The sequence below is a fragment of the Mesorhizobium helmanticense genome (genome assembly GCF_003034915.1).
GTDB lineage: Bacteria > Pseudomonadota > Alphaproteobacteria > Rhizobiales > Rhizobiaceae > Mesorhizobium > Mesorhizobium helmanticense.
In genome coordinates this window covers 1-229,466 of the sequence record NZ_PZJX01000029.1, presented here as the reverse complement: position 1 = coordinate 229,466, position 229,466 = coordinate 1, and the positions used below count along the sequence as shown (strand labels likewise).

Sequence of the window (229,466 nt, the reverse complement as noted above, 5' to 3'; positions counted from 1 at the left end):
TTCGGTTCGGTTCCGGTGAACATCACGCCGATGCGGTCCTCGCGGCGCCAGCGGACCACTGCCTTGTAGGCGATGCCGTCGTGCGGCACATAGAGCAGGAATTGGTCGGGTACACGCGCATGGGGTGAGACTTTCAGTTCCGCGCCGCCGGCATGCATGTTGCGCACCGTGCAGGTGACCTCGGAATTGGTCACACCAGTCAGGATCGTCGCGCCCTTCAGCACGCGCTGCCTGTGTCTGTCCCTGTGTTCGTCTTCGGCCATCGCGCAATTCCGATAATCATTCCTTGGGCGATCGTCGCATGTCAGGCGGAGCGATCGGAACGATAATTGGCCGGCCTGATAAAGATCGCGTTATCTTTGGCGGCAGCGTCGCTATTTCTCGGCCTGACGGCGTGTGGAAGATGAAAAATCAAATGAAAAACGGCGCCGCAAGGTGCGGCGCCGTTCGGGAATTCACCGGTCTCTGGCTCAGCTATAAGGCGACCAGCACTGCTGACGGGGACCGCCATAGGGCTGGAACGTGTTGTCCCAGGCGCGATACGAGCGGTAACGATTGTAGCACCACCGGACGTGAGCACTGGACCCTGCACGATAATAGCGGCGCGGTGCTGGCGCGTCGTAGTAGTTGTAGTTGTTGTACATGCTGCCAAGGCCGAGCCCCAGGCCGAGGCCCAGAATCGCGGCGCCCGCGCCATCATCGTAATAGCCGCCGCGGTAATGGCGGCGATGATTGCGCCAACGCCAATCATCCCCACGATTCCAGTTTCGGCGGTTCCAGTCACCCCGGTCCCAATTGCCCGACCTTGAGAAACGGCGGCCGTCATGGCGACGCCATTGCCACTGATTGTTGAAGCGCCGGTCGTTGCCACCCGCCCAGTCATCGCGGACAGGCGTGATCGTCGGCGCCGCGGTGCTGGCGGGCACCGAGAAATCCGGCTGCATGATCGGGCCGGCGGTGGACGGCGCGGTGATGCCGGAGATGAGACCCAGGGCTATCAGCCCGGATTTCACCGTGGAAGAAAAGAGCGAGTTCATTGCACTCTCCATGAGATTTCAGGCCCCACGCCCAGAATACCCCGGGGAAGAACCTCATTGATGGAACTTGCCGTCTGAACGGAGGATGAACGGAAAAGGTTCCGTCAACCATGACGGGAATGCCATCAGGACCAACAGATTTCCGCTGGTGGTCCTGCGATCTTGTTTTCTCCCGCGCTTGCGGGCAAAGCTCGTCGCCATGACGCTGCGCCTCGCCACATTCAATGTCGAAAACCTGATGAACAGGTTCGATTTTTCCGGATACCGCAACCAGCTCAACGAAGACCGCACGCTGGCGCTTTTCGATATACAGAGCGAGGCCGAATACAGGATGCTGGAACAGGCCCGCGCCATCGCGCAATCGGACGATACGCGGCAATTGACGGCGCTGGCGATCGCCGCCACCCGGGCCGACATCATCTGCATGCAGGAGGTCGACAACATCGAGGCGCTGAAGGCCTTCGAATATGGCTATCTGTTCAAGATGGTGGGGCAGGGCTACCGGCAGAAATACACCACCGCCGGCAATGATTCGCGCGGCATCGACGTTGCCGTGATGATGCGCGACGAGACGGCGCAAGGCCAGCCGATCGAGTTCGTGCGCATGACCAGCCATGCCTATGTCACGTTCGAGCAATTCGGCCTCTTCACGCCGGAACTGGCCGCACTGGGGAACCAGGCCAATGGGCGCATCTTCCGGCGCGACTGCCTGGAAATCGACCTGAAGGTGGGCGGCGTGCCGCTGACGCTCTATCTCGTGCATTTCAAGTCGATGGGCTCGCCTCGAAACGGCCTCGACGGCCGCGAGGCGACGATGCCGCTGCGCATCGCCGAAGCGCAAGCGGTGCGCCGCATCATCGAGGAGCGTTTCGGCGGGGATCATGCCGCCGACAAGCGCTGGGCGATCTGCGGCGACATGAACGATTATCGGCAGCGTGTGAAGATCACCGGCGATGCCGTCGACGGCCATCGGTTCGAGGTGATCAACGAGAGCCAGTCCTGCCTCAACACGCTCACCGCCGGCGGCTTTTGTGAGAACGCGGTCGAGCGGCGGCCCGAAATGGATCGCTGGACCTTCTACCACACACGTGGGCCGGAAGAGCGGCATCTCTGCCAGCTCGACTACATCCTGCTGTCGAAGGCGCTGGCAACCAGGAACGCGACAGCCGTCCCCGACATCATCCGCAACGGCCAGCCCTGGCGCACGATATTTCCGGCCGGCCAGGAGGTGGATCGTTTTCCGCGCGCCGGCTGGGACCGGCCGAAAGCCTCAGACCATTGTCCGGTCGCGATCGCACTGGACATGGCCTGACTGTGAGCTTCGATCTGCCGCGCAACACTATCCTGCCGGTCGACTTTGTCGAGGTCAGGCTCGATCCCGGCCCGCATCCGTTCGAGCGCGACAACCGCCAAGCGATCGCCGAGAATTGGAGCAGGGAAATCGCGGCCAATCCGGCACTGTTCGATGGCACCGTGGTGCTGCTTTCAGCACTCAGCTACCGCGACAGTCGTCTGGTCGGCCGCTGCCACGCGGTGCGCTACTCGACCTTCATGCTTTGGCGCAGCAATCGGCAGGTGGCTGGGGCCGAGCACGCCTATGCCCATGCCGTGCTGGTCGCCGGCGACAACGCGTTGGTTGCGATCCGCATGGCGCCGCACACGGTCAATGCCGGCCGGGTCTATTTCGCAGCCGGCTCGTTCGAGCCGGTCGATTTTCGTGACGGACTTGTCGACGTCGACTTCAACATGGTCCGCGAGGTGGGCGAGGAGACCGGGATCGATCTGTCTGGTGCCGCGCGCGGCCAGCGCTACCACGCACTATCCACGCCGAGCGGCACGGTGATCTTTCGCCGTTATAGGATTGTCGAGCCGGCCGACGAGATCGCGCGGCGCATCTCAGCTTTCGTTGCCGCCGAAGCCGAACCGGAGATCGAGGGACCGGTGATCATCCGCCATGCCGCCGATCTGCCGGAAGGGCTGATGGGGCACATGAAGCCACTGATCGAGTGGCATTTTGCCGGGAAGGACTAACGACGCGTTTTGCCTGCCATGGCCTTGCGATCGCTGCGGGCGGCTACCAGGAACAATATGACGCCGAGACCCAGCAAGGCTCCCATCGCCATTCCCATCGTCTGCCCGATGACCTGCTGGAAATCGGCGGTGACGCGATCGGGATTGTCCATGCCATAGCTGGCCAGATACCACCAGAGGCCTGCCAAGGCGGCCTCAACGATCACCACCGCCAGAATCAGGCGCTCTTTCTTGCTCATACTTCCCCACCCCCTCGGGTCATATTAGCCCTTGCTATTATGCTAGCATCGCGGATTGAATGGCGACAGGGAAGAGGCGAAAGAACCCCAAAAAAAGTTTAAATAGCTGAAACGTCGCGTGACGCCCTTTATTCATGCCTCAGCGCATCGATCGGATCGAGCCTTGCGCCGCGCAGCGCCGGGAAGAAACCGAACACCATGCCAATCAGCGCCGAGAACCCGACGGCAAGCAGAATGACCGCCGGGCTTGGTGCGAACGGTATGGCCAGCGTCACCGAGGCGAGGCCGGCGAGCGCCAGGCCGATCAGGATGCCGATGATGCCGCCGAGCAGCGACAGCACCGTCGCCTCGACCAGGAACTGGATCAGGATGTGCTTCTCATGCGCGCCGATGGCCAGCCTGATGCCGATCTCGCGGGTGCGTTCGGTAACCGAGACCAGCATGATGTTCATGATGCCGATGCCGCCGACCAGCAAGCTGACGCCGGCAACAGCGCCGAGCATCCCGGTCATGGTGGTGGTGGCGCTGGCCATGGCGTCGGCAATCTGGGTCATGTCGCGGATCGAGAAATCGTCCTCGCGATCAGGCGTGATGCGGCGTGTGTCGCGCAATATGTCCTCGACGCGCGGCAGCAGTTCGCTTGTCGGCGTCCTGTCGTCGGCAGCGACATAGATGTTGTCGACATCGCGGTTGCCGGCGATGCGGCGCTGGTATGCATGCAGCGGCATCAGCACGACGTTGTCCTGGTCCTGGCCGAAGCCGGTATAGCCCTTGGGTTCGAGCAGGCCGATGATCTTGCAGGAGGTGCGGTTGACGCGGATGATCTCGCCCTCGGGGTCGCCGGCGCCGAAGAACTGCTGGCGCACCGTCTCGCCGATCAGGCAGACACCGGTGCCCGAGCGGGTTTCGGAATCGCTGAACGGGCGGCCCGACGCCAGCTTCCAGTCGCGCGCATCGAGATAGGCGCTGTCGGTGCCGGTGACGCCCGACGTCAGGCTCTCGGTGCCGAAGATGACGCGCACCTGCTTTTGCGAGGCCGGCGAAATGGCGCGGGCCCCGGTCAGGTGGGCGACGAGTGCGGCAACATCCTTTTCGGCAAGCGGTCGGACCACCTGGTCGAGCCCTCCCGGTCCGCCGGGGCCGGCCGGGCGGCCGGAACGGATGACGAGGAGATTGCTGCCGAGCTTGGCGATGTCGGACTTGACCTTTTCGGTGGTGCCGGAGCCGATGGTGAGCATGGCGATGACGGCGGCGACGCCGATGACGATGCCGAGCAGCGTCAGGAACGAACGCAGCACGTTGCGGCGGATGGAGGTCAGTGAAAGGCGGACGGTTTCCCAGATCATCGTCTAGGCCACTTCCAACTTCGCGGTATCCGAGGCGACGCGGCCGTCGAGGAAGCGGATCGTGCGCTGGGCATAGGAGGCGACGTCGGTCTCATGCGTGACCATCACGATCGTCAGGCCAAGCCCGGTGTTCAGCTTTGCCAAGAGTTCCATGATCTCATGCGTGCGGGCGCTATCGAGATTGCCGGTTGGTTCGTCGGCGACGAGCAGCGTCGGCCGGGTGACGATGGCGCGCGCGATTGCCACGCGCTGCTGCTGGCCGCCTGACAGTTCGGCCGGCGTATGATGCTCGCGGCCGACAAGGCCGACCTCGGCCAGCGCCTGCATGGCGAGGTTTCGGCGCTCACGGGCAGCAACGCCGCGATAGATCAGCGGCAATTCGACATTTTCCGCCGCCGTGGTGCGCGGCAAGAGGTTGTAGCCCTGGAAGACGAAGCCGACATAGAGGTTGCGCAGCATGGCGCGGCGGTTGCGGTCGAGCCTTCCGGCGTCGATGCCCTCGAAACTGTAGGTTCCCGCCGTCGGCGTATCGAGGCAGCCGATGATGTTCAAGGCCGTCGACTTGCCGGAGCCGGACGGACCCATGATGGCGACGAACTCGCCACGACGGATAGCAAGATCGACACCGGCCAGCGCATGGATCCGGGCCTCGCCCTGGCCATAGCTCTTCCAGACCTTGTCGAAGCTGATGAGGGTCGCGCCCGACGCCACAGCCTCAGCTCCGCTGCTGCGAGGCGGTGATGATTTGGGCACCTTCGTCGAGGCCCGAAATGATCTCGGTCAGTTCGCCGTCGGTCGAACCGGTCTTGACGCTGACCGGTCGCGGCCGCCCATTCTCCAGGACGTAGAGCGTGCGCGAGCCGTCGGTGGGCGTCGTCGTCGCCTGGCGCTGGCGATTGCCGCCCGGACGTCCTATGCGGCCGGTGAACAGGTCCCTCAGGCTCCATGCGCGGGCGGTGGATGCTGCTGGCGGCCGATAGCGGAAGGCGGTGGCCGGCACGGTGAGCACGCCCTTGGCCTGCCTGGTGACGACCGAAACGGTGGCGGTCATGCCGGGCCGCAACAACAGCTCGTTGTTGTCGACCTCGAGCCGCGCATCGTAGGTGACGACGCCGTCGGTGGTCACGGAGGCGTAGGAGATGTCGCGGATCTCGGCATCGAATGGCCGTTCCGGGAAGGCGTCGACGGTGAAACGGGCATGCTGGCCTGGCCTGACCGCGCCGATGTCGGCCTCGTCGACCGCTGCCTTCAATTCCATGTTCCTGAGGTCGGCGGCGATGACGAACAGCACCGGCGCCTGCAGCGAGGAGGCGACGGTCTGGCCGGGATCGACCGAGCGCGTCAGAACGATGCCGTCGATCGGCGCATAGATGGTGCTCTTGGCAAGATCGGTCTGCTGCGCCTTGAGGTCGGCATTGGCGATGGCCAGATTGGCTTTGGCGCTGTCGAGCGCCGCCCTGGAGCGGTCGCGTGTCGCGGTTGCCGCTTCAAGCGACTGGTCCGTCGCCATGCCTCGCCTGGTCAGCGCCGCGGCGCGGACAAGCGCCTTTTCGTTTTCGTTGAGCGTCACCGTGGCGTCCTCGACGCTCGCCGCCGCAGCCTTGGCGGAGGCCTCGGCGCGCTCGATCTGCACTTCCAGCTTGGCGGTGTCGAGCGCGGCCAGCACATCGCCCTTCTTCACCTGCTGGTTCTCATTGACCGAAACCGAGCGGACGACTCCGGACAGTTCGCTTGATATGTCGACCTGGGTGAGGGGCTGCAACGTGCCGGTGGCCGAAACCGCGACGGTAAGGTCGGCGACAGCGGCCGGCACCGTCGTGTAGTCGATCTTGACGGGAGACCCGGCATACCATTGGTAGCCGACGAAGCCGGCGGCGATGACGATCAGCGCCAGCAGGCCATAGAGCCAGCCACGGCGACGCGTCTTGCGCAGCCCTTTGCGATCAAGGCCGAGCGCCGTCTCGATGGCGGAATCCGATTCCGTCTTTGGCAGATTGACAATCTGGTCCACGCCGGACCCCTATAACGCCTGATGTCCCTATGAGTGTACAAATCAGGCTGACCGGTTCGAATATCAAATTAAATTTCGCTCATGTTTGGATTGAGGCAGAGGACTTTCTGAAATGCAGCCGCGCAATTACTTGCTTTATGATGTGTTTACGACCGAGCAACTGGCCGGCAATCCGCTGGCCGTCGTGCTCGACAGCAAAGGGCTGGACACGGCCGGGATGCAGGCCATTGCGCGCGAGTTCAATCTCTCCGAAACCGTCTTCGTGCTGCCTCCCGACAATCCCAAACACCGCAATCGTATCCGCATCTTCACGCCCGACTATGAAATGCCTTTCGCTGGCCATCCAACGGTGGGCTCGGCGATCGCGCTCGCCGAGCAGGCGGGCGAGGGCGGGGCCGGCATCTTCGTGCTGGAGGAGAACATCGGCCCGGTGCGCTGCGCCGTCAGCAAGCATGATGGCGCCACCTTCGCCGAGTTCGACCTGGCCAAACTGCCGGAGCCACTGGAATTGTCCGCCGACCCGGAAGCGATCGGCGCTGCCCTTGGCCTCACGCCGCACGAAATCGGCTTCGAGAATCATCGGGTCTCGTTCTGGTCGGCGGGCGTGCCCTACGTGACCATACCCGTCGCCGACCTGGAGGCGGCAGGTCGGATAAGGCTCGATTACCAGGCCTGGTCGGAACTGGCGCCGCGCAAGAGTGAATGGGCCTTCGCCAGCCCCTATGTCTATTGCCGAGAGACGGTGAACCACGACAGCGCCTTCCATGTGCGCATGATCGTGCCGGGCAGTCCCTCCTATGAGGATCCGGCGACCGGTTCGGCGGCCGCCGCTTTCGCAGGTGCTGTCATGCATTTCGACCGCCCGACGGATGGCGTATCGCAGCTGTGGATCGAGCAAGGGCTGGAGATGGGCCGGCCGTCGCGTATCCGCCTCGAACTCAATGTCGAAGGCGGCAAACTTGCGGCGGCGCGCATTGGGGGGCATGCCGTGAAGGTGGCGGAAGGCAGGCTGTTCGTCTGACCCTGTGCGGCACTTGGAGCCTGTTCCATCCCGATAAATGGGGATGGGGCTCCAAGTTTCGGAATGAGCATGATCTTTCCCGAAAACCGGATTCCACTTTTCGGGATCATGCTCTGAGCGATTTGTCGGGAAATGATTCCGGCAGGGCTGGACATGACTGGTATCGGCGGCTATATGCCCGCCGACGCCGGTTTTACCGGTCGAGTGGGTGCGTAGCTCAGTTGGTAGAGCAGCTGACTCTTAATCAGCGGGTCCACAGTTCAATCCTGTGCGCACCCACCATTTTTCCGCTGATATTTCAACATGTTGTAGACAGAGCGAGGCCGCGAGCCTCGCGAGTCAAATCCGCAAAAGGGCTCCTAGTAACAGAGGGCACCTAGCCATATCTCTGGATATTGAGGGCGATGACGTACTCTTCCCGCATCAATTTGGCGATTGAGGGGTATGGAATCGAAACGTGAGGTGTGCCCGCCGCGAAGTAAGCGACCTGATAGGACGAGAAGTGGATATCGAGGCTATTCTCATTGAAAACGAATGATCCAAAATCCGACCACTTCTCAGTACCTCTGTTTACCCACTCTTCTTCAAGTCCGATTATGGCGCCGGGTTCTGACTCCTCGTCTCCCCCTGGATTGTATTTTACCAGCCGTTCACGGATTTCCTTTTGCAGAATTGGAAACGCGAGGTCTGGCTCTAGGAATGTGCTTTCAAGCGATTCGATCTTGATGAGTGGTTCAAGCAAAAATGCAAAAGTTCTATGGCCGTGCGTACCGTGCGCAGCTCCGGCACCGTACCAATTAGTCGCGTAGAGGAGGGTCACCACCTTGTTGCAAAACACCGGGGCGCCACAGCGGGCATCGAACGTGTTCGTACGAGCCCACTTATCCTGTGCATAGTTGTAAAATTCTGACCCTTGATCGAATTTATTTCGACGATTCGAAAATAAATATTCGATTAACACACCCCTAACGTGTTGACCTATCTGGGCTATATTTGGAATTGTTGTGGAGGAAAAATCTAATATTTGAAGTTCAATCGTGTATCCGGGGGTTCCTTCCCACTCTTCCTTAATCCAAGAGGAGTGCCAAGTGATTTCCTGATCTAATTGGACGCGCTCACGCTCGCCGCCCAGCCGCTCAATCTGATGCGATATCGCATCAGACAATGCTTCTTTAAAGTCAGATTCGCTGGCGAACAGAGCTTGAATACTCTTTAGTTGGTCGGGGATGGGGCTATCATCAAGAAGAACGGGTATTATAAAAATATCGTCAATCAGCTTTTCTTGGTATTTTTCCAAAGAGAGTTTCAGCTCCCTTTGGATATAACCCCGACGGTCGCGCGAATTTTTTGACCAAAGAATGACGATAACAGCTGACCTATCCAGAGCTCGTTTAATTTCAAAATCCCAATTTTGCCCACCTTTAACTTTCTTGAAGTCAATCCAGCTGTCAAAGCCATTTTGCTTTAGCCAGTCGTACAATTCTCCCGCCGCCTCGCGGTCCGGCCTGGCGTAGCTTATGAAAACTTGAAAGTCGCTTTCCACCGGTAACTTCTCCCGCTCCGCACTCCACTATAGATTTCTCCGTCGCCCAAATCTAGGAGACGACCTGAGACCCTGCGAAGCTTGGTACGCCCCCAGTGCGGTAAAGTCTCGCAGCTACTTCTCCGAAACCCCAGCCTCGGCAAAGCTTGCCATGCGGGCGTGGCATTCCAGCGCCGAGCGGACGATGTTGACGGCGAGGCAGGCGCCGGAGCCTTCGCCGAGCCGCATGCCGAGATCGAGCAGCGGCGGCAGGCCGAGCGCCTCCAGCAACCGGCGATGGCCGGATTCGGCCGAGACATGGGCAGCGATGGTGTGGGCGAGGCCAGCCGGGTGCAGCCTGGCCAGGGGAGCGGCGGCGGCAGTGCAGACGAAGCCGTCGAGCAGCACAGGCACATTGTTGTGGCGCGCGGCCAGCGTCGCGCCGAAGATGGCGGCAAGTTCGCGGCCACCAAGCGCAGCTGCAACCTTCAGCGGGTCGGCAAGCGCGTCGGCGTGGCGCTTGAGGCCGGCCTCGATGGCGGTGACCTTGCGCTTCAGGCCGGCATCGTCGACGCCGGTGCCGCGCCCAGTCCATTTTTCCGCGCGGCCGCCGAACAGGGCGGTCGAAAGGGCCGCCGCCGGCGTGGTGTTGCCGATGCCCATTTCGCCGAAGCAGACGAGGTCGATATCCCCGGTCACCGCGCCGTAGCCGGCCGAGACGGCGGCTAGGAAGGCTTTCTCGTCCATTGCCGGCTGTTGCGTGAAGTCGCCGGTCGGGTGGTCGAGGTCGAGCGGGATGACATCGAGCTCGGCTCCGGCGATGCGAGCAAGCTGGTTGATGGCAGCACCCCCGCCGGCGAAATTCGCCACCATCTGCACGGTGACCTCCGACGGGAAGGCCGACACGCCCTGGGCGGTGACGCCATGGTTGCCGGCAAAGACGAAGACTTTCACGCGGTCGAGCTTCGGCATGTCGCGGCCCTGCCAGCGCGCCAGCCAGGCGGCTATGGTCTCTAGCCGGCCGAGGCTGCCCTGTGGCTTGGTCAGCGTGTTTTGACGGCGGGCCACGGCTGCCGCCGCGGTATCGCTGCCGGCAGGAAGGTCGAGGCAAGCCGCGCGCAGTTCATCAAGCGATTTGAAGGGCATGGGAAAGATTTCTCCGAAAGAGAGTCAGGATAGGGAAACGGAAGCGACGAGCAGGATGGCGATCTCGCCGAGTTGCTGCAGCGCGCCAACGGTATCGCCGGTCTGGCCGCCGATCTGGTTGAGGCAGAGCGCGCGGAAGGCGGTGAACAGGAGGCTAAGCAGGATAATTGCTGCAACCGCGCCACCGATACCAAGCGCCAGCAGCGCGAGCGCGCCAAGTACGGCGCCGAGAACAGCCGTTTCGGCCGAGACGGAGCCCGCGCCGGCCGAAAGGCCGTCGTCGCGGGCTGGCGGCAACAGATACATGAAGGCGCCGAGCAGGCCACGCGAGCCGGCATGGGCTGCAACGAGAGCGAACAGGACTTGCGCTGACGTGGCGAATTCCGAGAGCACGCTCCAGCGGAGCAGCAGGGAAAGGCCGAGTGCGCAAGCGCCATAGGCGCCGATGCGGCTGTCGCGCATGATCTCCAGTTTTTTCTCACGCGTCTTGCCGCCGCCAAAACCGTCGGCGACATCCGAAAGCCCGTCCTCATGCAGGCAGCCGGTGGCGAGCAGGGTGGAGGCAAGGGCCAGGGCTGCAGTGGGGCCGGCGGCAAGACCGAGCCTTGTTCCGACGGCGTAGACCACTGCGCCAATCAAGGCGACGGCGAGACCGGCCACCGGGGCCGCCCAGATCGCGCTGGCCAGGCTGCGGTCGCGGAAGTCGAAAACCGGCAGCGGCAGCCGGGTGAAGAAGACCAGGCAGAGCGCGATGTCGTCGAACGCCTGTCGGGGTGAGGGCACTGCGGTCATGCACCCCTCGCAATGGCATGGAAGAACGTCCCGCTGACATTGCCACGCTGGTAGCCCGAGGCGCCGAGCGGATTGCCCTGGCCGTCGGCGAGGTCGGCCAGTGGCTCATCGTTGCCGGTGGCCGTCATCTGCGCATAGTGGAATTCATGGCCGCGGATCAGCGTGCCCTCCGCGCCCAGCGGGCAATCGGCGTGCAATTTTGCCTGGCGATAGCCGAGATTCATCTTGCGTTTGGCGAAGCTGGTCGAGTGGCCGAGCAGGCCGAGCATTTTGTGTGTCTCGCCCTCGGCATCTTCCAGCGCTTCGCCCAGCACCATGAAGCCGCCGCACTCGCCATGGATCGGCCGCGTCTCAGCAAACTTTGCCATGCCGGTCCGGAAGTTCGCGGCGCTGGCGAGGCGACCGGCATGAAGCTCGGGATAACCGCCGGGCAGCCAGCAGACGTCGCAATCTTGGGCCGGCCCCTGGTCGGCGAGCGGCGAGAACGGGACGATTTCCGCACCGGCCTTGCGCCAATGCGCGGCGACATGCGGGTAGAGAAACGTAAAGGCGGCGTCCTGCGCCAGTGCGATGCGATGGCCGGGCGGTGGCAATGCATCGCTGAAATCGCCCGGTGCCGGCGTGAATGGCGCTGCCAGCGCCATGATGGCGTCGAGATCAAGCGACTTTTCGACCATGTCGGCAAGACGGTCGAGATGGGCCATCAGGTTCTCATATTCGCCGGCCTGGACGAGGCCGAGATGGCGTTCCGGCAGGTTGAGCGAGGGATCGCGCAGGATGGCGCCGACCACCGGCAGGCCGATTGCCTCGATGGCTTCGCCGCAGAGCCGGCGGTGGCGTTCGCTGCCCAGCCGGTTGAGCACGACGCCAGCCATGCGCACGTCGGGATCATAGGTGGAAAAACCCTTGGCGACGGCTGCCGCCGTGGTCGACTGGCCGGAGACATCGAGCACCAGCAGCACCGGCAGGCCGTAGAGCCGGGCGAGGTCGGCGGCCGAGCCGGATCGGCCTGGCGCAGCGGGAATGCCGTCGAACAGGCCCATGGCGCTTTCGAGGAAGATGAAGTCGGCATCCTCGGTGGCGTTGCCTGCCAGCGCATTGAGCAAGGCAGGCGACATCGCCCAGCTATCCAGGTTGACGCCGGACAGACCTGTGGCGGCGGTGTGAAAACCGGGGTCGATATAGTCGGGACCGGACTTGGCGCCACGCACTTTCAGGCCGCGCCGGGCGAGCGCGCGCAAGATGCCGATGGTGACGCTGGTCTTGCCCGAGCCGGAGCGCGGCGCGCCGATGATGATGGCGCGGGTCATTCTTCGCCCGCCAGTGCCGCGCGCATGGCGACGATGCCGCCGACGACGATCAGCGCCGGCGAGGCGAGCCCGGCTGCCGCCGCTGCTTCGGCAATGGTGGCGAGCGTGGCGACGACGATGCGCTCCTGCGGCGTTGTCGCGGCGATGATCACCGCGGCGGGCGTCGACGGCGCCAGACCTCCTTCGAGCAAGGAGGCTGCGATAACAGGCAGATTGGCCATGCCCATATAGACGACGACCGGCTGACCGGTGCGGGCGATCGCCGTCCAGTCGAGATCGTCATCGGTGCCGGCGGCATGGCCAGTCGCCAGGATGACGGCTTTGTTGATGCCGCGCATGGTGGCCGGGATACCGGTAGCCGCAAGCGCGCTCAGGCCCGAGGTCAGGCCGGGCAGGACGCGGAACGGGATATTTTCGCTCGCCAGCGCCAGCGCCTCTTCGCCGCCACGGCCGAAAATATAGGGATCGCCGCCTTTCAGCCTGACGACACGGCGGCCCTCGCGCGCCAGCCGCACCAGCAGCGCCGTGATGTCGTCCTGCTTCATCGACGGCTGGCCGCCGCGCTTCCCGGCATAGAACAGCTCGGCGCCCGCGGCGACGGCAACGATATCGGGGGAGACCAGTGCGTCGTAGACGAGAGCATCCGCTTCAGCCAACGCCGCCAGCACTTCCAGCGTCAGGCAGCCGGGATCGCTGGGGCCGGCGCCTGCCAGCCAGACATGGCCCGGCTCCAAATTGCGCGGCTTGAAGTTCAGCCGCGCGAGCGCCTGTTCGAGCCGGCTATTTTCCCTGGTGCTGCCGCTCACAATCCGTCCCGTCCGCGAAAACGCCGCTGGTAGTGGGCGTCGTAAAGTGAACTCTCGCCGAAGTCTTCTGCCGCCAGCGAAGCCCCGACAAAGATGATCGCCGTGCGCTCCATCGGATCGGCGGCCAACTGGGCCTCGATCGTCGCCAACGTGCCGGTCAGCACGCGCTCGTCCGGCCAGGAGGCGCGGAAGACGACCGCCACCGGGCAATCGGCGCCGTAGAAGGGCGTCAGCTCGGCGACGACACGGTCGATGGCGTGGATGGCAAGATGGATGGCGAGCGTGGCGCCGGTGCGGCCAAAGCCGGCCAGCGTCTCGCCGGGCGGCATCTTAGAGGCGCGGCCGGAGACGCGGGTCAGCACCAGGCTCTGTGCGACTTCGGGAATGGTCAGCTCGCGGCGCAGCGCTGCGGCCGCGGCGGCGAAGGAGGGAACGCCTGGCGTCAGCGTATAGGGAATAGCGTGCTTCTCCAGCCGGCGGATCTGCTCGGCCACCGCGCTCCAGACCGACAGGTCGCCGGAGTGCAGGCGGGCGACATCGTGGCCGTCTTTGTGGGCGGCGAGATATTCCGCTTCGATCTCGTCGAGCGACATCGGCGCGGTGTCAATCAGTTTTGTCCCCGGTGCGCAGTGCTGCAACAGCTCCGGCGCGACGATCGAGCCGGCATAGAGGCAGACCGGGCAGCTTGCCAGCAGCTTGGCGCCGCGCAAGGTGATGAGGTCGGCGGCGCCCGGACCCGCGCCGATGAAATGGACGGTCATGGCGCATCTCCGCCGATCGCGATGGCGCAGGTGACCGGGCCGAGCACGGTGCGCGGCCCAAGCAGTTTCGCGCCGGCGCCCGCGGCGGCGAGGGCTGAGGCTTCCGAAACCGATGGCGTGCCGGCATGTGCCTGAGACAGATTGGAGCGGCTGATCGTGCGCGATGACGCGGCCCTGAGCGCTTCGTCCTCGACAATGACGACCGGGAGGGCGAGTTCGCGTCCGGCGGACAAGATTGCCTTTTCGTCCTGCTTGAGAGAAGCGGTCGCCAGAGCAGACAACGCGGTCATCGTCAGCCCATGTGCTTCCAGCGCCGTTTCCACCGCGGCAAGCACTTCGCCTGCACTGACACCTTTCCGGCTGCCGATGCCCGCGACCATCATGGCTTCACCCAGCTCCATTGGGTGACCGGCATGGCCGGGCGCCAAGCCTGCATTGCGCCGACGGGCGAGGCGCGCGATATGGCGATGCGGGTGAGATCGCCGCCGAGCTTGGTGTTCTGGGCGAGAAGCAGGGCTTCCATCTCCAGCGTCACGGCATTGGCGACCAATCGGCCGCCGGAGGGCAGGGCCTTGATGGCCGCACTCAGCACACCGGCATCGCTGCCACCACCGCCGATGAAGATCGCGTCCGGCTGGTCAAGCTTGGCCAGTGCCCTGGGCGCCGCACCTTCGACGACAACGAGGCCGGGAACGCCGCAGGCGGAGGCGTTGCGGCCGATGCGGGCGGCGCGGGTCGGCTCGGCCTCGATGGCGATGGCGCGCAAGGACGGGTGCGCCAGCATCCATTCGATGCCGATCGAGCCGGAGCCAGCGCCGATGTCCCACAGCAATTCTCCGCGCCTTGGCGCAAGTGCCGACAAGGTGATGGCGCGGATCTCGCGCTTGGTGATCTGGCCGTCATGCTCGAACAAGTGGTCGGCCAGGCCCGATGTCAGCGGCAGGATTCGTGCATCCGCAGTCGAACCAACTTCAATCGCCAGCACGTTGAGCGGGTTGATGTTTTCGAGATCGAAGGCGTTGGCCCGAGCGCTCCGCAGTTTTTCATTCGGGCCGCCGAGCGCCTCCAGAACCGTCAGCCTTGACGTGCCGAAGTCAAGTTCGGTCAACAGCCGCGCAATCGCCACCGGCGCGTCGCCGTCCGAGGTGAGGGCAAGAATGCGAATGCCAGGATGTAGCAGTGGCCGGATCAGGTCGAGTGGGCGGCCGTGCAGCGAGATGGTCTCGATGTCTGGCAAGGCCCAGCCGAGGCGGGCGGCCGCCAGCGAAATGGCCGACGGTGCCGGGATGACATGCATCTCCCGGAGCTTGACCTTGCGGGCGAGGGGGGCACCGACGCCATGGAAGAACGGATCGCCGGAAGCGAGCACGCAGACACGCCTGCCGGCGAGCGCCAGCACGTCGCGCATGTCAGGATCGAAGGGCGTCGGCCAGGCGCGGGCTTCGCCTGTGATCAGCGACGCCATCAGCGCAAGGTGGCGCTTGCCGCCGAAGATGACTTCCGCCTCAGCAACCAGTTGCTTGGCCTCGTCGCCGAGACCCGCTACACCGTCCTCGCCGATGCCGACGATGGTTAGCCATCTTGAGTTGAGCTTGGCGCCGCGCGGACCCTCAGCAGGCATGATGACCCACCGCATTCTGATCCTCGGCGGAACCACCGAAGCCCGGCAACTGGCCGGCACGCTCGCCGCGCGCGCCGGTCTCGCGATCACGTTGTCGCTGGCCGGCCGCACCGAAAGCCCGGTGGCGCAGGGCGTGCCTGTCCGCACCGGCGGCTTCGGCGGCGCCGAAGGACTTGCAGCTTATCTCGGCGAAGCGGGCATTCATCTGCTGATCGACGCCACGCATCCCTATGCTGCGCGCATTTCCGCCAATGCGGCGGAGGCGGCGCGGCAAGCGGGCGTGCCGATCATTGCCTTGCGCCGCCCGGGCTGGGAGCAGGTCGAAGGCGACCGCTGGATGCTGGTCGATACTGTTGCCGATGCGGTAACGGCATTGGGTCCGCCGTCGCGTCGCGTCTTCCTGGCGCTCGGCCGGCAAGAGGTCGCTGCCTTCGAGGCCGCACCCCGGCATCATTATCTCGTCCGCAGCGTCGACCCGGTCGAGCCTAGGCTGGCGGTGCCTGACGCGACCTATCTGCTGGCGCGCGGGCCGTTCCGCGAGGCAGACGAGCGCGCGCTGCTGGAAAGCCATCGCATCGACGCCGTCGTGTCCAAGAACAGCGGTGGCGAGGCTACTTATGGCAAGATCGCGGCGGCGCGGACGCTTGGCCTCGAGGTGGTCATGATCCGCAGGCCAGCGCTGTCGGATGTTACGTCGGCTGAAACCGTCGAAGCGCTTGCCGCGATGGTCGATCATTTTCTGGAGCCCGCTGCGGAGCGCGGCGTGTAGACCAGCACTGGCCGGTCGCCGCGTTTGATGATCCTGGTTTCCGGCGAGCCGATGATGATACAGGTCGCCATGTCAGCCTTCTCAGCGTCGACATCCGCCAGCAGATAGACTTCGATGCGCTCGTCCGTGCGGCCCGCTGCCCGGCCGAAGATGACAGGCGTGGTGCCGGGCAATATGGCGGTGAGGCATTCGAAGGCACGGCCAAGCTGCCAGGGACGCGCCTTGCTGATCGGGTTGTAGAGCGCGATGACGAAGCCGGCGCCGGCTGCCGCCAGCAGTCGCAGTTCGATCAGCTCCCATGGCTTCAGATTGTCGGACAGCGAGATGGCGCAGAAATCATGGCCGAGCGGCGCGCCGATGCGGGCGGCGACTGCAAGCATGGCGGTAACGCCGGGCACGATGGCGACGTCGACGGCGCGCCATTCGGCCGGGCCGGCCTCGATCGCCTCGCAGACGGCGGCCGCCATGGCGAAGACACCGGGATCGCCGCCCGAGACCACGGCGACCTCATGGCCTTCGGCTGCCTTTACCAGCGCGTCCCTCGAGCGCGCGAGTTCCTCGCGATTGTCCGAGGCGACGCGGGTCTGGTCCGGGCGCAGCTCGAGCCGGTCGATATAGGGCTTGTAGCCGTAGAAGAATTTGGCTTCGGCCACGGCGCGGCTCGCTTCGGGCGTTACCTGGTCGGCATTGCCGGGTCCAAGGCCGATGACGGTCAAACGCCCGCTCACGGCTTGGCTCCCGACGCACCGGGCCGAGCCGACCAGCCGGCCACCAGCACGATGGCGAAATAGGGCGCCTTGTCATCCTGCTTTTCGGTGAGCCGCATCGAGACGCTGCCCGGCATGGTGCCTCGCTCGACATAGACGGCGCGCGTCAGCTTGCCGGTCGCCTCCAGTGCTCGCCTGATCTTGGGCAGGTTGCGGCCGACCTTCATAATGACGGCGGCATCGGTATCAGCGAGGCGGCGCGTCAATTCGAACTCGCTCATCGTGCCCGGCAGCACGCTCAGGACGTCGTCGCCCTGGACGATCGGCAGGCCGGTCTCCGACCAGCAGCCGGACATGGCGGTGACGCCGGGAATGACTTCGGTCGGGAAGCGATGCGCCAGCCGGACATGCAGATGCATGTAGGAGCCGTAGAAAAGCGGATCGCCTTCCGATAGCACCGCCACCATCCTGCCGGCGCCAAGATGTTCGGCCACCTTCTCGGCCGATTCTTCATAGAAATCGGCGATCTGTGAGCGGTAGTCGTCGTGGTCCTTGTCGATTTCGGTCGTCACCGGATAGAGCAGCGGCAGTTCCAGCATATCCGGCCGGAAGCGCGCTTCGACGATCGCGCGCGCATTGCTGTTGTTGCCGCGCTTGGCGAAATACGCCACGACATCGGCTTCGGCCAATGCCCGCGCGGCCTTCAGCGTCAACAATTCGGGGTCGCCGGGACCGGTGCCGACGCCAACCAGCCGGCCTTTTGCGATCACGTTCACAGGCCCGGCCTCGCCAATGCGTTGAGCGCGGCGGCGGTCATGGCGCTGCCGCCCAGCCTGCCGCGCACGATGGCGCAGGGCACGCCATAGGAATTCTCGGCCAGCGCGTCCTTCGATTCGGCAGCACCGACGAAACCGACCGGCATGCCGATGATGGCTGCCGGCTTCGGCGCACCGTCGCGCAGCTTCTCCAGGAGATAGAAGAGGGCGGTCGGCGCATTGCCGATGGCAACGATAGAGCCTGCTAGGCGTTCGCCCCAGAGATCGATCGCCGCGGCAGAGCGGGTGTTGCCGATCTCCTTGGCGATTTCGGCGGTGCGCGGGTCGCGCAGCGTGCAGATCACCTCATTGCCGGCCGGCAGCCGGGCACGGGTGACGCCATGCGAGACCATTTCGGCATCGCAGAAGATCGGCGCGCCGGCAGCAAGAGCAGCGCGCGCGGCGGCGACGAAATCGCTGGAAAAGACAAAGTGAGACGCTGCCTCGACCTGGCCGCAGGCATGGATCATGCGAATGGCGACATCGGCTTCTGCCTCGGAAAAGCGCGACAGGTCGGCCTCGGCGCGGATGATGGCGAAGGAGCGCTCGTAGATCGCCGTGCCGTCACGGATATAGTCGTAGGCGATGTCATCCTGGGGGGGCATGCTCATTCCTGTCGGTAAGCCTCGGTGACACCGGCCGCGCCAAGCCTTGCCAGGCAGGCGGCGGCGGTCTCGCCGGGAAGTCGTGCGCTACGCAGGGCTGCCGCGACGCGACTGACGCCGCGCGCGGCGTCATAGCCCGGCCTGTATCCGGCGGGAAGGGCCTTCGCCGTCCCGTTGACGACAAGTCCGGCTCCGTTTTCGCCGCCGACCAGGGTGAGGGTCGCCGGGCCGGAATGGGCGCAGCCCTTGGCGCAGCCGGAAATGTGCACTGTGAGCGAGGGATCGAGCAGGTCGCGGTTTTCCGCCGCGATGGTCTCGGCGATGTCGCGTGTTGCAATCCGCCCGGAGGCGCAGGCTGGTGTGCCGGGGCAAGCAGCGATGCGGGTGCGTGGGTCGGTGGGCGAGGTGACGAAGCCGAGGGCGGTGGCTGTATTTTGAAGGCTCTGGTTGGCGGCCGCCGGCTGACCAAGGAAAAGCAGGGCGCGGCCTGGCGCCAGGCGGATCTCGTTGGCGCCAAGGGTGAGGGCGTGTTGGGTGAGGTCGATGAGCTTTTCCGCCGGCATGCTGCCGAAGGGCAGGCCGATGCCGAGGGCGGTGTCGGCAGAGGCCAGGGCCAAGGTTCCAATAGGCTGAAAAGAGTTAGGCTGGCGTTCTGTCGCGCCCCCCTCTGTCCTGCCGGACATCTCCCCCTCTAGGGGGGAGATTCGGCTCCCATCTCCGCTTTCGCCAACTATCGGCGTTGCAACAAGAGCGGCGGCGTGGGAATTGCCAATCTCCTCCCTAGAGGGGGAGATGTCCGGCAGGACAGAGGGGGGCGCGAAGGAATGCCAAGTTGCTAGAGATGTCAGCTGCCGCGGCGTCAAATCCCGTGCGCGAGCCTCTTGGCCTTTTTCGGCAACCATCCTTAAAATCGCGACGGCGATATTACGGCCAGCATCTTCCTCGACCATGACGAGCGGCGCTGCATTTTGCCTGTCGCCAGCAACGGCTACTAGCCAACGAACGCCCGCGTCGGTTCTGATCGCACTCAGCCTGACATCGGCCGTCACCGCATCCATGGCCAACTGCCCGCCGCCATCGACAACCACCGAAACCTTGGGACCGAGGCGCTGCGCCAGCCCGGCTTCATCAATCGCTGCACGAATACATTCAGCCAGCGGGCGGGGGTCGGCGATCTCTTGTGGATCCAGCCCTGCCAGCGGCCCGGTCTCGACCGCAACCCCGGTGCGCACCGCAATCCCGAGCGCATCGACCTCCGTCGCCAGCAGCCGCGCGCTTGCCGGCGTCAGGCCCCGGATCTGCAGGCTGCCGCGTGCGGTGATTTCCATGATGCCGTTGCCGTGCCGCAAGGCGGATTGGGCGAGCGTGATCAAAGACTTTGGCGACAACCCTCCAGAAGATGGGCCTCCAGAAACGGGATTGAGCCGCACCAGCAGCCCATCGCCGGTCTGCATCGGGGCCGACAAAGCAGGGCAAGCGCCACGGCGCGAGAAGGCGTTCATGCGGCCACCCCAAGCGCCTGGGCCTCAGTGATCAATGCCGCCAGATCGTCATCAACGGAGTTGCGCAGCGGATGCCACAGACCACGCCGCCGCGCCGAGAGGAAACGCTCGGCGATGACTTTGGCGGCGGCCGGGTTCTCGCGCAGGATGAAGGCGCGGACCTCGGGATCGCCGAGATAGGCGTCATGCACGGCTTCGATCAGCGCGCCTGGTATGGCGTGGGTGGTCTCGGCGAAGCCGACCAGACGGTCGACCGTTTCGGCGAATTCCGAGGCGCCGCGCGGGCCGTGGCGCATCTGGCCTGCGATGAATCGCGGGTTGACCGCACGCGCCCGCACCACCCGCGCCACGGCCTCGCCGATCGAGCGCGGCTTCGGCCTCTGCGGATCCGTGGTGTCGAGCACGATGACGTCAGCGTTCCTGCCGAGCGCCGCGAGCGCCGCCGAAAAACCGCCGATGAAGGCGACGTCGGCGGAACCTTCGAGGATGTCACGGCCAGGATCGTCGCCGGTATGGACGAGCAGATCGGCCTCGGCGATGCGGCCCGCGAAGGCGCCGGGCGCGGAAATACCTTCGCCTTCGGCGCCGCCATAGGCATGCGAGGTGGCGTCGAGATAGGCGCGACCGATCTCTTCGCGTGCGGCCCAGTCGCCGCTTGCCAAAAGGTCCTCGGCGCCGGCGCCGTAAGTGCCGGGTGAAGTGCCAAAAATGCGCGGGCTGATCTTTCCCTCTGCGCGTGTCCTGGCCGCGAGCGGGTTTTCCGAGGCGTCTTCGTCGCGGGCGGCGACAGCGTTGGCGGCGGCGTCGATCAGCGCAATCTGCGTCGGGAACATGTCGCGGAACAGGCCCGATATGCGCCAGGTGACATCGACGCGCGGGCGGCCGAGCGCTGCCGGGGGCAGCACTTCGATGCCGGTGATGCGGCCGGTGGCGGCATCCCATTGCGGCCGGCAGCCCATCAGCGCCAGGCCTTGCGCGATTTCCTCGCCGCCGGTGCGCAGCGAGGCCGAGCCCCAGAGGTCGATGACCAGCGAACGCGGCCAGTCGCCATGCGACTGCATGTAGCCGCGCACGACTTCTTCGGCCGCCGCCTTGCCCAGATCATAGGCGGTCGGTGTCGGCATGGTGCGCGGGTCTGATGTGAACAGGTTGCGGCCGGTCGGCAGCACATCACGCCGGCCGCGCGCCGGTGCGCCCGCCGGGCCGGCCTTGATATGGCGGCCATCGAGCGCCGCGAGCAGGGCTGCCTTCTCGGCCGCGGCACTTTGCCTGCGCAGCGGATCGGTCTCGCCCTCCGGTGAGCGGCCATAGATATGCAGCCCGTCCTTGATGGCGAAATCCTTGAGGTCGCAGAGCCAGGCATCGATGCGGCGCAGCGCCTCGTCGGGCGCATCGGTGCCGGCAACGCCTGCTTCATTGGCGAGGCCGGTCTTCTGCGCGGTCTCGACGATCAGCTTCGCCAAGCGGTCGCGGCGGCGGCGGTCGAGCCCGTCGGCCTGGGCATATTCATCGACCAGCCGCTCAAGCTTGTGTTGGTTTTCGTCCAGCCCGGCGCCTGTCAGCGGCGGCGGCAGATGGCCGAGGGTAACGGCGGCGATGCGCCGTTTGGCCTGCGCCGCCTCGCCGGGATTGGAGACGATGAAGGGGTAGATGACGGGCAATGCGCCGGTGACGATCTCGGGAAAGCAGTTTTCGCTGAGCGCCACCGTCTTGCCTGGCAGCCATTCCAGCGTGCCGTGCGCGCCGACATGGATGAGGGCATGGACGCCGAGGGACTTGCGCAGCCACAGGCCGAAGGCGATCAGGGCATGGCGCGGCGGCAAGGTCGGGTCGTGGTAGTCGACGCGACGATCCGTGGAGCGGCCGCGATCGGGAGCGAGGGCTATTGTGATGTTGCCGAAGGTAGCGGCGCGGAAGGGGAATTTTGCGACGGTAGGCGCTTGAACACCCCCCTCTGTCCTGCCGGACATCTCCCCCTCAAGGGGGGAGATTGGCAGTTTCGCCGATGGCTCTCCCTTAACATCCTCGGTAGTTGGCGAAAGGGGCGATGAGAGCTCAATCTCCCCCCTTGAGGGGGAGATGTCCGGCAGGACAGAGGGGGGCGCCTCGCGCAAACCTGTCTCATCTTCCGCCTTACCCCACGCCGCCTCTACCGCAGCGATTGCAGCCGTCGGCAATTCCGTGGAGAAGGCCAGATATTCCGCCAGTCCCAATCCCTCGTCACCGCGCTCCAACAAATCCAGCAGTTCACGCGGCGTTTGCGGAATCCCTTCAACGGCGTAGCCCTGTTCCCTCAGGTCGTGCAGCATGGCGAGCACGCTGGACGGGACATCGAGGCCGACGGCATAGCCGGTGCGGCCGGGGGCGCTGGGGTAGTCGGGGATCAGGATGGCAAGCTTGCGTTCCGCGCGCGGCGTGCGTCGCAGGCGGATGAAGGCTTCGATACGGCTCGCCACCTGCGCCACGCGATCTGGCTCCGGCCGGTTGGCAAAGGCGCGGAACGCCAGCGCCGGATCGGTTTCGACCTCGCCCTTGAAGGAGATGGCGCCGGCGAGGATGCGGCCGTCGAGCTCGGGCAGCACGACATGCATGGCGAGGTCGGCGGGGGCGAGGCCACGCTGGTTGTTCTGCCAGATGTCGCGGCGGGTGGTGGCGACGATGACCTGGAAGACCGGCACGCCGGCACGGTCGAACAGGGTTTCGATGCCGGGTTCGGCCCCGGAGGCGAAGGCGGTGGCGGTGATGATGGCGGCGGGGTTTAGGGTTGCGAGCGCGGTTTCGACGAATGCCAGCGAAACCGGGTCCTTGAGGCTGGAAACGAAGATGGGGACGGGGGCGATGCCGCGCGCGCTCAGCGCCTCAAAAAGGGCATCGATCGGCGCGACATCGGCGGCCAGCAGCATCGAGCGGTAGAAGAGGATGGGGATGACGGGGGTGGCAGAGGTAAGGTTTAGGTCGCGTTCCTTCGCGCCCCCCTCTGTCCTGCCGGACATCTCCCCCACGAGTGGGAAGATCGCCTGATCATCGGCGGCTTCGCCAATGTCCGACGTTGCAGAAGTCGCGATACGGCCAGCGACGGCCAATCTCCCCCCTTGTGGGGGAGATGTCCGGCAGGACAGAGGGGGGCGCGAAGGAATGCCGACATTTGACAAATCCGGCCCTTCCGCAACTCCACGCCCCGGCTCGTAAAACCCGGCCTTCGGCACGACAATCGGCTCCGCAACGGCCGCATCCGAACCCGCCAACCGCGCCAACCTCCGCACCAGCGCCGTCATATTCTCCGGCCCACCCTCGCGGAAATAACCGAGCAGACTGTCCAATTCCTCGCGTGGCACGGTCGATCCTTCGATCAGCCGCGGATCCTCGTCGTGGCTCTCGCCGGGCAGCAGCGCCAGTTTTATGCTGCGTTCGCGGGCAATCGTGGCAAGCTGGTCGCAGCCATAGCGCCACCAGTCGTAGCCGCCGAGGATGCGGACCAGAACAACCTTGGCGTGGCGGGCAACGCTGTCGATCCAGAGATCGACTGACATCGGATGGCGCAGATCGCGAAGCGCCGCCAGCCGCATCGAGGGCAGGCGTGCCGCATCCGCCTTCCAGGCCGCCGCCAGGCCGGCCAGATCGCTGTCGGTAAAGGACAAGGCCACGACATCCGCCGGCGTCTGCCGGAGATCGACAGGCTCGGCCAGATCGTCGAGCGAGGCGGATGTGGTGGTGAGGATGTGCATCGCGGTTTGCGCTTTGCCTCAGCCGGCGAGTATACGCTCGATGGCCGGGCGGTTCAGCCCCTTCAAGCCAATGACGACGAGGCGCGAGCGGCGGTCGTCTTCGGCCGTCCAGGCGCGGTCGTAATAGTGATTGACACGCGGGCCGACGGCCTGCAGCAGCAGCCGCATCGGCTTGCCGCCGACCTCGACGAAGCCTTTCACGCGCAACACGTTTTCTTCCTCGGCGGCGGTGGCGACGCGTTTTGCCAGCTCGTCCGGATTGGAGACGGAGGCGATATCGATGACGAAGCTATCGAAATCGTCGTGCTCGTGGTCGAGTTCGTCGTCGTGATGGGTCTTGCGGTTCTCGATGTCGTCCTCGACGGCGAGGCCGAGACCGAGCAGCACTGAAGGATCGACCTTCCCCTGCGATGTCGGAACGATCTTCACGGCACGCGCGACATGCTCGCCGATGATGGCATTGGCGCGGGCCGAGCCGGCGGCATCCATCAGATCGCTCTTCGACAATATGATCAGGTCGGCACAGGCGACCTGATCCTCGAACACTTCCTCGACCGGATCGTCGTGATCGAGGGTCTCGTCCTGAGCCCGCTGCGCCTGAAGTGCGTCCATGTCGTTGGCGACGCGGCCTTCGGCCAGCGCCGGTCCGTCGACCACGGCGATGACGCCGTCGACCGTCACCCGGCTCTTGACCGACGGCCACTGGAAGGCCTGGACGAGTGGCTTGGGCAGAGCGAGGCCAGAGGTTTCGATCAGGATATGGTCGACCTTCGGCGTCCGCGACAGGATCTGGTCGAGCGCGGGCACGAAATCGTCGGCTACGGTGCAGCAGATGCAGCCATTGGCCAGTTCGACGATATTCTCCTCGGGGCAAGAGTCGATGCCGCAGCCTTTCAATATCTCGCCGTCGATGCCGATGTCGCCGAACTCGTTGACGATGATGGCGAGCCGCTTGCCCCCGGCGTTCTCGAGCAGGTGGCGGATCAGCGTCGTCTTGCCGGCGCCGAGGAAACCGGTGACGACAGTGCAGGGGACGCGGGAAACGGAAGCGGTCATGGTTAGTCCTTCAGGAGGTCGAGGGGAGGGATGCGGGCGACAAGGCCGCGCTTCAGGCTATCGGGGCGGCCCCGCCAGGGGATGAGACCGTCGGTCGACGTGGCGAAGAGCTTCGCGCCGGTGACGAGATCGGCACCGCTGGTGGGAGTCAGGTCGCCGAAGACGTAGCTCCAGCAGCCGTCACGAAGGATCGCGGCGCTGAGGCGTCGCTTGCAATTGCCGAGACATTCGACGGTGCGGATGCGGATTTTTTCGCCGGAGGCGGCCTGGCGCGTGTCATCGGCGAGCAGCGCGCCGGCGCGGGGATGGGCATCGGAGCCGGTTTCGTCGCGACAGGAAGAGCAGACGATGACGGTGACGCCGGCCAGGGAATCGTCCCCGCCGGACAATATGTCCGCTGTCTCAGCCGAAAAACTGCTGTCGCGTTCCAAATCAGGCTCCTTGCCCGGAAAACCCGCCAGGCGATCGGATTCTTATCTCTCAGACGGCAGGTCTCCTGGCTCGCGGGTCATCGCCTGGGTGCCGCCTTCCCGGGAACATCCCAGTGGTTTTCGGCCTTGGCTCGTCGCTTACAGTTGCGGGGACAGCCGCGGATTTGAAATCGAGATTTCGCACCGCATTCCCTCTTGGCTCCTCCCTTTGCCGAGAGGAGACCGTCTGAACCGGATTTAGGCTTGTGTATGCAGGCGTGTCAACGCGCGTCTACGACGCGGCGATGTCGGCGAGAGGCTGCCCGAGATCTCCGGCCGGCGTGACTTCGATGCGTTCCAGGCCGAGCCAGCCCTGCATCTGCTTCAACTCCTCGACCAGCGCTGCCGCTGTTTCAGCCGGCGCGCCAGGTTCGGAATAGGCGGCATGGACGCGCAGGACGCTGGCCGGGCGGTCGGCCTTGAGGTCGACGCGCGCCACGATCCTGTCGCCAAGCAGGAACGGCAGGACGTAATAGCCGTATTGGCGCTTTTCGGCCGGCGTGTAGATCTCGATGCGGTAGCGAAAGTCGAACAGTCGCTCAGTGCGCGACCGCTCGAAGACGACCGGATCGAATGGGGCGAGCAGGGCGCGCGCTTCGATCTCGCGCGGCAAGCGGGCATCCTTATGCAGGTAAGCCGGCTTGTCCCAGCCTTCGACGCGCACCGGCAGCAACTCGCCCAACTCGACGAGTTCCTCGATCCGGCCCTTGATGTCGGCCGGCGACAGGCGGAAATAGTCGCGCAGGTCGCCTGCGGTCGCCACGCCATGGGCGCGGGCGGAGATGCGCAGCAATTCGCGATGCGCGTCCTCGGCAGTGGGCACCGGCAGGGCGAGCACGGCGGGCGGCAGCACGCGTTCGGGCAGATCATAGAAGCGTTCGAAGCCGCGGCGATGCGCCGTGGTGATGCGCCCGGCCCAGAACAGCCATTCGAAGGCGTGTTTGGCGTGGCTCCAGCCCCACCAGCCGCCCGAGCCTTTCTGGCCCTCCAATGCAGAAGCGGCGATCGGGCCGCGTTCGGCGACCTCGCGGTAGATCTCTTCGATATAGGCGGCATGTTCGCGGCCCCATTTGGCGAGGCCCAGATACATTTCGTCGCCGCGCTCGGCCCGCTGCATGCGCCAGCGCATCAGCGGGTAAGTCTCGACCGGCAGGAACGAGGCCTCATGCGCCCAGTATTCGAAGACCGTGCGCTTGCGGGTGACAGCGGCGTTGTCGAGCAGGGACAAAGGGTAGGGACCGAGGCGGGAGTAGAGCGGCATATAGTGGGCGCGCACCACCGCACTGACGGAATCGATCTGCAGCAGGCCGGTGCGCGCCAGCACGCGGGCCAGGTGGCGGCGGTCCGGCGTGGCGCCCGGCCTCGGATCGGTAAAACCCTGTGCGGCGAGTGCGATGCGCCTGGCCATGCCGAGCGAGATCTTTTCCTTCATGCTGACGGCGCCCTGATGGTGTTCAAGCGAAGCAAGAACCGATGATTCCTGACCATGCTAGCAGGGATTTGGCGGGATATATGTCAGGAGAGAAAAGTGGAGTAAAAAGTGAAGGAAATCAAACAGGAGCGGATCGGACCAGTTTTTCCGGATGTGCCGTCCAGCACCGTGTTTTGAACAAGGTTTGACTTGCTTCGCCGAAAGCGCTGCGCTAACCCTCGCCGCGTTGCAGCATAGGCCCTTCAAACGGTTCAGCGGTTAATCTGTCACGCTTCCGCATTAAGGTCCGTTGCTGTAATCAAAGTGGATTGGCAACGGAAAGCCGCAGCATGAACGCACTCCTGAGTTCGTACCTGCCCATCGTCCTGTTCATCGGCGTGGCGCTGGTTGTCGGCCTGGCGCTGATCGTGGCGCCGTTCCTGGTGGCCTACCGCAATCCCGACCCGGAAAAGCTTTCCGCCTACGAATGCGGTTTCAACTCGTTCGACGACGCCCGCATGAAGTTCGACATCCGCTTCTATCTGGTCTCGATCCTGTTCATCATCTTCGACCTGGAGGTGGCCTTCCTGTTCCCGTGGGCGGTGTCGTTCTCCAAGATCGGCATGCTCGGTTTCTGGTCGATGATGGTGTTTTTGGCCGTGCTGACCATCGGCTTTGCCTATGAATGGAAAAAAGGAGCGCTGGAATGGGATTGAACGACAGTTCAGGCACCCTAGTCGCGCCGAGGCCCAAGGGCCTGATCGATCCCAACACCGGCCGGCCGGTGGGGGAGGATGATCCGTTCTTCCTGGAAATCAACAACGAGCTGGCCGACAAGGGTTTCCTCGTCACTTCGACCGAGGCGCTGATCACCTGGGCTCGCAGCGGCTCGCTGATGTTCATGACGTTCGGTCTCGCCTGCTGCGCGGTCGAGATGATCCACACCTCGATGCCGCGCTACGATTCGGAGAGGTTCGGTGTTGCGCCGCGCGCGTCTCCGCGCCAGTCCGACATCATGATCGTCGCCGGCACGCTGACCAACAAGATGGCGCCGGCGCTGCGCAAGGTCTACGACCAGATGCCGGAGCCGCGCTATGTCATCTCGATGGGTTCCTGCGCCAATGGCGGCGGCTATTATCACTATTCCTATTCGGTGGTGCGTGGCTGCGACCGCATCGTGCCGGTCGACATCTATGTGCCCGGCTGCCCGCCGAGCGCCGAAGCGCTGCTTTACGGCATTCTTCTCCTGCAAAAGAAGATCCGCCGCACCGGCACGATCGAGCGATAAATCATGAGCATACCCTTAAGCGAACTGTCGACTTATCTCGGCGAGAAGCTGATTGGCCGGGTCAACGACCCGGTGCTTGCCTATGGCGAGCTCACCGTTTCGGTTGAGCCGCGCGACCTGATCGAGGTGGCGACCTTCCTGCGCGATGATCCAAAATGCCAGTTCATTTCGATCATCGACGTCTGCGGCGCCGACTATCCGTCGCGGGCCAAGCGCTTCGATGTGGTCTATCATCTGCTGTCGCCGAAGCAGAATGTGCGCATCCGCCTCAAGGTCCAGGCCAATGAGGAAACCATGGTGCCGTCGCTTACCGGCGTCTACCCCGGCGCCGACTGGTTCGAGCGCGAGACCTACGACCTCTATGGCGTGCTGTTTTCGGGCCATCCGGATCTGCGGCGAATCCTGACCGATTATGGTTTCGAAGGTCATCCGCTGCGTAAGGATTTTCCGCTGACCGGCTTCGTCGAAGTGCGCTACGACGACGAGGCCAAGCGCGTGATTTACGAGCCGGTCGAGCTCAAGCAGGAATTCCGCAATTTCGATTTTCTGTCCCCTTGGGAAGGCACCGATTACGTGCTGCCTGGGGATGAGAAGGCAAAGCAGTAAATGGCTGAAACCTCCGTTCGCAATTTCAACATCAACTTTGGACCTCAACATCCTGCGGCGCATGGTGTTTTGAGGCTGGTGCTTGAGCTCGACGGTGAGGTCGTCGATCGCGTCGATCCGCATATCGGGTTGTTGCATCGCGGCACGGAGAAGCTGATCGAGCACAAGACCTATTTGCAGGCCGTGCCCTATCTCGACCGGCTCGATTATTGCGCGCCGATGAACCAGGAGCATGCCTTCGCGCTTGCCGCCGAGCGGCTGCTCGGCATCGAGGTGCCGAAGCGCGGCCAGTTGATCCGCGTGCTCTATTGCGAGATCGGCCGCATCATGTCGCACATCCTCAATGTGACGACGCAGGCGCTGGATGTCGGCGCGCTGACGCCGCCGCTATGGGGCTTCGTCGAGCGCGAAAAGCTGATGGTATTCTACGAACGCGCCTCGGGCTCGCGCATGCACGCGGCCTATTTCCGGCCGGGCGGCGTCCATCAGGACCTGCCGCAAAAGCTGGTCGAGGATATCGGCAAGTGGATCGACCCGTTCCTGAAGTCGCTCGACGATCTCGATGCACTGCTCACCGGCAACCGCATCTTCAAGCAGCGCAATGTCGACATCGGCACGGTGTCGCTGGCCGATGCCTGGGCCTGGGGTTTTTCCGGCGTGATGGTGCGCGGCTCGGGCGCTGCCTGGGACCTGCGCAAGTCGCAGCCCTATGAATGCTACGCCGAGATGGATTTCGACATCCCGATCGGCAAGAACGGCGACTGCTTCGACCGCTACCTCGTGCGCATGGAAGAAATGCGCCAGTCGGCCAAGATCATGCGCCAGTGCATCGACCTTCTGCTCGGCAAGGAGAGCAGCGGACCGGTGTCGAACCTTGACGGCAAGGTGGTGCCGCCGAAGCGCCCGGCGATGAAGCGCTCGATGGAAGCGCTGATCCACCACTTCAAGCTCTACACCGAAGGCTACCGCGTGCCGGCCGGCGAGGTCTATGCGGCGGTCGAGGCGCCGAAGGGCGAATTCGGCGTCTATCTGGTCTCCGACGGCACCAACAAGCCCTATCGCTGCAAGCTGCGCGCGCCGGGCTTCGCCCATCTCCAGGCCATGGATTTCCTGTGCCGCGGCCACATGCTGGCCGACGTCACCGCCGTTCTCGGCTCCCTCGACATCGTGTTTGGTGAGGTCGATCGTTAAATGTCAGTCCGCCGTCTCGCAGAAGCCAGCGTCCAGCCAGCGTCCTTCGCCTTCAACCGGGCGAATGCCGCGGCGGCCAAGCAATGGATCAAGAAATATCCGAAGGGCCGCGAGCAATCGGCAATCATACCCTTGCTGATGCTGGCGCAGGAGCAGGAAGGCTGGGTGACCAAGGCGGCGATCGAGACGATCTCCGACATGCTCGGCATGCCCCGTATCCGCGGGCTCGAAGTCGCGACCTTCTATACCCAGTACCAGCTCAATCCGGTCGGCACCCGCGCCCATATCCAGGTCTGCGGCACCACGCCCTGCATGCTGCGCGGTTCGGAAGCGCTGATGGATGTGTGTCGTTCCAAGATCCATCACGACCAGTTCCACACCAACGACAAGGGCACACTGTCGTGGGAGGAGGTCGAGTGCCTCGGCGCCTGCGTCAACGCACCGATGGTGATGATCTTCAAGGACACTTTCGAGGATCTGACGCCGGAGCGGCTGGCCGAAATCATCGATCTCTACGGCGCCGGCAAGGGGGCCGAGGTCAAGCCCGGCCCGCAGAATGGCCGCATCACCTCCGAGCCGATCACCGGCCTGACGACGCTGAAGAGCGAAAAGGCGATCCTCAAGGCGACCCGCGACAGGGAAGCCAAGGAGGCTTCCAAGGCCGCCAAGGAAGCGCCGGATGCCATTACTGTTCCGGCTCCGTCAGCGCCGGCCGCTGCCGCTACGACGCCGGCTTCCACCTCTGCTCCGGCTCCCGCCGTCGCGCCGTCGAAGGCCAGCAAGCCGAAGACCGATGCGCCCGAAACCAGCCCGGCGTTGAAGACGCCTTCGGCGGTCAAGGTCGCACCTGCCGTGGAGAAGGCGGCGAGCGTTTCGGCCCCGATGCATTCGGCAGCCAATGCCAACAAGGCGGCGCCGGAAGTCGAGAAGGTTTCCAAGCAGCGCAACGGCCCGAAGACCAAGGCCGAGCCGGCGGCTGCATTCAAGGCGCCTGAGGCCAAGGTGCCCGCAGCCAAGGCCGCCAAGCCGGCAAAGCCTTCGCTGGAAGACAAGAACCGCCCGGCCGGCATCGAAAAGCCGGCACTGGTCGACGATCTCAAACTGATCTCCGGCGTTGGCCCGAGAAGCGAGGGCATCCTGCATTCGCTCGGCATCTTCACCTACGCTCAAGTCGCTTCCTGGAAGAAGGCCGAGCGCGAGTGGGTCGATGGCTATCTCAGCTTCCATGGCCGCATCGAGCGCGAAGACTGGGTCAAGCAGGCCAAGGCGCTCGCCAAGGGCGGGGTCGCCGAATATATCCGCGTCTTCGGCAAGAAGCCGGTCTGAGGGACGAACAATGCTTCAGGACAAAGACCGCATCTTCAACAACATCTACGGCCTCTTCGACAAGTCGCTGGCCGGCGCGATGGCGCGCGGCGCCTGGGACGGCACGCCCGGCATCATCGCCAAGGGGCGCGATTGGATCGTCAACGAGATGAAGGCCTCGGGCCTGCGCGGCCGCGGCGGCGCCGGTTTCCCGACGGGCTTGAAATGGTCGTTCATGCCCAAGCAGAGCGACGGCCGGCCGAGCTATCTCGTCGTCAACGCCGACGAATCCGAACCTGGCACCTGCAAGGATCGCGATATATTGCGCCATGACCCGCATACGCTGGTCGAAGGCTGCCTGATCGCCGGCTTCGCCATGGGCGCGATTGCCGCCTACATCTATGTGCGCGGCGAGTTCATCCGCGAGCGCGAGGCGCTGCAGCGCGCCATCGACGAGGCCTATGAAGCCAAGCTGATCGGCAAGAACAACACATCCGGCTACGATTTCGACATCTACATGCATCACGGCGCCGGCGCCTATATCTGCGGCGAGGAGACGGCGCTGCTCGAAAGCCTCGAAGGCAAGAAGGGCCAGCCCCGGCTGAAGCCGCCATTCCCGGCCAATGTCGGCCTCTATGGTTGCCCGACCACGGTCAACAATGTCGAGTCCATCGCGGTCGCGCCGACCATCCTGCGCCGGGGCGCGGCCTGGTTCTCGTCCTTCGGCCGGCCCAACAATGTCGGCACCAAGCTGTTCTGCATCTCGGGCCACGTCAACAATCCGTGCACCGTCGAAGAGGCGATGTCGATCCCGTTCCGCGAATTGATCGAGACGCATTGCGGCGGCATCCGTGGCGGCTGGGACAATCTGCTGGCGGTCATTCCGGGTGGCGCTTCCGTGCCGCTGGTGCCGGCCGAGCAGATCATCGACACACCGATGGATTTCGACGCGCTGCGCGACCTGAAATCGGGTCTCGGCACGGCGGCTGTCATCGTCATGGACAAATCCACCGATATCGTTAAGGCGATCGCCCGGCTCTCCTATTTCTACAAGCACGAGAGCTGCGGCCAGTGCACGCCATGCCGTGAAGGCACCGGCTGGATGTGGCGGGTGATGGAACGGCTGGTGCGCGGCGAGGCGCAGAAGCGCGAGATCGACATGCTGCTCGACGTCACCAAGCAAGTCGAGGGCCACACGATCTGCGCGCTGGGCGATGCGGCGGCCTGGCCGATCCAGGGCTTGATGCGGCACTTCCGCGGCGAGGTGGAGCGGCGCATCGACGAGTTTTCGCGCAACGCCCACCGGGCCGAACCGGTGATGGTGGCGGCGGAATAGAGTTTGAAATACGGGCAAACGCCCGATTTGAAATACGAGCGAGAGCTCGATTTGGAATACGAGCGAGAGCTCGATTTTGAGGAAACAGGCTCGGGGCAACGGAAGAAACGACCAGGAGACCACCTATGTCGCTGTATTCGAGACCCGACGATTTGATGCCCGATTTGGACCCGTTCGAGAAGATGAACCAGGACCTGACCAGGATGATGCCGAAGGAGATGGCCAGCGCCGTCAATCTCCTGGCGCACCCTGTCGCGGGCGCGGCGGCGATGTCGGCGCTCGGCATCGGGCTGGCCAACCACGCCTTTGGCGTGTGGATGGGCGCGCTCTCGGGTGCCGCCGAGGCCTCGCAGCGCCTGTTCCAGCCGATCATCGATGATTTCGAAGCGAGGGCCGAGGCGGTTTCGGAGACACAGGCAAGTTCCTCGACCAAGGCGCGCGCCGCGACGAAAACCTTGATCGCCAGGGCGCAGTCCTTCGCCAGGGAGGTGAATGACATAGCGGCGAGCACCAAGGGCGGTGCGGCAAACGCGGCGAATACAGGCTCCGCGGCCGGCGGCGTACCGGCCGGCCTGATGCCTGAGGATTTCAAGCAGCCCAAGGCCATGGACCGGCCGGCGAAGCCAGCCGACCTCAAGGCGATATCGGGCATCGGGCCCAAGCTGGAAAAGGTGCTGAACGGCCTGGGTATCTGGACCTATGCGCAGATCGCGGCATGGACGCCGGAAGAGATCGCCTGGGTCGACGACTACCTGTCGTTCAAGGGCCGCATCGATCGCGACGACTGGATCGCCCAAGCGGCGGCGCTGGCCGGGGCCAAACGTTGAATTCAATACCGTGCGCGGCTTCTGCCGCGCACGGACAGAAAGATTGCGGAACGTCCGCAGGGGTTTGAGACGAAATGGCAAAGCTCAAGGTCGACGGGAAAGAGATCACTGTACCCGACCATTACACGCTGCTGCAGGCGGCCGAGGATGCAGGTGCCGAGGTGCCGCGTTTCTGCTTCCATGAGCGGCTGTCGATCGCCGGCAATTGCCGCATGTGCCTGATCGAGGTGAAGGGCGGGCCGCCCAAGCCGCAGGCATCCTGCGCCATGGGCGTGCGCGACCTGCGCCCCGGCCCCAATGGCGAGCCGCCGGAAATCTTCACCAACACGCCGATGGTCAAGAAGGCCAGGGAAGGCGTGATGGAGTTCCTGCTGATCAACCATCCGCTGGATTGCCCGATCTGCGACCAGGGCGGCGAATGCGACCTGCAGGACCAGGCGATGGCCTTCGGCGTCGATTCCTCGCGCTATCACGAGAACAAGCGGGCGGTCGAAGACAAATATATCGGGCCGCTGGTCAAGACGGTGATGAACCGCTGCATCCATTGCACGCGCTGCGTCCGCTTCACGACAGAGGTTGCCGGCATTTCCGAGCTCGGCCTGATCGGCCGCGGCGAGGATGCCGAGATCACCACCTATCTCGAAAGCGCCATGACTTCGGAACTGCAGGGCAATGTCATCGACCTTTGCCCGGTCGGCGCGCTGACCTCCAAACCCTACGCCTTCCAGGCGCGGCCGTGGGAGCTGACCAAGACCGAATCCATCGACGTGATGGATGCCGTCGGCTCGGCGATCCGCGTCGATTCCAGGGGCCGCGAGGTGATGCGCATCCTGCCGCGCGTCAACGAGGCGGTGAACGAGGAGTGGATTTCCGACAAGACCCGCTTCATCTGGGACGGCTTGCGCACGCAGCGCCTCGATCGCCCCTATGTTCGCAAGGATGGCAAGCTCGTTCCGGCAAGTTGGGCCGAGGTCTTTGCCGCGATCAAGGACGCGGTGTCGAAGACAGCGTCCGAAAAGATCGGCGCCATTGCTGGCGATCTCGCGGCTGTTGAGGAAATCTATGCGCTGAAGCTGCTGATGGCCGCGCTTGGTTCGAACAATACCGATTGCCGCCAGGATGGCGCGGCGCTCGATCCGTCGCTCGGCCGGGCCAGCTATGTCTTCAATCCGACCATCGAGGGCATCGAGCAGGCCGACGCGGTGCTGATCATCGGCGCCAATCCGCGCTTCGAGGCTTCGGTGCTCAACACCCGCATCCGCAAGCGCTGGCGCATCGGCAATTTGCCGGTCGGTGTCATCGGCGACGTCGGCGATACGCGCTACGAGTATGAGCAGCTCGGCGCCGGACCCGACTCGCTGAAGGACCTGGCGGACGGCAATGCCAAGTTCTTCCAGGTGCTGAAGAAAGCGACGCATCCGCTTATCATCGTTGGCCAGGGCGCGCTGGCGCGCGCCGATGGCGCGGCCGTGCTCGGCCTGGCGGCGAAGCTTGGCATGGCCGTCAACGCCGCCCGGGCCGACTGGAACGGTTTTGCCGTGCTGCACAATGCGGCGGGACGTGTCGGCGGGCTCGACCTCGGCTTCGTGCCGGGCGAAGGCGGCAAGAACGTCGCCGGCATGCTGGGCGAGATGGAGGTGCTGTTCCTGCTCGGCGCCGACGAGATCGACATGGCCAAGACCGGAGGCGCCTTCGTCGTCTATGTCGGCACGCATGGCGACCAGGGCGCGCACCGCGCCAATGTCATCCTGCCGGGTGCCGCCTATACCGAAAAGTCGGGCACCTATGTCAACACCGAAGGCCGCGTGCAGCAGACCAACCGCGCCGGCTTTGCGCCGGGAGATGCGCGCGAGGACTGGGCAATTCTGCGAGCGCTGTCGGATGTGCTGGGCAAGAAGCTGCCGTTCGATTCGCTGCCGCAGCTTCGCGCGAAACTCTATGCGGACCATCCGCATCTCGCCCGCATCGATCATGTCGAGGCAGGCAATGCCGATGATATCGCCAAGGTGGCGAAGCTCGGCGGTCGGCTGAACAAGGGCGCCTTCACCTCGCCGGTCAAGGATTTCTACCTGACAAACCCGATCGCGCGGGCGTCGGCCGTGATGGCGGAGTGCTCGGCGCTGGCGAAAAACGGCTTCAGGCAGGCGGCGGAATAAGCATGGACACCTTCTTCTCCTTCTACGTGCTGCCGGCGCTGATCATCCTCTTGAAGTCCGTCGTGCTGATCGTCGTGCTTTTGATTGCGGTCGCCTATCTGCTTTATGCCGACCGCAAGATCTGGGCGGCGGTGCAGTTGCGCCGCGGCCCGAACGTCGTCGGCCCATGGGGCACGCTGCAGGCTTTCGCCGATCTTTTGAAGTTCGTGTTCAAGGAGCCGGTGATCCCGTCCGGCGCCAACAAGGGCGTATTCCTGCTGGCGCCGCTGGTGTCGGCGGTGCTGGCGATCTCGGCCTGGGCGGTCATTCCGGTCAATGAGGGCTGGGCGATCGCCAACGTCAATGTCGGCATCCTCTATGTCTTCGCCATCTCCTCGCTCGAGGTCTATGGCGTGATCATGGGCGGCTGGGCGTCGAACTCGAAATATCCGTTCCTCGGCGCGCTGCGCTCGGCCGCGCAGATGGTGTCCTACGAGGTCTCGATCGGTTTCGTCATCGTCACCGTGCTGCTCTGCGTCGGCTCGCTCAACCTGTCCGACATCGTGCTGTCGCAGCAGGACGGGCTGGGCACAAAGCTCGGTCTGCCCAACACCTTTCTCGACTGGCACTGGCTGGCGCTGTTTCCGATGTTCGTCATCTTCTTCATCTCGGCGCTGGCCGAGACGAACCGACCGCCTTTCGACCTGGTGGAAGCCGAATCGGAACTGGTCGCCGGCCATATGGTCGAATATTCGTCGACGCCGTTCCTGCTGTTCTTCCTCGGCGAATATGTCGCCGTTGTGCTGATGTGCGCCCTGGCCACCATCCTGTTCCTCGGCGGCTGGCTGCCGCCCTTCGACTTCGCGCCCTTCACCTGGGTGCCGGGGCTGATCTGGTTCGTGCTCAAGGTCTGCCTGATGTTCTTCATGTTCTCCATGGTGAAGGCGTTCGTGCCACGCTACCGCTATGACCAGTTGATGCGGCTCGGCTGGAAAGTCTTCCTGCCGATCTCGCTGGCGATGGTGGTGATCGTCGCCGCCTTCCTAAAGCTCACGGGGATGGCGTGATGGGTGATCTGACCGTTGGGTTTCTAGGAGCCGCTGTCGGCGTGCTTATTGCGATCTTTGGCAACGTGGTTTTGTTGCCTTTCGTTTTGCGGCAGCAGAACCAGAGGCTGGCTGAAAACTATCGAGCCCCGGTGTTCGGTTGGGATAAGCAGAAAGTGGCCTCTCTGACGAGACTTATGTACCGTTTTCAGATGCCTATCTTGTTTGGTTTTGTCGGCGCAGTTGCCGCAATACAGATGTTTGGGAGTGGCAAATGGGTGCACTAACTCAAGCCGCAAAGTCGCTACTGCTGCAGGACTTCGTCAGCGCCTTCTTCCTGTCGATGCGCCAGTTTTTCGCACCAAAGGAGACGATCAACTATCCGCACGAGAAGGGACCGGTGAGCCCACGCTTCCGCGGCGAGCATGCGCTGCGCCGCTATCCCAATGGCGAGGAACGCTGCATCGCCTGCAAATTGTGCGAGGCGATCTGCCCGGCGCAGGCGATCACCATCGAGGCCGGACCGCGCCGCAACGACGGCACGCGCCGCACCGTGCGCTACGACATCGACATGGTGAAGTGCATCTATTGCGGCTTCTGCCAGGAAGCCTGCCCGGTCGACGCCATCGTCGAGGGGCCGAATTTCGAATTCGCGACGGAAACGCGCGAGGAACTTTATTACGACAAGGACAAGCTGCTGGCCAATGGCGACCGCTGGGAGCGCGAACTGGCGCGCAACATCTCGCTGGACGCGCCGTATCGCTGACATTTGACGCATGGACGAGGCGAGGGGCCTCGTTTAAGGACAACGCAACTTGCCGACCGGAGGCGGTGGCAAACATCGAACAGGACGAGCGTCCTGTTCGGACAGGAAACCCGGGGGAACCCCATGCTGAGTGGACTAGAGGCGGCCTTTTTCTACCTCTTCGCCTTTGTCGCGGTGGCGTCGGCGTTCATGGTCATTTCGTCGCGCAATCCCGTGCATTCGGTGCTGTTCCTGATCCTGACCTTCTTCAATGCCGCCGGCCTGTTCATGCTGACCGGGGCCGAGTTCCTGGCGATGATCCTGCTCGTCGTCTATGTCGGCGCGGTCATGGTGCTGTTCCTGTTCGTCGTCATGATGCTCGACGTCGATTTCGCCGAGATGAAGGAAGGCGCCCTGCAATACGCGCCGATCGGCGCACTGGTCGGGCTGATCCTGGCGGCGGAGCTGATCGTCGTGCTCGGCGGCTATACGTTCGCGCCGCAACTGGCCGCGACGGTGTCAAAACCCATTCCGGACCTTGCCGCGCGCTCGAACACGGCGGCGCTCGGCGACATCCTCTATACCGACTACCTCTACTACTTCCAGGTCGCGGGCCTCATCCTGCTGGTCGCCATGATCGGCGCCATCGTGCTGACGCTGCGCCACAAGCCGGGCGTCAAGCGGCAGTCGATCGCAGCCCAGGTCGGCCGCACGCCGGCGACGGGCATGGAAATCCGCAAGGTCAAGACAGGCGAGGGGATCTGAGATGACCGTCGGCATCGCGCACTATCTCACCGTATCGGCGATCCTGTTCACGCTCGGCGTGTTCGGCATCTTCCTCAACCGCCGCAACATCATCGTCATCCTGATGTCGATCGAGCTGATCCTGCTCGCCGTCAACATCAATTTCGTCGCCTTTTCGGCCGCGCTTGGCGACCTCGTCGGCCAGGTGTTCGCGCTGTTCGTGCTGACGGTCGCGGCGGCCGAGGCCGCCATCGGTCTTGCCATCCTTGTCGTCTTCTTCCGCAACCGCGGTTCGATCGCGGTCGAAGACGTGAACATGATGAAGGGTTGACGGAACCACAATGTACCAGGCCATCGTCTTCCTTCCGCTGCTCGGCTTCCTGATCGTCGGCCTGTTCGGCAATTCGCTCGGTGCCAAGGCATCCGAATACATCACCTCCGGATTCCTGGTGATTTCGGCGGTGCTGTCGTGGGTCGCCTTCTTCTCCGTCGGCTTCGGCGAGGGGCAAGTGTTCACCGTGCCGGTGCTGCGCTGGATCCAGTCGGGCGGCCTCGATGCGGCGTGGGCGCTGAGGATCGACACGCTGACGGTGGTGATGCTGGTGGTCGTCAACACGGTGTCGGCGCTGGTCCATATCTACTCGATCGGCTACATGCACCACGATCCGAACCGGCCGCGCTTTTTTGCCTACCTGTCGCTGTTCACCTTCGCCATGCTGATGCTGGTAACGGCTGACAATCTGGTGCAGATGTTCTTCGGCTGGGAAGGCGTCGGCCTGGCGTCCTACCTGCTGATCGGCTTCTGGTACAAGAAACCGTCGGCAAACGCCGCGGCGATCAAGGCCTTCGTCGTCAACCGCGTCGGCGATTTCGGCTTCGCGCTCGGCATCTTCGGCGTGTTCGTGCTGTTCGGCTCGGTCAATCTCGGCACCATCTTCGCCAATGCGGCGTCGTTCATCCCGGCGGAAGGCGCGCCGCAGGGCGCTGCTGTGCTGACTTTCCTCGGCTATGCGCTCGACAAGCAAGCGGCGATGACCGTGGTCTGCCTCTTGCTGTTCATGGGCGCGATGGGCAAGTCGGCGCAGGTGCCGCTACACACCTGGCTGCCCGACGCCATGGAAGGCCCGACGCCGGTCTCCGCACTCATCCATGCCGCCACCATGGTGACGGCCGGCGTGTTCATGCTGGCGAGGCTGTCGCCGCTGTTCGAACTGTCGCATTCGGCGCTGACCGTGGTCACCTTCATCGGCGCCTTCACCGCCTTCTTCGCGGCGACAGTCGGCCTCGTCCAAAACGACATCAAGCGCGTCATCGCCTATTCGACCTGCTCGCAGCTCGGCTACATGTTCGTGGCGCTCGGCGTTGGCGCCTATGGCGCGGCGATCTTCCATCTGTTCACGCATGCCTTTTTCAAGGCGCTGCTGTTCCTCGGCTCGGGTTCGGTCATCCATGCCGTCTCCGACGAGCAGGACATGCGCAAGATGGGCGGCCTCAGGACACTCATCCCGAAGACCTACTGGATGATGGTGATCGGCACGCTGGCGCTGACCGGCGTCGGCATTCCGGTGACCGTCATCGGCACCGCCGGCTTCTTCTCCAAGGACGCCATCATCGAAAGCGCCTTTGCCGGGCACAATATGTTCGCCGGCTTTGCCTTCGTGATGCTGGTCGTCGCCGCCGCCTTCACCTCCTTCTACTCCTGGCGGCTGATCTTCATGACCTTCCACGGCGAGCCGCGGGCGAGCCACGAGGTGATGCACCATGTCCATGAATCGCCGCCGGTGATGCTGGTGCCGCTGTTCATCCTGGCGGCGGGCGCGCTGTTTGCCGGCGTGATCTTCCATGGCGCCTTCATCGGCGAGGGCTATGCCGAGTTCTGGAAGGCGTCGCTGTTCACGCTGCCGGAGAACCACATCCTGCACGACATCCACGAGCTGCCGCTGTGGGTGGAACTGTCACCCTTCGTCGCCATGGTGATCGGCTTCTTGATTGCCTGGAAGTTCTACATCCGCTCGCCGGAATTGCCCCGCAGTGTCGCCGCCAACCATCGCTTGCTCTACGCCTTCCTGCTCAACAAGTGGTATTTCGACGAGCTGTACGATTTCCTGTTCGTGCGGCCGGCAAAGCGCCTCGGCCACTTCCTGTGGAAGACCGGCGACGGCACCATCATCGACGGGCTCGGACCTGACGGCATTTCGGCGCGCGTCGTCGATGTCACCAACCGTGTCGTCAAGCTGCAGACCGGCTACCTCTATCACTATGCCTTCGCCATGCTGATCGGCGTTGCCGCACTCGTCACCTGGATGATGCTCTGATGACCGCTTGGTCCAACCTTCTCTCGCTGGTCACCTTCCTGCCGCTGGTGGGTGTACTGTTGATCCTGTTCATCAGGGATGACAGCGAGAACGCACGCCGCAACATCCGCGCCATCGCGCTGTGGACGACGAGCATCACTTTCATCATTTCGCTGTTCATCTGGACCGGCTTCGACAATTCGCAACCCGGCTTCCAGTTCGTGGAAAAGCTCGCCTGGCTGGATTCCGGCATTTCCTACCATATGGGCGTCGACGGCATCTCGATGCTGTTCGTCATCCTGACCACGTTCCTGATGCCGCTCTGCATCCTGGCTTCCTGGGAATCGATCGAGAAGCGCGTCAAGGCCTACATGATCGCGTTCCTTTTGCTGGAAACGCTGATGATCGGCGTGTTCTGCGCGCTGGACATCGTCCTGTTCTACGTCTTCTTCGAGGCCGGCCTGATCCCGATGTTCATCATCATCGGCGTGTGGGGCGGCAAGCGGCGCGTCTATGCATCGTTCAAGTTCTTCCTCTACACGCTGGCCGGCTCGGTGCTGATGCTGCTCGCTATCATGGCGATGTTCTTCCAGTCCGGCACCACCGACATCCCGACGCTGCTGACGCATAATTTCCCGGCCAACATGCAGACCTGGCTGTGGCTCGCCTTCTTCGCCTCCTTCGCGGTGAAGATGCCGATGTGGCCGGTGCATACCTGGCTGCCCGACGCGCACGTCGAGGCGCCGACCGCCGGTTCGGTGATCCTGGCCGCCATCCTGCTCAAGATGGGCGGTTACGGCTTCCTGCGCTTCTCGCTGCCGATGTTCCCGCTGGCCTCGGAAATGTTCGCGCCGCTGGTGTTTACGCTGTCGGTCGTCGCCATCATCTACACCTCGCTGGTGGCGCTGATGCAGGAGGACATGAAGAAGCTGATCGCCTATTCGTCGGTCGCCCATATGGGCTTCGTCACCATGGGCATCTTCGCGATGAACCAGGAAGGCGTGCAGGGCGCGATCTTCCAGATGCTGTCGCACGGCCTCGTCTCCGGCGCGCTGTTCCTGTGTGTCGGCGTCATCTATGACCGCATGCACACGCGCGAGATCGACGCCTATGGCGGGCTGGTCAACAACATGCCGAAATACGCCACGGTGTTCCTGATCTTCACCATGGCCAATGTCGGCCTGCCCGGCACCAGCGGCTTCGTCGGCGAGTTCCTGACCATGCTCGGCGTGTTCCGGGTCAACACCTGGGTGGCGTTCTTCGCCGCCACCGGCGTCATCCTGTCGGCTGCCTATGCGCTCTGGCTCTACCGCCGGGTGATCTTTGGTGCGCTGACCAAGGACAGCCTGAAGGGGTTGCTTGACCTGTCGGCGCGCGAGAAGGTCATCATCTATCCGCTGGTCGTGCTGGTCATCTTCTTCGGCGTCTATCCGGCGCCGGTCTTCGACGCGACGGCCGCATCGGTCAAGGCGCTCGTCACCAATGTCACCGCATCCATCGGCACCGCGCAGACCGCGGCGGCGAACTGAGCAGGGGTTTTGCGAACCATGACTCCGGACCTTCTCTCCAGCCTGTCGCTTTCGACGCCTGAGCTGATCCTCGCCATCGGCGCCCTGGCGCTGTTGATGGTGGGCGCCTATTCGCGCACAAACAACACCTCCTTGGTGACCGGTCTTGCCGTTGCCGTCCTGGTGATATCAGGCCTCTGGCTGGTCTTTTCCACGGGGCACGGCAGTGCTTACAGCGAAGCCTTCGTCCAGGATCCCTTCTCCCGCTTCATGAAGGTGCTGGCGCTGATCGGTTCGGCGGTGACGCTGGTCATGTCGATGCGCTTCGCCAAGGCGGAGCATTTCGACAAGTTCGAGTATCCGGTGCTGATCCTGCTGTGCACGCTCGGCATGATGCTGATGATCTCGGCCAATGGCATGATCGGGCTCTATCTTGGCCTCGAACTGCAATCGCTGGCGATCTACGTGCTGGCGGCAATCAACCGCGACAATCTGCGCTCGACCGAGGCCGGCCTGAAGTATTTTGTTCTTGGCGCGCTGTCGTCGGGCATGCTGCTCTACGGCATCAGCCTCGTCTACGGCTACACCGGCAATACCGGCTTCCAGGAGATCGCCACCGCGCTGGGCAGTGGCGAGCGCCAGCTTGGCCTGGTCTTCGGCCTGGTCTTCGTGCTGGCCGGCCTCGCCTTCAAGATATCGGCGGTGCCGTTCCACATGTGGACGCCTGACGTCTATGAAGGCGCACCGACGCCGGTGACGGCTTTCCTCGCAGCGGCGCCGAAAATGGCGGCGATGGCGCTGATCGTGCGCGTCACCATGGGCGCTTTCAAGCCGATCGCTTCCGACTGGCAGCAGATCATCGTCTTCATCTCGATCGCCTCGATGGCGCTCGGCGCCTTCGCGGCCATCGGCCAGACCAACATCAAGCGGCTGATGGCCTATTCCTCGATCGGCCATATGGGCTACGCGCTGGTCGGCCTTGCCGCCAACAGCCAGGCCGGCGTGCGCGGCGTCGCCATCTACATGTTGATCTATCTGGTGATGACGCTCGGCACCTTCGCTTTCATCCTCGCCATGCGACGCAAGGAAGGCAATGTCGAACAGATCAGCGATCTCGCCGGCCTATCCTCGACCAATCCGGTCATGGCGACGATCCTGACCATTCTGATGTTCTCGCTGGCCGGCATCCCGCCGCTCGCCGGTTTCTGGGGGAAGTGGTACGTGTTCCTCGCCGCCATCAACGCTGGCCTTTACGCGCTGGCGATCATCGGCGTGCTGGCCTCGGTGGTGGGCGCCTATTACTATCTGCGCATCATCAAGATCATGTGGTTCGATGAGCCGGTCGGCGGTTTTGTGCCGATGGCGACCGAACTCAGAGTCGTGCTCGGCGTCAGTGGCGCCTTCGTGCTGTTCTACGTGCTGATCGGCGGACCGATCGGCACCTATGCCGAAGCTGCCGCAAAGACCTTCTTTTAGACGGGATGGCATTTCGGCTGGCTCCAACCGCGGCGTCTGAAGGCTTCCGGCTCGAGGCGCATGACACGGTCGGTTCCACCAATGCGCTGGCGCTGGACCATGCGCGGGCGGGCGACCGCGGTAAGCTCTGGGTCGTTTCAAAGAAGCAGGAAAGCGGACGTGGCCGGCGCGGCCGGGTCTGGGCGACGCCCGAGGGCAATCTTGCGGCGACACTGCTCGTCGTCACCAATGCCGAGCTTCGGCTTGCCGCGACGCTCGGCTTTGTCGCCGGACTGGCGCTCGCCGACGCGCTCGACGCTGTCGTGCCGAAGGGCAGGATCTCGATCGGCCTCGACGGCGCCAGCCAAGGCAAGAACCGTTTCGAGCTGAAATGGCCGAACGACGTGCTGGCCTCCGGCGCCAAGCTTGCCGGCATCCTGCTGGAATCGGCTGTTCTGGGTGGCGACCGTTTCGCGGTGGCGGTCGGCATCGGCGTCAATGTGGTGGCATATCCCGAGGATTTACCTTATCCGGCGACATCGCTTTACGCGCTGGGCGCTACCTGCGATGCCGAGACGTTGTTTCTGGCGCTGTCGGACGCCTGGAGCGAGAATGCGCGGTTGTGGAACGACGGGCGCGGTCTGTCGGCCGTCAGGCAGCGCTGGCTGGCGCGCGCGGCGGGGCTTGGCGGGCAGGTTGCTGTCAGAATTGACGGTAATGTGGTGCGCGGCACCTTCGAGACCATTGACGAGGACTGCCGTTTCGTGATCCGCGACGATGAGGGTTCGGTTCTGACGATCGCCGCCGGCGACGTGCATTTCGGCGCGGTTGCGTCAGCCCGGGTTTGATCGGCGGGCTTTGACCGGCCAGGAAAGGAAATATCATGGCGAATGCGGAAAACGCCGAACTCGTCTTCGTGCCGCTCGGCGGCGTCGGCGAGATCGGCATGAACTTCGCCCTCTATGGCTACGGGCCGGCCAATGCGCGTGAATGGATCGTCGTCGATGTCGGGGTTACATTTCCCGACGCGGCGCATCCGGGCGTCGACCTGATCCTGCCCGATACGCGCTTCATCGAGGAGAACCTCGCCAATCTGCGCGGCATCGTCATCACCCACGCGCATGAGGATCACTACGGCGCGCTGCTCGATATCTGGCCGAAGCTCAAAGCGCCGGTCTGGATGACGCCGTTCAGCGCCGGGTTGCTGGAGGCCAAGCGGCAAGGCGAACAGGGCGCGCCGAAGATCCCGTTGACGATCTATCGGGCCGGCGAAAAGTTCACCATCGGCCCGTTCGAGATCGAGGCCATTCCGGTGGCGCACTCCATTCCGGAACCGATGTCCTTGGCGATCACCTCGCCGGCCGGCACCGTCATCCACACCGGCGACTGGAAGATCGACCCGGAGCCGACGATCGGACCGAAGACCGACGAGGCGCGCTTCCGCGCCTATGGCGAAAAGGGCGTGCTGGCGCTGATCTGCGATTCCACCAATGCGATGCGGGAAGGCGAGTCGCCGTCGGAAGTCGCGGTGGGCGAGGGCCTCAAGGGCGTCATCCAGAACGCCAAGGGCCGTGTCGCCGTCACCACTTTCTCCTCCAATGTCGGGCGCATCGTTTCCATTGCCAAGGCGGCACGGGACGCCGGCCGGCAGTGCCTGGTGCTCGGCCGTTCGCTGAAGCGTGTCATCGATGTGGCGGGCGAACTCGGCTATATGGACGGGCTGCCCGAATTCATCGCCGAGGAGGATTACGGTTTCATCCCGCGCGAAAACCTGGTCATCATCTGCACCGGAAGCCAGGGCGAGCCGCTTGCGGCCCTGGCGAAACTGTCGCGCGAAGAGATGAAATCGGTGTCGCTGACGGCAGGCGATACGGTGGTGTTTTCCTCGCGCACCATTCCCGGCAACGAAAAGGCGATCCTCGAGATCAAGAACCGCCTGATCGATCTCGGCATCAGGATCATCGAGGACGGCGACGCGCTGGTGCATGTCTCCGGCCATCCGCGTCGCAACGAATTGCGCAAGATGTACGAGTGGGTGCGCCCGCAGATCGGCGTTCCCGTGCATGGCGAGGCGGCGCATCTGGTGGCGCAGGGCTCGCTGATGTCGATATCCGGCATCGGCCAGGTGGCGCAGGTGCGCGACGGCGATATGCTCAGGCTATATCCAGGCGCGGCCACGATCATCGACCAGGTGCCGTTCGGCCGCGTCTACAAGGATGGTCGGCTGATTGGCACCGACCAGGCAATGGGCATTCGCGACCGGCGCAAGCTGTCCTTCGCCGGCCATGTCGCGGTCAATGTCGTGCTCGACGACAAATACGAGCTCGCCGGCGATCCCGATCTGGTCGCCATCGGCGTCGCCGAGGCCGATGCCCGCGGCGAGACCCTGGAAGACTTGATGCTCGATGCGGCAATCGGCGCCGTGGACTCCATCCCCCGTCAGCGCCGAAAAGACCTGGACCTCGTGCAGGAAGCGGTGCGTCGTGCCGTACGCGGCGCCGCCAACGAAGCCTGGGGCAAGAAGCCGCTGGTGACAGTGTTCGTCACACGGTAAGGGAATAGGGGAGTAGGGCAGTATGGCAGTGGGGGGAGAAAGTCGTTTTTCCCTACTGCTATTGCCTTACTGCCCTAAGGACGCAGTCAATGCTCGGTCGCCTGAACCATGTCGCGCTTGCCGTGCCGGATTTGGCCACGGCGACGGCGGCCTATCGCGATACGCTCGGCGCCCGGGTGACCGCGCCGCAGGCGCTGCCCGAGCACGGCGTGACCGTGGTGTTCGTCGATGTCGGCAACACCAAGATCGAACTGCTCGAGCCGCTCGGCGCGGGGTCACCGATCGCGGCTTTCCTTGAGAAGAATCCCTCCGGCGGCATGCATCATGTCTGCTACGAGGTCGACGATATCCTGGCCGCGCGGGACCAGCTCAAGGCAGCCGGCGCGCGTGTTTTGGGAGACGGCAACCCGAGAACCGGTGCGCATGGCAAGCCGGTGCTGTTTCTGCATCCCAAGGATTTCTTCGGCACGCTGGTCGAACTGGAGCAAGCATGAACTGGGTTTCGTTCATCGCGCTGTTCTTCGCCACTTGGTGGGTGGTGCTGTTCGCCGTCCTGCCGTTCAGTATGCGGACGCAGGATGAAGACGAGGACGTGACGCTGGGCACGGTTCCGAGTGCGCCGCGCGGACCGCATATGCTGCGCGCCGCGCTGCGCACGACTATCGCCACTCTGGTCCTCATCGGCATCTTCTACGGCATCACCAGAGGGCTGGGACTCGGCATCGACGACATCCCGCACATCGTGCCGGATTTCAACCAGACGCCTAAGCACTAGCGTAGCGGCAAGGCTCTTTCCGTCGTCCTGAACGCAAGCGCGCTAATACATGTCGCCCAAAAGTGCGCAGCCGTTTTGGGGCAACGACATGCACAAAGAAACAGCTAAAGCGCGTCGACTGAATCCGTTTCAACGCGACGCGCTTTAGATGCCAAAAAACAAAGCCGGCTCCGGATTTGTAATGCTGCTGCGAGGGTGCGTCGCGCCTCAAGGATTCATCTTACGCGCGTAAATTTCTTGTTTTATGCGCGTTAGCCGGGTGCCTCGGGTCAAGCCCATGGGACGCGCTTTGAGCGCCATGCGTGGGATAAAGCAGTTTGGCAATACGCTGTGCTAAGCAGATGATTGCACAAAAAAAATGCAAGGCCGAGGCCTTGCAATTTAAACGCGTCCGATCTGTTTCCGGTATCCGGCGGCAGCGAGTAACCGCGCCTAGATCGCATCCTCCCAAGACTTTGACCGCGTAGGAGAGCAGATTATTCTCCGCCCTCTCGGTTATCAGGGCACACTAGCCTAAGGCAGGTGAAATTGTCACGCAGAATTTTGCCTCGAAACAGGCAATCTCGTGCTGCACTGCACAATAGTGTGGCAGGCGTTGCTTGCGAAACGACCAGCAAGGCTTTGAGTGGCATTGCCGCACCCGTCGCAGCGCCATTTCGACGCCATGGGCCGGGTTTCCATTCCGTCATGAAATAGCTATGAAGCCGGGGCAAGCAAGCCACCGCCGCGCCGATTCCGATGCGGCAATCCTCTCTCACGGATCAGTCCATGCGTTTGTCGCGCTATTTCCTGCCCATTCTCAAAGAAAATCCGCGCGAGGCCGAGATCGTCTCACATCGGCTGATGCTGCGCGCCGGCATGATCCACCAGCAGGGGCAGGGCAGCTTTTCCTGGCTGCCGCTCGGCAAGCGCGTGCTGGACAAGGTTTGCCGGATCATTCGCGAGGAGCAGGACCGCGCCGGCGCACTCGAAATCCTGATGCCGACCATCCAATCGGCCGAGCTGTGGCGCGAAAGCGGCCGCTACGAGGACTATGGCAAGGAGATGCTGCGCATCAAGGACCGGCAGGACCGCGACATGCTCTACGGTCCGACCAATGAGGAAATGGTCACCGAGATCTTCCGCTCCCATGTCAGGTCCTACAAGGATCTGCCGATCAACCTCTATCACATCCAGTGGAAATTCCGCGACGAGGTGCGGCCGCGATTCGGCGTCATGCGCTCGCGCGAGTTCCTGATGAAGGACGCCTACTCCTTCGATCTCGACTATGAGGGCGCCAAGGCCGCCTATAACAGAATGTTCGTGTCCTATCTCAGGACCTTCACACGCATGGGCCTGCAGGCCATTCCGATGCGCGCCGACACCGGGCCGATCGGCGGCGACCTCAGCCACGAATTCATCATCCTGGCCGACACCGGCGAGAGCCAGGTTTTCTGCCATCGCGACTATCTTTCGCTCGCTGTGCCTGACGAAAACACCGATTTCTCCAACGATGGAGAGATCGGCGGTATCGTCAAGACATGGACGACGCCCTACGCCGCCACCGACGAAATGCATGACGAGGCGGCCTGGGAGAAGGTCTCGACAAGCGACCGCGTCTCGGCACGCGGCATCGAGGTCGGGCATATCTTCCATTTCGGCGACAAATATTCCAAGCCGATGGGCGCCAAGGTGACCGGACCCGACGGCAAGGACCATTTCGTCTCCGGGGGCTCCTACGGCATCGGGCCCTCGCGGCTGGTCGCGGCCATCATCGAAGCCAGCCATGACGACAACGGCATCATCTGGCCGGAAGCGGTGGCGCCGTTCGATGTCGGCCTGATCAACATGAAGGTTGGCGACGCCGAATGCGACCGCGTCAGCGGCGAGCTTTATGCGGCGCTGACCGCCGCCGGCAAGGACGTGCTCTACGACGACACCGACCAGCGGCCGGGCGGAAAGTTCGCCACCGCCGACCTGATCGGCCTGCCGTGGCAGGTGATAGTCGGGCCGCGCGGCGTTGCCGCCGGCGACGTCGAGGTCAAGAACCGCAAGACTGGCGAGCGCGAGACGCTGCCGATCGCGGATGTGAAAAAGCGTTTCGGTATCGCCGCATGAGCGAGGCGGCAGCAGCAAAACCCCTGGCCGCCGGGCCGTTTTCCGTCTTCGAGCGCATGGTGGCGTGGCGCTATCTGCGCTCGCGCCGCAAGGAGACGGTGATCTCGGTCATCGCCTCGATCTCCTTTCTCGGCATCATGCTGGGCGTCGCCACGCTGATCGTCGTCATGGCGGTGATGAACGGGTTCCGCGCCGAACTCTTGACCCGCATTCTCGGCGTCAACGGACATCTGATCGTGCAGCCGCTCGACATGCCGCTGGAGGATTATGCGCAGGTCGCCAGCCGCATCAACGGCGTGTCCGGCGTCAAATACGCCATTCCGCTGATCGACGGACAGGTGCTGGCGCAAGGCAATATCGGCGGCGGCACCGGGGCGCTGGTGCGCGGCATACGCGGCGAGGATCTGGGCAAGATCTCGATCGTCGCCAACAACATCAAGCAGGGCTCGATCGCGGGCTTCGACACCAGCGAGGGCGTCGCCATCGGCAGCCGCATGGCCGAGAATCTCGGCCTTGCGCTCGGCGACACGATCACGCTGATCTCGCCCGACGGCGACGTCACGCCGCTCGGCACGACGCCGCGGATGAAGGGCTATCCGATCACCGCGATCTTCGAAGTCGGCATGTCGGAGTATGACAGCTCCATCGTCTATATGCCGTTTTCGGAAGCGCAGCTCTATTTCAACCTGGACGGCCGCGCCCAGACGATCGAGGTCTATGTCGACAATCCCGACAATGTCGATGCGCTGAAACCGAAGGTCGAGGAGGCCGCCCAGCGCCCGGTCAACCTCGTCGACTGGCGGGAGCGCAACAAGACTTTCTTCGACGCGCTGCAGGTGGAACGCAACGTCATGTTCATGATCCTGACCCTGATCGTGCTGGTGGCGGCGCTCAACATCATTTCGGGCCTGATCATGCTGGTGAAGGACAAGGGCCACGACATCGCCATCCTGCGCACCATGGGCGCCACGCGTGGCGCCATCCTGCGCATCTTCCTGATGACGGGTGCGGCGATCGGCGTGGTCGGCACCATCGCCGGCGTGCTGCTGGGCGTCGTCATCTGCCTCAACGTCGAGCGCATCCGCCAGTTCTTCTCCTGGCTGGCCAATGAGCGGCTGTTCAACCCCGAGCTCTATTTCCTCAGCCAGTTGCCGGCCCGCATGGACGCCAGCGAGACGATCTCGGTGGTGCTGATGGCGCTGGCGCTGTCGTTCCTGGCGACGCTGTTTCCGGCATGGCGCGCGGCCAGGCTCGATCCGGTCGAAGCGCTGAGGTACGAATGATGGCCGAGGCCACCATTATCGAGCTGAAGGGCGTCGAGCGGCACTATGTCCAGGGGCCGCGCAAGCTGACAATTCTCAATGGCGCCGATTTTTCGCTTAGGCGCGGCGAGATCGTGGCGCTGGTGGCGCCTTCTGGCACCGGCAAATCGACCCTGCTGCACACCGCCGGCTTGCTGGAACGGCCGGACGCCGGCGACGTGATCCTGGCCGGGCGCGCCTGCGGGCGGCTTTCCGATGACGAGCGCACGGCGATCCGCCGCAACGATGTCGGCTTCGTCTATCAGTTCCATCATCTGCTGCCGGAATTCTCGGCGCTGGAAAACATCATGATGCCGCAACTCATCAAAGGGCTGGCGCCCAAGGAGGCGGCCGAGCGGGCGGCGCAACTGCTCGACTACATGCAGATCGGCAAGCGGGCGCAGCATCGCCCGTCGGAACTCTCCGGCGGCGAGCAGCAGCGCGTCGCCATTGCGCGCGCCGTCGCCAACGCGCCACTGGTGCTGCTTGCCGACGAGCCGACCGGCAATCTCGACCCGGTCACCGCTTCCTACGTGTTCGAAGCGCTGCAGGCGCTGGTCAAGCAATCGGGCCTGGCGGCGCTGATCGCCACTCACAATCACGAGTTGGCCTCGCGCATGGACCGCCGTGTGACGCTGGCCGACGGCAAGGTGGTCCCACTTTAGTAGGGCACGGCGATACTCAGTGTGAGGCCGGCCTGCGAAAGGCGGCTTCCTGCGCTTCCGGTGCTCACGTACCCAAAAGTACGCTCCGCTCCGGTTCTCGGAATCCACCATTCTCGACTCGGCCTGACCTGAGTCTCGACGTGCCCTGGCCGGCGCTTGATAACCGGCATTCGCCGCATCAACCTTTCCTTAACCCTGCTGAATTGATCGGCCGGAATTTCGCGGTGTGTCCCGACCTGGTCGTTGACATTCGAACAAAAATAGAACAAAATATGAACATATCAACAACAGGAGAGAGTTATGGCCGATCTTGTTCAGGATGTCGTTTCGCTGGTGTGCATGAGCACGTTTCTCATTTCCATGGCGATCTGGATCGGAGCCATGTGAGAAGGCGGCACTCCGCGCTCCCTCTTTCGGCGGCCGTGAGCCGTCGCGACGTTAAGCCTTTCTTGCCGCCCGGACGATAGGGTTCCCTGAAGACAGGGGAGTAGCGTCACGTGTCGCCCATCGTCACAGCCATTCTCGTGGCCTGCAATCTCGGATTAATCTTTCTGCTGCTGACCGCGCCGCTTGGTTTGCGCACAGTCAGGTTCAGCCGGCTGGTGGCGGCGGACCGGCGGCGGCTATGGCAGGCGCTTTGGCCGCTTGGAAGCGATGCCGGCTGGTCGGGCGAAATCCTTTCCGCCGAGGCGCTGGACGATCAGGGCGCGGCCCGGATCGTTCTGTCTTGGGAAGGACGCGACGGCCAGCCGATCGAGCGCAAGGTTCTGCTTGAGGATGTTTTTGAAGAGAGCCGCTTTTCCATGCGTGTCGTCGACGACACGTCGCTCGACGCCTCCTTCTGGGCGGACTATCGCACCACCACGGAGCTCATGCCCGAAGGCAAGTTCACGCGGGTGATCCTCAGCCAGACCGATCGCTATCGCGGCATCGCCTTTCCTATCTTTCGCTATTTCGCCATGCGCCGTGAGCTCGGCAAGCTGGATGCATGGGCCAGGACCGGACGCTATCGCAAAGGCGGCTGGTTCGAGCATCCCCTCAGCCAGATCGGTTTCGCCGTGCTCTCGGCATTCATCCTGTGGCCGTTCTTCGGGTTGAACCTTGGCGGCCTGGCGCTGGCCGCGATCCTGACATCGGTGGTGGCCCTGCACGAACTCGGGCACATGGCGGCGTTCCGGCTGATGGGCCATCGCAAGGTGCGGATGATCTTCATCCCGCTGCTTGGCGGCATTGCCATAGGCGGGCGGCCGTATGACAGCCGTTTCGAGGTGGCTTTCGTGGCGCTGATGGGCGCCGGCTTCTCGGCTTTCCTGGTGCCGCTGCTGATCGCTGCCAGCGCGTTTGCCAGCGGGGAGGGACACCGGCTCGCCGCAGCGTTGCTGGCGACGCTCGCCGGCTGCGCCGCACTATTCAATATCGCCAATCTGGTGCCGGTGTGGAAGTTCGATGGCGGCCAGGTGCTGCGTCAGATCTGCCCCGGTCCGATCGCTCTGGCGCTGGCTTCATTTGTCCTGCTTTCCGCCTTCCTGGCGCTCGGCTGGCGGGCCGGCTTTTCACATGGCTTCCTGTTCGTGGCGGGGGCGGTCTTCGCCATCCTCAGCCTGCTGACGATGGGCAGCGCGGTGAAGCCGCGCCATGAGCTGAAGCCGATTCGAACATTCGATCGCTTTGCCATGGCCGGCGCGCTGCTGGCGGTATTTGCCATCCATGGCTATGGGGTCCTCTGGGCATCCGACCGGCTCCTCGGTTGGGGCCTGACGTGAATCTCAGAAAGAACCAATCCAGCAAGTATATTCAGCCGGCCTTGCGGGCCGCCTCGACCGGCAAAGGCGCTGCCGGGCCGAAGACATCTTCGAAGGCCGATTTCAGCGCCAGGTCGAGATCGGCCATTGTTACGGGAAGGCCGAGATCGACAAGGCTGGTCACGCCGTGATCCGCAACGCCGCAGGGAACGATGCCGCTGAAATGGCCGAGATCCGGCTCGACATTGATGGCGATGCCGTGAAAGCTCACCCAGCGGCGCAACCTGATGCCGATGGCGGCGATCTTGTCCTCGGCGGGCGATCCGTCTGACAAAGCGGGGCGATCCGGCCGCACCACCCAGACGCCGACGCGGTCCTCGCGGCGTTCGCCACGCACATTGAAGGCAGCGAGCGTGCCGATGATCCATTGTTCGAGCGCCGCGACGAAGGCGCGGACATCCTCGCGCCGGCGCTTGAGGTCGAGCATGACATAGGCGACGCGCTGGCCCGGCCCGTGATAGGTGTATTCGCCGCCACGCCCGGCCGCGAAGACCGGGAAACGATCCGGCTCGATCAGATCCTCGACATGGGCGCTGGTGCCGGCCGTGTAGAGCGGCGGATGCTCGACCAGCCAGACCATCTCGCCGGCCGCACCACTTCTAATCGCTTCGGCGCGAGCCTCCATGAAGGCGAGTGCGTCGGGATAGGCGGTGAGGCCGGGTTCGATCCGCCATTCGACCGGCGCCGAGCCGGGCAAAGGCAGGAATGACGTGGCGATCTGGCTGCGTTCAGTCATGGCGCATCTCTTGTTGTTCCTCATATGGCGGCAATCGAGCAAAACGTCCAGTTCCGGGCGCATTTCAACCTTTGGCGGGTTATGCCAATTCCCGGGCGATTATGCGCGACGCGCCCTTGTTTCACCGGAAACGATTTGCTACACGCCGCGAGCCGGTTCGTTCCGGCTCCTACCACGTGCGGTCGTGGCGGAATTGGTAGACGCGCAGCGTTGAGGTCGCTGTGGGGCAACCCGTGGAAGTTCGAGTCTTCTCGACCGCACCACCCTTCGCTCTTCGAGCTTCGGGTGGCAGGCCACCTGAAGGTCGTTGGACGAAGGAGTGTCCTCCGAAGCCTTGGCGCAGGAGGACCGTTGTGTTCATGCGGCCTTCTTTGTTCGCGCCGGCGTTTCGGCCATTCTCGCGCGATGACGCTCGTCAGACGCGAGTGCCGTGTGAGCTGTCTTATGACGGCTGGACGCCTGGCCCGTTCGGCAGATCGACGGTAACGACGAGCCCACTTGACCGGTTGTCCTGCAATTCGATCTTGCCGCCGTGACCCTGGATGATGTGCCCTCCTTGAAGAAGGGGTTGGCCGGGCGGAGCGAAAGGCCGAGCACCCATGCCGCCGAAGGCACGCCTCTATTGCGCGTTGGGCCGCGAGCGAAGCTGCATGCGAGCGCTGAAGTAACCCCACGGTAAGCTTGCCTCGCTATCACATACGGAAATCCTGCGCGGCGGCTTCCGAGGTAATTTGGCGTGTCCCTGATTTCCGATGTGACGAAATATAGTCCATCCACAAAATGGTCACTGCGCCTTTCATTTTTGGTGGCGGTATATGTAATATGCGCCTATGAATTAAGTTCGAAATATTTCATCAATCTAAGCTTGATTTATGCCGACAAATTCGCGTTCGGTATTCCGATTTTGTTTGTCATCGGGGTCTGCTCCGCCGCACTCATCCATGGCAGAGGAGAGCCAATTCTTTATGCCGTAGACTTTGTTCGAATGCGCTGGCGTCGCTGCTTGCTGGTGCTTCTCTTCTTCTTCGCCATCCTGACCGCGTTCAATACCTACAAGATCGCCATTCCGTCCGTTGTTCCCTACTATGCGGACAACTGGTTGGCCGATCTGGACGAATGGTTGCACGGGATGGCGCCTTGGGAACTGGCGCACAGGTTCGACAGCAACGCGTGGTCGATCGTGGTCTTGAACAGCTATGAGGTCATTTGGTTTTTCCAATGGTTCGGCATCATGCTTTTCGTGTCTCTCTGGTCGGACAGGATTGCCTCCGTGCGATACCTTTGGGCGGCAACGCTGACACTATGCGTCGTCGGCACCATCATGGCCTTGGCGCTGGCATCGGTCGGGCCGGTTTTCTACTACCAGTTTGTTGGCGTGGATCGTTTCCACGGACTCAAGACCGCCATCGACAGTCTCGACTACGGCCATATGGTGCGCGAGCCGTCTGCATATCTTCTGACGCTTTACCAGACCGGCCGGTCCGACCTTGGCGGCGGCATCTCCGCAATGCCGAGCGTGCACGTTGCCTTTGCCACATTGAACGCCTTTCTGCTTTGGTCCTTGAACCGCTGGCTGGGCATCCTCGGTTGGGCATTCGCGGCCATGATCCTTTACGGGTCGGTCTATACCGGATGGCATTATGCTGTTGACGGCTACGCCTCTATTATTGTGGTGTCGATGATCTGGTGGGTGACCGGACGCCTCGTGCGCGAACAGTAAAGGAACCGCCCACGCAGTTTCAGTCCCGATTTCGATACGCCGGATTTTTTTCCATTATGGTCGACCTCCCATTATGGTCGACCGGCGCGGCCAGATCGGTTGCGCCGGTTCGATTGTTGATTGTCGCTGCACCGACAGGACATTTTTCGCCCATTGGAGGAGAGGCGCATTTCGTTTGATATTCCCGTGTGTTGCGCGTTAGACCTGACTGGCACCTTTTCCGGAAATCCGATGGCGGGAGGCGCTGGTGGAAGGCCAGGACGAACAAGACACCAGAGCCGCTGAGGACGGCCACGCCGATATCTATGGCGAGGACGGCGTCATTCTGTCGTCGTTCCTTGCCCAGATCGGTGCGGCGATCGCCGATCGCGACACGCTGACGCTGAAGCGCGAAGTCGACGACCTGCACCAGTCGGAACTCGGCCACTTGCTCGAGACGCTCCACCCCGAACAGCGCCGCGCGCTGGTCGAACTCTTGGGCGCCGACTTCGACTTCTCGGCGCTGACCGAGGTCGACGAAGCGATCCGCATGGAGATCGTCGACAATCTGCCCAATGCGCAGATCGCTCAGGCGGTGCAGGAACTCGATTCCGACGACGCCGTCTACATTCTCGAGGATCTCGAAAAGGAAGATCAGGACGAGATTCTGTCGCAACTGCCGTTCACCGAGCGGATCAGGCTGCGCCGCTCTCTCGATTATCCCGAAGAAACCGCCGGCCGCCGCATGCAGACGGAGTTCGTCGCGGTGCCGCCGTTCTGGACGATCGGCCAGACCATCGACTACATGCGCGAGGACCAAAATCTTCCCGATCGCTTCAGCCAGATCTTCGTCATCGATCCGACCTTCAAGCTGCTTGGCGCCATCGATCTCGACCAGATCCTGCGCACCAAGCGCTCGGTCAAGGTCGACGAGGTCATGCATGAGACGCGGCATGCCATTCCGGCGACCATGGACCAGGAAGAGGCCGCGCGGGAATTCGAACAATACGATCTTCTCTCCGCCGCCGTCGTCGACGAGAACGAGCGCCTGGTCGGCGTGCTGACCATCGACGATGTGGTCGACGTCATCCAGCAGGAAGCCGAGGAGGATCTGTTGCGCATGGGCGGCGTCGGCGACGAAGAACTCTCCGACAGCATCTTGTCGACCTCGCGTTCGCGTGTTCCGTGGCTGCTGGTCAATCTTCTGACGGCCTTTCTGGCGGCGTCGGTGATCGGCCTGTTCGATCGCACGATCGAGCATATCGTGGCGCTGGCGGTGCTGATGCCGATCGTGGCCGGCATGGGCGGCAATGCCGGTTCGCAGACCATGACCGTCACGGTGCGGGCGCTGGCGACCAGGGATCTCGACATCTACAATGCCGGCCGCATCATCCGTCGCGAGATGGGCGTGGGCTTCATCAACGGCATCCTCTTCGCCATCCTGATCGGCATCGTCGCGGCTGCCTGGTTCCGAGATCCCAATCTGGGTGGCATCATCGCGGCGGCAATGGTCATCAACATGTTCGTTGCGGCATTGGCCGGCATCCTGATTCCGCTGCTGCTCGACCGCTTCAAGGTCGATCCGGCGGTGGCTTCCGCCGTCTTCGTGACCACGGTCACCGACGTTGTCGGTTTCTTTGCCTTTCTCGGCCTCGCCACATGGTGGTTCGGAGTGCCTTGATGCAGGACGCCTTGCGCCGCAGCAGTGGTACATACCACCTTAATTGACTTTTACGTAAATGCCATGCGAGGGTCGGCGAATGGGGCCGCCCGCCGATTCCGGCAGGCCGGGTACAGGGGCTGGAGGGCGAACTCGCATCATAGGCATGCGCGCCGTATCCGGGTATTTGGAGCGACGATGCGGGAATATTATTCGATCACTGAACTGACCCGCGAATTCGACGTGTCGACGCGGACCTTGCGCTTCTATGAGGATGAAGGGCTGGTGCAGCCGATAAGGCGTGGCCGCACCCGGTTGTTTCGCCCGTCCGACCGGCATCTCATCCGCCAGATCATGCGCGGCAAAAGGCTCGGCTTCTCGATCAACGAGATCCGCGAAATCATCCAGATGTACAAGGAGCCGCCCGGCGAGGTCGGCCAGCTCAAGCTGATGATCAAGCGCATCGAGGAAAAGCGCGAGGATCTCAGGCAGAAGCGCCGCGACCTCGAAGAGACGCTGGCCGAACTGGACCAGGCCGAGGAATCCTGCGTCGAGCGGCTGGTGGAGCTCGGCGTCAACACTTGAACGATCCCGATGTCTTTCCGCCAGGCACTCTAACGGCGATCAGTCAAATCATGTTTATCATTCTCGCCTGGCTGTTCGCCGCCGTGGTCGCTATCCACAATCTGGAGGAAGCCATTTTTCTGCCTGCCTGGTCCGAGCAAGCAGGGCGGTGGCATCGTCCCGTTGGAGCCAATGAATTCCGGTTCGCGGTGTTCGTACTCACTGTTCTTGCCGGCATTGCCGCGCTGATCGCAACCGTGCAGGGACGGGAGAGTTTCGGTGCCTACGTCCTGACCGGTTATGCGTTGGCGATGCTGCTCAATGTCGCTTTTCCGCATCTCCTCGCCACATTGGCAATGGGCCGCTATATGCCAGGCACCGCGACCGCTCTCGCCCTGAATCTGCCGGCCACCGCCGCTCTGCTGCATCAGGCGTTTCGCGAGGGCTATGTCTCGTCATCGCGTTTCGCCCTGGCGGGACCGGCCGTCGTCCTGGTTATCGTGCTATTGATCCCGGTGCTGCTTTATGTCGGACGGAAGCTACTGCCGGACATAGGACGCGCTTCGGGCAAGGCTTCGGGCTGATTTCGCCGCTATCAAATCCAGCGCCGCACCCTTTTCGCGTAGTCCCGGTATTTCTTGCCGAATTTCGCCGTCAACACCTTTTCCTCGCCTTCGATCACCACCTTCTGCGTTACGAAGGCCGCGATGATCGCCAGGAGCAGGAACCATGCGATCCCCGAGATAAAGGCGACGCCGATCAACAGCAGCGTGTTGGCCAGATAGATCGGGTTGCGGCTGATGGCGAAGGGGCCTGACGTGATCAGATGCTCCGGCACGCCATTGGGGTTGAGCGTCGTCTTCGCCCGGATCATGGCGCGGATCGCGGTGAACCAGAGTGCGACGACGCCGAGCAACGCCACAAGGCCGGCGGCGAACAGGATGTCGCCGAGAAGGCCGCCGATCCATGGCAGCGGGTAGAACAGGCCGAGCGCGACGCTGATGGCGATCGCCGCGAGATAGATCAGCGGCGGCCATGGTATGTGCCCAGGCTTCGGCAGCCCTGCTTTCGGCTGATTGGCGGTCATTGTTGGCCTCCCTCCATCAATCTGCTCTCGGTCTTGGCGGTGCAGGCGCCGGCGAGTTCGCCGATATGCGCCTTCCATTCAGGAGTCTGATCGTTGTTGTAGAGCCGATCAAGCGTGGCCTCGCCCTCGAGCGTGTCGAGCATGCACACACAATAGTTCGAGCAGAACTCCGTGTCGCGCTGTTGCTCGCACGACAGCTGGCAGGATTTCAGGAAGGTGACTTCCTTGGTTTCGACCTGTGCCGGCATGATTTGCGAAAACAGCCAGACCGAGCCGATCAGCAGCGGCTGGTGGATCAGGTAGAAGGCGAGGCTGTGCCGGCCGATGAACACCAGTGGATTTGACCAGCGGCCGGGGGCGAGGTGCGCCAGCCGTGTCAGCACGCCGGAGGCGGAGCCGAGTTTCGCCGCCGCGATGCCCAGCAGCACGGCGCCGAACCATGGAAACAGCGGCACATAGTCGTTGGAGCGCGGATTGGACGCCGACAGGCCGACCCACCACAGGGCCGGATGGTCGAAGATTTCGGACCTGAGATAGAAGGGTGCGGCGATGACGAGGCCTGCGACCACAACCGTCAGCAGCGCCGGCAGCTGCAGGAACGCCAGGCCGAGCAGGCTGGCCAGCGCGATCTCGTGCAATATGCCGAAGAAGACGAAGCCGTCCGGCGTGGCGATCCTTGTGACGACCGATATGGCCAATGCCGCCACGACAACCATGGCGAAGCGTTTCCAGAAACCACTCCAGCGGATCTGTTTGCCATGGGCGAGATAGAGGCTGACGCCGACCAGGAACAGGAAGGTCGACGCGATGCAGCGCGCGTAGAACTTCCACCAGCCAAAGGCGGTCAGGCCGGGGTCGGTATAGCCGAAGAATTCGAGGTCCCAGGTGAAATGGTAGCTCGCCATGGCAAGCAGGGCGATGCCGCGCGCGATGTCGATGGCGATGATGCGCTTCGGCTTCGGCGAATCCTGAACGGTGGCGGTCGACGTGGGAATGCTCATGGTCTCGCAATTCTGATTCAGCCCCGCAAGACGACTATCACGGTTGGGCCGGACAACAGAAGGCGGACCAATGCATGTCCTCGGTGCTCGTTCGTGCCAGCGCCGCGTCAAGGCCAGCATTAGAGCGACGTGCGTCCACTTCGTGCTTTCCGAAAATCGATTCGAATTTTCGGGCCGCTGCGTTAGGCCAGCGCCGGAAAGCCTTTGACCAGCTTCGCTTTTGCCGTGAACGCGTCGGTTTCCTGTTACCGGGCCAGGAGTTACCACGGCAGATTTGGGCCCGCGTTCTGCTTTGGGCGATTCTGCTTCGGGGACAGCAATGGCCACCCATGTTCGCCATCCGATCGGGCTTCCGGCCTTGCGACCGGCGGATGCACGCACCTTCGCCTCGCTCTATGCCGTTGAATCCTTTGCGCGCGCCACCGTGTCGAGCGTCATCCCGATCCAGGCCTACGAAATCCTCCGCAACGAACAGATCGTCTCGATCCTCTACACCGTCGTGGCGCTGCTCGGCCTGTCGGTGACGCTGTTCATGCCGATGCTGATCCGGCGCTTTGCCCGGCGCTGGGTCTACACCGCAGGCGCCTGCCTGCTTGCGGTCGGCTCGCTGTTCTTCGTCACGCACACGCTTGCCGGGCAATTGGCGGGCATGCTTTGCCGCGTCATGGGCGCCAGCGCGCTATCGATCACGCTCAGCCTCTACATCATGGACCATATCCGCAAGACCGATTTCATGCAGGCCGAATCGCTGCGCATGGCATGGTCGATGCTCGCCTGGACCAGCGGGCCGACACTCGGCATCTTCCTCTACACGCGTTTCGGCATCTATGCCGCGCATGGCGCGGTCGCCATCTTTGCCATGGCCCTGCTGGCGCTGTTCTGGACCTACCGGCTCGGCGACAACCAGTCGATCCGTCCGGGCAAGACGCGGCCGGCCAATCCGCTGGCCAATATCGGCCGTTTCGTCGCCCAGCCACGTCTCAGGCTGGCCTGGTTGATCGCCTTCGGCCGCTCCTGCTTCTGGACGACGTTCTTCGTCTACGGGCCGCTGTTCATGGTGATCACCGGTGAGGGGGAACTCGCCGGCGGCCTGCTGGTCTCGGCGGGCAATGCGCTGCTGTTCACGGCCATCTTCTGGGGCAGGGTGGGACAGCGTTTTGGTGGCCGGCGAACCATGACATCGGCCTATTTCGCCATGTCGGCCATGCTGCTGGCGGCGGGCGCCGTCGGCGAATCCGTGCCGTTTCTTACCGGCGCCTTGCTGCTGTGCGGCGCATTCTTCGCCATCGCTCTCGACGCACTGGGCTCGACCGCCTTCATGCGCTCGGTACGCTTCTACGAGAGGGCACAGATGGCGGCGGTCTATCGCACCTATCTCGACTTTTCCGAGCTCACACCGCCACTGGTCTATTCGGTTGTGCTGGCGTTTTTCGGGCTGGGCTCGGTGTTCGCCACGCTCGGACTGCTGGCGGCGGTTTGCGGCTTCGTTACCTGGCGCTATCTGCCGAAGTCGCTTTGATGTTCGAGGTTTCGGTGAAAACGCTAACTACTAGCCCAACGGACTGTGAGGTGAACGAAACACCAGGCGCGCTACCACTTTGGTCAAGTCCAGCTAGCATTTACGCTGCGAGAGCCCTGCGTCTGTGTTTTTGTCGTCCGGCTGTTCAGTTTGTCCCAGTTGGGCCTTTTGAGTATTCGTAATATCGGCGATGATCATGTAGACCGAAGATCAACTGATGCTTTGGGCCGTGGCGGTCCTCGCTACATCTTGCCTAAGAGGCAAGGCCAGAAGATGCGATATCCATTTCATCATCTATCACTTCGAGGAGGGGGCATGCCGCAATCACCGTATGAGCGCTACCAGGAGCGTACATCTCTACTGATTCAGGAAACGCTGGAGGATTTAGAATGCCAGCCGATTTTCTTCGTTGGGACTGGAATGTCGAAGCGATATTTCAATGCTCCGACGTGGATGGAACTGCTGAAGGGTGTGGCAAATTACATCGGTATGTCTGATCCGGACTTTCAATATTTGCGTCAAAAAACGAACCAAAGCCCGATAGAGATAGGAACCATCCTCGAGGAAAAGGTGTTCGAATGGGCTTGGTCAACGGGTAAGAATAGCTTCCCAGCGGAGTATTTTGAAGACGACTCCGACCGGTCTCTATTCCTGAAACATATCGTGGCCCAGCAGATCGCTGGCACTAGTCCAACCGTCGCCGAAATTGAAGGGCTGGAATTGGCTGAGGAGATAAATCTCCTCCAGAAAACCAACCCTCATGCAATCATTACGACGAACTATGACAATTTTCTTGAGAGCGTATTTGGAGATTATGAAGCGGTTGTCGGGGAGAAGGTTATTCGCCGAGACATGAATCTCATTGGTGAGATATTCAAGATTCATGGATCGATGGAAGACCCCTCGTCGCTTGTCGTTACGGGTGATGATTATAAAAATTACCGAACAAAGAAGAAGTATATATCTGCAAAACTTTTGACGTACCTAGCGGAGCATCCTGTATTTATTTTTGGATATGGACTTGGAGATCCAAACGTTACCGAAATCATACAAGATATAGGCGAGATACTGGGCGGACCCGACAAGCTCATCGAGAACATTTTCTATGTCGAGTGGCGGTCAGATGCGGCAACACTGACGGACTTCCGGGAAGAGTATGTCATCGGTTCAGAAGATTCGCAGCTGCGAGTTCGGGCAATCGTGACCGATCGATTTGATTGGCTTTTTACAAGGCTATCCGAACAAAGCCCACTGAAATGGGTAAATCCCAAGTTGCTTCGTGCGATTTCCGCTCGATTTTTCAAGTTACTTCGAACTGACATTCCCAAGGGTGGTCTCGAAATAGACTACGATCAGTTGCAGTCAGTTGCCGATTCAGATGACGAGCTTCCGAAATTGTTGGGCATCGCAAAATCTGAAAGTCCAAATGCGAGCCACCCGTTTACGCTTACAGCAGTTGGAAAACAGCTCGGGTACAACAGATGGCATACTCCTCGGAAATTAATTGAAAAGGCTCGTGACGAAAAGGGGGTTGATATCTGCAAGAGCGACAATCAGTATCACTATGCCGTGCCGTCAGGAGACGGGTGCTTTCGTCGTTACTCTAAAGAAGCTGTGGAGCTTCTAAAGAAAATCAGGGATAATGAAGCTTACAACATAACTTTGTGAATTGTATTTTTTTATATAATTGATAGTCGCTATCTCCGGCTTCGTAATTTCATTAGTAATGGGGCTGACGGAGCCTCAGGGTTTTGGTGATGGTCGCGCGTGCCGGTCGCGCACCCAGTTGTGGAAGCGATGCAAATCGTATTCCTCGGGCATCAGGACGCCGGTATTGTGGCGCATCGAGCGCAGGCCTTTCTGGTTGACCTCGCATATCGCCGCGTCTTCCTCCAGCACTTGCCTGCCGAAAGCGACGATATTGTCGATATCGGTGGATGGTGCTTCGAGCGCTTCGGCCGAAAAAAGCCATTCGGCGGTGAGTTCGGTCTGTTCGGGACCGAGCGGCACCAGCCGGACTGTCCTGACATAGTCGACATGGCCCACGATGAACATCGATGGCAGGCTGGTGGCGTAGGTCTGGCCGGCGGCGCGCTCTGCCGGGGTCAGATCGGCAAAGACCGGGCCATGGACATGACCGTCGCGCGACCAGGTTTCGGCTCCAGCCCTGAGGCCACCGGAAAACTCCGGCGCGTCATTGTCGGCATGACGGGCCCATTCGGGATCGTCATGCCGCCCCATCAGGCCGCGGCCGTAGATCGGCACCAGCCGCGACAGATCCTTGTGCACGCCCGGGCAGTGCAGGCATTCGTTGAAGTTCTCCCAGAAGATCTTCCAGTTGCAGTTCATCACCTTGCGCAGCACATGGCCCGACACCAGTGTTTCCAGCGGCCAGTTGCCGAGATTGCCGGATGCGGGATCGAAGGCGGCTTCGGCCGAGCCGCCGGCATCCTCGGCGAGATTGACGAAGACAAAGCCGCGCCACACCGACAGCGCCACGCGGTAGAGTGGGTGCTCGGCCTTGTCGAAACCTTCCGGCAGAGACTTCGACGGCACGCGCACGAGATCGCCGCGCAGCGAATAGGACCAGGCGTGATAGGGACAGGTGATGAGCCGTGCCTTCAGCCGGCCCTCGCTCTCCTGGCAGAGCTGCGAGCCGCGATGCCGGCAGGTGTTATGGAAGGCGCGCAACGCGCCGGTCTCGTCGCGCAGCACGACGATCTCCTGCGTGCCGACCCTGAATGTCCTGAAAGCCAGCGGCTGGGCAAGATCGGCCTCGCGGCAGACCAAGAGCCAGCTTTTGTACCAGATGGCGTCGAGGTCGCGCTGATAGGCCTCGGCATCCCAATAGGCTGATGACGGCAGCGTCGGCTCGGCCCGGGTCAGGCCATTATAGGGATCGCGCTCGCTCGGATTGGGTTGCATGACCGGCCTCCTGTGATGCGCCAGCCGACACCCCGGCAAATCGTTTGTCAATTGGGGCGACGGCATTGCCGGCTTCGGTCGCGGTGCCTAATCATGCCGGGAGCAATAGGATTGGGACATGACCGCACGACAGATGTCACTGACGCCAGAACTGGTGGCGCGCTGTTTTCGCACCGTCGAGGATAGCGGACCCGACCCGGACGCAATGCATCTCGACGACAGCGACTATAATGCGATGCTGGACGCGTTCGAGGCGGAGCTGCCTGGAAGCGAACCGCTGTGGCTGTTCGGTTATGGCTCGCTGATCTGGAAGCCTGAAATCGACCATATCGAGGAACGGGTCGCGGTGGCGCGCGGTTGGCATCGGTCGTTCTGCATGCGCATGACGCGCTGGCGTGGCACCAAGGACAACCCCGGCCTGATGATGGCTCTCGACCGTGGCGGACAATGCAAGGGTGTTGCCTTTCGGCTGAGCGATGGCGATCGCCGCGCGCAGCTCGACAAGCTTTTTCGGCGCGAGGTGACGCTGAAGCCGACGAGCTACCATCCGCGCCTGCTCTCGCTGGCAAGCGACAGCGGGCCGGTCAAGGCGCTGGCCTTCGTCATCAATCGCAAGGGAACGACCTATGCCGGACCGCTCGCGGAAGAAGAGGTGGTCGAAAAGCTCGCCACATCCTGCGGGCACTGGGGATCGGGCGCCGACTACCTCTACAATACGGTGAAAAACCTGGAAGAGCGCGGCATTCACGATCGCCATCTGTGGCGGCTGCAGCGGCTGGTTGCCGGGCGGATCGCTGCGTCGAAGCCTTGAAACCGCGTGGCGCATTCACGCTGGTAACGGGCGGAATTTGGTTTGCCGGGCGCGACGATTCTGCCTATAGTCACAGCGTCGTCGGTTCCACTAGGGACCAAGAGGGAATGCGGTGAGGGTGAATTTTCTTGCCCAATGCCGTGGCTGCCCCCGCAACTGTGTGCGGTAGTCCTCTCCATATGCCACTGAAGATTTTTCTTCGGGAAGGTGGGGAAGGGCGCTGATCCGCGAGCCAGGAGACCTGCCGGCGACAGGGAACTGACTTCGATGCCCTCGGGTGGAGGGCGAAAGGACAAGATATGAATACCGCTTCCGTCTCTCTCGGCGCTTCCGTCTCCTCGCAGTCGCGCTTCATGCAGCTCGCGCTTGCCGCGCTGCTCGGCATTTTCGTCATGGGCTTTGTCGGCTTCTCGCATATCGAGGCGGTCCACAATGCCGCCCACGACTATCGCCATTCCATGGCGTTTCCCTGCCACTGACGAGGGGCTGACATCATGACACTGTTTCGCAACGTCGTGTTCATCGCGGCGATCGCAGGGCTCGTGGCCGGCGTCGTTCTCGCCTGCATGCAGGCCTATGCCACCGTGCCGCTGATCCTCAAGGCGGAAGTCTACGAACAGGCCGGTGGCGGCCACCAGCATGGGCATGCCGCTGCACCAGCCGCCAACGCCACCGACACCAATGCCATGAGCAGTGCCGTACCGGCGCCGGCCGAGGCGGCTGCACCAGCGGAAGACGAAGGCTGGGCACCGGCTGACGGCTTCGAGCGCTTCGCCTTCAACGTGGTTGCCAATGTCGTTACCGGCATCGGCTTCGCGCTGATCCTGGTCGCGGTTTCGGAATTCGCCGGCGGCATCGGCAATTGGCGACAGGGCGTGTTCTGGGGCCTGGCCGGCTTTGCCGTGTTCACACTGGCGCCGGGCCTTGGCCTGCCGCCGGAACTGCCCGCAATGCCGGCGGCCGACCTTGCCCAACGCCAGATCTGGTGGACGGCAACGGCGGTGGCAACCGCCGCGGGTCTCGGCCTGCTTGCCTTCCGCAAATCGCTGCCGCTGGCGATCCTGGCCGTGGCGTTGATCGTGGCGCCGCATATTGTCGGCGCGCCGCAGCCCGACAGTTTCGAGACGCCGATCCCGGAAGGCCTGCACCATCAGTTCGTGGTGGCGGTGACGCTCACCAATCTGGTGTTCTGGCTGGTGCTCGGCGCCGTCGTCGGCGTGGTGCGCGGACGCTTTACCGGCACGGCGACCAGCCTGCGCGACAGCTTTGCCTGATCGCAAAGGATTGACCTTCATCATCGGGGGCGCGCGCTCCGGCAAGAGCGCGCACGCCGAAACCTTGGTGACAGCCTGCCAGGGGCCGTGGACCTATATCGCGACGGCGCAAGCCTATGACGACGAGATGCGCGAACGCATCGCGCTGCATCGCTCGCGGCGTGGTGAAGGCTGGATGACCGTGGATGCGCCGCTCGATCTTGCCGGCGCGCTGGCCGTATTGCCTGACGGTCGGCCAGTCCTGATCGATTGCCTGACGCTCTGGCTGACCAATCATATGCTGGCCGAACATGATCTTGAGACCGAATGTCGGCGGCTGGTCGATGTGCTGTCGCGGCCGCGCGGGCCGTGGTTCGTGGTTTCCAACGAAGTCGGCCAGGGCATCGTGCCCGACAATGCGCTGGCAAGGCGCTTTCGCGACGCCGCCGGCCGGCTTAACCAGCAGGTCGCCGCAGTCGCCGATACGGTGCTTTTGATGGTGGCGGGCCTGCCGCTCAAGGTGAAGTGAGATGACCGATATCGACGGCAAGACCATCAAAGATCGGGACGAGGAACGCCACCGCGCCAAGATGGCCAAGCGCAAGGCGGTGCAGGATGCCGAGGTGGCGGCAAAGACGATCGAGAAGGGCCTGCTGATCGTCAACACCGGACCGGGCAAAGGCAAGAGCACCGCCGCCTTCGGGCTGGCGCTGCGCATGCTCGGCTATGGCAAGCGCGTCGGCGTCGTCCAGTTCATCAAAGGCAAATGGCACACCGGCGAGAAGGACGCTTTTGCCGCCTTCGGCGACCGGGTCGTATGGCACACGATGGGCGAGGGTTTTACCTGGGAGACGCAGGATCTGAAGCGCGACATCGCGGCGGCCGAAGCCGCCTGGGCCAAGGCGCTCGAACTGATGGCCGATCCTTCGATCAGCCTTGTGGTGCTTGACGAATTGAACATTGCACTACGCTACGATTATCTCGATCTGGACAAGGTCGTGGCGGCACTGAAGGGCCGGCGCGAAGGCCTGCATGTCGTGATCACCGGCCGCAACGCCAAGCCGGCGCTGGTCGAGGCGGCCGATCTGGTGACTGAGATGGGCGTGACCAAGCACCATTTCTCGGCCGGCGTGAAGGCGCAGCAAGGGATAGAGTTCTGAGCGCGCCTGATCCTTGTCGTGGTCACGAAACGAGGACGATCGCCGCGACGATGCCAAACAGCGCGATCAGCAGAAAGTCGGCCGTCCGGTAGAGTTTCAGCGCCTGTCTGATGTCGGCGCTCTCGGCATCGCGCCGGCCGCCGTCGCCCATGAAGGCATCCTCGACCATGACACCACCATAACTGCGCGGACCGGCAAGGGCGAGACCAAGGGCGCCGGCCATCGCGGCTTCCGGCCAACCGGCATTGGGCGAGCGATGTTTCTTCGCGTCGCGCCGCACGGTGCGCCAGGCGTTTTTCGCATTGGCGCCGCTGACGAAAAAAGCCGCCAACACGATCAGCAGCGCCGTCAGCCGCGACGCTGGCAGGTTGATCAGATCGTCGAAACGGGCCGCTGCCGAGCCGAAGGCTTCATGGCGCGGCGTGCGGTGGCCGATCATCGAATCGGCGGTGTTGGCGGCCTTGTAGGCAACGCCGCCGGGGAGCCCGCCGACACCGATCCAGAAGGCGGGCGCGACAATGCCGTCGGAAAAATTCTCGGCCAGGCTTTCGATCGCGGCGCGGCAGACGCCGGCCCTGTCGAGCGTTTCGGGATCGCGGCCGACGATGTGCGAGACCGCGACACGACCGACGGCCAGCCCGCCATTGTCGAGTGCGTCGGCCACGCCCTCGACATGCTCGGCCAGGCTCTTCTGCGACAAGAGCGAGGTCGCGAGAATTGCCACGATGAGCAGACCGGAAGGAAGGATCTGCCACAGCAGGATTTCCAGCACCAAAGCGATGATCGCCGGCACCAGCACGATGACCAACAGCGCATGAATACCGCGCCGGCGACGCAGCGCGTCGGAATCAGTATCGCGGTTGAGCCGGCGATCCAGAAAGGATATCAGCCTGCCGAACCAGGTGACGGGGTGGCCGATGCGACGGAACAGCCAATCCGGATAACCGAGCGCGAATTCAATAACCAGTGACAGGAAGGCGATCAGGAACGACATGAAGCTTCTTGATGGAGCGGTGGCAGCAGTGGATCATGGCGGAAGCCTTGGTCGGGCGAGGGCGCTCTTTCCCCAGGCGCCGCAGCCTTTTGTCGACCTCTCGACCGGTATCAATCCGCACTCCTATCCGCTTTTCGAGCTGCCCGCCACCGCCCTGTCACGGTTGCCGGAGGCCGCGCGCCTGCGCGAACTCGCCGATGTCGCGGCGAGCGCCTATGGCGCACCATCGGCGGCGCATGTGGCGGCGGCGCCCGGGACGCAGATTCTGTTGCCGCGCGTCGCTTCGCTGGTAAGACCCGGCAAGGCGCTGGTGCTCGGCCCGACCTATGCCGAACACAGTCGAGCGGCGGCGATTGCCGGCCATGCGGTGGCGGAGGTCGACGATTTCGAGGCGCTGGCCGCGGCCGACCTTGCCATTGTCGTCAATCCCAACAATCCGGACGGGCGTGTCGTCGAGCGCGAAGACCTGCTTCGGCTTGCCGGGAAATTACGCGCCAAGGGCGGGTTGCTGGTCGTCGACGAGGCGTTCATGGATGTCGGCCCGCTTGGCGAGAGCCTTGCCGGCGATGTCGGGCAGGGCGGCATTGTCGTACTGCGCTCCTTCGGCAAGTTCTTTGGTCTCGCCGGCCTGCGGCTTGGCTTTGCGTTGGCCGATACGCTGACGGTCGAGCGGCTGGAAGCGCAATTCGGGCCGTGGGCGGTCGCCGGCCCGGCGCTCGAATATGGCATCCGCGCGCTGGCCGACACGGATTGGCAGGTGGAGATGCGGCGGCGGCTGGCCGAGGATGCCGCACGGCTCGATGCGCTGTTTGACCGCTTCGGCGTTCCTGTCGCGGGCGGCACCATGCTGTTCCGCTATGTCAGCCTGCCGGGCGCTGCCGGCCTGTTTTCGGCGCTCGGCGAACGCGGCGTCTTGCTTCGGCATTTTCCTAATCGGCCGCTTGTGCTGCGCGCCGGATTGCCGGGCTCCGATGAGGAATGGCGGCGGCTCGAATCCGCTCTTGCGGACTGGGCTTCGCGGCGCGACGATGCCGCCAGGGAGATCAAGCCATGATCCATGTCTGTTCGCTGTCTAAGGTCGAGGAAACAGTGACGAAGACCGGCGCCGAGCGGCTGCTGTCGCTGCTGGCCGCCGGTACGTTGATGGCCCGGCCGGCGTCGATTACCCGGGAAAACCATCTCCACCTCGTCATGCATGACATTGCCGTGGCGCAGGACGGCATGACCATGCCGGGCGAAGAACACGTCCGCAACCTGCTCGACTTCGCTCGCCGATGGGATCGTGCAAGGCCGCTGGTGGTTCATTGCTATGCCGGCATCAGCCGTTCGACCGCCTCGGCCTATATCATTGCGGCCGCACTGGCGCCCAAGCGTTGCGAGGCCGAATTGGCCCGCACGTTGCGCGCCCTGTCGCCCACGGCGACGCCCAATCCACGGTTGGTAGCGGTCGCCGACACGCTGCTTGAGCGCGACGGCCGGATGATCGAAGCGATCCAGGCGATCGGGCGCGGCGCCGATGCCTTCGAAGGCACGCCCTTTGCACTGGACATTGACCGCTGAATTCGGCTCGCGGGATCGCTACGCCAGCCAGTCGGCGAGCTTTGCCTTGCGCACATCCATCAAAAGACTGATGAACCCGTCGGCCTGATGCTCGGCGGTCAGCCGGCCTTTTTCGGCTGTCGCGATGCTGGCATCGCCGACCACGCCATTCGGGTTGAGGTCGGTGGCAATCCAGGCAAAGGCATGCGTCCCGGTGTGGCGCAGCAGCGAGAATTCCTTTTCGGCGCGGCCGACATTGCTGGCGAAATTGTCGGCCTTGCCCATGTCGACGAGATCCGGCCGGAAATACAGCATCAGCGAGGTCTCGACGTCGCCGCCATGGATGCCGTGACGGTCCTCGAGCTCGGTGTACATGCCGGCTGGCCGGCCAAAGCGCTGCCAGCTCGTCTTCACCGCCAGCATCTTTGCGCGCACGCGCAATTCGCGGGTGATGATGCCCATGATCTCCTCGTTGCCGCCATGCGAGTTGACGACGATCAGCTTCCTGACGCCGGCGCGGGAGACCGACAGGCCAAGCTCGGTCCAGGCATCGACAAGGGTCGTTGCCGGCAAAGTGAGCGTGCCTGGCGCATGCAGATGCTCATTCGACTTGCCCACCGCCTGGACGGGCAGGATGCGGATGTCGAGATCGCCGGGCAGGCGCGCGATCACCGTTTCCAGCATGCCGCCCATGATCGAGGTATCGGTCGAAACCGGCAGATGCGGGCCGTGCTGCTCGATCGCCGCCACCGGCAGAATGGCGATCGTCGCCTCCGGGTCGATCGTGGCGTATTCGGTGGTCCGGTAGTCGCCCCACCATACGCGTCTGTTTGCAACGGTCATGTCATGCCTCTTTCAATGAACAGGCCAGACCTAGCGCGGCGGGCATCGCCTGTCGATCACCCGGCCGCGATGACCTCGATCTCGACCTTGAATTCAGGCCGGGCGAAACCGGACACGATCATAAGCGTCGAGGCCGGCGCCGGGCTCGAAAACAGCCGGTCGCGAACGTCCATATAGGGTCGGAGGAAGACGCGGTCGGTGACATAGGCATTGATGCGCACGATGTCTTGAAGTCCAAGCCCGGCCTCGCCGAGGATCGCTGCTATGTTCTGGAAACAGAGTTCGGCCTGGGCGCCGGCATCCTCCGGGATTTGGTCATCCACTGTGATGGCGACCTGGCCTGAGCACAGCACCAGCCGCTTCCCCGCGGGCACCTCGACGCCGTGGCTGTAACGGGCGAAAGGCGGCTTGATCGACTTCGGCGTAAGGAATCTGAACATGGCAATCTCCTCTTTGCGCCAGCGTAGGACCGGACCAGTGAGGTCTTCAAGATGTGGTGCATGCCATCGGTGCAATTGTGGACAGGCGTTCAAAAAATAGGCACGATGCATCCCATACAGCACGACCCGTCCAGTCTTCGTATGCGGCTGTTGCGTAAGCGGACGACCCTGGTGGTGGCATGTGTCTTGCTTCTTGAAACTACGGTGTCGGGCCCGGTGCATGGCGCGCTGGAACAAACAAAGGGTGGTGTACATGGGTGGAAAATGGATGATCTCGGCAGGCGTGATCGCGCTGCTTGCCGCAAACACGTTTGGCGCGGCGGCGAACGAAAAAGTCATCTTCGGCACCAACTGGCTCGCTCAGGCCGAGCATGGCGGATACTATCAGGCAGTCGCTGACGGCACCTATGCGGCTTGTGGGCTCGACGTGACGATCACGCAAGGCGGGCCGCAGGTCAGCGGCCGGCCGTTGCTGCTCGCCGGTAAGATCGACTTCTACATGGGCGGCAATCTGCTTTCGGCGTTCGACGCCGTGCAGCAAGGCATTCCCATGCGTGTGGTGGCGGCCGATTTCCAGAAGGATCCGCAGGTCATGATGTCCCATCCCGGCCAGGGGCTGGACACATGGGACGATCTGAAGAATGCTGAGCAGTACATTCTCGGCGACGAGGGTGCGCAGACCTTCTTCCAGTGGATGGTCATCGAACTCGGCTTCGATGCCGCCAAGCGCGTGCCCTACACCTTCAACCCGGCACCGTTCATCGCCAACAAGAAGTCGATACAGCAGGGATATGTCACCTCGGAACCGTTCGCGGTCCAGAAGGAGGGCGGTTTCATGCCGAACCAGTTCCTGCTCGCCGACTATGGCTGGGACACTTATGCGACCACGGTCGAGGTCATGCAGGACACGATCGACAAGCGGCCGGAGGTCGTGCAGTGCTTCGTCGATGGCTCCGCCAAGGGCTGGTACAACTACCTCTATGGCGACAACAAGGCTGCCAACGACATGATCAAGAAGGACAATCCCGACATGACGGATGAGCAGATCGCCTTTTCGATCGAACAGTTGAAGAAGTTCGGTGTGGTCGATTCCGGCGATACCGATAAGCTCGGCATCGGCGCGATGACGGAAGCGCGCATCCAGAGCTTCTACGACAAGATGGTCAAGGCCAAGGTGGCGCAGCCCGACATCGACATCAAGAAGGCCTACACGCTCGCCTTCATCAACAAGGGCATCGGGCTGGACCTGAAGAAATAATCGTGAAGCTGGAGAAAGTGGCGCAAGCGCCTATGGCGGCATCGGGCGATGGCCCGATGCTCCTGGCGCTTCGCGATGTCGGCAAGGTCTTCTCCAACGGCGTGACAGCGCTCAGCGATGTCAACCTGACGATCCGGGAGGGCGATTTCCTCAGCCTGCTCGGGCCGTCAGGCTGCGGCAAGTCGACGGCGCTCAGGCTGATTGCCGGCCTGTCGACGCCGACCTCGGGCGTGCTCGACTGGCGCGGCAGCGGCTCCTTCGACCGCTCTGACATCGGCTTCGTCTTCCAGGAGCCGACGCTGCTGCCCTGGGCCGATGTCTTCGACAATGTCTGGCTGCCGCTCAGGCTGAAAGGCCTGTCGCGGGCCAAGGCGGCGCCTTCTGTCATGGAGATGCTGGCGCGGGTCCACCTGACCGGTTTCGAAAACGCCGTGCCGCGCGAGCTTTCCGGCGGCATGAAGATGCGCGTCTCGATCGCCCGCGCCATGGTCACCAGGCCGCGCGTGCTTTTGATGGATGAGCCGTTTGGAGCGTTGGACGAGATCACCCGCTTCAAGCTCAACAACGATCTTCTGGAGTTGTGGCAAGGCGAACGTTTCACCGTCGTCTTCGTCACCCACAGCGTCTTCGAAAGCGTGTTCCTGTCCAACCGCGTCGTCGTCATGGCGGCGCGGCCGGGTAGGGTGTTCAGGGAATTCGCGGTCGATGCGCCCTATCCACGCGACGAGGCGTTCCGCACCTCGCCCGACTATGCCGCACTCTGCCGCCAGGCGTCCGACGTGCTGGTTGGCGCCATCAACTCAACCGCCGGGTCGCATCATGACGGCCATTGAAGGACACACGCCGACGCTCGATCCCGAGGAGGCGCGCCGCCTGCGCCAGGAGCGGCTCGAACGGATCGGCAGATGGCTGCTGCCGCTGGCGATCATGATCCTGGCGATCTGGCTGTGGGACCGCGTCTGCGTCTGGAACGATATTCCGAAATACATATTGCCGCGCCCCGGCGTGGTGCTGCAAACGCTTCATGACGATGCCGGGCTGTTGTTCTCCTCGCTGCTGGTGACGCTCAGGATCACCTTTCTCAGCTTGGCTTTGGCCGTCGTTGGCGGGGTCGGACTGGCGGTCCTGTTCGCGCAATCGAAATGGGTGGAGATGTCGTTCTTCCCCTTCGCCATCGTGCTGCAGGTGACGCCGATCGTGGCGATCTTCCCGCTGATCAACATCTATGTCGACAACCAGACGACGAAGCTGCTGCTCTGCGCCTGGATCGTCGCCTTCTTTCCGATCCTGTCCAACACCACGCTTGGCCTCAATTCCGTCGACCGCAATCTGCGCGATCTGTTCAAGCTCAACGGCGCGACCCAATGGCAGCAATTGCGTTATCTCAGACTACCGGCGGCGATGCCCTATTTCCTCGGCGGTCTGAAGATCGCCGGCGGGCTGTCGCTGATTGGCGCGGTCGTGGCGGAATTCGTCGCCGGAGCCACCGGGCAGTCATCGGGTCTCGCCTCGCGCATTATCGAGGCGGGCTATCGGCTCAATGCGCCGCGGCTGTTTGCGGCGCTGATCCTGATCTCGCTGATTGGCATTCTAATTTTCCTGGTGCTGTCGCTGATTTCGCACCTCATCCTGCGGCGCTGGCACGAGAGCGCGCTGAAGCAGGAGCGATAGGGTGATCCCAGCATCTGCCGCTTATCATCTCGCCAATGTCCGGCTTCATGCATCGCTGACGCCGGGCCTTGCCGCTTCCTTCGATGCCGACGGCTTCGCGCTTGCCGACATCGCCGTCGCCGACGGCAAGATCTCCAGCATTGCCGCGCATGGCCGATCCAGGGCGCCGGCCGACGCCGTGGACCTCGGCGGCCGCATCGTCATGCCGTGTTTCGTCGACTGCCATACGCACATCGACAAGGGCCATATCTGGCCGCGAAAATCCAATCCCGACGGCACTTTCATGGGCGCATTGAATGCCACCGGCGCCGACCGCGCCGCGCGCTGGAGCGCCGAGGACGTTGCCCGGCGCATGGATTTTTCCCTGCGCTGCGCCTACGCGCACGGCACCAGGGCGTTGCGCACCCATCTCGACAGCGTCGCGCCGCAGGAGGAGATATCCTGGCCGGTGTTCGAGACGATGCGGGAGACTTGGCGTGGCCGTATCGAATTGCAGGCCGCTTGCCTGCTCGGCATCGAAGGCGTGCGCGACAGGAAATGGTTCGAAGGACTGGCAAAGCGCGTGGCCGCGGCCAAGGGCGTGCTCGGCGTCGTCACCTATATGGTGCCGGACCTCGAGGAACTTCTCGACCAGGTGTTCGCTGAGGCGATCAAGCACGGGCTCGACCTCGATTTCCATGCCGACGAGACCGACGATGTTGCCGCGATCTCGTTGAAGAAGATCGCCGAGGCGGCGCTGTGGAACGGTTTCGAGGGCAACATCCTCGTCGGCCATTGCTGTTCGCTGGCGCGCCAGCCAGACCTCGACGTGCACGACACGCTGGACAAGGTGGCGAAGGCGGGTCTCGCCGTGGTGTCGTTGCCGATGTGCAATCTCTATTTGCAGGACCGGCGCGGCGACCAAACCACGCCGCGCTGGCGTGGCGTGACGCTGCTGCACGAGATGAAGGCGCGCGGCATTCCGGTTGCCGTTGCCTCCGACAATACGCGTGACCCGTTCTATGCCTATGGCGATCTCGACATGCTGGAGGTCTACCGCATGGCGACGCGCATCCTGCATTTCGATCATCCTGTCGGCGACTGGCCGATGGCCGTAACAAGGACGCCGGCCGATGTGATGCGGCTCGACGGTGTTGGTACGCTCGCCGCTGGCGGTGCGGCCGATTTTGTCGTCTTCAGGGGGCGGAGCTGGACGGAATTGCTGTCGCGACCGGAATCTGATCGCATCGTGGTGCGCGATGGCCGCGCCATCGAGCGCCAATTGCCCGACTATGCCGAACTCGATGAACTGATGGTGAAGTAATGGACATCGCGGCGCTCAAGCACGACCTCGACGGGCTGAAGATCGACGACCATCCAGCGATCGTCCAGCAGAAGAGCCGCGACTTCTACTGGTACAGTCCGGTGCTGAAGCAGCAACTCGACCATGTCACCGGCGACCTGATCGTGACGCCGAAATCGGAAGACGAGGTGATCCGCGTGCTGGCGGCCTGCCACCGGCACGGCGTTCCGGTAACACCGCGCGGCAGCGGCACCGGCAATTACGGGCAGGCGATGCCGCTGTCCGGCGGCGTGGTGCTCAATCTGGCCGAGATGAACGCGGTCAAGGCGATTGCGCCCGGCCGCGTCGTCACCGGGCCGGGCGCAGTTCTGGCCGAGATCGACAGAGCGACGCGGGCGCATTCCGGGCAGGAGCTTCGGATGTCGCCGTCGACCTACAACACGGCGTCGATCGGCGGTTTCGTTGCCGGCGGCTCCGGCGGCGTCGGTTCGATCCGCTGGGGCGGGTTGCGCGACCTCGGCAATGTCATCAGGCTGAGGACGGTGACGATGGAGGCCGAGCCGCGCGTCATGGAATTGACCGGCGAGGACGTGCTGAAGGTCATGCATGCCTATGGCACCAACGGCATCATCACCGAGGTCGAGATGCCGCTGACATCAGCTTACGACTGGGTCGATGTCATCGTCGGCTTCGACGATTTCATGGATGCGGCCGGCTTCGGCGACGATCTCGCCGCCCAGGATGGCATATTGGCGAAGCTGATCACGCCGATCGCCGCCCCCATCCCGTACGATTATTTCAAGCGCCATCAGAAATTCTTCCGGCGCGAGCAGAGCATTGTCGTCCTGATGATCGCGCCGCATGCGATGGACGCCTTCCTCGCTTTCACGGCGCGCAGCAAGGGCGAGATCGTCTTCCGCGCCGACAAGGAGGCCGATTTGAAGGGCCTGCCGCCGGCCTATGAACTGACCTGGAACCACACAACATTGCGCGCCATCAGGGTCGATCCCACGATCACCTATCTGCAGGCCCGCTATCCCTCGCCGGATCATCTCGCGCACGTCAAGGCGATGATCGACCGCTTCGGCGACGAAGTGCCGTCCCATCTCGAATTCATCCGCTTCGACGGCGCGATCGGCGTTGCCGGCCTGCCGCTGGTCCGTTTCACCACGGCAGAGCGGCTCGACGAGATCATCCGCATCCATGAGGACAATGGCTGCTGGATATTCAACCCGCATCGCTACACTCTGGAAGAGGGGGGCATGAAGCAGACCGACGAGGTGCAGCTTGCCTTCAAGCGCGAGACCGACCCGCAAGGGCTGCTCAACCCCGGCAAGATGATCGCGTGGGAGAACCCGGATTACGACTACCGTTCGGGTAAGTCATTCCTGTTCAAGGGCTTGCAGAAGGCGGGCTGAGAGCGCGCATGAACATCCTCGTCCTCTACGCTCATCCGGTCGAAACCAGCTTCAATGCCGGCCTGCACAAGGTGATCGTCGAGCGGCTGACGGCGGCTGGCCATGCCGTCGACGACTGCGATCTCTATGCCGAGGATTTCGATCCCCGGCTGACGCGGGCCGAACGGTTGGGCTACCACGACCAGCGCAGGCCGGGCGATGCGATGGCCGACTATGTCGAACGCTTGCAAAGGGCTGAAGCACTGGTGCTGTCATTCCCGGTCTGGAATTACGGCTATCCGGCTATTCTCAAAGGCTTCTTCGATCGCGTCTTCCTGCCCGGCGTGTCGTTCAAACTGGTCGACGGCAAGGTGCAGCCGACGCTGCACAACATAAGCAAGCTGGCTGCGGTCACCACCTATGGCGGCAGCCGGTTCCGCGCCATGCTGATGGGCGACCCGCCGCGCAAGGTGGTCAGCCGCATGCTGCGCGCCACCATCAAGCCCGGCGCATCCGTTTCCTATCTCGCGCATTATTCGATGAACCTGTCGACCGACGGGACTCGCAAGGCGTTCATGGCGAAGGTCGCGGCCAGGATGGATGCGTTCTGATGCGGGCCCTGGTGGTCTATTGCCATCCGGTGCCGGAGAGCTTTTGCGCGGCGATCCGGGACTGTGCCATCGAAGTGCTGAAGGCGAGGGGCTGGGAAATACGACTGCTCGACCTCTACGCGGACAAATTCGATCCGGTGATGGGCTGCGACGAGCGGCGCTCCTACAATGACGGTGCCCCGCGGGACCCGGCGCTCAAGCCGTATATCGATGATCTGCGCTGGGCTGAAGCGATCCTCTTCATCTATCCGACATGGTGGTACGGGTTGCCGGCTATGCTCAAGGGCTGGCTCGACCGGGTATGGGCAACGGACGTCGCTTTCGCTCTGCCGGTGGGCAAGGGGCGGATCAAGTCGCTGATGACGCATGTGACCAGGATTGGCGTGATCACGACCTGCGGCGCACCGACCTGGTGGAGCGTCGTCGTCGGCCAGCCGGGACGAAAGACAATCCTGCGCGGTATGCGGGCGCTGTGCGCCAGGCGTTGCAGGACGTTCTTCCTGGCGCACTATCTCATGGATGCCTCGACACCGAAGACGAGGGCGGCGTTTCTGGAGAAGGTGCGGGCGAAGCTGGAGCGGTTTTGAGCCGGCGGAAATTGCCTTCTCCCCTTGTGGGAGAAGGTGGATCGGCGCGTAGCGCCGAGACGGATGAGGGGTGCTGGAAGGAATGAGGCGTTGGTGATTTTTGCCGATGTGGACGAAGGCGCGCGCCAAGCTGGAACACCCCTCATCCGACCGAGCTTCGCTCGGCCACCTTCTCCCACAAGGGGAGAAGGATAAGAGGCGCTACATCCGCACCCGTTCCGACTTCGGATCATACATCGGCTTGAGCGACGCTTCGGCGGCGAAGCGCTCGCCGGCGATCTCGATCTCGTAGGACGAGGCAAGCACGTCCGCCTCGCTCTCGCCCTTGCACGGCACGTAGCCCAGGCCAATCGCCCCGCCAAGATGATGGCCGTAATTGCCTGAGGTTATCGGGCCGACGATCTTGCCGTCGCGCAGGATCGCCTCATTGTGGAAGAGCAGGGGCTGCGGGTCCCTCAGCCGGAACTGGACCAGCCGGCGTGACAGGCCGGCATCCTTTTTCCTCAATACCGCATCGCGGCCGAGAAAATCGCCCTTCGCGGTCTTCACAGCAAAGCCGAGCCCGGCTTCCAGCACATTGTCCTCGTCCGTGATGTCGTGGCCGAAATGGCGGAAGGCCTTTTCGATGCGGCAGGAATCCAGCGTGTGCAGGCCGCAAAGTTTCAGGCCGACTTCCGCGCCGGCCTCGGCGATCGCCTCGAAGACATGGGCTGCCTGGTCGGTCGAGACATAGAGCTCCCAGCCGAGTTCGCCGACATAGGTGACGCGGTGGGCGCGGGCCAAGCCCATGCCGATCTCGATCTCCTGAAACGTGCCGAACGGATTGGTTTCATTGGAGAAATCGTTTGGGCTCACCTTTTGAATCAGCTTCCGTGCCTCCGGACCCATCAGGCAGAGCACGGCTTCGGCCGCCGTCACATCCGATATGACGACGAATTCGTCGGCAAGATGCTTGCGCAGCCAGGCCAGATCGCGCTGCAGCGTGGCGCCCGGTACGACGAGGAAATAGGCCGTTTCCGAAAGCCGCGAGACGGTGAGGTCGCTCTCGATGCCGCCGCGCCGGTTGAGCATCTGGGTGTAGACGATCTTGCCTGGCGCCACGTCCACGTCGTTGGCGCACAGCCTTTGCAGGAAAGCACAGGCATCGCGCCCCTCGACGCGGATCTTGCCGAAGGAAGTCATGTCGAACAGGCCGACGCCGTTGCGGATCGCCAGATGCTCCTCGCGCTGGTTGTCGAACCAGTTCTGCCGCTTCCAGGAATAGCGGTATTCGCGCTCCTGGCCTTCGCGGGCAAACCAGTTGGCGCGCTCCCAGCCGGCGACCTCGCCGAACACCGCGCCGCACGCCTTCAGATGTTCGTGCAGCGGCGAGCGGCGGACACCACGTGACGTCGCAAACTGCCGGTAGGGAAAATGGTCGGCATAGAGCAGGCCGAGCGTTTCGGAGACGCGCTCCTTGAGATAGCGGCGGTTTTTCTGGAACGGCTGGGCGCGGCGGATGTCGACCTCCCAGAGGTCGAAGGGCGCTTCGCCATCGTTGATCCATTGCGCCAGAGCCATGCCGGCGCCGCCGGAAGAGACGATGCCGATCGAGTTGTAGCCGGTCGCCATCCAGTAGCCGGACAGTTCCGGCGCCTCGCCGAGATAGTAGCGATCGTCAGGCGTGAAGCTTTCGGGGCCGTTGAAGAAGGTATGGATCCCGGCGGTTGCCAGCATCGGCATGCGGTTGACGCCCATTTCGAGGATCGGCTCGAAATGCTCCATGTCCTCGGGCAATTGATCGAAACAGAAATCTTCGCGAATGCCCTCCATGCCCCACGGCTTGGCCACCGGTTCGAAGGCGCCGAGCATCATCTTGCCGGCATCCTCCTTGTAGTAGGCGCACTCGTCCGGCACGCGCAGCACCGGCAGGCGGGTCAGCCCGGGGATCGGCTCGGTGACGAGGTAAAAATGCTCGCAGGCATGCAGCGGGATGGTGACGCCGTTCCGGGCACCGAGTTCACGCGCCCACATGCCGGCGCAGTTGACGACGATGTCGGCCTCGATCGTGCCTTGCTCGTCGCCTTGCGCCCAGGAAACGCCGGTGACGCGGCCGGCTTTGGTGTGAACCTTGGTGACCTTCACGTTCTCGACGATGGTGGCGCCGCGCTGGCGTGCACCCTTGGCCAACGCCATGGCGATGTTGGCCGGGTCACACTGGCCGTCGAGCGGCAAATGCACCGCGCCGACCACATCGGAAACGTTGAGATGTGGGTACATCTCCTTGACTTCATTGGGTGAAATCTCGCGCACATCGACATCGAAGGCGCGGGCGAGAGACGCCTGCCGGTAGATTTCGTGCTTGCGTTCCTCGGTCAGCGCCACGGTGATCGAGCCGACCTGGCGCATGCCGGTGCCGACCTCGGTCTCGGCTTCCAGCTTGACGTAGAGATCGGCCGAATATTTCGCCAGCCGGGTCATGTTCTGCGAGCCGCGCAACTGGCCGATCAGGCCGGCGGCGTGCCATGTCGTGCCGCAAGTGAGTTGCTTGCGTTCGAGGAGAACGATGTCGGTCCAGCCGAGCTTGGCCAGATGATAGGCGACCGAGCAGCCGGAAACACCGCCGCCGATGATGACGGCCCTTGCTTTGCTGGGGATCGTCTTGGCGGTCATGCGGCCTCGCGGCGATAGTTGGAAGCAAAACGGCGCAGGCGAAGCGCAGCTTCCCTGAGCACGGGCTCGGGCTGGCAAAGGCTGACGCGGATGTGGCCGGCGGCCGCCTCGCCGAAGCTGGAGCCCGGCATGACGCCGACCTTTTCCTTGTCGAGCAAGGCCCAGGCGAATTTCTCGTCATCCGGCTCGATGGCTGAGATATCGAGCATGGCAAACATGCCGCCTTCGGAGCCGCGTACGGTGACGTCGTTCATGCCGCGCATGGCGTCGAGGAAGAGGGTGCGCCGCGCCGCATAGCGTTCGGCAATCTCCTTGACGCCGTAACCGTTTTCGAGCGCTTCGGCGCAGGCGATGCTGATGAAGGCCGGCAGGCCGTAGGTCGTCACCAGATTGAGGTTGATCAGCAGCGAAATCATCGCTTCGGGGCCGGTCAGCCAGCCCATGCGCCAGCCGGTCATGCCGTGGCTCTTGGACATCGAATTGATGACCAGCGTGCGTTCGGCCATGCCGGGCAAGCTGCGGGGCGAGATATGCTCGCCGCCACCGAGCGTCCAGTAGACTTCGTCCGACAGCAGCCAGAGGTCATGCTCGCGGCAGATCTGCGCCAGCTCTTCAAGATGCTGTCGCGAGTAGACGGCGCCGGTCGGATTGTTCGGCGTGTTGATGAGGATGGCGCGCGTGTTCGGCCGAAGTGTCGCGCGGATCATGTCCGCGTGGGGTTGGAAGCCATCCTCTGCGGGCGTCTCGACCACGGTGAATTCCACACCCACGGCACTGAACGTATTTGGATACGTCGCGTAATAGGGCGCGACCACGATGGCGTGGTCGCCCTGGTCGAGGACGGCCTGCACGGCAGCGTAGAGCGCTGCCTGTCCGCCCTGCGTGGCGATGACCTGGTCGGGGCTGGTCGCAACGCCGGTGCAGGCGGTCGAGGCCGCCGCCATGGCCTTGCGCAGGCGCGGCAGGCCGGGAAGCGGCGTGTAGTGGTGATTGCTGCCGCGAACCGCCGTCACGCAGGCTTCGATCGTCTGGCTCGGCGTATCGAAATCATGGTCGCCGATCGACAGCATGATGATGTCCTCACCGGCCTCCTTGCGTGCCCAGGCGGCGGAATGAACCTCCCAGCCATCCTTGCCCGAAGGCACGATGGCGGAAATACGCGATGATGGTCTGGGCATGATCAAATTCCCGAGATTTCGTAGCCGGCCCGTTCGAGCCGGTCGCGCAGGGTGGCGATGTGGGCCGGGCCGACTTCACAGCAACCACCGACGATGCCGGCGCCGGCTTCGACCCAGCCGACGGCGTGGTCGGCATAGGCCTCCGGATCAAGGTCGTGGCGGGCGTGTAGGACATGGACGGTGCCGCCATGCTTGAGCGCTTCGATCGACGTGAAGCCATTGGCATAGGCGCCAACCTGGCCGCCGAGAGCGATCAGTTCGGGCAGTGCCGCGCTGATAGCTTCAGGCCGGCAGCAATTGATCAGTCTGGCCGCGATCGGCAGGCCGTCGAGCGCGTTCGATGCCGCCGCGATCTTCTCGCCGCTGCGCAGGCGCGGCGTGCCGTGATCGGCAAGCGTCCACGACACCCATATCGGCTTACCGCTTTCAGAGGCTGCGGTGACGGCGGCGCGTGCTTCCTCGGCCGAGGCCATGGTCTCGCACAGGAACAGATCGACGCCTTCAGCCTGCTCGGCGACGATACGGCGGTAGGTGTCGAGCGTCTCCTGGAGGGAAATGGTCAGCGCCGGAGCGTAGCTGCCGAACAGCGGCGACAGGCAGCCGGCGATGGCCACGCCGCCGGCTTCGTCGCGAGCCTGCCTTGCGAGCTCGATGCCGCGTTTTTGCAGCGACCCGAAGAGGTCTTGTGCTCCTTCCCGCGCGAGCCGCTCTGGCGTCGCCGAATAGGTGTTGATGGTGATGACGCGGGCGCCCGCCCGGATGAATTCCGCATGCAGGTCGCGCACCAGATCGGGCTCGTCGATCAACACCCTGGCCGACCATAGTGGCGTCGGCTCGGATTTGCTGCGGCGGACCAGTTCCTGGCCCATGCCGCCGTCGGTGAGGATGACGGACTTCATGCGCGCAATCTTTCGTTCTTCGGATCCCACAGCGGTTCATCCTTCTGCACCACCGCCTTGAAGCGGTCGCCGAAGATCTCGACTTCGACCGTGGTGCCGGGTTCGGTCAGGTCGGCGCGCAGCATGCCGAGCGCGATCGACTTGTCGATGCGATGGCCCCAGCCGCCGGATGTCGTTTCGCCGACGATCTTGCCGTCATGCCAGAGCGTCGACATGTAGGGCGCGTCGCTGTCGCCGGGGTTTTCGACGACCAGCGTGACGAAACGCTTCTTCACGCCTTGCTGCTTCTCGTTCAGCAGCGCCGCCTTGCCGCGGAATTCGGGCTTGTCCCATTTGACGAAGCGCTCCAGCCCGCCTTGCAGGATCGAGTAATCGGTCGACAGGTCGTCCTTCCAGGCGCGGTAGCCTTTTTCGAGCCGCAGTGAATCCAGCGCGTACATGCCGAACGGTTTCAGGCCGTGCTTCTTGCCGGCGGCCCAAACAGCATCGAAGACGGCGGCGGTGTCGCCGACCTTGGTGTGGATTTCCCAGCCAAGCTCGCCGGCAAAGGACACCCGTACCAGCTTCGCCCAACGGCCGGCTATGCCGGTTTCCTGATGCGTGAGCCAGGGCAAGGCAAGATCGGCGGCGCAGACCTCCGCGAGGATCTTTCGTGAATTGGGACCGGCGAGGATCTGCGTCGAATATTCCTCGGTCCAGTCGATCAGCGTGAACGGCGCCTCTTTGGGCATGCGCGACTTCAGCCATTCGAAATCGTGCCATTGCGCCACCGCCGCGGTGATCAGCGTCATCTGGTCCTCGCCATGGCGCACGACGGACATTTCGGTGACGATGCGGCCCTTGTCGTCGGAAAAATAGACGAGGCCGATGCGGCCGGGCTTCGGCACCAATCCGGTCACCTGGAGGCTCAGCCATTCGGCGGCGCCGGAACCTTCGAGGTTGAACCGCGAAAAACCGGGCAGGTCGAGGATGCCGGCGGCGTCGCGCACCGCCAGGCACTCCTCGCGGACACGTTGCTGCCAGGGACCATCACGGCGGAAGGTCAAAGTGGCTTCCTCCGAAATGTCGTCGCCTGGCTGCGCATACCAGGTGGCGCGCTCCCAGCCATTGTAGGCGTCGAAGCGGGCGCCCCGCGCCTTGATGCGATCATGGATCGGCGACAGCTTGCGGTCGCGCCCGGCCGGCCAGGCATGGCGTGGAAACTGGATGGCGTATTCGTTGCCGTAGATCTCCATGCCCTTGGCGACGCAATAGTCCGGCGCGGCAGCGAATGAAGTGAAGCGGCGCGGGTCGCAGGACCACATGTCCCATTCAGTCTGACCTTCGGTGACCCATTCGGCCAGCACCTTGCCGGCGCCGCCGCCTTGCGCGATGCCGAAGGTGAAGACGCAGGCCTCGAAAGCGTTCGGCACGCCGGGCATCGGTCCGATCAGTGGGTTGCCGTCCGGTGCGTAGGGGATCGGGCCATTGATGACCTTGGACAGGCCGGCGGTGCCGAGGATCGGCACGCGGGCGACGGCGTCGGCCAGATAATGTTCGAGACGGTCGAGATCGTCGGGGAACAGCTGGAAGGAAAAATCCTCCGGCATCGGATCGTTGTGGGTCGCCCAATGCGCGCGGCAATTGCGCTCATAGGGGCCGAGATTCATGCCGGTCTTTTCCTGGCGCAGATAGTAGGAGGTGTCGACGTCGCGCAGCAGCGGCAGTTTCTTGCCTTGCTCTTTCGACCGGGCGGCGAGCTCGGGGATTTCCTCAAACAATATGTATTGATGGCTCATCACCATCAACGGCACCTCGCGGCCGAACATTTTTCCGACCTCGGCGGCGCGGTAGCCGGCGGCGTTGACGACGATCTCGCAGCGGATTTCGCCTTGCGCTGTTACAACCACCCACTCGTCCCCGTCGCGGCGCACGCCGGTGACCGGGCAGAAGCGGATGATCTTTGCGCCCATGTCGCGCGCCCCCTTGGCAAGCGCCTGGGTCAATTGCGCTGGGTCGATATCGCCGTCGCTTGGATCGTAGAGCGCGCCCTTCAATTCATGGGTTTCGATGAAGGGGTAGCGGCGCTTGATCTCGTCGAGCCCGACCACGTCGATGTCCATGCCCTGGTAGCGGCCCATGCCCTTGGCGCGCTGGAACTCCTGCATACGCTCTTTCGTATGAGCGAGCCTGAGCGAACCGGTGACGTGGTAGTTCATGGGATAGTCGACCGCGTCGGCCAGCCCGCGATAGAGCTCGGTTGAGTAGCGCTGCATGTTCATCAGCGACCATGACGAGGAGAAGGTTGGCACATTGCCGGCGGCATGCCATGTCGAGCCGGATGTCAGCTCGTTCTTTTCCAGAAGCACGCAGTCGGTCCAGCCCGCCTTGGCGAGGTGATAGAGCGACGAGGCGCCGACGACACCGCCTCCGATGATCACCACGCGCGCCGTGGTCGGCAAACCGGCCATGTCAAAACCCCTTGTCTAGTAAACAGGCGGCGAAATCACCCAGATGACCACCGCCGGTTGGACACCCGGATTGCGCCAGCGGAACGGCTTGCCGTCAAAGCGAAAGGAGTCTCCCTCGCCAAGCCTGTGCCAGACGCTGGCAATCTCGATCTCGAAGATACCCGACGCGACATAACCGGCTTCCTCCGTCGGTCGGCGCGCCTCGGTCTTCAGTTCCGAGCCCGGTGCAAAGACCGAACGCAACATCTCGAAGCTACCGCCGAGATCGGGCGACAGAAGCTCCTCCACCAGCCCGGATTCGCTTGTGCCAAGCGAGCGCCGGCTGCCGGCGCGCACGACCACGCCGCGCTCGCTCTCGACGGGCACATCGTGGCTGAAAAACAGGCTGACCGGCACGCCGAACAATTCCGCGAAAGCCCTGAGATCGCCGAGCGAGGGCGTCGATAGACCGCGTTCGACCTGGCTGACCCAGCCGACGGAACGGCCAAGCTTCAGGCCGATCTCTGCCAGCGTCAGTCCGCGCGCCTTGCGTAGCGCCCTGATGTCGCCGGCCAAAAGCCGCTCGGTGTTTTCCTGTTCCGGTCGGATAGCGGTTGAGGGCAAAGCCAGGTTCTCAATGAAAATCGCTATTGGTGAAAAATGCGCGACAAATTTCATGAGAGGTCAAGTCTGTGAAAAAATCAAGAGGATTTTCATGGAGCCACAAGAATTGCTTGCGCCTTTTTGACGGTTCATGCAAAGGCTCGGCCGCGAACGGCGAATGGGGGCGTCCGGTCGGGACTTGAGGCGACGCGTTAAGTCTTTGTTTTGTGCATGCCGCTGTCCAAACCGCTAGACGTTTTGGGCGACCATGCACCTGGGACTAAGGGACGGCCCATGCTGGAAGACAACACCCGTATTGCGATGGCAATCGTCGACGAGGCGATTACATCGCGCCGGTCGGTGCGGGCCTTCCTGCCCGACATGGTCGACGACGACACGATCCGCGCAATTCTGGCCGTTGCAGCGCGTGCGCCTTCGGGCACCAACATGCAGCCATGGCGGGTCTATGTCACCAAGGGCAAGGTCAAGCAGCGGATCACCGACGCCATCCTCAATTCCGGCATCCGCGCCGAAAAGGCCGACTGGGACGAATACCGCTACTATCCCGACCAGTTCTTCGAACCCTATCTCACGCGGCGGCGGGCGAACGGTTTCGGCCTCTACGGCGCGCTCGGCATCGGCCGGCGCGAGGTCGACAAGATGCGTGCGCAGCACGACCGCAACTTCGTCTTCTTCGACGCGCCGGTGGGCATGATCTTCACCGTTGACCGGCGGCTGAACAAGGGCTCGTGGATCGACTACGGCATGTTCCTGCAGAACATCATGGTGGCGGCGCGGGGCAGGGGCCTGCACACCTGCCCGCAGGCAGCCTTCGCGCCCTATCACCGGCAGATCAGGCCGGTGCTCAACATTCCTGACGAAGAGATCGTCGTCTGCGGCATGGCGCTCGGCCACGAGGACACGTCCAAGCCCGAAAACGAATTCCGCACCGACCGCGCGCCGCTCGATGAGTGGGTGACGTTCGCCAAGTGAGGCAACCTTCGGGTTCGGTTGCTTTACTCCGTACTGACCGGCGCGCCATGGCCGCTGACGTGAGCTCCGTCCTGCGGCGTCAGCTTGAGGTAGGCGAACAGCGCGCACAGCGTGATCAGGCCCTCGATGATGAACAGGATGCGAAAATCGTTGATGCTCGCATGCCCGCCGCCGGCCAGAAGCGACAGCAATGCGGCCGCCAGGCCGACGCTGATCGCCACCGCAAGCTGCCATAATATGTAATAGAGCGCGCTGAAGCGGGAGAGCTGTTCGGGCGCGATGTCCGAATAGGAGAGATTGCCGGTCGAGGCCCATTGCACCGAACGGAACATGCCGAAGACGAAGATGTAGGCGAGCACGATCGAGGTCGGAGCGCTCTCCTGCATGAAGGCAAAGCCGGCGACCAGGCAAGCGGCAACCGGCGTGTTGAAGATCAGCACGCGCCGGAAGCCGAAACGGTTCAAGACGCGCGGCATGAAGAAGCGCATCAGCAGCGAGCCGATCGCGGCGACAAAGGTCAGCGACCCCGCTTGTACGGCGCTCATGCCGAAACCTAGCTGGAACATCAGCGGTAGCAGGAAGACGACCGAGCTGAGGCCGATCGTGTCGAGGCCGCCACCGGTCAGGAAGCTGATGCGGAACGTGCGGATGCGCAGCAGATTGAGGTCGAGGAGCGGGTTGCGGGCGCGCAGGCAATAGAAGGCGGCCACGGCAAGGATGGCGATGGCGAGCCCGAGTTCGCCGGCGACGATGCCGCCGGTGGCATCCCTGGCGGCAAGCGAGTCCATGCCGAAGACGAGCAGCGCCATGCCAATGCCGACGAGCAGGAAGCCCGGAAAATCGAATGAGGTGCGAACCGGCTTGGTTGTGGTCGGGAACAGCGAGGCCGCCAGCAGCGCGGCTGTCAACGCGAAGGGGACGTTGATGAAGAAGATCCAGCGCCAGGAAACGTAGGTGGTGAGCGCGCCGCCGACCAGCGGGCCGACCAGTGGCCCCGACTGGCCGGCCAGCGAGATGTACATGTTTATCTTCAGTGTGCGGTCGCGCGGAAAGCTCGAGAGGATGACGATCTGGCCGAGCGTTCCCATCAGCGCGCCGCCAAAGCCTTGCAAGGCGCGCGAGGCGACCAGCGTCCAGAGGTCGCCGGACAGGCCGCACAGTGCAGAGGCGGTGGCGAAGACGAGCAAGGCGAAGCAATAGACGTTGCGCAGGCCGAAGCGGTCGGCGGCCCAGCCGCCAACCGGCATCGAAATGATCAGGCTGGCGACATAGACGGTGATCAGAAGGCCAAGCTGGCTGGGCGGCCGGGCCAGGCTTTCGCCGATGCCGGGTAGGGCGGTCACCACGACATTCTGGTCAAGGCTGGTCATGAAGACGCCACAGGCCACCGTCGCCGGCAAAAGCATCGACGCCTCGCCCGCCGGGGCAAAGCGGGTTGTGGCTGTCGCCGAAGTCTCCGCGGTCATGAAAGGATATTGTCGAACCGGTTGCCTGAGCGGGCGCTCGCCCCGACAAGAGCCCGTGATTCTATCTATCCTCCCGGCTGGCCCAAGGCTCAAGCAGCAGTTGTGTCAGTCCATAGTGCCAAGCGGCCAGCCTGCTACTGCACCTCGTAGCCGACTTCCTCGCTGGCATGGCAGAGCGCCTTCCAGAACGAGCGCGCGAAGGAGCGGAATACGTAGACGTCGAACTGGTCGGCGCCGGTGCGCTGGATCTGCGCGAAGACATCGTGATGCACCGTGGAACGGCCGGCGCCGACCGGGAAGGCCGGCAGCGCGAAGTCGATGGCGAAGAACTTCGCCAGCACCCATTCGGCCTTCGGTCCGGCGATGCGGATCGCGGTGCGGCCATGCGACAGGTCGGTCACCGTGCCGATCGCCGGGGTGACGGCACCGGCAAAGGCCGAGACCAGGCCTTCTGCCTCGTCGACGACGGTGAATTTCCCCGGCGCAAAGCCAAATACCGACCTTGCACCATCGGTGCTGCCGCCGCCGGCGCCGTCGGGCAGGGCAAGGCCGGTGACCGTGCGGATGACCGATATCAGCTTCTTCTCCTCGCCTGGCCAGGCAGCGAGTTGCAAGATCGATCCCGGCTGCGTTTCGGACAGGATAATGTCCACGCCATGCTCGAAATTGCCATGCGAGCCGACCTGCAGCACCGGCTCAAGCGGTGATTGGCGCTCAACCATGCATGCGGCTCCCGTCCGAATCGTAGAAGTGGTTGGAGACGATCTCGATCGGCCCGAACCGGTTGCGCAGCGGATCGGAGACAAAGGCGCGCGAGCCGTGCCTTGCCTTGCCGCCCTTGATCAGCGCCAGCGCGATGTGCTTGCCGAGCGCTGGCGAATAGCAGCAGGCCGTGATGTGGCCGATGGAATCGTGCGGATTGGCTTCGTCGAGCACTTCCACGACATGCGCGCCGCCGTTGAGCGGCCGGTTGTCGAGCGCAATCAGTCCGACGAGTTCGAGGCGGTCGGGCGCGATCAGGCCCTCGCGATCCATCATCGCCGAGCCGATGAAGGGCTTCTTCTTGGACAGCATCCAGTCGAGATGCAGGTCTCGCGCCGTGGTGCGGCCGTCGATCTCGGCGCCGGTGACATGGCCCTTTTCGATGCGCATCGTGCCCAGCGCCTCGAGCCCGTAGGTGACCAGCCCGAATGGCTTGCCGGCCTCGACCAGCGCTTCCCAGACATGGGTGCCATAGCCGGCGCCGCAATAGACTTCGAAGGCCATCTCGCCGGAGAAGGAGAGCCGGCAGATCATGACAGGCACGCCGGCTATCTTGCCACGCACGATGCCCATGAAGGGCAAGGTGGCGTTGTCGACGGCGGTGCCGGTGAGGCAAGCGGCAAGAATTGCCCGCGCCTTTGGGCCGCCGATGGCGGCACCCGCCCATTCGTCGGTCACCGAGGTGACATGGACTTTCAACTCCGGCCAGATCACGTCAAGGAAGTATTCCAGATGCTGCATCACCTTGCCGGCATTGGCGGTGGTGGTGGTCATCAGGAAGTCCTGCTCGCCGAGCCGCCAGGTGGTGCCATCGTCGAAAGCAAGGCCGTCCTCGCGCAGCATCAGCCCGTAACGCGCCTTGCCGACGGCCAGCGTCGAGAACATGTTGGTGTAGACGCGATCGAGGAACTCAGCCGCATCGGGACCCTGCACGGCGATCTTGCCCAGCGTCGAGACATCGACGATGCCGGCGCTCTCGCGCGTCGCCTTGGCTTCGCGCACATAGGCCTGCTCGATCGTCTCGCCTGAAAGCCCGTAGATCATCGGGCGATACCAGAGGCCGGCCGCATACATGGTCGCGCCATTGGCGACGTGCCAGTCATGCATCGGCGTCAGCCGCTCGGGCTTGATGTCGTCGAAGCGTTCCGCGGCCAGCGAGCCGATCGACACTGCGGAATAGGGCGGTCGAAAGCGTGTCGTGCCGACTTCGGGGATCGGCTTGCCCAGCGCCTCGGCCATGATGGCGAGGCCGGGTATGTTGGAGTTCTTGCCCTGGTCGGTCGCCATGCCGAGCGTTGTGTAGCGCTTGAGATGCTCGACCGAGATGAAGCCTTCGCGATGCGCCAGCCGAACATCCTCCGCCGTCACATCGTGCTGGAAATCGACAAAGCTTTTTCCCTTGGCCTTGATCTCGAAGACCGGCGCCGGACGAGGGTCGCCAGGCAAGGATTCGATACTCGGGTACGCCATCGGCGTGCCTGTTGCGCCGACCGCCGAAAGGCCTGCGTTGCGACCGTCCAATATTGCTTCGAGGGTCTTGAAATGGCCGTTGAAGGCACCGGCGCCGATCCATTTCTGTGTTGGCTTTGGTGGCAGGAAAGCTTGCAGCGCTTCGTTCCATTCCGCCCTGGCGCCGGCCTGGCTGGCGAGATGGATGGTCGGCGACCAGCCGCCCGACATCAGCAGGCAATCGGCATGGATGCTGCGCGCATCGCCGCTCAATGCGCCGCTCGCCATGTCGAAGCGCTGCACCTTGAGGCCGGACAGCGCCTTGCCGCCTTCGGTGGCGACCACGGCGTGGCCGGCAAGGATCTCGGCCTCGGCTTCGCCGGCGAGCTTGCGCATTTCGTTCGAAAGCTCCGGGCGCACGTCGACAATGGCGACGATCGCAGCTCCTGCCTTCTTCAGCGCAAGGGCTGCGCGATAGGCGCTGTCATTGTTGGTGAACAGCGCGATCCTGTCGCCCGGCAGCACGCCATACTCATTGGCATAGCGTTCTGCCGCATGGGCCAGCATCACGCCCGGCCGATCGTTGCCCGGAAACACCAGCGGCCGCTCGAAGGAGCCGGTGGCCAGCACCACCGTTTTGGCGCGAATGGCCCAGTAGCGATGGCGCGGCTCACCCTTGCCGGGGTTTTCCTTGTGGTCGGTGACCCGTTCGAGCGCAGCCAGCGTGTTGCCGTCGTAATAGCCCCACACGGTGGTGCGCGGCAGCAGGCGGACATTGTCATGGCCTTCGAGCTGGCCGGCGGTTCGCGCCGCCCAATCGGCGGCCGGCATGTCGTCGATCACCTCGCCTGACCAGTTGGCCGAACCACCGAAATGCGGCTCAAGCTCGGCGAGGATGACGCGTGCGCCCTGATCGGTCGCGGCCTTGGCGGCTATCAGCCCGGCCGGGCCGGAGCCGACCACCAGAACGTCGCAGAATGCGTTCATGCGCTCGTAGCGCGCCGTGTCGGGAGCAGTCCCGGCGCGGCCGAGGCCGGCGGCGCGGCGGATGAAATGCTCGCAGAACATCCAGAAGCGCGTGCCCTTTAGCGGGCCGAACACCGGTCCCATGAAGGTCTTGTAGTAGAAGCCGGCCGACAGCACCTTGCCGCCAAGCTGGTTGACGGCGCCGACATCCCAGGACAGCGAGGGGAAGCGGTTCTGGCTGACGGCCGTCAGCCCGTCATAGATCTCGATCATGGTCGCGGCGATGTTGGGTTCGCGAACCTCGCCGCGCAGCACCGTCACCAGGGCGTTCGGTTCCTCGACGCCAGCCGTAAGCACGCCGCGCGGACGATGGTATTTGAACGAGCGTCCGAACAGGCTGACGCCATTGGCCAGCAGCGCCGAAGCGAGCGTGTCGCCGGCATGGCCGGTATAGGATGCGCCATCGAAGGTGAAGCGTATGGTGCGCAGCCGGTCGATCCGGCCGCCGGTATCGCTGCGGCGCGGGCTCATGATTTACCCCCCGCCTTGTGCCGCGCCGCGGATTTGTGGTCGCCGCGCGCAAAGGTAGTGCTGGAGATCTCGTGTGTCAGCGTGTTGCGCACGACCCTCAGATGAGAGCGGCAACCGCCGGAGTGCTGCCAGATCTCGTTGTGGTCGCCAGCCGGGTTCAGCCGGTCGTAGACATAGGCATTCCATGCATCGAGATTCTGCGAAGCGGGTTGAGGGCGTTCACGGTTGCCGTCGCCCTGATAGGTGAATTCGAGGACGTCGCGCGGGCCGCAATAGGGACAGGTGATCAGCATTTCTTCTACCTAATGCATCCGAGGCGTCGCGCCCTGGCCTTTGTCGTCGATCACCAGGCCGCGATAGAAACGGTCGAGCGTGAAGGGCGCGTTGAAGTCGTGCGGCTCGTCCTTGGCGATGGTCCAGGCAAAGCACCAGCCGGACGCCGGCGTTGCCTTGAAGCCGCCGTAGCACCAGCCGCAATTGAGATACATGCCCGGCAGCGGGCCGGTGGTGATGATCGGCGAGCCGTCCATCGACATGTCGCAGACGCCGCCCCAGGAGCGCAGCATGCGCACGCGAGCGAGGCCGGGGAACAGCGCCAGCATCTCGCTCATCACCTCGTCGACGATCGGCAGGCTGCCGCGCTGGGCGTAGCTGTTGTAGCCGTCGAGGTCGCCGCCATAGACCAGGCCGCCCTTGTCCGACTGCGAGATGTAGAAGTGTCCCATGCCGAAGGTCAGGATCGTATCGATGATCGGCTTCAGCGATTCAGAGACGAAGGCCTGCAGCACATGGCTCTCGATCGGCATATGGTCGATGCCGGCAAGCTGCATGACGCGGCCGGTGCTTCCGGCAACCGCAAGCGCCACCTTCTTGGCGCGGATCTCGCCGCGCGTCGTCGAGACACCTGTGATGCGGTCGCCATCGCGCAGGAAGCCGGTGACCTCGCAATTCTCGACGATGTCGACGCCGCGACGGTCGGCGCCGCGCGCGTAGCCCCAGGCCACCGCATCGTGGCGGGCGGTGCCGGCGCGCCGCTGCATCAGGCCGCCGACAATTGGGAAGCGCGCCGAACCGGAGACGTCCAGCGCCGGGACGAGGCGCGCGATCTCGGCTGTCGTCATCAGCTCGGCGTCGACGCCGAGATGGCGCATGGCATTGCCGCGCCGGGCAAGATCATCAAACTGGCCGGGCGTATGGGCTAGATTCAGGCAGCCGCGCTGCGAGAACATGACGTTGTAGTTGAGGTCGTGCGAGAGGTTCTCCCACAGCTTCATCGAATGTTCGTAAAAACGCGTATTGGCGGGCAGCAGATAGTTGGAGCGCACAGCCGTGGTGTTGCGGCCGACATTGCCTGATCCCAGCCAGCCCCTCTCGAGCACGGCGACATTGGTGATGCCGTGCTCCTTGGCGAGATAATAGGCGGTCGACAGACCATGGCCGCCACCGCCGATGACAATCACGTCATAGGATGCCTTCGGGTCCGGCTTGCGCCAGGCCGGCTTCCAGTCCTTGTTGCCGGTCAATGCGTTTTTGAGAAGCGAAAACGCCGAATATTCCGCCATTCCTTTTGTCATCCTTCGTGGGCGATGCGGCAGACTATAGAGCAGGCCACCGGCGCAAAGCCAATATTGCGCCATCGCTTTTCGACTGGCCGACTCCGAAAACGCGGCGGGCGCGATGGCTTGCCCCGTGATATGAGCGTCTTTATCAAGGAGGCGTTTTCAGCGCTGCATTGCCGTTCGCGAGTCGCCAACAGATCATGGTCTTCAGATTGCTCCGCCTGGTTCTGATCCTTGCGCTGGTCGTCGTGTCAGCGCCGTCGTTCGATGCGATGGCGCAGGCGATCGGCCAGGGCTCCGCCGCGCTGATCGCGGAGCAGCAGAAGGCCATCCAGGATCTGTCGGCCAAGACCGACGACCTCGAGAAGAAGATGCAGCAGGACGGCGAGGACGACGCCGGCCTCGTCGATATTCGCCTGCAACTGGAGGAGATGTCGCGGGCCGCACTGACCAGCGCGCTGGCGTTCCGCTCGCGTCTCTCCGACATCAATGCCCGTATCGAGGTGCTGGGCGCGCCGCCGGCCGAGGGTCAGCCGCCGGAGCCCGAGATCGTCGCCAGCGAGCGCGGGGCCCTGGCGGCCGAAAAGGCCGAGATCAACGCCGTCATCGCCAGCGCGCAAAATTTGTCGATCCGCATCAGCGGATTGATCGACAAGATCGGCGCCATGCGCAGCGCGCTCTTCCGCAATGTGCTGACCAAGCACTATGAACTGTCCGACGCGCTAAGCCCGCAAGTGTTCGCCGACGCCCAGAATGAATATACCGGCCTCTACAGGGCGGTATCGTCCTGGCTGACCTTCGCCATCAAGTTCAAGTTCCAGGCCGTCCTTGCAGCGGCCTTGATGGCGCTTGCACTCGCCGCGGTGCTCTTTGTCGGCGGGCGGCGGCTGTTCGGACGTATCTTCGAAGCGGATCCCTCCGTTGAGGATCCGTCCTATCTCAGCCGGCTGTCGGTGGCGTTCTGGTCGACATTGCTGCCGACGCTGGCGGTCGGCGTATTCCTGGCTTCGACGGTTTTCTTTTTCAACTATTACAATGTGTTGCGTGGCGACATCGGGGTGTTCCTGAATGCCCTGGCCGCCGTCATCGCGGTGGTGTTCTGCGTCAACCGGCTGACCAATGCGGCGCTTGAGCCGCGGCTGCCGAACTGGCGTCTCATACCGGTCGAAACGGGTCCGGCGCGTTGGCTGGTCCGGCTGACCACCGCCATGGCGGTGGTCATCGGCATCAACAGTTTCCTGTCGGTCGTCAACGACAAGATGGGCTCGCCGCTGTCGCTGACTATCGCCAGAAGCTTTGTCGCCACCATCATCGTCGGCGTCATCCTGATCCTGATGGCGTTGCTAAGACCGTTCAAGGCGCCTGACGGAAGCTGGCGTCCCTGGCCGGCGTGGCTGCGCTACACTGCCATCGCGCTCGGCCTCTTCACCATCGCGGCGGCGCTGTTCGGCTATATCGGCCTTAGCTTTTTCGTCTCTCGGCAGGTCGTCGTCACCGGCACGATCCTGGTCACCGCCTATATAGGCTTCCTTTCGGCCCGGGAGATCGGCGAGGAAGGCGGTTTCGCCGGCACTTCGATCGGGCGGTGGCTTTCGGCCACTTCCAGCTATGAGGACGCAGCCCTCGACCAGCTCGGCCTGGTCGTCAGCATCGCCATCAATGTCATGATTGTGCTGGTGTTCCTGCCGCTGATCCTCTTGATGTGGGGCTTCCAGCCCGGCGACATCCAGGCCTGGGCCTACAAGCTGGCCACCGGCATCACCATCGGCTCGGTGACCATCTCGTTTCTCGGCATCCTGACCGGCATCGTCGTATTCATCATCGGTTATTTCCTGACGCGTTGGTTCCAGGGTTGGCTCGACGGCTCGGTCATGGCGCGCGGCAAGGTCGACACCGGCGTGCGCAACTCGATCCGGTTGGCGGTCGGCTATGCCGGCGTGGCGCTGGCGGCACTCGTCGGCGTCTCGGCGGCGGGTATCGATCTGTCCAATCTCGCGCTCGTCGCCGGCGCCCTTTCGCTTGGCATCGGCTTTGGTCTGCAGAACGTCGTCTCCAATTTCGTCTCGGGCCTGATCCTGCTGGCGGAGCGGCCGTTCAAGGTCGGCGACTGGATCGTCGCCGGCGATATCAGCGGCACGGTCAAGAAGATCAGCGTGCGCGCCACCGAGATTGAGACGTTCCAGCGCCAGTCGGTGATCCTGCCCAATTCAAACCTGATCAACAATGCAGTCGGCAATTGGACGCATCGCAACAAGCTTGGCCGCGTCGACATCAAGGTGGGTGTCGCCTATGGCAGCGACGTCAAGCAGGTCCATGCCGTCCTGCTGGAGATCGCGCGCAGCCATGCGCTGGTGCTGAAGAACCCCGAACCTTTCGTGCTGTTTACCAATTTCGGGCCGGCAGCGCTCGAATTCGAAATCCGCGTGTTCCTGGCAGACGTGATGAATGGAAATATCGTGCAGAACGACATCCGCTTCGCCGTCCTTGACGCCTTCCACAGCGAGCATATCGAGATCCCGTCGCAACCGCGCGCCGTCGTCGAGACGAAGAAGCATGAGGCATGGCCGATCGACGACGACAAGATCGAGGCCGAATTCGCCGAACGAGAGCAGGCGTTGGTCGAAGCCGAGGCCGAGGCGAAGCGCCTTGCAAAATCCAGACGCAAGGCCCGCAAGCCGGATCCCGACTAGGAAATTGGCCCAGGAAGCCAGGTTCCAAGGCAACGAAACCAATTGCGGCATGAATGCGGCATTCAGTTGCTGTTCAGCTTCCATGTCATATAAGCTCATATGCAAAGGGCGAGAATGCCTTGCGAAATGCAACAGAGGCGGTGGAGACACCGATATTGCAAAATGTGGAAGTCTGTCGTTGCCGCCATCGCTTTTCTTGCCGTGGGCGGTTCGGCTTTTGCAGCCAGCGCGGTCAACAAGGACGCCGAGACCCGCACGCTGATCGTAACCGAAGGCGGCGGCAAGACTGAGCTGGCGCTGGCCGCCGGCGAAACCGTGGAATTTTGCCCGAATGGCTGTTTCGTCACCTTGCCGAATGGTGACCTCGAAGCCCTGACTGGCTCCGAAACGGTCGAGATTTCGGGCGGCGTCGCCCGTATCAAGTAAACTCGGGCGGTATCTCTTGCAAAGGCCGGGCAATTGCCCGGCCTTTTATTGTTTCCAGTAGCAATTGTTTAACAATGACACTGGAAATACCTCCCAGCCTACATTCTGCAACCGGGCGTTTTAACGTTCACTACGCCGTTCCCCGCTATACCGGATGCGAAGACGCTGAAAAGCGGCGACGGGGTAGGCAGGGCAACGAGAAATGGACGCGCGGTCGGACAGGAACGCAATCCCGCTTGCGGTCGATCTCGACGGCACGCTGATCGCGACGGACCTGTTGTGGGAAGGGTTGTTCATCCTTCTCAAGATGAACCCCCTCTATATTTTTGTGGTGCCGTTCTGGCTCGCCGGCGGCCCGGCGCGGTTGAAGCAGGCGATCGCCCAACGCATCGACATCGATCCCGCATCGCTGCCCTATCGCGAAGTGCTGCTGCGGCGCCTTCGCACCGAACATGGCGAGGGCCGCCAGATTGTGCTGGCAACCGGCACGCCACGCAAGTTCGCCGAGGCGATCGCCGCGCATCTGGGGATTTTCGATCGCGTGCTGGCGACCGATGGTCCGCACAACATGACCTCCGGCAGAAAGCGCGCCTCGCTTGTCGCCGCCTATGGCGATGGCGGGTTCGACTATGTCGGCAACAGCCGGCACGACCTCCAGGTGTTCGACGCCGCGCGCACGGCGATCGTCGTCGCGCCCGACCGGCACGCCGCGCGCTGGCAGGCCATGCACAGCGCCGAAATGATGCAGGCGCCGAAACCGACATTCAAAACCGTCGTCAAGATGCTGCGCGTTCATCAGTGGTTGAAGAACTCATTGATCGCCGTGCCGATGGTGCTGTCGCACGAATACTTCAACTCCGACATGATCTGGGAATGCCTGCTGGCCTTCGTCTCGTTCAGCGCGGTGGCGTCGGCCATCTACATCCTCAACGATTTCTTCGATCTCGCGCTCGATCGCAAACACCCGACCAAGCGCACCAGGCCATTCGCCAGCGGCGCGTTGTCGATCCCGTTCGGCCTCGGGTCGATGGCGCTGCTGCTGGCAATCGGCATCGGGGCCGCATGCCTGCTGCGATGGGAATTCCTCGGGGTGCTTTTGGGCTACATGGTCATCACCACCGCCTATTCGCTGTCGTTCAAGCGCATGCTCCTGGTCGACGTGCTGACGCTTGCGGGCCTCTACACGATGCGTGTTCTGGCGGGCGCGGCGGCGACCGGCGTCGATGTTTCGTTCTGGCTGCTTGCCTTCTCGATCTTCTTCTTCCTGTCGCTGGCGCTGGTGAAGCGCTTTGTCGAGCTGCGCACCACCGCCATTCCGGCCGGCGAGCGAATTGCCGGCCGTGGCTACCGCACCGAGGACCAGGAGATCGTCGCCCAGGCGGGAATGGCCTCGGCCTTTTCCTCGGCACTGGTGCTGGCGCTCTATATGGACAGCGCCGCGGTGCGCGAACTCTACCCCAACCCCTGGCTGGTCTGGCCGCTGGCGCCGATTGTGCTCTATTTGACCATACGCGTCTGGATACTCGCCCGCCGCGACGAGATGCATGACGATCCGGTCGTCTTCATCATCCGCGACTGGCGCAGCCAGATCGTCGTTTTCATCGGCGCCGTGCTGCTGGTCGCTGGAAGCCTGTAACATGGTCGTGGAGACGTTTCAGAGCTTTGGCCTCGCCACGCCGCCGGCACCCAGTGTGATTTCGGCGGGTGACGGCATCGGGCTGCTAAAGCAGCGCAAAGCCAAAAAAGGCGCCTTGCTCGCCTACGGCAACGGCCGCTCCTATGGCGACTCGTGCCAGAATGAAGCGGGCACGCTTGTCGACATGCGGCCGCTGGCCCGCATCCGCGCCTTCAATGCCGAAACCGGCGTGATCGAAGCCGAGTCCGGCGCACTTCTGTCCGATATCATCGCCCATGCGGCGCCCTATGGCTTCTTTCCGGCGGTCGTTCCAGGCACCCAGTTCGTCACGCTCGGCGGCGCCATTGCCAATGATGTGCATGGCAAGAACCATCACCGGCGCGGCACCTTCGGCTGCCATGTCGAATCCTTGACCCTGCTCAGATCCGACGGGCAAACCTATCATTGCTCGGCCACCGACAATGCACTGCTGTTTGCAGCGACGATCGGCGGCATGGGGCTGACCGGCCTGATCCTGTCCGCATCGATCCGGCTGATGCGGGTGCCATCGCTCGACATCGTCGAGACGGCGACGCCTTTCCGCAACCTAGGCGAATTTTTCGAGCTTGCCGAAGCGGCCGACATGGCCAACGAATATGCCGTCGCCTGGATCGACCAGCTTGCCGGCGGTCATCGCAGCGGCCGCGGGCTGCTGTTCACCGGCAATCATGCCGAGCATGGCTCGCATGCGGCCTGGCAGGCCGGCGGCAGTTTTTCGGTGCCCTTCCAGCCGCCGTTCAACGTGCTCAACCGGCCGTTCCTGACCGTTTTCAACGCTGCCTACCGGTGGAAGAAAGGCCGGTCCACGGCGCCGCGCCACGTCGGCTATCAAGGTTTCTTCTTTCCGCTCGACGGCGTTGGCAATTGGAACCGCCTCTACGGACCGAACGGGCTTTTCCAGCACCAGAGCGTGGTGCCGGAAAATGTCGCGCGCCGGGTCGTGCCGGATCTGCTTGCGGCGGCCAAGCGAGCCGGGCAGGGCTCGTTCCTCACGGTCCTGAAGCGCTTCGGCACGGTCCGCTCACCGGCATTGCTGTCGTTCCCGCGGCCGGGTTTCACGCTGACGCTGGATTTTCCCAACCGTGGCAAGGCGACGCTGGCGCTGTTGAAGGAGCTGGACCGCATCACCGTCGAAGCCGGCGGCGCGGTCAATCCTTACAAGGACGCCCGCATGGGCGCCGACATCTTCGCCGCCTCGTTTCCGAAATGGCAGCGTCTCGAAGCGATCCGCGACCCTGCCTTCATGTCGAGTTTCTGGGCCAGAACGGCGCAACAGCTCGAAGAGCAACGGGATGCTGCTGAAGCCGCGGAGTAGCTAAAATTCGAATAATCCGTGGTTAACGAATCGACAACTTCAAGGTTTACTGGAAACGTTCTTACTACTTCACGAAATATTTGCAGATTCGTAGTAGGACGCCTGAAGGGTTGGTAGGAAGAACATGAAATATATCGTCTTCATTTTGTTCACGGTCATGACCAATGCCGCCGCGCAGCTCATGCTGAAGCAAGGCATGATGTCGCTCGGTCCGGTTTCCTTCGAGGGCGTCAATCCGCTGCTCAAGCTGCTGCAGATCGTGTTCAGCCCGTGGGTGTTCCTCGGCCTGTGCACCTTCGTCATCTCGATGGCCTCGCACCTCTATGTGCTGTCCAAGGTCGAGCTCAGTTTCGCCTATCCGTTCCTCAGCCTTGCCTATGTCGCGGTTGCAATCTTCGCCTATTTCATCTTCCGAGAAGATCTCAATGCCTGGCGCATCGCCGGCATCGCCTTCATTTGCGTCGGCACGGTGCTGATCGCGCAGAGTGGTCGAGAGCATGAGGACCAGACTGCTTCCATCGCCTCCGACAAGATTCACGCAAACGAGATCGTTCGATGAGACATGTGATTTTCGGCGGCGACGGTTTCGTCGGCCGCCATCTGGCTCCAAAGCTTCTTGGCGATGGCGAGGAGGTGGTCGTCGCCGATATCGCCAAAAGCGATCTGCCGCACTACCGCTCGGTCAGCCATGTCAAATGCGATGTCACCGATCCGGCCTCGGTCGCTTCGGTCGGGCTGAAGGCCGACGACATGGTCTATAATCTGTCGGCCAAGATGCTGTCACCGATCCAGGTGCGGGCCAAGCGGCACGAGTTCTTTTTCCCGGTGAATTTCCATGGCGCCGAGCACATCATGCAGGCGATGGACAGAGCCGGCGCGCGGAAGCTCGTCCACTACACGACCGACATGATCTACGGCCACACGGTCACGCAGCCAATGACAGAGGAGCATCCGGTCGCGCCGCTCGGCGAATATGGCTGGTCGAAGCAGAAGACCGAGGAACTGGCCGTCGAATGGCGCAAGCGCGGCATGTCGATCTCGCTGTTTCGCCCGCGCCTCATCATCGGCCCCGGCCGCCTCGGCATTCTGGAAAAACTGTTCAAGCTGATCGACTGGAATTTTCCGGTGCCGATGATTGGATCGGGCAGGAATCCCTATCAGTTCATTTCGGTGTTCGACTGCGCCGAGGCGGCGCGCGCCGCCTGGAAGGCCGGCGTGCCCAATGAGGCCTATAATCTGGGCTCGCTCAACCCGCCGCCGGTCAAGAAATTGCTCGGCGACCTGATCAAGCATGCCGGCTCGAAGTCGATCCTGATCCCGACGCCCGGCTGGGCGGTCAAGCGCACGCTCGACCTGCTCGACTTGCTCAACCTCCCAATCATGGATCCGGAACAATATCTGATCGCCGACGAGGAATGCGTGCTCGACGTGTCCAAGGCCGAGCGTCAGCTCGGCTGGGTGCCGCAATATCGCGACGAGGACATGCTGATCGCCGCCTACAGCGAATACCGCGCCAAGAAGGACGGCCATGCCGTCGCCGCCAAACATGTGCCCGCCGAATAACGGCGCCTGCCGAACAAGGGATATTTTGAGATGACCGTGATGGCCAAGCCGGAACACACAAAAGCGCGCACCGTGGTGAGCGCACCGGCGCTGTCGCCGGACACTATCGCCAAGCCAGACCTGATCAGCGTCGAACAGGCCAAGGCAATGGATTTGGCGCGGATGACCGACCTGTTCAAGGCGCATCTCAATCCCGGTCAATTGCACTTCATGAAGCTGCTCGGCTTCCACAAGATCAAGATCGAGCGCGCCGAAGGCATGTTCTATATCGACCAGAACGGCCGCAAGATCCTGGATTTCTTCGGCGGCTTCGGCTCGCTGGCCTTCGGCCACAACCATCCGCGCATTCTCGAGGCGCGCCGCAAATTCCAGGAAGAAAAACGCCAGGAGATCGCTATCGCCTTCATGTCGCAATATGCGGCGGCCCTGGCGCACAATATCGCCAAATGCTCGCCCGGCGATCTCGACATGGTGTTTCTGGGCTCGTCCGGCTCGGAGGCCATGGAAGCGGCGGTGAAGCTCGCCGAGCGCGCCGCCGGCCCAAAGCGGCCAAAGGTCGTCTACGCCGAGAATTCCTTCCACGGCAAGACCAAGGGCGTGCTGGCGATCACTGACGGCCAGCTCTACCGCGCCGACTTCAAGGTCGCCGACAATGTGGTGCGCATTCCGTTCGCCGATATCGAGGCGGTCGAGCGCGCCTTCCGCACGGATCCCGAGATCGGCGTCATCGTGCTCGAAACCATCCAGGGCGGCGGCGGCATCATCCAGGCAGAGGCGCAATACTGGCAGAAATTGCGCGCGCTGTGCGACCAGTATGGCGTGCTGTGGGTGGCCGACGAAGTGCAGTGCGGCTATGGCCGCTCCGGCCGCTTCTATGCCTTCGAGCATTACGGCGTCATTCCTGATGTGACGGCGCTGGCCAAGTCGCTCGGTGGCGGCAAGGCGGCTGTCGGCGCGATGATTGCCCGGCGCGAGATCTACATGAAGGCCTATGGCACGCCGAAGACGGCGATGATCCATGCCATGGCCACCTTCGGCGGCATGGGCGAGGCCTGCGTTACCTCGATCGAGGCGCTCAACGTGCTCTATGACGAGGGGCTGATCGATAATGCCGCCGTCACCGGCGACTACCTGCTGCAACGCCTGCAGGCGCTCAGGGAAAAATACCCGAAGATCATCAAGGATGTGCGCGGCAAGGGTCTTATGGTCGGGCTGGAGTTCCACGACTTTTCGCGGACCTTGCCGATGGTGCTGCGTCCCGTCGTCAGCATGCTCGACGACAAGCTGAAGGGTTCGCTGTCCGGCTTCGTCGGAGCGCTGCTGCTGCGCGACTATGACGTGCTCGTCGCCTTCACCGAATACAACCGCAACGTCATTCGTCTCGAACCACCGCTGATCTGCCAGCGCGAACATGTCGACCGCTTCATCGAAGCGCTCGACAGCCTGTTGTCGCGCGGCATCGTGTCGATCGTGAAGGACTTCGTCAAAAGCCAAGTCCGCTGAGTCGAGGTTCGCTGAGCGAAACGATGCTGACCAGGTCTCCCGCTCCGACAAGCCTGCTCGACCGGCTCACCGAGGCCGGCCTGGCGTGGGGCGAGGGCACCTATGCGCGCCTGGCAGCACCCATCGGGGCGGCGGCCTTCGGGCTCTACATCCTTTTGACCGCCGTGACGGCATGGTTCATGCCCGACGCCAATTGGGACATGCTGCCCTATCTCGCGATCGCCGAGGAAGGCACCTATCCCGATGCGCAGGCGCTGCATGATTATGCCTATGGTACCGTCAAGGCCGATGTGTCGGCGGGCGACTACAAGACGCTGACCGACGATGGCGGCGGCTTCCGCAGTCATATGGCCGGGAATGCCGCCGACTTTCACTCACTGCTCGGCATGTACCGGATCAAGTTCCTCTACGCCGAGATTCTGTCCACCATGAGTTCGGTGATGTCGCCGGTCGAGGCGATGCGGCTGGTGTCAGTGTTGTCAGTGCTGCTGTTCGGCGCGATCGCGCTGCTCTGGCTGCGGTCGGAAGGCGCGCTGGCGCTGGCGCCGGTCGTCGGCGCGGTGCTGATCATGGCCGATTTCGGCGAGGCGGCGCGCGCCTCGACACCGGATCTTCTGTGTTCGGCCCTGTTCCTCGGCGGACTGTTTGCCTATGTGCGCGGTCGCGACGTCGCCACCGCCATCCTGCTCTTCCTCGCCTTCATGGCGCGGCCGGACAACATCGTCTTCCTTGCCATTTTCGCCGTGTTGCTGATCGCCTTCCGGCAGAAGGCGTGGGGCGTTCTGGCCGGCTTTGCCGCATCGCTCGTCGCCTATTTCGCCATCTCGCACTGGGCCCAGCATCCCGGCTGGTGGCCGCATCTGTGGTTCTCCTCGATCGAGCAGCACTACAATATGGACGGCTTCGATCCGCCATTCTCGGTTGTCGCCTATCTCAAGGCTTTTGCCGCTTCCGTGGTTCGGGCCATCAGCCTGAACAGTTGGGTCGGCGTCTCGGTGCTGGCGCTGGCGGCTTGGTATGCGTCGAGCCGCGCCGGCTTCAGGCTCGGCCGTCGTGCCGGCATCCTGTTTGCGGCGCTCGTGCTCGGCGTGCTGGCGAAGTTCACCGTCTTCCCGATCCATGACACCCGCATCTACTTTCCCAACCTGATCCCGCCCTTCCTGCTGCTGGCCGGCCCGTTCATGGCGTTGTGGGCGTCGGTGAGCAGCAAAGGGCGCGGCGCCGCGCCATTGCACGTCATCGCTGGAGACAAGCCATGAGTTCCGTTTCCAGCCTGGCGCGCATCGCCCTGTCGCTCGGTCTTCCCACCGGCGTCCTCGACCGCGGGCCGTCGCTGCGCGGCACGAAGTTCCTGGCGAAGGCCGCGCTTAAAGCGCGCCTCGGTGGAGCAAAAAGGCCGTTCCAGATGGTCAATGTCGGCGCCTGCGATGGCGCGCTGTTCGATGACGTGACGCCCTGGCTGCACCGCATCCCGCGCGCTCGCGCCATGCTGGTCGAGCCGATCCCGTACAACCAGAAGCGGCTGCGTGCCAATTACCCGGACACTGAGCGCTTCACCATCGAACCAGTCGCGGTGACCAGGACCAAGGGGACGATCACCGTCCACACTTTCGATGCCGCGGCACTCGAGGCCGGCACGTTGCCGATCGAGTTCATCGGCTGTTCGTCGGTGACCGACACCAATTTGATGTCGGGCAAGAATGCCTGGGGCGAGGCCGATGCCAACTTCAACAAGTTCGCGCCGCATCTCAGGGACATAGAAGTGCCGTCGGAGACTTTGCAGACACTGCTCGACCGCAACGGCATCACCCATATTGATGCCTTCCTCGTCGATTGCGAAGGGGCCGACTGGATCGTCTTCGAGCAGCTCGATCTCCAGCGCTACCGTCCAGGCATGATCAAGGTCGAGGTCGGTGCGCTGCCGGCGACTGAGATCGGCCAGGTCGTGGTCAAGCTGAAGACCGCCGGCTACCAGGTCGGCTTCCAGGCCGAGGACATCTGGGCCTTCGCCTGAGGGATAGCTCCGCGCCCCTCGAAGGCATCTGACTTTATCGGGTCGCGCCGCACCTGCAGCGTGTCGCAAACAGGCGGTAGCGGGATGGCCGTCGCCTGCATATTGTGCGCCGATCAAACGGGCGCCGGGTGCCCGCTTTACCACTTTGGAGTCGCGGGCAATGGCAGGATTTCCGGAAAAGGCGAAGGTCGTCATTATCGGGCTGGGCGGCATTGTCGGCGCGTCGGTTGCCCATCATTTGATCGAACGCGGCTGGACCGATATCGTCGGCATCGACAAGTCAGGCATTCCGACCGACATCGGCTCGACGGCGCACGCTTCGGACTTCTGCTACACGACCAGCCATGATTTCCTGTCCTGCTGGACGACGCTCTACTCCATCGACTTCTACGAGAAGATGGGCCATTACGCGCGCATCGGCGGGCTCGAAGTCGCACGTGTCGGCGACGACAGCCGCATGGAAGAGATCAAGCGCAAGATCGCCTCGGCAAAGGCTTTTGGCACACGCGCCCGGCTGATCGAGCCGGCCGAGATCAAGCAGAAATTCCCGCTGATCGAAGAAGAGATGGTGCAGGGCGGCCTGTGGGATCCCGATGCCGGCCTGGTCATCCCGCGCTCGCAGACCGTCGCCGGCAAGCTGGTCGACCAGGCGGAAGCCACCGGCAAGCTCAAATCATTCGCCAACACGCCGGCGAGGTCGCTCATCGTCGAGGACGGCCGCATCAGGGGCGTCGTGACCGACCGTGGCACAATCATGGCCGACCATGTCGTGGTCTGCACGGGCATATGGGGCCGATTGACCGCCGAGATGGTTGGCGAGGATCTGCCGGTGATGCCGATCGACCATCCGCTGACCTTCTTCGGCCCGTATACCGAATTCGCCGGCACCGGCAAGGAAATCGGCTGGCCGCTGCTGCGCGACCAGGGCAATTCGGCCTATATGCGCGACACCGGCGATCCCAAGACCGCCGAGGGCGGGCAGATCGAGTGGGGCTATTACGAAGAGACCAATCCGCGCCTTTGCCATCCGCGCGACCTGCTGGAAAAGGACCAGGCGCGGCTTTCGCCCTCGCAGCGCGACCTCGACATGGAGCAGATCCTGGCGCCGCTCGAACGCGCCATGGAGCTGACGCCGATCCTGGGCGAACTCGGCTACAATGAGAGCCATTCCTTCAACGGCCTGCTGCAGGTGACGGCCGATGGCGGCCCGTCCATGGGCGAGAGCCAGAAGGTGCGGGGCCTGTGGTATGCCGTCGCCATATGGGTCAAGGACGGCCCCGGTATGGGCAAGCTGATCGCCGACTGGATGACGGACGGCCGCACGGCGATCGATCATCACGCCATCGACTATGCACGCTTCTATCCGCACCAGACGAAGGAGCAGTTCATCTGGGACCGGTGCACCGAGACGGCGATGAAGGTCTACAATCCGGCCGTGCATCCGCGCGAACCCTTCTCCAAGGGGCGCAACATCAGGCGCTCGCCGTTCTGGGAGCGCGAGAAGGAGCTCGGCGGCTATTTCATGGAGCTGGGCGGCTGGGAGCGCGCGCATGGCTACGCCGCCAACGAGCACCTGCTGGAGAAATACGGGAACCGGGTGCCGGTGCGCGAAAACGAATGGGACAACCGCCATTTCTGGCGTGTCTCCAATGCCGAGCATCTCGCCATGAGCGAAGATTGCGGCATCGTCAACCTGTCGCACTTCGCCATGTATGACGTCGAAGGGCCGGACCATGTCGCGTTGCTGGAATGGCTGTGCGCGGCCAAGATCGGCGGCGACAACAATATCGGCAAGGGCATCTACACCCACTTCCTCGACGAGGAGGGCATGGTGCGCGCCGACTTTACCGTCATCCGCATGGCCGACCGCTGCCGGGTGATCGACGGAGCCGACGCCGGGCCGCGCGACTTCCAGTACATGCGCCGCACCGCGCAGGATAAAGGTTTTGACGTCACCATTACCGATGTGACCGAGAAATACGTGACCATCGGCATCTGGGGTCCGAATGCGCGGGCGACCTTGCAGAAGGTGGTTGAGAATCCGGATGGGCTGTCCCTTGAAAACTTCCCCTTCGCGGCGATCAAGCCGGTCAGGATTGGTGGCAAGGATGTTGCCGCTTTCCGCATCTCCTATGTCGGCGAGCAGGGTTGGGAATTGCATATGCGCTATGAGGACGGGCTTGGCGTATGGGACGCGCTGCGTTCGACCGGCGTCATGCCCTTCGGCGTCGAGACCTATGCCAACACGCGGCGCATGGAAAAGAGCCTGCGGCTGCAGAACGCCGACCTCCTGACCGAGTACAATCTGCTGGAGGCCGATCTCGCCCGTCCGAAGGTCAAGGAAAATGATTTCTGCGGCAAGGCCAGGCATGTGGAGTATCGCGCCCGCGAGCACCAGCCGGCGATGCTGTGCACGCTGGTCATGACGAACAATATCGATGCGAAAGGTGTTGCCCGTTATCCCGTTGGCACGATGCCGGTGATGGACCCCAGGACTGGCGAAACGCTGGTCGACGAACTCGGCCGCCGGTCGTTCACGACCTCGATGGCCTATGGCCCGACCATCGGCAAGAATATCGGGCTCGCCTACCTGCCCTGGGCCTATGCCCAGGAAGGCCGCAAACTCAATGTCGAATATTTCGGCGAGATCTATCCGGTCGAGGTCGCCGCAGTCGGCTACAAGCCGCTCTACGACCCGGAGAACCTCAAGCCGCGCAGTTGAGCCTCCGAGCTTCCGCCTGGCGATCGGCTGCCGGCGCGGACCGGCTTGCCGTCGCAAAAAAATGTGAGCGGGTAAGCCCGGCTGTCGACCGGGCTTTTCTCTTTGTGCCGCGCTGATTCTCGCTTACGTTGCGGTATGTCTGCTGTTGCCCATGCAAGACAGCTTCTCTTAGCCAGCGCTGCGCTGGTGCTCACGCTTGGGTTCGCGCCTGCTTCGCTTGCGGACGAGCCTGTCGACATCGAGCTGGTGCTGGCCGTCGATGTTTCGCTGTCCATGTCGCCGGACGAACTCGAGATCCAGCGTCACGGCTACGTGGCGGCGCTGACGCATGACGACGTGCTGCAGGCCATCGCCGATGGCGCTCATGGCAAGATCGCCGTCACCTATGTCGAATGGGCCGGAACGACCTCGCAGCATGTCATCGTGCCCTGGACGGTGATCGCCAATCGCGCCGACGCCGAGCGGGTGGTCGAACAGCTTTCCGCCCGGCCGCCCAACAGTGCCCGGCGCACCTCGATCTCCGGGGCGCTGGAATTCTCCAGCGACCTCTTCGCCGAGAGCGGCTTTCAGGGCGTCAAGCGGGTCATCGACGTTTCGGGCGACGGCCCCAACAATCAGGGCGGTCCCGTCAACATCACCCGCGACGAGCTGGTCAGGCGAGGCATCACCATCAATGGCTTGCCGCTGATGACCAGAAGCGGCTTCACGAGCGTCTATGACGTCAATGATCTCGACCGCTACTATACCGATTGCGTCATCGGCGGGCCGGGCGCGTTCATGATCCCGGTGAATGAGTGGACGCAATTTCCCGAGGCGATCCGCCGCAAGCTGGTGCTGGAGCTTGCCGGGCGCGATTCGCCGCAATGGGCGGCGAATGAGGCGGCGCATCCGCCGGTGGTGCTGGCGCAGGACAGACCAGTCACCGATTGCCAGGTCGGCGAGAAAATGTGGCGCGACCGCAGCTTTATGTTCGACAGTCGCTAGAGCCTGTTCCATGCCGATGGAATCGGGATGGGGCCATCTCTTGAGCATGATCTTTTCCGAAAACCGGTTCCCACTTTTCGGGATCATGCTCCAGGGGCTCAAGCCGCCAGCAATTGCTTGCGGTCGACGCGCTCCTGCTGCGGCGAGCGCGCATAGAGCTCCCGGTAGCATTTGGAGAAATGCGAGGCCGAGACGAAGCCGCAGGCGACCGCCACCTCGACCACGGGCAACGACGATTGGATCAGCAAGTGCCTGGCCCGGTCGAGCCGGATCTCCAGATAGTAGCGGGCAGGGGACCTGCCCATCTCGGTGCGGAACAGCCGCTCGATCTGGCGACGCGACAGGTCGACATGGTCGGCGATCTCGATCAGCGACAGCGGCTCGGAAAGGTTCGCCTCCATCAGTTCGATGATGGTCAGCACCTTGGAGTTCTGCACGCCGAGGCGGGCACGCAACGGCAGACGCTGGCGGTCGGTCGGGCTGCGCACGCGGTCGGTCAGCACCTGCTCGCACACCCGGTTGACCAGGCTCTCGTCGAAATCGTCGCCGATCAGCTTCAGCATCATGTCGAGCGCGGCGGTGCCGCCGGCGCATGTGTAGACGTTCTGATCGATCTCGAAGAGGTCCGCAAAGACATTGGCTTTCGGGAAGGCCTCGGAGAAGCCGGGCAGATTTTCCCAATGGATCGCGCAGCGTTTGTTGGACAACAGGCCGGCGGCCGCCAGTATATGCGCGCCGGTGCACAGGCCGCCGACAGCGACGCCGCGATTGTATTCCTCGCGCAGCCAGGCGAAGGCCGACTTGTTCTGGTAGCGCTCGACATTGATGCCGCTGCAGACGATCGCCATGTTCGGTCGCTCCGGCCCGGACATCTTCTTGCGCTCTTCCTCGAGCGAGGTGTTGACGGCGCATTCGACGCCGTTCGAGGCGCGCACCGGCTTGCCGTCGATGCTGGCGAGACGCCAGCGATAGGCTTCGTAGCCGAGCATACGGTTGGCCGAGCGCAACGGATCGAGCGCCGTCGCAAAGGCGATCATGGTGAAATCGGGGACCAGGAAGAACACAAACGATCGTCTGACCGGATGCTTTACGACGTTCACAGGGGAACCCTCACGCTGCGATGGCGCGAACAGGATGTCGCGATCAGTATAGCGTCATCAGGAAAAACCTTTCCTGTCAATTGGCTAGGAGGCAACGGGAAGACTTTATTTGCGACACGGGTCGCAAATGGGCAATCACTATGCGGCGAACGATCGACACGCGGCCGGATTGAGCAGATGCGCCGGGTGTAAAATGAAAACGCCGCCTCGGCAGGACCGAAGCGGCGTGAAATCGTGTGCTAGGCAGCGGCGTGCGCTGCTTAGAGCTTGTCAAATCAGGCGACGAAGCCGAGACGCGCGGCATTCATGGCACCGGTCTGGCCGGGCATGGTGTTGGCCAGGCGCTGGCGCTCGAGCGCGGTCGTCAGGTTCATTTCACGGCGAGCGAAAAGGCGGGCAAAAAGCTTCATTGTCATCTCCATTCGGTTGCTCAGACGGGTCGCCTTCGCTTGATGGAGTGGGGCAGCTCGTTTGCTGGCACCGATATAGGCTTACGTGAGGGGAAACTAAATGACAAAAGCGAAGCACTTGATATGAAAAGCGACACGGAATGCGACAAATTTGGGCAGGGTGCCCAGGATTTGTGATCATTTACAGTCGGTTAGTTCAAAATCGGAGCTGCTATGCGGCTTTCTCATGTGCGCCATGCAGCGCCAGCATGGCTCCTGAATTCGTTTGAGTGCAAATAAAAAGGCCTGCCGGACGGGTCGTGCGGCAGGCCTTCAGCACTTGGTACACACGATCTACTTTGCTCCAGCCCAGGATCCAACGCCATGGCGCGTGCTGGTCTTGGTATCGGCGGCTTCAGGCCAGCCGATGTCCTTCTGCAGTTCGATCGGCAGCGCGTGGATGGCGCGTTCGGTCTGGTAGCGGGCGCGGGCCTCGCTGAATTCGGTCGCGATGCGACCGATGGACGACAGGATAGACATTTCGTTCTCCTTTGCGTGTTTGGTTTTCAGGTCGCTGTGCATGGGAAGCGCTACACAAGGTTTGTTTCAGCTTCATTTCGTGTCGAATGCAGGTTCGTGTCATGGTCGTTTCAAGACCGGTTTTGATACGCCCTGCTTCGATGGAGTTGACTATCCTCCCAAAGTGATGTTCAATCAAACGAAATGGAATGATCGTTTGCATCAGAAAAATTGAAGGTCGGTTCCCATGAACGCCCCACTCAATCATCCGCTGCCGCTGCTCGATCTCGATGTCCTGCGCACTTTCGTGGCGATCGCCGAGACCGGCAGCTTCACCACCGCGGCCAATGCCGTCTTCCGCACGCCGTCGGCCGTCTCCATGCAGATCAAGAAGCTGGAGGACATTCTCGGCCGCTCGGTGTTCGCGCGTGATGCGCGCTCGGTGACGTTGACCACGGATGGCGAGATGCTGCTCGGCTATGCCCGCCGGCTCTTGTCGATCAACCGCGAGGTGGTGTCGAAATTCATCATTCCCGACATTGTCGGGGTGGTGCGGCTCGGTTCGCCGGACGATTATGGCGAGCGCGTCCTGCCGCATGTGTTGAAGCGTTTTGCGCAATCGCATCCCTCGATCGCCGTCGATGTCACCATCGATCAGAGTAGCAATCTGCGCCGGCGCATGGACGACCGGGCGCTCGATATCACGCTGCTCACCAATTCCTACAAGACCAGCGCGCTTGGCGCCGAAGTGCTGCTGACCGAGCCGATCGTCTGGGCCGGCGCCAAGGGTGGCTGCGCGCATCTGCGCGAACCGCTGCCAGTCTCCTTGTGGGAAGAGGGGTGTGCCTGGCGGGCTGGCGCCCTCGAGGCGCTCGGCCGCGCGGGCCGCAACTACCGCATCGCCTATATGAGCGCGCATACGGCCGGCCAGCGCGCCGCGATCATGTCCGACCTGGCGGTGGCGCCGCTGCCGAAATCCTTCCTCGGCAACGATATGGTCGAGCTTTGCCCTAAGGACGGCATGCCCGATATCGGCACCTACAACCTCGCCATGGTCGTGGCGCCGGACGCCAGCGCACCGGTCAAGGCGGTCGCCGACCATATCCGGGCGACCTTCGAACTGTTCAGGGAAACCGGCAAGTTCTGATCAGGACAATGATCTGAACAGCGCAGCCAGGTGGTGAGCGGTCACGTCGCGATCTGGCCCTGCAGCGACCATCCGCCGGCCTCGGCGCGACGCGTTTTGGTTTCACCGGTCAAGAAGGCCACGATGCTGTTCCGCGCGCGCCTTGCCTCCGGCATGTCGATAAGCGGCCAGACGTGGAACATGCCCTCCTCGTAGACGACCTCGACGTCGACGCCGGCGGCACGGGCCTTTTGCGCGAAAATCAGATTGTCGGGGCTGAGCAGATCGTGCGAACCCGTCAGAAGCAGCGTTTTAGGCAGCACCGATAAATCGCCATAAAGCGGACTGATGCGCCAGTCGCTGGGATTTATGCCGGCGCTGTAAAGCCGGATCGCCTCCAGCCCACCCGGAATGCCCAGCCACGGATCGTTGCGTTCAGCCTCGAACACCTCGGGGTTGGCGAGCGACATGTCGAGGCCTGGCGAAATCAGCACATGACGCGACGGCAGGGGCCGTGCGTCTTCCGCAGCCATCATGGTCAGCACCACGGCCATATTGCCGCCGGCGGAATCGCCCATGAAGACGATGTCCTCGGCTTCCGTCTCGTCGAGCATCCGCCGGTAGACCTCGCCGACCATGCCGAACATGGCATGGAAATCATGTTCGGGGGCGATGGGATAGATCGGCACGGTGATGCCGAAGCCCAGCCGGTTGGCCATCTCGGCGATCAGCCCCCAATGATAGGACGTGATTTGAAAGACATAGGCGCCACCATGCAGGTAAAGGATACGCTTGCGCTCGCCGGCCTTGGGCGCGATCTCATAGACAGGAAAACCGCCGACGCTGCGCGTCGTGATATCGAAGCGTTGATGCAGCGCGGCAGGCGGCCGGTGGTCCTCGGTCTTGCGGGCATAGGCGATCCAGCGCTGCAGGTTTTCCGGGCTGGAAAAAGCCTGCTTGCGGCTGTGCCTGAGCACGAAGGATACGACATGGCTTTTCAAACTGGGCATGCGGACATACGGACTTCGGCTGAGCCGACTAAGAGAACCCCCATCATCCGAAGATCGTATCTTCATCCAAGATGTCAAGATTTGCGCGGTGTCAATACGATGTGATCTGGTGACCGGGGCCAGTATTCAATCGTCCGCGCACCGCGACGTTCAGCGTCGGGGCAGCAGCGCGGCATGCAGCCTGGTGTCGGCCGCCGGAGCCGCGGGACGGCTCCGGCGCTTGCCGAGCAGTTTGCATTTGTCGGCGAAGGTCATCAGCGCGCCGAACCCAACAGCAGGGCCGACAGCTTGGCCTGCGGGTCGTCGCGCTGCGATACGGGCCAGCCGATATCCTTCTGGATTTCGGACGGCAGGCTGTTGAGCGCGCGGATCGACTTGCTTCTGTTGTGTGCATGCTTGATGGCGGCGCCATAGCGGCCGAGACTTCCGAACATCTTCTTCTCCCTTGAAGCGGTGGTTGGAAGACATTTCCTGCCTACCGTTCGATGCCCGTTAAATGCTCCCAGCATGTATCTGAGGGATTTCGCGAAAACGGCGTTTCGGTTTCCAGATCGGGTCGATCTGGAAACATTTGCATGCAAATGAAATCGTAACGAAATGCCGCTTTCGCTGGCGGGATGCTACTCCCGGCCGCGCCGAGCCGCGTGGCCTTCGCGCGAACGCCGCCGCGGGGCGGCGTCGCCAGCAACACCGTTCTCGCTGACGGTTTTGCGGGGCGGCAATTTCACCGCCGCCGACAGTTTCGGGAACGGGTCGACCTTGTTCGGCAGCGCCATGGCGTAGACGAAATGCTCCTGGAATTTCGGCTCCAGCGCCGTCTCGATCTTCTCGATCTGGCTTACGGTTTGCTCGATCTCGCGGCGGTAGCCGCGGTTCAGGAGCGCCATGCGAGCACCGGCGCCGGCGGCGTTGCCGACGGCCGAGACCTTGTCGAGGTCGCAGTCCGGGATCAGGCCCAGCACCATGGCGTATTTCGGATCGATGAAGGAGCCGAAGGCACCGGCGAAGTGAATGCGGTCGACATGCTCGGTATGCTGCTTCTCCATCAAGAGCTTGGTGCCGGCATAAAGTGCGGCCTTGGCCAGCTGGATGGCGCGTATGTCGGTCTGGGTGATGGTGATCTTCGGCTCGCCTTCCTTCAGCACGTAGGAAAAGGTGCGGCCATTGGCGACGACGCGCGGCGAGCGGGCCGAAAGCCCGCCGTCGATGACGCCGTCCTCGGAGATGATGCCGGCGAGATACATTTCAGCGACCACCTCTATGATGCCGGAGCCACAGATGCCGGTGACGCCGGTCGCCCGCACGCTGTCGAGGAAGCCAGGTTCGTCGGACCACAGTTCCGAGCCGATGACGCGGTATTTCGGCTCCAGCGTGTCGGGATCGATGCGCACGCGCTCGATCGCGCCGGGCGCGGCGCGCTGGCCGCCGGAGATCTCGGCGCCCTCGAAGGCCGGGCCGGTGGGCGAGGAGGCCGCCACCACCCGCTGGCGGTTGCCGAGCACGATCTCGGCATTGGTGCCGACATCGACGATCAGCATCATCTCGTCCTGGCGGTGCGGGCCTTCCGAGAGCGTCACGGCCGCCGCATCGGCGCCGACATGGCCGGCGATGCAAGGCAGCATATAGAGGCGCGCGCCCTGGTTGAGCTTCAGGCCGATATCCGACGCCTTGATGTGCACCGCGCCAGAGACGGCTAGCGCAAACGGCGCGCCGCCAAGCTCGGTCGGGTCGATGCCGAGGAACAGATGGTGCATGATCGGATTGCCGACGAAGACGGAATCCAGGATGTCGTTGCGCTGGACATTGCCTTCCGCGCAGACTTTGTCGACGAGACCCGAGATCGCCTCGCGCACCGCCACCGTCATGCCCTCGCGACCGTCCGGGTTCATCATCACATAGGAAACGCGGCTCATCAGATCCTCGCCGAAGCGGATCTGCGGATTGGATGTGCCCGACGAAGCGGCGACGCGGCCGGACAGCAGCGACACCAGATGCATGGCAATCGTGGTCGAGCCGATGTCGCAGGCAAGACCGTAGGCCTCGTTTTTGAGGCCCGGCCACAAGGAGATAACCCGCGCTGTCTCGCTTTCGGCATCCTTGTGGATGGCGGCGGTCGCGGTCCAGTTGCCCTTGCGCAAGATGCCTTGCACCTGCGGCAGGAGATGGAAATCGAAGTCGAGGCTTTTCAGCCCCCAATCCTTCATCAGCGCGATCTTCAGGCGATCGAGATCGCCCAGCGGCTTGTGCATGTCGGGCTCTTCGATCTCGACATAGCACATGTGTATTGCCGAATCGCGGGCGATGACCCTGGTGTCGGCATCCTTGCGGATGGTCTGCGCATTGATGACAGTGTCCTGCGGCACGTCGATGACGAGGTCGCCGAGGATCTGCGCCGAGCAGGAGAGGCGCCGCCGCTCGGGCAGGCCGCGCACGCGTTCGTAGCGCTCTTCCTTGGCGCCCTTGGGCGAGATGTGGTCATTGGAAGAGACGATCTTGTGCTTGGCGAAATTGCCTTCCTGCACCTCGATCTGGCAGCGCCCGCACGTGGCGCGTCCGCCACAGACGCTCTCGACATAGACGCCGAGCTGGCGTGCGGCATCGAGCACCGGCGTGCCGACCGGAAACCGGCCGCGCTTGCCCGACGGCATGAACAGCACGAGCGGGTCGGTGATGTTGGCAGGAGAGTTCACGATTGCGCGCTTATCCCCTCGCCATACGGGCTTCACGGCCGCCGCGCCGGCGGCCGCCATTGCCGCCTTCGCCTGGCGCGTTGACAGCCGTGGGTGCCGCGACCGCCTGGCCGCCTTCGGCCGGCTTGTAGTCCTTATAGGTCCTGATCCAGTTGGTGCAGTTCTCGTCGGTGCCGTTCAGCACATTGGCGCCGCGCACCGCTTCCATTTCCTGCGGCCGCACCGGATTCATGATCGCCGAGGTCATGCCGGCGCCGATCACCATCGGGATGAAGGCGGCGTTGATGCCGTGGCGATGCGGCAGGCCGAACGAAATGTTGGACAGGCCGCAGGTGGTGTTGACCTTGAGTTCCTCGCGCAGCCGGCGCAGCAGTGCGAACACCTGGCGGCCAGCGTCGCCCAGCGCGCCGATCGGCATCACCAGCGGGTCGACGACGACGTCATGCGCCGGAATGCCGAAATCGGCGCAGCGCTGGACGATCTTCTTGGCGACGGCGAAGCGCACGTCCGGATCCATCGAAATGCCGGTCTCGTCGTTGGAGATGGCAACGACCGGAACGTTGTATTTCTTGATCAGCGGCAGGATGGCCTCGAGCTTCTCTTCCTCGCCGGTGACGGAGTTGACCAGCGGGCGGCCCTTGGCGACCTTGAGCGCCGCCTCGATGGCGGCGGTCACCGAACTGTCGATCGACAGCGGCAGGTCGACCAGGCCCTGCACGATCTCCAGCGTCTGCACCAGCAGCGCCGGTTCGGTCGCGTTGGGGTCGACGGCGGTGACGCCGGCATTGACGTCGAGCATGGTCGCGCCGCAGGCGGCCTGCTCCAGCGCGTCCTTGATGACGGTCTCGAAATTGCCCGCCACCATTTCGGCGGCCAGCTTCTTGCGGCCGGTCGGGTTGATGCGCTCGCCGATCACGCAGAAGGGCTGGTCGAAGCCGATGATGATTTCTCGTGTCGCCGAGGCGACGATCGTCCGGGTCATGAAATCTCTCCGTCGTGATATAAAGAGTTCTTTATATCGTTTCTGATTTCGATCAAGCGAATGGTCACGGTTGGCATCATCAATGCGCCGTCTTGACCATGTCGACCTGCGTTTCGGTAATGTCGTCGTGCAAGATGCGGTCGAGCCGGTCGGCGACCATCTGGTCGTCGCGACGGATTTCGCGCTTCCACGGCTGGCGGCCCTTCAACACGCCCGATTCATCGACGATCTCGGCGACATACTCCTCCTGGCGGTACGCCATCACATGGACGCCGGAAACGCCTGATATTTCCTTCACCTCGTTGATGATGTCGATGCAGAGCTGCTTGCCTTCCTTCTTCTGGTCCTGGGCGCCCTCCAGCCGCTTGATGATTGCGTCAGGGATATGGATGCCCGGCACGTTGGAGCGAATCCATTTGGCGGTCTTGGCCGAGGCCAGCGGCCCGACGCCGCACAGGATGAAGCATTTCTCCGTGAAGCCGAGATCGCGGACCTTCTGCATGTAGGTGCGGAACATCGGCACGTCGAAGCAGTACTGGCTCTGCACGAATTGTGCGCCGGCGGCGATCTTCTTGCCCAGCCGATGCGGGCGGAAATCGATCGGCGGCGCGAAAGGGTTGATCGCCGCACCGAGGAAGAGCTGCGGCGGCGTCGTCAGCTTGCGGCCGGACAGGAACTTGCCGTTGTCGCGCATGATGCGGCATGTCTCCAGCAGCGACATACAGTCGAGGTCGAACACCGGCTTGGCGCCGGGCTGGTCGCCGGCCTGCACGCCGTCGCCGGTCAGGCACAGCATGTTGGCGACGCCCATCGCCGCCCCGCCCAGCACGTCGCCCTGGATGGCGATGCGGTTCCTGTCGCGGCAGGCGATCTGCATGATCGGCGCATAACCCATGCGGGTCAGCAGCGCACAGATGCCAACCGACGACATGTGGCAGTTGGCGCCCGACGCATCGACGGCGTTGATGGCGTCGACCCAGCCATCGAAGATTTTCGCACGGTTGTAGACGTCTTCGGGATCAGCGCTGTCGGGCGGGTTGAGCTCGGTGGTCACCGCGAATTCGCCGCGCCGAAGCACGCGTTCCAGCCGTCCACGCGACGTATGGCCGGGCAGGGGTTCGAGCGGCAGATGGATGCCGGCCGGATTCTCGTCGCGCTGGCGGCCGATCATGCCGATGCCCCGGTCTTGGCGTTGGCGGCGGCTTCGCGCGCGGCGGCGGCCTGCGCGGTCACCCGCAGCCAGGCCGAGGTTTCGCGCAGCGACTGGTCGACCGGCTTTTGCACGTCGAGGATCTTGTCGCCATGCACCATGTTCCGGGAGCCTTCCCAGGCTTTCACCCAGACGCAAGGCATATCGGGCTCGACCTCGCAATTGCCATTGGCGCGCACGCCGCCACAAGGGCCGTTGCGCAACTGCTTGGGGCAGTTCATCGGGCATGACATGCCGGTGGAGGAGAGTACGCACTGGCCGCACATGCGGCAGTCGAACATGAAGCCCTTGACGCGTTTTTCGACGAATTTGATCGGTCCTTCGACCCTGTTGTAGCCGATGCCCTTCCACAAGGGATGCAGCAACAGGAACATGTCGGCGAACCTCGAATAGAACCATTCGAGCAGGCGCGAATGGCGGATCGACCACAGCCGCACCGCGAAGGAGCGCTGGACGCGCCGCTGCGGCGACACGTCGGCCGGCTTGTAGTCGGATTTCGGCGCTGCCTTCTTGACCAGTGTGGCCTGGGTAACCGGCTGGGTGGTTTCAGACATTTTCTTTCCCGCCCGCCTTGACCAGAGCGACCAGCCGCTCGCGGTCGTATTTCGCGTCGAGCTCCTGAAAGGCTTTTTCGACCTCGGCTTCGAGGTCGTCGCCGACCGGCACGGGGTCGGCCTTGCGCCATTCTGCCAGGTAGTCGTCGGTGCCGCCGGCGCCTGTGCGCATGGCGCACATGTCGATCGCCTCGGTGAAGCGCAGCGGCAGTTCGCGCTTGGCGTTCTGCCGGCCTTTCTTGACGATGACCTGGGCGGGGATATCGCGCCAGTAGACGACAATCAGATCGGCCATGAATTCTCGCTCCTGCAGGGCGCTTCGAGTCTGATTGGAAAGGACGCCCTGCCACTTTCACTCTGCTGCATCGCGCTTTTCCGACGATCGATTTCGATTTTCGGGCCGATGCAACAGTTTCGAGCATTGCCGCAAGCGCCATCAGGCTGCTTGTTATGGGACGACGCGCGCGCATTCAAAAGCGACGCAATCGTAAGCGGCAAGAGAAAGGCGAGATTTCAGAGCGGCTGGATCACCAGACGCCGCTTTTCGCGCCGGTCCAGACATAGAACCAGATCGTCGGATGGTACCATTGTTTCGAAGGCAGGCCGGAATCCGATGTGGCGAGCTTTCCGGCCAGCGCATCGCCGACCGCGTCGACGCAGATGTCGCGCGAAAACGCCGCCTGCCGCAGCGCGTAGCTTGAAATCGTATCGCCCGGACCAGGCTTGCCGCGCGCCTGCCGCAGTACGCCGCCAGTGTCGACGCCGGCGTCGACCAGATGCACGGTGGTGCCGAAGTTTTCCGCATCGCCGGAAGCCAGCGCCCAGTAGCCACCGTTCATGCCGCGATATTTGGGCGTTATGCCGGCATGATAGTTGAGGACCGGGCAAGGCAATTTCGCCAGCGTTTGCCGCGACAGCAGGCGGCAGCCGGCAAGCAGCACGACGCCGGGCCGGATGTCTTCGATCGCCTGCAGACACTCCGGTGCATTGGCCGAAGGCACGTGGATGATCTTTTGTCCTGATTTGGGTTCGGTTTGGAGTTTCTGTTCGGCGATGATGCGTGCTGCATGGCCGGCGAAAAACCGTTTGCCGAGCCGTGTCAGCACCATCGTGCCAAGCTGTCCTATGGCATGCGCCCAGCCTTGGCGGCGAGCGCGCCCAAGCAGCAATTGCTTTTTGGATTCAGGCGTTTCGAGGATGACGCTGACAGGCCCAAGCCGATCGGCGATGGCGTTGACGATGGCCCAGATATGCGGACCGCCCTCGGTGACGACGACGATCGGCGGCAGGTCTGATTTCAAGGGATCCATGGTCGCGACGTGCCGTCCGGATAGACATGGTCTTGGCGCGCCGGACGCTAAGTGGTCCGGGTTAATCCTTGGTGATCAGCGCTTGAATTCGAGGATGTCGAGCTTCGATTCGTAATAGGGCGCCGGGAACTCGATGCGCCATTCATTGGCGCTGTTGCGGAAAGCATAGCCGACCTGGTCGCTTTGCGGGCCGCTGGCATAGGGTTTTGCGGGGTCGTTGTTGACATAGAAGGAGCCGAGATAGATCGAGCGCTTTTCGCCGTCGTCGAAGAAACGGCCCTTGGTGCGCTGCGAGCCGCTGACCTTTTCCAGCATCCAGCCCGATCCGTCGTCGCTCACCTTGCACTTGAACCAGCCATAGATAACCAGCGCGCCGAGCCCACCGGCCTTGATGGTGCGACATTGCCAGTTGCCGGTCAGGTCCTTGTCGGAAAAGGCGACCAGCGGCTTCGCCAGAAGCGCGTCGAGCTGTTTGACCTCGGCGGGACTGCCTGCCTTAGCCTCTTCGAGAGCTGCCTTGCGCGTCTCGCCATATTTGTCGAGCCGCGCCTTGTCCGCGGCGGTGATAAGCTTCTGCACCTCGCCATCGGCGAGCGCGGGCAGGGCGAAGCAGACAATTCCTGCGGCAATCAAGAGACGAACGATCATCGGTGCGTTTCCCCTGTGGCTGGAACAGCCTGTTTTCCTGTCTGGCGCATAACTTACCGGTTCGCGGCGGCCTGTCATCCGTGCTTAACAGCGTCAGCTCAAAAATCATGGTTTGATCGATGCGGATCTTGCTGACAGGATCGTCAGGCTGGCTGGGCAGCGCGCTGGCGCCGCGGCTGCGGGCGCTTGGCCATGACGTGATCGGGCTCGATCCCATTGCGTCGGCGAAGACACTGATTGTCGGCTCGATCGCCGACCGCGATCTGGTCATGCAAGTTGTCAGCGAAAACCGTATCGAGGCGATCATCCACAGCGGCGCGCTGCACAAGCCCAACATCGAGAACCACGGCAACAGCGATTTCGTCGCGACAAACGTGCAAGGCACGCTCAATCTGCTGGACGCGGCGGTGGCATCTGGCGTTCAACGCTTCGTCTTCACGTCGACGACCTCGCTGATGATCTCGCAAGCCATTCGCGCCGGCTTCACCGGCGGCGCGCGCAAGGCCGCCTGGCTGACGGAAGAGATGTCGCCCGAGCCGCGCAACATCTACGGCGTTACCAAGCTTTCGGCCGAACATCTCTGCCGTCTCTACCACATCGAACACGGCTTGCCTGTCATCGTGCTGCGCACGGCGCGCTTCTTTCCCGAAGCCGACGACATGGCGCATGCGATCGAGCAATCGGACGCCAACACCAAGGCCAATGAATTGCTGTTCCGCCGGCTGACGGTGGAAGACGCGGCCGCCGCCCATATCGCGGCGCTGGAAAAGGCGCCGCAACTGGGCTTCGACATCTTTATCGTCTCGGCTGCAACGCCGTTCCAGCCTGACGATTGCGAGGCATTGATCGCTGACGCACCATCGGTCGTTGCGCGCTATTTTCCGGAGTTTCCGGCGCTTTATGCAAAGAAGGGCTGGACGATGTTCTCCTCGATCGACCGCGTCTACGACGCCGCGCGGGCGAGGGAGAGGCTGGGATTCGTCTGCAAGACGAGCTTTGCCGATGTGCTTGCCGCACTCGCGGCGGAAGCGGGGACTGCCTAGAACTATCTTCAGGCTTCAGGCGTGCACCGCGGCGCCGGCCAGTTCCGCCGTCAGGTCGCCATAGCCGGTCGAGCGGCGCTCATAGGCAAGACCGAGCATCTTCGCGGCTTTCTCGGCGACCTTGTCGAGTTCGGGATCGTCGGTCTGGGCAAGATAGACCAGCTTCTCGTAATTGCCGAAATAGTCCTTGATCAGCTCCGGGTGCCTGTCGAGGCCGAGCGGCTTCATGAAGAAGGCGTCGAACTGCCGGCACAGGAAGTCGGTCATGTAAAACGACATCATGTCGTCGTCGGCGACTTTCGCATAGGCAGCCATGCCCTGGTAGAAAGCAAAGCAGTGCGGCCCGGCCATGCGTTCGACGCCATGCTTCTCGCAGACGCGGTCGAGCAGGCCGCCGGTGCCGCAATCGGCATAGCCGACGAAGATGTTGGCGTAGCCGTCCGCCTTGGCCTTCACGATCGCCTTGTCCATGGCCGGCGCGATGCGATCGGGATAAAAATGGAACTCCGCCGGCAGGCAGGTCAGCTCGAGATGGTCGAGCCCGAGCTGCTCCTTGACGGCCAGAACTTCGCGCGCAATCATCCCGCAGGCGATGACCAGCAGCCTGTCCGCTTGATTCGGTTTCGTTTTTTGCCTCTTGGCCATGGAACCAGTCAAACCGGCCTTCGTTGCTTGGGGCGAATCTATCGAGAGAGGGATAAACCGTCCATGAAACTGTTACGCACTGCGCCGATAGCGATCCTTGCTTGCGCCCTGGCTCTTTCGGCCTGCGCCAACACGGTTCGCGGCGTCGGCAAGGATGTCAAATCCACTGCGAATGCTGTTGAAGATACCGTCAACAACCCCTGATCCGTACGCAGCCGTCTCCAACATCTGGTAACAAAAAAGCCGCGCTGCAAGGCGCGGCTTTTGGCAGGGGCCTTGCTAAAGGTCAGGCCGAAGCGCGCACATTGTGCTTGCGCTTCATGAAATCCTTGGCCGTCTCGACCGCCACTGCCGCGTCGCGGCAATAGGCGTCGGCGCCGACCGCCTTGCCGAATTCCTCGTTGAGCGGCGCGCCGCCGACCAGCACGACATAGTCGTCGCGGATGCCCTTTTCCTTCATCGTGTCGATGACGACCTTCATATAGGGCATGGTCGTGGTCAGCAGCGCCGACATTCCGATGATGTCGGGCTGATGCTGCTCGATGGCGTCCAGGTATTTTTCGACCGCATTATTGATGCCGAGGTCAATGACGTCGAAGCCCGCCCCCTCCATCATCATGCCGACGAGGTTCTTGCCGATGTCGTGGATGTCGCCCTTGACCGTGCCGATCACCATCTTGCCCTGCTTCGGCGCGCCGGTGGCGGCGAGCAGCGGACGCAGGATGAACATGCCGGCCTTCATCGCGTTGGCGGACAACAGCACTTCGGGAACGAACAGGATGCCGTCGCGAAAATCCTCGCCGACGATGCGCATGCCCTCGACCAGCGCCTCGGTCAGCACCTTGTAGGGCACCCAGCCGCGCTCGAGCAGGATCTGCGTTCCTTCCTCGATTTCTTCCTTCAGCCCGTCATAAAGGTCGTCGTGCATCTGCTGCACGAGTTCGTCGTCGGAAAGCTCGGAAAGGATGATCTCGTCGTCGGCCATTTTTTCTCGGGCTCCTTGCCGCGTGGGACAATCACGGCAGCTCAAAAATACTGCGTCAATACCTAACCCGCGAGGGCCGCTTGTCCATAGCTGATTTGCGACTTCCCGCAAAAGGAAAGCGACCGCAAATCTATTGGAATTCTTGTCGATTTTGCGACAGGCGTTGGCGCTGGCGGGCCGTTTCGAATAGGGTGCATGGCTACGATCCGGCCAGAAGCTGCGGTATGCGGCCGCAACAATTTTCGGGTTTCAGGGAAGAAACATCATGAGTGAGAACGCGCCAGTCGATCAGGAAGCGTCAAATGCCAGACGTGGCCGCGCTGCCAGCGGCGGCGCCGCCGCGCGGCGGGCGGCGCGCTCGGGCGGCGGCCCCGGCACCCAGCTCACCTATATCAAGCGCAAGATCAACGTCTATGAAGTGCTTGACGAGGAAGGGCTGGCGCTGATCGAAAAGAACACCGACACGGTGCTGGAAGAGATCGGCATCATCTTTCGCGACGACGCCGAGGCACTGCAACTCTGGAAAGAGGCGGGCGCCGACGTCAAGGGCGAGCGCGTGCACTTTCCGAAAGGCCTCTGCCGCTCGCTGCTGAAGACCGCGCCGTCCGTCTATACCCAGCATGCCCGCAATGCGGACCGCTCGGTGCAGGTTGGCGGCAACGCCACGGTGTTCGCGCCAGTCTACGGGCCGCCCTTCGTGCGCGATCTCGACGGTGTCAGGCGCTATGCGACGATCGAGGATTTCCGCAATTTCGTGAAGCTCGCCTATATGGCGCCGTCGATCCACCATTCGGGCGGCACGGTGTGCGAACCGGTCGACGTGCCGGTCAACAAGCGCCATCTCGATATGGTCTATTCGCACATCAAATATTCGGACAAGCCGTTCATGGGCTCGGTGACCGCGCCGGAGCGCGCCGAAGACACGGTGGCGATGGCCAAGATCGTGTTCGGCGACGATTTCGTCGAGAACAACACCGTGCTGACCAGCCTGATCAACGCCAATTCGCCGATGGTGTTCGACGAAACCATGCTGGGCGCGCTGAAAGTCTATTCGCGTCACAACCAGGCCTGCATCGTCACGCCCTTCATCCTCGCCGGCGCGATGAGCCCGGTGACGGTCGCCGGCACGCTGACGCAGGTGCTGGCCGAAGTGCTGGCCGGCGCGTCGTTCACGCAGCTGATCCGGCCGGGTGCGCCGGTGCTGTTCGGCACCTTCGCCTCGTCGATCTCGATGCAGTCGGGCGCGCCGACCTTCGGCACGCCGGAGCCGTCGCTGGTCTCCTATGGCGCAGCACAGCTTGCCCGTCGTCTCGGCCTGCCGTTCCGTACCGGCGGTTCGCTGTGCGCGTCGAAGATACCGGATGCGCAAGCGGCCTATGAGAGCGCCAACACGCTGAACTCGACGATCCTTGCCGGCGCTAATTTCGTGCTGCACGCAGCTGGCTGGCTCGAGGGCGGGCTCGCCTCCTGCTACGAAAAATTCATGATGGATATCGACCAGCTCGGCATGATGCAGAAATTCTCCGAAGGCGTCGACCTGTCGGAGAACGGCCAGGCGATGGATGCCATTCGCCAGGTCGGTCCGGGCAGCCACTATCTTGGCTGCGATCACACCCAGGCCAATTTCCAGACCGCCTTCTACCGATCCAACATCGCCGACAACAATTCCTACGAGCAGTGGCTGGCCGAAGGCGAGAAGACCGCGCCGCAGCGGGCCAACGAACTCGCCCGCCGCTGGCTGGAAAGCTACGAGGCGCCGCCTCTCGATCAGGGCATCGATGACGGTCTGAAGGACTTCATCGCCAGGAAGAAGGCGTCGATGGCCGACGCCTTCACGTGAAAGGAGCCCGAGTCAGGCGGGGCTAAAGTCGCCAACATCATCCACAAGGAAGTCTGGCGGAGCGCCTTCTCCGACCCGGACAAGAAGGGATGATTTGTGCGCGGCCTGATCGAAAGCATCGCGGCAGCGCTGGCCAGTGACGGCCTGATCCTGCGCGGTGGCTTCAATATCACGGACAGCGAGGCAGCGCCGCCCGGTCTCTCCGGCGCTCCTGTCAAATCCGTGCTGCTGGTGGGGCAGGCGGGTGCCGAGTCGTGGCCGCATTTCTTGCGCTGGCGGGAGAACCAGTCCCAGACCATTGTCAATCCGCTCGATACCTGGTCACGCGAAGTGATCGGCGCGGTGGCGAAAGATTTTGGCGCGCGCGCCGTCTCACCTTCGGACAAGCCCTATCTGCCGTTCCAGCAATGGGCGATGCGGGCGGAAGGGCTGAAGCCGTCGCCGCTTGGCATCCTGATGCATCCGCGATACGGGCTCTGGCACGCCTATCGCGGCGCGCTGCTGTTCGAGGATGAGATTCCGGTTCAACCGGCTGAAGCGGCGATACATCTTTGCGATGCATGTGTCGAAAAACCCTGCATGAAATCCTGCCCGGTTGACGCCTATTCCGCGGATGGCTTCGCTTATGAATCCTGTCTGGCGCATGTGCGCGGAACCGAGGGCGGGGCATGCCGTACTGGCGGTTGTCTCGACCGCAACGCGTGTCCCTATGGCACGGATTACCGCTATTCGCCGGAGGCTCAAGCCTTCCACATGGCGAGTTTTGCCGGTCTTTAGCCCGCGGCCATCCCAGCACGAAATGTTGAAGACGAGGCCCGGGAAAGCGCCTTGTCCTGTCGGCTCGCCCGGATATGTATCGCACGACAATTGAACGGAGCGGGCCATGGCGAAGCAGGACATTCAGATCAAGACCAGGGACGGCGTGGCGAAAGCGGGGTTGTTCCGGGCGACCGGGGCCTCGTCCAAGGCTGGCATCATCCTCTATATGGACGCATTCGGTCCGCGACTGGCGCTCGACGGCATGGCTGAGCTCTTGGCGGGGGAGGGCTATGCGGTGCTGGTGCCGGACCTGTTCTATCGCAATGCGCCTTACGGGCCATTTGACGCCAAGACCGCATTCACGGTGGAGACCAGCAAAGCCGCACTGATGGCGCTGGTGAGCGGCACGACGCAGGAGATGACCATCAGCGACGGCGGCGCCTTTCTCGACGCGCTGGCCGGCGAAGGCGTGACAGGACCGATTGGCGTAGTCGGCTATTGCATGGGCGGCGCAAGGGCGCTGAATGCCGCCGCCTCCTATCCCGACCGCATCGTTGCCGCGGCCAGTTTGCATGGCGGCAATCTCGCCAGCGACGCCGCCGACAGCCCGCACCGGAAGGCCACGTCGATCAAGGCGCGTGTCTATGTCGGCACGGCGGGCGTGGACAGAAGTTTTCCGCCGGAGCAGTCGGCACGGCTTGCGGAAGCGCTGCGCGTGGCGGAAGTCGACCACACGATCGAGAACTATGTCGGTATGGCGCATGGCTGGTGCGTGCCGGACCACAGTGTCTTCGATGCGATCGGCGCCGAGCGTCACTGGAAGCGGCTGACCACGCTGTTTGCCGAGACGCTGGCGTAGGCTCCGACGGTCACTATCGGACCACCTTTCCAAAAATTTCTTTCCATCATCCAAAGGAATCACCACTAGCCTTCGTCCAACAGGCAAATGACGGCGATGATGCTGGATGAAAGCGAAGCCTCCGACGCCGAGTTGATCGGGCGGGCGAAGGGCGGAGACAGAGGGGCTTTCGGCAAATTGCTCGAAAGGCACTATGGTTTCGTCTATCGCGCCGCCTATCGCTGGTGCGGGAAAAAGGCCGACGCCGAGGACATCGCCCAGGAAGTCTGCGTCCGGCTCGGCCGGGCGATCCGCGACTATCGTGGCGGCGGCGCCTTCACGACCTGGCTCTACACCATGACGCTGAACGCGGCGCGCGACATGATGCGTAAGACCGCCCGAGAGACGATCAAGACCGAAGCCTATGGCGCCTACGCGCTGATCTCGGGAGAGGCGCAGGCCGAGCCGGAAGACCCGGCAGAGGCGCTTTGGGCGGCGGTGCGAAAGCTGCCGGACAAGCAGCGCGACGCGGTGCTTCTGGTCTACGGCGAAGAGCTCAGCCACGCAGCCGCCGCCGAGGTGATGGCGATTTCGGAGGCGACGGTTTCCTGGCACATCCATGAAGCGAAGAAACGGCTGAAGACGCTGATGCGCTCGGCCGGGGAAGTGTGACCATGGTCGACGACAACGAACTCAACAGGCTGCGCCACGCAGATGTACCGGTGCCGGATGCCGACGCGAAGGCGCGTGCCTTCGAGGCCGCGATGCGCGCCTATGACATGGACGAAAAAACTGACACCGCCGCCCAAGGATCGGCGAGCGGTCTTCGTCTCACAGAGCGAGCACAAAAGCTCTGGAGCGAAATCATGCCAAAGAAACTCTTCGCCACGCCGGCCATTGCCGGGCTCGTTGCCCTGCCGATCGCCGGATACGCCACCATCTATATGCTGCAGGAGCAGTCGCTCCATTCCAGTACGGGCGGGAAGATCACCGAAACGCTGGCCGACAAACCAGCCACCGTGAAGCCGCTGACGGTAGCCGAGCCGGACAAGCAGAAGAAAGCCGACGCCGACAGCGAAAGCCGCGACGCGACCGAGGCGCTTGTCGCGCCGGCGCCGCCGCCGAAATCCGAGTCGACTGCTGCCGGCGGCCTGGTGCAGCAGGATCCGTCGGCAGCGCCGGTTTTGTCGCCGAGGTTTGACCTAAAGACGTACAAAAATACCAAAGATATGCAGCACGGCACTTTGCCGGCCGCGCCCGCGCCCAGTGATGAATTTTCCCGGGAGAGTGCCGGGCTCATGCCGAGCGCGCCCAATGCAGCCCGGGTCGGCCGCATGCCAGGCGCCGAATCCAAGCTGATGGTGCAGCCGAAGGCCATGCCGGCCGACCAGATGCTGCCGCCGGAGCAAAACCGCGACCGCGTCGAGGATTTCAAGACCAATCCGGTGCGCGCAGCGCTTGAAGACCCGGTCTCGACCTTCTCGATCGACGTCGACACGGCCTCCTATTCCTTCGTGCGGCGCTCGCTGAAGGAAGGTGCTTTGCCGCAGGCCGACACGGTCCGCGTCGAGGAGATGATCAATTACTTCCCCTATGACTGGAAGGGTCCGGACGCTGCCACGACACCGTTCAACTCGACCGTCAGCGTCATGCCGACGCCGTGGAACGAGCACACAAAGCTGATGCATGTCGCCATCAAGGGTTTCGACGTCAAGCCGGCCGAGCAGCCCAAGGCCAATCTGGTCTTCCTGATCGACGTCTCGGGCTCGATGAACGAGCAGGACAAGCTGCCGCTGCTGCAGTCGGCCTTCCGCCTGCTGGTCAGCAAGCTGAAGCCCGACGACACGGTCTCGATCGTCACCTATGCGGGCGATGCCGGCACCGTGCTCGAACCGACCAAGGTCTCGGAGAAGGACAAGATCCTCAATGCCATCGATACTTTGAGGCCTGGCGGCTCGACAGCCGGCGAGGCGGGCATCAAGGAAGCTTACCGGCTGGCGCAAAAGTCCTTCGTCAAGGACGGTGTCAACCGGGTGATGCTGGCCACCGACGGCGACTTCAATATCGGCCAGACCGACGATGACGATCTGAAGCGGCTGATCGAGCAGGAGCGCAAGACCGGGGTGTTCCTGTCGGTGTTCGGCTTCGGCCGCGGCAATCTGAACGACCAGATGATGCAGACCATTGCCCAGAACGGCAACGGCACGGCCGCCTATATCGACACTTTGGCCGAGGCCGAGAAGGTGCTGGTCGAGGATGCGTCCTCGACACTGTTCACCATCGCCAAGGACGTGAAGATCCAGGTCGAGTTCAATCCGAACAAGGTCTCGGAATACCGGCTGATCGGCTACGAGACCCGTGCGCTCAACCGCGAGGATTTCAACAACGACCGCGTCGATGCCGGCGAGATCGGCTCCGGCCATTCGGTCACCGCGATCTACGAAATCACGCCGAAGGGCAGCGGCGGCGAACAGATCGATCCGCTGCGCTACGGCCAGGCTTCGGTGAACAATGGCGGCGTTGCCAACGCCGACGAATATGCCTTCGTCAAGATCCGCTACAAGCTGCCGAACGAGGACGTTTCCAAGCTGATCACCACGCCGGTGACTTCAGCCAATGAAGTGTCGTCCTTCGACCAGGCCAGCACCGATCAGCGCTTCTCCGTCGCGGTCGCGGCCTTTGGCCAGAAACTGCGCGACGAGGATGCGACCGCGAAGTTCGGCTACGACAGGATCATGGAGATTGCCACCGCCGCCCGGGGAGCCGACCCGTTCGGATACAGGTCCGAGTTCCTCTCGCTTGTGCGCCTTGCCTCGGCGCTCGGCGGCAATCGGTAGTGGCGATGAGGTGGGATCGTTCTGAATGCCGGCCCACGGGCGGGTGAGGCAGGCCGGCGAAGGATTTTTCCTTCGCCGGCCTTTTTTGTTAGGGCGACGTGCGGCCAATTGGAAGCACAAGATACGCCCGGACACTTCGACGCGCAAAGGAGCTTTGTTCCGGATTTGTTAAATTACGCAGCAATTCCGGCACAAGATCGCAATCTCCTGTTGTTACGCTGTAGCTAATATAGGGACTTGAGGGAGCCGGGCGTGGCGATCAGGGCTGTTGAGAACGCAGTGCCGGCAGCGGCATCGGGGTTGTCAGCGGAATCCCGCCGTATCAGGGACGATGTCGATGCGGCCCTGCATACGGCGATATCGGCTCTGAACAATGATCGCTTCCGTATGATGCTGGAGCAGATCACCGATCCGCGCCCGTCGACTGCAGCGATGTCAATTGGCGGCGACAAGACTGCCGTCGAGGACTGCCCATTGACGCGGTCCCAAACCGTCGAAAACAAGCAATAGGCGAAACCGGATAGCGTCAGGCGCGGCTGCGCCGGCGTTCGCGGCGGGCCTCGCTGGTCTCGGCGGTATTTTCCGTCGCCACCTTGTTGCGCATCGGGCCAATGCGCTCGACGATCGTTTCGACTGTCGGGCGATCCGACCTGGTGTGCGCATCGAGCGCCTTGCGCATCGCGGCAAGGTGCTGGAACGAGGTGCCACAGCAACCGCCGACGATCCTGGCGCCGGCATCGACGGCGAGCCTGACATAGTCGGCCATCAGTTCGGGCGTGCCGGAATAGTGGATCTCGGTGCCGCGGAATTCGGGAATGCCGCAATTGCCCTTGACGATCATCGTCGCCTCCGGCTTCGCCTCGGTCATGTCGAGCAGCGAGGCGAGAATGTCGGAGGCGCCGACACCGCAATTGGCGCCAACGCCGAGCGGCGCCTGCGACAGTCCATCGACGACGCCATGTATATCCTTCGGCAGCAGGCCCATCATGGTGCGGCCGGCGGTGTCGAAGGAGCCGGTATAGGTGTAGGGCAGGCCGACGCGGATGGCGGCTTGCGCCGCGGCGCGGATTTCGTCCGGCGCCGACATGGTTTCGATCCATGCGACTTCAGCGCCGCCGGCCTTGAGTCCTTCGATCTGTTCGGCAAAGGCGTCGACCGCCTCGTCATAGGTCATGGCGCCGAGCGGCACCAGCAATTCGCCGGTCGGGCCGACCGAGCCGGCGACGATGACCTTGCGGCCAGCCTTGTCGGCGACGGCGCGGGCGATCTCGGCGGCCCGCTGGTTCAGCATATGCACGCGGTCCTGCGCATGATGCAGCTTCAAGCGATGGCGGGTGCCGCCGAAGGAATTGGTCAGGATGATGTCGGCGCCGGCATCGACAAAATTCTGGTGCAGGCTGGTGATGGTGTCGGGCGCGGTCTCGTTCAACAACTCGGGAGCCTCGCCGGCCTCCAGCCCCATGGCGAACAGATTGGTGCCGGTGGCGCCATCGGCGAGCAGAACGCCCTTTTCGGCAAGCAGCGCGTCGATCGGGTTGGTCATGGTGAGATACGCCTTCCAGGGAATTTTCTTTGGATAAGGATATAAAGAACTCTTTATATGGCGTCAATGTCGAGAGGCGCGCTGTCGCCTGTCAAAATCGCATCTCGGCCAGCCTTTGCGTGAAGCTGGCGGCCTCATGCGCGTTGACATCCGCGGCACGGATCAGATTGTCGAAATGGCTGGTCAGGGTGCGGACCGGCTGGGTCGCGTTGAGCACCAGATACATGTCACCGACATAGATGGCGGCGCGATAGGGGCCGAAGATGGTGTAGGGGATCGAATAGCGCATCCGCCCGTCATAGAGAAACAGTCGGAAGGTCGGATAAAGGTCGTCGAGCAGCGTTGCCATGTGGAGAAGCTGCTGGCGGCGTTCGGCCTCCGGGAAACGATCCCACACGCCCAGCCCGCGCGCAAAGATCTCCAGTGTGTGGCGCGGCATACAGACTTCCATGTCGGTTTCCGGCCGCCGGTTGTAGTCGATGCGGTATTGCGTCTCGCCGGCCTGCGCCTCGCGGCTCTTGTTGGCGATGCCCGCTTCATAGTCGACCAACGCCTCGGTGCGCAGGAGGTCGGGAATGCCGGCCGGCACGTAGCGGATTTTCGTGCCCGCGGCCTCGGCATGCCATTTGGCCAGCAGCGTGCGGTCGAAGCCGTCGGGCGCCTCCTCGATCTCGAGGCTTTCGCGGATTTCGCCGGTGACGCCCTCGTCCTGGCTGAGGCCGAGCAGCCAGTCGAGCGACACCTTGAATTCGGCGGCGATGTTGAGCAGCGTTTCGGCGCGGGGCAGGCGGGTCGAGGCGCCGGAGAGTAGCTGCGAAAGCGCTGAACGGTCGATGCCCACAGCCATGGCGAAAGCGGACTGGTTCAAGTCCGACCGTGTCAAGAGCATTTTCAGGCGCTCGCGAAAGATCGTCGACAGGTCGCGCTTGTCCATCGTTTCCGCTCCGGCTTCGGGAGGAAAAATTTGCGCTGAGGCCAACGAGACCATGCCTCAGGCGTAAATGAATCCTCAGGTTTGTTTACAATACATAACATGTGCGGCTTTAAATGCGCAATCGCAACAGTTCGTGCACTTTGTCGCGTTGCGGCAACCGATCACTCCTGACACAATGCTGTCAGGAATCAGAGGGATTCCGGCGACTGAAAGGCAGTGGTCGATCGTATGACGAACACGGGTAATGGACGACGCAGTGCAACGGCCATCGAATGGCCGACCGTGTTTCTCACCTTTTTCTGCTACGGCATCTGGCTCATTGCCGGGTTTCTGATCTGGCCGTCCTACCCGATCCTGGCCCTTGCCATACTGTCCTTCACCGCCGCGCTGCAATCATCGATCATGCACGAAGTGCTGCACGGTCATCCGACCCGCAACGCGCGGGTCAACGAAGCGTTCGTCTTCCTGCCGATCGGTCTCGCCTGGCCCTACCGCCGTTTCAAGACCATTCATCTGCGCCACCACGCCGACGAACGGCTGACCGATCCGCTTGACGACCCCGAGAGCTACTACAAGGCGCTGTGGCATCATGACGAATTGCCGCCGGCGATGAAGTTCGTGCTCAGGATCAACAACACCATGGTCGGCCGCTTCGTGCTCGGCCCATGGCTTTCCTGCATCGGCTTCTTCATCGACGACGCCAAGCAGATGGCCGCCGGCGACAGGACGATCCGCAAGGCATGGCTGCTGCACGCGATTGGTCTCGCAGTGGTGCTGCCCATCGTGCAGTTCGGCTTCGGCATCCCGCTGTGGCTCTACATCCTGGTGCCGGTGTGGCTCGGCCAGTCGCTGATCTCGGTCCGCACCTTTGCCGAGCACCAATGGTCGGAGCATCCGGAAGGCCGCACGGTGATCGTCGAGCGTTCGCCGCTGTCCTTTCTGTTCCTCAACAACAATTTGCACCTCGTCCATCACAAGAGCCCAACAGTGGCCTGGTACCGGCTGCCGAAGCTGTTTGCCGACCGCCGTGACGAATGGCTGCGGATGAACAATGGCTACGCCTATCCGAATTATTTCGCGCTGCTCAGGGCCTACGCCTTCAAGGCGAAAGAGCCGGTCGTCCACCCTGTGCTCAGGCGTTCGCCGGAGCTGGGCAGGGCATTCAAGCCGCGCGTCAGGGCGCGCAGCCTCAATGGGCTTGGCAGCGCACCGGTTCCCGCCGAGCCGCCGAAAGAATGAGTTTTGCGACTTTGCCGCGTTAGCGGCTATGGTCGTTACGGGCGTCTGGCGCCGGTGATCCCATCAATCCTCTGGCATAACGGTCGATTTCCGGCATGAGCGAATTCGTTGCGGCGTTGCCGATGTATGACTGGCCCGAAATGCGGGGCGAGGTCGATGCCCAGTGGGTACGGCTGCGCGATGCCTTTCGGCAGGCAGGCATCGACGCGCCGCAGTCTATTGTCCGCCGCAATGGCGACCTGCCGCCGGTTCCGGGAGGTATCCGCGACGCCGAAGGCAAGATCATCGCGCCCGATCCTGCGACGCTTCCCCCGGACGAACTCGATTTTCACCGGCTCTGGCTGCATCCGGCGCTGCTCTTCGCGCAGACCTGCTGGGGGCCGATGGACCATGGCCTGTCGGCGCATGTCCAGGTGGTCGCCCAGCCAAGCTACGATACCTATGAAGGCGGCCAGGGCGAGCTCTATTCCAGCGCGCTGGTGATGCGGGCGGATGGCGGGCCATCGGTTGCGTCGCCGGATGACGGTGCTCCGCTGATCCCGCTCGATCTCTTGCGCGGCAAGCGCTTCACCTTCAACGATACCGGTTCGATGTCGGGCTTCCTCGGACTGAAGCGCGATCTGGAGGCTATGGGTGACAGCTTCGACTTCTTCGCGGCAAGGCAGCCAAGCGGCGGCCACCGCGCCTCGATCGTCGCCATTGCAGAGGGCAGGGCCGATGTCGCGGCCATCGACTGTGAGAGTTGGGCGCTGGCGCGTCGCTTCGAGCCAGCGGCGCAAGCGGTGAAGGTCGTTGGCTGGACGGGGCGGCGCAAGGGCCTGCCGTTCATCACCGCCAGAACGACGCCGGAAAAGATCGTCGCCGCGTTGCGCGAGGCTGTCGCGGCGGTTGGCTGAAATCGAATCGGGAAGCGATCAGCCGCCCAGCAGCCGCTCGTCGAGCGGATAGGTCGAGAGCTGCTCGTTGCCGGTTTCGGTGATCAGGATCTGCTCCTCGATCTTGACGCCCTCGTGGCCGCCGAGCCGGCCGATATAGCTCTCGACGCACAGCACCATGCCGGCTTCGAGAACGCCGTCCGGCGTATCTTGCGTCCAGTCGCTGGGATGCGGCAGCGTCGGGTATTCGTCGGCGAGGCCAACGCCGTGATAGAGCACGCCATAGCGCGTCGGGAAGCAATCTCCAGGCGGCACCGCCGAGCGTTCGACAAGATCGCGGAACGATGTGCCCGGCTGCATCAGGGCGGTGTTGCGGGCGATCTGATCGGCGGCGATGCGGTAGAGGTCTTGCTGTTCGTTCGAGGGTCTCTTGTCGCCGCAGAGCCAGGTGCGCGACAGGTCGGCGCAGAAGCCGTAGGGGCCGATCAGGTCGGTGTCGAACGCAACGAGATCGCCGGCTTCGATGATTCGGGACGAGCATTCCTGGAACCACGGATTGGTGCGCGGGCCCGACGATAACAGCCGGGTTTCGATCCATTCGCCGCCGCGCGCAATGTTGCCGCGGTGCAGTTCGGCCCATAACTCGTTTTCGGAGATGCCTGGCTTCAGCACCCTTTCCATCTCGCCCATCGCCGCTTCGCAAGCGACGATCGAGCGGCGCATGGCGAGGATCTCGTCGGGCGATTTGATCAGCCGCGCATTCTCCATCACCGCTTCGCCATTGCCGGCGGAAATGCCGAGGCGGGCGAGTTCCTCGGCGCCCTGGGGGTTGATGTGGTCGACGGCAATGCGGCTGTTGCCGCCGCCATGCTCCCGCACAAGGTCGGCGATGCCAGCCGCCCAGCGGCGGACCTTCAGTTCGGTCAGTTCGCCGCTGTAGAGATACATCCACGACACCGCCGGCCGCACCTCGTCGACGACGCCGGAATGGTCGGAGAGATGCTCGCAGGAGAAATAATCGAACAGCACCACCGGGCCCTCGGTAGCGACGAAACAATGCCTGGTCGGATTGTGTGCGACCCAGAGCTGCATGTTGGTCGAGTCGGTCGCGTAGCGGATGTTGATCGGGTCGTAGAGCAGGGCTCCGGCATAGTCGCGGCGCTTGAGTTCGGCACGGACGCGGTCGAGACGGTATTGGCGCATGGCGGGCAAGTCGGGAGCGGCGATGCCGGCGGCCTGCCATTCGGCTTCCGCCAGTGCGCCATAGCCCAGCACATGCTGGTTGAGTTCGGCGGCTTTCCGGCGCGACTTCAGGCGCAGCGCATCGATGGAACCGGCTTCACCCGGCTCGAACGGCATGATCTTGCGGTGGCGACCGAACCGTCGCTCGGTGCCGTGCTCGCTCATTTTGCGTCCTGCTTCTTCAGCTTGACGACGTTTACAAGCCTGCCGTCGCTCGCGCCGAAAAATTCGGGAATCCTCAGACTATGGCTTGCGCCGTCCACGACAAAACCTGCCTGGTGGATGCGCTCCAGGATGCCCGGTTCCGGGTTTGGCTTGTCGAGCCAGACCAGCACGGCGGGCTCCTGCAGCAAGGCAGCAAAGCCTGGCACTTCTTTTCCGAGCACGACAAGGTTGGGGTCGGCGAGCCTGAGGTTTCCGACCCAGTGCCAGTCCGACGTGACCGTCTTGATCGCGCCATCCGCGGTCAGATCACGGTACAAGGTCTGGTAGTCGAGACGGACGACGCGCCCCTGGCCCTTCCCGCCATAGACCTGGTAGGCCCACGTCACGGGCAGGATCAGAATGGCCAGTGCGGCTGCGACGGTGATGACGAGGTTTTGTGCGATCCTGCCTTTTTCGCCGAGGGCATCCATGCGGACGGCGAAAGCAACAGGAAGAAAAAGCAGGATCGGCAGCAACCAGCGATCCTGGAATCGGGTGGCGCCACTGGCGAGCATCAGGATAATGGTGATGCAGAGTCCGAAGCCGAGAATGCGCCACACCAGTTTCTCGGAATCGGGAAATCGTTCGCGCAACGTCGATGGACCGATCCGCGCCGCCAGCATTGCCACCTCAAAGATCACGACCGGCAGAATGGCAAAATTCAACACGGCCTGGCCGAGGTCGAGGATGCCGCGCAGCGCGACGGGAAGGGCGCCGTTACCGTCATCGATGCCGAACTTGTAGCTGCGTGCCAGCAGATCTCCCGGATGCGTGGCGTTCCAGTACAGTGTCGGCACACATACCAATATCGCCGCGATCAAGCTGATCACGATCTGCGGACGCAGGATGACCTGGCGCGTTTTGCGCAACGACAAGGCTGCCGCCAGCATTGCGGCGATCAGGATGACATTATTGTATTTCGCCAGAATGGCCGCGCCTATCGCAAGTCCGAACAGGACATAGGCCAGCGGTGACTTGCGCTGCAGAAGCTGGATCAGCGCCAGCAACAGCACGCCCGAAAGACACAAGGCGGCGACGCTGTGCGACAAGGTGTGCTGCATTTCCCAGATCACCTGGGGAAACAGCCATACGCCGAACATCGAAGCTACCGCGGTTCGCTGGGAGTATCCCAGCTTGCGCACGGCAACAAAGACCGACGTCAAGCCAATGAAAATCAGCGAGTATTTCAGGATTTTGAGCGTGACGATGCTGGTTCCAAACACCGACGACGTCAGCCAGCCGAGCCAGGAATAGAGCGGCGGCTGAGAGCCGCCATAGCCGGCCCATAAAAACCGCATATACATCAGCTGTTCGGAGTCATCGACGCCGACCCCGGTTCCCGCCCAGAGGCTGACAAGCGGCAGCACGACGATCTGAAGGCAGCAGTAAAGCGCGACCATGACGATCGCCGCGGGGAAGGGGCCGATCCTGGCCTCGCCGAGCCACTCGGCCCATTTCATGGAATACTTCAAGGAATTCTCATCGCCCAAGCCGGCACGATTTGCCGCCGGCTCCGCTAGCATGAGACCTTACCCTGCACAATGTAGCTCCAGCCTGTTCCCTAAGTCCGCATCTTCTCGCCGCTCGGATCGAAAGGCGGCTCGACATTGATGCGCGCCGGGCGTCGATGTCCGAGGATCTCGATTTCGAACAGTCCGGTGCTCTCATCCTCGGCAAGTGCCGCAGGTACATAGCCCTGCGCCATCGACTTCTGCACATAGTGCGCATAGCCGCCGGAGGTGACCCAGCCGACCACGCGCCAGTCGCCGTCGACGATGCCGCGCACGGCCGAGGCGCCTTGTGCGGCCTTCGAGCCACGCACTTCCTTGCCAGAGGTGTCGAAGCGCGGCGCGCCGTAGCCATGCGGCTTTTCCACCGTGCCATAATCCTTGCCGACCTTGGCCCAGATCGGCTCATCGCCCATCACATCGGCGTCGGCGGCGTCGACGAAGAAGGAGACGCGGCGCAGTTTCGGTCCTTCCGCCTGTTCCCTGGCGGCGGCCTCGCGGCCGATGAAATCGTTCTTCTCCAGCTTGATGAAGCGGTCCATCGCGCCTTCGAACGGCCCGTAGATCGGGCGCAGTTCGCGGAACCAGGTCGGAAAGTTCTTTTCCAGGCGCATCGACAGCAGGGCGCGCATGCCAAAATCGACCAGGCCGAATTCCTCGCCGGCATCCTTGATCGCCTTGTAGACCAGGCGCTGATAGGCTGGCGCCATCCAGATCTCGTAGCCGAGGTCGCCGGTATAGGTGATGCGGTTGACCATGCAGGGCGCGCCGCCGACCGCCATCTCGCGGAAATCCATGAAGCGGAAGGCCTTGGTCGAAATGTCGACATCGACCAGCTTCTGCAGCAGGTCGCGGGATTTCGGCCCGGCGATGGAGAGACCGACCAGCGTCTGGTCGAAGCGGTGAATGCGCACGCTACCGTCCTTGGGCAGGTGCTTTTCGAACCAGCGCATATGGTATTTCTGCGCGGCGGACGAGCCCCAGATCATGAAGCGGTCTTCTCCGGCCTTGGCGATGGTGAAGTCGCCGATCAGCTTGCCGAATTCGTTGATCATCGGCGTCAGCACGATGCGGCCGGTCTTCGGCATGCGATTGGTCATCAGCCGGTTGAGGAAGTCTTCCGCTCCCGGTCCCGACACCTCGTATTTGGCGAAGTTGGCGATCTCGGTGACGCCGACCTTGTCGCGGGTGGCGCGCACTTCCTCGCCGATCGGGCCGAAATCGTTGGAGCGGTGGAAGGAGACGATGTCCTTCGGCTCCTTGCCCTTCGGCGCGAACCAGAGCGGGGTCTCGAGACCCCAGCTGTCGCCCATGACGGCGTTGTTGGCCAGCATCGTGTCGTAGAGCGGCGTCGTCTGCGCCGGCCGCGCGGCCGGCAGTTCCTCATTGGGGAAGCGGATGGAGAAGCGGCGCGAATAGTTTTCGCGCACCTTGGCGTTGGTGTAGCGCAGGCTCGCCCATTCGCCGAAGCGGGCCACGTCCATGCCCCAGACGTCGAAGCCCGGATCGCCATGGACCATCCAGTTGGACAGCGCGAGGCCGACGCCGCCGCCCTGGCTGAAACCGGCCATGACGGCGCAGGCGCACCAGAAATTGGTCAGGCCTTGCACCGGGCCGACGAGCGGGTTGCCGTCGAGCGCGAAGGTGAAGGGGCCGTTGATGATCTGCTTGATGCCGGCTTTTTCGATGCCGGGGAAATGCTTGAAGCCGATCTCCAGCGACGGTGCGATGCGGTCGATATCGGGTTGCAGCAGCTCATGGCCGAAATCCCAGGGCGTGTTGACAGGCGACCACGGTTTGCAGGCCTTTTCGTAGGTGCCGAGCAGGATGCCGTTACGCTCCTGGCGGGTGTAGATCTCGCCCTTGAAGTCGAGCACGCCGATCATCTCGCGGCCGGTCGATTTGTTGAATTCCTCGACCTCCGGCATCGGCTCGGTGAGCAGATACATGTGCTCCATCGCCAGCACCGGCAATTCGACGCCGACCATGCGGCCGATCTCGCGCGCCCACAGGCCGCCGCAGTTGACGACGTGCTCGGCCTTCACCGTGCCTTGCTCGGTGACGACGTTCCAGGTGCCGTCGACCTCCTGTGTCAGTTCGACGACGCGGTTGCGCAGCACGATCTCGGCGCCGAGTTTTTTCGCCGCCTTCGAATAGGCAATGGTCGTGCCGGAGGGGTCGAGATGACCCTCGACCGGATCCCACATGGCGCCGACGAAATTGGTCTCGTCCATCAGCGGGAACATCGCCTTGGCCTCGGACGGGGTGATCAGCTCGGTGTCCATGCCGAGATAGCGGCCCTTGGCGTGGGCAAGCCGCAGGAAGTCCATGCGCTCTGGCGTATCTGCCATCATCACGCCGCCGGTCAGGTGCAGCGAGCAGGACTGGCCGGAAATCTCCTCGATCTCCTTGTAGAGTTGCACGGTGTAGGCCTGCAGCTTGGCGACGTTGGGGTCGCCGTTCAGCGTGTGGAAGCCGCCCGCCGCATGCCAGGACGAGCCGGAGGTAAGCTCCGAGCGTTCGATCAGCATGATGTCGGTCCAGCCGGCCTTGGCCAGATGATAAAGCACCGAGCAGCCGACGACGCCGCCACCGATGACAACCGCTTTGACGTGAGATTTCATAAAGTTAGGTCCGTTTTTGCATAAACTGAATCAGTTGATTTGTCAGCAATGACTCCGCGCCTCGACGCGAAGTCATCGTGTTGCCGAGTGTCGGTCAGAAATCGGTTGGTGCGCCGCCTTCGGCACGGCGCTTTTCGACGAAGGCGTTGAGTTCTTCGCGAATGGCCGGGTCGATGTATGGCTCTTCATAGGAAGCCAGCCTTTCCTTCCACACCTTGTTGGCCTTTTCGAGTGCCGTCGGCGAGCCGGCTTCCGCCCAGGTCTCGAAATTGCGCCAGTCGGAAAGGATCGGCGAGTAGAAGGCGGTCTTGTAGCGGTCCTGCGTGTGCTGGGTGCCGAAGAAATGACCGCCCGGGCCGACCGACTGGATGGCGTCGAAGCCGAGCGCCTCTTCCGAAAGGTCGAGCGGGGTCAAGAATTCGGCCACCATCTGCAACAGGTCGATGTCCAAAATGGTCTTCTCATAGGAGCAGCGCAGGCCGCCTTCGAGCCAGCCGGCCGCATGCATCATCAGGTTGCCGCCGCCCTGGATGGCGCCCCACAGCGAAAACACGCTTTCATAGGCAGCCTGCGCGTCGACCGTGTTGGCGGCGCAGGTGTTGGAGGTGCGGTAGGGGATTTGATAGCGGCGGGCGAGCTGGCCGCCGACCAGCTGCGCCTTCATGTATTCCGGCGTTCCGAAAGCCGGCGCGCCGGATTTCATGTCGACGTTGGACGTAAAGCCGCCATAGCCGACCGGAGCGCCCTTGCGGACCATTTGCGCGAAAGCGATGCCGGACAGCGCCTCGGCATTCTGCTGCACCAGCGCGCCGGCGATGGTGACCGGCGCCATGGCGCCGGACAGGGTAAATGGCGTGACGATGACGACCTGGCCCTTGCTCGACATCTGGATGATGCCTTCCATCATCGGCACGTCGAGCTTGAGCGGCGAATTGGTGTTGATGATGGTGAAGACCGACGGCTCCTCGAGCAATTGCTCGTGGCTGATGCCCCGCGCGATGCGGGTGATCTCGATGCCGTCGACATTGCGCTCCTTGCCGAGCGAATAGATGTGGAAGACCTTGTCGGTCAGCGTGGCAAGATCGCGGATGCATTCGAGGTGGCGGACCGACGGATGGATGTCGATCGGCTCGACCGGATAGCCGCCGGTGCAGTTCAGGATGTTGTGCATCTGCGCCAGCCGCAGGAAATTGCGGTAGTCCTGCTGGTTGCCGGGCCTGCGGCCGCGATCGATATCGGAGCAGTTGGGCGCCGACGCCATCATCGAGAGGATCAGATTGTCGCCGCCAAAGCGCACATTGTGCGCAGGATTGCGGGCATGGATGGTGAATTCCGACGGGCAATGCGAAACGAGTTCGAGGATCATGTCGCTGTCGAAGCGCACCCGCTCGCTGCCTTCGCGGACATCGGCGCCATGCGCCTTCATGATGCCGCGGGCTTCATCGTGCAGGACGTCGACGCCGATTTCCCTCAGCACCCGCAAGGAGGCAAGGTGGATCGATTCCAGCTCGTCGTCGGAGACCAGCTTGGTCGGCGTCAGCGGGATTTTCAACTGGCGAAACGGTGGCTGTTCGAACGACGCCGAGCCGCCGGCGCGCTTGCCCGCGCGGCCGCCGCGACGGGCGCGATCGGTTGCCAATGGCGGTTCGGCGGGGTGAAGGGCGGCGGTCATGACAGGGCCTCGTACGCTGCGATAATGCGGCGGCATAATGGACCGCCGGCTGTCCAGCCATTGCGGAGGCGGCGACCACTAGGGCGAGGGAAGCGACATGCCGAAAGGGCAGCTGGACGATGCGGGTGCCACAACGTGAAATGCGTTGCAGTTCTGTCTTCTGCTTCTGGCATACTTCCTTGTTGAGCAACTTCGAGGGGGACCGCAATGCCGGACGTCATCAAAGTGCGTGCTGCCACAAACAACGAAGTTGCGTTCCTGTCATGGGATCTCGATGGGATGATCCCGGGCTGTCTCGGCTTCGAGATCGTGCGCCTCTATCCCGACACCGGCGAGGAGCGTTGCCTGGCGTCGTGGGTGCCGTTCAAGGGCCAGCGCAATCCGAGGTGGATCCCGCAGGACACCGGCGTATGGCCGGTGCAAAAGACATTCTGGCGCGACCTCACCGTGCGGCGCCGCCGCGACAGTCTCGGCGTCAGGCCGCAGGGCGAGATGATCGCCTACCGTGTGCGCCCCGTCGGCGACATGAAGCCGGGCCTCGATCCGGTGCCGGTGCGCCCGGATCAGGTCGTCGACGGCGAACCCGCCTATACCGGACCGGCGCGGCCGCTTGGCTATCTCGGCCAGGGCGCCGTCAGCCCGCCGATCTTTCTCGGGCAGATGTTCGGCAAGGCGCGGGTCGCCTTCACCAATGGCGTGCTGTCGACGCAATGGATGTCACGCGCCCTGGAGGATGCCGGGATCAAGGTCGGGCAGCGCGACAAGATCAGGGCCGAGCTCGAGCGTCCCGGCAGCGAGATACGCGCCTATCTGCATGGCGATGTGCCGGATGTGCTCACCAGCCTGATGAAACGGGCCAAGGCCGAGGGCGGCACTGTCAGGCTTGCGCTTTATGAACTTGGCGACGATGAACTCTGCGACGCCATCATCGACGCCAAGGATGTCGTCGACGTCATCCTCTCGAATTCGGGCAGGGATATCCAGACCAAGGCCTGGGATGCCGGCAACGCGCCTTTCAGAAAGCGGCTGCGCGACGCCGGCGTCACGCTGACCGATCGTCTGTTCAACAACAACCATATCGGCCACAACAAATTTGCCGTCTACCGCGATGCGCAAGGCAATGCGCAGGCGGTCATGACCGGCAGCACCAACTGGACCTCGACCGGCATTTGCGGGCAGACCAACAATGCCTTCATCCGTGACGACCCTGCGATGGCCAAGGTGTTCGATGCCTATTGGGAGCGCATGAAGGCCGACGTGTTCCCGCCGCCGGCCAGCGAAAGCGCGGCCGGTCGGGTCGCGCAGACGCAAGGCGTGCCGTTTCGCAGGGAAAACCACATACCAAACCCGCTGAACGGCGCCTCGGCAAACCTGGACGGCATGACGGTATGGTTTTCGCCGAACGATCCCGACCGCAACAAGAAAGACATCTCGGTGCGGCCGGTCGACCTCACGGATGTTTTCGCCAGGATCAAGGCGGCGAAGCGCGCGGTGCTCTTCCTGGTGTTCAATCCTTCGCGGCTTGGCGAAAATTCGATCGTCGACCAGGCCGTCGCGGCGGCCAAGGCGGATCCTAAGCTGATCGTGCAAGGCGCGATCAGCGACCCTGCCGCCATGCCGAACTACGTCGCCCCGACCAAGGATCCGGTCACCCACAAATCGAACAAGGACGGCAAGACGCCATTCGTCTTTCCCGAAAAAGTCTGGGAGGCGCCGAACGTGTCCATCGTCAGGGCGGCAAATCTCACCGGAGCCACGGTTGCGCGCGACTTCCAGGCAGAGGTGCTGACCGTCGGCCACGCGATCGTCCACGACAAGATCGTGATCATCGATCCGATGGAAGACAACGCCACCGTCATCACCGGCAGCCACAATCTCGGTTACAAGGCGTCCTACGAGAATGACGAGAATTTAGTGATCGTCGAAGGCGACAAGACCTTTGCCGCAGCCTATGCGGTCCACATGCTCGATGTGTTCGACCACTACAAGTTTCGCGCCTGGCGCCGGACCATCGGGAAAGGACCTTCTGATAACGACGGGCTTTCCATCGACGACAAGTGGCTGAAGCCCTACGCGGACGGCAAGAAGGGAGCGATTGCCCGCTATTTTCCGTAGTCTCTGCTTGCAGGGCATGCACGATTCGTCGTGCAGGCGATGGTCTTTTGGCGCAAGCGGATTCCGTGTGCCGGCCCTTTCTTTCGCGAAATCGAACCGCTAGCTGGGTGATTTGCCGATCGGATGGTCTGCAATTCACAGGGATGGCGGATGGTCGCGACCAGTTCGAGCGATGGCGAGGCGGGAACGCAGTGGGCGGCACTTGCCGGCGTTACTGCCGCCCTGGCCATGTTCGGCGCCGCGCAAGGGCTGAGCTATCCGCTGTTCACGCTGCTGATGCAGCGGCAAGGCATGTCGCCGGCGCTGATCGGCCTTTCCGCGGCGATGATGCCGGTTGGCCTCATCCTGTCGGCTTCGTTCGTGCCGGCCGCCGTCCGGCTCGTAGGTGCGCGCAATCTCGCCGTCGGCTGTTCGCTGGCCGGCGCGCTCTGCTTCTTGGGCATCGGCTATCTGCAGGATTGGGTCGCCTGGTTCATCATCCGCTTTCTCGTCGGCGTGGTCATCAATCCGCTCTATGTGCTTGGCGAGGTGTGGGCGCTGTCGCTGGCGCCACCGTCGCGCCGTGGCCGGGTGATGGGCGTGTTCAATACGCTGCTGGGCGCCGGCTACGCGGCGGGGCCGCTGATCCTGATCACGGTCGGCACATCGGGATGGCCTCCCTTCGTCGCGGCGATATCGGGCTTTGCACTCTGCGCACTGATCCTGCGCGCCGTCTCGTCCAAACTCACCGGTTTCGAGGATGACGGCCAGATCCAGGGCGGCATCGTCGGCTTCGCCAGGCTGGCGCCGGCGCTGCTGCTGGCGGTCCTGGTTGCGGCCGCCGTCCAGCAGAGCACCTATGCGCTGATCCCGGTCTTCGGCACCGGCTACGGCTTGCCGGAAGCGAGGCTGGCGGCGCTGGTGACGGCGCTGTCGGCCGGCAACATCCTGCTGCAGATCCCGCTTGGGCTGATGGCCGAGCGCTTTGGCGGCCGGGCGATGATCGTGTTTTGCGCTTTGGCGACGGCCGCTTGCGCGCTGTTGCTACCGCTCGTGATCACGACGCCGCCCGTCTGGCCCGTGCTGGTGGTGATGGGTGCGGTCGGCTACGGCGTCTATACGATGGCGCTGGTCGAACTCGGCAGCCGGTTCAAGGGGACCGCGCTTGTCGCCGGCAACGCCGCCTTCGCCCTGATGTGGGGCGCCGGCGGCATTGTCGGCCCGCCCGGCGCCGGCTCGCTGATGCAGGTGATCGGTCCGCTTGGGCTGCCGGCGGTTATCGCCGGGCTCGATGCGTTGCTGATCGCGTTCGCGCTCTACCGCTCCGCCAAGCGCAAAAACTCCTGACAGGCTTTGGCGGGAGCAAGCGGGTTTTTCCCTGGCGGGGCTTACCCCCATCGGACAGAGCCGCTAGTCCTGGAACCCTTATTAGGTGCGGATCATGGATCTGGCGGAAACGGACAACGAGGCAATGCAGTGGGCAGCGATCACCGGCGTGATCGCGACCGTTTCGGTGTTCGCCATCGCGCAAGGGCTCTCCTATCCGCTGCTGAGCTTCATCCTGCAGCGGCAGGGTGTCTCGCCAGCCATGATCGGGCTGTCGGCGGCAATGACGCCAATTGGCTTCATCGTCTCCTCGCCGCTGATCCCGGCTTTGGCACGCCGGTTCGGGGCAGGGCGCACGGCGCTCACCTGCGCGGCGCTTTCGGCGATCGTGCTGGCGCTGATCGGCTGGACTCAAAACGTCTATCTGTGGTTTCCGCTGCGCTTCCTGATCGGCGCGGTGACCAACCCGCTCTACGTCTTGAGCGAAATCTGGGTGATCGCGTTGGCGCCGCCGGCACGCCGCGGCCGCGTCATGGGCGTCTATTCCACGATCATCTCGGCGGGTTTCGCCGCTGGGCCGCTTTGCCTGCTCGCCGTCGGCACCGAGGGATGGCCGCCCTTCCTCGTCGGCATCACCGCTTTTGTGTTCTGCGGTGCCTGCCTCGCGACGGTGCTGCCACGGCTGCCCAAGGTCGACGAGGCCGGGCACCGGGTTTCTGTCATGGGGTTCATGCCGATGGCCTGGCTGCTGTTGTCGGCGGTCGTCGTGGCCGCCGGCTTTGAGCAAGGGGTGCTGGCGCTGCTGCCTGTCTACAGAACGCATTATGGCATCACTGAGACCCGCATGTCGGCGCTGCTGTCGGTAATGATCGCCGGCAACATCGCCATGCAGGTGCCGCTCGGCCTGCTGGCGGAACGGCTGACGGCGCGTCTGGTGCGCTTCATCTGCGTGTCGCTGACCGTGCTCGGATGCGTGCTGCTGCCGCTGCTCATCGAAACGCCGCTGATCTGGCCATGCGTCTTCATCTGGGGCGCGGTTTCCTACGGCATCTACACGATGTCGATCATCGAGCTCGGTGAGCGCTTTACCGGCTCGGCGCTTGTCGCCGGCAATGCCGCCTTCTCGCTGATGTGGGGCGTCGGTGGCATCCTCGTCCCGCCGCTCACCGGCGGCGTCATGGACGTCATCGGCGCGTCCGGCCTGCCGATTACGCTGGGCGCCATTTGCCTGGCGCTGGCAGTCATGACCGTCGTGCGACGCCGGATCGTGTAAGCGCAAAAAACGGCGCGTCGTCTTGAATATCGGTGCCGGCATGTCGATGTTGGCGACGCTAGATCACGTATTCGGAGATCATATGACCAAGCCGATCAAACAGGCGCAGTCGAATTCCGCGGCCGACCCCTTTCTCTGGCTGGAAGATCGAACCAGCAAGCAAGCGCTCGACTGGGTGCATCGCCAGAATGAAATAAGCGTCGGAGAATTGCAGGGCGATCCGTCCTACCAAGCAACGTTCCAAACCGCGCTGGACCTGATGACGGCCGAAGACAACATCGCCGTCGGTGCCGTGCTCAACGGTTATGTCTATAATTTCTGGCAGGACAAGACCAATATTCTCGGCCTCTGGCGGCGCACGACGGTCGCGTCCTACAAGACCGAGAAGCCGGAGTGGGAGACAATCATCGACTTCGACCTGCTGTCGGCGAAAGAGGGTGTGAAGTGGGTGTTCGGCGGCGCCAGCCGGCTTTACCCCGACTTTAGCCGCTGCCTGCTCTCTATGTCGCCCGATGGCGGCGACGCCAGCGAGATGCGCGAATTCGACATCGAAACCAAGTCTTTTGTCGAGGATGGCTTTCGGGCTCCCGCCTCTAAATCGAGCTTCGGCTGGCTGGACAAGGACACAGTCATCGTCTCGGCCGCCTTCGAGGAGGCGGACAAGACGCAGTCCGGCTATCCGCGCGTGGTCAAGCTGTGGAAGCGCGGCACCGCGCTGGAAGACGCGACGCCGATCTTCGAGGCTGAGAAAGAGGACCTCGCCGCAGGGGCTGCTCTCGAGTTCGATGGCCACAGACGCTATCTGGTCCTGGCCCGGACGCTGAATTTCTTCGCCTCGCACATCTTCCTGCGATTGCCTTCAGGCGAAAACAGACGCCTTCCCTTGCCTGACGACATGACCGACAGCGCGATCTTCCGCGATCAGCTTGTCTTCGGCGTGCGCAGCTCGTGGACGACGCCAGACGGCGTGGTGTGCAAACCGGACGGCCTTTATTCGCTGGACCTGGCGCGCTGGGTCGAAACTGGCGCCTTGGGTCCGGTGGAAACCCTGCTCGATCCGGCGCATCGTGTTTCCATCGCCGGCATCGCCCGCACGCAGGACCGATTGTTCATCAGCCTGATGGACAATGTGCGCGGCAAGGTCGTCGTCTGCGAACGCAACAACGGTACCTGGTCCCTGAAGCCCGTGGCGCTGCCGGACAATGGCAATGTCGGCATCGCCCACGCCGAGCATTTCGGCGCCAGTGTCTCTTTCTCCTTCACCGACTTCCTGACGCCGAGCTCGATCGTTTGGTCGGACGACGATGGCGCGACGCTTACCACGGTGAAATCCCAGCCGGCGCGTTTCGACGCTTCGCCTTTCATCTCGGAACAGTTCGAGGCACGCTCGAAGGACGGCACCATGATCCCTTACTTCGTCGTCAGGCGACGCGACCAGGATGGGCCGGTGCCGACGCTGCTTTACGGCTATGGCGGCTTCGAAGTGCCGCTGTTGCCGGGCTATGCCGGCGTGCGCGGCCGGCTGTGGCTGGAGAAGGGCAATGCCTATGTCCAGGCCAATATCCGGGGCGGCGGCGAGTTCGGCCCGAACTGGCACCAGGCGGCGCTCAAGGCCAACCGGCAGAATGCCTTCGACGATTTCGCCGCGGTCGCGCAGGATGTGGTGAAACGCGGCATCGCCACCGCAAGCTCGCTCGGCATCCAAGGCGGTTCGAATGGCGGCCTGCTGACGGGCGTTTCGTTGACGCAGCATCCCGAGCTGTTCGGGGCCGTGATCATCGAGGTGCCGTTGCTCGACATGCTGCGCTACACAGAATTGCCGCCCGGCGCCTCCTGGACGGCCGAGTATGGCGATCCGGCGAAACCGGACGAAGCGGCATGGCTCGCCGCCTATTCGCCCTATCAGCATGTCTCGGCCGATGCCGCCTATCCGCCGGTGCTGCTGACGACATCGACCGCCGATGATCGCGTCCATCCCGGCCATGCGCGCAAGATGGCGGCGCGGCTGCAGGCCGCCGGCCATGCCAAGACGTTGTTCTTCGAGGAGACCGAGGGTGGCCATGGCGGCCGCGGCGACCGTCGGCCGCAAGCAGCCCAGGCGGCGATGAAGTATGTCTTCCTGCAAAGGGCGCTGAGCGGAACGGCTTGAAACCCGGGCCTCAGGCAGCCTAAGGTGAGAGCATGGCTCGTACGAAGACATCTGGCGCCTTCGGGGTCGCGGTGACGCCGTCACCGCGCACGCTTCGTGCCGAGCTGCTCCGCCTGTGCGCCCGCATCGGCTATTCGCCGCCTGGCTGCCTCTGAAGAATCCGCCCCGGCCTTGCCGGATTGATTCAAAGAGGAATGACCTGAGATGACTTACCAGAATTACTCGCTGAAGCAGCTTCAGCAGATCGACGCCGCGCATCATCTGCATCCGTTCACCGACCACAAGGAATTGCGTGAGACCGGCTCGCGCATCATCACCCACGCCAATGGACCGTTCATCTACGATGCCGACGGGACGGAAATCCTCGACGGCATGGCCGGGCTGTGGTGCGTCAATGTCGGTTATGGCCGAGACGAGCTGGCCGATGCCGCCCATGCCCAGATGAAGGAGCTGCCCTATTACAATTCCTTCTTCAAATGCTCGACGCCGACGCCGGTACTGCTCTCCAGGAAGCTGGCGGAACTGGCGCCCAAGGGCGTCAGCCAGGTGTTCTATGGCTCGTCCGGCTCGGAGGCCAACGACACGGCGCTAAGGCTCGTGCGCCACTACTGGGCGCTGGAAGGCAAGCCGCAGAAGAACCGCATCATCGCGCGCAAGATGGGCTATCACGGCTCGACCATCGCCGGCGCCTCGCTTGGCGGCATGGACATGATGCACAAGCAGCTTGGCGGCGCCGTTCCCAACATCGTCCATGTGATGATGCCTTATGCCTATGAGTTGGCGCTGCCCGGCGAAAGCGATCATGATTTCGGCCTGCGCGCCGCCAAGGCCGTCGAGGACGCCATCCTCGAAGCTGGCGCCGACAAGGTCGCCGCCTTCATCGGCGAGCCGGTGATGGGCGCGGGCGGGGTTAAGATCCCGCCGATGAGCTACTGGCCGGAAGTGCAGCGCATCTGCCGCAAATACGATGTGCTGCTGATGCTGGACGAGGTCATCACCGGCTATGGCCGCACCGGCGAATGGTTCGCGGCGCAAACCTTCGACATCGAACCGGACACGATCACCACGGCCAAGGCGTTGACCTCCGGCTACCAGCCGCTGTCGGCGCTGCTGGTCGGCGACCGCATCGCGGCGACGTTGGTGGAGAAGGGTGGTGAGTTCTATCACGGCTACACCTATTCGGGTCACCCCGTGGCCTGCGCCGTGGCGCTGAAGAACCTGGAGATCATGGAACGGGAAGGCCTGGTCGACCGCGTCAAGAACGACACCGGACCCTATTTCGCAACAGCGCTGCAGGAGCGTATCGGTGGCCACGATCTGGTCGGCGAAGTGCGCTCGATCGGACTGATGGGAGCAATCGAGATCGTCAAGGACAAGGCGACCAAGGAGCGCTTCCTTCCCGCGGGCAGCGCTGCGGTAACCGTCCGCGATCACGCCATCGCCCAAGGCATGATGCTGCGCGCCACCGGCGACACGATGATCCTGTCGCCGCCGCTGATCTGGACGCGCGAGACGATCGACATGGCCTGCGAGCGCATCGCCAGGGCGCTGGATCTGGCGCAAGCGGATCTGCGCAAGCGCTGATCGGGACGATCTTGCCTGCCGTCAATCCTGGGGCGGAGCAAGGCGCTCCATCCCGGATGACGAAGCACAGGATCGAGCGCCGCGGGGTGCGGTTCCAGAAACGCAAAAACCGCGTCCCATCGGGAACGCGGCTTTTGCCAGATACGCATGGCGTTTCGCTACAAATGCACTTGCGAAACTTACGGGCTCCGGTACGCGAGACCTGATCCGGAGCGCCGGGCGGATATGTCCGCCTCGCAATCCGTTTTACAGGCACATCGTTACCACCGGGTTATCGAGAGCTTAAGCAAATCTAAATTCGCGGTGCCTTTGTCGACCAGAAATCCAAAAAGCCTTGTGAAGCTAGAAGCTTACGCAGGGGCACCCCTGAGGAAATTTATGATGCCGGAAAAATCCGCGCCGGCATGCCCTTGTGCATTGAACAACGCGTAAAGTTGTGCGGCTTCAGCGCCAAGCGGCGTCACCGCGCCGCTGCTTTGCGCGGCTTCCTGCGACAGTTTCAGGTCTTTCAGCATAAGGGCTGCCGCAAATCCCGGCCTGTAGTCATTGTTGGCGGGCGATGTCGGAACCGGGCCGGGCACCGGGCAGTAAGTGGTGAGCGACCAGCATTGGCCCGATGAGGTCGAGGCGACGTCGAACAGTGCCTGATTCGACAGGCCGAGTTTTTCGGCCAGCACGAAGGCCTCGGCGACGCCGATCATCGAAATGCCGAGGATCATGTTGTTGCAGATCTTTGCCGCCTGTCCGGCGCCACCGTCGCCGCAATGGACGATGCGGCCGGCCATCGGCTTGAGGATCGGCTCGGCTTTGGCGAAGGCATCCTTCGAGCCACCGGCCATGAATGTCAGCGTGCCGGCGGCGGCGCCTACGGTACCGCCCGAAACCGGCGCGTCGATGGAAAGCAGGCCGTGCTTGCCGGCGATGGCATGGGCCTTTCGCGCCGACTCGACATGGATGGTCGAGGAATCGATGAACAACGCGCCCTTCTTCGCCTTGGGCGCGATGTCCTCGTAGACCGAGAGCACATGCTTGCCAGCCGGCAGCATGGTGATGACCACATCGGCATCCTTCACCGCCGCAACGGCATTGGCCATGATGATGACGCCATGGTCGCGCGCAACCGTCAGGTTTTCCGGCACCAGGTCGAAACCATGCACCGCATGTCCCGCCTTGACCAGATTGGCGGCCATCGGATTGCCCATGTTGCCGAGGCCGATGAAGGCGATGGTGGTCATCGTTTTCTCCGATCTTTGGTTTTTGATGCATGTCGTTGTCCCAAAACCGCTGAGCACTTTTGGGCGACATGCATAGGCGTCACCGCCCGATCAGCGCGCGGGCGACGATGACGCGCATTATCTCGTTGGTGCCTTCGAGGATCTGGTGGACGCGCAGATCCCGCACCAGCTTCTCGATACCGTAATCGTGCAGATAGCCATAACCGCCATGCAGTTGCAGCGCATCGTTGGCGACGTTGAAGCCGATGTCGGTGACGAACCGCTTGGCCATTGCCGACCATTTCCCGGCGTCCGGCGCCTTGCGGTCGAGTTTCGCGGCGGCGGCGTAGAGGAAGATGCGCGCAGCCTGCAGCTCGGTCTCCATGTCGGCAAGCTTGAATTGCAGCGCCTGGAACTGGTTGATCTTGCTGCCGAAAGCCTTGCGCTCGGCCGTGTAGGAAAGCGCCTTGTCGAGTGCCGATTGCGCGCCGCCCAGCGAACAGGCGGCGATGTTGAGGCGGCCGCCGTCGAGCCCGGCCATGGCTATGGAAAACCCGGCGCCCTCTGCCGAAAGCAGGTTCTGCGCCGGCACCTTGCAGTCCTCGAAGATGACCTGCCGTGTCGACTGCATGTGCCAGCCCATCTTGTGCTCGTTGGCGCCGAAGGAGAGACCCGGCGCATCCTTCGGTACAACGAAGGTGGAAATGCCCTTCGGCCCGTCGGCGCCGGTGCGCGCCATGACGACATAGAGATCGCTGTCGCCGGCGCCGGAGATGAACTGCTTGGCGCCGTTCAGCACATAGTCGCTGCCGTTCTTCACCGCGCGCGTCTTCAACGCAGCCGCGTCCGACCCCGAGCCCGGTTCGGTCAGGCAATAGCTCGCCAGCCATTCCATCGAGGTCAGCTTCGGCAGAAAACGCTGGCGCTGTTCCTCGCTGCCGAAGCGGTCGATCATCGAGGCCACCATATTGTGGATCGAGATGAAGGAGGAAAAGGCCGGATCGGCGCGAGAAAGCGCCTCGAAGATCAGCACCGCGTCCAGCCGGCCGAGCGCCGAGCCGCCGATATCATCCCTGACATAGATGCCGCCGAAGCCGAGTGGGCCGGTCTCGCGGATCACATCCGCCGGGAAATGCTTGTTGCGGTCCCAGTCCAAAGCGCAAGGCGCGACACGGTCGGCTGCGAAAGCCGCAGCCATCTCCTGGATGGCGCGCTGGTCCTCGTTGAGTTCGAACTGGCTGGTGCTCGCATCGGCCGCGGCGTCCATGGCGTGCTCCCTTGGGTTGGCTTGCTGGCCTGTTGTTTTTGGCTTTGCGCGCGCACCAATCTAGACCAATGATGCCGCCGCGCAACCCGACGCTTTTGCGGAACGGCTGTGCGCGAATGCCTGTCCGGAGCAAGATGTGTCGACGAATTCAAATGAACTGCTTGAGCATTTCCGAACCTATCTCGAAACGTTCGAGGAGGCGCTCGTGCGCGGTGCGGTGGCCCGGATTGGCTGGGATATGCCCGCTCGTCCGCTCGAGCCGCACGGCCTGCCTTGCCTTGGCTATCTCGATCGCGCCGCCGAACTGGCGCCGCCGAATGCCCGACCCCTGGCGCGGTTTCTCGCGGCGCATCGCAATGAGCTGCGCTGGGGCCAGACCTACAACGCCGCCGATTTCGGCGCGGAGTTCCTGACCAGATATGGCTGGCTGGAAGTCTTCGGCACGCGCGGTCCCTTCGTCAATGACGAGGTCGCGGCCGGCCTGCTCATCCTTGGGCCCGGCATCGTCTATCCCGACCATCATCACATTGCCGAGGAGATCTACATTCCGCTGACCGGCGGGACGGAATGGCACAAGGGCGACAGCGGCTTTCATGTTCGCGAAGCGGGCGAGGTGATCCACCATGCCTCCAACGTCAATCACGCCATGCGAACGGCAAAGGAGCCGCTGCTGGCGCTGTACATCTGGCGCGGCGGACCACTGGCGCAGAAATCGACCATTCCCGGCACAGTCGCGCAGGGCAGGGGCTGAGCCATGGCCAAGGCGATCATGCTGCAAGGTACGGGCTCCGATGTCGGCAAGACGGTGCTGGTCGCGGGTCTCTGCCGTGCAGCGAGGAAACGCGGCCTGAAGGTGCGGCCGTTCAAGCCGCAGAACATGTCGAACAATGCCGCCGTCGCCGACATTCCTGGCGACAACAATGCCGGCGGCGGCGAGATCGGCCGGGCGCAATGGCTGCAGGCGATCGCCTGTGGCGTTGCGCCCTCGGTCCACATGAACCCGGTGCTGCTCAAGCCGCAGACCGATGTCGGCGCGCAAGTTATCGTGCAGGGTAAGGTGTTCGGCGAGGCGAGGGCGCGTGACTACCAGGCGCTGAAGGGCCGGCTGATGGATGCCGTGCTGGACTCCTGGGCGAAGGTCGGCGAGGGCGCGGATCTGGTCATCGTCGAGGGCGCGGGATCGCCGGCCGAGATCAATCTCAGGAACCGCGACATTGCCAATATGGGCTTTGCGACACGCGCAAACGTGCCGGTCATCCTCGTTGGCGATATCGATCGCGGCGGCGTCATCGCTTCGGTCGCCGGCACGCATCTGATCCTGCCGGAGGAGGACCGGCGCATGATCGTCGGCTATCTCATCAACAAATTCCGCGGCGATGTCTCGCTGTTCGAGGACGGCATCATGGCGATCGAAAAATTCACGGGATGGCGCTGCTTCGGCGTCGTGCCGTGGCTTAAGGCGGCGGCGCGGCTGCCCTCGGAGGATTCGGTCGTGCTCGAACGGCTGGCCTCTGGCGAGGAGCGGGCGCTGAAGGTAGCGGTGCCGATGCTCGGCCGCATCGCCAATTTTGACGATCTCGACCCGCTCAAGGCCGAACCGCAGGTCGAGGTGGTCTTCGTGCCGCCGGGAAAGCCACTGCCGCGGGATGCCGGGTTGGTGGTTATTCCCGGTTCGAAATCGACGATCGCCGATCTCCTGAAATTCCGCGAGAATGGCTGGGATCGCGACCTTGTCGCCCATCGCAAGCGCGGCGGCCATATTGTCGGCATCTGCGGCGGCTTCCAGATGCTGGGCAAAATCGTGCGCGATCCCGACGGCATCGAAGGCAGCGTCACCGAGGCGGAAGGCCTTGGCCTGCTCGACATCGAAACGGTGATGGAGCCGGAAAAGACAGTGCGCAATGTCAGCGCGCATTCCGTGCCATTCGACCTGCCGCTTGAGGGCTACGAGATCCATCTCGGCCGCACCACCGGTCCGGACACGTTGCGGCCGTCGGCGATTATCAATGGCATCGACGACGGTGCGATCTCCGCCGACGGTAAGGTATCAGGCACCTATATGCATGGGCTGTTTTCCGCCGATGGCTTCCGGGCAAAATTCCTGGAGAGCCTCGGCGTCTTGGGTGGCGGCATTGACTATCGCGCCGAGGTCGAACGGGCGCTGGACGAGGTCGGGGCCGAGCTGGAAACCCACCTCGACTGCGACGCGATTTTTGGGCTGGCGCGGTAGAGCTCATGTTCCTCAGCGCAGAGGCTTGGGCAGGCCGGATGTGCTTGGGTTGGCGGATCGCGTGGCTTGGAGATTAGCCGAAACGCCCATCGCTTCGTCATCCCTGGGCGAAGCAGGAGCGAAGCTCCGTCGCGGAGACCCTGGGATCCATGCCGTAACCTTAACCGAAGAGTGCAGCGGAGCAGAATTCTACACCGCAGCAGCGCTCTGAAGTCACGGCATGGATCCTGGGGTCTGCGCCGCGTCGCTTCGCTCCTTGCTCCGCCCCAGGATGACGAAGCGATGGGCGTTTCGGCTAATCTCGAATGTCGGCGATGGTCCAAGGAACGAACAGTGGATTCCTGGCCGCTAGCAGGCCTGCAACCTGTCCTCTGTGCAGCGCTACCAGTTCAAGCCTTCTCGCCGGCCTTCGGCCAGTAGGTGCCGAACGACCAGACATTGCCCTCGGGATCGCGGCAGATAAATTCGCGGCTGCCATAATCGCGGTCGACAAGTTCCTCCAGAATTTCGGCGCCGGCGTTCTTGGCACGCTCATAAGCTGCGTCGGCATCGTCGACGGCGACATAGATCGACTTGCCGCCGCCCGAACCCGGTTCGCCGACCATCTTGCCGTAGTCGTCGTCACGCGCCGTGCCGAGCATGATCATCGAGGAGCCGAAAACGAGTTCGGCATGGTGTACGATTTCGCCTTCGCCGTAGCGGGCACGGACGCTGAAGCCAAAGGCCTCGCCCAGCCAGTCGATCATCCTGGTCGCATTCCTGTAGCGCAGCGCGGGATAGAGCCGGGGCGCTTCGGTTGCTGTGGGCATGACGGTCTCCTTCAATCGGGTTGTTGGATGACCCAATCTGGACGAAGGCTGCTCCGGCGTCTTGAAGAAATGTTACCTGACCGCGAGCGCCGTCGGCGTTTGCCCGGCAAGGTCGCGGAATTCGCGCACCAGATGGGACTGGTCGGCGTAGCCGCAATCGGCGGCGATGTCGGCCCAATCGCTTTTGTCCTGCCGCGAAAGACCGAGCGCCCGGTTGAAGCGGACGATGCGCGACAGCGTCTTGGGGCCGACGCCGATGGCGTCGGAGAATTTTGCCGAGAGATGCTTGCGGCTCCAGCCCAGCCTGCCGGCAAGAGAGGAGACGTGAAACCGGCCGCCTGACATGATGATCCGGTCGTAGGCCCAGGCGATTTCAGCCGGCGTTTCCCGGGCCTCAGCCAGCCGTGCGGCGACGAAGGCTTCCGCCATGTCGAAGCGGCTGCTCCGGTCCTCGGCGTTGCCGAGCTTTTCACGCAGGACGATGCCTTCGACGCCGAGCACATCGTCGAGGCCGACCATGCGGTCGGTCAGTTCGCTCATCGGCTGGCCGAAGAAGCGGCGGGCGCCGAGCGGTGTAAAATTGATCTGGACACAGCAGGCGCCGCCGAAGGACTCGATCACCACCGGACCGGCGTAGAGGCCAGCCGCGAAACTGGCGAAGCGGTCATTGTCACCGGGGTTCCTGCCCAGACCGATGGCGAAAGGCTCGGCGAAGCTGATGACCAGCGGCACGGTCAGCGAGGCATATTCGACATTGCGGAAACGGCCGGGCATGGTTTCGCGATAGAAGCAGATGTCGCTCACCATACCCCGAAGCGAAGGGCCTGGCAAACGCCGCGCCATCTCGAACCGACCGAGATCGGGACTGGGATAGCGGTGGCCGTCTTTGGTCTGGGCGGGCATTGGCTTTCCTTCCGCCCAGCGACTTTAACAGACCGTCGCGTATAATCAAAAGCGCCCGGCTTTTGACCGGGCGCTCCGAGTTGCCTGAGATTTTGGTGCTAGGCGCCGCGCATCAAGCAACCGGCGGCAAGCACAATGTAGGCGATGAGGACAATCCACACCGCGGCAAGGGGAATAAACGCAAGAACGCCAAGAGCGGCGAGAAGGCCGATGATGGCGATAACAAGAGAAATGATGAAAATTAACTGAGTAGGTGCACTGAGATTCATGTGTGGCTCCTCCAACATGATTCGTACGCCCGCAGTCTATCAGGCCCGCAACCATACACCAGTCAGCCTCGCCATGGGTTCCGCCGGCAGTTCCACCGCGATTGGCACCTTCTAACCCGTTTGCACAGAACCGATTCCGCGCTACCTATTCGCGACGAACCGAAGGGGAAATCGATGGCATTCGCTTTGCTTGACCAGATACGCTCGATCTTCGATGGCGACCCCGGCGTGCGCAAGGTCGCGGACGATCCGGTTCTGTCGGCGGAATTGCTCATGTTGTTCCGCATGATCCTTGCCGATGGATCGGTCAGCGAGAGCGAGATGGTCGCCTTCAGGCGCATCTGCCGGGAGGCCTTCGGCATTCCGGAATCGAGCATCGACCGCGTCATCGAATATCTCAACGAGTTCGGTTACGAGACCAACGGCTCGCAGGCCATCGCGCAGTTCCGCGACCTCGACATCGAGCGGCGCAGGCTGCTCGCGCGCCACATGGCGGAAATCGCCAAGGCCGATTTGCAATTGGCCGAGACCGAGGTGCGCTTGTTGCGCCGTACGCTCGACCTGCTCGACATCAGCCCGGTCGATGTGGTGAAGCCGGAAAAGTAAGCCGACGGTCCTCCGTTCACCCTTGTTCCCGCAGCCGTCGCGCGATCGCCCGGTGCAGGTCGGGAGCCGCACCGACCAATGCCCTGGCCGCTTCGGATTGCGGGTGGTCGAGCACCTCGCTCGTCTTGCCGCGCTCGACGATCCGGCCGTCATGCATGACCATCACTTCGTCTGATATGGCGCGGGCGACGATCAGATCGTGGGTGATGAACAGATAGGCGATGCCGAGCTTCTGGTTGAGTTCGGCAAAGAGGTCGAGGATCTGGGCGCGGATCGAGACGTCGAGCGCCGAGACCGGCTCGTCGGCGACGACCAGTTTCGGGCGGGTGATGATGGCGCGGGCGATCGACAGGCGCTGGCGCTGGCCGCCCGAAAACTCATGCGGGTATTTGTCCATGTCGCGCGGGCTGAGGCCGACCTCGTGCAAGGCGTTTGCCACCATCTCGCGCCGTTCTGCACCATCCGGCTTCTTCTCCAGCACATGCAGCGGCTCAGCGACCAGCCTTTCGACCTTCTGGCGCGGGTCGAAGGAGCCGTAAGGATCCTGGAACACCACCTGCATATCGCGCCGCGCCGATTTCAGGTCGGCCTCGCTCTTGCCGGTGATCTCTTGCCCACGAAACCGGATTGTTCCCGATGTCGGCCCGTCCAGCGCCAGGATCATGCGGGCCAGCGTGGACTTGCCGCAGCCGGAACGCCCGACCAGCGCCACCGACTGGCCTGAGGTCATCGAGAACGAGACGTTGTCGACGGCGCGGGTCGGGGCGGAGCGTTTGAACAGCGATGTGCGCCGCCCGGGATAATCGCGCGTCACACTGTCCACCCGAAGCAAAGGCTGGCCTTGGCCGACCTCGTGTGTCCTGGCCCGCGCGGGTACATGCATCGAGGCCTGCGCCAGTTGGCGCGTGTAGGGGTGGAGCTGTTCGGACAGCGTGCGGGCGGTGTCGCCGGCCTCCATCACCTCACCATGGCGCAGGATGGTGATGCGGTCCGCCATCTCGGTGACCACCGCCAGGTCGTGCGAGATCAAGAGCAGGCCCATGCGGTTTTCCGCGACCAGATCGCGCAGAAGATCGAGGATCTGTGCCTGCAGCACCACGTCGAGCGCCGTCGTCGGCTCGTCGGCGATCAGCAGTTTGGGTTTCAGTGCACAGGCGATGGCGATGACGACGCGCTGGCGCTGGCCGCCGGACAGTTCGTGTGGATAGCGCGACAGCGGGAATTGCGCCGCCGGCAGGCCGACCCGGTCGAGCATTTTTCGCGCCCGTTCCTCGGCGTCGGCGCGGCTCGCCCCGGTGTGCCAGCGTATGCCCTCGGCGACCTGCTCGCCAATGGTCTTGACCGGGTTGAGCGCTGTCATCGGCTCCTGGAACACCATGCCGATGTCGTCGCCGCGCAGTGCGCACATCTGGTCTTCGCTGGCCGCAAGGATATCGATGCCGTCGAAGGCGACGCGGCCGGTGGTGCGTGCCGCATAAGGCAGAAGCTGCATCACGGTGAGCGCGGTGATCGACTTGCCCGAGCCGGATTCGCCGACCAGCCCCATTACCTCGCCAGGCGCGACGGACAACTCGATGTTCCTCAGGATCGGCGTGTCGCCGATGGTCAGCGACAGGCTCTCGATTTCGAGCAGGCTCATCGCCGCCGCCGTGAGCGTGGATCGAGGATATCGGCGATGCCGTCGCCGAGCAGGTTGAGGCCGAGCACGGTGATGACGATCGCCATGCCCGGGAAGATCGCCATCCACGGCGCCACCACCATGCGGGTCTGCGCGTCGAACAGCATCCGGCCCCAGCTCGGCATCGGCGGCTGCGTGCCCAGCCCGACATAGGAAAGCCCGGCCTCGGCCAGGATGCCGAGCGCGAACTGGATGGTGCCTTGCACCAGCAGCAGAGTGACGATGTTGGGCAGGACATGTTCCAGCGTGATCAGCGTCTTGCCCTTGCCGGCGGCGCGCGCGGCGAGGATGAATTCGCGCTGCCAGATGGCGAGCGCGCCGGCGCGGGCAACCCTGGCAAAGACCGGAATGTTGAAGATGCCGATGGCGATGATGGCGTTGACCGCGCCCGGCCCGAAGATGGCGGTGATCATGATCGCCGAGAGCAGGGCAGGGAAGGCAAATACGAGATCGTTGAGCCGCATCAGCGCTTCGTCGACGAGGCCGCCGCGCGCCGCGGCAAAGGCGCCGAGCGGCACACCGATGCCCACGCCGATGCCGACCGCTACAAGTGCTACGGCGATCGAGTTGCGGGCGCCGACCATGATCATCGACAGGATGTCGCGGCCGAAATGGTCGGTGCCGAACCAGTGCGCCAGCGAAGGCGCTTGCGTCTTGTCGGCGATGACCAGCCTGGTGACGTCGTAGGGCGTCCATAAGAACGAGACGAGCGCGACCGCCGCCACCAGCGCCGTGATGGCGAATCCGGCGAGGAACGAACGATTGCCAAAGGCCTTGCCCAGGATGCTGGCAAGGTTCTCTTCCGGCATGTCGAGGCGCAGCGTCATGGCCGGCTTCTCAGGCGTGGATCGACAACCGCATAGGAGAGATCGACGAGGAGGTTGACGGCGATGACGGCGGCGACCAGCAGCATGACGACGCTTTCGACGACGATCAGGTCGCGCTGGGTGATCGCCTGGAACACCAGCCGGCCGAGGCCGGGAAGATAAAAGACGTTCTCGATGATGATGGTGCCGGCGAGCAGGAAGGCGAATTGCAGGCCGAGAATGGTCAGCACCGGGATCATGGCGTTGCGCAGCGCGTGGCGCCACAGGACGGCGCGGTAGGGCAGGCCCTTGGCTCGCGCGGTGCGGATGTAATCCTCGTTCAGCACTTCGATCAGCGCCGAGCGGGTGACGCGGGCGAGGATCGCCGCTTGCGGCAGGGCGAGCGCGATCGCCGGCAAGACCAGCGCCTTGAGCGCCGGCCAGATGCCGGCGCCCCAGCCCGGAAATCCGCCCGCCGGCACCAGCCGCAGCCAGACGGCAAAGAGATAGATCAGCATCAGCGCGAACCAGAAGTTCGGCACGGCGACGCCAAGCTGCGCAGCGCCCATGGCAATCGTGTCGCCGGCCCGTCCGTGCCGGCCGGCCGAAAACAGCCCGACCGGAATGGCAATGAGGGTGGAGAGCGCCAGCGCGATCAGCGCCAGCGGCAGCGAGACGACGACGCGCTCGCGGACTAGATCGATGACCGGCACCGAATAGGTGTAGGAGCGGCCGAAATCGAGGCTCAGCAAACCACCGGCCCAGTGCAGATAGCGCAAGGCCAGGGGTGCGTTGAGGCCCATCTGGTTGCGCAGCAGCTCGACCTGATCGGCGCTGGCGTTCATGCCCAGCATCAGCCGCGCCGGGTCGCCCGGGATGATCTCCAGCACGGCGAAAACCACCATGGAGGCCAGGACCAGCGTGGCGAAGGCGATGGCGAGGCGTTTTAGGAGGTAGGCGGTCATCGCGGTGACGGGACCGCTGTCTTGCTTGGTCCAGACACTGGGCAAAGGTCGCGTTCCCGCCCACCCCCCTCTGTCCTGCCGGACATCTCCCCCGCAAGGGGGGAGATTGCGCTCTCATTTGCGCTTTCGCCAATTATCGACGTTGCATGGTTGTCGGCGGCACGGAAACTGCCAATCTCCCCCCTTGCGGGGGAGATGCCCGGCAGGGCAGAGGGGGGTGGGACGGAGCGCACCTTTTGCCCTTTGCCAGACCTCAATCCGTCCACTTCACCTTGGTCAGGTCGTTGGCCTGGATCGGCGCGTTTTCCCACAGGCCTTGCAGCTTGGCGTCCCAGACACCGACTTTCGGCAGCTCGTAGAGGAAGCCGACCACCGCATCGTCGGCCAGGATCTTCTGCGCCTCGCCGAGCAGCGTCTTGCGCTTGGCCTCGTCGGAGGTGAGGTTCAACTCCGCGATGATCTTGTCGAAGGCCGGGTTGTCGTAATTGAAGTAATAGTCCTTGCGCGAATAGATATCGATGTCGTTGGGTTCGGTGTGGGAGACGATGGTCAGGTCGTAATCCTTCTTGGTGAACACCTGATCCAGCCACTGTGCCCATTCGACCGGAATGATCTCCAGATCGATGCCGACGTCGCGAAGCTGCGAGGCGATGATCTCGCCGCCAAGCCGCGCATAGGAAGGCGGCGGCAGCTTCAGCGTCGCCTTGAAGCCGTTCTCCAGGCCGGCCTCCTTCAACAGTTCCTTGGCCTTGTCCACATTATGCGGATAGAGGCCGGTAAGGTCGACATAATCCTTGTTGGCGGGCGACATATGCGAGCCGATCGGCACACCGAGACCAGCCGAAGCGCCGTCGATGATCGCCTTGCGGTCGAGCGCAAAGGAAATCGCCTGCCTGACCTGCAGCTTGTCGAAAGGCGGCTTCTTGTTGTTGATCGCAAGGATGGTCTCACCCTCTGTGGCGCCGATCACCACCTTGAAGCGGGGGTCGCCCTGGACCTGAGCGACGCTATCGGGATCGAAGAAAGGGAAGGCCTGGACATCGCCGGAAAGCAAGGCTGGCACGGCGGCGGCGGCATCCGGAACGACACGGAATTCAGCCTTGTCGAGCGCTACGGGCGCGCCCCAGTAATTGTCTGATTTGACCAGCGTGATCGACGAACCCTTGGCCCAGCTCTGGAACTTGAACGGCCCTGTGCCGATCGGCTTTTCCTTGTTGGTGTCGGCGGATTCCGGCGCCACGATCACCGCGTCGCCCCAGCCCATATTGTAGAGGAAGGAGCCTTGCGGGTTCTTCAGCGTGACCTTGACTGTTGCGGGGTCGATCACCTCGACCTTGTCGATGGCGGCGAACAGGCCTTTTTGCGCGTTGACCGAGTTGTCGGCGCGGGCGCGGTCGAGCGAGAATTTCGCGTCGTCGGCGTTGAAATCGGTGCCATCGTGGAACTTCACGCCGGTATGCAGCTTGAAAACATAGACCTTGCCGTCATCGGAAATGGCCCAGCTTTCGGCGAGATCGGGCAGCACCTCGCCGTTGGGGCCGATGCGGGTCAGGCCCTCGAACACGTTGGCGTAAAGCACTTCGTCGATCGCTGCCGCGGCACCGGCGGTGGGGTCGAGATGCGGCGGTTCGAGCGTGATGCCGATGACGAGGTCGGTTCTTGCGGCAAACGCCGATGCGCCGGTGGCCAGTGCCAGCGTCGCGGCGGCCAGAATGGTTTTCCACAATTTCATCGCGCAAACTCCCCATAGGCTCGAATGTGCTCAAAAGAACCCGGCCGATAGAAGCGTGATTTCGCCGAGGAGTAAATCGCGTTTCATGCTGCCCGGCAGTGCAAGGAGGAATGTTTTTCTCCGAACTGCATGCCCAATCGATTGGCGTCTGCCCAGTCGCTACCCGGCGGCGGTACCTCTCAGCAGCACGTTGAGCCCGATCGCCATCACCTTCGCCGATTCCACCATGTCCGATATCCCGACCCATTCGTCGGGCCGATGGGCGAGGTCGAGAATGCCCGGACCGTAGGCTATGCAGTCGTAGATATGGCCGATACGGGCTATGTGCTTCTGGTCATAAGTACCCGGTGAGATGACATAGTCCGGTTCCCGGTCGAAAATCTCCATGATGCCTTGCGCCACCGCCTTGACGACAGGCGCGTCGCGCTCGGTCATCAGCGGCAGCACCTCCATGAGGTCGCGGATCTTGTAGTCGAATTTCTTGCGCTCGCGCTTCAGCCGCTCGAGAATATCGGTGACCTCGCTTTTGACCGTGGCCAAATCCTCTTCGAGCAGGAAACGGCGGTCGATGGTCAGCCGGCAGGAATCGGGCACGTTGGGCGAGGGCAGGCCGGGCCGGAAATCCTCGGTCTGGCCGCCATGGATCGAATTGATGTTCATGGTCGAGCGTTTTGCGCCCTCGGGCACGACCGGCATGCGCGTCATCTTGCGGTCGAGCGCCGGGAACAGCTCGTCCTCGAAAGCCCGCAGCACGGCGCCCATGTGGCGCACGGCATTGTCGCCGAGGAACGGCATCGAGCCATGCGCGATCTCGCCCTTGGTCTCGATCTCGGCCCACCAGACACCGCGGTGGCCGAGGCAGATGCGATCCTTGTTCAACGGCTCGGGGATGATGACGTGGTCGACCTTGGGCGCTGAGAAATAGCCTGATTTGGCCAGATGGGCGACGCCGCCGAAGCCGCCGGACTCTTCGTCGACCGTGCCTGAAATCTCGATGGCGCCGGGAAAACCGGGGAAGACCTCCATGAAGGCCTCGGCGGCGATGATGGAAGCGGCGAGCCCGCCCTTCATGTCGCAGGCGCCACGGCCATAGACCTTGCCGTCCCTGACGATGCCGGCGAAGGGATCGACGGTCCAGCCTTCGCCAGCCTCGACCACGTCGATGTGCGAGTTGAAATGCACGCAGGCGCCGGCCGAGCGACCATCAAAACGGGCAACAACGTTGACGCGCGGATAGCGGTCGGTATCGCCGGGCGTGCCCTCGGCGCGGATGAATTCGATCTCGAAACCGCGCTCCTTCAGGCGTGCGCCGACATATTCGGCGCATGGCCGATAGGCCTCGCCAGGCGGATTGATGGTCGGAAAGCGGATCAGTTCCGCGGTCAGCGCGACCAAGTCGTCGATCCGATCGTCGACCGCCTTCAGGAGTCGTTCGTTCATCCGGCGAGTTGAGCAGGCAAGCACACGATTTGGCAAGCCTGTTGGCGGATCGCGCCAAGGTCGCGTGTCGCTATGGCAACTATGGCGGGAAATCGTTCAAATTCGCTGCTTTGGATTGGTGAATTCGTCAAGGACTGCGTGTTACCTCGTTCACATACCATTAAAAAGACGAAGAATAGCGTGAAGGCAAGCAGGCAAGGGCAATCAAAGGGGTTTGGTTCCATGAAAAAGATAGTTCTCGTGGCAGCGGTACTGGCAACAATGCTGTTCGGTTCTTCGGTCGAAGGCCAGGCAGCCAGGCTGGTTGCAAACATCGACATATCTTCGCAGACGATGACGGTAAGATACGGCGCGGTGGTTTACCGGTGGAGCGTTTCTACTGCCCGCAAAGGTTATGTCACGCCACGCGGCAGCTATCGGCCGCAACGGACCGCCCGGATGTGGTATTCGCGCAAATACGACATGTCGCCGATGCCTCATTCGGTGTTCTTCCGCGGCGGCTACGCCATCCACGGCACGGGCGCGGTGAAGTCTCTCGGACGTCCGGCCTCGCATGGCTGCGTCCGGCTGCACCCCTCCAATGCCGCCGCCTTCTATTCGATGGTGAAGCAAGCCGGCTTCCGCAACACAAGGATCGTCGTCACCAATTAGGGGTCGCTCTGCGGAAGCCAGATAAAAATAGCCTGGGCGGGCGGGTCGTTGGCGCAAATCAGCACCATGAATAAATTCCTAGCATAGCTGCCCTCACAAAGCAACGGATCGGGGGCGCAAACCCCGAAGCGATTGCCCTGATGCGGTCCCTGCTCAGGCGGCTTCGCCGTGCTCTCTCGCCTGCTTACGGCGCTTTTTGCGCCTGTTGCTGATTTCCCACCTTTTGTGGAACCACATCCACTGGCCGGGATCCTCGCGTACCCAGCGCTCGACGACATCGTTGAGAAGCTGGGTGGTGCCATGGACGTCGACACTGCCGGAGGCGGTGCGCGGCAAGATCAGCCTGTCCTCGATCTCGAGCCGGAAGCGGTTGCCCGGCAAGCGCATGCAACGCGCCGGATAGACATCGCAGTCATAGTGCCGGGCCAGGGTGGCCAGGATCCGGTTGCTCTCGCAAGGGCGGCCGAAGAAGGTCGTTTCGAGCCCCCCCGAGAATTTCTGGTCGACGAGGACGCCGATGTTGCCGCCCTTCTCCAGTATGCCTGCCAGCGCGAACGAAGCGCCGGTCGAGGAGGGCAGCAGGGAGCCCATGGTCGAGCGGCGTGTCGAGAGAATGTAGTCGGCAAGATAAGGATTGTTGGGCGGGCGAAACAGCGCCGTGATGTTCATGCCGAACGTCGCGGCAGCGACCGGAAGCAATTCGAAATTGCCGAGATGCCCGGTGAAGATGATATGCGGCTTTTCCTCGCCGGCGATCTCGACGAAATGATCTATCCCCTTGACCTCGACGCGGCCCGGCTTTGTCGCCGCCGGATCAAAGTCGAACAAGGCGTCGAGAAAGATGTATTCCGCCGCCAGGCGCGCCATGTTGCCCCACATGTCGGAGGCGATGGCCTGGATCTCGCTTTCGCTCTTTTCCGGATAGGCCTTGCGCAAATTGTCGATGGCAACGTCGTGGCGTCCGACCCAGGGACCAATGCGGCGGGCGACGCGGTCGGCGAAATTGAGCGCGCGGTCGACCGGCAGCAGTCGCAGCACCGAAATCATCGCCATCGCGGCGCGTGCTACCAGCCAGTAGTTGAACTGGCGAAGCCGCCTGCCGTGGCGAAACGCCAGGTCGCGGCGGACCTTCCTGAAAGCGCTGCCGAGCATTCTCAGCCGACACGCAAGATGATCTTGCCGAACACGTCGCGGCCTTCCATGCGCTTCAGCGCGGCATCGATACCGTCGAAGCCGACCTCGGTGTCGATGACCGGCGCAACGAGCCCCGCCGCCATTTTCTGCATGGCATCGGCCATGTTTCCCATGCGGCAGCCAAAGGAGCCGAGCAGCTTCAGCTGCTGCTGGAACAATTGCATCAGATTGATCTGCGTCGACACGCCCGAGGTGGAACCGCAGGTCACCAGGCGGCCGCCACGCTTCAGGCACAGCATCGAGGCGGCAAAGGTGTCGGCGCCGACATGCTCGAAGACGACGTCGACCCCCTTCTTCTTGGTCAGCTTGCGCACGACGCCTTCGAAACGGTCTTCGCGATAGTTGATGACGTGGTCGGCGCCAAGCGCTTTCGCCTTGTCGATCTTTTCGTTGGAACCGACCGTGGTGATCACGGTGCAGCCCATTTTCCTGGCGAGTTGGATCGCGGCGGAACCGATGCCCGAGCCGCCGGCATGGATGAGGATGGTCTCGCCGGGCTGCAGCCTGGCATTGTCGAACAGCATGTGCTCGACCGTGCCGAAGGTTACGGGTGCAACGGCCGCGCCGATGTCGGTTACGCCGGGCGGGGCAGGGACCAGCAGGCGCGCCGGCAGGTTTATCTTCTCCTGCGCAAAACCGTCGAGATGGAAGCCGTGAACGCCCGAAACATGCTCGCAGAGATTGTCGCGCCCTTCGCGGCAGGCGCGGCAAAGCCCGCAGGTGCGCGCCCCATAGATCGACACCAATTGACCCGGCACCAGGCTGGAGACGCCAGGGCCGACAGCCTCGACCTCGCCGGAAGCTTCGGCACCGACGACCAGCGGCAGCTTGCGCTTGGCGAAGGCCATGCCGCGCCAGCCCCAGACGTCGATGTGGTTCAAGGCCACCGCCTTGATACGCAGCGTCACTTCGCCGAGCGAGGGCGGAGGGGGAGGTGGCAGATCCACCGTCTCAAGACGGCGATCCTCGATAAGTTGCAATGCGCGCATGGGGCCTGTCGGGTTCTGTCCGGCGAAAAAGCCCGCTTAGACCGGTTCCCGCGCCATGACAAGGCAGGTGTTCTGGCCGCCGAAGCCGAAGGAATTGGACAAAACGGTGCCGACCTCGGCGTTGCGCTTCTGGTTCGGCACCACATCGAGCACGATCGCCGGATCCGGATTGTCGTAGTTGATGGTCGGCGGAATGACGCTTTCGCGCATGGTCATCAGCGAAAACGCGGCCTCGACGGCGCCGGCGGCCGACAGCGTGTGGCCGATCATCGACTTGTTCGACGAGATCGGCATCGAGCCGATCCGCTCGCCGAACACGGTCGACAGCGAGAGATGCTCCATCTTGTCGTTTTCCGGCGTCGAGGTGCCGTGCGCGTTGACATAGTCGATCTCGTCTTCACCAAGTCCGGCATCGGCGAGGGCGGCGCGCACCGCGGCGATCGCCGGCGAACCGTCCGGTTTGGAGCGGGTGCGATGGAAATCGTCGGCCTTCTCGCCGCAGCCGCGCATGATGCCGAGAATGGTCGCACCACGGGCAAGTGCGGCCTCCAGCGATTCCAGCACCAGCGCGCCGGAACCCTCGGCCAGCACAAAACCGTCGCGGTCCTTGGAGAAGGGCTTTGAGGCCTTCTCGGGAAGGTCGTTGTGGGTGGAAAGCGCCGACAGCAGCGAAAAACGGATGAGCGCCTCGGCGGTCGCCGAACCGTCGGCGCCGATCGACAACGCCCTGTCGCATTCGCCGCGGCGGATCGCCTCGACGCCGAGCTGGATGGCGGTGGCGCCGGAGGCACATGCCGTCGACAGCGTGATCGGCAGGCCACGGGTGCCGAAACGGTCGGCCAGTCGGTCGGCGATCGAACCGAACTGGGTGGTCTCGAAGATGTCGAGTTCCTTCAGGCCCCGCGCCACGCGCAGCAGCCGTTCGGCGCCGGCATCCTCACTGTCCGAATTGTAGAGCGAGAAGCGTTCGTGCCAGTCGAGTTCGACCGGCGGCGAGGCGAGGAAGAGAGGGCCAGCGAAATCGCCGGAATCGAGACCGGATTCGGCCACGGCCTCCTGCGCCGCGGTTTCGGCCAGCTCGTAGGTGAGCAGGCTCGCGCCTTTCGAACTGGACGGCAGGAAGTCGACCATGCCGGAAATGCGGGTGTTCAGGAGATCGACCGGAAAGCGGGTGATCGGATGGATGCCGGACTTGCCTGAGGTAAGTGCCGCCCAATTGTCGGTCTTGCCGACGCCAAGCGAGGTCACCACGCCGATGCCGGTGACGGCGACGATCGGCCTGCCCATATGGTCTTTCAGATTGGCCATCTTTTTTCCTGAGACAGTTTAATCGGCGGCGCTGACCAGCGCCATGCCCTCGAATTGGTGATAGCCGATCGCCGTTGCAAGGACGGTCCTGGGAATACCGCTGAACGGCTTCTCGTTGGCGGCGTCAAAGACGGGGTAGGCGGCCTTGCGCTCGACGGCGAGCGCCGCCAGCGCCACGGCGAAGGGGAACTGCGCTTCCTTCATGTGGCCGGTCAGCGTCGAAAAAGCGCGCGCGGCGATCGCCGGATTGGCATCGAGCGCCGATTTCTCGGCAGCGGTCGCGGCATGGGCGCCCGACGCCCCAGAAATCGCAAGCAGCTCGCCGTTCGGCAATGCGGCCTGCTTAAGCAGTGAGGCGATCTCGGCATCGAGTTCGCCTCGCCGGCGCCTGGCGCGTCCGGATACGATCGGGCCGAGTTCCGCGTAGATCTTGCGTCCACGCTTCACCGCATGCTCGCGCTGCTCCAGAACGAGGAATGCGCCGCCGGATCCGGTCACCACGCCGCCGCCTTCGCCGCCCTGCCTTTGCCAGACCGGCTTCCAGGCGCCGCGATGCAGGTAACCGGCCAGCTCATAGCCGAGCAGCATGTCGGAATGTTCGGTCTGGAAGGCGCCGCCGACGAGAATATGCGTCGACTGGCCAGAGCGGATGCGGGCGGCGGCGGTCTCGACGGCGGCGACGCCGGCACCTTCCTCGCCCATGAAGGTGCGCGACGATCCCGTCACCTTGTGGACGATGGAGATGTTGCCGGCGAGCAGATTGGAAAGTTGCGCCAGGAACAGCGTCGGCCGCAATTCGGTGGTCAGCTTCTCGTTGAGGAGCACGTCGCGATCGTTGCGGCTTTCCGAAGCGGCGAGGATCGCCGCGTCGACCGCCTCGTCGCGCTCGCCGCCGCCTGCCGCCACCACCATGTCCATGGTCGTGCAGAGCTCGTCATTGCCCTTGATGCCGGCATCGTCCAGCGCCAGGCCTGCGGCGTAGGTGCCAAGCCGCTGCCAGGTTTCCATCTGCCGCTGGTCACCGCGCTTGGCGATCTGCAGGTTCCAGTCGATCGCCGGTAGCGGATGGACCGTATAGGGCGCGAAGCGCGAGGCATCGAGCACCGGCTCGAGCCCCGGCTGGGTGAGCTTTTGCCAGTGCGCATCCGGACCTTCTCCCTGCGAAGAAACAAGGCCGATACCAGTGATGACGACGTCGTGGGGACTGCTCATGCGCGGCTTTGTGGGTCAGGCGATTTTTTGTTGTTTTGCGCATGATCCCTGTCCGAAAATCGATGCCGATTTTCGGGGTCATGCGCCAAGCGCGTCAAGGTCACGCGGCCTGTCTTCATCACGCGTTCTTGGCCGCGACCAGCGCGTCGATCTTGGCGCAGAGGTTCTTCATGACGAAGTAATCGTCGGTCGAGGCCTTGCCGTCATTGACTTCTTGCGTCCACTTTTCCAGCGGAACCTTGATGCCGAATTCCTTGTCGATGGCAAAGACGATGTCGAGGAAGTCGAGGCTGTCGATGCCGAGATCGTCGATGGTGTGGCTTTCAGGGGTGATCGTGTCGATATCGATCTCACTGGTGTCGGCGATGATCTTGGCGACTTTGTCGAACGTGGTGGACAAGGGCTTTTCCTTCGGTTGCGGGCGGAATCTGTCCGCATGTGTTTGCGCGCTGTCTAATCGGTTTTTCAGGGCAGGAAAAGGCCTGATGCGCCGGGCGCAGATGGGATGCGGGTCTGGAAAAGACAAGAAGGGCCGCCGGATGGCCTGGTGGCTCTTCCATTTGACGCAACGTCAGCTCCCAGAGCATCGAACTCCGCCGGTGGCATTTTTGCAGGGTTTGGCAAAGATGGCGGTCCTGTCAGAACGTAACGCGGCCAAGCACGCGCAGGCCATCGCCCTGCGGCTCGACCACCACGGCTTCGCCTTCGCGCGGAGAGACGCCGGTTAGCGCCATAATGTCTTCCAGATGGGTGACCATGACCAGATTGTCGGAGCCGGAATAACCGCGGATCTCAGTCATGATCGCGGCAAGCTGGGCAACTTTCTCGTCCGAGTCGGTCTTCAGCAGGTCGAGCGGCGCGAAGGGCTCGGGCTCGGTTTCGAAAGCGATGCGGGCGGTGTCGAGGCAGCGGCAGTAGCGGCTGGACAGAACGCGCTCGATGGGAGCCGCGCGGGCGCCGAACAACGCGCCGATCTTGCTGGCCTGCTGCTTGCCGCGGGCGGATAGGTTGAGCTGGGTGGCGCATTTCTCGATGTCGAAATTCGCTGGATCGGTCGTGCCGGTGATCATCGCGTGGCGAAGCAGCACGACATGGCCGCCGTCGCGCAACAGCGCCCAACCGGCATCCGTGGCATGGGCTGCGGTGGAAACGACTAGCAGAAACAGCGCCATGGCAAATCGAAGCATTGGACGTCCCTTTCACGGGTCGCCGGAGGTGGGTTCCGGTGACGGGCATATAAGGGATGGCAAAGCCGGCTGAAAGACAAGCGAGCGGGCGGGGTAGCCTATTTCCTGGCTATCCAGATCGAGGACCGTTTCCAAAGGCAGGCGATTGCACGGCAAGGCAGGCTCGCCTATCACCGGAAAAATGTCTCCGCTCATCGAAACCGTCCTTTTTGTCTTCGGCCTTGTCGCGCTCGGCTATCTGGCTGGGCTCACCGGCTATCTCAAAGCCGAGGCGGGCGAGGCCATCGCCGAGTTCGCCGTCGGGGTGGCTATGCCGCTGCTTCTGTTTCGCACCATGGTCAACGCCGATTTCCATGGCTCGGCGCCTTGGCCGTTCTGGGGAGCTTATTTCGCGGCGGCGGCGGTCACATGGACCGCGGGCCATCTGGTCATCACGCGGTGGTTCGGCCGCGACTCGCGCGCGGGCGTCGTCGGCGGCGTGTCGTCGGCTTTTTCCAATCTCGTCCTGCTCGGCATCCCGTTCGTTCTCGGCACATTCGGGCCAAGTGGATTCGAAGTGCTGTCGCTGCTGATTTCGGTGCATCTGCCGACGATGATCATGGCGTCGATCATCCTGTTTGAGATTTTTGGCCGCGGTGACGAGCAGATGCATCCGCTGCGCATCATCCGGAGCTTCTTTCGCAAGATGTTCTCCAATCCGCTGATCATCGGCATCCTGGCCGGATGGGTGTGGCGTATCACCGGCCTGCCATTGCCGACGCTGGCCGAGCGGCTGGTCGGCGCGCTGGCCGACATCGCCGGACCAGTCGCGCTGTTTGCCATGGGGCTTGGCCTGTGCCGCTTCGGCATCTCCGGCAACGTGCGGCCGGCGCTGGCGCTGTCGGCGCTGAAGCTGTTGCTGATGCCGGCCGTTGCCCTCGGCCTGGTCTGGCTGTTTGGCCTGCCGCCGCTGTCGGCGAAGGTGGCGGTCGTGGCGGCCGCGCTGCCATCCGGGGTCAATTCATACCTGATTGCCTCGCAGTTCAACACCGGCCAGGCGTTGGCGTCGAACCAGATGACCATCGCCACCGCCTGTGCGGTCGTCACTACCGCCTTTTGGCTGGCGGTGGTCGTGCAGATTTTCGGCTAGTTTTGACTGGCCCAAACCCTATATGCCATCTTGCGATTGCTTGCAGGGCTTGCCCTAGGTAAAGAGCAGTGGCTCCAGCGTGCCGGGCATCGACGCCATTGCGCACGCTCACCCGAGGAAATCCAGCGACCGGCCCGTCAGTGCGCCGAACGGAGGCTAGACCATGCTTCAGAAAACCAGCCATTTCATGCGCCAGGCCAATCTCATCAACGGCGAATGGGTGCAGGCCGACAGCGGCCAGACGGTCGATGTCAACAACCCGGCCACGGGCCTCAAGATCGGCACGGTGCCGAAGTCGGGCAAGGCGGAGACCCGCCGCGCCATCGAAGCCGCCGAGGAAGCCTTCAAGACGTGGCGCAAGACCACCGCGCTCGAGCGCTCGAAGCTTTTGCGTAAGCTGCATGACGCGATGATGGACAATCAGGACGTGCTGGCCGAACTCCTGACCATCGAGCAGGGCAAGTCGCTGTTCGAGTCCAAGGGCGAGATCGGCTCGGCCGCGTCCTACATATTGTGGTTCGCCGAAGAGGGCCGCCGCACCTATGGCGATGTGGTGCCTTCGCCGTGGGCGGACCGCCGCATTCTGGTGACCAAGGAGCCGGTCGGCGTTATCGCCGCCATCACGCCGTGGAATTTCCCGTCCTCGATGCTGGCCCGCAAGCTCGGCCCGGCGCTTGCCGCCGGCTGCACCGCGGTCGTCAAGCCGGCTTCGCAGACGCCTTATTCCGGTCTCGCCTGGGGCGCGCTGGCCGAGGAAGTCGGCTTCCCCAAGGGCGTCATCAACATCCTGACCGGTGCCGCCGGCGAGATCGGCGACGAGATCTGCGCCAATCCGCTGGTCAAGAAGATCACCTTCACCGGCTCGACAGAGGTCGGCAAGATCCTGATCCAGAAGTCGTCCGTCACCGTCAAGAAGGTGTCGATGGAACTCGGCGGCAACGCGCCGTTCATCGTCTTCGATGACGCCGACATCGAACGTGCCGTCGCCGGCGCGATCACCGCAAAGTACCGCAATTCCGGCCAGACCTGCGTCTGCACCAACCGTTTCTTCGTGCAGGCGAAGATCTATGACAAGTTCGTCGAAAAGCTCGCCGCCGCCAGCAACGGGCTGAAGGTCGGTTCCGGCCTTGAAGAGGGCGTCCAGCAGGGGCCGTTGATCGACGAGAAGGCGGTCGAAAAGGTCGAGGAACTGATCGCTGACGCCGCAGCCAAGGGCGGCAAGGTTGTCGCCGGCGGCAAGCGCCATGCGCTTGGCGGCTCGTTCTTCCAGCCGACGGTGATCGCCAATGCGACGCCGAAGATGCGCTTCATGAAGGAAGAGATCTTCGGCCCGGTCGCCCCCGTGTTCAAGTTCGAAACCGAGGACGAGGTGGTAGCGCTTGCCAACGACACCGATTTCGGCTTGGCCTGTTATTTCTACACTGGCGATCTCGGCCGCGCTTTCCGGGTGATGGAAGGGCTGAAATACGGCATGGTCGGGATCAATGAAGGCCTCATCACCACGCCGGAGGCACCGTTCGGCGGCGTCAAGGAATCGGGCCTTGGCAAGGAAGGCGGACATCAGGGCATCGAGGACTATCTCGACACCAAATATGTCTGCATCGGCGGGCTTGGTCTCTGATTATCTTGGGCCTCTGATTATCTTGGGGGTCTGTTGATCACAGCGGACCCCACCAAGCCCGAAAGCTCAGGCGGGCATCGATCAACCAACCGGCATTTTCGGGCATGGCGATGAAGGACGGCGAGGTCTTCGGCACGACGCAGGCGGGCGACCAGGTCCGCCGCTTCACCATTCGGGGCGGCGGCCTCACCGCCAACATCATCGGGCTCGGCGCGATCATCCAGGATTTGCGCCTGGCCGGTCACGACGCGCCGCTGGTGCTGGGATATGACCGTTTCGAGCCCTATGAGACCGACAGGGCCTTCTTCGGCGCCGTCGTCGGGCGCTTTGCCAACCGCATCCGCGACGGCCGCTTCACCATCGCCGGAAAGCGCTACCAGAGCGAGCGCAACTTCCTCGACAAACATACGCTGCATGGCGGCTCGGAAGGTTTCTTCCACCGGCCGTGGACCGTTTCACTGCACGGCCGGGATTTCGTCACGCTGACTCTGCATGATCCCGACGGCACGATGGGCTTTCCCGGCGCGCTCGACGTGACCTGCACCTACCGGCTGAAGATCCCCGGCACGCTGAGCATCGAGATGACCGCGACTTGCGAGGAGCCGACGCTCTGCAATCTCGCCCAGCATTCCTATTTCAACCTCGACGATGGCGGCGCCGGCGACATCCTCGACCACCGATTGATGCTGAATGCCGGCGCCTATACGCCGGTCGACAGCGAGATGATCCCGACCGGCGCGGTCAAACCCGTCGACGGCACGCCCTTCGACTTCCGCCAGGCGCGGCCGCTGCGCATGGAGACCGAGGGCGAACAGCTTGCCTACGATCTCAATTTCTGCCTCGCTCCGACACGCGGGCCGCTCAAGCAGGCGTCGTGGGCGCAAAGTGCGAGTTCCGGTGTCGAGATGGAGGTCTGGACCACGGAGCCTGGCCTCCAGCTCTATACGGGCCAGTATCTGCAGCCGTCTTCGTCAGGGCTGGACGGACGCCATTACAAGGCTTTCTCAGGCTTCTGTCTGGAAGCGCAGGTCTGGCCGGACGCGCCGAACCGGCCGTATTTCCCGCAGGCGACGCTGTGGCCCGGCCAGATCTATCACCAGGTGACGGAGTACCGGTTCCGGCTGCCTTAGATCTGCGAACGGCGGTTTGAATCTCGACAGACCTAATCGTCGAACGCTTTCCTGAGCGTCTCGAACGGCGCCAGCGCGCCGCGCACCTGGACGACGGCGGCGGCGACGCGGTGGGCGCGCAGCGCCCCCGCTGCCGGGGCGTGGCCGGCAAGCCGGGCGGCGAGATAGCCGCCATTGAAGGAATCGCCGGCGCCGGTGGTGTCGACCGGGGCGGCGACATGCACGGCCGGAATGGATTGCAAGGTGTCGTTTTTGGCAATCAGCGCCGGCTCCTCGCCATTCTTGACCACCACTTCGCCGACCAGCTTTCCCAGTCGTTGCGCCGTCGCTTGCGGTGCTGCATCGCCGAACAGCATCTGCTCGTCGGGATAAGTCGGCAGCGCGATGTCGGTGACGGCAAGAGCGTCGAGGATCGCGGCTTGCGCCTCCTCGCGGCTGCGCCACAGTCGCGGCCGGTAGTTGGGATCGAAGGCGACAAGCGAACCGGCCGCACGCGCCTTGGCTACGGCCTTCAGCAACGTCTTGCGCGCGGCATCGTCCAGAATTGCTAAAGTGATTCCGGAAAAGTAGACAAGCGCTTGGTTTTCCAGGCTTTTTGCCAGTGCGACCGGATCGGAGGCGAGCTGCCGCGCGGCCGCGTCGCCACGCCAGTAGGTGAAGGAGCGTTCCGCGCCGGTCAGCGTGATCGCATAGAGGCCGGGCCGAGCGCCCGGTATGACCGGACTTCCGCCGATGCCGATGCCGTTTTCGGCGAAGAAGGCGATCTGGCCTTGCGAGAACGGATCGTCGCCGAAGGCCGACACATAGGTTGCCGGGCGATCGCCGCTCAGCGCATGCAGCGCCCACAGCGTGTTGAAGGTGTCGCCGGCAAAGCCCATGCGCCAGTTCGGTCCCGTCTGGCCTGAAAGTTCGATCATGCACTCACCGATCGAGACGACACCGTTTCCTGCCATGAATCTCCCTCCTAGTGCGTATCGCCCCAAAAAGGCGTAACGACATGCATAAACCAAAGACCCGGTGCTGTAGCTTTTTGCAACCGGCAGCGCCATGCTTGGCGACGGCGGATTTTTGCACCAGAACCGTTTTCCCGCAGGCGGCGGGACGCTATCTGCTGACCAAGACGTTAGTGGCTGAAAAGGAACCGGTTTGGCATCGTTATGGCGTTATGTTCTGGCGGGTCTTGGTCTGGCTGCCTTGCTGGCTGGCATTCTTTCCGTCGTCTACCTGACGACGCGGCATGCGCCTCAACTGGCCGGGACGGACATTTCCCGTTCGAAAACGACGGCGCACGGGCTGTTTGTGGCAAGTTTCGAGCCCGAAAAGGGTGCCATCCGCCAAGGCGAGCTGCAATCCTGGCTGCTGACGCTGAAGACAGTTGCGGGAACGCCTGTGCAAGGGGCGGCGATCTCGGTTTCTGGCGGCATGCCGCAGCACAATCACGGCCTGCCGACCAGCCCGCAGGCGACCGACTATCTGGGCGACGGGCGCTATCGCATCGAAGGGCTGAAATTCACGATGAGCGGATTGTGGCAGTTGCATTTCGCCATTTCCGCGGCGGCCGGTTCGGATACGGTCGTCTTCAACGTGCTGCTGTGAGCTGGTTTTCGCGTCTTCTCCTGCTGATGGCGATGGCCGTGCTTGCCGGCTGCGGCAAGCCGGAATTCTCCGATGCCGAGAAGAAGACCATCGCCTCGCTGGCGCTCAACACTTTGCCGCCGCTGAAGGCCGACACCACCAACCGCTTCGCCGACGTGCCGGCCGCGGCTGCTCTGGGTTCAACGCTGTTCTTCGACACGGGGATGAGTGGCGATGGCATGGTTTCCTGCTCGACCTGCCACAAGATCGACCGGCAGTTCCAGGACGACCTGCCGCAGGCGGTCGGTGTCGGCCGCACCAACCGGCGCACAATGCCGCTGGCCGGCGTCGCGCATGACCCCTGGTTCTTCTGGGACGGGCGGCGCGACAGCCTTTGGGCGCAGGCGCTGACGCCGCTGGAGAATCCGCTGGAGCACGCCGGCAACCGCGCCGCCTTCGCGCACTACATCAAGGCGCGCTTTGGCGAGCGCTACGAACGCATCTTCGGGCCGCTGCCCGACCTATCCACTGTGCCGGCCAATGCCAGCCCGCTCGGCACCGATGCCGAGAAGGCGGCGTGGAGCGCCATGTCCGATCAACAGACCGAGGACGTCAATCGCGTCTTCGCCAATATCGGCAAGGCGATCGCCGCCTTCGAACGGTCGATCGCGCCGCCGCAGACGCGCTTCGATCGCTTTGCCATCGATCTGGCCACCGGTGCCAAGCCAAAAGACGACGATGCCTTTTCGCCTGAGGAAATCCTTGGGCTGAAGCTGTTCGTCGGCAAGGCCAATTGCGTGACATGCCACACCGGCCCGCGCTTCACCGACAACAGTTTCCACAATACCGGCGTGCCGCCGGTCAAGGGTTTGCCGCCGGATCGCGGCCGCATAGATGCGGTACGCCAGGTCGAGGCCGACCCGTTCAACTGTTTTGGCGCCTTTCGCGACGGCGATGCCAGCGCCTGCGGCGAGCTGCGCTTCATGGTCAAGGCCGGACCGGAACTCATCCGCGCCTACAAGACGCCGTCATTGCGCGGTGCGGCCAGCCGTGCGCCCTACATGCATGCCGGGCAGTTCGCGTCGCTCGACGAGGTGGTGGCGCATTATTCCAGGGCGCCGGCAAGTGTCGAAGGTGTGTCCGAGCTGCATCCGCTCCAGCTTTCGGACCGCGAGCGCGCGGCGCTGGTGGCGTTCTTGAAGACGCTGGCGGATTAGATCATCGATCCTTCACGGTCTCCATCGCCACGAAGGTGGAGGTCTGGGCGACGTGGGGCAGGGCGGAGATGCGCTCGCCGAGCACGCGGCGATAGGCGGCGATGTCGGTGGTGCGGACTTTCAGGAGATAGTCGAAGCTCGACGCCATCATGTGGCACTGCTCGATCTCCGGCACCGCCTGCACGGCACGGTTGAAGGCGTCGAGCGCGGCCGAGCGCGTATCGGACAGTTTGACCTGGACGAAGGCGACATGACCTTCGCCCATGCGCTCGCGGTCGATGATCGCCTGGTAGCCCCTGATATAGCCGTCCTTCTCCAGCCGCTTGACCCGCGCCTGCACCGGCGTCTTCGATAGGCCGACCTTGGCGGCGAGCTCCGACATGGAAAGCCGCCCATCGCGGGCCAATGCCGAGAGGATGTTCCTGTCGATGCGGTCCAATTGGTCTTCTGTCATCGATTTCATGGTTCAATTGAGGGAAATCAGGCCATATGATAGGTCAATTGACCTATCCTGTCGATTTCTTTGGAACGACTGAAATTTGGCTTTGTGCTAGCTTGCGCCATTGGGTCCGGTGACCGCCGGCCCGCTCCCTGATGCTCGCTTCATAGGACCGCCATGCCCGCGCTCGAGCCCATCCGCCAGCAGATCCGTGCCAATTATCTGCCCGACGAAGACGAGGCGGTGAGACGGCTGGCCGAGGCGACGGGGCTGTCGACAAAGGACCGCAACTCGATCTCGGCCCGCGCCGCCGATCTGGTGCGAGCGGTGCGCGGCTCGTCCGATCCCAGGCTGATGGAAGTTTTTCTCTCCGCCTACGGCCTCTCGACAAAGGAGGGCGTGGCGCTGATGTGCCTCGCCGAAGCGCTGCTGCGGGTGCCCGACACCGAGACGATGGACGATCTCATCGCCGACAAGATCGCGCCGCACGACTGGTCGGCGCATTCGGGCGGTTCCAGCTCGATCTTCGTCAACGCCTCGACCTGGGCGCTGATGCTGACGGGCCGCGTGCTCGACGAGGGCGAGGGCGGCATCGAGGGCACGCTGCGGGCCATGGTGCGGAGGCTGGGCGAGCCAGTCATCCGCAAGGCGGTTGCGGCCGCCATGCGCGAAATGGGCGAGCAGTTCGTGCTCGGCCGCACCATCGCTGAGGCCGTCAAGCGCGGCCGGCCGATGACGCAGAAAGGCTATCTCTATTCCTTCGACATGCTGGGTGAGGCGGCCCGCACCGAGGCCGACGCACTGCGCTATCACAAGGCCTATGCCGACGCCATTTCCTCGCTCGACGCCGGCGCCAACGGCCCCGACATCCGCCAGAACCACGGCATCTCGGTCAAGCTTTCGGCGCTGCATCCGCGCTATGAGGTGGCGCAGAAGGAAAAAATGCTGCCTGTCATGGCGGAGCGGCTTTTGTCGCTGGCGCTGGCGGCTCGCCATTCTCGCATGGGCCTCAACATCGACGCCGAGGAGGCCGACCGCCTCGACCTGTCGCTCGACGTCATCGAGCGGGTGCTGGCCGAGCCGGAGCTGGCCGGCTGGAACGGCTTTGGCGTCGTCGTCCAGGCCTATGGCCCGCGCGCGGGCTTCGTCATCGACTGGCTCTACGCACTGGCGAAGAAGTACGACCGCACCATCATGGTGCGGCTGGTCAAGGGCGCCTATTGGGACACCGAGATCAAGCGGGCACAGATGCTGGGACTCGACGGCTATCCCGTCTTCACCCGCAAGGCCAACACCGACGTCTCCTACATGGCCTGCGCGAAAAAACTGCTGTCGATGACCGACCGCATCTATCCGCAGTTCGCCACCCACAATGCCCACACGGTTGCCGCCATCCTGTCGGTGGCGACGGACCGCGATTCCTTCGAGTTCCAGCGCCTGCACGGCATGGGCGAAGCGCTGCACGAGACGGTGCGGCAGGCTGAGGGCACGCGCTGCCGCATCTATGCGCCGGTCGGCGCGCATTCCGATCTGCTGGCCTATCTTGTGCGCCGGCTTTTGGAGAACGGTGCCAATTCCTCCTTCGTCCATCAGCTCACCGACGAGGAGGTCGAGCCGGAGGATATCGCCCGCGACCCGCTCGAAACGGTGGAGAAACAGGGCCCTGCCGCCAATCCGGCGATTGCGCGTCCCGCGACGATCTTCGGCGCCGGACGCCGCAATTCCAGGGGCTTCGACATCACCGATACGGTGACGCTGGCCGCCATCGACAAGGCCAAGGCGGCGTTCGCCGGGCCGGATCGCTGGCACGCCAAGCCGATCACACGGGCCGCCGGCTACGGCAAGCAACGCTCCATCGTCAATCCGGCCAGGCCTGACGAGGTGGTCGGTACGGTCAGCGAGGCTGCCGCCAAGCAAGTGGCGACCGCCGTGCGCATGGCGGTGGAGGCGCAGCCGGCCTGGGCGAAACGTCCGGTCGCCGAGCGTGCGGCCATCCTCAACCGGGCCGCCGATCTCTACGAGGCCAACGCGGTCGAGTTCTTCGCGCTGGCGACGCGCGAGGCCGGCAAGTCATTGGCCGACGGCGTTGCCGAAGTGCGCGAAGCGGTCGACTTTCTGCGCTACTACGCCACTGAGGCGGCCAACGTCGAAGCGGGCACCCAGGCGCGCGGCGCCATCGTCTGCATCTCGCCGTGGAATTTTCCGCTGGCCATCTTCACCGGCCAGATCGCCGCTGCGCTGGTGACCGGCAATTCGGTGATCGCCAAGCCGGCCGAACAGACGCCGCTGATCGCCTTCCGCGCCGTCGAAATGCTGCGCGAGGCCGGCGTGCCGGAAGACGTCATCCAGCTTCTGCCCGGCGATGGACCGTCGGTCGGCGGACCGCTCACCGCCGACCCGCGCATTGCCGGCGTCTGCTTCACCGGCTCGACCGAGGTCGCCAAACTGATCGAGAAGCAACTGGCGGAGACCGCAGCGCCCGACGCCATGCTGATCGCCGAGACCGGAGGGCTGAACGCGATGATCGTCGATTCGACAGCACTTCCCGAACAGGCGGTGCGCGACATCCTGGCGTCGGCTTTCCAGAGTGCGGGCCAGCGTTGCTCGGCGCTGCGCGTGCTTTACGTGCAGAAGGACGTCGAGAAGAAGATGCTGGAGATGTTGAAGGGGGCGATGGAAGCGCTCAGTATCGGCGATCCCTGGCAGATTTCGACCGATGTCGGCCCGGTCATCGACGACGAGGCCAAGGACTCGATCCGCGACTATTGCACGAAAATGGGGCTGCAGGGCCGGCTGATCGCCAAGCTCGAAGCGCCGAAGGATGGCCGCTTCGTCGCGCCGCATGTGTTCCGGGTCAAGGGCATCGAGGAGATGGAGCGCGAGGTGTTCGGGCCGGTGCTGCATGTCGCCAGCTTCGACGCCGAAAAGATCGATGCTGTCATCGCCGCGATCAACCGCAAGGGTTATGGTCTGACCTTCGGCCTGCACACCCGTATCGAGGGCCGCGTCCAGCATTTCGTCGACGGCATTCACGCCGGCAACATCTACGTCAATCGCAACCAGATCGGCGCCGTGGTCGGTTCGCAGCCCTTTGGCGGCGAAGGACTTTCCGGCACCGGGCCGAAGGCGGGCGGCCCGCATTATCTCAGGCGCTTCCGCAAGGGGCCGGAGGCCGGCACGCATATCGCCGAGGGCCACAAGGTGACGGCGACCGAGCTTGCCGACAATCTGCCGGATCCCGCGCTTGGCGGCTGGTCGACACGGCCCGACCGCGTCGCCATCCTGCGCAAGCATCTGCGCGGCAAGGGTGCGGCGGCGATCGGTGCCGCCGCCAGCATCGATTTCGGCCAGGTCGACCTGCCGGGACCGACCGGCGAGGCCAACACGCTGTCGCTGTCGCCGCGCGGGAGGGTGCTGTGCCTCGGCCCGGATCAAGACACGCTGCTGGCGCAGACCATCCAGGCGCTCGCCGCGGGCAATGCCGTGCTTGCCGTGGCGCCTGGTGCGCCGGCGGCACTGTCGGCACTGACCGGTAAGGGCCTGCCGCTCGCGGCCATCGACGGCCGTCCCGACCCGGTCGAGGCACGCTCGCTACGCGTCGACGTGGTCGCCTTTTCAGGCACGCCCGAGGCCGCGCGCGTCGTGCGGAAAGTCATCGCTGACCGCGCCGGCCCGATCGTGCCGTTGGTCAGCGAAGTGCTCAACCCGGCGGCTTATGCTCATGAAAGGGCTGTCTGCGTCGACACCACGGCCGCAGGCGGCAATGCCAGCCTGCTGGCGGCGGCTTGAGGCTTTTCACTTGTTGGGAATCGCCCTGTATTGACAAGGAGCCGCACCGGGCCGAACAGAGGGGACAACTCGACCGGGCCCGAACAGATGCATCATACGCCACCACGCTTTGAACTTCCGCGTGTTGGCGTCGTCATCACCAGTCACAATTATCGGAACTATATCGAGGATGCGATCCGTTCGGTCCTGGCGCAGACCTATGAGAAATGGGACTGCGTCATCGTCGATGACGCTTCGACCGATGGCTCGGCCGACCATATCCGCCGGCTACTCGAAGCGATCGGTGACCCGCGCTTCAGCCTGTTGGTGCGTTCGCAAAATGGCGGCCAGCTTGAATCGTTCCGCGATGGTTTCGCCGCGGGCGATGCGCCATTCGTGGCGTTCCTCGATTCCGACGACATCTGGTTGCCGAATTTTCTCGTAGCGCACCTTGCCGCCCATTTGAATGCGACGCGCCCGGCGTCGCTGTCCAGTTCCGATGTCTTTCTGGTCGATCGCGACCGCACCTTGCTGGCCGGCACCTACATTCAATTGCGAAAGCCGCGTTCCAAGCCGGATACCTCAGGCGCGGCCATCACACCTGGCAGGCAGCTCGGCGAAATGGCGCCCGAGATCGCCTACGCTTCGGACCACCCGATCACCCATTTCAGACCCGGCGCCTATGGCTGGATGTGGGCGCCAACATCTTCGATGGTCTTTCGGCGCGGCGCGCTGGAACCGGTTCTGGCTTTCCCATTCAAGGCCAGGATAGGGACCGACTATCTGGCGGCGACATGCGCGCATCTGGAGGCCGGCAGCCTGATCTTGTCGGAATGCCTTGGCCTCTACCGCCTGCACGGAGCCAACGCATCCACCAACATCACCTACGCCGGAGGCCATGTGCAGCAGTCGCCGGTGTACCGAGCGCAGGAGATGACCATGGCGGCGGATGTCGTCGACTATGTCGTGGCCAATGCGGAGCGGCTCAGCGTCGTCAATGGCCAGGACTTCGTGCCCGGGTTCCTGTCGCAGCATGTCAGGCGGTTTGGCAGCCTGGGCGACGATCCGCGTGTCATGCCTTTTCTTGATCGCCGAAGCCGTTTGCGGCGACGGCGCAAGCGCTTCGTTCGGGCGCTGCGACGGTTGTTCGGCGGGCCTGAGAATCGGCGGGCGTGACGGGTGTCGCCCGCCGAACCGTCACACCTCTTCCGGCGCGCAACCGAATTTCAGCAGATTGGCATGCGGGTCCCAGACGTAGAATTCCTTCATGTTCCACGGGCGAACGGTGAAGGGGCTGAGTTTCTCGACGCCGCGAGCGGAAAATTCGGCGTACAGCGCCGGCACCTCGCCGCCTCTGATGTAGCAGGACGACACTTCCGGCAGCTTGCGGTCGTTGCTCCTCCAGAAATGAATCTCCATCTCGTTGCGGCGCATGATCAGATACTCGTCCATCTCCGGTCCGACGATGCCGAAGCCGAGCTGGTCGCGATAGAAATCACGCGTTGCCTTGATATCCGGCGAGGGCAGGACGGGAATGGAGCGCGCCGGGTCAACAGCGGGCGATGCCATGTCACGCGCCCTCGACGACCGAAAAGCCCTCGAATTGCGGATGGCCGAGATAGTGCACCTTCGAGGTGCCGGCATTGCGGTGCGCGGCGCGAAAATTCTCGGATTTGGTCCAGGCGACAAAATCCTCATGGCTCGTCCAAACCGTATGCGAAGCGAACAGCGTATAGCCTTCGGTCTCGTTGACCGGTCCACGCAGCAGGTGGAATTCCTTGAAACCCTGCATCTCCGAAAGGCTGGAATCGCGGTTCTTCCAGACGTCCTCGAAAGCGTCCTCCGAGCCTTTCTGGACCTTGAAGCGGTTCATGGCGATGTACATTGGGTTTCCTTTCGGGATTCGCGACGTGTGAGGATTGATGGATTGGAGGTTGTCAGAACGGGCCGATCCGCGCTTTGAATACCCAACTTGCCCTGCCGGTCTCGACTGGGATGGGAGGGAACGGGGCTTGCTGGCGCACCAGTGTCAAAGCGAATTGATCAAGCTCGGCAGAGCCTGAGCTTTCTGCAAGCTGCATGTCGCCGACGCTGCCGTCGGCCATGACAACGAAAACGACCCTGGCGTTGTTACGAGCTTTCGCTTGTATGGATTTCGAAACGCGACGATTGGCGCGGGAAAGCTTCTTCTGGACTTCACCGCTGTAGCGGGATTCCGCCGCATTGCCAGCCACGGTTTGCTCTTTGCCCGTGCTGGAGGTCACCGCGTCGCGTTCTTCGCCATCCGCGGCGCCGCGGGCATCGTTCGTTTGGCCCGCTCCGCCAAGACCTGCCGTCGTGCTTGGCCTTGCGGTCGGGATCGGCGGCTGTCCGATATCGACAGGAGGAGGCGTCTCGGTGCTTTCGGCCGGAGCAGTCGGCTCTGCAGGTGTTTCAATCTTTGGAACCACGCTCTGTTCGTCCAGGCGTGGGGTGTCGGCCACCAGTATGTCCGGCGCGGGTTGTTTGACAATCCGCGGCGCGGGGGGCTGCGCCGCCATTTCCCTGGCGGGCCGGTCGGCAGGCGGCTCGGGCTTGACCCTGGCCGGCTGCGGATCGGGCACCAAGGTGACATCTATCGCACCCGGGGTCCGATCACCCAAGGCGCTGCCGACCACGTTGGCGCCGGCTTGATCGGTGCCTTCCATCTGGATTGCATCCCCGGAAGAGAATGTCCCGGCGGGTGCGATCAGAAACGCCGCCGCCACAGCGGCATGGAGCAGGCAGGAGGCGATGATCGCCACCGTCCATTTGCGGTTCTCGGCTGGCTGCGCCTGCGCAAGCGGCTCGGCTGGCGTAATCGCCAGTTCGCTGCCGGCGTCGGGGAGGAGGTTGATTTTCTGCATGTCTCGCGGCGAGACCTGCCGCGAGCGACATGGGATTGTCAAATCAAGATCGGTTGCCGCCCATGGCAGCGGACCGGACACAGGCCATGCCACGGTGTTATGCGTGAATGTGGTATGCAGCCCCACTCAAACCCCGAAGGCGATGGCGGTCTTGGTCCCGGACTTCAGGCCGCGCATGCAGGCGGCTGGTTCGACGCTTGCGCCCGTGCATTCCGTCGCGCTGTTGATCAGCACGCGGCTGAGCTTGGTGCAATCGGTGCCGGCAAGGTCGAAACGCGTGACCTTGGTCTTGCCCGCAGGCAATTCCTTGAAGTCGAGCACGGTCAGCCGGTCGACGACGCCGGCCTCGTTGAACAGCGCGATCTCGAACGCAGCCTTGGTGAGATCCGTGCCGAGGCCGTTGTTGACGACGAAGGTCAGCCGGCAGCCCTTTTCGGAGGGCTGCGCTGCGTTGAGCTCGAGGGTCAGCGATGGGGCCGGCGCGGCCTGTTGCGCCAGCGCCGGGCCCATCCCAAGCGACACCGCAAACGCCGAGGTCAGCAGACGAAGCGATGTCGTCAAGATTGTCATTGTCATCAGCCTCCAAACCGCATGGTCGCCGCCAGCTTCAGCGTGACGCCAGGCTCGTAGATGACATTGGTGGACGATACGTTCAACGGGTTGGTGTATTTGGCGTCGAACAAGTTGTCGGCACGGAAGTCGACCTTGAAATTGTCGGTCGCCTGATAGCTGGCAAAGGCATTGACCAGCGTATAGTCCTTGGCGATCGCGTTGCCCTTCGGCTTGCCGTTGTACTGCACTTCGCCGCCGACCGTCAGTTTGTCTTCAAGGAAGCGCAGGCCGAGTTGCGCCGTGACCTGGGAGGAGGGGATGGTGGCAAGGTCCGCCCGATCACCTTCATAGGAAATGGTGTGGCCATCGATGAATGAGGCGGAAAGGCCGGCATATCCCCATGCGGCATCGTAGAACGCTTCCATTTCGAAGCCGTCGATCTTGGCCTTGGCGAAATTCTGATACTGGAAGCAGATCGGTATGCCCGGTCCGAACGGGCAGCCGCTGGTCGGGTCGAACGCGGACAGTGTCACGCCATCGATATAGTCGTCGACATTGTTGTTGAAGTAGGCGGCTTTCAGCCGCAGCGCGTCGTCGGCCTGGATGACGCCGTTGGTGCTGTAGTTGACGCCGAATTCCACCGTCTTGCCGGTTTCAGGCTTCAGATTGGGATTGGGCAGGAACGGGAAGGTGACGCCTGCCGGATGGTTGCCGCTGATCAGCGTTTCCGTCAGCGAGGGAGAACGGTAGCCCTCCGCGTAGGTGCCGTAGAATTGCAGTCCCGAAAGGTTCGCGCTCTCGAACGGCGAGACGCCGACGGTGATGCGCGGCGACAGCCGGTCGCCGGAGGTTTCGCCGACATCGCTGTCGAGCTTGTAGCTGTCGTAGCGTAGTCCGGCGATGACTTCGAGCCAATCCCAGGTGAGCTTGTCCTGGACATAGGCGCCGGAAACGTTCCGCTTGCCTGAAGGCGTGTAGAAACTGTCGCCGCCTGCCGTGCCGCCCGTCTCGACATCGTCGCCCACCCAGTCGCCGCCATAGGTCAGTTCATGCGCGATCGCACTGGTCTCGAACCGCGACGTATTCCAGATGTCGATGCCGGTGGTGCCGACATCGAAAGTCGATAGCGAACCTGCCGGCAGGACGACCGGAAGACCGGTGACCGGGTCGAAGCGGTTCTGGGGGACCAGCGTCGTCAGATCGAGGTTGGTCTTGTTGTAGGAGGCGTTGATGTGCAGATCGAGCCAGCTCTTGGCATCGTCTGTGATGTTGTAGCGGGCGGTGAAGGTGTTCGACTTCAAGTCGGCGTCGTTCACCGGGATGCCGCCGCTGATCTCGTTCCATCCGTCGCTCGATCCGACCCAGCCGAGCTTCAATTCGCTGTTTTCGCTCGGGCGGATGGTGGTCTTGAGCAGGCCGCTCAGCACGTCGAATCCGGTGCCGTTGACGATGTCGCCACCGCCGTCCTTGTAGTCGTCGTAGTTGCGGTAGACGATGTTGCCCAGCACGTCCCAATTTTCGTTGAAGCGGTACGCGCCGGTGGCACTGGTGGTCCAGCCCTCGCCATTGCTCTCGTAGCGCCCGGTGAGGGAGCCTGCCCAGGTCTCGCCCGGCTTGAGAAAATCCTCGGCATCCTTGGTGTCGAAGAAGACGACGCCGCCGATTGCGCCGGAACCATAGGTGTTGGCCACCGGCCCGCGGATCACGTCGACGGATTTGATGAGCTCGGGATCGATGTAGAAGGTCGACTGCGGGCCATGATCGGAGCGCTGGAAGTTCTGGCGGGCGCCGTCGAGGATCACCTGGACGCGGCCGAAATCCTGCAGGCCACGGATGTTGATGGAGGAACTGACGCGCCTCGCATCGGCCTGGACTGCTACGCCCGGCACGCCCAGCAACATCTCGTTGGGCGTCGTTGCCATGCGCCGCTCCAGCTGCTCCTGGTCGACATGACTGGACGAAGACAGGGATTCGATCGCCGTCTCGCCGGTGCGGCTGACGACCAGGATCTGGTCCAGCAGCGTCGCGCCCGCCGGCGCCTGGGCCGCTTCAGCCTGCTGCGCCTGGTCGGTCTGCTCTGTCGCCTGTTGAGCGCCAGCCGGTGCTGTCAGCAAGCTGATTGCTGCCGCGCCGGCCAGCAATGCGGCCATTGTCCTTGCCGTCGACCAATGCACTGGGCCTGGATTCTCCAGACCAAGCCGTCCCCAATTCGCCAACCCCATGCCCCAACTCCAAAAATCCAGGTTCGATGCTGGCTGGCTTGGCGCTCGCTGGCATTTTTGATCGTGTCCGGCGTCTTAAATGTTGACTCACTTACTCCGGTATTGCACTGACTAATAAACATGATTATTCAAGTCAAGAAATGAATCGGCATCTACGCAACGCCTAGCCAGACGCCCGGCACAGGAAAGGGATCGATCCAATGAACACGCACAATCCCGGTGACTTTCGCTATCGCGTCCGCCGTTCCGACGACAATTCGGCTCGTTTCGACCGGGTCCCGCTTGCCGTGAGGACGCTCTCCAGCAACACGCTGTTCCAGGGCGAGCACGAGATCGGCATTGAGCACCATGGCGCGCTCTATCGGTTGAAGATCACTCGCCAGGGCAAGCTGATCCTCAACAAGTAGCTGCAGGCGCGTGGCTGTAAGACGAGTGGCTGTAAGACAGGCAGGTGTTCAAGACATGGACCAGCGCGTAAAACCCGCCCCGCATGAAATCCGGCGAGCGCGGGCGGACAATCCCAAGATGCGCGAGCGCGATCTCGCCGCCCAGCTCGACATTTCGGAGGCCGAACTGGTCGCCGCGCATTGCGGCGACGGGGTCGTGCGCGTCGAGCCGCGCGTCAACGATCTTCTGACCGGGCTGGAGGCTGTCGGAGAGGTCATGGCGCTGACCCGCAACGAAAGCGCGGTGCACGAAAAGATCGGCGTCTACGACAAGGTCGTTACCGGCAACCACAATGCCATGGTGCTTGGCGAGAACATCGACCTGCGCATCTTCCCGAAAGTCTGGGCACACGGCTTTGCCGTGGAAAAGCGCGACGGCGGTGAGATCAGGCGCAGCCTGCAGTTCTTCGATGCGGCAGGCGAGGCGGTGCACAAGGTGCATCTCAGGCCCGCGTCTAACCTCTATGCCTATCAGAAGCTGGTGGCCGAGCTCGAATCGCCGAACCAGGAACCGACCGTTGCGGTTTCAGGGAGCGGGTTCGAAGACGAGGCCGAGGCTCCGGCCGCTTCGGCTGATGTCGACGATTTGCGCGAGCGCTGGAGCCGGCTGACCGACGTGCACCAGTTCTTCGGCATGCTGAAGACGCTGAAGCTCGACCGCCGCCAGGCAATGCGCATGGTCGGCCAGGACTACGCCTGGCTGCTCGACAATGACGCCGTCAGCGCCATGTTCCACCATGCCGCCAAGGGCGAGATGCCGATCATGTGCTTCGTCGGCAATCGTGGCTGCATCCAGATCCATTCCGGCCCGATCAAGTCGATCAAGCCTATGGGACCGTGGATCAACGTGCTGGACGAGACCTTCCACCTGCATTTGCGGACCGACCACATCCATGAGGTCTGGGCCGTGCGCAAGCCGACCAAGGACGGCCATGTCACCTCGCTCGAAGCCTATGGCGCCGACGGCAAGATGATCATCCAGTTCTTCGGCAAACGCCATGAGGGCGAAGCCGAGCGCGAGGACTGGCGGTTCCTTGCCGAGAACCTGCCGCGCATACCAAGCCCGACCGCGGCCTGAGGACAACGACATGGCTTCTTTTTTCAAACGGGTTTATGGGCCGGCGATGGGTCTTTCCCTGGCCTTTGCTGCGCTGCTGCCGGCTCACGCCACCGAAGGGACTGAGGTCTTTGCCGACAATTCGAAGATAGCGGCCATTGGCGGTTCGATCACCGAGATCGTCTTTGCGCTCGGCGAGCAGAGCCGTCTGGTCGCCCGCGATTCGACCAGCCGATACCCCGAGGCGGCGCTCGGCCTGCCCGATGTCGGCTATATGCGCCAGCTTTCGCCGGAAGGTGTGCTTTCGGTCAATCCGTCGGGCATCTTGGCGCTGCACGGCAGCGGCCCCAAGGAGGCCGTCGACGTGCTGAAGAAGACGAGCATCCCGTTCATCGAGGTGCCCGAGCGCTACGATCGTGAAGGCATCCTCGAAAAGATCCATATCGTCGGCAAGGCGCTCGGCGCCGACGCCAAGGCCGATGCGCTGGCAGCCGAGATCGACGCCAAGCTGGAGGCGGCCGAAAAGCAGACCGCCTCGATCAAGGATCGCAAGCGCATCCTGTTCGTGCTGTCGTTGCAGGGTGGCAAGATCCTCGCCGCCGGCAGCCAGACCGCCGCCGATGGCATCATCAAGCTTTCCGGCGGCGTCAATGCGATCGACGGTTTTTCCGGCTACAAGCAATTGTCCGACGAGGCTGTCATCACCGCCAGGCCGGACGTGATCCTGATGATGAACAATGCCGGCCCGGCAGTATCGGACGACCAGCTGTTCGCTAGCCCGTCCATTTCATCGACGCCGGCGGGCGTTGCCCGCAAGGTGGTCCGTATGGATGGCGGCTATCTGCTCGGCTTCGGGCCGCGCACGGCCGACGCCATCCATGATCTTGCCGTCTCGCTCTATGGCGGGCAGGTCACGGACTGAGCGAGCGACGATGGCCGACCAATCGATCGCAGGTGCGGCGGGCGTTATGGCGACTGCATCCGAAGGTGACCGTTCTGGACGCGCCCGGATCGTCATCCTGTTTTTGTGCGTGGGACTTGTCCTTGTCGTGCTGTTGTCGCTGACATCAGGCGCATCCGATGCGTCGGCCGTCAGCGTTGTCAGCGACTGGCTGTTGGGTGCGGCGCCCGGCAATGAGGCGTTGAACGCTCGCGACCGCCTGATCGTCTATGACATCCGTCTGCCGCGCGTCATCCTCGGCGTGCTGATCGGCGCGGCACTTGCCGTCTCCGGCGCGGTCATGCAGGGGCTGTTCCGCAACCCGCTGGCCGATCCCGGCCTCATCGGCGTTTCGGCCGGATCGAGCCTTGGCGCGGTGGCCGTCATCGTGCTTGGCGCCACGGTGCTGGCGCCATTCACGGCGGCGCTGGGCACGCTTGCCTTGCCGCTGGCGGCATTCTGCGGCGGGCTGGCGACGACATTGGTGCTTTATCAGGTCGCCACCAGGCAGGGCCGAACCTCGGTCGCCACCATGCTGCTGGCCGGCATAGCGCTGGCGGCGCTCGCCATGGCGCTGACCGGCATCCTGATCTTCATGGCCGACGACCGTCAGTTGCGCGATCTGACCTTCTGGCAGCTCGGCTCGCTCGCTGGTGCGACCTGGCAGAAGATCGGCTCGGTCGGGCCGATCATCGTGCTGGCCCTGGCGGCGATGCCGTTCCTGGCGCGTGGTCTCAACGCGCTGGCGCTCGGCGAAGCCACCGCCGGCCATCTTGGCATCCCGGTGCAAAGGCTGAAATACACCGCGATCGTCGGCGTTTCGGCGGCGGTCGGGGCGTCCGTCGCCGTCAGCGGCGGCATCGGCTTTGTCGGTATCGTCGTGCCGCATTTGCTGCGCCTGGCCATCGGTCCTGACAACCGCTATCTGCTGCCGGCGTCAGCACTGCTCGGCGCTTGCCTGCTGCTTTTGGCCGATGCCGTCGCGCGCACCATCGTAGCGCCGGCCGAGCTGCCGATCGGCATCGTCACCGCGATCGCCGGCGCGCCGTTCTTCCTCTGGATCCTGCTGCGCAAGCGCGGCGTCGTCGACCTGTGAGATGGGTTTCATGATCGAAGCGCGGGATGTTTCGGTGGCCATTGGTGGCAAGCGCATCGTCACCAATGTCGATTTCGACATGCGGCCCGGCGAAATCGCGGCGATCGTCGGCCCCAACGGTTCGGGCAAGACGACGTTCCTGAGGGCGTTGTCAGGCGATCTTGCTTATTCGGGCCAGATCGCCATCAACGGCCGCGATCTTGCCGTGATGAAGCCGGTCGAGGCCGCGACAGTGCGTGCCGTGCTGCCACAGGCGACGACGCTGTCCTTCCCCTTCACGGTGCGCGAGATCGTCAGGCTCGGCCTGGTCGGCGGACGCTCCGGCGTGCTGCCCGGCGAGGACGAGCGCCTGCCCGAACGGGCGTTGGCGCGCGTCGATCTCGACGGCTTTGCCGGCCGTTTCTACCAGGAGCTTTCGGGCGGCGAACAGCAGCGCGTGCAGCTTGCCCGCGTGCTCTGCCAGGTCTGGGCGCCGGTGCTCGACGGCAAGCCGCGCTATCTGTTCCTCGACGAGCCGGTTTCCAGCCTCGACATCAAGCATCAACTGATCATCATGAACATCGCCCGCGATTTTGCCAGAAGGGGCGGCGGCGTGGTCGCCATCCTGCACGACCTCAACCTGACGGCCATGTATGCCGACCGCATTTTCGTCATGCACCGCGGCAGGCTCGCCGCCACCGGCTCACCGCAGGATGTGCTGAGCGATGATCTGATCGAAAAAGTGTTCGACTGCCGGCTGAAGGTCGGCGCGCTGCCGCCGGGAAATATGCCGTTCGTGCTGCCGCAGTCGGCGGCTTAAAGCGCGTCGCGTTTGAACGGATTCATGCGACGCGCTTTAAGTTCTTGTTTTCATGCATGTCGTCATCGCAAAACCGCTGCACACTTTTGCGCGACATGCATTAGCCAAAGTGTGGTGAAAATCACCGCGCCTGCCGGTTGGAAAGAAAATCGGGAGTGATATCGGCGCGCAGCTCGCGGAAATGTCGGCCGGCCGGGACAGTTTTTCAGATTCGACTTTCGATAAGCAGACAAAACCGCGCCACCTTTCGGTGGCGCGGTTTTGTCAGATAGTCAACAAGCAACTGAAAACCTTAGAAAAAGCCTTTTCGCTGCCACCAGCCGGCACGCTTCGGCTTTTCTTCAGTCTTGGCTTCCTCGGCAACGGTCGAGGAGACGACCGGCACGACCGGAGCATCCACCGGCGCGGGCTTGCGCCGCGACGGACGGGCCTTCGGCGTTTCATCGGAAGCCACCACGGCTATTTCTTCCGAAACGGGCGCAAGGGTTTCGGCCGGGGCTGCCGAGGTGACGTCCGCTACAGTTGCGGCGACAGTTTCCGCAGCCGCCTTCTTGGGCTTGGCGACGCGGCGCGGCTTTTTCGGCTTCTCTGCGCTCGGCGCGTCGTCATTGGCTGGAGCGAGAACCGCAAGCTCTTCGACCGGTGTTGCTGCGACCGGTTCGATTGCTACAGGCTCGCTTTGCGTGGCGTCGGCCTCGGAAGCGGTCGCTGCTTCGCCGGCGCTCGCGTCTTCGTCGTCTTCACGGCGATTGCGCTTGCCGCCGCGCTTGCCGCGCCGCCGCTTCTTGCCTTGGCCGTCATCAGAAGCTTCCGTGGCATCGACAACGCCGACCGGTGCTTCCTGACCCGCTTCGGCATGTTCATCGCCAGCATCTTCATCACTTGTCGCTTCGACAGCGCCATCCGCCGGCATCGAGACGGAAGCACCTTCCACCGGCGCGCCATGCTCGCGGTCGCGGTCCTTGCCGCCACGCCGTCTGCGGCGCTTGCGGCGCTTGCGATCGCGGCCTTCGCCATCCTCGCTGGATCTCGGCTGCAGCGGCTGCTGGCCGTGGCGCGGCTGCTCCGCTTGCACGGGAGCCTCGTCCTCCTCCTCGATGACGATTTCGTCCTCGGGCTCTTCCGGCTCGACATAGGCGGGCAGGCTGCGCGCCTCGACGAAGCCCTCAGGCTTTTCGGCCAGCGCGCCGCGGAAGATCGCGTAATGCTGGGCGCCGACCGTGTCGTCGGCCTCGATGGTGATGGTCAGGCCGAAGCGGCTTTCGAGTTCGACCAGCGTGCCGCGCTTGTGATTGAGCACGTAGAGCGCGGTCGCCGCCGGCGTCCGCACCGTGATGTGGCTGCGCGAATCCTTGAGCAGGAATTCCTCGATCGCCCGCACCACCATCAGCGCAACGGACGAATCGGAGCGCACATGGCCGGTGCCGCCGCAATGCGGGCAGGGCTTCATCGTCGATTCCAGCACGCTGGCGCGGATGCGCTGGCGCGACATCTCCATCAGGCCGAAATGCGAGATGCGGCCGACCTGGATGCGGGCGCGATCGTTCTTGAGGTGATCCTTCAGCCGCTTCTCGACGGAGCGGTTGTTGCGGTTCTCCTCCATGTCGATGAAGTCAATGACGATCAGGCCGGCAAGATCGCGCAGCCTCAGTTGCCGCGCGACTTCCTCGGCCGCTTCCAGATTGGTGTGAAGCGCGGTGTCCTCGATCGAGTGTTCCTTGGTGGAACGGCCCGAATTGACGTCGATGGCGACCAGCGCTTCGGTCTGGTTGATGATGATGTAGCCGCCGCTCTTCAGCGTCACCTGCGGCTGCAGCATGCGGTCGAGCTGTGCCTCGATGCCATTGCGCACGAAGATCGGCGTCGTGTCGCGGAACGGCTGCACGACCTTGGCGTGGCTCGGCATCAGCATGCGCATGAAATCCTTGGCCTCGCGGTAGCCTTCGTCGCCGGAGACCAGGATCTCGTCGATGTCCTTGTTGTAGAGGTCGCGCACGGAACGCTTGATCAGGCTGCCTTCCTCGTAGACCAGGGCAGGGGCCGTGGACTGCAGCGTCAGGTTGCGGACGTTTTCCCAAAGCCGCATCAGATATTCGTAGTCGCGCTTGATCTCGGCCTTGGTGCGGCTTTCGCCGGCGGTGCGCAGGATAACGCCCATGCCTTGCGGCACTTCGAGATCGGCGACGACTTCCTTCAGTCGCTTGCGGTCCACCGCGCTGGTGATCTTGCGTGAAATGCCGCCGCCGCGCGCTGTGTTCGGCATCAGCACGGAATAGCGGCCGGCAAGCGAGAGATAGGTGGTGAGTGCGGCGCCCTTGTTGCCGCGCTCCTCCTTGACGACCTGCACCAGCAGGATCTGCCGGCGCTTGATCACTTCCTGGATCTTGTACTGGCGGCGCACCGGCTTGCGGCGGTTGCGCACTTCCTCCAGTGCATCCTCGGCGCCGACCGATTCGACCTCATGGTCGTCCGAGTGTGAGGATTGCACCTCTTCCAGCATACCGCGATCATTGTCGCTCGAGGTGGCTTCGCCCGCAGGCTCCGTCTGCAGCACGGCTTCGGAGATCACATCCGCTTCGATGCTGGCGGCGATGGAATTGGGTCCACCTTCGGCAGAGGTCTCATCATCCGCGACGTCCTCGCCGCGAGCTACGACATCCTCGCCGCGGTCGGCAGCGTCTTCATCATGATCCGCGCTGTCAGGCGCGGTGGTGCCATCTTCGGGCGCGGCGTCGACATTCTCCGCGACCGCATCCTCATGGCTCTCACTATGACCGCCGCTCTCATCGGAATCGGCAGAATCAGCCGCGCTTGCGTCGCGCTTGTGTTCGCCGCGGTCGCGGCTCTTGCCGCCACGACGGCGTCCTCGCCGGCCGCGTTCGCGGCTCTGGCGGTCTTCGCCTTCGCCGTCCTCTTCGTCCTCGTCTTCAGCCTCCTGCGCTTCCGCGCGCAACAGCGCCTGACGGTCGGCGACCGGGATCTGGTAGTAGTCGGGGTGAATTTCACTGAAGGCGAGAAAACCGTGACGGTTGCCGCCATATTCGACAAAGGCTGCCTGAAGCGAGGGTTCGACGCGGGTTACGCGGGCGAGGTAGATGTTTCCTTTGAGCTGCTTCTTGTCCTGGGATTCAAAGTCGAATTCTTCGATACGGTTACCGCGAACGACGACAACACGTGTTTCCTCCGGGTGGGAGGCGTCTATCAGCATTTTGTTGGGCATTATTTCGTTTCCCGCCGGCAGCCGTCATCGATTGCAGCTTGCGGGGCAAAGCCCTTCGCTGCGGGTGAACATGGGTGCCGGACATTTGAACGTCCGCCGGCCGCCGCTTGAGCGCCATGACGGTGCCGCCCGCTGCCACAATGGCGCGGTTTGCTGCGGACCTTTCCATGATTGCGCTTGAAGCCATCGTAACCAGCGGATCCTTTTTGAACCAAAGCCCGGAAAATCCGGACCAGCTTGTTTGCTCGTACAGAGCCGGCGCGGAACAATCCCGGCCGTTTTCCTCACGCAGGCGATTCCCCCGCCACGGGCTCGCGCCTGCGAAATTCGTCGCGATCACCTGATGCCTTTTCGCTTGAAGCGAAGGAGCCGCCTTTCGTCTGACCTGTAGCAGGAAGCTGCGGAAGAGGACGGTTCCAGGATTGCAGTGATCCACCATCGCTTTTATGATTTGGCGGGTTGGAAGGCAACCCCGATTTCCGATGCCGGCAAAAAGCAGTTCCGTTACGGCAAGTACAGGGCTTGGGCCTTGCATGAAAAGGCTTGGTTAACCTTCTCTGGATACCAATCGTTAATCGAGTTCGCGGCTTAACCGGCCCTTCAACAGCATGATCGCCGTCTGGCGCCAAACAGAAGCGACTGGAAGAAAATGGGACTGGCAGGCTTCACAGACAAGGGCAGGCGTGCCGGAGGCATTTTCTCCCGTGCCGCCTGCCTGTTGCTGTTGCTTGCCGTTTGTCTGGCTTTCCCGCCGGTTTCCTTTGCCGTCGAGACGCCACTGCGCGCGACGAGTTACAAGATGGCCGGCGACGCCACCAAGATGCGCATCGTCGTCAATTTCGATCGCGAACCCGACGTCAAATGGTTCCTCCTGCGCGGCCCCAACCGCCTGGTCATCGATCTGCCAAGCACGCGATTCGCCGTCAATGCCAAGGATGTGAAGGCGCGTGGCCTGGTCAGGAACGTGCGCTACGGCGATCTCGGCGACGGGGTCTCGCGGCTGATCCTCACCGGCAAGGGCCCATTCGCCGTCGACCGGCTCGACGTGCTCAAGAACGATGACGGCGAAGGCTATCGTATCGCCATCGACATGTCGGCGGCGTCCGCGCGCGAATTCGACGCCGCTCTTGCCAATCAGGCGCTGACCACCGGCTCTACGGTCTCCTCCGACAAGGGCGGCAGGATCGGCACCGGGCCGGTCTCCAATCCAGGCCATCGCTTCACCGTCGTCATCGATCCTGGCCATGGCGGCATCGACGGCGGCGCCGAGGGCCTGAACGGTACGATCGAAAAGAACGTCACGCTCGCCTTCGCCACCGAATTGCGCGACAAGCTTGCCGCGGTCGGCAAATACGACGTGTTCATGACGCGCGACAGCGACCAGTTCCTGCGGCTGGATGACCGTGTGCGCATTGCCCGCCAGCACGAGGCCGACCTGCTCATCTCGATCCATGCCGACACGATCAGCGTCAAGGGCATCCGCGGCGCAACCGTTTACACCGTCTCCGACAAGGCTTCCGACCCGCAAGCCCAGGCGCTTGCCGACCGTGAAAACCTCTCCGACCAGTTCGCCGGCATGGAGATCAAGGACGACAACAAGGAAGTGACTGATATTCTGATCGACCTGATCCGCCGCGAAACGCACAGTTTCTCGATGAGTTTCGCCCATACTCTGGTCGGCCAGCTTTCCAGCAGCGTTGGTCTCATCAACAATCCGCAGCGTTCGGCCGGCTTCAAGGTGCTGAAGGCACCGGACGTCCCGTCCGTGCTGGTAGAGCTCGGCTATCTCTCCAATGCCAAGGACGAGGCGCAACTGCTCAGCGCCGACTGGCGCGGCAAGGCGGCCCAGAGCATAGCCAACGCCGTCGCGCTGTTTGCCTCAGCCAAGACCGGAACAGGAACCGGAGGCTGAGATGCCGGCCATCGTCCACAACCAGGGGCAGCGTTGCACGGTGACAACACCCTGTGCTTTTATTGTCAGGTATTCGAAACCGAAATCCTGGCCTGCCGTATTTTACCCACATGATGGCGACATGGGTTTTCGAATGCGGATCGGGATCGTCTCGAAAGCTTGCGCGAGAGGCGGCTTCGTTTAGGAGATTCCCGAACCAAGGACTGGAGCGGGCATGATTCGTCTCATTGGCTATTTCTTCGGCATCGGCACGGCGCTGGCCCTTTTGGTCGCGGCGGGCGTGGCGATCTATATCAGCCATTTGTCGAAGGATCTGCCCGACTACGAGGTCCTGGCCAAGTATGAGCCGCCGGTGACGACCCGCATCCATGCGTCGGATGGCGCGCTGATGGCTGAATATGCGCGCGAACGGCGCCTGTATTTGCCGATCCAGGCAATACCGGACCGCGTCAAGGCGGCGTTCCTGTCGGCCGAGGACAAGAATTTCTACAACCACCCCGGCATCGATATGACCGGGCTTGGCCGCGCGGTCATTGTCAATCTGCAGAATTTCGGATCGGGCAAGCGCCAGGTTGGCGCCTCGACCATCACCCAGCAAGTGGCGAAGAATTTCCTGTTGACCTCGGATCAGACATACGAGCGCAAGATCAAGGAGATGATCCTCGCCTTCCGCATCGAGCAGGCCTATTCGAAGGACAGGATCCTAGAGCTTTATCTCAACGAGATCTTCTTCGGCTTCGGCGCCTATGGCGTCGCCGGCGCCGCGCTCACCTATTTCGACAAGTCGGTGAACGAGCTCACCGTGGCGGAAGCAGCCTATCTGGCCTCCTTGCCGAAGGGCCCCAACAACTATCATCCCTTCAAGCATACCGACCGCGCGCTGGAGCGCCGCAACTGGGTCATCGACCAGATGGTCGAAAATGGCTACGTTACGCGTGAAGAGGGCGAGAAGGCCAAGGCCGAACCGCTCGGCGTCACGCCACGCCGCACCGGCACCTATCTGTTCGCCGGCGAATATTTCACCGAGGAAGTGCGCCGCCAGATCATAGCACGCTATGGCGAGAACGCGCTGTACGAGGGCGGCCTGTCCGTTCGCACGACGCTCGATCCCAAGATGCAGCTCCTCGCCCGCAAGGTCATGCAGAATGGCCTGATGAAGTTCGATACGTTGCGCGGCTATCGCGGGCCGGTGAAGAATATCGATATCTCAGGCGACTGGGGTGTGCCTTTGAGCGGCGTCAAGAGGCTGGAGGACGTGCCCGAATGGTCGCTCGCCGTCGTGCTCGACAGTTCGGAAAGCGGTCTGTCCATCGGCCTCCAGCCGGCACGGCAGGTCTCGGGTGACATCGTCAAGGAGCGCATCGAGGGCACGGTGAGCCGCGAGGACATGAGCTTCGCCATGCGCCATGTGGTCGATGGCAAGACCGTCAAGGCGAGGTCGCCGGCGGATGTGCTGAAGCCGGGCGACGTGATCTTCGTCCAAAAGAAAGAGGGCGCCGACGGGGCTTATATCCTGCGCCAGGTTCCCGAAGTGGAAGGCGGCTTGATCGCCATGGACCCGCACACCGGCCGCGTCCTGGCCATGGTCGGGGGGTTCTCCTACGCGCAATCGGAGTTCAACCGCGCGACGCAGGCCATGCGGCAGCCGGGTTCCTCGTTCAAGCCGATCGTCTATTCGGCCGCCCTCGACAATGGCTATACGCCAGCTTCGGTGATCATGGACGGGCCGATCACCATCCAGAGCGGCAACACGACCTGGACTCCGAAGAATTACGACGGAACGGTTGCTGGACCGGCGACCTTGCGCTCCGGCATCGAGAAGTCGCGCAATCTGATGACGGTGCGCCTGGCCAACGACATGGGCATGAAGCTGGTCGTGGAATACGCCGAGCGCTTCGGCGTCTATGATCATCTGGCGCCGTATCTGCCGATGGCGCTGGGTTCGGGCGAGACCACCGTGATGCGCATGGTGTCGGCCTATTCGATCATGGCCAATGGCGGCAAGTCGATCAAGCCGTCGCTGATCGACCGCATCCAGGACCGTTACGGCAAGACGGTGTTCAAGCAGGACGAACGCGGCTGCGAAAATTGCAATGCCGCCGAATGGCACAACCAGCCCGAGCCGGAACTGGTCGATAATTCCGAGCAGGTGCTCGATCCGATGACCGCCTATCAGATCACTTCGATGATGGAGGGCGTCGTCCAGCGCGGTACCGGCGCCACCATCGCCGAGCTCGGCCGCCACATCGCCGGCAAGACCGGAACGACGAACGACGAGAAGGATGCCTGGTTCATCGGCTATACGCCCAATCTCGTCGTCGGCCTGTATATGGGTTACGACCAGCCGAAAGGTCTCGGCAAAGGCGCGACCGGTGGCGGCCTCGCGGCGCCGATCTTCAAGGACTTCATGCGCGTGGCGCTGGACGGCACGCCCAATGTCGACTTCCAGGTTCCCGAAGGGATGAAGCTGATCGCCATCAATCGCAAGACCGGCATGCGCGCCAACGAGGGTGACGCAGGCACCATCATCGAAGCCTTCAAGCCGGGCACCGGTCCCGCCGACAGCTACTGGGTGATCGGCATGGGCGCGGACGGCTCCAACGCCTCGGGCGGGGCGCTATCGCCGCAGGCCAACCAGGCCATCCAGTCAGGCGGCGGCGGCCTCTACTGACGGTCGGCCTGTTCGGTCGGCCCAATCTGTCGGCTAGCCCGGTCCGCCGCGCAGATCCAGCCCGGCCTGACGCCGGATGGGCAAGGCGCGAATTCACCAGAGCGATTGCCTTGCCGGCTGGCCAATTGGCTTTACAGGCGGCGGTGCCGTGCCTATGTATCGCGCCGACCGGGAGTGGAAGCGCTCCGGGTACTATTTCCAAAACAGGACAAAAACTCAGCCATGCGCGCGGAAACGCAGAACATCGTCGACGAGATCAGGCAGGCGATAACCCTGCTGAGGAGGCATCTTTGACTGGGATCAGGCCATAAAGCGGCTTGAATACCTGAATGTGCGCGCCGAGGATTCGAGCCTCTGGAACGAGCCTCTGGAAGCGCAGAAGCTGATGCGCGAGCGCCAGGGCCTGGAGGAAGGCATCGCGGCGGTCAAAAGTCTCACCCAGGCGCTGGACGACAATGTCGGTCTGATCCAGCTTGGCGAGGAGGAGGGCGACGAGAGCGTCGTCGCCGAGGCTGAAGCTTCGATCCGCTCGATGCGCGGCGAAGCAAAGGCCCGCCAGATCGAGACGCTGCTTTCGGGCGAGGCGGACGCCAACGACACCTATCTCGAAATCCATGCCGGCGCCGGTGGCACGGAAAGCCAGGACTGGGCCTCGATGCTTCTGCGCATGTACACGCGCTGGGCCGAGCGGCGCCGCTTCAAGGTGGAGGTGCTGGAAGTGCATGACGGCGAAGAAGCCGGCATCAAGTCCGCCACGCTGCTGATAAAGGGCCACAACGCCTATGGCTGGCTGAAGACGGAATCCGGCGTCCATCGTCTCGTGCGCATTTCGCCCTATGACAGCAATGCGCGTCGCCACACGTCTTTCGCCAGCGTCTGGGTTTATCCCGTCATCGACGATACGATCGAGATCGACGTTTCCGAATCCGATGTCCGCATCGACACTTATCGCTCGTCCGGATCGGGCGGCCAGCACGTCAACACCACCGATTCGGCGGTCCGCATCACCCATCTGGCCACCGGCATCGCGGTTGCCTGCCAGGCCGAACGCTCCCAGCACAAGAACAAGGCGAAAGCCTGGGAGATGCTGCGCTCGCGGCTGTACGAGGAAGAGCTGAAGAAGCGCGAGGCGGTGGCCAATGCCACGGAAGCGTCGAAGAGCGATATCGGCTGGGGACACCAGATCCGCTCCTACGTGCTGCAGCCCTATCAGTTGGTGAAGGATCTGCGTACCGGCGTCGAGAGCACAAGCCCGTCGAGCGTGCTGGATGGCGACCTCGACGATTTCATGGAAGCCTCGCTGTCGCAGCGGATCGAGGGCGGCGCCGGCGAAGTGGTGGCGGATATCGACTGACGGCCGACAGTTGGCCGTGGCCACCATGTCGTTGAGCAGCCGGTTCGGTTCCGGATTTGGAGCCGAGTGTCGAAAAACGACTTATAACAGAGTGTTCTAATATTTTATCATTGGTGCGCGATCCCTTCCGGAACCGTTTGCGGTTTCCGGAATTGATGCGCAGTCGGTTGTTGGGCTGAGTATCAGCAATTTCTTGCGCCAACCAAGGAATCAGCCCACCATCCAGGGCTTGGGAGAAAAAGCATTTATGGCCGGACGCGGCATATCTGCGACCTGACGATCCGGCTACTGGGAAGACACGTTCTGGGCGGGGCAAGCGAAACGCTTGATAACTCGTTTGATAGGACTGCGCCCATGCCTGCTTCAATGACCCGACCGGCTTCAGCCGTACAAACGGCGGGCCGCCTCTTGTTTTCCCAATTCCTGTTTTCCGTGTTCACAACCGGGGCGATCGCGGTGCTGACGGCGCCGGCGTTTGCACACGATGCCACGCCGACCGCGGCGATGCCGCAAGGCTGGAGCTATCCATTCGCCTGCTGTGCGAACTATGATTGCCGCACGACGCATACGGGCGAAGTCTTGGAAAAACCTGAGGGCTATGTGATTGCCGGCACGGGCGAGGTTGTTCCCATGACCGACAAGCGCGTCAAGGACAGCCCGGATGGCGAGTTCCACTGGTGCGCTCATCAGGCTGGCCTCGACGCCGGCAAGACCATCTGCCTGTTCGTGCCGCCGCGCTCCTACTGAGCGTATCAGAGCGAGGTGCGTCTACATGGACGCACAAAATACGCTCTAACACTTTGAATCTACGCATCGTGCTTTCCGAACCGAAGGTCAGCGCAGCAAAAATCGATTTCGATTTTCGGGCCGATGCGATAGGCGGATATTCTCGATGACGGACTGTCGACGCAGGGTTGTCAGGAAGGCTCGTTCATGGTGCCTTGTCGCCTCGGGTGCGGCGGACAAGCGCGAGGGACTTTTCATGGTCATCAAGGCAAGCTGCCACTGCAAGGCGACGACATTCGAGGTTTCGCAAGCACCGCAAACCGTGACGCAATGTACCTGTTCCTTCTGCTCGAAGCGCGGTTCGTTGTGGGCTTACTACACCCCATCGCAATTCAAGCTCACCAGCCCGCGCGAGAATGTCTCCTTCTATCTCTGGGGATCGAAAACGGTAAAGCATGGTTTCTGCGCCACCTGTGGCTGCGGCACCTTCACCGAAACGCCGGATTGGTCGACCGGCAAGCCGGATTTCGACAATCCCAAGATCAGCGTGAATTCGCGCTTGTTCGACGACTTCGACCTCGACAAGGTCGAAGTGGTCGTCATCGACGGCAAGAACCTCTGGTAGCCGATCGCCTGACGCAGCGGCCATGAATGCATGTCGCGCAAAAGTGCGCAGCGATTTTGCGATAACGACATGCATAAAACAAGAATTTAGGGCGCGCCGCATGGTTCGCGTTCAGACGCGACGCGCTTCAGAATTGGGTCGGGAAAAGCCTTGGCCAGCCGCTTTTCCCGTTCCGCTTTTCGCCGCATTTCATGTTACAACGAGGCAGGAAGGGCTGATTTGGCGCGCCTTCGGCGCGACCGCGGTTTGGAGAGGGACTACCCAATGAAAAAGACTGTGCTCGTCGTTGTGGCGACGGCTGTACTCGTGAGCGCCTGCACCACCACCGATCCGTATACTGGAGACCAGAAGATCTCCAACACCGCGGCCGGTGCCGGTCTCGGCGCGCTGGCCGGCGCCGGCGTCGGCCTGCTTGCCGGCGGCAATGATCGCCGCAACGCGCTGATCGGCGCCGGTATCGGTGCGCTGGCCGGCGGCGCCATCGGCGCCACCATGGACCAGAACGAGGCGGAACTGCGCCGGCAGCTTGAGGGTACCGGCGTCAGCGTCACCCGCACCGGCGATCAGATCATCCTCAACATGCCATCCGACATCACCTTCAATGTCGACCAGGATGCCGTGAAGCCCGGCTTTTATGACGTCCTGAATTCGGTGGCGCTTGTGCTGAAGAAGTTCAAGCAGACCACGGTCGACGTATTCGGCCACACCGATTCGACTGGTAGCGCCGAGCACAATTTCGACCTGTCGCAGCGCCGCGCCTTGGCGGTGGCCAACTATCTGTCCGGGCAGGGCGTCGATTCCCGCCGCTTCGCCGTTACCGGCTTCGGCAAGACGCGTCCGATCGCCTCAAATGCCACGGCCGAGGGCCGCGCACAAAACCGCCGCGTCGAGATCCAGCTTTCGCCGCTCACCTGAACAATTCGGCACCAAACGCGAAAAACGGCCCCGTTGCGGGGCCGTTTTTGTGTCTGTGGACGTTTGTGCTCCGCCGCCCAACGAAGAGCATTAGCTAGTTCTAACGAACTGCTTCCGCGCAACCGTGGAAAGGATTAGCATCGACGCTGTTCCAGAGGGGATGAGGCGGTACAAATCGGCCGCGCAATCAGCATCGTTAACGCCTCGGTCTTGCACGGCCAGATCAGGAATTCTGGGAGGAATGCATGACAAGAACAGCTCGCCTTGGGCGTTGCGGCGCCCTCGTTTTGACAGGTGTGATTGGTGCATGGCTTGGCATGGCCACGGCCCGCGCCGAGGACGCCAACAAGGCCGACATCGAAGCCTTGAAAAAATCGCTGGCCAAGTATGAAGATTACACGGCCGCCATACGCGACCTTTATCTGTCGACCGTCGGCTGCGTCCACTACAGCGGAGAAAAGATACCCGGCGCGATGGATTACCCGGAGGGCGCCATGGGCATCCATTTCGTCAACGTCCCCAGCGTCGGCCAGGAGCTCGATCCGATGCGCCCGAATGTGCTGATCTATGAGCCGACCGAGAAAGGCCTGCACCTGGTGGGCGTGGAATGGCTGGTGCCTCTGACTCCAGACACCAAGGAACCTCCGAAGCTCTTTGGCCAGGTCTTCCAGGGACCGATGGAGGGGCACTATCCCCTTATCCCGAAGGAGTTCGTCCACTACGATCTTCATGCGTGGCTGTTCAGGGACAACCCGAACGGCATGTTCAGCCCGACGAACCCGAACGTGAAATGCAGCGAGGCCGAGTTCCCGATGCTGGAGAAACCGACCAAGATGATGCCCGGACCGATGTGACGGCTACCCGGTTGCAGCGTGGCGCGCGTTAGGGCGGTTCAACGATTTTGGCACCGTTGAACCGATCCTCGATTTGATTTGTCAGACCTTGGCGACGATCCGCATGAAGGCCGGCATGTCGTCGCCGAAGCCGACGGTCGCGTCATTGTCTTCCTGGCGATGGCGGGCAGGGCGGTCGCGCTGCGGTTTGCTGTCGCCACGTTCCGGCGTCCGCTGTGCGTTGCGGTCGGATGAGGCCTTCCGGTCGGGTGAAGCCTGGCGATCGCTGTTTTCCGAACGGATCGCTTCCTTGCGTGCGCGCCGCTCGCCGATGTCTGCGACCGCCGCCTCGGCCACATCAGGCTGCTCCTCGCGCGTCGCTTCCTGTGCAGCGTCTTCGCCGGGCTTGGCGTGGCGCTCACGTGGCTTGCGCTCACCCCTGTCCTTGCGGTCGTCGTCCTTGCGGCCGGCGCGGCGCGGGGCGCCACGGCCACGACGCGGTGCTTCGTCCTCGCCTTCGCTGGCGACCACCGTCGACAAATCGCCGTCATGCCACTCGATCTTGGTGCCGATCAGTCGCTCGATGGCGTCGATGTATTTGGTGTCCGACTTGGTGGCGATGGTGAAGGATTTTCCCGAGCGTCCGGCGCGGCCGGTACGGCCGATGCGATGGACATAGTCTTCGGCGTGGATCGGTACGTCATAGTTGAAGACATGGCTGACATCGGGAATGTCGAGGCCGCGCGCCGCGACGTCCGAGGCGACGAGATAGCGCAACTTGCCGTCGCGGAAATTGGCCAGCATCTGCATGCGCGCGCGCTGATCCATGTCGCCATGCAGCGCGCCGGCGTCGAAATCATACTTCAGCAACGAGCGGAAGAGTTCCGAGACCTCGACCTTGCGATTGCAGAAGATGATGGCGTTCTTCAGCTCTGCATCCTCGGCCTTGATCAGGTTGCGCAGCGTCTCGCGCTTGTCCCACGGCTTGGAGCCGGACTTCACCAGCCGTTGAATGATATTGGTGGCGGCGGACGCGGCCTTCGAGACCTCGACGCGCACCGGCGCATGCAGGAATTTTTCGGTGAGCTTGGTGATCTCCGGCGGCATCGTCGCCGAGAAGAACAAAGTCTGGCGCGTAAACGGGATCATCTCGCAGATACGCTCGATGTCGGGGATGAAGCCCATGTCGAGCATGCGGTCGGCCTCATCGATGACAAGGATCTCGACGCCGTTGAGCAGCAGCTTGCCGCGCTCACGATGGTCGAGCAGACGGCCGGGCGTCGCGATCAGCACGTCGGCGCCGCGCTCCAGCTTCTTGTCCTGCTCGTCGAAGGACACGCCGCCGATCAACAGCGCGATGTTGAGCTTGTGATTCTTGCCGTATCTGATGAAATTCTCTTCGACCTGCGCTGCGAGTTCGCGCGTCGGTTCCAAAATCAGCGTGCGCGGCATGCGGGCGCGTGCCCGGCCTTTTTCGAGGCGCGTCAGCATCGGCAGCACAAACGATGCCGTCTTGCCGGTGCCGGTCTGGGCGATGCCTAAAATATCCTTGCCGAGCAAGGCGTGCGGGATGGCGCCAGCCTGGATTGGCGTCGGCTCGGTGTAGCCGGCATCGGTGACTGCGGAAAGGACCTTTGGCGACAGGCCAAGGTCTGCGAAAGTCAACGCTTCTTGAGCGATCTGGGTGTCTGAGGACAAGTGTTGGCTGTCTTTGGCTGGTTCGGGGGCGCAACGGTAGCCGTCGCGGCAAGCGCCACGCGCCTGCGATATTGTGCATTGCGATAGGCGGAAGCCCGCGATTTGTCAACAGAAACAGGCGGGATCAGCACGATTGTGAAGTTGTAACCTTAATCGCGATGCTTAATCAGGCGGCGGACATGCGCTGGCTCAGTAGCGGAATTGCTCCGTGAGGATGCGTTCGTTCCAAGAATGGTTGGGATCGAACAGCAGCGTCGCCGTCGCGTTCGGTGACTCCCTGACCGTGACCGAGGTCACCGCCTTGACTTCGGTGTGGTCGGCGGCGGCGTTCACCGGCCGCTTTTCCGGCTCCAGAATATCGAAGCGCACAGTCGCCTTGTTGGAGAGCAACGCGCCGCGCCAGCGGCGCGGACGAAACGGGCTGACCGGAGTCAGCGCCAGCAGCGGAGCGTCGAGTGGCAGGATCGGTCCGTGAGCTGACAGATTGTAGGCGGTCGAGCCGGCCGGCGTCGCGATCATCACGCCATCGCAGTTCAACTCCTCCAGTCGTTCCTGCTCGTCCACGGTAATGCGGATCTTGGCCGTCTGGTAGGATTGGCGCCACAGCGCGACCTCGTTGATCGCCAGCGCCGAAACCGTTTCGCCTTCATGCGTTACCGCCAGCATCTCCAGCGGACGAATCGTTTCGGCCACAGCCGCGGCGATGCGTTCGGTCAGGCCGCTGGCGCGGTACTCGTTCATCAGGAAGCCGATGGTGCCACGGTTCATGCCGTAGACCTTCTTTCCCGTGCTCATCGTGTCGCGCAAGGTCTGCAACAGGAAGCCGTCGCCGCCGAGGGCCACGACGATCCCGGCCTCCTCGACGGATGCCTGGCCATAGCGCGCCGAAAGGCTCTCCAGCGCCGCATTGGCGTCGGCGGTGCCGGAGGAGACGAAGGCGAAAGGGCTGGCGGCTTTGCTCATGGCTCCCGAGTGGCGGCCGGTTGCTGGGCTGCGCCAGCGCCGGGGTAGCATGGGCAGGCATTTCTGCAAAGGGAGGCGCCGAGGCGCTGGCGGCGATTGTTCGCGCATCGTGTCGCGGCACAAGCGAATGTGATGGTTAAGGCCAGGCTTAAGCTCTCGTAAAGCCGGATCGATCATGTTAGCCGACAGCGGACGGGCGGCGTGGGGGCTAACCAGTCGAGGCCGATCTATTGCCACTGGCACGCCTGATTATCGTCTTCCTGATGCTGGGAGGTTTCGCCCTGGCCTTCGCCCAACTGGTGCGCCAGTCCGAAGAAATGAGTTTCCGGCCCCAGCCCACGGCTTCACGCTGCGGCGACGCCGCCGGCACGCCGTGCCCGCAAAGGGCGCTGTGAATTCGCCAGGTTCCGGAACGCGCCGCCTGAATTCCTTCAAACGGGACACGCTTTAGCGGCTCCACAGCTGTGAATACACAGCCTACGCCAAGGCCACTCATTGCAATTGGCGTCGGTCGCGATCTACATGGCGCTTTGGCGGAAGACACGTGGCCTTGGATGGCCCGATGTCGAGGGGTTGAATTTTTTATGGCGCGCAGCGTTTTGGTATCCGGAGGCTGCGGCTTCATCGGCTCACATTTGATCGACCGCCTGTTGCTACGCGCCGATTTGGAGACCTTGGTTATCGTCGACAATCTGTGGACAGGGTCGCGGCAGAACATTGCGCATATCGCCGATCCGCGCCTGAGCCTGGAAATCCAGGACGTCGAGAACTTCCGGTCCGATCGACGCTTCGACGAGATCATCCACCTTGCCTCGCCTGCGTCGCCCCCCTGGTACATGCGCTCGCCGGCCCGCACCATCAAGGCCAATTTGGGCGGAGCCCTCAATCTTCTGACCTTGCTCAAACCGGGCGGACGCTTCTGTTTCACCTCGACCTCGGAAGTCTATGGCGATCCGCTGGTTTCCCCACAGCCCGAGAGCTACAGGGGCTCGGTGGATTGCACCGGACCCAGATCGTCATATGACGAAAGCAAGCGCTGCACGGAGTCCTTGCTGTTCGAGACGCAACGTGTCGACGGCCTTGACGTCCGTGTGGTGAGGCTCTTCAACGTCTATGGTTCGCGAACGCGGATCGACGACGGCCGCGCGATTTCGAACTTCATAAGTCAGGCCCTGACAACCGGAATCCTGACCGTGTACGGCGACGGCTCTCAATCGCGGAGCTGGGGTCATGTCGACGATATCGTCGACGCACTGGAGCGTTTTTTTTGGCGCGACAACATCTCACATCGAGGCCCGCTGAACATCGGAAACGATTGCGAGGTGCCCGTGCTGCAGATCGCAAAATTCATCTGCTCACTTGTTCCGGGCGGCTCCATCGAGCATCGTCCGCCAGCACCTCAGGATCCGACAAATCGGTGTCCGGATTTGACTTTGGCCAGACGTATTCTGCCTGGCTGGAAAGCGAAAACCGGTTATCAGGATGGCATTGAGCGCACCCTTCATTGGTTTCGGGAACAGATGGCGGCTATTGACGCCGTCCCCGTTGCGCCGGCATTTCGCGACACGGAGTCCAGCCGTCCTTCGAAATAGGGTTCGAAGACGGTCTCGAACGCCTTGAGAGCCGAGCCGATGGCCTGGTGCATGTCCAGATATCGGTAAGTGCCCAGGCGGCCGCCGAAATGAATGTTCTTTTCTCGGCCCATGCGCGCGACATAGCGCCCATAGGTCGCCTGGTCCCTGCGTGTATCGATCGGATAATAGGGTTCGTCGACGCGGCGCGCGAAACGCGAAAATTCGCGGCCGATCAGCGTTTTCCCGCTTGTATGCTGGCGCTCCGGGTTGAAATGCCGGAACTCGAGCACGCGTGTATAGGGCACGGCTTCGTCGGCATAGTTCATGATCGAGGTGCCCTGATAATCCGGCGTATCCATGATCTCCAGTTCGATGTCGATGGTTCGCCAGCCGAGCTCTCCTTCGGCATAGTCGAAATAGCGGTCGATCGGACCGGTGTAGACGACCGGTACGCCCTCTGGCAGCAAGTTCCTGATATCGAAGAAGTCGACGCCAAGCCTCGTCTCGATGAGATCATGGGCGAGCATCTTCTCGAAGATCGCCGTATAGCCGTCCAGCGGCTGGCCCTGGAAGCGGTCGTTGAAATAGCCGTCCTCGAAATTGTAGCGGACGGGCAGGCGCGTGATGACCTGCGCGGGTAGCTCGCGCGGGTCGGTCTGCCACTGCTTGGCGGTATAGCCCTTGATGAAGGCCTCGTAGAGCCGCCGTCCGACCAGGGATATCGCCTTCTCCTCGAGATTGCTCGGCAAACGGTCGCCGAGTTCCGACGACTGCTCGGCAATCATGGCGCGAGCCTCGTCGGGGCTGAAGCGCCGGCCGAAGAACTGGCAGATCGTGGCGAGGTTGATCGGCAGCGGATAAACCTGGTCGCGATGGGTCGAGAAGGCACGGTGACGGTAGGCGCTGAAGTCGGTGAAGTTCCGAAGGTAACGCCAGACCTCTTCGTTCGATGTGTGGAAGAGATGCGGCCCGTAGCGGTGTATCTCGACGCCTGTGGTCGGATCCGGTTCGGTGTAGGCATTGCCGCCGATATGCGGGCGCTTATCGATCACCAGTACGCGTCGTCCGAGCTTCGTGGCGATGCGCTCGGCGAGCGTCGCGCCATAAAATCCAGCGCCGACGATAAGGATTGCGGCACCGTTCAGCACGTCGTCGTTCATTCGTATACCTGCTCTTGAGGTTTGAGGCCGGCCTTTACACCAAACCCGGGTGAGCGCGAAGCGTCATCGTCGGGGTCCGCCGAAGCCAGGGAAAGATCAGACGCTCCGGTGGACGGTCCATGCGCCGAAGTGGCGGATGCCAACCGATTTCATGCATGCTATGACCGCCGCGACCGACGTGGGCGATTGCTCGCAAGTGTCATCGGAAAAAGCGGCGGCAGATCTGCGGCCATGGCAGGACGTGACCATCCCATGAAGTTGATTGTCGTAACTCCGGCCGGCCGCGAGAGATATCTTCGCTTGCTCAGTCATCATGTCCTGAAAAGCGCGGATGTTTACGAATGGCATCTGTGGGACAATTGTCGCAACGAGGCCGATCGTGCCTACCTCCAACGCTTGGCTGCGACAGATAAGCGCTGCATGATAAAGACGCTTCCCCAAGCCGACGGCAGCAACAATGCGATCGGCGATTTCTTTCGCTTCTGCGACGACGCGGACGCTTTCTATCTGCGCCTGGACGATGACGTGGTTTTTCTGGAGGAAGGCTTCTTCGCCCGCTTCATGAAACGGGTCATGGCGGAGAAGGGGGCGGCCCTCTGGTATGCGCCGCTGATCATCAACAATGCGATCTGCAATACAATGATCAAGTACCTGTCCAGGATTCTGGTCGAGGGACCGCTCACGTGCCAGGCTTCATGCGAGTTCTCCTGGGCTCATGCAAGCTTTCCGCAGGCGCTTCATCCGGTCTTCATCGAAGCCGTCCGGACCAACCGGCTCGGCGATTTCCGCGTGCCGGACCGGGAGATCAGGCTGTCGCGCTTCTCGATCAACGCAATCGGCTTTTTCGGATCGGACATAGTCGAGCTTGGCGATGGTTTCTTTCCGCCAGGCGGCGACCATGGTGGTGAGGAAGAATGGCTTTCAGCAACGCTGCCGGCAAAACTCGATCGTCCAGGCAAGGTGCTCGGCGATCTGGTCGTGGCGCATTTCAGCTTCTTCACCCAGGAACGCCGCCTTCTGCAGACGAACATTCTGGACAGATACTATGAACTCGCTGGCTTGGCTCCTCCGGTCTATCAGATACCCGCTATCCCGTTGAAGGATCGGCTAAGGCCGTGGCGCAAGCTCAAAAGAGGCCGGGCGCCGAAATACACGATCTCGCTTCCCGCAGTCGTTGCCGGCTGACCCTGCGCGGGGCGGCGGCTGATCCGCCTTCCGCAAGTGTCTGACTCGCCGGAACCCGCTATCAAAATTCGCACATGACCACTCAGGGAAGCATCGTTGAAATGGCGGGCCTCAAGGCGGTGATCCCGAATCTGCCCCTACCTGTTCGCATCGCCGAACAGGGAAGCGGCTTGGTGCATAGGCTCAATCGAGGCGAAATGTACTGCCAGTTCAGCAGGGGAGGGTTGGAGGCAAGCTTCCGCGCTGTCTGGCTTCAAAGGCACATACAAGTCCTAACCCTTGTTGCCGAAGCGCTGGCATCGCTCGGCGTTCGCAGCATTCCGCCTTTCTATGTCAACCTGGCCGATGTGCCGTTTAAAAAGAGATACAGGCACCGAACGCGTTTCGGCTTTTCGTCGGCAGACGGATATACCGAGATCGCCGCGCCTGATTTCACCTTCAATGGCTGGCCGGAGGCGAAATTCGACGACTTCGATAAAAAAACGTCGGCGATGGCAGCCGCGTCGGAAGGGCCGCCACGCAAGAACATCGCGTTTTGGGCAGGGCGCTGCATGAACGACGCGCGCAAGGCGACAGTCCAGGCCGCGACAGTCCGGCCCGATCTCCTGGAGGCCTACGACACCGCGCCTGAATACGACCGCGCGTCCGTGCAATATTCCGGCTCTTTCATGACCATGGAGGAACAGGCAGCCACATACAGATACATGATCGACGTGGAAGGTGCGGGCTACAGCGGTCGCTTGAAATTGCTGCTCCACACCAGACGTGTTGTACTGATGCAGGAACGACCGTGGCATGAGTGGTTCTTCAGGGACATCGAGCCGTTCCGTCACTATGTCCCGGTGGCACGAAACATGTCCGACCTGGTCGAGCGTATCGAATGGTTGCGTGCCAATCCAAAAATGGAGGCCGAAATAGCGGCGGAGGCGCAGGAATTCGCGCGAACCCACCTGACGCGCTCGGCCGCGGTGGCCGCATGGGCCCGCTTGCTTGAAGATCACGTGGCTGCCGGTGGCAAATTGAAATCCGGTGTGAAGTAGCCATCCAACGGAGGGCTGCGCCGGATTGCCGCGACAGCTCGGCACGGGACGCGTGGAAGCTGATGCTTATCGGGCCTGCGGCAGATGGCAGCCGGCTTGCCGCTTTTGCGCGAGATAGTCGTCGACAAGCTGGCGATAACGCACCTTGCCGAAGCTCGGGAAATGGCCGCCATGCACGACCGTGACATCGAGATCGCGCATGCGAAGCAGCGTTGCGACATAGTCATCGACCAACGAATGGTAGACATCGTCGATCAGCGGGCCGTCATAGATGATGTCGCCGGATAACAGGATGCCCGTCCTGTTTTCGTAGAGCGCGATGCCGCCGGGCGAGTGGCCTGGCGTATGGATCACCTCGAAGGCCCGGTCGCCGAGATCGACGACGTCGCCCTGTTCGAGCAGACGGCCGGCTGGCGCCGGCAGGATATGGTAGCGCGCCGTGTCCCATCCCTGCGGCATGCCATCGAACATCTCGTCGGTCGCATAGCGGTCGGCGACCGTCCATTCGTTGCGAGGGTCGGCCAGGATTTCGGCCTCCGCGCGATGCACGCAGCGGTCGGGAAATTCGTGGTGACAGCCGATATGGTCGAAATGCGTGTGGCTGGCGACGCAGGTGAGCTTTCGCTCCGTCACCAGCGGTACGTGAGAGCGCAGGCTGAAATGACCGAGGCCGGTATCGAACAGGAGATCGCGGTCGCGGCCGCGCACATGCCAGATGTTGCAGCGGAAGAACGGCTTGATCCACGGCTCATGGATCAGCGTCACGTCGTCGCCCATGCGGATGGCTTCGTACCAGTTGGGGGCGTCGATGACCGGAAGCATGCCCATCGCTCACTCCGTCAGCAGGATGATCTCGCCAGCGTTGCACGAAATGGCTGTTGTGTCGCCCGGCTGGATGGCAGCCGTAGCGGGGGCTTTGGCGATGAACTGCAGTCGCGCATCTAAAGTGGAGGTGGCCAGCACCCGCTTGAAACTGCCCTGGAAGACGACGTCGCTTACCTCGGCCGTGCCGAGCGCAACCGCGCCTCCAGCCGCGCCGAGCACAAGGTGCTCCGGCCGGATGGCGAGGGCGACTTTCGCGCCTGGCTGCAAGGCAGCGGACAACAGGACCGCGCCGGCTGATGTCGCGACCGAGATCGTCCCGTTCTTCGCCTCCGTCACGTTTCCCTGCAGGATCGTGCTTTCACCCATGAAGGTCGCGGAAAAGCGTGTCGCCGGCCGCGCATAGACACGCTCGGGCGGGCCTTCGTCCTCGATGCGCCCGTCATTCATCACCACGCAATGGTCGGCCAGCGCCATCGCTTCTTCCTGGTCGTGGGTGACATGGATGAAGGCAGTGCCGACGCGCTTCTGGATCGCCTTCAGCTCGTCCTGCATCTGCCGGCGCAATTTGAGATCGAGCGCGCCGAGCGGTTCGTCCAGCAACAGCACGGCCGGCTCGATGACCAGCGCGCGCGCCAGTGCTACGCGCTGCCGCTGGCCGCCGGAAAGTTGGTGCGGCTTCTTGTCGAAGGCGGACGCCAGGCCGACCAGCGCCAACGCCTCGCGCGCCCTGGCGGCGCGTGTTGTGGCATCGACGCCTTGCATGCGCAGGCCGAAGCCGACATTGGCGCCGACGCTCATATGCGGGAATAGCGCATAGTCCTGGAATACGGTGGTCGTCGGGCGCTTCGCCGGCGGCACGGCGGTGCAATCCTCGCCGCGTATGAACACCTTGCCTTCGCTCGGGCTGACAAAGCCGCCGAGAATGGAGAGCAGCGTGGTCTTGCCGGAGCCCGAAGGGCCGAGCAGGATTGTGTAGCTGCCTGGTTCGATCCGCAGCGAGACGTTCTTCAGGACCGTCTGCTGGCCGAAGCGGTGCGAGACGGCACGGATATCGACCAGGGGCGCGGTCATGCCGGCTTCCTCCGCAACAGCGTCAGTTCGAACAGCACCACCAGGACGATGGATACGGCAAAGACCAGCGAGCCGATGGCATTGGTCTTGGGATTGAGGCCGGAGCGCAAGAGGTTCCAGATCTCGACCGGCAGGGTGGTATCGAAGCGGGTCAAGAGGAAGGAGATGACGAACTCGTCCCAGGAGAAGGTCATCGACAGGAAGAAACCGGCGAAGATCGCCGGCGCCATGACCGGCACGGTGATCAAAAGCAGCACCTTCCATTCGGGTGCACCGAGGTCGCGCGCGGCGCGCTCGATATTGATCTGGTGGTCGCCCATCTGGCTGTAGATGATGGCAAAGCAGAGCGGCAGGTTGATCACGACATGGCCGATGCCGGCCGCCAGCAGCGATTTCGGCACGCCGGCCCAGTTGAACAGCACCAAGAGCCCCATGCCGATGATGAGATAGCTGACCGTTAGCGGCAGCGTGATCAGCCCGCGCAGCAGTGCAGAGCCAGGCAAAGTGAACCGCGCAAACCCCCAGGCGGAAAGGAAGCCGAGCGTGACGGCGGCGAGCGAAGAGAGGACGGCGACGAGCAGCGAGTTGACCAATGCCGAGGTCAGCCGCGTGTCGGAGAGCACCGCGCCGTACCAGCGCAGCGACGGGCCGGTGAAGGGCGGGATCGGAAACGACGTCGCCTGCAGCGAGAACAGCACCAGCACGATCACCGGCAGGAAGATGAAGCCGTAGACGGCAAGCGCGTAGAGCCAGGAAGCGATACGGACAAGAGCGCGCATCTCAGGCCCGCTCGATCTTCAGCCAACGGGCGCAGGCGAGGTAGGCGACGGTGACGACCGCCATCAGGATGATCGACAGCGCCGACGCCAGCGGAAAGTCGCCACGCCGGCCGATCTGCATCATCACCAACTGCGGCATCAAAAGCTCGTTGTTGCCGCCGAGGATCTGCGGCGTGATGTAGTCGCCGATGCAGAGCACGAAGGTGAGGAAAGCGCCGACCATGATCCCAGGCAAGGTCAGGGGCAGGACGACATGCAGGAAGGTGCGTATCGGCCCGGCGCCGAGATCGGCGGCGGCCTTGCGGTAGCTCGGGCTGAGCTGCTTCAGATTGGCGAAGATGGTCAGCGTCAACAGCATGACGAAGAAATGCACGAAGCCGGTAACGGTGGCGAGCCGCGTGTTGGCAAGCTGCAGCGGCTCGGCAACCAGGCCGAGGCTGGTCAGCGCCCGGTTGACGACACCGTTCTGCGCCAGCACCAAAAGCCAGGAATAGGAGCGCACGACGTAAGAAGTCCAGAACGGCAGCACGGCCAGCATCAGCGCCAGCCGCTGCCAGCGCTCCGGCACTTGTTCGGCGAGGATCCAGGCAAAGGGGTAGGCGAGCAGCACGGAGATCACGGTGACGATGGCTGTCACCTCAAGCGAGTTGACCATCGCGCGCCAATAGGATGGATCGGTGAAGAACTGGCTGTAGTTGGCGAGCGTGAAGCCGCCGCCGTCATGCGCCGTGAGGCTGGAAAGCCCCATGGCGAGGAAGGGCAGCACGAAGAACAGCAGCGTCCAGCCGAGCGCCGGCGTGACCAGCGCCCAGGGCAGGGCAAAGCCCGCCCGGGGCAGGGCGCGCCCGCTGTTGGTAGCGTTGCTCACGACCGGCAGCCGGTCATTGCGCCTGCAGCATTTCGGTCCAGACGTCCTGCATCTTCTTGTCGAGATCGGCGGTCGGCGCCGGATAGGACTGGGCGCGGGCGAGGAAGCCAGGCTGTTCGTCGAAGCGCAGGATCTTCTTCTGGTCGTCGGTGAGCGCTGCCTTGGCATTCGCCGGCATGCCCCAATAGCAGGAGGAGGTGGCAAGCCGCGCCTGGCCTTCCGGGCTCATGATGTACTGGATGAACTTCAGTGCCATGTCCTTGTTCTTTGAGTCCTTGAACATGGCCAACGACTGCGACCAGAGCACCGCACCCTCCTTCGGGATGGAGAAGTCGAGCGCCGGGTTTTCCTTGGCCAGCCCCGCCGTCACCCATTCGCCACCACCGACCAGGATATCGACCTCGCCGGTGGCCAGCGCGGTCTGGCTGGCGGTTACTTCGCCGACCAACTTGGCGTTGGCCTTCATCTTGAGAAGTTCGGCCTTGATGGCGGGAAGATCGGCTTCGGTCAGCTCCGCCGTCTTCTTGCCGATGGCCAATGCCGCCATGCCGATGACCGGCAGATAATAGTCGTAGATGGCGATCTTGCCCTTGTATTTGTCGCCGGTGAGGGCTGCCATCGACTGCATGTCGGCCGGATCGACCTTGGTCTTGTTGTAGCCGATCGTGTTGTAGCCGAACTTTTCGGTGATGCCGTAGCGCTTGCCGTCGACGACGGTGGAACCGTCCATCTTCACCTCTGGAAACAGATCGGCCAGCGGCAGTTTGTCTTCCGGCAAGGGTTCGAACAGGCCTTTTTCGACGCCGCGCGGGATGTCGATACTGTCGATCACCATCACGTCCCAGTCGCCGGGCTGCGACTGTTCGACGATCGCCAGGCCGGCGCCGGTGCCTTCGAACTCCTTGACATTGACCTTGACGCCATTGGCCTCCTCGAAAGGCTGCAGCAGCGCCGGGTCGGCATGATCGCACCAGATCAGCGCGTTGAGATCCGCGGCCTGGGCCCCGGTCGCGAGCAGCAGGGCCGCGGCCGCGGTTGCGGCACGCAGATGGGTTTTCAGAACGGACGTAAAATTCATGGACATCGAGTGTTCTCCCTTGCCTTAGTGGCTTGTTGCAAAAAATTGAACCAATTCTAAAATTGAGTCAATTCTGTTTTTGTGACAAACAGCCGATATGAGTGGATTGCGGGCAAGGCAAAAGGCGGACCGGCACCGCCGCATCATCGAGGCGGCGGCGGAGCTTTTCCGCGAGGCCGGCTATGAGGGCGCCAAGATCGAAACGATCGCCGCGCAGGCCGAAGTGTCGATCGGTACGATCTACAATTACTATGAGAACAAGGGCGACATCCTCGGCGCCATCGTCTCGATGGAGGTCAACGAGGTGCTCAATGCCGGGCGCGGCGTCGTTGCCAACCCGCCGGCCAATGTCGGCGATGCGCTGGATACGCTGCTCGGCATCTATATCGAGCATTCGCTGCATTATCTCAGCAAGGAGATGTGGCGTCAGGCGATGGCCATCTCGACGCAGCTTCCCGACAGCCCGTTCGGCCAGGCCTATACCGGGCTCGACCGGTCGCTGACCGAGCAGATCCGCGCGCTGATCGCCCGGCTGCAAGAGATCGGCCTGGCGCGCCGCGACATCGACGGGCCGGCGCTCGGCGAACTCATCTTCAACAACATGAACATGATGTTCATCGAATTCGTGAAGCGCGACGAAGCGAGGATCGCGGAGTTGCGCACGGCGATACGCCGGCAGAACCGGATTCTGGTGGCGGCGATTGCGGTTTGAAGATCCACTGCAAGTGATAAATTCACCATTCAATCAGATAAATAAATCGAAGTAACCAATCAGAAATTCGCCGCCATAGATAATACCTGCTGGTCTTATGCCGAAAGGTTCCGTGGTGGCTGTCTGGCAACCTCTCTTTGCGAATCTTGCCGCTTCCGCTGTCATGCTGGTTGCCTGGAGTTCTGTGGGCGATTTCGTGGCCCGGTTGAGCGAGACGCGCCAAAGGCTGCTGTTTGGCGTGGTAATGACCGCAGGCACCGTCGGCTCGATGATGATGGCCTTCGAGGCTTCCCCCGGCGTCTACAATGATTTTCGCGGGCCAATGATCGCCGTGACAGGCCTTTTCGGTGGGGTGCCCGCAGCCGTCATGGCAGCCGGGGCGGCCTTGATGTATCGCCTGTATCTCGGCGGAGCAGTCTTCTCGGGCGTTTTGGGCATTATGCTTGCCACGACCATCGGATTGCTTGGGTATGCTCTGCGTAGATCCCGGCGCATCCGATACCTCGACCTCGTATTCATGGCTGCCGCGGTTGCGACGTTGAGTTCGTTGCTTGTGCTGACGCTTCCCCTGGAAAAGCAGGCTGTCCTGATATCGCAGCTTTGGCAGCGTGTTTTGCTGGCGTTTGTGGCCACCCTGCTGCTGGGCGTTCTGCTTCTCCAGGAAATGCGGCGTCGCGAACTGTCCGTCGCCAACCAGCTTTTTCGCTCCATGGTCGACGCCTTGCCGGATTGCCTGAACATCAAAGGTGTCGATGGCCGGTTTCTGGCGGCAAATCCGGCGACTGCGAAACTGATGGGGGCGGCGAGCGCGGACGACCTTCTCGGCAAGACCGATTTCGATTTCTATCCGCCGGAACTCGCGAAACAGTTTCGTGACGACGAACTGGCGGTGCTGCGGGAGGGAAAGCACGCCAGCATCGAGCAGCCAGGCATTTTTGCCAATGGCTCGACAGGCTGGCTGTCGACCTTGAAGGCGCCGATGACGAACGATGTGGGCGATGTCATCGGGCTGATCACGCACAATCGCGATGTCACGCTGCGCAGGACGTTGCAGACAAAGCTCGAAGAGACCCAGGCCTATCTGGATCAGGCGCTTGAGAACATGAATGATGGGCTGGCGATGTACGATCCAGATGGCGTCATTCTGTTCTGCAACAATCGCTACAGGGAATTGTTTCCTCTCACGGCACATCTGCGCAAGCCGGGCGCCAGCTTCGCCGATATCATTCGGGCGTCGGTCAAGCTTGGCGAGGAGCCGCTTGGTCCTCGCAAAAGCCTGGACGATCGTCTGGCCGAAAAACTTGCGACGCTTCGCGAGGACGGCGAGACGCTGGTCGAACTCGGCGATGGCAGAACATTCGCCTTACGCACCAAGGTCCTGGCCAATGGCTGCACCGTGCAGACGATCTCTGATGTAACGGAGCGGCGGAGTTTCGAGAAGAGTCTCGAACGCCAGGCGCTGCACGATCCTCTCACCGGCCTGCCAAACCGCGCCTTCTTCAACCGCGAACTCAACAGGCTGGTCGACAAGGCGCGATCGGAGAGCGGCGAGCTTGTCGTCATGCTTCTCGACCTCGACCGCTTCAAGGAGGTCAACGACAATTTCGGGCATGCCGTGGGAGACATGCTTCTGGTCGAGATTGCCCGGCGTCTCGAGAAGGCGATCAGGCGCGGTGACATGGTTGCAAGACTGGGTGGCGATGAATTCGCCGTGCTGATGTATGGTCCCACGGACGGCACCGGCGACGTCAGCCTGGCGACACGGATCATGAAGAACCTGTCGCAGCCGCTGAAGATGGACGATGTCACCCTGCTTCCCGGCGGAACCATCGGTTATACCGTCTTTCCCAGGGATCAGGCAGATCCGGAAGGGCTGCTCAAGAATGCCGACAAGGCGCTCTATCAGGCCAAGGCAAGAGGCCGGGGCACCTGGAAGGCCTATGACCCAAATGCGGTTGCGACGACCGCCGCTCGACGCGGGTAAGGACGCGCCATAAAGGCGCGGCGATCATCAGCGGCATCGGCAACTCCGAAGCGACCACTACCTGCATCCGATCAAAATCGGGCAGCCGGAAGGCCTGCCAGAGCGAGGATTTCGGGGGCCGGCGTGATATGTCCGTGCGGTTTGCAGTAGCTTGGGTCGATCGCCCGATAGCCAAGCAGATTGGCGAGCGGCGCCAGGATTCCAAGCGCCACCTTCTGGATCGCGGGTGACGGCCGGGTGAAGACGATCACGTCGGCAAATTCCCTGGCGATTACCGCCGCCTGAAGCGGCGACGGCCTGCCTTTCTTGTCCACCTTGCCGGCATTGGCCAGGCCGAAGAGCATGCCGATCAGCAGCTCGAAACGGTTCGGGTCAATGTGGTCCGCGCCAGGCGCCCGGTCGAATTCAATCAGGACGTGCGCTTCATCGGTCTTGCTGCTGTTCCACCAATCGTGCGCCACGCCAGCCTCCACCGTTGCGGATTGGCCGGGCTCCAGGGAGAAAGTCTTGCCGGCGATGCGGGCGTCGAGCCGGCCGCTGACGACGGTGAACCGTTCGACCATGTTCGGGTGGAAGTGCTCGCCAACCACCGCGGCCCCCGGCCGGGCGGTCAAATGAGCGATGCCTGGTCCCTGGCCACGGTCTTCGGTGCCACGCAGGATCACGGCAAACTCGCCAGTCACCTTGTTCTCGTAGACATCCCCACAGCGTGACATGATGAGCTCGTAGCTCGGAACACCGGCGCATCCCGGTGCCGCACTCGCCACCATACGGCCAAAGCGACTGCTGTTTCAACGACGCTTGAAGTGACGATCGCGAAAACGCCCGCGCTGACTTCCCGCAAGTGCAATCGCGATTTTAGCGGGCATGCCTGGGCGGCCGCGCACGGGGAAACGGCACGATCGTCACTGGTGCCTTCCGGAACTCGGCGATGGCTATTTCCTCGATCAGCGCATCCAGCGCCTGGCTGACGCGTTGGCTCGTTTCGTCGATGCCGCTGAGACGGTTTTGCGCGCACTCCAAAAGCTCGCGCGCTGCCGCGAAGTCGCTTCGCATGACAACACCCATTGGTTCACCCATTGGTTTGGCCGCCGCACGGATATTGTCAGCGCGCTAAATTGAGCGATTACTAATATACACAGGAGAAATTTAATCGAATGGCATTGAATGGCCGTCCTCCTTCGCCAAGGCTTCGGAGGATAAAAGGACACTTCTTCATCTAACGAGCCGGGGTGGCCTGCCACCCGAAGCTCGAAGAGCGAAGGATGGTGCCCCCGGACGGAATCGAACCGCCGACCTTCGGTTTACAAAACCGCTGCTCTACCAGCTGAGCTACAAGGGCACGGCGCTCCGGTAGCATATTTGTTGCGCCAGTAAAGACAAAACTCCATTTTCGGTTATCGGCCGTGGTGCATGAGCTGCCGGGAGGGCATCCTGAAAACGGCCAATTCGCTTCCTATATCTGGTTGAGGTGCAATCGCTTGCGCGAGGGTGTCGCATGATCAGACTTGTCATCATTCTGCCGATCGTCGTGGTGGCCTGGCTTCTTCTGGTGAAACTCATCCGAGACCTGAAGAATGCCAATATCGACTGGACCGGGGTTACCACCATCGTCGGCTTCGTCGCGCTCGCCTTCTGGCTGCGCCACGTCACCGGCATGGGATGAGAGAGTGAGTAGGGAATAGTCAGTAGTGACTGCAACCTCCAATAGGAGGGCTCACCACTCACTACCGACTACTCACCAAAAAATCTCCGAACCTTTTGTCGCGTCGTGGCGACTGATCTCCGGAGGCGAATGGTCGCCTCGATCAAAAGGTGATCATCATGCTCAAGCGCACTCTTACGTCAGGCCTCGTTGCCATATTCGTTGCTACCGGCGCGCTCGCCGGCACCGTCCAGTCTTCGTCGGCCCACGGCAACCACCATCACAAACATCACAATCACAAGCATTATCACCACAAGCATCATCACAAGAAGCACCATAACAAGCATCACTGGTGGTGGCATCAGCACCACGGCAAGGTGATCATCTTCCTTTGATCAGGTGACCCGGTTCGTGAAAGGGCGGCTTCGGCCGCCCTTTTTGCATGATGTGCCGGCGAAGCTGCCGTCCGAAAAATTTTCAGAGGATCTTCGAACCTTTTTCCTTGCCGAAACGACTGACGGTCAAGGGGCGGATGGATCGCCTCTCGCAACGAAGCAAGGAGACCATCATGCGCACTTTCATTTCCAGCCTCATCGCCACCTCCGTCGCCGCCGCCATGCTGGCCGGCACCATTCAGCCTTCGGCTGCTCATGGCAGTCATCACAGGAGGCACCTTGGCATCGGCATCGCCGCCGGCGTCGGCGGCTTCCTGCTCGGCACAGCACTTGCCCAGCCGCGCACCGTCTATATCGAGGAGGAGGGCGGTTCCTGGCATGTCCGCCGCTGCCTCGATCGCTACCAGAGCTACGATCCCTACACCGACACCTATGTCGGCTACGACGGTTATCGCCACTATTGCCGGCTTTGAGAGCAGGGTGGACCGTTTCAGGCAAGGGAAGAAGGGGCACCCGCTGCCCCTTTTTCTGCTGTCTGGGTTGCGATGTTGAGCCCGGCACCGCAACCGGTTCCAGCGAGGGATGTACAGGGATTTTTCGACAGCTTAGTCTGGCGATGAAGCCACCAGAGGGGGGAGGGACGCTTGGACGAGCAAGAACCCAAGGCAGAGCAGATTGAGACGGATTTCCGCAACGGCTCGGTCACCACCGTCGGCATTCTACTGGCTTTCTCGCTGGGCTTCATCACGCATTGGGCCGCCAACCCGCTCCCTTGGGAAATCTATCACCTGGCAGCCGTCGTGCCGATTTTGATCGGCATTGCCTTGCAGATACGAGCGCTGCAGTTGCTGCTCGACACAACGTCTCTACAGCGACGCGTCTATGAACGCGCCATCCGCATCTTCCTCGCCGGCCTCATCTTCACCGCCTGCGGAGTTGGGCTGGCGATGCTGCTTGATTTCTACGACCTATCGACCAAGAGCGCGGTGCCCGGGGCCTAGCTCCGACCGTCCTGACAGATGTCGCACCATTCGGCGCCGGTCAGCGCTGCCATGCGCTCGACGCCTATTTTCACCGCTGCATTGGTTGCGCCGGCCGCCGGCACGACCTGATCATAGATACGCAGCGATACGTCGCAATAGACCGGCAACGGCGAGGCGAGGCCGAAGGGGCAGACGCCGCCAACCGGATGGCCGGTGATCTCGGCCACCTGCCCGGCATCGAGCATGCGCGGCTTGCCGCCAAATGCATCGCGCGATTTGCGGTTGTCGATGCGCGCGTCGCCGCGGGCGACGACCAGCATGACCCGGTCACCGACGCGCAGGCAGATGGTCTTGGCGATCTGTCCCGGCTCGACGCCGTGCGCCTCGGCGGCAAGCGCCACGGTCGCCGAGCTTGTCGGCGTTTCGATCACCTCGATGTCGGGGGCATGTTCGGCGAAGAAGGCTTTGACGGACTGGAGGCTCATGCGTCTTTTCGGCTGGCGGAAGATGGACGCAACCTTGGCCGTAGCCGCGCGGCTGTCAAGGTGAGCGCGCAGCGCCAATCTCGAAGAGTGAAGCCCGTTCGGCGGCGCGGCTTGGTGAAGAAGGGGGCGGCAGGCCGCCAATCATCCTGGTTATTTCCGTTGCGGCTTCGCGCACCAGCGGGCCGATCTCGGCCAGCCGCTCCGGCGTCACCCGCACCGTCGGCCCCGAGACCGAAACGCCGCCGATAGGCTCGCCGAACTCGTTGAAGATGGCCGCCGCAACACAGCGCATGCCCGGATGCCGTTCCTCATCGTCGACCGACCAGCCGCGCAGCTTGATCCTCACAAGGTCGTGCGCCAGTGCGGAGATGTCGGAAAGCGTGTTTTCGGTGAAGCGCTCCAGCCCGGCCTTGCGCAGGATGGTGGCGACACGGTCGGGATCCAGATGCGCCAGCACCGCCTTGCCGATGCCCGACGCATGGAAGGAACTGCGCGTGCCCGGCCGGAAGAAGGCGCGGATCGCCTGATGCGTCTCGACCTGGCTGACGAAGACGACGCAATCGTCCTCGGCGACGCCGAGATTGGCGGTTTCGCCGGTCTTTTCCATCAATTCCTGCATGACGATGCGGGCGCGATCGACCAGCTTGCGGCGGCGCAGGAACGCCGCGCCCATGCGATAGGTCTCGACGCCGATCGACCAGAGCTGGTCGGTGCCGTCGAACTCGACCATGCCGTGGTTCTCCAGCGTCGTCAGCATGCGGTAGGCGGTGGAGGCGGCCAGGCCGGAACTGGCGGCGATCTCGCTCAGCGACAGGCCGCTGCCTTCGGCGACGATGGCAAGGATGCGCAGCGCCCGGTCGAGCGACTGCACCGAGGTGGCCTCGGCGGGGCCATTGAAGGAGCGGGGCCGGCCACGCTGACGTTTTTCGCTCGTTTCCATGGCGCCAGTGTCGCCAAATCTCGCCAAACACGCAATGGAAAAGTTTTTCACCGGTCAGGGGAGGTCGATTTCTGGAAAACGGAAAGCACAACAAAATCAGCGGATACCGTCATTTTCTTAGAAATGAAAAAATATTCTGAAAAAATTGAAAAATAGCGGGAACGCTGTCATCCTTGGCCATCAACACATTTGCGGAGGCTTGCTATGGCCAGGATGCGCGCTGTCGACGCTGCGGTTCTCGTTCTCGAAAAGGAAGGCATCACCTCAGCCTTTGGTGTGCCGGGCGCGGCGATCAACCCGCTTTATTCGGCGCTGAAGGCGAGGGGCTCGATCCGCCACATCCTGGCGCGCCATGTCGAGGCCGCTTCGCATATGGCCGAAGGCTATACGCGGGCCAAGGCGGGCAATATCGGTCTGTGCATCGGCACCTCCGGCCCGGCCGGCACCGACATGATCACCGGGCTCTATTCGGCGGCGGCGGATTCGATCCCCATCCTGTGCATCACCGGCCAGGCGCCGCGGGCGCGGTTGAACAAGGAGGATTTCCAGGCCGTCGATATCGCCGCGATCGCGGCACCCGTGGCGAAATGGGCTGTTACCGTCATGGAGCCCTATCTGGTGCCGATGGCGCTGCAGAAGGCGTTTCACCTGATGCGCTCGTCGCGTCCGGGCCCGGTGCTGATCGACCTGCCGGTCGACGTGCAACTGGCCGAGATCGAGTTCGACATCGACGCCTATGAGCCGCTGGCGCCATTCAAGCCGGCGATGACGCGCGCCCAGGCCGAGAAGGCGCTGACGATGCTCAATGCAGCTGAAAAGCCGCTGATCGTCGCCGGCGGCGGCATCATCAATGCCGACGCGTCCGATCTCCTGATCGAATTCGCCGAGATTACCGGCGTGCCTGTCATCCCGACGCTGATGGGCTGGGGCGCGATCCCCGACGACCACCGGCTGATGGCTGGCATGTGCGGGCTGCAGACCTCGCATCGCTACGGCAATGCGACGATGCTCGAAGCAGACTTCGTCTTCGGCATCGGCAACCGCTGGGCCAACCGCCACACCGGTTCGGTCGACGTCTACACCAAGGGGAAAAAATTCATCCATGTCGATATCGAACCCACGCAGATCGGCCGCGTCTTCGCGCCGGATCTCGGCGTCGTCTCGGATGCGGGCGCGGCACTGAAGATGTTGCTCGACGTCGCCACCGAATGGAAGACGGCCGGCAGGCTGCGCGACTGGTCGGGCTGGGCCAGGGAATGCCAACAGCGCAAGAAGACGATGAAGCGCAAGACGCATTTCGACCAGGTGCCGCTGAAGCCGCAGCGCGTCTATGAGGAGATGAACAAGGCGTTCGGCCGCGACACCACCTATGTCACCACGATCGGCCTGTCGCAGATCGCCGGGGCGCAGTTCCTGCATGTCTACAAGCCGCGCAACTGGATCAATTGCGGCCAGGCCGGCCCGCTCGGCTGGACACTGCCGGCAGCGCTCGGCGTGCGCGCCGCCGATCCCGACCGTACCATCGTGGCGCTGTCCGGCGACTATGATTTCCAGTTCATGATCGAGGAACTGGCCGTCGGCGCGCAACACAAATTGCCCTACATCCACGTCGTCGTGAACAACGCCTATCTCGGCCTGATCCGCCAGGCGCAGCGCGGCTTTTCCATGGATTTCGAGGTCAGCCTCGCCTTCGAGAATATCAACCGGAAGGACGATCCCGAGGCCGGCTATGGCGTCGACCATGTAGCCGTTGCCGAGGCGATGGGCTGCAAGGCGGTCCGAGTGCGCAAACCGGAAGAGTTCGCTTCCGCCTTCAAGCAGGCGCAGCGGCTGATGAAGGAACATCAGGTTCCGGTCGTGCTGGAATTCATCCTTGAACGCGTCACCAACATTTCGATGGGCACCGAAATCGACAAGATTACCGAATTCGAGGAGCTTGCCGAAAGCCATGAGGATGCTCCAACCGCGATTGTGATGTTGGACTAAGATCTGCGGAGAAAAGGAGAAAAAGAATGCCGCGTTTTTCAGCCAATTTATCGATGCTCTTTGGCGAGCATGAATTCCTCGACCGCTTCGACGCGGCCGCCCGCGCCGGCTTCAAGGGGGTCGAATATGTCGGCCCCTATGACCATGCGCCCGAGATCGTGGCCGCCAGGCTGAAGAAGAACGGCCTCAGCCAAGTGCTGTTCAACCTGCCGGCCGGCGACTGGGCAAAAGGCGAGCGCGGCATCGCCGTGCTGCCGGATCGTGTGCCGGAATTCCGGCAAGGTATCGCCAAGGCGATCACCTATGCCCATGCGCTCGGCTGCGAGCAGGTCAACTGCCTTGCCGGCATCGCGCCACAGGGCGCCGATCGTGTGGTGCTGGAAAACGTCTTTGCCGACAACCTCGCCTTCGCGGCTGAGAAGCTGGAGCAGGCCGGCATTCGCCTGTTGATCGAGCCGATCAACACGCGCGACATTCCGGGCTTTTTTCTCAACTATTCGGACCAGGCGCTGGCGCTGATCGACCGCATCGGCTCGAAGAACCTGTTCCTGCAATACGACATCTATCACATGCAGATCATGGAGGGGGATCTCGCCCGTACCATCGAAGCCAATCTCGACCGCATCGCCCATATCCAGCTTGCGGACAATCCCGGCCGTCACGAGCCGGGGACGGGCGAGATCAATTTTCCTTTCCTGTACGAGCACATCGATCGCATTGGCTATTCCGGCTGGGTGGGGGCCGAATACAAGCCCAGGGCCGGGACGGAAGCGGGGCTGGGCTGGTTCAAGGAATTGGCCGGGCAGGGGAGTGCTGCGGCTTAAGTGCCGGCTTAAACGACTGAGTTCGAGTTCCTTCGCGCCTCCTCTGGCCTGCCGGCCATCTCCCCCACGAGGGGGGAGATTGGATGTCGCAGCCGCTTTCGCCAATTCTAGAGGTCGGGAAAGTTAAAAGCCGGCGCCGAAACTGCCGATCTCCCCACCCGTGGGGGAGATGGCCGGCAGGCCAGAGGGGGGCGCGAAGGAACGCGGCCCTTACAAAAGACGGAGAACAACATGGAAACCATCGGCTTCATCGGCCTCGGCATCATGGGCGCGCCGATGGCGGGGCATCTGCTCGATGCCGGCTACACAGTCGTGGCCAGCGACCACCGCTCGAAGCCGCCGGCCGATCTCGTCGCCAAGGGCCTGAAGACCGTCACCGGCCACGATGCCGTGGCCAAAGCCGCCGACATCGTCATCACCATGGTGCCTGACACGCCGCAGGTGGCCGACGTGCTGTTTGGCGACAAGGGCGTCGCGTCCGGTCTGACCAAGGGCAGGCTGGTCATCGACATGAGTTCGATCTCGCCGATCGCGACCAAGGAATTCGCCAGCAAGATCAACGATCTTGGCTGCGACTATCTCGATGCGCCGGTCTCGGGCGGCGAGGTTGGCGCCAAGGCGGCGTCGTTGACCATCATGGTCGGTGGCGAGGAAAAGGCCTTCGAACGCGCCAGGCCCGTCTTCGAGAAGATGGGCAAGAACATCACCCTGGTCGGACCGAACGGCGTCGGCCAGACCACCAAGGTCGCCAACCAGATCGTCGTCGCGCTGACCATTGAAGCCGTCGCCGAAGCGCTTGTTTTTGCGTCAAAAGCCGGCGCCGACCCGGCCAAGGTCAGGCAGGCGCTGATGGGCGGGCTGGCAGCCTCGCGCATCCTCGAAGTGCATGGCGAGCGCATGGTCAAGCGCACCTTCGCGCCGGGCTTCCGCATCGAACTGCACCAGAAGGATCTCAATCTCGCCCTGGAAGGGGCAAAGGCGCTTGGCGTAGCGCTACCCAACACCTCGACGACGCAGCAGCTGTTCAACTCCTGTGCCGCCAATGGCGGCGCCAAGGAGGATCATTCGGCCCTGGTGAGAGCGCTGGAGCGGATGGCGGGGCATGAAGTAGGGCAGTAGGGCAGGCCTATTCACAGCGACTTGTCCCTACTCCCTTACTGCCCTACTCCCCTAACCCAAGAATTTCCTTGCCGCATAGAGGCTCACCGCCGCCGCGTTCGACACGTTGAGCGAGCGGATGGCTCCGGGCATGTCGAGCCGGGCCAGCGTCGTCACCGTCTCGCGCGTCTTCTGGCGCAGGCCCTTGCCTTCGGCGCCGAGCACCAGCGCTATTCTGTCGCCGGAAAAGCTCTTTTCAAGCTCCGCCGGCCCGTCCGAATCGAGACCGACGGTCTGGAATCCGGCCTCGTGAAGCTGGCCGAGCGCATCGGCGAGGTTCTTCACCTCGATCTGGTCGATATGCTCAAGCGCGCCGGAGGCGGATTTCGCCAGCACGCCGGATTCCTGCGGGCTGTGGCGGGCCGTGGTGATCAGCGCGCCGGCGCCGAAGGCGACCGCCGAGCGCAGAATGGCGCCGACATTGTGCGGGTCGGTGACCTGGTCGAGCACCAGCACCAGTTTTGTGTCGCCGAGCGCATCGAGGCGTTTCGGCTTCAGCGGCTCGGCCTCGACCAGCACGCCCTGATGCACGGCGTCCGAACCGGTGATCCTGTCGATCTCCCTGGGTTCGACCAGCTCAGCCTTGAAGGGCAAGGCGGCGAGGTCGGCGAGCGCCAGCCGCTCGGCCGCGTTGCGCGTCACCAGCATTTTACTGATCTTGCGGCGCGGATTGTCGAGCGCCGCCCGCACGGTATGCAGGCCGTAGAGCCGCACCAGCCCGTCGGCGGCGTTTTCGCCCGGCGGTACAGGCTGGCGAGGCTTGAATGCCGGCGTGCCGCCGCTTTTCTCGTCGCGAAAGGCGCGGCGCAGCTTGGCGTAGTGAGTGTCTTTCGGGGTGTTGGAATTGTTGCTCATGGCCGGCTTCTATAGCCGTCTCCTCCGGCCAAGGATATGCCCTGTCGCCGCAGCCGGCGAACAACATCGAAAAACCCTGGCTGCGCGGTTGACACCCAATGGGCTTGCCGCCATAAGGCGCTTCGCTGGTTTCGGAGAAGACACAACTCGGGTCCGAATTGGCTCGAATGCCTCGTTGCATGGCTCCGGCGGCAGACTGGAGAGGTGCCCGAGTGGTTAAAGGGGACGGACTGTAAATCCGTTAGCTTAGCTTACGTTGGTTCGAATCCAACCCTCTCCACCACTGCCGGCCCGGAAGCCCTGAAACGTGAAAGCATCGGACCGAAAGTGCATGGCGCTTTTCGGGTGAATCCGGTACTTCAGTACAAGGCGCGGGTATAGCTCAGTGGTAGAGCAGCAGCCTTCCAAGCTGAATATGCGGGTTCGATTCCCGCTACCCGCTCCAGTTTCCCATTACAAAATCAAGGCGTGCTCTAGCTGTTGAAGGCGGATGCAACCTGATGCTGCGGCGGCACCTGTCCGTTCGGCGTCAGCTTGTCGACGATGCCAGGCAAGGCAGCGGACAGTTGCTTGAGCACATCCTGCTCGCTCATCCCCGACCTTTGCGCGATCTCGCGGATGATCTGTGGACCCAGCGCATTGCCCAGATCCTTGGCGTTGTCTACCTCATCCGCTTCAAGATCTCCCGCACCAGCGTGTTGAAGCCGGCGGCGAGCCCTTTGGCGAGGATTGGCCACAATTCATCGAGCAGGCGCCTGATGGCTGTTTCGAGGGCCGTGTCACGCCCGGGTCTGATCGACAGATTGGGCATCGCGCCCATCGCCACCATCACGTCCTTGCGCAACCGGTCGCCGCAGGCTCTCGGGCCGACGACCGACGGGTCGAAGGGCAGCCGGGCAAAATCCCATTTTCCCTGCTGCTTGATGCCCAGCGTGCTTTCGATCTCGGCATGGGAGAGTACCGTCCTGGGCGAGACCTTGATGCGATAATATTTGCAGAGTTCGGCGACGACGACGGCCAGCGCATCCCACTGTGTCTTCGTCATCGGGTAGCGGCCGGCATTGAACGGCCTTTCCTCCGCTCCCGCCATGCAGCAGAGCGAGATGCCGATCGAGCCGCTGTTGCAGTTGAGCGTGTGGGCCGCGTATCCCGATTTTACCCTGCCGGAATTGAGCGCAATGGAAGGCCGGCCCCTGACGAGGCCGCCATTGCCCTCGACCAGAATATGATAGGCGTCCTTGTCGGTCTCGCCCGCCGAATGCGAGCCGGCCGTCCAATGGCAGACGACCCGCTTCATCACAACGTTGGGCATCCAGTCCGGCGGCAGCGCCACAGCAAATCCCCGCAACAAATCTGGCGAACGGGATCACTATAATTTCTCTGAGGGAGAATGCGAAAACGAAACGATAATTTGGTTGAGCGTTTCTAACACTTGGCGCTCGGCGGATACTCTATCGAAGGCCTTGACCGCTACGTTTAGCTATCCGTCACATGTTCTTCATATTGGGGCAGGTCGTCGGTGATTGTGAACCACTGTGCCTTGGAGCCGACAAAGATATGCTGCGTCGGGCGGATGGCCGGTTCGTCGACGAGGGTCCCCATCGCGACGTGGACAAAGACGCCGTCGCGGACGACCGAATAGAGCAGCGAACCGCATGATTTGCAGTGCACATCATGGTTGGTTCCGTCGCCGAAGATCAGCAGATTGTCCTCGCCCTTGGTCAGGCTGAGCTTCTCCCGCTCGATACCGGCAAACGGCTTGAAGGCAGAGCCGGTCGTGCGCCGGCAGTTCGAGCAATGGCAGTTCGCGGCGTAGATGAACTCGTCCGCCACCGCGTAGTGAACGGCGCCGCACAGGCATTTTCCGGTGAGCGCGCGATTGCTGGCATTCTTCTGGCTGGTCACCGGGCCTCTCCATTCAGCTAATCGACCGCATGGCTGAGCACAGGCTAGGCGACGACGGCCAGCCGGCGCTTGCGCTCGTCGAGCGACACGATGGTCAGCCCGCTGGCCACCACCAGCAGGATGCCGCAGACCGCCAGTGCATTCGGGAACTGACCGAACACCACGAGGCCTGAAATGACCGCCCAGACGGTGAAGCTGTAATAGAATGGCGCCACCGCGCTCGTGGGCCCGACGCGATAGGCCATGAAGATGAAGAAATGGCCGAAGATCAGGAACAGCCCGGCGCCGGCGATCAGCAGCAGATGATGGCCCGCGGGCGCCGCCCATTGCTCGGTCGCTACATGCGCGATGCCCGCGCCGACCAGCACCACCACGACGGCGGAAATGGCGACGATCATGCCTGGCACTTCCGCGGCGACCTTGCGCCCGGCGAGATCGCGCGCGGCGGCGAGCGCCGCATTGCCGAGCGCCAGCGCTGCATAGACCGAGATGCCTTGCATCGTCGGTTGCGCCACCATGAGCGCACCGATGAAGCCGAGCCCGATCAGCGCCATGCGCATGCCGCCGATCCGCTCGCCGAACAGGATCGAGGAGCCGACCAGCATGAGCAGCGGCGTGATCTGCCCAAGCGCGGTCGAATCGGCGATCTGCATGTTGGCGAGCGCCACCACATAGCAAAGGATCGCACCCAGTTCGAGGACGTTCCTGTGCAAGACTTTCCTGTCCAGGATCAGCGGGATCTGCCTGCTATAGCCGAGCAGGAACAACAGCGGCATGCCCCACAGCGTGGCCGCCATGCCGCGCAGGAACAACACCTCGTAGGGCGGCAGGCCAACGGTGGCGAGCTTCATCATCGTATCGTTGACCAGATACGACCCGGTCGAGACGATCATGAACAGCGGGCCGCGAATGGAGCTGGGAATGAACTGCATCGGTCGAACAAATCAGACGGATGCCGCGGCGGCAATGGGCCAGGCTTGCGCTGTGATTCCGGCAAGGGCAGGGGGCAATGCGGCCTTCGACGCGTCGGGTGCTGCCTATTTCATTTCCCGGCTGGCGTTCCTATATCCGCGCCATATCCCCCGAAAATCGGATCATGGGTTCGGACCGGGCGGGTGAGCGCTTCGCCACAAGGCACTTGTGTTTTCCGGCCGTTGTCGCTAATCGCCCCGCATTCGACTGAACTGAAGGTCCAGGCCGTCCAAGGAAAGAGACT

At 63.0% G+C, this 229,466-nt stretch carries 212 protein-coding genes, 5 tRNA genes, 1 pseudogene and 2 riboswitches (1 of these 220 running past the window's edge); of the genes and pseudogenes, 117 read left to right on the top strand and 101 right to left on the bottom strand.

What is annotated here, in order from left to right; all coding sequences use genetic code 11:
* Together C9427_RS17525 and C9427_RS17520 are read right to left on the bottom strand one after the other, a co-directional pair.
* Nucleotides 1-263, bottom strand: partial view of a PilZ domain-containing protein gene (locus tag C9427_RS17525; protein ID WP_107650378.1) — the 5' portion only. The gene continues 22 nt to the left of window position 1, outside the view; 263 of the gene's 285 nt are visible here — the first part of the coding sequence; it begins with the start codon at nt 261-263; its stop codon lies off the left edge, out of view.
* 207 nt (nt 264-470) lie between these two features.
* Nucleotides 471-1,037, bottom strand: coding sequence for a BA14K family protein (locus C9427_RS17520; protein WP_107650377.1), 567 nt, complete (start codon nt 1,035-1,037; stop codon nt 471-473).
* A gap of 199 nt (nt 1,038-1,236) precedes the next feature.
* Between C9427_RS17520 and C9427_RS17515 the strand changes: the two genes are divergently transcribed.
* On the top strand, nt 1,237-2,349 hold the full coding sequence (locus C9427_RS17515; RefSeq protein ID WP_107650423.1) for an endonuclease/exonuclease/phosphatase family protein: 1,113 nt from the start codon (nt 1,237-1,239) through the stop codon (nt 2,347-2,349).
* Nucleotides 2,350-2,351: 2 nt separating this feature from the next.
* Nucleotides 2,352-3,068 (top strand): hypothetical protein, encoded by a 717-nt coding sequence (locus C9427_RS17510; RefSeq protein WP_107650376.1) that lies wholly within the window; start codon nt 2,352-2,354, stop codon nt 3,066-3,068.
* Here the strand turns inward: C9427_RS17510 and C9427_RS17505 are convergent.
* The 4 genes from C9427_RS17505 to C9427_RS17490 all read right to left on the bottom strand — a co-directional run bounded on the left by C9427_RS17505 (nt 3,065) and on the right by C9427_RS17490 (nt 6,664).
* A complete protein-coding gene (locus C9427_RS17505; protein WP_107650375.1) occupies nt 3,065-3,307 on the bottom strand; it encodes a hypothetical protein in 243 nt (80 codons plus the stop codon). The genes C9427_RS17510 and C9427_RS17505 overlap by 4 nt on opposite strands.
* 128 nt (nt 3,308-3,435) lie before the next feature.
* Nucleotides 3,436-4,653 carry an ABC transporter permease gene (locus C9427_RS17500; RefSeq protein ID WP_107650374.1) on the bottom strand — a complete coding sequence of 406 codons (1,218 nt, stop codon included), beginning with the start codon at nt 4,651-4,653 and terminating at the stop codon, nt 3,436-3,438.
* A gap of 3 nt (nt 4,654-4,656) precedes the next feature.
* On the bottom strand, nt 4,657-5,364 hold the full coding sequence (locus tag C9427_RS17495) for an ABC transporter ATP-binding protein (RefSeq protein WP_107650373.1): 708 nt from the start codon (nt 5,362-5,364) through the stop codon (nt 4,657-4,659).
* Nucleotides 5,365-5,368: 4 nt separating this feature from the next.
* A complete protein-coding gene (locus C9427_RS17490; protein ID WP_107650372.1) occupies nt 5,369-6,664 on the bottom strand; it encodes an efflux RND transporter periplasmic adaptor subunit in 1,296 nt (431 codons plus the stop codon).
* Nucleotides 6,665-6,776: 112 nt separating this feature from the next.
* Here C9427_RS17490 and C9427_RS17485 point away from each other — a divergent pair, with 112 nt between their 5' ends.
* Together C9427_RS17485 and C9427_RS17480 are read left to right on the top strand one after the other, a co-directional pair.
* Nucleotides 6,777-7,685, top strand: a complete 909-nt coding sequence (locus C9427_RS17485; RefSeq protein ID WP_107650371.1) for a PhzF family phenazine biosynthesis protein — start codon at nt 6,777-6,779, stop codon at nt 7,683-7,685.
* Between the two features lie 206 nt (nt 7,686-7,891).
* Nucleotides 7,892-7,967: transfer RNA gene (locus C9427_RS17480), tRNA-Lys, on the top strand.
* Nucleotides 7,968-8,061: 94 nt separating this feature from the next.
* On the opposite strand, the gene C9427_RS17475 is transcribed toward C9427_RS17480, so the two are convergent.
* The 8 genes from C9427_RS17475 to cbiE form a co-directional block, all read right to left on the bottom strand.
* A complete protein-coding gene (locus C9427_RS17475) occupies nt 8,062-9,228 on the bottom strand; it encodes a TIR domain-containing protein (protein WP_107650370.1) in 1,167 nt (388 codons plus the stop codon).
* Between the two features lie 114 nt (nt 9,229-9,342).
* A complete protein-coding gene (gene cobT, locus C9427_RS17470; protein ID WP_107650369.1) occupies nt 9,343-10,353 on the bottom strand; it encodes a nicotinate-nucleotide--dimethylbenzimidazole phosphoribosyltransferase in 1,011 nt (336 codons plus the stop codon).
* Nucleotides 10,354-10,377: 24 nt separating this feature from the next.
* On the bottom strand, nt 10,378-11,145 hold the full coding sequence (gene cobS / locus C9427_RS17465) for an adenosylcobinamide-GDP ribazoletransferase (RefSeq protein WP_107650368.1): 768 nt from the start codon (nt 11,143-11,145) through the stop codon (nt 10,378-10,380).
* Entirely contained in the window at nt 11,142-12,455 is a 1,314-nt protein-coding gene (locus C9427_RS17460; RefSeq protein WP_107650367.1) for a cobyrinic acid a,c-diamide synthase CobB, read from the bottom strand. The genes cobS and C9427_RS17460 overlap by 4 nt, the downstream gene beginning before the upstream one ends.
* Nucleotides 12,452-13,261: a uroporphyrinogen-III C-methyltransferase gene (gene cobA / locus C9427_RS17455; RefSeq protein ID WP_107650366.1), complete on the bottom strand. Its 810-nt coding sequence runs from the start codon at nt 13,259-13,261 to the stop codon at nt 12,452-12,454. Before cobA ends, C9427_RS17460 begins: the two co-directional genes overlap by 4 nt.
* The gene (gene cobM / locus C9427_RS17450) at nt 13,258-14,022 is read right to left on the bottom strand and encodes a precorrin-4 C(11)-methyltransferase (RefSeq protein ID WP_107650365.1); all 765 of its coding nucleotides are present in this window, start codon (nt 14,020-14,022) and stop codon (nt 13,258-13,260) included. The genes cobA and cobM overlap by 4 nt, the downstream gene beginning before the upstream one ends.
* On the bottom strand, nt 14,019-14,405 hold the full coding sequence (locus tag C9427_RS17445; protein WP_107650422.1) for a cobalamin biosynthesis protein: 387 nt from the start codon (nt 14,403-14,405) through the stop codon (nt 14,019-14,021). The genes cobM and C9427_RS17445 overlap by 4 nt, the downstream gene beginning before the upstream one ends.
* Complete coding sequence (gene cbiE / locus C9427_RS17440; protein WP_107650364.1) at nt 14,402-15,643, bottom strand: precorrin-6y C5,15-methyltransferase (decarboxylating) subunit CbiE; 1,242 nt, start codon at nt 15,641-15,643, stop codon at nt 14,402-14,404. The genes C9427_RS17445 and cbiE overlap by 4 nt, the downstream gene beginning before the upstream one ends.
* Nucleotide 15,644: 1 nt before the next feature.
* Here cbiE and C9427_RS17435 point away from each other — a divergent pair, with 1 nt between their 5' ends.
* Nucleotides 15,645-16,412, top strand: coding sequence for a cobalt-precorrin-6A reductase (locus C9427_RS17435; protein ID WP_107650421.1), 768 nt, complete (start codon nt 15,645-15,647; stop codon nt 16,410-16,412).
* Here the strand turns inward: C9427_RS17435 and C9427_RS17430 are convergent.
* The 8 genes from C9427_RS17430 to C9427_RS17395 all read right to left on the bottom strand — a co-directional run bounded on the left by C9427_RS17430 (nt 16,376) and on the right by C9427_RS17395 (nt 26,724).
* Nucleotides 16,376-17,140, bottom strand: a complete 765-nt coding sequence (locus tag C9427_RS17430) for a precorrin-3B C(17)-methyltransferase (protein WP_107650363.1) — start codon at nt 17,138-17,140, stop codon at nt 16,376-16,378. The genes C9427_RS17435 and C9427_RS17430 overlap by 37 nt on opposite strands.
* The gene (locus C9427_RS17425; protein ID WP_107650362.1) at nt 17,137-17,895 is read right to left on the bottom strand and encodes a precorrin-2 C(20)-methyltransferase; all 759 of its coding nucleotides are present in this window, start codon (nt 17,893-17,895) and stop codon (nt 17,137-17,139) included. The genes C9427_RS17430 and C9427_RS17425 overlap by 4 nt, the downstream gene beginning before the upstream one ends.
* A complete protein-coding gene (locus C9427_RS17420) occupies nt 17,892-18,545 on the bottom strand; it encodes a precorrin-8X methylmutase (RefSeq protein ID WP_208636375.1) in 654 nt (217 codons plus the stop codon). Before C9427_RS17420 ends, C9427_RS17425 begins: the two co-directional genes overlap by 4 nt.
* Nucleotides 18,542-20,041: a precorrin-3B synthase gene (gene cobG / locus C9427_RS17415; protein ID WP_107650361.1), complete on the bottom strand. Its 1,500-nt coding sequence runs from the start codon at nt 20,039-20,041 to the stop codon at nt 18,542-18,544. Before cobG ends, C9427_RS17420 begins: the two co-directional genes overlap by 4 nt.
* A complete protein-coding gene (cobN, locus tag C9427_RS17410; RefSeq protein WP_107650360.1) occupies nt 20,038-23,766 on the bottom strand; it encodes a cobaltochelatase subunit CobN in 3,729 nt (1,242 codons plus the stop codon). The genes cobG and cobN overlap by 4 nt, the downstream gene beginning before the upstream one ends.
* An 18-nt stretch (nt 23,767-23,784) precedes the next feature.
* Nucleotides 23,785-24,822: a cobalamin biosynthesis protein CobW gene (gene cobW, locus C9427_RS17405; RefSeq protein ID WP_107650359.1), complete on the bottom strand. Its 1,038-nt coding sequence runs from the start codon at nt 24,820-24,822 to the stop codon at nt 23,785-23,787.
* 2 nt (nt 24,823-24,824) lie between these two features.
* The gene (locus tag C9427_RS17400) at nt 24,825-25,253 is read right to left on the bottom strand and encodes a DUF1636 family protein (protein ID WP_107650358.1); all 429 of its coding nucleotides are present in this window, start codon (nt 25,251-25,253) and stop codon (nt 24,825-24,827) included.
* A gap of 38 nt (nt 25,254-25,291) precedes the next feature.
* A riboswitch (cobalamin riboswitch) is annotated at nt 25,292-25,495 on the bottom strand.
* Nucleotides 25,496-25,524: 29 nt separating this feature from the next.
* A complete protein-coding gene (locus tag C9427_RS17395) occupies nt 25,525-26,724 on the bottom strand; it encodes a winged helix-turn-helix domain-containing protein (protein ID WP_107650357.1) in 1,200 nt (399 codons plus the stop codon).
* Between the two features lie 329 nt (nt 26,725-27,053).
* Here C9427_RS17395 and C9427_RS17390 point away from each other — a divergent pair, with 329 nt between their 5' ends.
* From C9427_RS17390 to C9427_RS17275, 24 genes are all read left to right on the top strand, one after another.
* On the top strand, nt 27,054-27,419 hold the full coding sequence (locus C9427_RS17390) for an NADH-quinone oxidoreductase subunit A (protein ID WP_097574873.1): 366 nt from the start codon (nt 27,054-27,056) through the stop codon (nt 27,417-27,419).
* Nucleotides 27,410-27,991 carry a NuoB/complex I 20 kDa subunit family protein gene (locus tag C9427_RS17385; RefSeq protein ID WP_097574872.1) on the top strand — a complete coding sequence of 194 codons (582 nt, stop codon included), beginning with the start codon at nt 27,410-27,412 and terminating at the stop codon, nt 27,989-27,991. The genes C9427_RS17390 and C9427_RS17385 overlap by 10 nt, the downstream gene beginning before the upstream one ends.
* 3 nt (nt 27,992-27,994) lie before the next feature.
* Nucleotides 27,995-28,597, top strand: coding sequence for an NADH-quinone oxidoreductase subunit C (locus C9427_RS17380; protein WP_107650356.1), 603 nt, complete (start codon nt 27,995-27,997; stop codon nt 28,595-28,597).
* Nucleotides 28,598-29,788, top strand: a complete 1,191-nt coding sequence (locus C9427_RS17375; protein ID WP_107650355.1) for an NADH-quinone oxidoreductase subunit D — start codon at nt 28,598-28,600, stop codon at nt 29,786-29,788.
* A complete protein-coding gene (locus tag C9427_RS17370) occupies nt 29,789-31,114 on the top strand; it encodes an NADH-quinone oxidoreductase subunit E (protein WP_107650354.1) in 1,326 nt (441 codons plus the stop codon).
* Between the two features lie 10 nt (nt 31,115-31,124).
* Nucleotides 31,125-32,429, top strand: a complete 1,305-nt coding sequence (nuoF, locus tag C9427_RS17365) for an NADH-quinone oxidoreductase subunit NuoF (protein WP_107650353.1) — start codon at nt 31,125-31,127, stop codon at nt 32,427-32,429.
* A 125-nt stretch (nt 32,430-32,554) separates the two neighbouring features.
* A complete protein-coding gene (locus C9427_RS17360) occupies nt 32,555-33,256 on the top strand; it encodes an NADH-quinone oxidoreductase subunit E (protein WP_107650352.1) in 702 nt (233 codons plus the stop codon).
* 74 nt (nt 33,257-33,330) lie between these two features.
* Nucleotides 33,331-35,412, top strand: coding sequence for an NADH-quinone oxidoreductase subunit NuoG (gene nuoG / locus C9427_RS17355; RefSeq protein ID WP_107650351.1), 2,082 nt, complete (start codon nt 33,331-33,333; stop codon nt 35,410-35,412).
* A 2-nt stretch (nt 35,413-35,414) separates the two neighbouring features.
* A complete protein-coding gene (gene nuoH, locus C9427_RS17350) occupies nt 35,415-36,458 on the top strand; it encodes an NADH-quinone oxidoreductase subunit NuoH (protein WP_107650350.1) in 1,044 nt (347 codons plus the stop codon).
* Nucleotides 36,458-36,724 carry a hypothetical protein gene (locus C9427_RS17345; protein ID WP_107650349.1) on the top strand — a complete coding sequence of 89 codons (267 nt, stop codon included), beginning with the start codon at nt 36,458-36,460 and terminating at the stop codon, nt 36,722-36,724. Before nuoH ends, C9427_RS17345 begins: the two co-directional genes overlap by 1 nt.
* Complete coding sequence (nuoI, locus tag C9427_RS17340) at nt 36,712-37,203, top strand: NADH-quinone oxidoreductase subunit NuoI (RefSeq protein ID WP_077383425.1); 492 nt, start codon at nt 36,712-36,714, stop codon at nt 37,201-37,203. Before C9427_RS17345 ends, nuoI begins: the two co-directional genes overlap by 13 nt.
* A gap of 123 nt (nt 37,204-37,326) precedes the next feature.
* Nucleotides 37,327-37,947, top strand: a complete 621-nt coding sequence (locus tag C9427_RS17335) for an NADH-quinone oxidoreductase subunit J (RefSeq protein WP_107650348.1) — start codon at nt 37,327-37,329, stop codon at nt 37,945-37,947.
* Between the two features lies 1 nt (nt 37,948).
* Nucleotides 37,949-38,257 carry an NADH-quinone oxidoreductase subunit NuoK gene (gene nuoK, locus C9427_RS17330; RefSeq protein ID WP_006335669.1) on the top strand — a complete coding sequence of 103 codons (309 nt, stop codon included), beginning with the start codon at nt 37,949-37,951 and terminating at the stop codon, nt 38,255-38,257.
* 10 nt (nt 38,258-38,267) lie between these two features.
* Nucleotides 38,268-40,241 carry an NADH-quinone oxidoreductase subunit L gene (gene nuoL / locus C9427_RS17325; RefSeq protein ID WP_107650347.1) on the top strand — a complete coding sequence of 658 codons (1,974 nt, stop codon included), beginning with the start codon at nt 38,268-38,270 and terminating at the stop codon, nt 40,239-40,241.
* Nucleotides 40,241-41,749, top strand: a complete 1,509-nt coding sequence (locus C9427_RS17320; RefSeq protein ID WP_107650346.1) for an NADH-quinone oxidoreductase subunit M — start codon at nt 40,241-40,243, stop codon at nt 41,747-41,749. Before nuoL ends, C9427_RS17320 begins: the two co-directional genes overlap by 1 nt.
* An 18-nt stretch (nt 41,750-41,767) precedes the next feature.
* Nucleotides 41,768-43,204 carry an NADH-quinone oxidoreductase subunit NuoN gene (gene nuoN / locus C9427_RS17315; RefSeq protein WP_107650345.1) on the top strand — a complete coding sequence of 479 codons (1,437 nt, stop codon included), beginning with the start codon at nt 41,768-41,770 and terminating at the stop codon, nt 43,202-43,204.
* A gap of 5 nt (nt 43,205-43,209) precedes the next feature.
* Complete coding sequence (locus C9427_RS17310) at nt 43,210-44,031, top strand: biotin--[acetyl-CoA-carboxylase] ligase (protein ID WP_107650344.1); 822 nt, start codon at nt 43,210-43,212, stop codon at nt 44,029-44,031.
* 35 nt (nt 44,032-44,066) lie between these two features.
* Nucleotides 44,067-45,737, top strand: a complete 1,671-nt coding sequence (locus C9427_RS17305) for a ribonuclease J (RefSeq protein WP_107650343.1) — start codon at nt 44,067-44,069, stop codon at nt 45,735-45,737.
* An 89-nt stretch (nt 45,738-45,826) separates the two neighbouring features.
* Nucleotides 45,827-46,231: a methylmalonyl-CoA epimerase gene (gene mce, locus C9427_RS17300; protein ID WP_107650342.1), complete on the top strand. Its 405-nt coding sequence runs from the start codon at nt 45,827-45,829 to the stop codon at nt 46,229-46,231.
* The gene (locus tag C9427_RS17295) at nt 46,228-46,512 is read left to right on the top strand and encodes a DUF1467 family protein (RefSeq protein WP_107650341.1); all 285 of its coding nucleotides are present in this window, start codon (nt 46,228-46,230) and stop codon (nt 46,510-46,512) included. Before mce ends, C9427_RS17295 begins: the two co-directional genes overlap by 4 nt.
* Nucleotides 46,513-47,280: 768 nt before the next feature.
* Entirely contained in the window at nt 47,281-48,609 is a 1,329-nt protein-coding gene (gene proS / locus C9427_RS17290) for a proline--tRNA ligase (RefSeq protein WP_107650340.1), read from the top strand.
* A complete protein-coding gene (locus tag C9427_RS17285) occupies nt 48,606-49,892 on the top strand; it encodes a lipoprotein-releasing ABC transporter permease subunit (RefSeq protein WP_107650339.1) in 1,287 nt (428 codons plus the stop codon). Before proS ends, C9427_RS17285 begins: the two co-directional genes overlap by 4 nt.
* On the top strand, nt 49,892-50,575 hold the full coding sequence (locus C9427_RS17280) for an ABC transporter ATP-binding protein (RefSeq protein WP_107650419.1): 684 nt from the start codon (nt 49,892-49,894) through the stop codon (nt 50,573-50,575). The genes C9427_RS17285 and C9427_RS17280 overlap by 1 nt, the downstream gene beginning before the upstream one ends.
* 497 nt (nt 50,576-51,072) lie before the next feature.
* On the top strand, nt 51,073-52,338 hold the full coding sequence (locus C9427_RS17275; RefSeq protein WP_107650338.1) for a zinc metalloprotease: 1,266 nt from the start codon (nt 51,073-51,075) through the stop codon (nt 52,336-52,338).
* A gap of 31 nt (nt 52,339-52,369) precedes the next feature.
* Here C9427_RS17275 and lipB read toward each other — a convergent pair whose 3' ends face one another.
* On the bottom strand, nt 52,370-53,113 hold the full coding sequence (gene lipB, locus C9427_RS17270; protein WP_107650418.1) for a lipoyl(octanoyl) transferase LipB: 744 nt from the start codon (nt 53,111-53,113) through the stop codon (nt 52,370-52,372).
* A 178-nt stretch (nt 53,114-53,291) separates the two neighbouring features.
* Here lipB and C9427_RS17265 point away from each other — a divergent pair.
* The 5 genes from C9427_RS17265 to C9427_RS17245 all read left to right on the top strand — a co-directional run bounded on the left by C9427_RS17265 (nt 53,292) and on the right by C9427_RS17245 (nt 57,620).
* A tRNA-Leu gene (locus tag C9427_RS17265) sits at nt 53,292-53,376 on the top strand.
* Nucleotides 53,377-53,849: 473 nt separating this feature from the next.
* Nucleotides 53,850-54,833 carry a phosphatase PAP2 family protein gene (locus tag C9427_RS17260; RefSeq protein WP_107650337.1) on the top strand — a complete coding sequence of 328 codons (984 nt, stop codon included), beginning with the start codon at nt 53,850-53,852 and terminating at the stop codon, nt 54,831-54,833.
* 247 nt (nt 54,834-55,080) lie between these two features.
* Complete coding sequence (gene mgtE / locus C9427_RS17255) at nt 55,081-56,493, top strand: magnesium transporter (protein ID WP_107650336.1); 1,413 nt, start codon at nt 55,081-55,083, stop codon at nt 56,491-56,493.
* Nucleotides 56,494-56,670: 177 nt separating this feature from the next.
* Nucleotides 56,671-57,057, top strand: a complete 387-nt coding sequence (locus tag C9427_RS17250) for a MerR family transcriptional regulator (protein ID WP_107650335.1) — start codon at nt 56,671-56,673, stop codon at nt 57,055-57,057.
* Nucleotides 57,054-57,620, top strand: a complete 567-nt coding sequence (locus tag C9427_RS17245) for an HXXEE domain-containing protein (protein WP_146172554.1) — start codon at nt 57,054-57,056, stop codon at nt 57,618-57,620. The genes C9427_RS17250 and C9427_RS17245 overlap by 4 nt, the downstream gene beginning before the upstream one ends.
* A gap of 11 nt (nt 57,621-57,631) precedes the next feature.
* Here C9427_RS17245 and C9427_RS17240 read toward each other — a convergent pair whose 3' ends face one another.
* Nucleotides 57,632-58,123 carry a methyltransferase family protein gene (locus tag C9427_RS17240; protein ID WP_107650333.1) on the bottom strand — a complete coding sequence of 164 codons (492 nt, stop codon included), beginning with the start codon at nt 58,121-58,123 and terminating at the stop codon, nt 57,632-57,634.
* Complete coding sequence (locus C9427_RS17235) at nt 58,120-59,124, bottom strand: heparan-alpha-glucosaminide N-acetyltransferase (protein ID WP_107650332.1); 1,005 nt, start codon at nt 59,122-59,124, stop codon at nt 58,120-58,122. Before C9427_RS17235 ends, C9427_RS17240 begins: the two co-directional genes overlap by 4 nt.
* A gap of 319 nt (nt 59,125-59,443) precedes the next feature.
* Between C9427_RS17235 and C9427_RS17230 the strand changes: the two genes are divergently transcribed.
* Both C9427_RS17230 and C9427_RS17225 read left to right on the top strand, forming a co-directional pair.
* Nucleotides 59,444-60,643 carry an MFS transporter gene (locus tag C9427_RS17230; protein WP_107650331.1) on the top strand — a complete coding sequence of 400 codons (1,200 nt, stop codon included), beginning with the start codon at nt 59,444-59,446 and terminating at the stop codon, nt 60,641-60,643.
* Between the two features lie 315 nt (nt 60,644-60,958).
* A complete protein-coding gene (locus C9427_RS17225; RefSeq protein ID WP_167434385.1) occupies nt 60,959-62,311 on the top strand; it encodes an SIR2 family protein in 1,353 nt (450 codons plus the stop codon).
* Between the two features lie 75 nt (nt 62,312-62,386).
* Here C9427_RS17225 and C9427_RS17220 read toward each other — a convergent pair whose 3' ends face one another.
* The gene (locus C9427_RS17220) at nt 62,387-63,568 is read right to left on the bottom strand and encodes an aromatic ring-hydroxylating oxygenase subunit alpha (RefSeq protein WP_107650329.1); all 1,182 of its coding nucleotides are present in this window, start codon (nt 63,566-63,568) and stop codon (nt 62,387-62,389) included.
* Nucleotides 63,569-63,686: 118 nt separating this feature from the next.
* Here C9427_RS17220 and C9427_RS17215 point away from each other — a divergent pair, with 118 nt between their 5' ends.
* The 5 genes from C9427_RS17215 to cobO all read left to right on the top strand — a co-directional run bounded on the left by C9427_RS17215 (nt 63,687) and on the right by cobO (nt 66,792).
* Nucleotides 63,687-64,379, top strand: coding sequence for a gamma-glutamylcyclotransferase (locus tag C9427_RS17215; protein WP_107650328.1), 693 nt, complete (start codon nt 63,687-63,689; stop codon nt 64,377-64,379).
* 65 nt (nt 64,380-64,444) lie between these two features.
* Nucleotides 64,445-64,642: riboswitch (cobalamin riboswitch) on the top strand.
* Between the two features lie 36 nt (nt 64,643-64,678).
* Nucleotides 64,679-64,858, top strand: a complete 180-nt coding sequence (locus C9427_RS17210) for a CbtB domain-containing protein (protein WP_107650327.1) — start codon at nt 64,679-64,681, stop codon at nt 64,856-64,858.
* 15 nt (nt 64,859-64,873) lie between these two features.
* Nucleotides 64,874-65,653, top strand: a complete 780-nt coding sequence (locus tag C9427_RS17205; RefSeq protein ID WP_107650326.1) for a CbtA family protein — start codon at nt 64,874-64,876, stop codon at nt 65,651-65,653.
* Nucleotides 65,646-66,161, top strand: a complete 516-nt coding sequence (gene cobU / locus C9427_RS17200; protein ID WP_107650325.1) for a bifunctional adenosylcobinamide kinase/adenosylcobinamide-phosphate guanylyltransferase — start codon at nt 65,646-65,648, stop codon at nt 66,159-66,161. Before C9427_RS17205 ends, cobU begins: the two co-directional genes overlap by 8 nt.
* 1 nt (nt 66,162) lies before the next feature.
* Complete coding sequence (cobO, locus tag C9427_RS17195) at nt 66,163-66,792, top strand: cob(I)yrinic acid a,c-diamide adenosyltransferase (protein ID WP_107650324.1); 630 nt, start codon at nt 66,163-66,165, stop codon at nt 66,790-66,792.
* Between the two features lie 22 nt (nt 66,793-66,814).
* Here the strand turns inward: cobO and cbiB are convergent, their stop codons facing one another.
* Nucleotides 66,815-67,786: an adenosylcobinamide-phosphate synthase CbiB gene (cbiB, locus tag C9427_RS17190; protein ID WP_107650323.1), complete on the bottom strand. Its 972-nt coding sequence runs from the start codon at nt 67,784-67,786 to the stop codon at nt 66,815-66,817.
* Here cbiB and cobD point away from each other — a divergent pair.
* A complete protein-coding gene (cobD, locus tag C9427_RS17185; protein WP_107650322.1) occupies nt 67,785-68,840 on the top strand; it encodes a threonine-phosphate decarboxylase CobD in 1,056 nt (351 codons plus the stop codon). The two genes, cbiB and cobD, sit on opposite strands and share 2 nt — an antisense overlap.
* Nucleotides 68,837-69,346 (top strand): tyrosine phosphatase family protein, encoded by a 510-nt coding sequence (locus C9427_RS17180; protein ID WP_107650321.1) that lies wholly within the window; start codon nt 68,837-68,839, stop codon nt 69,344-69,346. Before cobD ends, C9427_RS17180 begins: the two co-directional genes overlap by 4 nt.
* Before the next feature lie 18 nt (nt 69,347-69,364).
* Here C9427_RS17180 and C9427_RS17175 read toward each other — a convergent pair whose 3' ends face one another.
* Both C9427_RS17175 and C9427_RS17170 read right to left on the bottom strand, forming a co-directional pair.
* Complete coding sequence (locus C9427_RS17175; protein ID WP_107650320.1) at nt 69,365-70,168, bottom strand: creatininase family protein; 804 nt, start codon at nt 70,166-70,168, stop codon at nt 69,365-69,367.
* A gap of 56 nt (nt 70,169-70,224) precedes the next feature.
* Nucleotides 70,225-70,608 carry a RidA family protein gene (locus C9427_RS17170; protein WP_107650319.1) on the bottom strand — a complete coding sequence of 128 codons (384 nt, stop codon included), beginning with the start codon at nt 70,606-70,608 and terminating at the stop codon, nt 70,225-70,227.
* 253 nt (nt 70,609-70,861) lie between these two features.
* On the opposite strand from C9427_RS17170, the gene C9427_RS17165 reads away from it, so the two are divergent.
* From C9427_RS17165 to C9427_RS17135, 7 genes are read left to right on the top strand one after another with little or no spacing between them, the layout of a single operon-like run.
* Entirely contained in the window at nt 70,862-71,866 is a 1,005-nt protein-coding gene (locus C9427_RS17165) for an ABC transporter substrate-binding protein (protein ID WP_107650318.1), read from the top strand.
* A 2-nt stretch (nt 71,867-71,868) separates the two neighbouring features.
* Nucleotides 71,869-72,699 (top strand): ABC transporter ATP-binding protein, encoded by an 831-nt coding sequence (locus C9427_RS17160; protein WP_107650317.1) that lies wholly within the window; start codon nt 71,869-71,871, stop codon nt 72,697-72,699.
* Entirely contained in the window at nt 72,686-73,537 is an 852-nt protein-coding gene (locus C9427_RS17155; RefSeq protein ID WP_107650316.1) for an ABC transporter permease, read from the top strand. The genes C9427_RS17160 and C9427_RS17155 overlap by 14 nt, the downstream gene beginning before the upstream one ends.
* A 1-nt stretch (nt 73,538) precedes the next feature.
* Nucleotides 73,539-74,840 carry a cytosine deaminase gene (locus C9427_RS17150; RefSeq protein WP_107650315.1) on the top strand — a complete coding sequence of 434 codons (1,302 nt, stop codon included), beginning with the start codon at nt 73,539-73,541 and terminating at the stop codon, nt 74,838-74,840.
* Nucleotides 74,840-76,237, top strand: coding sequence for an FAD-binding oxidoreductase (locus C9427_RS17145; RefSeq protein ID WP_107650314.1), 1,398 nt, complete (start codon nt 74,840-74,842; stop codon nt 76,235-76,237). Before C9427_RS17150 ends, C9427_RS17145 begins: the two co-directional genes overlap by 1 nt.
* Before the next feature lie 8 nt (nt 76,238-76,245).
* On the top strand, nt 76,246-76,827 hold the full coding sequence (locus C9427_RS17140) for an NAD(P)H-dependent oxidoreductase (protein ID WP_107650313.1): 582 nt from the start codon (nt 76,246-76,248) through the stop codon (nt 76,825-76,827).
* Nucleotides 76,827-77,414, top strand: a complete 588-nt coding sequence (locus C9427_RS17135) for an NAD(P)H-dependent oxidoreductase (protein ID WP_107650312.1) — start codon at nt 76,827-76,829, stop codon at nt 77,412-77,414. Before C9427_RS17140 ends, C9427_RS17135 begins: the two co-directional genes overlap by 1 nt.
* 201 nt (nt 77,415-77,615) lie before the next feature.
* On the opposite strand, the gene C9427_RS17130 is transcribed toward C9427_RS17135, so the two are convergent.
* Genes C9427_RS17130 through C9427_RS17110 form a run of 5 tightly spaced genes read right to left on the bottom strand, consistent with a single transcriptional unit; the run spans nt 77,616 to nt 85,196 of the window.
* Nucleotides 77,616-80,066 (bottom strand): GcvT family protein, encoded by a 2,451-nt coding sequence (locus C9427_RS17130; protein WP_107650311.1) that lies wholly within the window; start codon nt 80,064-80,066, stop codon nt 77,616-77,618.
* Nucleotides 80,063-81,244, bottom strand: coding sequence for a pyridoxal phosphate-dependent aminotransferase (locus C9427_RS17125; RefSeq protein ID WP_107650310.1), 1,182 nt, complete (start codon nt 81,242-81,244; stop codon nt 80,063-80,065). The genes C9427_RS17130 and C9427_RS17125 overlap by 4 nt, the downstream gene beginning before the upstream one ends.
* A gap of 2 nt (nt 81,245-81,246) precedes the next feature.
* A complete protein-coding gene (locus C9427_RS17120; RefSeq protein ID WP_107650309.1) occupies nt 81,247-82,143 on the bottom strand; it encodes a homocysteine S-methyltransferase family protein in 897 nt (298 codons plus the stop codon).
* Nucleotides 82,140-84,593: a GcvT family protein gene (locus C9427_RS17115; protein WP_107650308.1), complete on the bottom strand. Its 2,454-nt coding sequence runs from the start codon at nt 84,591-84,593 to the stop codon at nt 82,140-82,142. The genes C9427_RS17120 and C9427_RS17115 overlap by 4 nt, the downstream gene beginning before the upstream one ends.
* A gap of 15 nt (nt 84,594-84,608) precedes the next feature.
* Entirely contained in the window at nt 84,609-85,196 is a 588-nt protein-coding gene (locus C9427_RS17110) for a helix-turn-helix domain-containing protein (protein ID WP_167434384.1), read from the bottom strand.
* 273 nt (nt 85,197-85,469) lie between these two features.
* Here C9427_RS17110 and C9427_RS17105 point away from each other — a divergent pair, with 273 nt between their 5' ends.
* On the top strand, nt 85,470-86,168 hold the full coding sequence (locus C9427_RS17105) for a nitroreductase (RefSeq protein WP_107650307.1): 699 nt from the start codon (nt 85,470-85,472) through the stop codon (nt 86,166-86,168).
* 23 nt (nt 86,169-86,191) lie between these two features.
* On the opposite strand, the gene C9427_RS17100 is transcribed toward C9427_RS17105, so the two are convergent.
* The 5 genes from C9427_RS17100 to C9427_RS17080 form a co-directional block, all read right to left on the bottom strand.
* Entirely contained in the window at nt 86,192-87,634 is a 1,443-nt protein-coding gene (locus C9427_RS17100) for an MFS transporter (RefSeq protein WP_107650306.1), read from the bottom strand.
* Nucleotides 87,635-87,768: 134 nt separating this feature from the next.
* Nucleotides 87,769-88,356 (bottom strand): sarcosine oxidase subunit gamma, encoded by a 588-nt coding sequence (locus C9427_RS17095; protein WP_107650305.1) that lies wholly within the window; start codon nt 88,354-88,356, stop codon nt 87,769-87,771.
* Nucleotides 88,349-91,342, bottom strand: a complete 2,994-nt coding sequence (locus C9427_RS17090; RefSeq protein ID WP_107650304.1) for a sarcosine oxidase subunit alpha — start codon at nt 91,340-91,342, stop codon at nt 88,349-88,351. Before C9427_RS17090 ends, C9427_RS17095 begins: the two co-directional genes overlap by 8 nt.
* Nucleotides 91,339-91,635 (bottom strand): sarcosine oxidase subunit delta, encoded by a 297-nt coding sequence (locus C9427_RS17085; RefSeq protein WP_107650303.1) that lies wholly within the window; start codon nt 91,633-91,635, stop codon nt 91,339-91,341. The genes C9427_RS17090 and C9427_RS17085 overlap by 4 nt, the downstream gene beginning before the upstream one ends.
* Nucleotides 91,636-91,644: 9 nt before the next feature.
* A complete protein-coding gene (locus tag C9427_RS17080) occupies nt 91,645-92,904 on the bottom strand; it encodes a sarcosine oxidase subunit beta (protein ID WP_107650416.1) in 1,260 nt (419 codons plus the stop codon).
* Nucleotides 92,905-93,101: 197 nt separating this feature from the next.
* Between C9427_RS17080 and C9427_RS17075 the strand changes: the two genes are divergently transcribed.
* The 11 genes from C9427_RS17075 (at nt 93,102) to C9427_RS17025 (ending at nt 107,793) form a co-directional block, all read left to right on the top strand.
* The gene (locus tag C9427_RS17075) at nt 93,102-95,591 is read left to right on the top strand and encodes a mechanosensitive ion channel family protein (RefSeq protein ID WP_107650302.1); all 2,490 of its coding nucleotides are present in this window, start codon (nt 93,102-93,104) and stop codon (nt 95,589-95,591) included.
* 162 nt (nt 95,592-95,753) lie between these two features.
* Nucleotides 95,754-96,017, top strand: coding sequence for a hypothetical protein (locus C9427_RS17070; protein ID WP_006335571.1), 264 nt, complete (start codon nt 95,754-95,756; stop codon nt 96,015-96,017).
* A 202-nt stretch (nt 96,018-96,219) separates the two neighbouring features.
* Nucleotides 96,220-97,653: a UbiA family prenyltransferase gene (locus C9427_RS17065; protein WP_107650300.1), complete on the top strand. Its 1,434-nt coding sequence runs from the start codon at nt 96,220-96,222 to the stop codon at nt 97,651-97,653.
* A 1-nt stretch (nt 97,654) separates the two neighbouring features.
* On the top strand, nt 97,655-99,007 hold the full coding sequence (locus C9427_RS17060) for an FAD-binding oxidoreductase (RefSeq protein ID WP_107650299.1): 1,353 nt from the start codon (nt 97,655-97,657) through the stop codon (nt 99,005-99,007).
* A gap of 124 nt (nt 99,008-99,131) precedes the next feature.
* Nucleotides 99,132-99,566 carry an EamA family transporter gene (locus C9427_RS17055; RefSeq protein WP_107650298.1) on the top strand — a complete coding sequence of 145 codons (435 nt, stop codon included), beginning with the start codon at nt 99,132-99,134 and terminating at the stop codon, nt 99,564-99,566.
* A complete protein-coding gene (locus C9427_RS17050) occupies nt 99,563-100,570 on the top strand; it encodes an NAD-dependent epimerase/dehydratase family protein (RefSeq protein ID WP_107650297.1) in 1,008 nt (335 codons plus the stop codon). The genes C9427_RS17055 and C9427_RS17050 overlap by 4 nt, the downstream gene beginning before the upstream one ends.
* 30 nt (nt 100,571-100,600) lie before the next feature.
* Complete coding sequence (locus C9427_RS17045; RefSeq protein WP_107650296.1) at nt 100,601-102,073, top strand: aspartate aminotransferase family protein; 1,473 nt, start codon at nt 100,601-100,603, stop codon at nt 102,071-102,073.
* 23 nt (nt 102,074-102,096) lie between these two features.
* Entirely contained in the window at nt 102,097-103,332 is a 1,236-nt protein-coding gene (locus tag C9427_RS17040) for a hypothetical protein (RefSeq protein WP_107650295.1), read from the top strand.
* Entirely contained in the window at nt 103,329-104,087 is a 759-nt protein-coding gene (locus C9427_RS17035) for an FkbM family methyltransferase (protein WP_107650294.1), read from the top strand. Before C9427_RS17040 ends, C9427_RS17035 begins: the two co-directional genes overlap by 4 nt.
* Before the next feature lie 160 nt (nt 104,088-104,247).
* Nucleotides 104,248-106,809, top strand: coding sequence for a GcvT family protein (locus C9427_RS17030; RefSeq protein WP_107650293.1), 2,562 nt, complete (start codon nt 104,248-104,250; stop codon nt 106,807-106,809).
* 135 nt (nt 106,810-106,944) lie between these two features.
* Complete coding sequence (locus C9427_RS17025; RefSeq protein WP_167434383.1) at nt 106,945-107,793, top strand: DUF1194 domain-containing protein; 849 nt, start codon at nt 106,945-106,947, stop codon at nt 107,791-107,793.
* 98 nt (nt 107,794-107,891) lie between these two features.
* On the opposite strand, the gene C9427_RS17020 is transcribed toward C9427_RS17025, so the two are convergent.
* From C9427_RS17020 to C9427_RS17010, 3 genes are all read right to left on the bottom strand, one after another.
* On the bottom strand, nt 107,892-108,830 hold the full coding sequence (locus C9427_RS17020) for a GlxA family transcriptional regulator (RefSeq protein ID WP_425351098.1): 939 nt from the start codon (nt 108,828-108,830) through the stop codon (nt 107,892-107,894).
* Between the two features lie 338 nt (nt 108,831-109,168).
* Nucleotides 109,169-109,303, bottom strand: coding sequence for a hypothetical protein (locus tag C9427_RS35245; RefSeq protein ID WP_013531161.1), 135 nt, complete (start codon nt 109,301-109,303; stop codon nt 109,169-109,171).
* Nucleotides 109,304-109,636: 333 nt separating this feature from the next.
* A complete protein-coding gene (locus C9427_RS17010) occupies nt 109,637-109,822 on the bottom strand; it encodes a hypothetical protein (protein ID WP_107650415.1) in 186 nt (61 codons plus the stop codon).
* 226 nt (nt 109,823-110,048) lie between these two features.
* On the opposite strand from C9427_RS17010, the gene C9427_RS17005 reads away from it, so the two are divergent.
* Nucleotides 110,049-110,948: a LysR substrate-binding domain-containing protein gene (locus tag C9427_RS17005; RefSeq protein ID WP_107650291.1), complete on the top strand. Its 900-nt coding sequence runs from the start codon at nt 110,049-110,051 to the stop codon at nt 110,946-110,948.
* Between the two features lie 41 nt (nt 110,949-110,989).
* On the opposite strand, the gene C9427_RS17000 is transcribed toward C9427_RS17005, so the two are convergent.
* The 9 genes from C9427_RS17000 to C9427_RS16960 all read right to left on the bottom strand — a co-directional run bounded on the left by C9427_RS17000 (nt 110,990) and on the right by C9427_RS16960 (nt 119,331).
* Complete coding sequence (locus tag C9427_RS17000) at nt 110,990-111,937, bottom strand: alpha/beta hydrolase (RefSeq protein ID WP_107650290.1); 948 nt, start codon at nt 111,935-111,937, stop codon at nt 110,990-110,992.
* A gap of 254 nt (nt 111,938-112,191) precedes the next feature.
* Nucleotides 112,192-112,371 carry a hypothetical protein gene (locus C9427_RS16995; protein WP_107650289.1) on the bottom strand — a complete coding sequence of 60 codons (180 nt, stop codon included), beginning with the start codon at nt 112,369-112,371 and terminating at the stop codon, nt 112,192-112,194.
* A gap of 186 nt (nt 112,372-112,557) precedes the next feature.
* A complete protein-coding gene (locus C9427_RS16990; protein ID WP_107650288.1) occupies nt 112,558-114,687 on the bottom strand; it encodes an ASKHA domain-containing protein in 2,130 nt (709 codons plus the stop codon).
* The gene (locus tag C9427_RS16985; protein WP_107650287.1) at nt 114,638-115,609 is read right to left on the bottom strand and encodes a methyltetrahydrofolate cobalamin methyltransferase; all 972 of its coding nucleotides are present in this window, start codon (nt 115,607-115,609) and stop codon (nt 114,638-114,640) included. The genes C9427_RS16990 and C9427_RS16985 overlap by 50 nt, the downstream gene beginning before the upstream one ends.
* A gap of 79 nt (nt 115,610-115,688) precedes the next feature.
* Nucleotides 115,689-116,780 (bottom strand): methylenetetrahydrofolate reductase, encoded by a 1,092-nt coding sequence (locus C9427_RS16980; protein ID WP_107650286.1) that lies wholly within the window; start codon nt 116,778-116,780, stop codon nt 115,689-115,691.
* Nucleotides 116,777-117,373, bottom strand: a complete 597-nt coding sequence (locus C9427_RS16975; protein ID WP_107650285.1) for a methylenetetrahydrofolate reductase C-terminal domain-containing protein — start codon at nt 117,371-117,373, stop codon at nt 116,777-116,779. The genes C9427_RS16980 and C9427_RS16975 overlap by 4 nt, the downstream gene beginning before the upstream one ends.
* On the bottom strand, nt 117,366-117,668 hold the full coding sequence (locus tag C9427_RS16970) for a virulence factor (protein WP_056572575.1): 303 nt from the start codon (nt 117,666-117,668) through the stop codon (nt 117,366-117,368). The genes C9427_RS16975 and C9427_RS16970 overlap by 8 nt, the downstream gene beginning before the upstream one ends.
* Nucleotides 117,669-117,900: 232 nt before the next feature.
* Entirely contained in the window at nt 117,901-118,683 is a 783-nt protein-coding gene (locus C9427_RS16965) for a formyl transferase (RefSeq protein WP_107650284.1), read from the bottom strand.
* A 75-nt stretch (nt 118,684-118,758) separates the two neighbouring features.
* Nucleotides 118,759-119,331 carry a DUF4893 domain-containing protein gene (locus C9427_RS16960; protein ID WP_107650283.1) on the bottom strand — a complete coding sequence of 191 codons (573 nt, stop codon included), beginning with the start codon at nt 119,329-119,331 and terminating at the stop codon, nt 118,759-118,761.
* Between the two features lie 119 nt (nt 119,332-119,450).
* On the opposite strand from C9427_RS16960, the gene C9427_RS16955 reads away from it, so the two are divergent.
* Nucleotides 119,451-120,374: an NAD-dependent epimerase/dehydratase family protein gene (locus C9427_RS16955; RefSeq protein WP_107650282.1), complete on the top strand. Its 924-nt coding sequence runs from the start codon at nt 119,451-119,453 to the stop codon at nt 120,372-120,374.
* Between the two features lie 15 nt (nt 120,375-120,389).
* Here C9427_RS16955 and C9427_RS16950 read toward each other — a convergent pair whose 3' ends face one another.
* Nucleotides 120,390-121,019, bottom strand: a complete 630-nt coding sequence (locus C9427_RS16950; RefSeq protein WP_107650281.1) for a DUF1638 domain-containing protein — start codon at nt 121,017-121,019, stop codon at nt 120,390-120,392.
* Nucleotides 121,020-121,082: 63 nt separating this feature from the next.
* Between C9427_RS16950 and C9427_RS35325 the strand changes: the two genes are divergently transcribed.
* A complete protein-coding gene (locus C9427_RS35325) occupies nt 121,083-121,223 on the top strand; it encodes an entericidin A/B family lipoprotein (RefSeq protein WP_097577119.1) in 141 nt (46 codons plus the stop codon).
* 82 nt (nt 121,224-121,305) lie between these two features.
* On the opposite strand, the gene C9427_RS16940 is transcribed toward C9427_RS35325, so the two are convergent.
* Nucleotides 121,306-122,004, bottom strand: a complete 699-nt coding sequence (locus C9427_RS16940) for a corrinoid protein (protein WP_107650280.1) — start codon at nt 122,002-122,004, stop codon at nt 121,306-121,308.
* Between the two features lie 265 nt (nt 122,005-122,269).
* On the opposite strand from C9427_RS16940, the gene C9427_RS16935 reads away from it, so the two are divergent.
* From C9427_RS16935 to C9427_RS16910, 6 genes are all read left to right on the top strand, one after another.
* Nucleotides 122,270-123,844: a trimethylamine methyltransferase family protein gene (locus C9427_RS16935; protein WP_107650279.1), complete on the top strand. Its 1,575-nt coding sequence runs from the start codon at nt 122,270-122,272 to the stop codon at nt 123,842-123,844.
* Nucleotides 123,845-123,940: 96 nt separating this feature from the next.
* The gene (locus C9427_RS16930) at nt 123,941-124,621 is read left to right on the top strand and encodes a 4Fe-4S dicluster domain-containing protein (protein WP_107650278.1); all 681 of its coding nucleotides are present in this window, start codon (nt 123,941-123,943) and stop codon (nt 124,619-124,621) included.
* A gap of 106 nt (nt 124,622-124,727) precedes the next feature.
* Nucleotides 124,728-125,462: a dienelactone hydrolase family protein gene (locus C9427_RS16925; protein WP_107650277.1), complete on the top strand. Its 735-nt coding sequence runs from the start codon at nt 124,728-124,730 to the stop codon at nt 125,460-125,462.
* Between the two features lie 87 nt (nt 125,463-125,549).
* Entirely contained in the window at nt 125,550-126,113 is a 564-nt protein-coding gene (locus C9427_RS16920) for an RNA polymerase sigma factor (RefSeq protein ID WP_107650276.1), read from the top strand.
* 2 nt (nt 126,114-126,115) lie between these two features.
* Nucleotides 126,116-128,278 (top strand): vWA domain-containing protein, encoded by a 2,163-nt coding sequence (locus C9427_RS16915; protein WP_107650275.1) that lies wholly within the window; start codon nt 126,116-126,118, stop codon nt 128,276-128,278.
* Nucleotides 128,279-128,530: 252 nt separating this feature from the next.
* Complete coding sequence (locus tag C9427_RS16910; RefSeq protein ID WP_245437093.1) at nt 128,531-128,788, top strand: hypothetical protein; 258 nt, start codon at nt 128,531-128,533, stop codon at nt 128,786-128,788.
* Between the two features lie 16 nt (nt 128,789-128,804).
* On the opposite strand, the gene bmt is transcribed toward C9427_RS16910, so the two are convergent.
* Together bmt and C9427_RS16900 are read right to left on the bottom strand one after the other, a co-directional pair.
* The gene (gene bmt, locus C9427_RS16905; protein ID WP_107650273.1) at nt 128,805-129,821 is read right to left on the bottom strand and encodes a betaine--homocysteine S-methyltransferase; all 1,017 of its coding nucleotides are present in this window, start codon (nt 129,819-129,821) and stop codon (nt 128,805-128,807) included.
* A gap of 91 nt (nt 129,822-129,912) precedes the next feature.
* Nucleotides 129,913-130,755 (bottom strand): helix-turn-helix domain-containing protein, encoded by an 843-nt coding sequence (locus C9427_RS16900; RefSeq protein ID WP_107650272.1) that lies wholly within the window; start codon nt 130,753-130,755, stop codon nt 129,913-129,915.
* Nucleotides 130,756-130,983: 228 nt separating this feature from the next.
* Between C9427_RS16900 and C9427_RS16895 the strand changes: the two genes are divergently transcribed.
* A complete protein-coding gene (locus C9427_RS16895) occupies nt 130,984-131,994 on the top strand; it encodes a fatty acid desaturase (protein ID WP_167434382.1) in 1,011 nt (336 codons plus the stop codon).
* A gap of 95 nt (nt 131,995-132,089) precedes the next feature.
* Entirely contained in the window at nt 132,090-132,890 is an 801-nt protein-coding gene (locus tag C9427_RS16890) for a phosphate/phosphite/phosphonate ABC transporter substrate-binding protein (RefSeq protein WP_107650271.1), read from the top strand.
* 18 nt (nt 132,891-132,908) lie between these two features.
* On the opposite strand, the gene C9427_RS16885 is transcribed toward C9427_RS16890, so the two are convergent.
* From C9427_RS16885 to C9427_RS16870, 4 genes are all read right to left on the bottom strand, one after another.
* Nucleotides 132,909-134,276: a M24 family metallopeptidase gene (locus tag C9427_RS16885; RefSeq protein ID WP_107650270.1), complete on the bottom strand. Its 1,368-nt coding sequence runs from the start codon at nt 134,274-134,276 to the stop codon at nt 132,909-132,911.
* The gene (locus tag C9427_RS16880) at nt 134,273-135,682 is read right to left on the bottom strand and encodes an ArnT family glycosyltransferase (RefSeq protein ID WP_245437092.1); all 1,410 of its coding nucleotides are present in this window, start codon (nt 135,680-135,682) and stop codon (nt 134,273-134,275) included. Before C9427_RS16880 ends, C9427_RS16885 begins: the two co-directional genes overlap by 4 nt.
* Before the next feature lie 194 nt (nt 135,683-135,876).
* Complete coding sequence (locus tag C9427_RS16875; RefSeq protein WP_107650268.1) at nt 135,877-138,447, bottom strand: GcvT family protein; 2,571 nt, start codon at nt 138,445-138,447, stop codon at nt 135,877-135,879.
* 94 nt (nt 138,448-138,541) lie between these two features.
* Nucleotides 138,542-140,119, bottom strand: coding sequence for a trimethylamine methyltransferase family protein (locus tag C9427_RS16870; protein ID WP_107650267.1), 1,578 nt, complete (start codon nt 140,117-140,119; stop codon nt 138,542-138,544).
* 207 nt (nt 140,120-140,326) lie between these two features.
* On the opposite strand from C9427_RS16870, the gene C9427_RS16865 reads away from it, so the two are divergent.
* The 6 genes from C9427_RS16865 to C9427_RS16840 all read left to right on the top strand — a co-directional run bounded on the left by C9427_RS16865 (nt 140,327) and on the right by C9427_RS16840 (nt 148,545).
* Nucleotides 140,327-142,234 (top strand): phospholipase D-like domain-containing protein, encoded by a 1,908-nt coding sequence (locus C9427_RS16865; RefSeq protein WP_107650266.1) that lies wholly within the window; start codon nt 140,327-140,329, stop codon nt 142,232-142,234.
* Nucleotides 142,235-142,384: 150 nt separating this feature from the next.
* Nucleotides 142,385-143,560, top strand: coding sequence for an MFS transporter (locus C9427_RS16860; protein ID WP_107650265.1), 1,176 nt, complete (start codon nt 142,385-142,387; stop codon nt 143,558-143,560).
* 94 nt (nt 143,561-143,654) lie between these two features.
* A complete protein-coding gene (locus tag C9427_RS16855) occupies nt 143,655-144,812 on the top strand; it encodes an MFS transporter (RefSeq protein WP_107650264.1) in 1,158 nt (385 codons plus the stop codon).
* 82 nt (nt 144,813-144,894) lie between these two features.
* Complete coding sequence (locus C9427_RS16850) at nt 144,895-146,961, top strand: prolyl oligopeptidase family serine peptidase (protein ID WP_107650263.1); 2,067 nt, start codon at nt 144,895-144,897, stop codon at nt 146,959-146,961.
* 32 nt (nt 146,962-146,993) lie between these two features.
* Nucleotides 146,994-147,116 carry a capsid protein gene (locus C9427_RS16845; RefSeq protein ID WP_097575053.1) on the top strand — a complete coding sequence of 41 codons (123 nt, stop codon included), beginning with the start codon at nt 146,994-146,996 and terminating at the stop codon, nt 147,114-147,116.
* A gap of 49 nt (nt 147,117-147,165) precedes the next feature.
* Nucleotides 147,166-148,545 (top strand): aspartate aminotransferase family protein, encoded by a 1,380-nt coding sequence (locus C9427_RS16840; protein WP_107650262.1) that lies wholly within the window; start codon nt 147,166-147,168, stop codon nt 148,543-148,545.
* 350 nt (nt 148,546-148,895) lie between these two features.
* Here the strand turns inward: C9427_RS16840 and mmsB are convergent, their stop codons facing one another.
* Nucleotides 148,896-149,780: a 3-hydroxyisobutyrate dehydrogenase gene (mmsB, locus tag C9427_RS16830; protein ID WP_107650260.1), complete on the bottom strand. Its 885-nt coding sequence runs from the start codon at nt 149,778-149,780 to the stop codon at nt 148,896-148,898.
* Between the two features lie 79 nt (nt 149,781-149,859).
* Nucleotides 149,860-151,026 (bottom strand): isobutyryl-CoA dehydrogenase, encoded by a 1,167-nt coding sequence (locus C9427_RS16825; RefSeq protein WP_107650259.1) that lies wholly within the window; start codon nt 151,024-151,026, stop codon nt 149,860-149,862.
* A 136-nt stretch (nt 151,027-151,162) separates the two neighbouring features.
* Between C9427_RS16825 and C9427_RS16820 the strand changes: the two genes are divergently transcribed.
* Both C9427_RS16820 and C9427_RS16815 read left to right on the top strand, forming a co-directional pair.
* Nucleotides 151,163-151,777 carry a dimethylsulfonioproprionate lyase family protein gene (locus C9427_RS16820; protein ID WP_107650258.1) on the top strand — a complete coding sequence of 205 codons (615 nt, stop codon included), beginning with the start codon at nt 151,163-151,165 and terminating at the stop codon, nt 151,775-151,777.
* A 3-nt stretch (nt 151,778-151,780) separates the two neighbouring features.
* On the top strand, nt 151,781-153,256 hold the full coding sequence (locus tag C9427_RS16815) for a cobyric acid synthase (protein ID WP_107650257.1): 1,476 nt from the start codon (nt 151,781-151,783) through the stop codon (nt 153,254-153,256).
* A gap of 389 nt (nt 153,257-153,645) precedes the next feature.
* Here the strand turns inward: C9427_RS16815 and C9427_RS16810 are convergent, their stop codons facing one another.
* From C9427_RS16810 to C9427_RS16800, 3 genes are all read right to left on the bottom strand, one after another.
* A complete protein-coding gene (locus tag C9427_RS16810) occupies nt 153,646-154,065 on the bottom strand; it encodes a VOC family protein (protein WP_107650413.1) in 420 nt (139 codons plus the stop codon).
* 72 nt (nt 154,066-154,137) lie between these two features.
* Nucleotides 154,138-154,968, bottom strand: a complete 831-nt coding sequence (locus tag C9427_RS16805) for a helix-turn-helix domain-containing protein (RefSeq protein ID WP_107650256.1) — start codon at nt 154,966-154,968, stop codon at nt 154,138-154,140.
* Between the two features lie 98 nt (nt 154,969-155,066).
* Nucleotides 155,067-155,237, bottom strand: coding sequence for a hypothetical protein (locus C9427_RS16800; RefSeq protein ID WP_107650412.1), 171 nt, complete (start codon nt 155,235-155,237; stop codon nt 155,067-155,069).
* 174 nt (nt 155,238-155,411) lie between these two features.
* Here C9427_RS16800 and C9427_RS16795 point away from each other — a divergent pair, with 174 nt between their 5' ends.
* Nucleotides 155,412-155,843: a TerB family tellurite resistance protein gene (locus tag C9427_RS16795; RefSeq protein ID WP_107650255.1), complete on the top strand. Its 432-nt coding sequence runs from the start codon at nt 155,412-155,414 to the stop codon at nt 155,841-155,843.
* A 16-nt stretch (nt 155,844-155,859) separates the two neighbouring features.
* On the opposite strand, the gene C9427_RS16790 is transcribed toward C9427_RS16795, so the two are convergent.
* From C9427_RS16790 to C9427_RS16765, 5 genes are all read right to left on the bottom strand, one after another.
* Nucleotides 155,860-157,482, bottom strand: coding sequence for an ABC transporter ATP-binding protein (locus C9427_RS16790; RefSeq protein ID WP_107650254.1), 1,623 nt, complete (start codon nt 157,480-157,482; stop codon nt 155,860-155,862).
* Entirely contained in the window at nt 157,479-158,348 is an 870-nt protein-coding gene (locus C9427_RS16785) for an ABC transporter permease (protein WP_107650253.1), read from the bottom strand. Before C9427_RS16785 ends, C9427_RS16790 begins: the two co-directional genes overlap by 4 nt.
* Nucleotides 158,345-159,292 (bottom strand): ABC transporter permease, encoded by a 948-nt coding sequence (locus C9427_RS16780; protein ID WP_107650252.1) that lies wholly within the window; start codon nt 159,290-159,292, stop codon nt 158,345-158,347. Before C9427_RS16780 ends, C9427_RS16785 begins: the two co-directional genes overlap by 4 nt.
* 253 nt (nt 159,293-159,545) lie before the next feature.
* Nucleotides 159,546-161,024 carry an ABC transporter substrate-binding protein gene (locus tag C9427_RS16770; protein WP_107650251.1) on the bottom strand — a complete coding sequence of 493 codons (1,479 nt, stop codon included), beginning with the start codon at nt 161,022-161,024 and terminating at the stop codon, nt 159,546-159,548.
* Nucleotides 161,025-161,183: 159 nt separating this feature from the next.
* Nucleotides 161,184-162,464: an acetylornithine deacetylase/succinyl-diaminopimelate desuccinylase family protein gene (locus tag C9427_RS16765; RefSeq protein ID WP_107650250.1), complete on the bottom strand. Its 1,281-nt coding sequence runs from the start codon at nt 162,462-162,464 to the stop codon at nt 161,184-161,186.
* 222 nt (nt 162,465-162,686) lie between these two features.
* On the opposite strand from C9427_RS16765, the gene C9427_RS16760 reads away from it, so the two are divergent.
* Nucleotides 162,687-163,115, top strand: coding sequence for a L,D-transpeptidase (locus C9427_RS16760; RefSeq protein ID WP_107650249.1), 429 nt, complete (start codon nt 162,687-162,689; stop codon nt 163,113-163,115).
* A gap of 153 nt (nt 163,116-163,268) precedes the next feature.
* Here the strand turns inward: C9427_RS16760 and C9427_RS16755 are convergent, their stop codons facing one another.
* From C9427_RS16755 to C9427_RS16730, 6 genes are all read right to left on the bottom strand, one after another.
* Nucleotides 163,269-164,267 (bottom strand): lipid A biosynthesis lauroyl acyltransferase, encoded by a 999-nt coding sequence (locus C9427_RS16755; RefSeq protein ID WP_107650248.1) that lies wholly within the window; start codon nt 164,265-164,267, stop codon nt 163,269-163,271.
* Nucleotides 164,268-164,269: 2 nt separating this feature from the next.
* Complete coding sequence (locus C9427_RS16750; protein WP_107650247.1) at nt 164,270-165,298, bottom strand: zinc-binding dehydrogenase; 1,029 nt, start codon at nt 165,296-165,298, stop codon at nt 164,270-164,272.
* A 36-nt stretch (nt 165,299-165,334) separates the two neighbouring features.
* Entirely contained in the window at nt 165,335-166,606 is a 1,272-nt protein-coding gene (locus C9427_RS16745) for a beta-ketoacyl-ACP synthase (RefSeq protein WP_107650246.1), read from the bottom strand.
* An 18-nt stretch (nt 166,607-166,624) separates the two neighbouring features.
* Nucleotides 166,625-167,818 carry a beta-ketoacyl-ACP synthase gene (locus C9427_RS16740; protein WP_107650245.1) on the bottom strand — a complete coding sequence of 398 codons (1,194 nt, stop codon included), beginning with the start codon at nt 167,816-167,818 and terminating at the stop codon, nt 166,625-166,627.
* Between the two features lie 118 nt (nt 167,819-167,936).
* Nucleotides 167,937-168,218, bottom strand: coding sequence for an acyl carrier protein (locus C9427_RS16735; protein ID WP_006335407.1), 282 nt, complete (start codon nt 168,216-168,218; stop codon nt 167,937-167,939).
* Between the two features lie 238 nt (nt 168,219-168,456).
* The gene (locus C9427_RS16730; RefSeq protein WP_107650244.1) at nt 168,457-169,005 is read right to left on the bottom strand and encodes a histidine phosphatase family protein; all 549 of its coding nucleotides are present in this window, start codon (nt 169,003-169,005) and stop codon (nt 168,457-168,459) included.
* A 181-nt stretch (nt 169,006-169,186) separates the two neighbouring features.
* Here C9427_RS16730 and C9427_RS16725 point away from each other — a divergent pair, with 181 nt between their 5' ends.
* The 3 genes from C9427_RS16725 to C9427_RS16715 all read left to right on the top strand — a co-directional run bounded on the left by C9427_RS16725 (nt 169,187) and on the right by C9427_RS16715 (nt 172,885).
* Nucleotides 169,187-170,134: an AEC family transporter gene (locus C9427_RS16725; RefSeq protein ID WP_107650243.1), complete on the top strand. Its 948-nt coding sequence runs from the start codon at nt 169,187-169,189 to the stop codon at nt 170,132-170,134.
* A gap of 163 nt (nt 170,135-170,297) precedes the next feature.
* Nucleotides 170,298-171,755 carry an NAD-dependent succinate-semialdehyde dehydrogenase gene (locus tag C9427_RS16720; protein WP_107650242.1) on the top strand — a complete coding sequence of 486 codons (1,458 nt, stop codon included), beginning with the start codon at nt 170,298-170,300 and terminating at the stop codon, nt 171,753-171,755.
* Between the two features lie 104 nt (nt 171,756-171,859).
* A complete protein-coding gene (locus tag C9427_RS16715; RefSeq protein WP_107650241.1) occupies nt 171,860-172,885 on the top strand; it encodes an aldose epimerase family protein in 1,026 nt (341 codons plus the stop codon).
* Between the two features lie 32 nt (nt 172,886-172,917).
* Here C9427_RS16715 and C9427_RS16710 read toward each other — a convergent pair whose 3' ends face one another.
* Nucleotides 172,918-173,838, bottom strand: a complete 921-nt coding sequence (locus C9427_RS16710; protein WP_107650240.1) for a sugar kinase — start codon at nt 173,836-173,838, stop codon at nt 172,918-172,920.
* A gap of 193 nt (nt 173,839-174,031) precedes the next feature.
* Here C9427_RS16710 and C9427_RS16705 point away from each other — a divergent pair, with 193 nt between their 5' ends.
* Nucleotides 174,032-174,481, top strand: coding sequence for a FixH family protein (locus tag C9427_RS16705; protein ID WP_107650239.1), 450 nt, complete (start codon nt 174,032-174,034; stop codon nt 174,479-174,481).
* A 26-nt stretch (nt 174,482-174,507) separates the two neighbouring features.
* The gene (locus tag C9427_RS16700; protein WP_107650238.1) at nt 174,508-175,677 is read left to right on the top strand and encodes a cytochrome-c peroxidase; all 1,170 of its coding nucleotides are present in this window, start codon (nt 174,508-174,510) and stop codon (nt 175,675-175,677) included.
* A 1-nt stretch (nt 175,678) separates the two neighbouring features.
* Here C9427_RS16700 and C9427_RS16695 read toward each other — a convergent pair whose 3' ends face one another.
* Nucleotides 175,679-176,131: an Lrp/AsnC family transcriptional regulator gene (locus tag C9427_RS16695; RefSeq protein ID WP_107650411.1), complete on the bottom strand. Its 453-nt coding sequence runs from the start codon at nt 176,129-176,131 to the stop codon at nt 175,679-175,681.
* Nucleotides 176,132-176,293: 162 nt separating this feature from the next.
* Between C9427_RS16695 and putA the strand changes: the two genes are divergently transcribed.
* Together putA and C9427_RS16685 are read left to right on the top strand one after the other, a co-directional pair.
* Nucleotides 176,294-179,905 carry a bifunctional proline dehydrogenase/L-glutamate gamma-semialdehyde dehydrogenase PutA gene (gene putA, locus C9427_RS16690; protein ID WP_107650237.1) on the top strand — a complete coding sequence of 1,204 codons (3,612 nt, stop codon included), beginning with the start codon at nt 176,294-176,296 and terminating at the stop codon, nt 179,903-179,905.
* Nucleotides 179,906-179,992: 87 nt separating this feature from the next.
* Nucleotides 179,993-181,060 carry a glycosyltransferase gene (locus C9427_RS16685; protein WP_107650236.1) on the top strand — a complete coding sequence of 356 codons (1,068 nt, stop codon included), beginning with the start codon at nt 179,993-179,995 and terminating at the stop codon, nt 181,058-181,060.
* Between the two features lie 21 nt (nt 181,061-181,081).
* On the opposite strand, the gene C9427_RS16680 is transcribed toward C9427_RS16685, so the two are convergent.
* The 5 genes from C9427_RS16680 to C9427_RS16660 form a co-directional block, all read right to left on the bottom strand.
* A complete protein-coding gene (locus C9427_RS16680; protein ID WP_107650235.1) occupies nt 181,082-181,453 on the bottom strand; it encodes a bleomycin resistance protein in 372 nt (123 codons plus the stop codon).
* A 1-nt stretch (nt 181,454) separates the two neighbouring features.
* Nucleotides 181,455-181,769 (bottom strand): heme-degrading protein HmuQ, encoded by a 315-nt coding sequence (gene hmuQ, locus C9427_RS16675; RefSeq protein WP_107650234.1) that lies wholly within the window; start codon nt 181,767-181,769, stop codon nt 181,455-181,457.
* A 52-nt stretch (nt 181,770-181,821) separates the two neighbouring features.
* Nucleotides 181,822-182,769: a TonB family protein gene (locus tag C9427_RS16670; RefSeq protein WP_107650233.1), complete on the bottom strand. Its 948-nt coding sequence runs from the start codon at nt 182,767-182,769 to the stop codon at nt 181,822-181,824.
* Between the two features lie 126 nt (nt 182,770-182,895).
* A complete protein-coding gene (locus C9427_RS16665) occupies nt 182,896-183,339 on the bottom strand; it encodes a hypothetical protein (protein ID WP_107650410.1) in 444 nt (147 codons plus the stop codon).
* A 5-nt stretch (nt 183,340-183,344) separates the two neighbouring features.
* Nucleotides 183,345-185,543 carry a TonB-dependent hemoglobin/transferrin/lactoferrin family receptor gene (locus C9427_RS16660; protein WP_167434381.1) on the bottom strand — a complete coding sequence of 733 codons (2,199 nt, stop codon included), beginning with the start codon at nt 185,541-185,543 and terminating at the stop codon, nt 183,345-183,347.
* A gap of 200 nt (nt 185,544-185,743) precedes the next feature.
* Here C9427_RS16660 and hemP point away from each other — a divergent pair, with 200 nt between their 5' ends.
* The 5 genes from hemP to C9427_RS16635 are packed head-to-tail and all read left to right on the top strand — an operon-like array spanning nt 185,744 to nt 189,881.
* Nucleotides 185,744-185,950, top strand: a complete 207-nt coding sequence (hemP, locus tag C9427_RS16655) for a hemin uptake protein HemP (protein WP_107650231.1) — start codon at nt 185,744-185,746, stop codon at nt 185,948-185,950.
* 55 nt (nt 185,951-186,005) lie between these two features.
* A complete protein-coding gene (locus C9427_RS16650; protein WP_107650230.1) occupies nt 186,006-187,067 on the top strand; it encodes a hemin-degrading factor in 1,062 nt (353 codons plus the stop codon).
* Between the two features lie 10 nt (nt 187,068-187,077).
* Complete coding sequence (locus tag C9427_RS16645) at nt 187,078-187,968, top strand: heme/hemin ABC transporter substrate-binding protein (RefSeq protein WP_107650229.1); 891 nt, start codon at nt 187,078-187,080, stop codon at nt 187,966-187,968.
* A 10-nt stretch (nt 187,969-187,978) separates the two neighbouring features.
* Nucleotides 187,979-189,082 carry a FecCD family ABC transporter permease gene (locus C9427_RS16640; RefSeq protein ID WP_107650228.1) on the top strand — a complete coding sequence of 368 codons (1,104 nt, stop codon included), beginning with the start codon at nt 187,979-187,981 and terminating at the stop codon, nt 189,080-189,082.
* Between the two features lie 10 nt (nt 189,083-189,092).
* Nucleotides 189,093-189,881 (top strand): heme ABC transporter ATP-binding protein, encoded by a 789-nt coding sequence (locus C9427_RS16635; protein ID WP_107650409.1) that lies wholly within the window; start codon nt 189,093-189,095, stop codon nt 189,879-189,881.
* Between the two features lie 292 nt (nt 189,882-190,173).
* Here C9427_RS16635 and C9427_RS16630 read toward each other — a convergent pair whose 3' ends face one another.
* Nucleotides 190,174-193,101, bottom strand: coding sequence for a ribonuclease E/G (locus C9427_RS16630; protein ID WP_107650227.1), 2,928 nt, complete (start codon nt 193,099-193,101; stop codon nt 190,174-190,176).
* 649 nt (nt 193,102-193,750) lie between these two features.
* Here C9427_RS16630 and C9427_RS16620 point away from each other — a divergent pair.
* The 7 genes from C9427_RS16620 to C9427_RS16590 all read left to right on the top strand — a co-directional run bounded on the left by C9427_RS16620 (nt 193,751) and on the right by C9427_RS16590 (nt 202,158).
* Nucleotides 193,751-195,013 carry an N-acetylmuramoyl-L-alanine amidase gene (locus C9427_RS16620; protein ID WP_107650225.1) on the top strand — a complete coding sequence of 421 codons (1,263 nt, stop codon included), beginning with the start codon at nt 193,751-193,753 and terminating at the stop codon, nt 195,011-195,013.
* A gap of 214 nt (nt 195,014-195,227) precedes the next feature.
* On the top strand, nt 195,228-197,684 hold the full coding sequence (locus C9427_RS16615; RefSeq protein ID WP_107650224.1) for a penicillin-binding protein 1A: 2,457 nt from the start codon (nt 195,228-195,230) through the stop codon (nt 197,682-197,684).
* A 222-nt stretch (nt 197,685-197,906) separates the two neighbouring features.
* Nucleotides 197,907-199,038 (top strand): peptide chain release factor 2 gene (gene prfB, locus C9427_RS16610; protein WP_097574928.1). Its coding sequence is split into 2 segments (ribosomal slippage): nt 197,907-197,972 and nt 197,974-199,038, totalling 1,131 coding nucleotides; the frame shifts between segments, so codons are not numbered across the junction.
* Between the two features lie 354 nt (nt 199,039-199,392).
* Complete coding sequence (locus tag C9427_RS16605) at nt 199,393-199,785, top strand: hypothetical protein (RefSeq protein ID WP_107650223.1); 393 nt, start codon at nt 199,393-199,395, stop codon at nt 199,783-199,785.
* 235 nt (nt 199,786-200,020) lie between these two features.
* Nucleotides 200,021-200,389, top strand: coding sequence for a GFA family protein (locus C9427_RS16600; RefSeq protein ID WP_107650222.1), 369 nt, complete (start codon nt 200,021-200,023; stop codon nt 200,387-200,389).
* A gap of 264 nt (nt 200,390-200,653) precedes the next feature.
* Nucleotides 200,654-201,304 (top strand): YiaD family glycine zipper/OmpA-like lipoprotein, encoded by a 651-nt coding sequence (locus tag C9427_RS16595; protein WP_107650221.1) that lies wholly within the window; start codon nt 200,654-200,656, stop codon nt 201,302-201,304.
* Nucleotides 201,305-201,549: 245 nt separating this feature from the next.
* Nucleotides 201,550-202,158: a hypothetical protein gene (locus C9427_RS16590; protein ID WP_107650220.1), complete on the top strand. Its 609-nt coding sequence runs from the start codon at nt 201,550-201,552 to the stop codon at nt 202,156-202,158.
* Nucleotides 202,159-202,239: 81 nt separating this feature from the next.
* On the opposite strand, the gene C9427_RS16585 is transcribed toward C9427_RS16590, so the two are convergent.
* Nucleotides 202,240-203,835: a DEAD/DEAH box helicase gene (locus C9427_RS16585; protein WP_167434380.1), complete on the bottom strand. Its 1,596-nt coding sequence runs from the start codon at nt 203,833-203,835 to the stop codon at nt 202,240-202,242.
* 189 nt (nt 203,836-204,024) lie between these two features.
* On the bottom strand, nt 204,025-204,798 hold the full coding sequence (locus C9427_RS16580; RefSeq protein ID WP_107650218.1) for an NAD kinase: 774 nt from the start codon (nt 204,796-204,798) through the stop codon (nt 204,025-204,027).
* Nucleotides 204,799-205,028: 230 nt separating this feature from the next.
* Here C9427_RS16580 and C9427_RS34105 point away from each other — a divergent pair, with 230 nt between their 5' ends.
* Both C9427_RS34105 and C9427_RS16575 read left to right on the top strand, forming a co-directional pair.
* Nucleotides 205,029-205,193: a hypothetical protein gene (locus C9427_RS34105; protein WP_167434379.1), complete on the top strand. Its 165-nt coding sequence runs from the start codon at nt 205,029-205,031 to the stop codon at nt 205,191-205,193.
* A gap of 189 nt (nt 205,194-205,382) precedes the next feature.
* Nucleotides 205,383-206,390, top strand: coding sequence for an NAD-dependent epimerase/dehydratase family protein (locus tag C9427_RS16575; protein WP_107650217.1), 1,008 nt, complete (start codon nt 205,383-205,385; stop codon nt 206,388-206,390).
* On the opposite strand, the gene glf is transcribed toward C9427_RS16575, so the two are convergent.
* Nucleotides 206,300-207,532 carry a UDP-galactopyranose mutase gene (gene glf / locus C9427_RS16570; RefSeq protein ID WP_107650216.1) on the bottom strand — a complete coding sequence of 411 codons (1,233 nt, stop codon included), beginning with the start codon at nt 207,530-207,532 and terminating at the stop codon, nt 206,300-206,302. The two genes, C9427_RS16575 and glf, sit on opposite strands and share 91 nt — an antisense overlap.
* A 420-nt stretch (nt 207,533-207,952) precedes the next feature.
* Between glf and C9427_RS16565 the strand changes: the two genes are divergently transcribed.
* Nucleotides 207,953-208,717 (top strand): hypothetical protein, encoded by a 765-nt coding sequence (locus tag C9427_RS16565; protein ID WP_245437091.1) that lies wholly within the window; start codon nt 207,953-207,955, stop codon nt 208,715-208,717.
* 101 nt (nt 208,718-208,818) lie between these two features.
* On the top strand, nt 208,819-209,757 hold the full coding sequence (locus C9427_RS16560) for a glycosyl transferase family 90 (RefSeq protein ID WP_208636374.1): 939 nt from the start codon (nt 208,819-208,821) through the stop codon (nt 209,755-209,757).
* A 66-nt stretch (nt 209,758-209,823) separates the two neighbouring features.
* On the opposite strand, the gene C9427_RS16555 is transcribed toward C9427_RS16560, so the two are convergent.
* From C9427_RS16555 to C9427_RS16535, 5 genes are read right to left on the bottom strand one after another with little or no spacing between them, the layout of a single operon-like run.
* On the bottom strand, nt 209,824-210,585 hold the full coding sequence (locus tag C9427_RS16555; protein WP_107650213.1) for an MBL fold metallo-hydrolase: 762 nt from the start codon (nt 210,583-210,585) through the stop codon (nt 209,824-209,826).
* A 3-nt stretch (nt 210,586-210,588) separates the two neighbouring features.
* Nucleotides 210,589-211,653, bottom strand: a complete 1,065-nt coding sequence (locus C9427_RS16550) for an ABC transporter ATP-binding protein (protein ID WP_107650212.1) — start codon at nt 211,651-211,653, stop codon at nt 210,589-210,591.
* Complete coding sequence (locus C9427_RS16545; protein WP_107650211.1) at nt 211,650-212,432, bottom strand: ABC transporter permease; 783 nt, start codon at nt 212,430-212,432, stop codon at nt 211,650-211,652. Before C9427_RS16545 ends, C9427_RS16550 begins: the two co-directional genes overlap by 4 nt.
* Before the next feature lies 1 nt (nt 212,433).
* Nucleotides 212,434-213,300 (bottom strand): ABC transporter permease, encoded by an 867-nt coding sequence (locus C9427_RS16540; protein ID WP_167434378.1) that lies wholly within the window; start codon nt 213,298-213,300, stop codon nt 212,434-212,436.
* A 13-nt stretch (nt 213,301-213,313) separates the two neighbouring features.
* Nucleotides 213,314-214,384 (bottom strand): polyamine ABC transporter substrate-binding protein, encoded by a 1,071-nt coding sequence (locus C9427_RS16535; protein WP_107650210.1) that lies wholly within the window; start codon nt 214,382-214,384, stop codon nt 213,314-213,316.
* 91 nt (nt 214,385-214,475) lie between these two features.
* On the opposite strand from C9427_RS16535, the gene C9427_RS16530 reads away from it, so the two are divergent.
* Together C9427_RS16530 and C9427_RS16525 are read left to right on the top strand one after the other, a co-directional pair.
* A complete protein-coding gene (locus C9427_RS16530) occupies nt 214,476-215,090 on the top strand; it encodes a TetR/AcrR family transcriptional regulator (RefSeq protein ID WP_107650209.1) in 615 nt (204 codons plus the stop codon).
* 97 nt (nt 215,091-215,187) lie between these two features.
* A complete protein-coding gene (locus C9427_RS16525) occupies nt 215,188-217,074 on the top strand; it encodes a diguanylate cyclase domain-containing protein (RefSeq protein WP_107650208.1) in 1,887 nt (628 codons plus the stop codon).
* Between the two features lie 71 nt (nt 217,075-217,145).
* Here C9427_RS16525 and C9427_RS16520 read toward each other — a convergent pair whose 3' ends face one another.
* The 3 genes from C9427_RS16520 to C9427_RS16510 all read right to left on the bottom strand — a co-directional run bounded on the left by C9427_RS16520 (nt 217,146) and on the right by C9427_RS16510 (nt 218,416).
* Entirely contained in the window at nt 217,146-217,790 is a 645-nt protein-coding gene (locus C9427_RS16520; protein ID WP_107650407.1) for a cupin domain-containing protein, read from the bottom strand.
* 142 nt (nt 217,791-217,932) lie between these two features.
* Nucleotides 217,933-218,130, bottom strand: coding sequence for a hypothetical protein (locus tag C9427_RS16515; protein ID WP_097574957.1), 198 nt, complete (start codon nt 218,128-218,130; stop codon nt 217,933-217,935).
* Nucleotides 218,131-218,340: 210 nt separating this feature from the next.
* Nucleotides 218,341-218,416, bottom strand: a tRNA-Thr gene (locus C9427_RS16510).
* Nucleotides 218,417-218,572: 156 nt separating this feature from the next.
* Here C9427_RS16510 and C9427_RS16505 point away from each other — a divergent pair.
* The 4 genes from C9427_RS16505 to C9427_RS16490 all read left to right on the top strand — a co-directional run bounded on the left by C9427_RS16505 (nt 218,573) and on the right by C9427_RS16490 (nt 220,115).
* Nucleotides 218,573-218,740: a hypothetical protein gene (locus C9427_RS16505; RefSeq protein ID WP_107650207.1), complete on the top strand. Its 168-nt coding sequence runs from the start codon at nt 218,573-218,575 to the stop codon at nt 218,738-218,740.
* 158 nt (nt 218,741-218,898) lie between these two features.
* On the top strand, nt 218,899-219,114 hold the full coding sequence (locus C9427_RS16500) for a hypothetical protein (RefSeq protein ID WP_107650406.1): 216 nt from the start codon (nt 218,899-218,901) through the stop codon (nt 219,112-219,114).
* A gap of 173 nt (nt 219,115-219,287) precedes the next feature.
* Nucleotides 219,288-219,587 carry a BA14K family protein gene (locus C9427_RS16495; protein ID WP_107650405.1) on the top strand — a complete coding sequence of 100 codons (300 nt, stop codon included), beginning with the start codon at nt 219,288-219,290 and terminating at the stop codon, nt 219,585-219,587.
* 171 nt (nt 219,588-219,758) lie between these two features.
* Nucleotides 219,759-220,115: a hypothetical protein gene (locus tag C9427_RS16490; protein ID WP_107650206.1), complete on the top strand. Its 357-nt coding sequence runs from the start codon at nt 219,759-219,761 to the stop codon at nt 220,113-220,115.
* On the opposite strand, the gene C9427_RS16485 is transcribed toward C9427_RS16490, so the two are convergent.
* Together C9427_RS16485 and bhcR are read right to left on the bottom strand one after the other, a co-directional pair.
* A complete protein-coding gene (locus C9427_RS16485) occupies nt 220,112-220,582 on the bottom strand; it encodes a YbaK/EbsC family protein (RefSeq protein ID WP_107650404.1) in 471 nt (156 codons plus the stop codon). The two genes, C9427_RS16490 and C9427_RS16485, sit on opposite strands and share 4 nt — an antisense overlap.
* Before the next feature lie 55 nt (nt 220,583-220,637).
* Nucleotides 220,638-221,522, bottom strand: coding sequence for an HTH-type transcriptional regulator BhcR (gene bhcR / locus C9427_RS16480; protein ID WP_107650205.1), 885 nt, complete (start codon nt 221,520-221,522; stop codon nt 220,638-220,640).
* A 204-nt stretch (nt 221,523-221,726) separates the two neighbouring features.
* Between bhcR and gcl the strand changes: the two genes are divergently transcribed.
* The 3 genes from gcl (at nt 221,727) to C9427_RS16460 (ending at nt 225,451) form a co-directional block, all read left to right on the top strand.
* Complete coding sequence (gene gcl / locus C9427_RS16475; protein WP_107650204.1) at nt 221,727-223,508, top strand: glyoxylate carboligase; 1,782 nt, start codon at nt 221,727-221,729, stop codon at nt 223,506-223,508.
* Between the two features lie 26 nt (nt 223,509-223,534).
* Nucleotides 223,535-224,332, top strand: coding sequence for a 2-oxo-tetronate isomerase (gene otnI, locus C9427_RS16470; RefSeq protein ID WP_107650203.1), 798 nt, complete (start codon nt 223,535-223,537; stop codon nt 224,330-224,332).
* Between the two features lie 231 nt (nt 224,333-224,563).
* Nucleotides 224,564-225,451: a 2-hydroxy-3-oxopropionate reductase gene (locus C9427_RS16460; protein WP_107650202.1), complete on the top strand. Its 888-nt coding sequence runs from the start codon at nt 224,564-224,566 to the stop codon at nt 225,449-225,451.
* 51 nt (nt 225,452-225,502) lie between these two features.
* On the opposite strand, the gene C9427_RS16455 is transcribed toward C9427_RS16460, so the two are convergent.
* A complete protein-coding gene (locus tag C9427_RS16455) occupies nt 225,503-226,345 on the bottom strand; it encodes a TrmH family RNA methyltransferase (protein WP_107650201.1) in 843 nt (280 codons plus the stop codon).
* Between the two features lie 198 nt (nt 226,346-226,543).
* Between C9427_RS16455 and C9427_RS16450 the strand changes: the two genes are divergently transcribed.
* Nucleotides 226,544-226,628 (top strand) — tRNA-Tyr (locus C9427_RS16450).
* A gap of 88 nt (nt 226,629-226,716) precedes the next feature.
* Nucleotides 226,717-226,790: transfer RNA gene (locus C9427_RS16445), tRNA-Gly, on the top strand.
* A 28-nt stretch (nt 226,791-226,818) separates the two neighbouring features.
* On the opposite strand, the pseudogene C9427_RS16440 reads toward C9427_RS16445, so the two are convergent.
* The 4 genes and pseudogenes from C9427_RS16440 to C9427_RS16425 all read right to left on the bottom strand — a co-directional run.
* Nucleotides 226,819-227,052 (bottom strand): annotated as a pseudogene (locus tag C9427_RS16440) (YidB family protein); the annotation flags it as partial.
* Nucleotides 227,007-227,678, bottom strand: coding sequence for a peptidoglycan recognition protein family protein (locus C9427_RS16435; RefSeq protein ID WP_107650200.1), 672 nt, complete (start codon nt 227,676-227,678; stop codon nt 227,007-227,009). The pseudogene C9427_RS16440 and the gene C9427_RS16435, both read right to left, overlap by 46 nt.
* Nucleotides 227,679-227,821: 143 nt before the next feature.
* Nucleotides 227,822-228,250: a GFA family protein gene (locus tag C9427_RS16430; RefSeq protein WP_107650199.1), complete on the bottom strand. Its 429-nt coding sequence runs from the start codon at nt 228,248-228,250 to the stop codon at nt 227,822-227,824.
* Between the two features lie 44 nt (nt 228,251-228,294).
* Nucleotides 228,295-229,182, bottom strand: coding sequence for a DMT family transporter (locus C9427_RS16425; RefSeq protein ID WP_107650198.1), 888 nt, complete (start codon nt 229,180-229,182; stop codon nt 228,295-228,297).
* Nucleotides 229,183-229,466: the final 284 nt, after the last annotated feature.

Coding starts and splice junctions, on each gene's coding strand:
- C9427_RS17520 (WP_107650377.1), bottom strand. CDS start 1,037: ATGAACTCGCTCTTTTCTTCCACGGTGAAATCCGGGCTGATAGCCCTG.
- C9427_RS17515 (WP_107650423.1), top strand. CDS start 1,237: ATGACGCTGCGCCTCGCCACATTCAATGTCGAAAACCTGATGAACAGG.
- C9427_RS17505 (WP_107650375.1), bottom strand. CDS start 3,307: ATGAGCAAGAAAGAGCGCCTGATTCTGGCGGTGGTGATCGTTGAGGCC.
- C9427_RS17500 (WP_107650374.1), bottom strand. CDS start 4,653: ATGATCTGGGAAACCGTCCGCCTTTCACTGACCTCCATCCGCCGCAAC.
- C9427_RS17485 (WP_107650371.1), top strand. CDS start 6,777: ATGCAGCCGCGCAATTACTTGCTTTATGATGTGTTTACGACCGAGCAA.
- cobT (WP_107650369.1), bottom strand. CDS start 10,353: ATGCCCTTCAAATCGCTTGATGAACTGCGCGCGGCTTGCCTCGACCTT.
- cobS (WP_107650368.1), bottom strand. CDS start 11,145: ATGACCGCAGTGCCCTCACCCCGACAGGCGTTCGACGACATCGCGCTC.
- C9427_RS17460 (WP_107650367.1), bottom strand. CDS start 12,455: ATGACCCGCGCCATCATCATCGGCGCGCCGCGCTCCGGCTCGGGCAAG.
- cobM (WP_107650365.1), bottom strand. CDS start 14,022: ATGACCGTCCATTTCATCGGCGCGGGTCCGGGCGCCGCCGACCTCATC.
- C9427_RS17445 (WP_107650422.1), bottom strand. CDS start 14,405: ATGATGGTCGCGGGCATCGGCAGCCGGAAAGGTGTCAGTGCAGGCGAA.
- cbiE (WP_107650364.1), bottom strand. CDS start 15,643: ATGCCTGCTGAGGGTCCGCGCGGCGCCAAGCTCAACTCAAGATGGCTA.
- C9427_RS17435 (WP_107650421.1), top strand. CDS start 15,645: ATGACCCACCGCATTCTGATCCTCGGCGGAACCACCGAAGCCCGGCAA.
- C9427_RS17420 (WP_208636375.1), bottom strand. CDS start 18,545: ATGAGCATGCCCCCCCAGGATGACATCGCCTACGACTATATCCGTGAC.
- cobG (WP_107650361.1), bottom strand. CDS start 20,041: ATGAACGCCTTCTCGCGCCGTGGCGCTTGCCCTGCTTTGTCGGCCCCG.
- cobN (WP_107650360.1), bottom strand. CDS start 23,766: ATGCACATCCTCACCACCACATCCGCCTCGCTCGACGATCTGGCCGAG.
- cobW (WP_107650359.1), bottom strand. CDS start 24,822: ATGACCGCTTCCGTTTCCCGCGTCCCCTGCACTGTCGTCACCGGTTTC.
- C9427_RS17395 (WP_107650357.1), bottom strand. CDS start 26,724: ATGAAGGAAAAGATCTCGCTCGGCATGGCCAGGCGCATCGCACTCGCC.
- C9427_RS17390 (WP_097574873.1), top strand. CDS start 27,054: ATGAACGCACTCCTGAGTTCGTACCTGCCCATCGTCCTGTTCATCGGC.
- C9427_RS17385 (WP_097574872.1), top strand. CDS start 27,410: ATGGGATTGAACGACAGTTCAGGCACCCTAGTCGCGCCGAGGCCCAAG.
- C9427_RS17380 (WP_107650356.1), top strand. CDS start 27,995: ATGAGCATACCCTTAAGCGAACTGTCGACTTATCTCGGCGAGAAGCTG.
- C9427_RS17375 (WP_107650355.1), top strand. CDS start 28,598: ATGGCTGAAACCTCCGTTCGCAATTTCAACATCAACTTTGGACCTCAA.
- C9427_RS17370 (WP_107650354.1), top strand. CDS start 29,789: ATGTCAGTCCGCCGTCTCGCAGAAGCCAGCGTCCAGCCAGCGTCCTTC.
- nuoF (WP_107650353.1), top strand. CDS start 31,125: ATGCTTCAGGACAAAGACCGCATCTTCAACAACATCTACGGCCTCTTC.
- C9427_RS17360 (WP_107650352.1), top strand. CDS start 32,555: ATGTCGCTGTATTCGAGACCCGACGATTTGATGCCCGATTTGGACCCG.
- nuoG (WP_107650351.1), top strand. CDS start 33,331: ATGGCAAAGCTCAAGGTCGACGGGAAAGAGATCACTGTACCCGACCAT.
- nuoH (WP_107650350.1), top strand. CDS start 35,415: ATGGACACCTTCTTCTCCTTCTACGTGCTGCCGGCGCTGATCATCCTC.
- C9427_RS17345 (WP_107650349.1), top strand. CDS start 36,458: ATGGGTGATCTGACCGTTGGGTTTCTAGGAGCCGCTGTCGGCGTGCTT.
- nuoI (WP_077383425.1), top strand. CDS start 36,712: ATGGGTGCACTAACTCAAGCCGCAAAGTCGCTACTGCTGCAGGACTTC.
- C9427_RS17335 (WP_107650348.1), top strand. CDS start 37,327: ATGCTGAGTGGACTAGAGGCGGCCTTTTTCTACCTCTTCGCCTTTGTC.
- nuoK (WP_006335669.1), top strand. CDS start 37,949: ATGACCGTCGGCATCGCGCACTATCTCACCGTATCGGCGATCCTGTTC.
- nuoL (WP_107650347.1), top strand. CDS start 38,268: ATGTACCAGGCCATCGTCTTCCTTCCGCTGCTCGGCTTCCTGATCGTC.
- C9427_RS17320 (WP_107650346.1), top strand. CDS start 40,241: ATGACCGCTTGGTCCAACCTTCTCTCGCTGGTCACCTTCCTGCCGCTG.
- nuoN (WP_107650345.1), top strand. CDS start 41,768: ATGACTCCGGACCTTCTCTCCAGCCTGTCGCTTTCGACGCCTGAGCTG.
- C9427_RS17310 (WP_107650344.1), top strand. CDS start 43,210: ATGGCATTTCGGCTGGCTCCAACCGCGGCGTCTGAAGGCTTCCGGCTC.
- C9427_RS17305 (WP_107650343.1), top strand. CDS start 44,067: ATGGCGAATGCGGAAAACGCCGAACTCGTCTTCGTGCCGCTCGGCGGC.
- mce (WP_107650342.1), top strand. CDS start 45,827: ATGCTCGGTCGCCTGAACCATGTCGCGCTTGCCGTGCCGGATTTGGCC.
- C9427_RS17295 (WP_107650341.1), top strand. CDS start 46,228: ATGAACTGGGTTTCGTTCATCGCGCTGTTCTTCGCCACTTGGTGGGTG.
- proS (WP_107650340.1), top strand. CDS start 47,281: ATGCGTTTGTCGCGCTATTTCCTGCCCATTCTCAAAGAAAATCCGCGC.
- C9427_RS17285 (WP_107650339.1), top strand. CDS start 48,606: ATGAGCGAGGCGGCAGCAGCAAAACCCCTGGCCGCCGGGCCGTTTTCC.
- C9427_RS17280 (WP_107650419.1), top strand. CDS start 49,892: ATGGCCGAGGCCACCATTATCGAGCTGAAGGGCGTCGAGCGGCACTAT.
- lipB (WP_107650418.1), bottom strand. CDS start 53,113: ATGACTGAACGCAGCCAGATCGCCACGTCATTCCTGCCTTTGCCCGGC.
- C9427_RS17250 (WP_107650335.1), top strand. CDS start 56,671: ATGCGGGAATATTATTCGATCACTGAACTGACCCGCGAATTCGACGTG.
- C9427_RS17240 (WP_107650333.1), bottom strand. CDS start 58,123: ATGACCGCCAATCAGCCGAAAGCAGGGCTGCCGAAGCCTGGGCACATA.
- C9427_RS17235 (WP_107650332.1), bottom strand. CDS start 59,124: ATGAGCATTCCCACGTCGACCGCCACCGTTCAGGATTCGCCGAAGCCG.
- C9427_RS17230 (WP_107650331.1), top strand. CDS start 59,444: ATGGCCACCCATGTTCGCCATCCGATCGGGCTTCCGGCCTTGCGACCG.
- C9427_RS17225 (WP_167434385.1), top strand. CDS start 60,959: ATGCCGCAATCACCGTATGAGCGCTACCAGGAGCGTACATCTCTACTG.
- C9427_RS17220 (WP_107650329.1), bottom strand. CDS start 63,568: ATGCAACCCAATCCGAGCGAGCGCGATCCCTATAATGGCCTGACCCGG.
- C9427_RS17215 (WP_107650328.1), top strand. CDS start 63,687: ATGACCGCACGACAGATGTCACTGACGCCAGAACTGGTGGCGCGCTGT.
- C9427_RS17210 (WP_107650327.1), top strand. CDS start 64,679: ATGAATACCGCTTCCGTCTCTCTCGGCGCTTCCGTCTCCTCGCAGTCG.
- C9427_RS17205 (WP_107650326.1), top strand. CDS start 64,874: ATGACACTGTTTCGCAACGTCGTGTTCATCGCGGCGATCGCAGGGCTC.
- cobO (WP_107650324.1), top strand. CDS start 66,163: ATGACCGATATCGACGGCAAGACCATCAAAGATCGGGACGAGGAACGC.
- cobD (WP_107650322.1), top strand. CDS start 67,785: ATGAAGCTTCTTGATGGAGCGGTGGCAGCAGTGGATCATGGCGGAAGC.
- cbiB (WP_107650323.1), bottom strand. CDS start 67,786: ATGTCGTTCCTGATCGCCTTCCTGTCACTGGTTATTGAATTCGCGCTC.
- C9427_RS17180 (WP_107650321.1), top strand. CDS start 68,837: ATGATCCATGTCTGTTCGCTGTCTAAGGTCGAGGAAACAGTGACGAAG.
- C9427_RS17175 (WP_107650320.1), bottom strand. CDS start 70,168: ATGACCGTTGCAAACAGACGCGTATGGTGGGGCGACTACCGGACCACC.
- C9427_RS17170 (WP_107650319.1), bottom strand. CDS start 70,608: ATGTTCAGATTCCTTACGCCGAAGTCGATCAAGCCGCCTTTCGCCCGT.
- C9427_RS17165 (WP_107650318.1), top strand. CDS start 70,862: ATGGGTGGAAAATGGATGATCTCGGCAGGCGTGATCGCGCTGCTTGCC.
- C9427_RS17155 (WP_107650316.1), top strand. CDS start 72,686: ATGACGGCCATTGAAGGACACACGCCGACGCTCGATCCCGAGGAGGCG.
- C9427_RS17145 (WP_107650314.1), top strand. CDS start 74,840: ATGGACATCGCGGCGCTCAAGCACGACCTCGACGGGCTGAAGATCGAC.
- C9427_RS17140 (WP_107650313.1), top strand. CDS start 76,246: ATGAACATCCTCGTCCTCTACGCTCATCCGGTCGAAACCAGCTTCAAT.
- C9427_RS17135 (WP_107650312.1), top strand. CDS start 76,827: ATGCGGGCCCTGGTGGTCTATTGCCATCCGGTGCCGGAGAGCTTTTGC.
- C9427_RS17130 (WP_107650311.1), bottom strand. CDS start 80,066: ATGACCGCCAAGACGATCCCCAGCAAAGCAAGGGCCGTCATCATCGGC.
- C9427_RS17125 (WP_107650310.1), bottom strand. CDS start 81,244: ATGCCCAGACCATCATCGCGTATTTCCGCCATCGTGCCTTCGGGCAAG.
- C9427_RS17120 (WP_107650309.1), bottom strand. CDS start 82,143: ATGAAGTCCGTCATCCTCACCGACGGCGGCATGGGCCAGGAACTGGTC.
- C9427_RS17115 (WP_107650308.1), bottom strand. CDS start 84,593: ATGGCCGGTTTGCCGACCACGGCGCGCGTGGTGATCATCGGAGGCGGT.
- C9427_RS17105 (WP_107650307.1), top strand. CDS start 85,470: ATGCTGGAAGACAACACCCGTATTGCGATGGCAATCGTCGACGAGGCG.
- C9427_RS17100 (WP_107650306.1), bottom strand. CDS start 87,634: ATGACCGCGGAGACTTCGGCGACAGCCACAACCCGCTTTGCCCCGGCG.
- C9427_RS17095 (WP_107650305.1), bottom strand. CDS start 88,356: ATGGTTGAGCGCCAATCACCGCTTGAGCCGGTGCTGCAGGTCGGCTCG.
- C9427_RS17090 (WP_107650304.1), bottom strand. CDS start 91,342: ATGAGCCCGCGCCGCAGCGATACCGGCGGCCGGATCGACCGGCTGCGC.
- C9427_RS17085 (WP_107650303.1), bottom strand. CDS start 91,635: ATGCTGATCACCTGTCCCTATTGCGGCCCGCGCGACGTCCTCGAATTC.
- C9427_RS17080 (WP_107650416.1), bottom strand. CDS start 92,904: ATGGCGGAATATTCGGCGTTTTCGCTTCTCAAAAACGCATTGACCGGC.
- C9427_RS17075 (WP_107650302.1), top strand. CDS start 93,102: ATGGTCTTCAGATTGCTCCGCCTGGTTCTGATCCTTGCGCTGGTCGTC.
- C9427_RS17070 (WP_006335571.1), top strand. CDS start 95,754: ATGTGGAAGTCTGTCGTTGCCGCCATCGCTTTTCTTGCCGTGGGCGGT.
- C9427_RS17065 (WP_107650300.1), top strand. CDS start 96,220: ATGGACGCGCGGTCGGACAGGAACGCAATCCCGCTTGCGGTCGATCTC.
- C9427_RS17060 (WP_107650299.1), top strand. CDS start 97,655: ATGGTCGTGGAGACGTTTCAGAGCTTTGGCCTCGCCACGCCGCCGGCA.
- C9427_RS17055 (WP_107650298.1), top strand. CDS start 99,132: ATGAAATATATCGTCTTCATTTTGTTCACGGTCATGACCAATGCCGCC.
- C9427_RS17050 (WP_107650297.1), top strand. CDS start 99,563: ATGAGACATGTGATTTTCGGCGGCGACGGTTTCGTCGGCCGCCATCTG.
- C9427_RS17045 (WP_107650296.1), top strand. CDS start 100,601: ATGACCGTGATGGCCAAGCCGGAACACACAAAAGCGCGCACCGTGGTG.
- C9427_RS17040 (WP_107650295.1), top strand. CDS start 102,097: ATGCTGACCAGGTCTCCCGCTCCGACAAGCCTGCTCGACCGGCTCACC.
- C9427_RS17035 (WP_107650294.1), top strand. CDS start 103,329: ATGAGTTCCGTTTCCAGCCTGGCGCGCATCGCCCTGTCGCTCGGTCTT.
- C9427_RS17030 (WP_107650293.1), top strand. CDS start 104,248: ATGGCAGGATTTCCGGAAAAGGCGAAGGTCGTCATTATCGGGCTGGGC.
- C9427_RS17025 (WP_167434383.1), top strand. CDS start 106,945: ATGTCTGCTGTTGCCCATGCAAGACAGCTTCTCTTAGCCAGCGCTGCG.
- C9427_RS17020 (WP_425351098.1), bottom strand. CDS start 108,830: ATGATCGCCTTTGCGACGGCGCTCGATCCGTTGCGCTCGGCCAACCGT.
- C9427_RS35245 (WP_013531161.1), bottom strand. CDS start 109,303: ATGAAGCTTTTTGCCCGCCTTTTCGCTCGCCGTGAAATGAACCTGACG.
- C9427_RS17010 (WP_107650415.1), bottom strand. CDS start 109,822: ATGTCTATCCTGTCGTCCATCGGTCGCATCGCGACCGAATTCAGCGAG.
- C9427_RS17005 (WP_107650291.1), top strand. CDS start 110,049: ATGAACGCCCCACTCAATCATCCGCTGCCGCTGCTCGATCTCGATGTC.
- C9427_RS17000 (WP_107650290.1), bottom strand. CDS start 111,937: ATGCCCAGTTTGAAAAGCCATGTCGTATCCTTCGTGCTCAGGCACAGC.
- C9427_RS16995 (WP_107650289.1), bottom strand. CDS start 112,371: ATGTTCGGAAGTCTCGGCCGCTATGGCGCCGCCATCAAGCATGCACAC.
- C9427_RS16990 (WP_107650288.1), bottom strand. CDS start 114,687: ATGGCGGCCGCCGGCGCGGCGGCCGTGAAGCCCGTATGGCGAGGGGAT.
- C9427_RS16985 (WP_107650287.1), bottom strand. CDS start 115,609: ATGACCCGGACGATCGTCGCCTCGGCGACACGAGAAATCATCATCGGC.
- C9427_RS16980 (WP_107650286.1), bottom strand. CDS start 116,780: ATGATCGGCCGCCAGCGCGACGAGAATCCGGCCGGCATCCATCTGCCG.
- C9427_RS16975 (WP_107650285.1), bottom strand. CDS start 117,373: ATGTCTGAAACCACCCAGCCGGTTACCCAGGCCACACTGGTCAAGAAG.
- C9427_RS16970 (WP_056572575.1), bottom strand. CDS start 117,668: ATGGCCGATCTGATTGTCGTCTACTGGCGCGATATCCCCGCCCAGGTC.
- C9427_RS16965 (WP_107650284.1), bottom strand. CDS start 118,683: ATGGATCCCTTGAAATCAGACCTGCCGCCGATCGTCGTCGTCACCGAG.
- C9427_RS16960 (WP_107650283.1), bottom strand. CDS start 119,331: ATGATCGTTCGTCTCTTGATTGCCGCAGGAATTGTCTGCTTCGCCCTG.
- C9427_RS16955 (WP_107650282.1), top strand. CDS start 119,451: ATGCGGATCTTGCTGACAGGATCGTCAGGCTGGCTGGGCAGCGCGCTG.
- C9427_RS16950 (WP_107650281.1), bottom strand. CDS start 121,019: ATGGCCAAGAGGCAAAAAACGAAACCGAATCAAGCGGACAGGCTGCTG.
- C9427_RS35325 (WP_097577119.1), top strand. CDS start 121,083: ATGAAACTGTTACGCACTGCGCCGATAGCGATCCTTGCTTGCGCCCTG.
- C9427_RS16940 (WP_107650280.1), bottom strand. CDS start 122,004: ATGGCCGACGACGAGATCATCCTTTCCGAGCTTTCCGACGACGAACTC.
- C9427_RS16935 (WP_107650279.1), top strand. CDS start 122,270: ATGAGTGAGAACGCGCCAGTCGATCAGGAAGCGTCAAATGCCAGACGT.
- C9427_RS16925 (WP_107650277.1), top strand. CDS start 124,728: ATGGCGAAGCAGGACATTCAGATCAAGACCAGGGACGGCGTGGCGAAA.
- C9427_RS16920 (WP_107650276.1), top strand. CDS start 125,550: ATGACGGCGATGATGCTGGATGAAAGCGAAGCCTCCGACGCCGAGTTG.
- C9427_RS16915 (WP_107650275.1), top strand. CDS start 126,116: ATGGTCGACGACAACGAACTCAACAGGCTGCGCCACGCAGATGTACCG.
- bmt (WP_107650273.1), bottom strand. CDS start 129,821: ATGACCAACCCGATCGACGCGCTGCTTGCCGAAAAGGGCGTTCTGCTC.
- C9427_RS16900 (WP_107650272.1), bottom strand. CDS start 130,755: ATGGACAAGCGCGACCTGTCGACGATCTTTCGCGAGCGCCTGAAAATG.
- C9427_RS16895 (WP_167434382.1), top strand. CDS start 130,984: ATGACGAACACGGGTAATGGACGACGCAGTGCAACGGCCATCGAATGG.
- C9427_RS16890 (WP_107650271.1), top strand. CDS start 132,090: ATGAGCGAATTCGTTGCGGCGTTGCCGATGTATGACTGGCCCGAAATG.
- C9427_RS16885 (WP_107650270.1), bottom strand. CDS start 134,276: ATGAGCGAGCACGGCACCGAGCGACGGTTCGGTCGCCACCGCAAGATC.
- C9427_RS16875 (WP_107650268.1), bottom strand. CDS start 138,447: ATGAAATCTCACGTCAAAGCGGTTGTCATCGGTGGCGGCGTCGTCGGC.
- C9427_RS16870 (WP_107650267.1), bottom strand. CDS start 140,119: ATGACCGCCGCCCTTCACCCCGCCGAACCGCCATTGGCAACCGATCGC.
- C9427_RS16865 (WP_107650266.1), top strand. CDS start 140,327: ATGCCGGACGTCATCAAAGTGCGTGCTGCCACAAACAACGAAGTTGCG.
- C9427_RS16860 (WP_107650265.1), top strand. CDS start 142,385: ATGGTCGCGACCAGTTCGAGCGATGGCGAGGCGGGAACGCAGTGGGCG.
- C9427_RS16855 (WP_107650264.1), top strand. CDS start 143,655: ATGGATCTGGCGGAAACGGACAACGAGGCAATGCAGTGGGCAGCGATC.
- C9427_RS16850 (WP_107650263.1), top strand. CDS start 144,895: ATGACCAAGCCGATCAAACAGGCGCAGTCGAATTCCGCGGCCGACCCC.
- C9427_RS16845 (WP_097575053.1), top strand. CDS start 146,994: ATGGCTCGTACGAAGACATCTGGCGCCTTCGGGGTCGCGGTGACGCCG.
- C9427_RS16840 (WP_107650262.1), top strand. CDS start 147,166: ATGACTTACCAGAATTACTCGCTGAAGCAGCTTCAGCAGATCGACGCC.
- mmsB (WP_107650260.1), bottom strand. CDS start 149,780: ATGACCACCATCGCCTTCATCGGCCTCGGCAACATGGGCAATCCGATG.
- C9427_RS16825 (WP_107650259.1), bottom strand. CDS start 151,026: ATGGACGCCGCGGCCGATGCGAGCACCAGCCAGTTCGAACTCAACGAG.
- C9427_RS16815 (WP_107650257.1), top strand. CDS start 151,781: ATGGCCAAGGCGATCATGCTGCAAGGTACGGGCTCCGATGTCGGCAAG.
- C9427_RS16810 (WP_107650413.1), bottom strand. CDS start 154,065: ATGCCCACAGCAACCGAAGCGCCCCGGCTCTATCCCGCGCTGCGCTAC.
- C9427_RS16805 (WP_107650256.1), bottom strand. CDS start 154,968: ATGCCCGCCCAGACCAAAGACGGCCACCGCTATCCCAGTCCCGATCTC.
- C9427_RS16800 (WP_107650412.1), bottom strand. CDS start 155,237: ATGAATCTCAGTGCACCTACTCAGTTAATTTTCATCATTTCTCTTGTT.
- C9427_RS16795 (WP_107650255.1), top strand. CDS start 155,412: ATGGCATTCGCTTTGCTTGACCAGATACGCTCGATCTTCGATGGCGAC.
- C9427_RS16790 (WP_107650254.1), bottom strand. CDS start 157,482: ATGAGCCTGCTCGAAATCGAGAGCCTGTCGCTGACCATCGGCGACACG.
- C9427_RS16785 (WP_107650253.1), bottom strand. CDS start 158,348: ATGACGCTGCGCCTCGACATGCCGGAAGAGAACCTTGCCAGCATCCTG.
- C9427_RS16780 (WP_107650252.1), bottom strand. CDS start 159,292: ATGACCGCCTACCTCCTAAAACGCCTCGCCATCGCCTTCGCCACGCTG.
- C9427_RS16770 (WP_107650251.1), bottom strand. CDS start 161,024: ATGAAATTGTGGAAAACCATTCTGGCCGCCGCGACGCTGGCACTGGCC.
- C9427_RS16765 (WP_107650250.1), bottom strand. CDS start 162,464: ATGAACGAACGACTCCTGAAGGCGGTCGACGATCGGATCGACGACTTG.
- C9427_RS16760 (WP_107650249.1), top strand. CDS start 162,687: ATGAAAAAGATAGTTCTCGTGGCAGCGGTACTGGCAACAATGCTGTTC.
- C9427_RS16755 (WP_107650248.1), bottom strand. CDS start 164,267: ATGCTCGGCAGCGCTTTCAGGAAGGTCCGCCGCGACCTGGCGTTTCGC.
- C9427_RS16750 (WP_107650247.1), bottom strand. CDS start 165,298: ATGCGCGCATTGCAACTTATCGAGGATCGCCGTCTTGAGACGGTGGAT.
- C9427_RS16745 (WP_107650246.1), bottom strand. CDS start 166,606: ATGGCCAATCTGAAAGACCATATGGGCAGGCCGATCGTCGCCGTCACC.
- C9427_RS16740 (WP_107650245.1), bottom strand. CDS start 167,818: ATGAGCAGTCCCCACGACGTCGTCATCACTGGTATCGGCCTTGTTTCT.
- C9427_RS16730 (WP_107650244.1), bottom strand. CDS start 169,005: ATGCTTCGATTTGCCATGGCGCTGTTTCTGCTAGTCGTTTCCACCGCA.
- C9427_RS16725 (WP_107650243.1), top strand. CDS start 169,187: ATGTCTCCGCTCATCGAAACCGTCCTTTTTGTCTTCGGCCTTGTCGCG.
- C9427_RS16720 (WP_107650242.1), top strand. CDS start 170,298: ATGCTTCAGAAAACCAGCCATTTCATGCGCCAGGCCAATCTCATCAAC.
- C9427_RS16715 (WP_107650241.1), top strand. CDS start 171,860: ATGGCGATGAAGGACGGCGAGGTCTTCGGCACGACGCAGGCGGGCGAC.
- C9427_RS16710 (WP_107650240.1), bottom strand. CDS start 173,838: ATGGCAGGAAACGGTGTCGTCTCGATCGGTGAGTGCATGATCGAACTT.
- C9427_RS16700 (WP_107650238.1), top strand. CDS start 174,508: ATGGCGATGGCCGTGCTTGCCGGCTGCGGCAAGCCGGAATTCTCCGAT.
- C9427_RS16695 (WP_107650411.1), bottom strand. CDS start 176,131: ATGACAGAAGACCAATTGGACCGCATCGACAGGAACATCCTCTCGGCA.
- putA (WP_107650237.1), top strand. CDS start 176,294: ATGCCCGCGCTCGAGCCCATCCGCCAGCAGATCCGTGCCAATTATCTG.
- C9427_RS16685 (WP_107650236.1), top strand. CDS start 179,993: ATGCATCATACGCCACCACGCTTTGAACTTCCGCGTGTTGGCGTCGTC.
- C9427_RS16680 (WP_107650235.1), bottom strand. CDS start 181,453: ATGGCATCGCCCGCTGTTGACCCGGCGCGCTCCATTCCCGTCCTGCCC.
- hmuQ (WP_107650234.1), bottom strand. CDS start 181,769: ATGTACATCGCCATGAACCGCTTCAAGGTCCAGAAAGGCTCGGAGGAC.
- C9427_RS16670 (WP_107650233.1), bottom strand. CDS start 182,769: ATGCAGAAAATCAACCTCCTCCCCGACGCCGGCAGCGAACTGGCGATT.
- C9427_RS16665 (WP_107650410.1), bottom strand. CDS start 183,339: ATGACAATCTTGACGACATCGCTTCGTCTGCTGACCTCGGCGTTTGCG.
- C9427_RS16660 (WP_167434381.1), bottom strand. CDS start 185,543: ATGGGGTTGGCGAATTGGGGACGGCTTGGTCTGGAGAATCCAGGCCCA.
- hemP (WP_107650231.1), top strand. CDS start 185,744: ATGAACACGCACAATCCCGGTGACTTTCGCTATCGCGTCCGCCGTTCC.
- C9427_RS16650 (WP_107650230.1), top strand. CDS start 186,006: ATGGACCAGCGCGTAAAACCCGCCCCGCATGAAATCCGGCGAGCGCGG.
- C9427_RS16645 (WP_107650229.1), top strand. CDS start 187,078: ATGGCTTCTTTTTTCAAACGGGTTTATGGGCCGGCGATGGGTCTTTCC.
- C9427_RS16640 (WP_107650228.1), top strand. CDS start 187,979: ATGGCCGACCAATCGATCGCAGGTGCGGCGGGCGTTATGGCGACTGCA.
- C9427_RS16635 (WP_107650409.1), top strand. CDS start 189,093: ATGATCGAAGCGCGGGATGTTTCGGTGGCCATTGGTGGCAAGCGCATC.
- C9427_RS16630 (WP_107650227.1), bottom strand. CDS start 193,101: ATGCCCAACAAAATGCTGATAGACGCCTCCCACCCGGAGGAAACACGT.
- C9427_RS16620 (WP_107650225.1), top strand. CDS start 193,751: ATGGGACTGGCAGGCTTCACAGACAAGGGCAGGCGTGCCGGAGGCATT.
- C9427_RS16615 (WP_107650224.1), top strand. CDS start 195,228: ATGATTCGTCTCATTGGCTATTTCTTCGGCATCGGCACGGCGCTGGCC.
- C9427_RS16605 (WP_107650223.1), top strand. CDS start 199,393: ATGCCTGCTTCAATGACCCGACCGGCTTCAGCCGTACAAACGGCGGGC.
- C9427_RS16600 (WP_107650222.1), top strand. CDS start 200,021: ATGGTCATCAAGGCAAGCTGCCACTGCAAGGCGACGACATTCGAGGTT.
- C9427_RS16595 (WP_107650221.1), top strand. CDS start 200,654: ATGAAAAAGACTGTGCTCGTCGTTGTGGCGACGGCTGTACTCGTGAGC.
- C9427_RS16590 (WP_107650220.1), top strand. CDS start 201,550: ATGACAAGAACAGCTCGCCTTGGGCGTTGCGGCGCCCTCGTTTTGACA.
- C9427_RS16580 (WP_107650218.1), bottom strand. CDS start 204,798: ATGAGCAAAGCCGCCAGCCCTTTCGCCTTCGTCTCCTCCGGCACCGCC.
- C9427_RS16575 (WP_107650217.1), top strand. CDS start 205,383: ATGGCGCGCAGCGTTTTGGTATCCGGAGGCTGCGGCTTCATCGGCTCA.
- glf (WP_107650216.1), bottom strand. CDS start 207,532: ATGAACGACGACGTGCTGAACGGTGCCGCAATCCTTATCGTCGGCGCT.
- C9427_RS16565 (WP_245437091.1), top strand. CDS start 207,953: ATGATAAAGACGCTTCCCCAAGCCGACGGCAGCAACAATGCGATCGGC.
- C9427_RS16560 (WP_208636374.1), top strand. CDS start 208,819: ATGGCGGGCCTCAAGGCGGTGATCCCGAATCTGCCCCTACCTGTTCGC.
- C9427_RS16555 (WP_107650213.1), bottom strand. CDS start 210,585: ATGGGCATGCTTCCGGTCATCGACGCCCCCAACTGGTACGAAGCCATC.
- C9427_RS16550 (WP_107650212.1), bottom strand. CDS start 211,653: ATGACCGCGCCCCTGGTCGATATCCGTGCCGTCTCGCACCGCTTCGGC.
- C9427_RS16545 (WP_107650211.1), bottom strand. CDS start 212,432: ATGCGCGCTCTTGTCCGTATCGCTTCCTGGCTCTACGCGCTTGCCGTC.
- C9427_RS16535 (WP_107650210.1), bottom strand. CDS start 214,384: ATGTCCATGAATTTTACGTCCGTTCTGAAAACCCATCTGCGTGCCGCA.
- C9427_RS16530 (WP_107650209.1), top strand. CDS start 214,476: ATGAGTGGATTGCGGGCAAGGCAAAAGGCGGACCGGCACCGCCGCATC.
- C9427_RS16525 (WP_107650208.1), top strand. CDS start 215,188: ATGCCGAAAGGTTCCGTGGTGGCTGTCTGGCAACCTCTCTTTGCGAAT.
- C9427_RS16520 (WP_107650407.1), bottom strand. CDS start 217,790: ATGTCACGCTGTGGGGATGTCTACGAGAACAAGGTGACTGGCGAGTTT.
- C9427_RS16515 (WP_097574957.1), bottom strand. CDS start 218,130: ATGCGAAGCGACTTCGCGGCAGCGCGCGAGCTTTTGGAGTGCGCGCAA.
- C9427_RS16505 (WP_107650207.1), top strand. CDS start 218,573: ATGATCAGACTTGTCATCATTCTGCCGATCGTCGTGGTGGCCTGGCTT.
- C9427_RS16500 (WP_107650406.1), top strand. CDS start 218,899: ATGCTCAAGCGCACTCTTACGTCAGGCCTCGTTGCCATATTCGTTGCT.
- C9427_RS16495 (WP_107650405.1), top strand. CDS start 219,288: ATGCGCACTTTCATTTCCAGCCTCATCGCCACCTCCGTCGCCGCCGCC.
- C9427_RS16485 (WP_107650404.1), bottom strand. CDS start 220,582: ATGAGCCTCCAGTCCGTCAAAGCCTTCTTCGCCGAACATGCCCCCGAC.
- bhcR (WP_107650205.1), bottom strand. CDS start 221,522: ATGGAAACGAGCGAAAAACGTCAGCGTGGCCGGCCCCGCTCCTTCAAT.
- gcl (WP_107650204.1), top strand. CDS start 221,727: ATGGCCAGGATGCGCGCTGTCGACGCTGCGGTTCTCGTTCTCGAAAAG.
- otnI (WP_107650203.1), top strand. CDS start 223,535: ATGCCGCGTTTTTCAGCCAATTTATCGATGCTCTTTGGCGAGCATGAA.
- C9427_RS16460 (WP_107650202.1), top strand. CDS start 224,564: ATGGAAACCATCGGCTTCATCGGCCTCGGCATCATGGGCGCGCCGATG.
- C9427_RS16455 (WP_107650201.1), bottom strand. CDS start 226,345: ATGAGCAACAATTCCAACACCCCGAAAGACACTCACTACGCCAAGCTG.
- C9427_RS16425 (WP_107650198.1), bottom strand. CDS start 229,182: ATGCAGTTCATTCCCAGCTCCATTCGCGGCCCGCTGTTCATGATCGTC.